This is a genomic window from Pseudomonas sp. KB-10 (genome assembly GCF_018221585.1).
GTDB lineage: Bacteria > Pseudomonadota > Gammaproteobacteria > Pseudomonadales > Pseudomonadaceae > Aquipseudomonas > Aquipseudomonas yangonensis.
The window spans coordinates 111649-339947 of sequence record NZ_QYYB01000005.1 but is presented as its reverse complement, the minus strand read 5'-3'; the positions used below and the strand labels follow the sequence as shown (position 1 = coordinate 339947).

The following is a 228299-nucleotide window of genomic DNA, read 5'->3' as shown; positions in this document are numbered from 1 at the left end:
ACTTCAATTAAAAAACTATCCGAAACCCCACCCGAAGAACTTTCAAAAAGAACAAAGAGCAGCTTTAAATTTCTTGGCATAGCTGGCGAGAAATTTCTTAGAGAGACACTAGAGAAAGTCGATTTTTTTAGAAGAAACAAGAATCCAGATCTCGTTAAGATAATGCTAATGGATCCATTTAGCGATGATCTTGAGCGCCTAAGCAGCAACAAAAAACTTCAAACTGAATACAGAAATAAAATTATCGCCACGATAGCGACCCTAGCCAAACTAAGAGAGGACGGCTATCACTTCGAGGTCAGGCTGTATCCTAAAAAGCCACCACTAAGACTGCTTATAATAGATGACTGTGTTACGGCACTATCAGTATATGAAGCAGACTCATCCGGCTGGAAGAATGCGCAGCTCATTTTTGATGGAAAAAACAACGACGACTCCCTCGCCCCCTATTTTGTTGAAACATTTGACGATCTCTGGGAGCGTGGAATAAATATAAACCTAGACCAAAGAAGCAAAGCTTTGTCTCCTTACTTGAACGGCGCAAAGTCAAACAATAGAGACAAGATTGGAATGGTTCACGGAAGGTTTCAACCATTCCACCATGAGCATTTCGAGTATATTCTGCATGGAGTTGCGAATTCTGAGACATGCCTTATCGGCATTACTCAACCAAACATAAATTGTGTTAGCGAATGCGAGATACTTCCTCATCGCGGTACACCCGAAGGCAACCCGTTCACCTTTGAAGACAGAAAGAGGATGATAGCGCTGTCACTAGAGCGATGGGGAGTTCCGCCTGAGAGGTATCAGATTATTCCTTTTGAGATTGACAATCCAGAAGTAGCGATCCCCCACCTTAAGCAAGATCACACTGCAGATATAGTTCACTATATACGCTTGTTTAGTAATTGGGAGCTGTACAAAAAAGAACTTCTTGAGCAGGCCGGCATGAAGGTCATAGCCTTTCAGCCTCTTCACAGTGACTTCATGATGAAAAACGTCACCGGGACTCTTGTTAGAGAGCTAGTGTCATCCAAAAGAAATTGGAAAGATTTTGTCCCATTCGGGACCAAGCAAGTCATCAACGCGGCGATGAAGCGAGGGGCATGACATGTTTCTTTCGGATATTGAAATTAGAAAAGCCATTCAGAATGGTGATTTTTCTATTTCACACAATACCATCCCTGATATAAGATCCGCCTCCATTTGCCTGCACCTGTCAGAAAACATAATAATACCATATTACACATCTCACGAGGTAGATATTCGCAGGCCGGAGACGTACCCGACTTGTATTGCCGAGCGCATCACCCCATCTAATGGACACCTCCTTTTACCCGGCGACTTCATACTCGGCTCTACCCTTGAAGGAATTGCTTTTTCGAATTCTTTAGCAGGCCATATTTCCAACATATCAGGCCTGGCCAGACTAGGTCTAAATACAATCTTATCAACCTATGTATCACCCGGCTTCGGAGCGGGGCTTGCCAGACCCATTACCCTTGAGATTCATAATTCATCAATTGCGCCAATTAGAATATTTCCAGGAATGCGCATTTGTCATTTACTATTAGTTAAACTTAGCAGCACAGCACATAGTGGTTACGACCATAGCAACCCTGGAAAGTATCTGACCAACGCACCCCAGGGCTCTGAATTCCATAAGGACACGGGCTTATTTAGCGCTGAAGCGCCGTGCAACAAATAATGCAAACACTAACCCCATCATAAAACATAACGATCTGCTGAAGGCTGGAGTCAGTCTATGGCGGCCGACAGCTTCTGGTAGATATCTTCAGGCCGCCTCCCTAAGCATTTCTCGAAGCGGAGGGCGCTGAAGAGCTTTGAAAATCTTTCTTGCTGGCTTCAGCTCCGACCAAGCCTCCTCCTACGCGATCATTCCCTCCTACGCCCCAGTATGTTGCCATTCGTAAACCCTCGGGCTAGAGTGCGCCCGTCGTGGTAAGTCCCACGACCGGGTGTGACAACCCGATTCGTTCGAGGCGCGGTAGCGCCATAGTTTAAGCACCAGCATACGATTGCTTGGTTGCTTAACTTCTATGGCGGGCCGTGTGGGGCAGGCTTTTGCCTGGCCGGTTCCCTCGGACGCCGGTTTGTCACCCCCGCACGGTCCGCCACCCATATCCGAGTGACAACGGCGGGTGACGGCTCCTTAATCGTCTGAGGAGCACAAGGAAAATGCGCTACCCCTTTTTTACCCGAGAGCTCCGCCTTGGGCTTCAGGTCTTGCTGTTCACCTCTGACCAGGAGGTGCGCCATGGCTGAGTTCGAATCCTGCGTCATACCTTTTCCACTGCAGCGAAGCCCGCTGCATGAATCCGAACGCTCTCCTCTACCCTCCGAAGCTGCAGCTGAACTACGCGGCGTCATGCTCGGCAATCTGCTTGATCAACTGGCTGAACCGGATGGGCTACAGCCGGAAGATCTGCGCGTACGGATCGCTGCTTACTCAGCTCTGGATCTGCTCGATGAGATGGTCGTGCTCTATCGCCGAGCCCTATCCGAGGCGCGAGGAGGTCAGAGATGAGCAAAGGTGTGATGACCTACCTTCCACCTCACGACGGCCACCCAGGTGTTGAAATAACCTGGGCCGCCGACTGCAGGGAAGCATTCAACCAGGGCGCCAAGTTGGCCCAGAGCTGGCTCGATAATGCTCGCAGCGGCTGGCTCTGGGCGGTCATGATCGCCGAGCGCGATTTACTGCCATGCGCAATAGAACGAAGAGCCTTCGAAGTGGGGTTCCTCAGCCGCCTTCATCAGTACATTTACTCTCACAGGTGCCGCATTCACTCGACCAAACCTCTTCCTCTGACGCTGTGAAGCATGGTTCGTGGCCGGCATTGCCGGCTCACGTCAACTATAACGAGCATTCAGAAATAGGCTAGGAAGAGTACGTCCGGTCGCTGGATGAACTACCCGCCACCTGAGGCCACCATCTGGTAGTAGCTGAGATAAATATTACCCGTCTGCGCCGCGTAGCGCTTCTTTCGTAGCAACAGGCTCGTGAAGTCGATCCGCTCTTCAAAAACTGCCATGAGGTCAGCGCCATCCATTAGAAGAATCGATGCCCCACCGGCTTGGTGGGCAGCCACGCCGTCAGCCGAAAACCCGTTGATAGAGAGGAACACGCCTAGAGTATTCTCAAGCTTCGACCTCACCTTATCGGAGAATGCCGCAAGGTCAGCCTTGTTCACGAGTTCCTTCTGCCATTTTGCTTCGAACAGGTACTCAGTACCATCAAGCGAAAAGGCACCGTCCAGCTGCTCGCCAAGGTTCTTGAACGAAGCCTTCGGATCTAGATCGAACAACTCGAAGAGTTCATACATGACACGCTCTAGCTCAAAACCACGACTTTGCGCACTGTCTGAACTGACCAATGCCATGTAGCGGGCCTTGATCGCCTCAAGCTTTTGACGCACCGCGGCGTTCTCGCGGAGTCTCGCGGCTGCCAGTTCCTGGCGGCGCTTGATATCGTCCTGCTCCCGTTTAAGGTCCTGATGCGGCTCGACAAGTTGCTTCAACTGATTGACCGCGCTCTGCGCCTTTTCCACCTTTTGCGGCCCGTCGTCTAGGCGCTTCAGATGCGAGAAATCCGTGATTTTACAAAGCTCGTAGCAGATCTTCGTCAAATCACCCAAGTACGCGCCTGGGTTTGCCACGAGGTAGTCCACTACGTCGGACGCAATCTGCCGCTTGTAGTTCTCCCAGTTAAAGCCGCTCAAAATACCTGGATTGGATAAGCAGAGTTGAAGGAACCCTCGCAGCTCAGACTTGTACCAATAGACCGAGCACAGCGCTTCTTTGAGGGCCATGATCCCCGCTGGTGAAAGTTGCCTCGCCATAGGTGACTCCTTGCTCTTAGTGGCTAACGATTAAGCGAACGGGCAGGCAAAGCGTAGTTTTAAGTTGCCCAGCGAACGAAGTGAACGGCAGCCGAGCGCATAGTTATGCCTCAACACCTCGGTCAGGGCCACCCATCGGGTGAGCTTTTGAGTTGAAAAATACAGATTCACTGCAGGGAAGCCACTCAAAGGGGCCCAGTCCGCTTGAGTGCTCCGCACCTAAGCCACCTGCACAGGAGCGCACCCGAATGAGGCGAGCGGATCAATGCCCCCGATGTAGATTGCCGGTATGTCTTTACTGGCATTCCGAACCAGAGCACCGATCAGTAAAAGTGGCGAACTAACGCCCCTAAATGCAGCATTTCGCCGGCTCTCATAAAGCGGAGCGCTGGGCGCTGCAATTAGACGCAGGTCTGATTGAGTGAAATAGCGATATCAAAGTGCTATACATTCTTCCATTCACAGCACCAAGGAAGAGCAATGGCCAGGTATCCACAGCACCCACAGTACATTCCAATCATCAAATGGCAGTCCTGGGAGCAGAGAGCTCTTGAGCAGGTTGAGACTGCACTGCGCCCGCGAGTTCGGCCATGCATTGAGGTTCGCACCTCCAAGCAGCACCTGAATTTGATGAACAAGCTTCAAAAGGTCTGGCAGCAGGAGGTGCTGGTGGACTATGCCAACCCTAGTGGCCAACTGACCCACACTCGCCAAACCGAGCTTCTAGATTTTCTTCAGCATGCAGTACAACAAAAGCTGTTGGTCTCCCCAGTAGTGGGTCCGTCGTACCTTGCGACCTTGGGAGCGAGGTTCACGAAGCTCGCGGCGTCTCTACCTTTTGTAACCATACGGCTGCGCTTGAGCGCACTTTCTGTGCCGGCCGACAAATTGCAACTTGCACAGGGAGCGTTTGCCTGGCTCAAGGCCGCAGGCATCAAAAGCACTCTGATTGTTGATCTTGGCGTGAGCCCGAAGGACTGGCAGCCCTCAGAGGTCAGCAGCTTTAGTCAGGATTTGCGGTCTCTCGCAGCAATTGGCTACGAGTCGATTCACGTTATCTCTGGAGCTTATCCAGCAAGCCTGGCGTCGGTAAAAACAGGTGCCGCGACCTTCAAAAGGACAGATTGGCTTTTCTGGAAGGATCTGAACGCCAACGTGCCGGAGTTAGCGGTGGGTTTCGGCGATTATGGAACGCTATCCCCAGAGTGGACAGAGCAGATTCTGGAAAGGCGCAGCAACCGCATCGCATTGCGCTATACCCGGGATGATAATTGGTTGATTCTGCGGGCTGGCGGTAAAACGTCGAGTGACTCGATTGCTATATCTGAGATATTGGTGAATACCTACCCGAAAGATTTCAAGGGAGCTGGGTATTCCTTTGGCGACCTTTTGCTGTCTGAGCGAGCTGACCCCAATATCCCGGTGAAGAAGAAGCGCTGTGGCCACTACCACATCACCGAAGCATGGAGCCACCACATCGCATACGTGCTCAAAGAGCAGTACTGACCATGGTTTTTGCCCGTTCAATAAGGCATTGGCGAACCCTCTCCTTGAGTGAACTCAGGGGGAGGAGCTCAGCAACCTTCGCCTGGATGACGTAGAGACTTTTGCTCTTGAAGCCTCGGGTGACCCCTTGCTCCTCCAGAATCCGCAATGCCTCGTCGCGCTTAAGCAAGGTGACAAGCACGTCGGGCTCGTGGCGCTTGTTGGGCTTGGCTTTGCGCACCTGCCTAAAGGCTTTTCCCTGCACCTCGGGCACCACCAGCACGCCCCACCAGGGCGGCAGCATTGGCATTGCCTTTTTCAAGTGGCATTCCGCGGTAACTAGAGTGACCTGATCAAACGCTCTGGCATAGCGCGAACCCTGACCCACGAGGCGTTTCAGGGAGTCTGTTGCGCTTTTGATCTCATAGCAATGCATGTCCGCAACTTGAACCAGGTCTGCGCGGATCTCACCACCATTGAGCTCCACCTCTTCCAGAAAATGAAAAGGCGTGTCGGACGCGCCGGTTGCCAGGTGTTGAGTCAGGGCAATTTTGATTTCTGCTTCGCGCATGGCTGTTTCTCAAGGAGGCGGCAATCATGCCGGAATCTCGCAACCTTGGGTGCGATTCCCGACATAACGACTGAAGTCTGACTACTGTATCATTCTATGCAAATATGCTAATAATATAGCATGAATCGCCTTAAGCCATTACCCCTAATCATTTCCGAGCTACTGCAGTTCTTTACCGCAAGCGGTAGTGGAACAAGCGCTGATATCGCCAGACGAACAGGCATCAATCAATCGCAAATTCATCGCAATCTCTTTGGTAAGCCTAAGCGGGTCACTGAGACGCATCGACGCTTATGCAAATATGCAAAAATACCAATCGAGGTAGAAGCCGCAGACCCTCGCTCAAGCGATATTCTAATGAGGGCGCTCGCCTCAATCTGGGACGGGAGCGACGCCCATGCTCGCCGGCTTGCGCGCCTGCTCTTTGCACATAACCAGGCAGGCATGGGAAAATGAACCAAGGAAAGGCGTTAGAGGAGGTTGCATATGCATAACGCAAAGACTCCGATAACCGTTAAATCCGCATTCGAAAGCCTCCAAGCTGCAGGTTATCCTCGAGCATATGTCACAAAGCTTCTGCCTGATTGGTGGGACAACAGCCTTCTAAAAACGAGCTCGGGCGTGTTCCAGTTCGCTCTGATCCTGAAGCAGCGACTGGGCCTCGAGGTTAATTTTGGGCAAGACGGCGTTCTGGCTATCAAGCCAGGAGCAGCTCGTGCCAATTTCAAACATCGAGCGGATACTCGAGTAGATGAACTCAATGTCGCAGCCGGCCTCGGCATCGCCTTGGCACGTCTAGCGATATTTGCAACCCGCGAGCCCTACAGGGAATTGCCTGCTGAGCCTTCAGAGATCTATCGGTTGGTTCGGCAGCGCTCCGGGCGTGCCACGGTTGACTATGAAGGACTGCTGGACCTGTGCTGGGCGCATGGCATCCCAGTACTTTTCCTGAAGGAAATGCCAAGAAATACGAAACGTATGACCGGAATGGCGGTCATGGTCGAAGGCCGTCCTGCGATACTGCTTGGCTACAACCACGCCCAGCATTCCAAGCAACTTTTCGTCCTTGCTCACGAGCTTGCGCACATCCTGTGTGGGCATGTTCAGGACAACGGTATCTTGATTGACGAGGACATCGCCGATGTCCGTGAGAGCCTTGAAGGAGGAGCACAAGTTCGACGTGATGATCAAGAGCTTGAAGCAGATGCTTTCGCTTTAGGGCTGATCAGAAATGGTCAAATGACCATAGTGCGACAGATTCCTCGGCAAGGGTCTGCCGCTGTCTTGGCCTCTGCTGCGATGAGGATCAGCCAAGATACAGGGATTGATCCAGGGCATCTGATTCTTTCCTATGCGAAGGAGCATGACGACTGGATAGGGGCTATCCAAGCTTTGAACTTCATTGAACAACCAGTCGGCGCTATCGAGCTACTTCGGCAGCGATTTCTAATTAACACAACCTTGGATGCCATCAGCGAGGAAAGCGCTGAGCACCTACTATCCATGCAGGGATTTGGGGGACAGTAGGACTTTGTATCTGCTCGACAGTGATGCCGCTAAGAAAATCTGCCAATACCACCTGCTTCATGAGTTAGCAGGGGCGCTGAGGTGCGGTCTTGAGAGTTTTGCCGTGCTGCCTCAGCTCAAGTTTCAATTGAGACTTGCGAACGACGGAAAAGCACTCGCCAAGCTTGGAACCGTAGAGGCCGTTGATCTCGCTCGACAGCTGGTAGGAGCTGCTACGGAGGTTGAGATCCTGGCAGAGTCCGCTAATCCTCTTCTCCAACTTAGCAGGCCCGATATCGATTCTGGAGAGGTGACGCTTTTCGCTGCGTTGCATGGCAATGATGCTGAACTTCTAAGCAGTGACAAACGAGCTTATGTGGCACTCTCCAAGGTGGAGGGTGTGCCAGAAACGGAAGATCTATGGGCTAGACTCCTCTGCTTGGAAGAAGCCCTCTACCTCATTCTGCGCAGCACAGACTTTCAGCTTGTGTCAGACAAAATTCGGGCAAAACCCAGCGTCGACACTGCTGTGAGCATTGCGTTCGGACGTGCGGCAGCAAACGCTCCCGAGGCTGTTTTCGAGGCCCTGTTGAGCTATATGCGGGCCTTAGTGGAGGACACTGGTGGTAGGTACATCCTCCCCGAGTAACATCCCTATGCCGCACGGTCTGACCGGTCCGCAAACCTAAGATCTCGAAGCTTGGAACATGCTCAGGAAAGCCTGGGCAGTTCGGAGTTATTCGATGTCACCAATTCAGTCCAGTCTCTGTCGGCACGGCGCGCCTCCGAGCGCAGCACTTGCGTTCAGACTCGTGTCCGTGGATCTGTCGTTATTGCGTCGATGTTGATGTCGATGGCGTGTGCAGCCGAGTAATGTTGACCTGCCCTCGCCCAACACCTAGTGACGTCGGAGCCCCACACGCTTCTACCCAGACACTCAACCCAGCAGTTCAGAATGCACAGAAAAGGCGAAGGGCAAGATAAAAGGAGGCGGCACTTCGTTGGCCTGAAAAGCAGTCTGCACGGGGGTTGGAGACGGCACCCAATCAATGCACCTGCGTGCCGCCTACACCGCAAACCTGCGCCAGCACTGGCTCTGAGGCGTGCCTAACACGCCGAACTACGATCAGGCTGGAGGTTCTCTGGATCGTCTTGCATTGACGGTTAGCTGTCCGGCCAGCTAGCCGATACGCACTGGGTCACCGAGTGGCTCAACGCCATGGTCAAACTCGGCTCATCTTGGTTAAGCTGCCCTCACTTACGCGCGATCAAGCCATACAGGGCTTATTAAGTGGGAACGCAACCGAAGGATCGATCATGGCGGCCAGCAGTAACTTTGCCTTTCTCCAGGAACACGACCCCGTTTTCCTGCAGCTTGCGAGCACAGCCGAGCAGGTCTTCGCCAGCGATCCCAACACCACACTGATAAAACTGCGCCAACTCGGCGAAGCGCTGGCTCAGGACTTGGCCAGCCGTGCCGGTATCGAGTTCGATGCCACCACCACCCAGTCCGACCTGCTATACAAGCTCAGCCGCGAGATCCAGCTGGATCAGAATATACGCAGCCTGTTCCATACCCTGCGCGTCGAGGGCAACAGGGCCACCCATGAGTTCCGCACCCAGCATCGCGAGGCCATGGATGGTTTGAAGGTCGCCCGCGCTCTGGCCATCTGGTATCACCAGTCGTTCGGCAAGAATGCTCATGCGTTCAAACCTGGCCCCTTCGTCACCCCCGCAGATCCCAGCGCACCGCTGCGCGATCTGCAAAGCCAGATCGAACAGCTCAAGACGCAGCTCAGCGAGTCCAGCCAGCAACTGGAGAGCAACCAGAAGCTGGCCGACCTGCTCAAGCAGGAGGCTGAAGAATACGCCGTGCTTGCAGAGCAGATGGATGCCGAATCACGCAGCCATAAGCAGTTAGCAGCCGAACACGAAGCCGCATTGCAAAAACTGCGCAGCGAGCACGAACAAAGCCTCAAAGCCCTGCAGCAGCAACTGGCTGCCCAGCCACAAGCCAGCCAACAGGTAGCTAAGCGGACTCAGCAGGCCAGCAGCAACTTCGATCTCTCTGAAGACCTGACCCGCATCTTGATCGACCAGCAGTTGATCGACGCCGGCTGGGAGGCCGACTCCCTCGACCTCACCTACGGCAAGGGAGCACGCCCGGAGAAGGGCAAGAACAAGGCCATCGCCGAATGGCCCACCAGCAGCCCCAAAGCATGCGCCGACTACGTACTGTTCGCTGGCCTCACGCCCATCGCCATCGTTGAAGCCAAGCGTAAGCGCATCAATATCGCCGACCGCATCCCCCAAGCCGAGCGCTATGCCCGCGAGTTCAACTTGGCGACAGAGCATCAGCAGCCCTGGCTACTGGCCGGCCAAGCTCAGCCCTGGAACGATGGCCAGGGTGGTCACTTCCGCGTGCCCTTTGCCTTCGCCTGCAACGGCCGGCCCTTTATCAAGCAGCTCGCTGAACAGTCCGGAACCTGGTTCCGTGACCTGCGCAGTCCGGCCAATACACGCCGTCCGTTGCAAGATTTCCACAAACCGGATGACCTGCTCGACCTGCTAAAACGCAGCCAGGCAGACGCCGAGGCCAAGCTCAAGGCCGAGGGCTTCTCCTACCTCAAGCTGCGCGACTACCAGGAGAAAGCCATCCAGGCCGTGGAGCAGGCCCTGGCCAACAATCAGCGTGACTGCCTACTGGCCATGGCCACCGGCACCGGTAAAACCCGCACCATCATTGGCCTGATGTACCGATTCCTGAAGGCTGAACGCTTCAAGCGCATTCTCTTTCTGGTGGACCGCAGTGCCCTAGGCCAACAAGCCATCGACTCGTTCAACGACACAACGCTTGAGCAGAACCACACCCTGGCGCAGATCTACGACATCAAAGAGCTGGGCGACATGGCTGCCGAAGCGGAAACCCGCATTCAGGTGGCCACCGTGCAGGCTATGGTCAGCCGCATCTTCCGCTCGGATAACCCACCTCCCGTGGGCGAGTTCGACTGCATCATCGTCGACGAAGCCCACCGGGGTTATACCCTCGACCAGGAAATGACCGAAGGTGAGTTGGCCGTGCGTGATCACAGCCAGTACCTCTCGCAATACCGCCGAGTGCTCGACCACTTCGACGCCTGCCGCATCGGCCTCACCGCCACCCCGGCTAAGCACACCAGCGAAATTTTCGGCAAACCGGTATTCACCTACAGCTACCGCGAGGCCGTGGCCGACGACTGGCTGGTGGATCACGAACCACCGATCCGCTATGAAACCCAGCTTAGCAAGCACGGTATCCGCTTCGAGAAAGGCGAGTCGGTCAGCGTCATCAACACCCAGACCGGCGAAGTCGACGTAGCCGAGCTGGAAGATGAACTCAGCTTCAACATCGAGTCGTTCAACCGCCGCGTGATCACCCCGGCCTTCGACAAGGTCATCTGCGATGAGCTGGCCAAGGAGCTGGACCCGTTCGGCGAAGAAAAGACCATGATCTTCTGCGTCAACCAGGCCCATGCCGAACGGGTAAAAAACCTGCTCGACGAAGCGTTCAAGGCCGCCTACGGCGAGCAATACAACGAAGCGGCCGTGCGCATCATCACCGGGCAAAGCGACAAGGTTGAGCAGCTTATTCGCCGCTACAAGAACGAGCCCAACCCCAATATCGCCATCACCGTCGACCTGCTCACCACCGGTATCGACGTGCCGAAAATCTGCAACCTGGTGTTCATGCGCCGGGTGCGCTCGCGCATCCTCTACGAGCAGATGAAAGGCCGCGCCACCCGCCGTTGCGACGACATCGGCAAAACCGTATTCCGCATCTACGACCCCGTCGACCTTTACGCCAGCCTGGAAGCGGTCGACACCATGAAGCCCCTGGTGAAGAACCCCAATGTCTCCCTGGAGCAACTGGTCAGCGAACTCACCAGCGGAGCCAGCCATGACGCACCCGGCAGCCAGGACGACAGCAGCCACGCCCATGACGTGCTCGACCAACTGAGCCAGCGCGTCATGCGTATCCTGCGCAAGGCCCAGCACAAGGCCGAGGACAAACCCACGCTGAAGAAAAAGCTCGATGAGCTGCAAGAAGTGTGGGGCGTTGAGCCGGCCCAATTACATAAACACCTGCACGACCTTGGCCCGCAGCAAGCGGCCAACTTCGTCCGCCAGCACAGCCAGTTGCTCAACCAGCTCGCTGCCGTCAGCGCCCTGCTCGGTTCGGAGAACTACCCGGTTATCTCCACCCACAGCGACGAACTGCTGCTGCGCGAGCAAAACTACGGACAAAACCAGAAGCCGGCTGACTACCTGGAAAGCTTCAACGACTTTATTCGCACCCAGCTCAATCAGTCCGCTGCCCTTGGCGTTGTGGTCAACCGCCCCAAGGATCTGACCCGCGAGCAACTGCGCGAAGTCCGCCTGCTGCTCGACCAGCACGGCTTCAGCGAAGCCAGCCTGCAAAGCGCCTGGCGCAATCAGACCAACCAGGAAATCGCCGCCAGCATCATCGGCTACATTCGCCAGGCGGCCATCGGCGAAGCCCTGCTGCCCTTCGATCAACGCGTAGCCAAGGCCATGCAGACCATCTACGCCCAGCAACCCTGGACGCCCGTGCAACGCAAATGGCTGGATCGCCTGGCCAAGCAACTGGTGCATGAAGTGGTCATTGATCCGCAGCAGGTCAATGACGCCTTCCGCAACGACGGCGGTCTCAAAGCGCTGGATCGCAACCTGGGCGGCAACCTGGAACGGGTATTGGAAGCGTTGAATGACAACCTGTGGTCGGCTGCTGGATGAAAGGTCCGCAATCCCTCCATTTCAACCAAAGAGAAACCGCCGCACAACGTGCGGCAGGCTTTGCTGTACTGCCCTTCCGTCCATCCGAGCAGTGCCAAATACCCTGCAAAACAATGCCAAATCTCTTGCAAAACGATGCACTGGTGCATAACCTCTCACGCAACACACCCGCCATGCCTATGGTTGCTTCGGCAGCTACGCACAAATTGAGCGGGTTTTTTATGCCCGACTGTTTTTCCGCATGAAGCCCTTCAGCAAGCCAGCCATTGATATTCCTGCGCAGCTGACCCTGCTCAAACAGCGCGGACTTACCATCCAGGACGAAGCCAAGGCGCACTGCTTTCTGGAGGCGGTCAGCTTCTTCCGTCTCACGCCCTACATGCGCCCATTCCAGCTTTCGGAAGATGCCGACCACGGTTTCAAGCCCGGCACCCGCCTGCAGGCACTCACCCGTCTGTATGACTTCGACCGTCGCCTGCGCCTGCTGGTCATGGATGCCATCGAGCGCATAGAAGTCGCGGCCAGAGCCGTTATTAGCAACCACATGGGGCCGCAATATGGCTCGCACTGGTATCTGGAGCCAAAGCTCTTCCAGCGCGGCTATCGGCACCAGGCGCTGCTCGACAGCATTCGTAGCAAGCAGGACAAGGCGTTCCAGGATCATCTGCGCGAATGCCAGCGTATCGACGCCTCCCAAGCCTCTGACGTCCGCAAAGAGCAACTCAAGAGCATGCGTGCCAAGGAAAGTTACGCACGCCATTACGCCCTGACGTACAACACCCCCGACCTGATGCCCGCCTGGGCGGCCATGGAAGAAATCACCCTGGGCGATCTCTCGCACCTGTTCAAGGGCCTGGCCCGCGACGCCGACAAAAAGGCCATTGCCAGACGCCTGAAGCTACCAGCTCCGCTGCTGCAATCCTGGCTGCACACCTTGACCACCATCCGCAATATTTGCGCGCATCACGCACGCCTATGGAACCGCGAGTTGGGCATCCGTCCCGAGCTACCCAGGACGGTCAATTTCCCCTGGCCGCAACACCTGCAACAACCCGGACAACATGCCCGCCTGTTCACCGTGCTGTGCATCCTCAACCTGCTGATGCGCCAGGTTAGCCCGCATACCAGTTGGGACAGGCGTCTGCACGACTTACTGGCAGAATTTCCAGAGACCAACCTACGGGCCATGGGCTTTCCGCCCGACTGGCATAACGACACTTTCTGGCAAACATCCGACTAAGCCTCCCTATTTCCCCGTGAGCCGAATAGCAGATGTATTCGGCTCACGTCATGAGCCAATTAGAGATCACCCCATGACCAACTCCGATATCGTCCAGAAGCTCTGGAACCTCTGCGACGTGCTGCGCGACGACGGCATCAACTACAGCGACTACGTCACCGAACTGGTCTTGCTGCTGTTTATCAAAATGGAATACGAGCAGGTCCAGAACAACGACAGCTTCGCCCACAAGCTGCCCGAGGGGGCACGCTGGCCCGATCTGGCCGGCAAATCCGGTCTTAACCTGCTCGACCACTACCGGCAGATGCTGCTGGATCTGGGCAAGAACAGCGACCCGCTGATCGCCGCCATCTATGCCGACGCGCAAACGCGCCTGAAAGAGCCGCGCCACCTGGAACAGCTGATCAAGAGCCTGGACGGCATCGACTGGTTCAGCGCCCGCCAGGATGGCCTCGGCGACCTCTACGAAGGCCTGCTGGAAAAGAACGCCAACGAAACCAAATCTGGCGCTGGCCAGTACTTCACCCCGCGCCCGCTGATCGACAGCATTATCCGTTGCATCAAGCCGCAGCCCGGCGAAGTGATTCAGGATCCGGCCGCCGGTACCGCGGGCTTTCTGATTGCCGCCGATGCCTATATCAAGCAGCACACCGACGACCTTTACGACCTCGATGAGAAAGCTCGTAGCTTCCAGCGCAACAGGGCCTTCATCGGCATTGAACTGGTACCTGGGACGCGCCGGCTGGCCCTGATGAACACCCTTTTGCACGGCATGGAGGGTGATGAGGAAGGCGTAGTGCACCTGGGTAACGCCCTTGGCCAGGTCGGCGCCAGCCTGCCCAAGGTAGAGGTGATTCTCTCCAACCCACCGTTCGGCACCGCCAAAGGCGGCGGCGGCCCGACCCGTGACGACCTCACCTACAAGACCAGCAACAAGCAGCTGGCCTTTCTGCAGCATATCTACCGTGGTCTCAAACCCGGTGGCCGCGCCGCCGTGGTACTGCCGGACAACGTGCTGTTCGAGGCAGGCGCCGGCACCGAGGTGCGCCGCGACCTGATGGACAAGTGCAACCTGCACACTATCCTGCGCCTTCCCACCGGCATCTTCTACGCCCAGGGCGTAAAGACCAATGTGCTGTTCTTCCAGAAAGGCACCGCAGATAGCCCTCGCCAGGAACAAGGCTGCACCCAGCGCGTGTGGGTCTATGACCTGCGCACTAATATGCCCAGCTTCGGCAAACGCACCCCCTTTGGCGCGCAACACCTCAAGCCCTTTGAAGAGGCCTACGGGGATGACCCGAACGGCAATAGCCCCCGCGCCGAAAATGTCGAAGGCATTGCCGAACTCAGCCGCTTCCGCGTCTTTACCCGCGAGCAGATCCGCGAGCGCGGTGATTCGCTGGATATCAGCTGGCTCAAGGATGCCGATAGCCTGGACGCCGCAGACCTGCCCGCCCCGGAAGTGCTGGCCGGAGAAGCCATGGCCGAACTCACCGAAGCCCTGCATGAGCTGGAAGAGTTGATGAAAGCGCTGGATGCGGGCGATGAAGTGGCGGCGCAGAAGCAGTTGATGGCCGAGGTGATGGGGCTGGCGGTGGTTGAGGGGAATGGGGAATGAGTGGGTTGCCGAGTGGGTGGGTCGATGTAGAAATCGGTGAAATCGCTGAGGTAGTAGCTGGAGGCACCCCCAAAGCAAATGACGCCAGCAACTTTGAAGCTCCTGGCGCTGGGATTGCTTGGCTCACACCTGCAGATCTAAGCGGTTACAAAGCTAAAGAAATTTCCCACGGCTCACGAGATCTTTCACAAAAAGGTTACGAATCCTGCTCAGCCAAATTGATGCCAAAAGGCAGCCTGCTCTTCAGCAGCCGCGCACCTATCGGCTATGTAGCATTGGCCGCTAATGAAATCTCCACCAATCAGGGTTTCAAGAGCTTTGTTTTCCCCAAAGAAATCGACCCTAGCTACGCCTTCTACTATTTAAAAAGTATTCGTCAACTGGCCGACAGCCTTGGTACAGGTACAACGTTCAAAGAGCTTTCAGGAACTACAGCCAAGACACTGCCGTTCCGTATGGCACCTGAGAACGAACAAACACGCATCGCCCAAAAACTTGATGAACTACTGCCCCAGGTCGACACCCTCAAAGCCCGCATCGACGCCATCCCCGCCCTGCTCAAACGCTTCCGCCAATCCGTCCTCGCCGCTGCGGTTTCGGGCCGATTGACGGAGGAGTGGCGGAAATCCAACGATCATGCCGTTGATATAGCAAACGCGGCCCAAATACACCAAAGCGAGTGGCTTGCTGCCAGGGAGCGGGAATACCAGAGAAAACAAAAGGGATACTGCGAAAATACAATTCTCAGAAAATTCAAGCCTGCGCCTTTTCAGGAAGACGGGACTTTACCTCCATCCTGGCTGACAACAAGCCTCTCGAATTTGGCAGAAGTAACAGACCCCAACCCCTCGCACAGAATGCCGAAGTATACCGATACGGGAACGCCTTTTATTTCCACTGAAAATTTCGGGAATAACGGGCAAATAGACTTTTCTATTGGTAAAAAAGTCACCGAAGAAGAGCTTGAAGCCCAGCGAGCTCGCTATGAAATTCAAGAAGGGACTTTTGCATTTACCCGGATCGGGACAATCGGCAGGTCAGTATTCCTACCAACTCCCCACAACTACTGCATCTCTCATGCGGTAGCAGTTGTACAGCCTTACACTAAGCTCACTGCTCCGAAATTTCTGAAACTAGTCGCCTCTGCCCCGTCAACACTATCTCAAGCTACTGACGGAGTTCAGAGCGTAGGGGTTCCAGATTTAGGGGTTGGGAAAATGAAGAGCTTCAAAATCCCAATGCCTCCAATTGATGAACAAATCGAAATCGTCCGCCGCGTCGAACAGCTCTTCGCCTTCGCCGACCAACTGGGAGCCAAAGTTGCCTCGGCCAAAAGCCGTATCGACCACCTGACCCAAAGCATCTTGGCCAGAGCATTCAGAGGCGAACTGGTGCCACAAGACCCGAACGACGAACCGGCCAGCGTGCTGCTGGAACGTATCCAAGCCCAACGCGCTGCCGCCCCCAAGGCCAAGCGCGGCAGAAAGGCCTCGGCATAGACACGCCATTCATCCGCTAACGCAGGAGCTGCCGCATGAACCCCAAGGACTGGATTGATTTGCTGCAGCGCTTGTTTGCCTGGCTCAGTGAGCGGCGCAACCCGGTACGCCAGCAGGCGGCACGCGTGCTGGAGACCTTTGAAGCTCATGGGGTGGCCCGTACTGAGATCAATGCTCTGCTGCCGGAGGCGCTACAGCTTTCGGCTTACCAGTGGTCGAGTGCCGATCAGCTCAAGCTGGCCTTGCGTCAGGCACATCTGGATTGGCTCGATCAGCATTTCGCGCTCGAAGAAGGCTGGCTAACCGGGAAAAGCGACTCAGCCCACCAACACCTCTTCAGCTACAAAGCGCCGGAACGGTTACATCAATGGTTTCAGGAGCAGCGCACACCCGAGGCAGGCTTCGAGTTCAAACTGCATCTGGTTACACCCGACACCCGCGAAATCGGGCCGGGCTCGGAAGGGTACTACGCCCTGGTTCTGGAGCAATTGGATGAGGATCTCTCGGCGTGTAGGCGCTTTTACCATCTCACTGAAGGTGGAGATCTCAAGCATTGGCCGAGCCTGATTCATCTTCTGCAGGTGTTGGCGATTGCCCATCACCACGGTGCCATCATGCGCCGCTCGCAGCTGGATGCAGCGTCCCTGTATCAGCTGAGCCACCATAAAGGGCTTATCCCCAACTGGCTGGACAGGTGCCGCCCTCATCTGCTGGAAGCCGACCATGAGCTATGGCCGCATTTTTCTGGGCGTCCCTCCTGGCTCGAGGAGTTGCGTGCAGATACCGAGCAGGGGCTCTGTGGTGCTCAGCTGATTGAGGTCATTGAGAAGATCCGTACGGACACTCAACGTTTCTCGCGCCAGTCCGGCACGCGACACAGTGACAATAGCGTTTCTGAGGTACAAAAAACGGTACGCTAGCGGTACAGTCCCTAGCTTTTTCAGGTTTCGCGAAATTTCGCTCAAGCCCAGTAACCACGATGCTTTCAGCTTATTTTGCTTTCGTTGAGCTGCTCGCGATTTTACTGAACTTGAGGCATTTCTCGGCAACTCATAATCCTTTGGCCCAAGGCTCAAGTCCTGTGGCACCACCACCTTTCAAAGCCGCGCATTGCGCGGCTTTGTGTTTCTCGCCCCCAGCACTAGCTGCGCCCCCGCAGCACCACATTTTCCCTGAACCTTTGCCCCTCTCGCCCAGTCGGCTTAAAGAACCGTCGCGCTTTGCGACGCCAGCAAAGGATGCGCGATATGCCGAACCGCGCCAGCAGGATCGACGTTTCACAACTGCAACTCGAACAGCTATGGCAGCGTTATCAGCGGGTGCGCGCTGCCACGGAAAGGCTTTGCGAGCCGCTGGAAGCTGAAGATTACGTGATCCAGAGCATGCCGGACGTCAGCCCGCCGAAGTGGCATCTGGCACATGTGACCTGGTTCTTCGAGGCCTTTGTGCTGCAGCCCTTCCTGCGCGGCTATCGCCCGCTGGATGAGCGCTACGACCATCTGTTCAATTCCTACTACAAGACCCACGGCACGCCCTTCGAGCGGGCGCGGCGGGGGTTGTTGTCGCGGCCGACGGTAAGCGAGGTGTACGCCTATCGCAGCCATGTCGATCTGGCCATGGAACAGTTGCTCAACCGGATGGGCAGTGACCTCGACGAAGAGGTGCTGCAGCGCGTGGAACTGGGACTGGAGCACGAGCAGCAGCATCAGGAGCTGCTGCTGATGGATATCAAGCACATTCTGGCGCAGAACCCGTTGCGACCGGTCTATCGCCACGACCTCAAGCCGGGCGGCGCCGAGGCGAGCGAGCTGCGCTGGGTTAACTTCCCCGCCGGCCTGCGCCATGTCGGCCATGCCGGCGAGGACTTCGCCTTCGACTGCGAGCGGCCGCGGCATCGCGTGTTCGTCGAGGCCTTTCAGCTCGCCAGCCGGCCGGTGAGCAATGGCGAGTACCTGGAGTTTATCCGCGATGGCGGTTATCGCAGCACGGCGCTGTGGCTGGCGGATGGCTGGGACCGCATCCAGCGCGCCGGTTGGCAGGCGCCGCTGTACTGGCTGCGCGATGGCGATGACTGGCTAGAGCTTACCCTGGGCGGCCCGCGCGAGTTGGATCTGGATGCACCGGTTTGTCACCTGAGCTACTTCGAGGCCGAGGCCTTCGCCACCTGGGCGCAGGCGCGCCTGCCGCGCGAAGAAGAGTGGGAAGTTGCCGCACAGGACGAACCGCTGTGGGGCAACTTCGTCGAGAACGATCATCTGCAGCCGGTGGCCGCGGGCGCCGGCGATGGCCTGCAGCAGCTCTATGGCGATGTGTGGGAATGGACCGCCAGCGCCTACCGGCCCTACCCCGGCTTTCGGCCGCTGGGCGGCAGCCTGGGTGAGTACAACGGCAAGTTCATGTCCGGGCAGATGGTGCTGCGCGGCGGTTGCTGCGCCACGCCGGAAGACCACGTACGCCCCACCTACCGCAACTTCTTCTACCCCACGATGCGCTGGCAATTCTCCGGCCTGCGCCTGGCCAAGGAGCTCTGAGCATGGCATTGGCAATCCGTACACACGAACAATCCCTGAGCGCGGAACAGGAGTCGCTACGCGACGAGGCACTGCGCGGCTTCGCTGCCCAGCCGAAGGCGATGTCGCCGAAGTTCTTCTACGATCACCGAGGCTCACAGCTGTTCGAGCTGATCTGCCAGCAGCCGGAGTACTACCCGACGCGCACCGAGGAGACCATCCTGCGTCTGGCAGCGAACGATATCGCCGAGCTGGCCGGGCGCAACGCCAGCCTGGTGGAGCTGGGCAGCGGCGCCAGCCGCAAGATTCGCCTGCTGCTCGAAGCCCTGCGCCCAACGCGTTACCTGGGCATCGATATCTCGCGCGAGTTTCTGGATATCTGCACCCGTCGCCTGGCCGCCGATTACCGCTGGCTCGACGTGCACGCGCTGTGCGCCGACTTCAGCCAGCCGCTGAAATTACCCGCCGAGGCGCTGGGGCAGCGCCCGCTGGCGTTCTTCCCCGGCTCCAGCATCGGCAATTTCGACCCGATTGAGGCCCGCGCCTTCTTGCGCAACCTGCATCGGGCATTGCCGGCCGGCAGTGGCTTGCTGATCGGCGTGGATCTGGTGAAGGACCGCCAGGTGCTGGAGCGTGCCTACAACGACCAGGCCGGGGTGACCGCGCTGTTCAACCTCAACCTGCTCGAGCGCATCCGCAACGAGCTGGACAGCGACATCGACCCGCGCCGCTTCGAGCACCGGGCTTTTTTCAACGAGGCCGAGTCGCGTATCGAGATGCATCTGGTCAGCCGTCAGGCGCAGCGGGTGCGCATCGAGAATCGCGTGTTCGACTTCGCGGCCGGCGAAACCCTGCACACGGAGAATTCCTACAAATACACGCCGAGCGGCTTTCGCGAGCTGGCAGGCGAATGCGGCTTCGCCTCGGTCGCCATGTGGCGCGATCCGGCGCAGCTGTTCAGCGTGCATTTTTTACGGCGGGAATGAGGGGCGTGTAGGAGCGAATTTATTCGCGATCTTGTTTGGGTGCGGCGTCGACCCTATCGCGAATGAATTCGCTCCTACAGAAGGGCACCTTGGCTTCGTTGCTGGCGGGCCTCAGCGCTTGGCGATGATGTATACCGCGTGGACGATGCCGGGAATGTAGCCCAGCAGGGTGAGCAGGATGTTCAGCCAGAACGCGCCGCCGAAGCCCACCTGAAGAAACACGCCCAGCGGCGGCAGCAGAATGGCGATGAGGATGCGGATGAGATCCATGTGGTACTCCTTTACGTTCCATAAGAGGTACTGCAACAGACACGGGCAGATGCCTTGCAGTTCATATCGCCTCCCTGATGCCGAGCCGATACCGAGAACCAGAGACTGGTAACGATGTGGATATGGCCGTAGTCTGGGGCCACGATGGAAGCGTCCACATGACTGAACAATCACCACAAGAACGCATCATAGTGGCCGACGATCATCCGGTTTTCCGCGATGGTCTGTGCCGTATCGCACAGCGCGTCTTTCCCCAGGCCTGCGTCCTCGAAGCCCGAGACATGGACGAAGTGCTGAACCTGGCACAAGGCGGCGCCGCACCCAGCCTGTTCATGCTCGATCTGCTCTTCCCCGGGCAGTCGCCGCAGGCCATCAGCGCGCTGCGCCAGGCCTTTCAGTGCAGCTCGATAGTGATCGTATCGATGGTCGACAACCGCGAGCTGATCGATGAGGTGATGAATGCCGGCGCGGACGGCTTCATCGGCAAGGCGACGCCGCCTGATGATATCGCTGCTGCGCTATTGGCCGTGCGCGCCGGAGAGTTCGTCCTGACCCTGGGCCCAGCCGGCGTACCGGCCTTCGCCGGAGACCACCACCTGCTGGAACAGCTGACACCGCGGCAGCAGGAGGTGCTGCGGCTGGTGGTGCGCGGCCTGTCGAACAAGGAAATCGCCCGCGCACTGGCGATCTCGCCCTTTACCGTACGCATCCATGTTTCGTCGCTGCTGCGTACGCTGGACGTCAGCACCCGCGCAGCAGCTGCCGTCAGGGGCGCCAAGGCCGGGCTGGTTTGATCAGCACGCGGCTTTGAGCTTCAGCGCCACCAGTAGCGAGCGCAGCTCGGCGGCCTGCACCGGCTTCGCCAGGATCGGAATATCGCTGTCGTCCACCTGTTCCTGCACACGACGTACGTCGTGACCGGTCATGATGATCGCCGGTACCTTGCGCCCGGCGCAGCGCCGCAGGTGCTGGATGCAGTCGGCGCCCGAGGCCTCGGTGCCGAGGTCGAAGTCCGTCACCACCAGATCGAACGGCGTCGACGCATAGGGCAAGGTGCTGAAGGTGGCGACTTCGCAGCCCCATTTCTTCAACAAGGTGGCGGTGGCCAGCAGTACGTTGCGGTCATCCTCGATCAGGCACACGCGCAACCCTTCGAGCATGCGCGGCGACTGCAGGCTGCCGGGCCTGGTGGCCGGCATATCGCTTGGCGCCATCACTGCTTGCAGACCTTCGATTACCGCTCGGGTGCCCCGCCCCTCCACGGAGTGGATGGCGACCTGCATGTCCATCAGCGCGCCCAGACGCCTGACGATGGCCAGGCCCAAGCCGAGGCCCTCGACATCACTGTCGCGTGCCTGACGTACGCGGTAGAACTCCTCGAAGACGCTGTCGAGGTGCCCGGCGGCAATGCCCCGGCCCCTGTCGTAAAGCTCGATGGCGATGGCCGGGCCTCGACGCCGGCAGGCGATCAGCAGCGGTTTGCCGGGGGCATATTTGAGCGCATTGGAAAGCAGGTTCTGCAGCATAGTGGTGAGCAACACCGGGTCGGCATGCACGTAGATCGGCGGGCAGCGCAGGCGTATCTCGACCCCGGCCCAGCGCGCCGCCTCGGCATTTTGCTGGATGAGGTCCTCAAGCAGGCGGCGCAACGCAAGCGGTTGCAGCTGCGGCACGACCTTGCCGCTGTCGAGCGAATACATGTCGAGAATGGTGCGGAACAGCCGCGCGACGCCGTGCAGCGATTGGTCGATGTTCTCCACCAGGCGCCGCTGCTCGGAGTCCAGGCTGCTGTCGCGCAGGCAGGCGGTGAACAGGCTGATGGAGTGAATGGGCTGACGCAGGTCATGGCTGGCCTGGGCAAGAAACTGCGACTTGGCGCGAATGGCCGCCTGCTCAGCCTCGGCTGCCTGGCGCGAGCGCCTGAGCAGGGCGTGCATGTAGGCCGGCGCCAGCAGAGTGGTGAGCAGCAGCGTGACGATCAGATAGGGCTGCGACTGCCAGTAAGCCGACGCGCTGGCGGTGACGGTCAGCGACAGCAGCGCCATGACCGTCGCCAGCAGCAGGTAACCGGAGCCGTAACGCAGGCCGTAGCCGATGGTGACCCAGATCAGGATCGCGTAGACCGGCAGCATGGCCACGCCGCCGTTCGCCAGCGCCACGGTGATGCCGCTGTAGTCGGTGAGCATGGTGAACAGGCGCCGCCCCCGGTAGTGCCCCGGACGGCGGCGGATATCCGACCAGATCAAGGTGGCCACGACGCAGAACAGGCCATGTAGCAGGAAGATCTTCCACACCAGCGCGGGGTCAATCAGGGAAAAGTGATGGAGCGCGGCGGTGTAACAGCCGGCGACGGCCACGAAGATCAAACGCACCCCGGCCTGGGCGCGCTCGGTATCGTAGGCGGCGGAAACCTTCCTGGTCATGGCGACTCCCTGCTGACCGCTCAAGTTGTTTGCCTGCACCTTAGGACTTAGTCGGCGGCCAGCGCAAGGCACCATCTGGCAGGCGTTTCGACATCAGTACACCCGTACTATTTCGGGCCAGGCGCCCTCGTTTCTAGAATCCGGGCAACGCCTCGGCACTGGGTCGAGGCCCCGCCACTGAAGGGAATGCCTGATGAACATCAAGGAAAGAAGCCTGGCAATCGTCCTGAGCACTGCTGCACTGACCTCGCTGAGCGGTTGCCTGCCGCAGAACACACAGACCCAGGGATTGCAGAACACCCAATTGGCCAACGACCCCTGTGCCCCGACCGCGACCAGCAGCCTGATCGCCACCGGCCGCAGCTTGCTGGATATGGCCAATACCGTGCTGGAGACCCAGCACAGCCTCAACGGCAACTCCGCCACCTATGCACAGCGCATACAGGTCGCGGAGAACGCGCAAAAGGTCAATCAGGGCCATAACGTGCTGAGTAACGTCGAGACCCTGGCCGGTGCCGGCCAGCAACCTTGCGTGCCCGCCGCAGCGCCGGCCAGTGCATCGCGCTGAGCGGCGCTCAGAGCCGAACGTCGAGCTTGTCCAGCAGCAGCTCGGTCGGCAGGTCGGTACTGACCAGTTGATTGCGACCCCGCTGCTTGCCGCTGTACAGGCGGCGATCGGCGGTGCGATACAGCTCGGCAGCGCTGCGGCCGTCTCGCGGCCAGGCCGCCAGGCCGAAGGTGGCAGACAGTGCGATCTGCGCGCCGTCGTATTCCAGCGGTTGATCGGCGATCTGCTGGCGCAGCTTTTCCACCAGCGGGTCGGCGCCAGGGCTGTCGGTGTGGCGTAGCAGCAGGCCGAACTCCTCTCCGCCCAGGCGCCCGAGAAAATCGGTCACACGCAGACGCTGCTGCAGTATCTGGCAGATGTGCTGCAGGGCCATGTCACCCGCTTCGTGCCCCCACTGGTCGTTGACCTGCTTGAAGTGATCGACGTCGAGCAGCGCCAGCACCAGATGCCCACTGCTGCGCTCGGCTTCCTGGATGCTGCGCTGCAGCGCCTGCTGGAAGCTGCCGCGGCTGGCCACGCCGGTCAGCGAATCGGTCTGTGCCAGTCGTTCCAGCTCCTGGTGCGCCTGCATGCGCAGGCCGTCGTAGATATGCACGAAGACCAGGATCAATACGCCGCACAACGCCGCATTACCCAGGTCGATCAGGCCGTGCGTGTCCAGGTTCGGATGGTTATCGGCGAAATACAGCAGCAGGCCGGCCAGCATGAACGGCGCCGTGAGCAGGAAGGCGCGACGTTTGCCCAGCAGCAGGTAGGCGAGCAGCGGGATCATGTACAGCCAGACGAACGCCGCCGACGAGGCATCCGGCATGACGATGATGTAGAGGATGAAGCAGAAGGTCGGGATCAGGTACAGGTAAATCCACAGGTAGAGGTGCTTGGCGCGCTCGATGCGCCAGGCACCGAACAGCAGCAAGGCCGTGAACAGCACTTCAACGATGGCGAAGGGATAGTTGCCGTTCAGCGCCTGCAGGATGGCGAAGCCGCCCAGGGTCAGGCCGGTGGCGAGCAGGATGGTGCGCACCAGTGCGCGCTTGCCAGCCTCCAGAAGGCCGTCGCTGTGCCCCGTGCCTACATCCTTGTGATCGTTATAGTTGCCGTCGCCCATTTTATTGCCTGACACCGCCGCCCCTGATGATGCGCAGTCCCCTCTGCGCACCGTCAGGCAACTATAGACGCCCTTGAAGGTTTTACACCGCGTAGCCCAGCACGCGCGGCAGCCACAGCGCGATTTCCGGGAAGATCGCCACCAGAATCAACGCGCTGAACATCACCACGACGAACAGCGCCGCCCAGCCGACGGTCTGCTCCAGGCGTATCTTGGCGACTTCCGCCGTAACCATCAGGTTGATCGCCACCGGCGGGGTGAACTGGCCGATGGCAATGTTCATCGCCAGCAGGATGCCGAACCACACCGGGTTCCAGCCGAAGTGCTGCATCACCGGAATCAGGATCGGCATCAGGATCAGGTAGATGGAGATGGCATCGAGCAGCATGCCGGCCAGCAGCACGGCGAGCATCACCAGCGCCAGCAACACCCAGCCGTTGTCCGACAGCGAGATCAGCCATTCGGCCAGATGGCGGAAGGTGCCGAGCATGGTGCCGGCCCAGGCGAAGATGCCGGCCAGGGCGATGATCAGCATGACCACGCCGGAGATCACCCCCGCCTCGCCGCACAGGCGCCAGAGGCTGCGCCAGTCCAGCTCGCGGGTGAGGAACAGGCCGATCAGCACGCCATAGGTCACGCCCACCACGGCCGCTTCGGTGGGCGTGAACAGGCCGCTGCGCAGGCCACCGAGGATCAGTACCGGCGCGAACAGCGCCGGCAGCGCCTGTTTGAAGCTTTCGCCCAGCGGCGGACGCTCGCCCTCCTCCGGGGATTCCCAACCATAGCGACGCGACAGCAGCCAGGCCGGCAGCAACAGCACCAGGCCGGCCAGGATGCCGGGGAACAGGCCGGCGGCGAACAGCGCGCGCAGATCGACTCCCGGCACCACGATGGAGTAGAGAATCAGCGCGATGGACGGCGGAATCAGGATGGCGGTGGAGGCCGAGGCGGCGATCAATGTGGCCGAGAACGGCTTGGGGTAGCCCGCCTTGGTCATGCTCGGCAGCATCACCATGGCCACGGCAGCGGCATCGGCCGGGCCGGAACCGCTCATACCGCCCATGATCAGGCAGACCAGCACCGCGACCAGCGCCAGGCCACCATGGCGCGGGCCGATCAGCGCCTGGGCGAAGCGCACCAATCTGAGTGCTACGCCGGCCTTCTCGAACACCAGGCCGGTGAGGATGAACAGCGGGATGGCGATCAGCGGATACTTGGCCACGCCGTTGTAGGTGTTGGTGCCGAGGGTGGCGAGCATGTCCGGCGACAGGCCGGCGATGATGCCGATGGCCCCGGACAGGCCAAGGGCGAAGGCCACCGGCACGCCGAGCGCCAGCAGCACGATGAAGCTGAGGATCAGCCAGAGATCAGGGCTCATCGCTGATCCTCCCGCGCAGGCGATCGACGGTCATCTGGGTCAGGCGTACGAACACCAGCAGCGCCAGGATCGGCAGCCAGATCACGTACCACCAGTTGGGCAGGCCCAGACCGGGCGACTCGGAATCCCACTGGAATTCCTCCCAGGCGAACTGGCCGCCGTACCAGCACACCAGCGCCAGCACCAGCACGCCGGCCAGCCACTGCAACAGGATCAGCGGCGTGCGCAGGCGCGGGAACAGGCGCTCGAGCAGGCCGATACGAATGTGTCGGTTGCTGCGCATGGCCACCGAGGCACCGGCGAAGGTGAGGATGACCAGCAGGAACACCGAGATTTCCTCGGTGAAGGCGAAGGATGCATCGGTGAAATAACGCACCACGACGTTGGCCAGGCTGATCAGGCTGATGATCACCAGGGCCAGGGTGGCGAGCACGCGCTCCAGCGGCGCGTCGACTTGCTTGCTCATAGGAACCTCGAATGACCGACTCGGCGTGATTCAGCGCAAGAGCGACCCTCTCCCCCAGCCCCTCTCCCATAAATGGGAGAGGGGAGCGGATCGGTGTCGCGCGACTGGCTTACAGCACCACGCCCCAAAGCCCCCGGGCTTGCGGTCAGATATAACGAATCAGGGCTGGGCCACGGCCTTGCGCGCGGCGTCCATCAGCGCGTCGCCGATGCGTGGTGCCCATTTCTCCTGCACGCTGGCAGTGGCCTCGACGAAGGCGGCGCGCTCGGCATCGGTCAGTTCGATCACTTCCACGCCGCGCTCACGTACGTCGGCCAGGCGTTGGGCCTGAGCGCCACGCGACAGCTCGATCTCCCACTTGCCGGCGTCGATGGCGGCCTGGCGCAGCAGTTCGCGATCTTCCTCGGGCAGGCCTTTCCACACGCGCTGGTTGACGGCGAACACCAGCGGATCGGCCATGTAATCCCACAGGGTCAGGTACTTCTGGCCAACCTGGTCGACGCGCGCCACGTCGAAGACCGACAGCGGGTTTTCCTGGCCATCCACGGCGCCGGTGGTCAGTGCCGGCTTGGCATCGGCCCAGCTCATTTGCGTGGGGTTGGCGCCGAGGGCGGTGAAGGTGTCCTGAAACAGCGGCGAGCCGACCACGCGGATCTTCAGGCCCGCCAGGTCGGCAGGGCTGCGCACCGGCTTGGCCGAGTTGGAGATCTGCCGGAAGCCGTTCTCGCCCCAGGCCAGCGGCACGATGCCGCGCTGCTCGATGGCGGCGAAGGCCAGCTTGCCGGCTTCACCCTGGGTGATGGCGTCGAGGTCGGCGTCGTTCTTCATCAAAAACGGCAAGGAGAACAGGTTGAGTTCCGGCACCTGCGGCGACCAGTTGATGGTCGAGCCCACGGCCATGTCGATCAGGCCCGAGCGCATGGCGGAGAATTCCTTGGTCTGGTCACCAGCGACCAGCTGCGCATTGGGGTAGACGCGCAGGGTGATGCGCCCTTCGGAGCGCTCGTTGACCAGATCGGCCCATTTCTGCGCGGCCTGGCCCCAGGGGAAGGCGTCGGAAAGCACGGTGGAGACGGAGTATTCACGCGCCTGCGCGGTGGCGCACAGGGCGGTCAGCGCAGCGCCGGCGGCGAGCGCGGAGAAGAGTCGCTTGAGTTTCATCGGGGCGTCCTTGAGTGGATCTTGGCGTTATCGTTGTGGCACCGGCAAAGCGGTGCGGATCCAGCGGCGGGCGGATGGCTCGCCTGGCGCGCCTGGTCAGCGCGCGAAAGGGACACGGCAGGTGTCAGGGCTGCCGGGCAGGCCTTGTGGGCGATCGGCAGGTGCCGGCGGGTTACGCGCAGCCGCTCAACTATTCCAGAAGCGCGCCTCGAATGCCATTGTCCGATGACTGTTGACGTTGCCCGCGCGGATCGGCGCCAACCATAATCAAGGGCTTCTGACTTCGGACATTCGCCCATGGCCATCTCCCGCGACGACCTCGACCAGCACGGCCTGATCATCGGCGTGTCGCCCGAGCGCTTTCGCGCGGTGGCCATGCCGCTGCTGTTCGATCACCTCGATGCGCAGTGCGAAGGCACCATCGCGGTCAATCGCCAGGCACGCATCGTCTGGATCAACGACAAGTACGCGCAGAAGGTCGGTATCGCCGATGCACGCACGGCGCTGGGCAAGGAAATCGAGGAAGTGCTGCCGGCCAGCCGCCTGCGTGAGGTGGTGGAAAGCGGCCAGCCGAGCATGCTCGACCTGATGGCCTTCGGCGACGAGCACTTCGTGGTCACCCGCATTCCGCTGCGCGACGAGGACGGCACCCTGGTCGGCGCCCTCGGCTTCGTGCTGTTCGACCGCGCCCGTCACCTCAAGCCGCTGATGGCCAAGTACGCCAACCTGCAGACCCAGCTGCTCGCCACCCAGCACGAGCTGGCCAAGGCACGCCGGGCGCGCTACACCATCGCCGGCTTCATCGGCGCCAGCAGCGCGGCCGGTGAGGTCAAGCGTCAGGCGCGCCGCGCTGCGCAGCTCGACTCCACCGTGCTGATCCGCGGCGAGACCGGCACCGGCAAGGAGCTGCTGGCCCAGGGCATCCACAACCTGTCGCCACGGGCCAACGGCCCCTTCGTTGCGGTCAACGTGGCGGCCATTCCGGAAACTCTGGTGGAAGCCGAGCTGTTCGGCACCGCGCCGGGGGCCTTCACCGGCGCCGAGCGCAAGGGACGTATCGGCAAGTTCGAGGTGGCCAACGGCGGCACGCTGTTTCTCGATGAGATCGGCGACTTGCCGCTGCCCTTGCAGGCCAAGCTGCTGCGCGTGTTGCAGGAGCAGGAGGTGGAGCCGCTCGGCTCGAACCAGGTCAAGCCGCTCAACGTGCGGGTGATCGCCGCCACCCATATCGACCTGGAGGCCAAGGTGGCGGCCGGGCAGTTCCGCGATGATCTGTACTACCGGCTCAACGTGCTGGCCCTGCGCGTACCGCCGCTGCGCGAGCGCGCCAGCGACATTCCGGCACTGATCGAACATCTGCTCGACGACCTGGCCAACCGCTCCGGCCTGGCGCCCATGGAACTGAGCGACGACGCCCTCGCCCTGCTCTGCGCGCAGCCGTGGAAGGGTAACGTGCGTGAGCTGCGCAACCTGCTGGAGCGGGCGCAGCTGGCGGTCGATGGGCGGCTGGATGGCGAAGCGTTGCGTGGTTTGCTGGTCGACCCGGTGGCGCCGAGCGAGCCGGCGCCCCCTGTGCCGCCTGCTATCAGCGCGACGCAAACCCTGGCCGAGCAGTTGGCGCAGACCGAAAGGCAGGCGCTGCTGGCAGCACTGCAGGCTACCGACGGCAATCGCCAATTGGCCGCCGAACGCCTGGGCATTTCCCGCGCCGGGTTCTACGCCAAGCTGGCGCAGCATGGGTTGGGGCGAAAGGGCTGAGCGACTCATCATGCAGGAGCAGGATTGTCCGCGATGCGGCCCCCGCAACGCTTCCCCACAAGAGTCGCGGCTAAAGCCCCTCCCACAGAAAGCGTGGCGGACCGCAATTTCGTAGCCCGGATGAAATCCGAGGACCAGGCGCCGCAAAAGCCCCGGATTGCATCCGCGCTACGGTATTGATTGCTGGTCGTGGGAGCGGCTTCAGCCGCGATTGTCACCGGGCCGGAAATCGCTTCGCGGCTAAAGCGGAATGCCGCCCAGCCGTTCCTACAGAAAGCGTGGCGGACCGCAATTGCGTAGCCCGGATGAAATCCGGGGCAGGCGCCGCAAAAGCCCCGGATTGCATCCGGGCTACGGATCCAGATTTCTGGAATTACGCACAAGCATAATCTAAAAATCTGGACTAAATCCAGAAATCTGGACAGCCGCTTATATCCGGTATGACTGCCCTGCGCTCGGCAAAAACACCTGTAAACCCCTGACCACAGGGCTTCCCGCCCAATCGTCCAAAGTCTCACCCCACCCTGGCACGACTCTGGCTCTATATCCGGCAAAGGCGTGTCGTATCCGCGCCTTCTCGATAAAACGGCTTCGAGCCGCTAGAACAACAACAAAAGGAACCACCCATGGGTACCCTCGGTATTCTGATTTCCCTCGCCTTGTTGATGTACCTCGCGTACCGCGGCATCAACGTCCTGATCCTCGCTCCGCTGCTGGCCCTGCTGGCGCTGCTGTTCGCCGGCGACGCCGGCCTGCTGCTGCCCACCTACACCCAGGTATTCATGAAGGCCATGGGCGGCTACGTGATCCAGTTCTTCCCGCTTTTCCTGCTCGGCGCCCTGTTCGGCAAGCTGATGGACGATTCTGGATCGGCGCGCGCCATCGCCCATGGCATCGTTGCCAAGGTCGGCAGCGAGCGCGCCATCCTGGCCATCGTGCTGGCCTGCGGCATCCTCACCTACGGCGGCGTGTCGCTGTTCGTGGTGGCCTTCGCCGTGTACCCGATCGGCGCCGCGCTGTTTCGCGAAGCGGGCATCCCCAAGCGCCTGATCCCCGGTGCCATTGCCCTCGGCTCGTTCACCTTTACCATGACCGCCCTGCCCGGCACGCCCGCGATTCAGAACGCCATTCCCAACCCCTTCTTCGGCACCGATGCCTTCGCCGCGCCGGGCCTGGGGGTGATCGCCGGGCTGATCATGTTCGGCCTCGGCACCTGGTGGCTCACCGCGCAGTCGCGCAAGCTGATGGCTGCCGGCGAAGGCTACGGCGAGCATCGCGATGATCCGGTGGCCGACAAATCGGTCAGCGAAGAGCGCCGCGACATTCCCGGCTTCTGGCTGGCGCTGCTGCCGATCTTCGTGGTGATCGCGCTGAACTTCCTGATGGCCAAGCAGATTCTGCCGGCCGTGGACACCAGCTACCTGGCCAGGCCGGAATACGGCGGTCTGCAGGACGCCAAGTCGCTGATCGGCATCTGGTCGATCATCGTCGCCCTCAGCGCTGCCATCGTGCTGCTGATCGCCCTGCACTGGAAACGCTGGATGGACCTGAAGAAGAGCGTCAACGACGGCGCCTTCGGCTCCATGCTGCCGATCCTCAATACCGCCGCCGAGGTGGGCTACGGCACGGTGATCGCCTCCCTGGCCGGCTTCGTGGTCATCCGCGACCTGGTGCTGGGTGTTTCCAGCAACCCGCTGATTTCCGAGGCGGTGGCGGTGAACATCCTCGCCGGTATCACCGGCTCGGCCTCGGGCGGCATGTCCATCGCGCTGAAGACCCTGGGCGAGCAGTACCTGACCATGGCCACCGCCGCCGGCATCAGCCCCGAGCTGCTGCACCGCGTCGCCGCCATGGCCTCGGGCTGCATGGACACCCTGCCGCACAACGGCGCGGTGATCTCGCTGCTGGCGATCTGCAAGCTCACGCACCGCGAGTCGTACAAGTTCATCTTCGTCAACACCGTGGCCTTCCCGATGGTGGCGCTGGCTGTCGTCATCACCCTGGGCACGCTGTTTGGAAGCTTCTGATGACCGCTGTAGGAGCGGATTTATCCGCGAAATTCGCGGCTGAAGCGGAGCGCCGCCCGGCCGCTCCTACAGTCCTCTGCAATTCACGAGTACCCGCAATGAGCAAGATCATGACCGCCGCCGAAGCCGTGGCGCGTATCCCGGACAACGCCAACCTGGCCACCGGCGGCTTCGTCGGCATCGGTTTCGCCGAGCAGATCGCCATCGCCCTGGAGCAGCGTTTCGTGGCCGAGCAGGCGCCGCGCGACCTGACCCTGGTGTATGCCGCCGGCCAGGGCGACGGCAAGGGTCGCGGCCTCAACCACCTGGCCCATGAAGGCCTGGTGCGCCGGGTGATCGGCGGTCACTGGGGGCTGGTGCCGGGGCTGCAGAAGCTGGCGGTGGACAACCGCATCGAGGCCTACAACCTGCCCCAGGGGGTGATCTCCCAGCTGTTTCGCGACATCGCCGCCGGCAAGCCGGGGCAGCTGTCGCGTGTCGGCCTGGGCACCTACGTCGACCCGCGCCATGGCGGCGGCAAGCTCAATGCGCGCACCACAGTCGATCTGGTGCGGCTGATGCCCATCGACGGCGAGGATTACCTGTTCTACCCGACCTTTCCCATCGACGTGGCGGTGGTGCGCGCCACCAGCAGCGACCCTGACGGCAACCTCAGTTTCGAGCGCGAGGCGCTGACCATCGAGAGCCTGGCCATCGCCATGGCCGCGCGCAATTCCGGTGGCCTGGTGATCGCCCAGGTCGAGCGCATCGTCGAGCGCGGCTCGCTGAATGCGCGCCAGGTGAAGATCCCCGGCATCCTCGTGGACTGCGTGGTGCAGGCTGAACCGGCCAATCACCAGCAGACCTTCGCCACCGCCTACAACCCGGCCTTCGCCGCCGAGACGCGGGTGCCGGTGGACAGCCTGACGCCGATGCCGCTGGACGTGCGCAAGCTGATCGCCCGCCGCGCCGCCCTGGAGCTGAAAGCAGGCGCGGTGGTCAACCTCGGCATCGGCATGCCCGAAGGCGTCGCCGCAGTGGCCGCCGAAGAAGGCGTGATCGAGCGCCTGACCCTGACCGCAGAGCCCGGCGTGATCGGCGGCGTGCCGGCCTCGGGGCTGGATTTCGGCGCGGCGAGCAACCACAGCGCCTTGCTCGATCAGCCTTATCAGTTCGACTTCTACGACGGCGGCGGCCTGGACATCGCCTTTCTCGGCCTGGCCCAGGCCGATGCGGCGGGCAACCTCAACGTGTCGAAATTCGGTTCGCGCCTTGCCGGCGCCGGCGGTTTCATCAATATCAGCCAGAACGCCAAGCAGGTGGTGTTCGTCGGCACTTTCAGCGCCGGCGCGCAGGACATCCGCATCGAAGGCGGCCAGCTGCGCATTGTCCAGGACGGCGAGCTGCGCAAGTTCGTCGCCGAGGTGGAGCACCGCACCTTCGCCGGTCGCCTGGCCGCCGAACGCGGCCAGCCGGTGCTCTACGTCACCGAGCGCTGCGTGCTGCGCCTGACCGCCGAAGGGCTGGAGCTGATCGAAGTGGCGCCGGGCGTGGACATCGAGCGCGACATTCTCGCGCGTATGGACTTCGCCCCCATCGTGCGCCAGCCGAAACTGATGGACGCACGGCTGTTGCGCCCCGAACCGATAGGCCTGGCGCAATGCCTGGCAAGCCTTTGAGCGTGAACTCGCGGGCCTGAACGGGCCCGTTTTTTTACGGCACAAGACGCTCCGCTTGCGCCATGCGCGGGCAAACAACCTGAACCATCCCCCGCCCCCTCCGTCGTAACTGCAAGACGACGAGCCAGGGAGACGGAGCATGAAACCCCGATTCAAACCCTATCGTGGACCTTCCGGCGGCTGGGGTTCGGCCAATGCCGTGGGCACCATCCTGCTGCGCGAACGGGCGCCGCTGACCGGCGCCATGGCGCTGCTCAAGCAGAACCGCCCGATCGACGGCTTCGCCTGCGTCAGTTGCGCCTGGGCCAAGCCGCACCCGTCCAAACCGTTGGCCTTTTGCGAGAACGGCGCCAAGGCCACGGCCTGGGAAACCACCAGCCTGCGCTGCACGCCCGAATTCTTCGCCGCCCACAGCCTGAGCGAGCTGCGCAACTGGAGCGACTATCAGCTGGAGCAGCAGGGCCGGCTCACCGAACCGATGCGCTGGGATGCAGCCACTGATCGCTACCTGCCAGTCAGCTGGGACGAGGCCATCGCCGAGATCGGCGCCGAACTCAAGGCGTTGGAAAACCCCGACCAGGCCGTGTTCTACGCCTCAGGCCGCGCCTCGCTGGAGGCCTCCTACCTGTGGCAGCTGCTGGCCCGCGCCTACGGCACCAACAACCTGCCGGACAGCTCCAACATGTGTCACGAGAGCACCTCGGTGGCCTTGCCGGAAAGCATCGGCGTGCCGGTCGGCACCGTCACTCTGGAGGATTTCGCCAAGACCGACGGCCTGCTGATCTTCGGCCAGAACACCAGCAGCAACAGCCCACGCATGCTGCATGACCTGGACGCCGCCCGGCAGCGCGGCGCCCCCATTCTCACCTTCAATCCGCTGCGTGAACGCGGCCTGGAGCGCTTCACCAATCCGCAGTCGCCAAAGCAGATGCTCACGGGGGACTCGGAAGTGGTCAGCACCCACTATCACCAGCTCACCATCGGCGGCGATGCCGCGGCCATTGCCGGCATCTGCAAGGCGCTGCTGACCATGGACGACGCGGCGCGCGAGAACGGCCAGGATCGTGTGCTGGACATCGCCTTCATCGAGCAGCACACCCAGGGCTTCGAGAGCTTCGAGCAGACCATCCGCGGCTACGCCTGGGAGATGCTGGAGCGCCGCAGCGGCCTGACCCGTGGCGCGATGGAGGGCGCCGCCAGGGTCTATGCCGGTTGCCAGCGGGTCATCGCCATCTACGGCATGGGTCTGACCCAGCATCGTCATGGCGTGACCAGCATCCAGATGCTGGTCAACCTGCTGCTGATGCGCGGCAATCTGGGCAAGGAAGGCGCGGGCATCTGCCCGGTGCGCGGCCATTCCAACGTGCAGGGCCAACGCACCGTGGGCATCACCGAGAAGGTCGCGCAGGTGCCGGTCGACCGCCTGTACCAGCAGTTCGGCTTCAACGTGCCGGAGCGTGACGGCGCCACCACGGTGGACGCCTGTGAGGGCGTGCTCAACGGCACGATCAAGGCATTCCTCTCCCTGGGCGGCAACTTCGTTCGTGCCACCCCGGACAGCCAGCGCATGGAGCCGGCCTGGAGCAAACTGCGCCTGACCGTGCAGATCGTCACCAAGCTCAACCGCAGCGCCCTGGTGCACGGCGAGAAAGCCTACATCCTGCCCTGTCTGGGGCGTACCGAGATTGATATCCAGGCCAGCGGCCCGCAGTACCACACCACCGAGGACAGCACCGCCTGCATCCGTGCCTGGCAGGGCGTGGTCAAGCCGGCCGGCGAGCAGCTGCGTTCGGAACCGGCGATCATCGCCGCCCTGGCCAAGGCCACGCTGCCGGCCAACCCGCGCATGGACTGGGATGCCTGGGTAGCCGACTACGGGCTGATCCGCGAGGCCATCGCCACCAGCTATCCGGAGATCTTCCACGACTTCAACACGCGCATGCTCGAACCGGGCGGCTTCCATCGTCCCCTGCCGGCTACCTGGCGCGAATGGAACACCGAAAGCGGCAAGGCCAACTTCACCCGGCCGTACACCCTGGAGCTCAACGACGACGTCGAACAGAACCCGGAGCGCCGTGACGTGCTCAACCTGATGACGATCCGCAGCAACGATCAGTTCAACACCACGGTGTATGGCTACGATGACCGTTTCCGCGGCGTGCACGGCACCCGCTCGGTACTGTTCATGCACCGCAACGACATGGCCCGCCTGGGGCTGAACGAAGGCGATCAGGTGCAGGCAAGCACCGCCGTGGACGATGGCGTACAGCGCTCGGTCGGACCGCTGCGCGTCACCCCGCACGACATTCCCGAAGGCTGCTGCGCGGCCTATTACCCCGAGTGCAACGTGCTGGTGCCACTCTGGCACCACGAGAAGAAGGCCAAGGTGCCGGCGGCCAAGTCCATCCCGATCACCTTGCGGCCCTTCATCGCCACGGCACGCGCATTGGAATGAGACAAGACGGAACCCGACTCCTCTGACCGGTCTATAGTTGCTGCCTGTTTATTCATTCGCCAGAGGAACAACCATGAGCAAGACCTACAACGTCGCCGTACTGGTCGGCAGCCTGCGCAAGGCCTCCATCAACCGCAAGCTGGCGTTGGCGCTGGCCGACCTGGCGCCCGCTTCGCTGAACCTGGAGATCCTCGAGATCGGCGACCTGCCGCTGTACAACGAAGACGCCGATGGCGATAGCGCTCCGGCGTCCTACGCGCCCTTTCGCAGCAAGCTCAAGGCCGCCGATGCCGTGCTGTTCATCACCCCGGAATACAACCGCTCGATCCCCGGCGCGATGAAGAACGCCATCGACGTCGGCTCGCGCCCGTACGGCCAGAGCGGCTTCAGCGGCAAGCCGGGAGCAGTGCTCAGCGCCTCGCCAGGTGCCATCGGCGGCTTCGGCGCCAACCATCACCTGCGCCAGTGCCTGGTGTTCCTCGATGTGTATGTGCTGCAGCAGCCGGAGGCCTACCTCGGCGGTGCCGGCAACTTCTTCGACGAGAACGGCGTGCTCAGCGACGGCATCAAGCCGTTCCTGCAGAAGTTCATCGACGCTTACGCCGACTGGGTGGCCAAGCACACTGGCTGAAGCCGCAGAAAAAACGCCCCGTCGGTAGACCGGGGCGTGCGAAAGACTCGCAAAAGGGTGTTCAGGTCATATGGGCGTGGGCACCCGAGAGGTAATCGAGCAGACGGAACAAGGTGGCGTTGGCTGATGCGGCATGTGGCGCACCGTCACGAATGCTCGCGCGATCCTGCACCTCGCCCGACAGAGCGAGATCGGCCGAGGCCTGCTGCAGGCGCTCGTCGAGACTCTCGGCATCGCTTTCCAGCTGGCAGAGCAAACCGATGGCGCGTTCCTGCCAGACGAAGCCCTGCAAGGCCGCAGCCGTAGAGCCGTACAAGGCGATCGCGCCATGCGGCAGGCTGCAGCTTTCACGCTGCCAGTGCAGCGCCAGCAGACGCTGCGGCAGCATGCGGCCAAGCGGCGACTGGCGTGATTGCGGGTCCTTTTCCAGTTGCCACCAGCCGATTCGCGCAGCCTGCGGGCCACTCGCGATACGTGCGCCCAAGGCTTCGGCCAGAAGCAAGGCGCCGAGCCCGCTGCCGAACACCCGCTTGCGCGCCATCAGCGACTGGTGGATCAGGCACTTCTCTGCGCCCATCCAGCCGTGCTGGCGTTCGTCATGTACGCTCAGCGAGCCGTCGAGCAACAGCAGCAGCTCGAAATCCTCCAGGCTCGGCAAGGGCTCACCGGCGAACAACCGGTGCCAGCTGACCTGGTGCTCGCCAAGCCACTGTCGCATTGCCGCAGGGCCTACATCCGCGCCGTGCTGAATCACCGCAATACGCATCAGGCCACCTCCTCGCAGAGTTGCTCGACCCGCTGCAATGCTCGGCCCAGGCGACGCAGCATTTCCTCGACGTTGCCATGGCTCACCGTCAGGGCCGGCGACAGGCACAGGCAGTCATTACGTGCGACGCCAAGCAACAACCCCTGTTCACGCGCGGCACGCTGCGCCACAGGCGCCGACAGCCCGATCAGGGGCAAGCCAAGCAACAGGCCGTGGCCGCGCAGCGAGCCATGGCCATGCCGTCGCGACAATCGCGCCAGGCCCTCGCGCAAATGCTCGCTGACGTCGCGCACCTGGCTGAAGAAACTGCCTTCGAGCACGGCGCCAAGCACCGCAACACCGGCAACCGTCAGCAACGCCTCGGCCGGGCAGGCGGGGAGCAAGGCCGCAGACGCCTCGGCGATCCGCCCACGCGCCAGGACGGCGGCCAGGGGCAGGCCGCCGCCGAGCGCGCCGCCAAGGGTCAACAGGTCGGCGCGCACGCCGTACAGCTCCTCGGCCAGCAGCGCGCCACAACGTCCCATACCGCTGCCAGTCTCATCGAGGATCAATACGGCGCCCTGCTCGCGGCAAAGCCGCTGCGCACCTTGCAGGTATTCCAGGGTCGCCGGTACCACACCGGCAGCTCGTTGCACCGGCTCGAGCAATACGGCGGCGCAACGCAGATCGACCACGGCGGCCAGGGCCTCGAGATCGTTGAACGGCACCCGCACTACCCGCTTCGCCACCGGATGAAGCGGCAAGGCGAGGTGGCTGCCATCGAGCAACACCAGGGTGTCGGCCGCGGGCTTCTGTTCTGCCGCTGCCTGCAGCGCCAAGTGCACGGCCAGCGCGTTGGCCTGCGCGGGGTCGCTGCAGAACGCTGCCTGCTCGCTACCGGTGGCCTGGCATAGGCGTGAAGCTAGTTTGAGCTGTCCCCGGCTGCACTGCTCGCGCCCCGGGCTGATCAACTGCTCGGCCTGACGGCGCAGGGCATCCAGCAGCAGGGTCGGGCTATGGCCCAGGCTGTTGCCTCCCTGTCCCTGATCGAAATCGAGATAGGCGCGGCCGTCGGCGTCCCACAGCCAGGAGCCCTGCCCGCGCACGAACAGAGGAGCGGCGTGCTCGCCCATCAGTTGCAGCCTTGCCATGCCATCACGCATAACGACGCTCCGCCTCGGCGACCGCGCCCGCCAGAGGCAGGCCGAGCAGACGCGCCGACCAGTTTTCCAGACGGCCGCTGCGCAAACGTTGCGCGGCGATTTCACGCCAGCGTGCCGATAGCGCCGGGCACAACTGCAACTGCTGCAGGCCGGCTCGCTCCATGGGCGAGTGATAGAAATGCTGCAGGGCCCGCGCCACGCTCAGGCTGGGATAGCGGCGCTGAACCAGCTCGAATGGCAGCTCGGCACTGACGAAACCCGGTTTGAGTACGCGATAGAACCAGCCGCAGCGACCACTGTCCTGAACCGCCTGGGCCAGTTCCGGGTGTAGCCCCTCACGGTTGAGGCGATAGCAGGGCGAGCGCGGCTGGCTGACCTGCAGCAGCACGTCGCCCCACCGAAACACATCGCCGATGCACACCTGTGCCTCGGTCAGCCCCTGGCTGGAGAGATTCTCGCCGAAGCTCGGCCGTGACCAGTCCAGCTGCGGGTAAAGCGCCTGCCAGTGCTCATAGTGTTCCGCCGGATAGTGGTGCAGGGCACGCTCGGGACCACCGTGGAAGCGCGCATCGCCCTGCTCGTCCTGGCCGAGGCCCTGCGGCCACAGCCACAGGCGGTGGTCGACCCGTTGCTTGCGCCGCGCGACACTGAGCCCACCACCAATTTCTTCGGCTTTACCTATGAATACGCCTTGAATCTCGACCTGCTTCACCAACCGCTCCGGCCTTATCGGCTGTTGATCATGCGGCTAGACTAGGGAGCTTCGGGCTATTTTGACATTTCGATTTCCCTGCTTGATTCATAATGGAAACTTATGGATTTTCGTCAGCTCCGCTATTTCGTCGCGCTCTATGAGGAGGGGCATGTCGGCCGTGCCGCCGAGCGCCTGAGCATTTCCCAACCGGCACTGTCACAGCAGATCCGCCAGTTGGAAGGCGATCTGGATGTCGGCCTGTTCCAGCGCAGCGGCAGGCGCCTGCTGCCCACACTGGCGGCACACACGCTGTACAACCACGCCGTGCCGTTGCTCGATGGCATGGAGCGCGCGCGCGAGGCACTGCGCAGCTTCCGCGGGCCGGGGCCACGCAGCCTGTCCATCGGTGTCCTGCAGACGGTCAACGCCAGCCTGGTGCCGCTACTGCTGGAACGCTTGCAGCAGGCGCAGCCGCAGCTGGTGGTCAAGCTCTACGAGCTGTCGGGCGTGGACATCGAGCGGCGCCTGCTCAGCGGCGGCCTGGACATTGGCATCGGCTTCCTGCCGCCGCGTCAGCCGGGCTTGCATAGCCTGGCGCTGTACGAGGACGAATTACAGCTGGTGGTGCCGGAGAGCCATCCCCTGCGCGATTTCCGCAAGGTGTCGCTGAGCCAGGCAGCGGACCTGCCGATGTTGCTGCTCGGCGAGGAGTTTCGCATCCGCCAGATCTGGCAGGAGCAGCTTGCCCTGCTCGGCCGGAGGCCGCAGGTGCAGGCGGAGCTGAACCACATGAACGGCATTCTCGACAGCCTGCCACACACCACCCTGGCCAGCGTGCTGCCCGGGCGCGCCAGGCTGATGCATGCCCATCATGGCCTGCTCTGGAAGCCCCTGAGCGAGCCACGCATCCCGCTGCAGATCGGCCTGGTGTATCGCGACGCACAGCGCCAGCAGGCGATGATCGACCTGTTGCGCAGCGCGCTCGACGGCGCCTGGGAAACGCCCTGACGCGGGACAACATTGCCGATATGGCCTGATCAGCGGCCTGAATGACACTGGCAACTAGACCGACCGGTCTAGATAATCCAGGGCATGACCAAGACCACTCGCGACAAACTGATCGACGCCATGATCGATGCCCTGCAGCGCAAGGGCCTGCACGGCGTCGGCCTGAACAAACTGCTGGCTACCGCCGAAGCGCCCAAGGGCAGCCTTTACCACCACTTCCCCGGTGGCAAGACCGAGCTCGCCGTGGCGGCCATCGAACGCGTCGGCCTGCGCGCCGAGCAGGCTTTCGCCACACTCTTCGCGCATCAGCCCGACCCGCTCGATGCACTGACCGCCTGGCTGCAGAGCGCGCTTGGCCAACTGCAGAACAGCGCGTTCGAACGCGGTTGCCCACTGGCCGCCATCGCCCTGGAAAGCACCCCGGACGATCAGCAGATTCGCGCAGCCCTGGCCAACGCCTTCGTGGTCATTCGCCAGGCGCTGCAGCAGCAGTTGCAACGCCATGGTTATCCACAGCCACAGGGTCTGGCTGCCCTGTTCGTCGCGCTCTACGAAGGTGGCCTGCTGCAGGCGCGCGTCGCCGGCAGCAGCGAACCGCTGAAACAGGCCGTGACCACCCTGCTCCACTTCATCCGCCAGCATCGCACGGAGTCCCTGTCGCCATGACCACGCCCATTCGCCGCGAAACCCAGCCCCTGCTGGCCCTCGACGACTATCCGCTGGCCGCCACGCGCTATTACGCCGAGCGTCCCCAGGCACAGTTGCTCATCGCCGGCGCCACCGGCGTGCCGCAGGGCTTCTACCGGCGCTTCGCCGAACACGCTGCCAGCCGGGGCTTCAATACCCTGACCCTGGACTACCGCGGTATCGGCCAATCCAGGCCGGACAGCCTACGTGGTTTCGAGATGGAGTATCTGGACTGGGCACACCTCGACCTGGCCGCGGCGGTGGATCAGCACTGGCATGCCGAGCGTCCGCTGTTCATGATCGGTCATTCCTTCGGCGGCCACGCCTTCGGCCTGCTGCCCAACCATGCTCAGGTCGCCGGCTTCTACACCTTCGGCACGGGCGCCGGCTGGCATGGCTGGATGCCGAAGAGCGAACAACTGCGCGTGCTGGCCATGTGGCGGCTGGTCGGCCCGCTGATCACGCGCTACAAGGGCTATCTGGCGTGGAGCAAGCTGGGCATGGGCGAAGATCTGCCGCTGGGCGTCTACCGTCAGTGGAAGCGCTGGTGCCGCTTTCCCCGCTACTTCTTCGACGATCCGCGGATGCCGGGGCTGGCCGAGCGTTTCGCTCAGGTGCGCACGCCCATCGTGGCGCTCAACACGCTGGACGATCTGTGGGCACCGCCCGCCTCACGCGATGCCTTCATGGCTGCCTACGTCAACGCGCCCTATCAGGCGCGCTCGCTCGACTCGCAAGCCGAGGGCCTGGGCACTATCGGTCATATGGGATATTTCCGCCCTGCAGCGCAGCGGCTATGGGACGAGACCCTGGACTGGTTCGAGCGCTTGCGTATCGAACAGCGAGCTGCGTGAAGCAGGAGGCGGTGGAAAACCACCGGGCAGAAAAAAGAAAACCCCGCGCTTGCGGGGTCTTGCAGACTGTTGTCCTGACATCCTTGATCTGCTCACCGTCCTGGTGGCTGTCCAGCGTGTCCCTGTTTGTCTAGGCGCTTCCTGCGCTGAATCCATGTGCGGCAGAGTACGCCCGTGCCTGATGGCTCGACAGTGGCGATAATCGGGACATCTTGTAAGCCATGGCTTACAAAAATTGCTCGCTAGCGCTCGTGAGCCGATGCCCACTGGCGCTTGCCCTGAGCCATCCCAAGTTGGGTAACGCATCTGTCGATGTTTTTTGTGACGCACGTCTTGCTAGACTCCATCTTGTCCTACAAAAACAAAAGACCCCGTCAACGGCGGTCACTGGGGCTTGAGTATGCGCGCAGTCACTCTGCTTCTCGGTTGCCTGGCAACCTCCTGCATGAGCACCTTTTCCCTGGCTAGCGGCCAGACCCAGCTGGGTGACGTCAAGCAGGCCATCGAACAGGCGTTCTGGCAGAACCTCTATGGCAACGGAGGCAGCACGCTGTATTGCGCTCAGACCTTCGCCCGCGAAAGCAGCACATTGACCGCCAGCCCGATTTACAGCAGCAAACAGCTCAAGAGCGCGATGCGCTGCGTCACCGATCGCCAGTGCACCATCATGAATCCGCGCTACCCCTATATCGTCGCCGACCTGCACAACTACTACCCGGCGCTGACCCGCGTGGAGCTGGTGCGGCGTAACGCCCAGTTCGCCGACCTGGCCGGAGATGTGCCGAGCAAGTTTGCCGATATCGGCTGCGACCTGAAGGCCAGCTATCAGCTGGTGGAGCCGCGTGACGAAGCCAAGGGCAATATCGCCCGGGCGATCTTCTACATGCATGTCGAGTACGGCCTACCCATCGTCGGCCTGGTGCCGATGTACAAGGCCTGGCACCGCATGGACCCGCCCGATGCGGAAGAAAAGGCGCGCAACGACAGGATCGAAGTGCTGCAGGGCACGCGTAATCGCTTTATCGACGATCCGTCGCTGGTGGATCAGCTGATCAGCGACTGATTTCGGTCACTGTGGGAGGGGCTTTAGCCGCGACGAAACAACTGCGGATCGCCGGCAAGCCGGCTCCTACGCTTTGTGCAAAGCCTAGGCTCTGCGCTTGTGCAGCGAGCGCAGCTTGTAGCGATCGCCGGGGTGGATCAGCCGCGCGTAGCTGATCAGGTGATCGTCCGACCAGGTACGGCGGATCACGCTCAGGCAGGGCATGGCCGGGTCGATCTGCAGCAGCTCGGCGATACGCGCATCCACCAGCACCGCTTCGACCACGTGCTCGACATCCGAGATCGGGCAGCTGGCGACCAGCACCTCGTTGGGCGTCACCTGGGTGAAGTCGCTCTGCAGGTAATGCGGCACCCAGCGCGGGTTGACGAAGCGGTCCTCGAGCTGGATCGGCAGGCCGTCCTGCAGGTGCACGAGGATGCTGTGGAACACCTCGGCGCCCAGACGCAGGCCCAGGCGCAGGGCCACCTCGTCATCGGCGGCGATGGCCTCGCAGCGCACCACCTCGTTGCTGTATTGGTGACCGCGACCGCGCACTTCGCTGGCGATATTCATCACCTCATGCAGCGGCGACTCGGCCTTGCGGTCGGTGACGAAGGTGCCGAGGCCGGCCTGGCGCACCAGATAGCCCTTCTGCACCAGGTTCTGGATCGCCTTGTTGGCGGTCATGCGGCTGACGGCGAAATCCCGCGCCAGCTGCTCCTCGGGCGGAATCTGGTGATTGACCGGATAGGCACCGCCGTGAATGCGCTCGAGAAGAAAATCCTCGATGGCCTTGTAGCGCGGGGTGGGACTGGTCACGGCTGCTCCTTGGGTATGCCCGGTGCGCGGATGATACATCAGCCATACGAGTGATCTCGCAGGAGCCCCGCCTCGGGGCGAAAGCGGTCGCAACCACTCAGCAGGACCTGCGGCATAACCACCATTCGCCGCGGGGCGCGACTCCTACATGAAGACCGTAGCCCGGATGAAATCCGGGGCCTCATATCAAAGCCCCGGATTGCATCCGGGCTACGCTACCGCCGTTCTCAGCCCACCGACGGCAGCATGCCGGCCGGCAGCAGCGGCGTCAGCACGCGCTCGGCCAGCAGTTCGTCGGCGGCGGCGATGTCCGGGGCGAAGAAGCGGTCCTCGACGTAGTACGGCACCTTGGCACGCAACGTCTGGCGCGCCTGCTCCAGCGCCGGCGTGCTCTTCAGGCCTTCACGGAAGTCCAGGCCCTGGCAGGCGCCCAGCCATTCCACGGCGAGGATGCCGCGGGTGTTGGCGGCCATTTCCCACAGGCGCTTGCCGGCGCCGGGTGCCATGGACACGTGGTCTTCCTGGTTGGCCGAGGTGGGCAGGCTGTCGACGCTGTGCGGGTGGGACAGCGCCTTGTTGTCGCTGGCCAAGGCTGCCGCCGTCACCTGGGCGATCATGAAGCCGGAGTTGACCCCGCCATTGGCCACCAGGAACGGCGGCAGCTGCGACATGTGCTTGTCCATCATCAGCGAGATGCGCCGTTCGGACAGCGAGCCGATCTCGGCGATGGCCAGGGCGATATTGTCGGCGGCCATGGCCACCGGCTCGGCGTGGAAGTTGCCACCGGAAATCACCTCGCCTTCGGCGGCGAACACCAGCGGGTTGTCCGACACGGCGTTGGCCTCGATGCCGAGCACCTCGGCAGCCTGGCGCAGCTGGGTCAGGCAGGCGCCCATGACCTGCGGCTGGCAGCGCAGCGAGTACGGGTCCTGCACCTTGTCGCAGGCCGCGTGGGAACGGCCGATCTCGCTGCTGTCAGCCAGCAGGTGACGGAAGGCCGCAGCCGCGTCGATCTGCCCGCGCTGACCACGGGCGGCATGGATGCGTGCATCGAAGGGCGAGCGCGAACCCAGCAGCGCCTCGACGCTGAGCGCGCCGCAGACACTGGCGGCGGCGTACAGGTCCTCGGCCTCGAACAGCCCGCGCAGGGCGTAAGCGGTGGACACCTGAGTGCCGTTGAGCAGGGCCAGGCCCTCCTTGGCGGCCAGGGTCATCGGCTCCAGGCCGGCGACGGCCAGCGCCTCGGTGGCCAGCAGCCATTCACCCTTGTAGCGCGCCTGGCTTTCACCGAGCAGCACCAGCGACATATGCGCCAGCGGCGCCAGGTCGCCGGAGGCGCCGACCGAGCCTTTGAGCGGAATGTGCGGGTAGACCTCGGCGTTGACCAGGGCGATCAGCGCGTCGATCACCTTGCGGCGGATGCCGGAGAAGCCGCGCGCCAGGCTGTTGATCTTGAGCAGCATGATCAGCCGGACCATGGCATCGCTCAGCGGCTCGCCGATACCGGCGGCATGCGACAGCACCAGCGAGCGCTGCAGCTTTTCCAGATCGGCATTGGCGATGCGGGTCGAGGCCAGCAGACCGAAACCGGTGTTGATGCCGTAGGCGGTGCGGCCCTCGGCGATGATCTGGTTGACGCAGGCGACGCTGGCGTCGATGGCCTGGTGGGCGCTGGCGTCCAGGGTCAGGTGCACGGGCGCCTGGTAGGCGGCGCGCAGGTCGGCCAGGGTCAGCTGGCCGGGTTTCAGGTTCAGGGTGTTCATGTTCTGTTCTTCCACGGGTGAGATCGCGCCTGGCGAAGCAGAGCCGAATAATGGCTGAAGTCGCGGTACGTGCAGTGATTGATGCGCCGGCCCATCGGGCCGGCGGCGAACGTGTCTTAACCGATCATCGGCAGGTTCAGGCCTTGCTCCTTGGCGCAGTCGATGGCGATCTGGTAACCGGCATCGGCGTGACGCATCACGCCGGTGCCCGGGTCGTTGGTCAGCACGCGGGCGATGCGCGCGGCGGCTTCGTCGGTGCCATCGCAGACGATGACCATACCCGAATGCTGGGAGAAACCCATGCCCACGCCACCACCGTGGTGCAGCGACACCCAGGTGGCGCCGCTGGCGGTATTGAGCAGGGCGTTGAGCAGCGGCCAGTCGGACACGGCATCGGAGCCGTCCTGCATGGCCTCGGTCTCACGGTTGGGGCTGGAGACCGAGCCGCTGTCCAGGTGGTCGCGGCCGATCACCACCGGCGCGCTCAGCTCACCCGAACGCACCATTTCGTTGAAGGCCAGACCGAGCCTGGCGCGCTGGCCCAGGCCGACCCAGCAGATACGCGCCGGCAGGCCCTGGAAGCTGATGCGCTCGCGGGCCATGTCCAGCCAGCGGTGCAGGTGGGCGTCGTCGGGGATCAGTTCCTTGACCTTGGCGTCGGTCTTGTAGATGTCCTCGGGGTTGCCGGACAGCGCCGCCCAGCGGAACGGGCCGATGCCGCGGCAGAACAGCGGGCGGATATAGGCCGGGACGAAACCGGGGACGTCGAAGGCGTTGGCCACGCCCTCCTCTTTCGCCATCTGGCGGATGTTGTTGCCGTAGTCGAAGGTCGGCACGCCCATCTTCTGGAAGTCGAGCATGGCCTGCACATGCACGGCCATGGACTGCTTGGCGGCCTTGACCACGCCAGCCGGATCGGTGGCTGCGCGATCCTTGTATTCGGCCCAGGTCCAGCCGATCGGCAGGTAGCCGTTGAGCGGGTCGTGGGCGCTGGTCTGGTCGGTGACCATGTCCGGGCGCACGCCACGCTTGACCAGTTCCGGCAGGATCTCGGCGGCGTTGCCCAGCAGGGCGATGGAGATCGCCTTGCCTTCAGCGGTGTACTTGGCGATGCGCGCCAGGGCGTCGTCCAGATCGCTGGCCTGCTCGTCGACGTAACGGCTGCGCAGGCGGAAATCGATGCTGGTCTGCTGGCATTCGATGTTCAGCGAGCAGGCGCCGGCCAGGGTGGCGGCCAGCGGCTGGGCGCCGCCCATGCCGCCCAGGCCGGCGGTCAGCACCCAGCGGCCCTTGAGGTCACCGCCGTAGTGCTGGCGACCGGCTTCGACGAAGGTCTCGTAGGTGCCCTGGACGATGCCTTGGCTGCCGATGTAGATCCAGCTGCCGGCGGTCATCTGGCCGTACATGGCCAGGCCCTTGGCGTCCAGCTCGTTGAAGTGCTCCCAGCTCGCCCAGTGCGGCACCAGGTTGGAGTTGGCGATCAGCACGCGCGGCGCGTTGGCGTGGGTCTTGAACACGCCGACCGGCTTGCCGGACTGCACCAGCAGGGTCTCGTCGTCGTTCAGCTCCTTGAGGGTCTCGACGATCTTGTCGTAGCACTCCCAATTGCGCGCGGCGCGGCCGATGCCGCCGTACACCACCAGTTCCTTGGGGTTTTCGGCCACGTCCGGGTCGAGGTTGTTCATCAGCATGCGCAGCGGCGCTTCGGTCAGCCAGCTCTTGGCGGTGAGCGTGTTGCCGCGCGGGGCGCGGATTTCGGTGTCGCGGAACTTGGTCATGTTGCGGGCTCCTGTGGAGAACGAGTTAAGGGTGGGCGGTCAGAGCCAGCCCAGAAATTGCGCGAGATAGGCCAGGGGGATGGCCAGCAGCAGGCTGAGCAGGGTGCGCTGCAGCCAGATCAGCAGCAGGTGGCCCAGGCTCAGGGGAATCCGCGTGGCCAGCACGCAGGGAATCGAGGCGGAGAGAAACAGCACGCTGCTGACCGAGACGATGGCGGTGACGAACTTCACCAGCACGTCGGCGTCCTTGAGCAGCATGGCCGGCAGGAACATCTCGGCCAGGCCCGAAGACAGGGCGCGGGCCACCTGCATCGGCTCATCCAGGCCGAACAGCCAGGTCAGCGGATAGAGCAGCAGGCCGAGGGCATCGAACAGCGGGGTGTATTGAGCCGCGAGCAGACCGAGCAGGCCGACGGCGAGGATGCTCGGCAGAATCGCCGCGGTCATGCGCAGGCCATCGAGGAAGGTCTCGCGCAGCGCCATCGGCAGCGAAGGCGCCATGCTGGCCTGCTGAAGGCCGGCACGCCAGGCGCTGGCCAGTCGGCTTTCGCCGCTTTGCAGCGGCGCTTCCGGGATGGATTCGGACGGCAGCCGCGACAGCGGATAGATGCGCGCGCTGATCGCGGTGACGCTGAAGGTCACCGCCATGGCGCTCCAGAAATACAAGTTCCACTGCCCCATCAGGCCCAGGGTCTTGGCGATGATCACCATGAACGGCGCCGACACGGTGGAGAAACCGGTGGCGATGATCGCCGCCTCGCGCAGGCTGTAGTGGCCCTGGCGGTACATGCGGTCGGTGATCAGCAGGCCCACCGAGTAGCTGCCGACGAAGGAGGCCACGGCATCGATGGCCGACTTGCCCGGCGTGCGCCAGATCGGCCGCATCACCGGCTGCATCAGCACGCCGATCAGCTCCAGCAGGCCGAAGCCGATCAGAAACACCAGGGCCAGCGAGCCCAGCGGCACGATCAGCGCCAGGCTGAGTACCAGCTTGTCGAACAGAAACGGCAGCATGCCCGGCTGATACAGTGCCTGCGGGCCGAGCTGCAGCAGGTAGGCGACACCGATCAGCAGCCCGAACACCTTGAGCACGCTGAACACGCCGTGGGTGCGACTGCGTCGCCAGCTGCCGTCAAGCCAGGGGGCAACGGCGCCGTAGAGCATGAACAGCAGCGCCAGGCCGATCACCAGAGGTCGCGCATGCAGCTGCAGGGCGCTGGCGGCGTGGTCGAGGAGGATGGTCGAACGCCCGCCGATCTCGAACGGCACGAAGAACAGCAGCAGGCCGATCAGGCTGTACCCCAGCAGACGGGCCAGCGCACGCGGGCGCGACACGCCGGCGCTCAACGGCAGGGACTCAGACATGGCGCGGCTCCTGGCCGCGGCGGCGGGCGGTGGTGAACATCGTGGTTTCCTCGTAGTTGTTGTTGTGCGGGAAAGCGCCGGGCTTGCCTGCTCAGAGGCTGAGCAGATGAATCAGCCGCGCCGCCACCTTGGCGGTGCGGTTGTCGATGTCGTAGTCGGGGTTGATCTCGGCCAGGTCGGCCAGGCGCAGCTTGCCGCTGGCCTTGAGCCGTTCGATCAGCGGCTCGAGCAGCTCCAGGCGCACGCCGCGCGCGGCCGGGGCGCTGACGCCGGGCGCCTCGCAGGCCGGCAGCACGTCGATGTCGATGGTCAGGTAGAGCGCGTCGCAACCGGCGGCGAAGGCGTCCAGCTCGGCGCCGATGGCTTCCAGGGTGGCCTCGCGAATCTCGCGGTCCTCGCGCACCAGCACGTTCAGCTCGGCGGCGCGAGAAAACAGCGCGCGGGTGTTGCTGGCGCGACTGACGCCCAGGCAGGCGTAGCGAAACGGCCAGCCGCGCGCGGCGCACTGCTCGGCGATCTGGGCGAAGGGGGTGCCGGAGGAATGCACATGAGCCGGATCGCGCAGGTCGAAATGGGCGTCGAAATTGACGATGCCGATCTTGGGAGCCGGGTTGCCGGACAGGTGCTCGGCCAGACCGGACCAGCTGCCGAAGGCCACCTCGTGGCCGCCGCCGATCACCAGCGGCAGGTGGCCGGCATCCAGCAGCGCACAGACGTTTTGGCCAAGACGCGCCTGGGCGGCTTCCAGATCACCGTCTTCGCAGGTCACGTCACCGGCGTCATAGGCCGGCGCCTGGCGATGCCAGGCGAGATTGGCCAGCGCCTTGCGCACGCTTTGCGGCGCGCCAGCGGCGCCGACACGGCCATGGTTGCGGCGCACACCCTCGTCGCAAGCGAAGCCGAGCAGGGCCAGGCCCGGCTCGCTGGCTTCGCTGAGCGCGCGGATGCGCTGGTGCCAGCGCGCGCTGTCGGCTTCGGGATCGGTGCGGCCGGTCCAGGCGCTTATGCAATGACGGTCAGCGTGCATAAACCACTTCTCCCTTGAAAACGCGCTGGCGCAGGCGCCCGGCCTGCACTGCGTAGGCCAGTTCGGCCGGCTGCTGGATATCCCACAGGCACAGATCGGCAGGCGCGCCGACGGCGATGCGGCCGAGTTCGGGCAGACCGAGGGCACGGGCGCCGTGGGCGGTCATGCCGGCCAGGGCTTCGCGCGGGGTGAGGCGAAACAGGGTGCAGGCCAGGTTGGCCATCAGCGTGGGCATGCAGATCGGCGAGGTGCCGGGGTTGGCGTCGCTAGCCACGGCCATCGGCACACCGTACTGGCGCAGCAGCTCGATGGGCGGCAGCTGGGTTTCGCGCAGCACATGGAAGGCGCCGGGCAGCAGCACGGCGACTGTGCCCGCCTCGGCCATGGCGCGCACGCCGGCTTCATCCAGGTATTCGATATGGTCGGCGGACAGCGCACCGTAACGCGCGGCCAGGGCGCTGCCGCCCAGATTGGACAGCTGCTCGGCATGCGCCTTGATCGCCAGACCATGGGCCCTGGCCGCCTGATAGATGCGCTCGCACTGCGCAGGCGAGAAGCCGATGCCTTCGCAGAACACGTCCACCGCATCGGCCAGGCCTTCGGCGGCCGCCGCCGGGATCATCTCGTCGCAGACCAGGCTCACGTAGTCGTCGGCGCGGCCGGCATATTCCGGTGGCAGTGCGTGAGCGCCGAGCAGGGTGGTGACAACCCGCACCGGGCGCAGCTGGCCAAGGCGGCGTGCCACGCGCAGCATTTTCAGCTCATCTTCGACGGTCAGGCCGTAACCGGACTTGATCTCCACCGTGGTCACGCCATCGGCCAGCAGCGCATCGAGGCGCGGCAGGCTGGCGGCGATCAGCTCGTCTTCGCTGGCCGCACGAGTCGCGCGCACGCTGCTGAGGATGCCGCCGCCGGCGCGGGCGATTTCTTCGTAGCTCGCCCCTTCCAGGCGCTGCTCGAACTCGTCGGCACGGTTGCCGGCGTAGACCAGGTGGGTGTGGCAATCGACCAGGCCGGGAGTCAGCACCCCGCCGCGGCCGGCGCAGGCGGCGCCCTGGGCCTGCGCCTCGTTGAACTCGCGCGCCGGCCACAGACCGACGATGCGGCCGTCCTCGACCAGCACGTTCATTGCCTCGTCCAGCTGCGCCAGGCCGTCAAAGACCTGCACATCGCGCCATAGCTGCTTCGAAGATGATTGCGTGGGCATGGGATTCCCCTTGCTTGTTTTGTATATACAATATGAGCGCATCGACTGGGCGTCAACCCGTGACTTACGGGGCGCGCCCGTGACGCAGCGACGCTCACGACCTGCACATCAAGCGAACCGCGCCATAAACGCTTTCGCTAGCCTTATAGAGACCCTGTTCTGCTGTCGCCGATGGACACCGTTGGTCGGCGCACTTCATGTATATACATTTGGAGATTTTCATGTCCTGCACCCTGCTCGATCTCGCCAGCGCACGGGTCATGCCCTGGAAGAACGGCGGCGGCGAGACCCTGGAACTGGCCATTGCGCCCGCGGGCGCCGGGCTGGAGCATTTCCAATGGCGCATCAGCAGCGCTCGGGTCGGCGCGGCGGGGCCGTTCTCGACCTTTGCCGGCGTCGATCGCAGTCTGGCGCTGTTAAGTGGCGCTGGGTTGCGCCTGCAACGTGGTGACGGTCGGGCCGAGGTGCTGTATACCGGCGGCGCAGTGGTGCACTTCGCCGGCGAGGAGGCGATAACCGCGGCGCTGGTGGACGGCCCGGTCAGCGACCTCAACCTGATGACCCGACGCGGCGCCTGGCGCCATCGGGTCGCCCCGCTGCCACTGCATGGGCGCCAGGACGTGGAGAACGATGCCGAACTGATGCTGGTCTGGTGCCAGACCGGTGCGGGCATCGAGTGCCGGCTGGCGGACGGGGAAGAACACAGTCTGGCAGGCGGCCAGGGATTGCTGATGGAAAGCCGGCCCGGCTCAATTGCCCTGCATGCACAGCAGCCAGCGCTGCTGTATCTGGCGTGGATGCAGCGCGAGACCGGTGGTAGCTGAGCGGTCATCAAATCTTAACCCGGGGTCGCCAGCATCGAGCCATTCGCTGCCGAGGGAGAAATGGCTCATGACCACCAATGCCGACGCGCTGACAGTACAGCCTTCGCTACCCGCCACGCGCCAGTGGCTTTCCTGGTTGCTGGTGGTCGCGCTGATCTACCTGTTGCTGGCTGGTGTCGGCGCCATTGGCGATGGCTTCAAGGCCGCCACTGGCAACAACGCCCGTGAGCTGTTCGCCTTCGCCACCAACCCGCTGGTCGGCCTGATGATCGGCCTGGTGGCCACCGCGCTGATACAGAGCTCAAGCACAGTCACCTCGATCATCGTCGGCATGGTCGCCGGCGGTTTGCCGATTCCCATCGCCATTCCACTGATCATGGGCGCCAATATCGGCACCTCGCTGACCAGCACCATCGTCAGCCTCGGCCACATCCGCAGCGGCGAAGAATTCCGGCGCGCGTTTTCTGCTGCGACCGTGCATGACGCCTTCAACATCACTGCGGTGACCATACTGTTACCGCTTGAGCTGCTGTTTCAGCCGTTGCAGCGCATGTCAGAAGCACTCGCCGGCCTGCTGGTCAGCGACGCCAGCCTCGACATGAAGAGCGTCAACTTCATGAAAACCCTGCTGTCGCCTGCCTCCGATCTGCTTGGCGCGAGCGTCAGCTGGCTGCCCGGGGCGATGTGGAGCGGCGTCGCGCTGATCCTCATCGGCGTGGCGATGATCCTGTTCGTGGTCACGGCCATCGGCAAGGTGCTGCGCAAGGTGATGGTCGGTCGTGCCAAGGACATCATGCACGCCAGCGTCGGTCGCGGCCCGCTCTCAGGCATCGCCTCGGGTACCGTAATCACGGTACTGGTGCAGTCTTCATCGACCACCACGGCGTTGATCGTGCCACTGGCCGGCAGCGGCGTGTTCAGTCTCAAGCAGGTCTACCCCTTCACCCTTGGCACCAATATCGGCACCTGCGTAACCGCACTGCTGGCAGCCACCGCGATCACCGGCCCGACTGCGGAAGTGGCCATGCAGATCGCCCTGGTGCACCTGCTGTTCAATCTGCTGGGCATCCTGATCATCTATGCCCTGCCGTTGCTGCGCGGCGTGCCGCCGATGATTGCCGAGGGCCTGGCCACCCTGGCACAACGCAGCAAACTCTACGTGGCCGCCTATATCGTCGGGCTGTTCTTCGCCCTGCCCCTGCTGCTGATCGGTATCACCCAGCTCTGAGCCGTGCCAAGGAGTCGCCATGAAACACCAACGCAACCGCCAGGAAACTCAGCAGCGCATCCACGAACTGCGCGAGACCCTCAATGACCTCGAAGCGCAATTGGCGGGGATGGAAGTGCAGGAAAAGGCCCAGCACGAACAGATCGAGCAACTCGACGATTACATCGATGCCGTCGACACCAAGCTCAGCAGCCTGCAACTGTTCTGGAACTCGCTGAAACAGGAATGGCGCAAGCCCAGGGGGTGATTCCCATGACGACCCATTTCTCTCTCGGCAAGGGGCTGGCCGCCGGCATTGCAGCCACCCTGCTCGCCGCCTGTGAGCAGGCGCCATCGACAACTTCAGACGCAGCCGAGCTGCGCGTCGACGGCTCCAGCACGGTGTTTCCGCTGACCCGCGAGGCCGTTCGGCGCTTCGAGCGCGGTGCGCTGAGTGGTCAGATCGAAGTGAAGTTCTCCGGTACGGCGGCAGGCTTTCGACGCTTCTGCGCCGCAGAGACCGACATCAGCAACGCCTCGCGGGAAATCAACGCCGAGGAACTGGCCCAGTGCCAGGCCAATGGCGTCGAGTTTCGGGTCGTGCCGCTGGCAATGGACGCCATCGCCGTGGTGGTCAACCCGGCCAACACCTGGGTCGACGAGATAAGTGTCGATGAGCTGAAGAAGCTCTGGTCGCCGGGCGCCGAGAACACGTTCAACACTTGGCGTGATCTGCGTGAGGGCTGGCCGAACGAGCCCATAGTGCTCTTCGGCCGCGGCCAGGATTCCGGCACCTACGACATCTTCACCCAGTCCGTCGTCGGCACAACCCACAGCAGCCGCCAGGATTATCAGGCCAGCGAGGATGAAGAGTTTCTCGCCAATGCCATCGCCGCCGAGCCAAACGCCCTCGGCTTCTTCGGCATAGGCGCCTACCACCGGCACTGGGACGAACTGAAACTGGTGGCGGTGGACGCCGGTCACGGAGCGGTGTTTCCCACTCTGGAGACCGTCGCGCAGGATCGCTACCAGCCACTGACCCGGCCGCTGTTTCTGTACGTCAGCCAACGCAGCCTGGCGGAAAAGCCCATGCTGGGACGCTTTCTCAGCCACTACCTCGACGGCCTGCCTGGCTGGATTCATTTCACCGGCTATATGCCGCTGGCGCGCGACAGTTATCGCAACAGCATGCAGGCGCTGGGCAAGGCGCCATAAAGCTCACGACACGGGGCGCTGCGTGCGCGGCGCCCCCATGCTGTGCCCCAGGCAGCCCACCATCAGTAGAGCGACGGCACCAACATGGTGTCCGGCACCGGCATACGCAGATAGTCCGGGTTGTAAACCCGCGTCGGTAGCTGCACCTGGGCGCGCGGCACCGTCTGGTAAGGGATCTGGCTGAGCAGGTGAGCGATGCAGTTGAGTCGCGCGCGCTTCTTGTCATCAGCCTCCACGACCCACCAGGGCGCCTCTTCGATATGGGTGCGCTCGAGCATCACTTCCTTGGCCTGGGTGTAGGCCTCCCAGCGGCGCCGCGACTCCAGGTCCATCGGGCTCAGCTTCCACTGCTTGAGCGGGTCGTGGATACGCGCCAGAAAACGGCGGTTCTGCTCGTTATCGGTGATGGAGAACCAGTACTTGATCAGCAGAATGCCCGAACGCACCAGCATGCGTTCGAACTCCGGCACCGAGCGGAAGAACTCCTCGTACTCGGCATCGCTGCAAAAGCCCATGACTTTCTCCACACCTGCGCGGTTGTACCAGCTGCGGTCGAACAGCACCATTTCTCCGGCCGCCGGCAGGTGCGACACGTAACGCTGGAAGTACCACTGGGTGCGCTCACGATCATTCGGTGCCGGCAGCGCCGCGACCCGGCAGACACGGGGGTTGAGACGCTGGGTGACACGCTTGATGACCCCGCCCTTGCCGGCGGCGTCGCGCCCTTCGAACAGCACCACGACCTTGAGCTGGTTGTGCACGACCCAGTCCTGCAGCTTGACCAGTTCACCCTGCAGGCGCAGCAGTTCGGAAAAATACTCGCGACGCGACAGATCGCTGGTCATCGGCCCGCCGTGGTCCGCCCGCGCGACGAGATCATCCAGGCGTGCATCGTCCAGTTCCATCTCCAGCTCTTCGTCGAGGCTGTCCTGGAATTCGGCCTGCAGCAACTGCTCGTAGGCCTGTAACGAACTGTGCATCTGATCGGTCATGACGGTTCCTCGCTGACGTGATTGCCCGACTGGGTCGCCCCAGGCTAGCGAGCGGCAATGACAGGGGAGTGACCGGCATAACCCGCCACGTAGGGAGCGCCGCGCGCACCAAGGGCCTTAAGCGGCGGTCGAGCGCGATCAGTCCCCCCGCCCCTCTGCGGAAAGCGTTGGGGCGGGCCGCGTTCGACGAGCAGACTGGTGGCGTTTTCGGCCCTCTCCTCCAGCCTCTCCCATAAACGGGAGAGTGCGCTCCACCTTAATGCGCAGCACTAGGCACACAGGCGTCCTTGCAGAGGTCCAGAACGCAAAAGCCCCGGCACTATGGCCGGGGCTTTCGGTGGTGCCGGAGGCGCTTAGAACTGCGCGGCGTCGAGCAGATACAGCGACTCGCTGCCTGCCTTGACCGATGCACTCAGCGAATGAATGCGCGGCAGCAGACGGGCGAAGTAGAAGCGCGCAGTGCCCAGCTTGCTGGCGTAGAACTCGTCCTGTGCCTGCTTGCCCAGCGCGGCGCGAGCCATCAAGGCCCACATATAGGCATAGGCGGTGTAGCCGAAGGCCTGCAGGTACTCGACCGACGCCGCACCGATTTCATTGGGATTGCTCTTGGCGCGATCCAGTACCCAGGCGGTCAGCTCATCGAGGTTCTGCACGGCCGCGGCCAGTGGCTTGGTGAACTCGGCGAGGCTGGCATCGGCCGAAGCGACGAAGGCCTTGATCTCGTCGGCGAAGTGCTTGTAGTAGCTGCCACCGCTGCCGACGATCTTGCGTCCCATCAGGTCCAGCGACTGGATGCCGTTGGTGCCTTCGTAGATCTGGGTGATGCGGCAGTCGCGCACCAGCTGCTCCTGGCCCCACTCGCGAATGAAGCCGTGGCCGCCGAAGATCTGCTGGCCATGCACGGTGGTTTCCAGCGCCATGTCGGTGAGGAAGGCCTTGGCCACCGGCGTCAGCAGCGCCACCAGTTCGTCGGCACGCTTGGCGGCTTCCCTGTCCTCGCTGTACTTGGCGGTATCGAGCTGCATGGCGACGTAGCTGGAGAAGGCGCGACCGCCCTCGTTCAACGCCTTCATGGTCAGCAGCATGCGGCGCACGTCCGGATGCACGATGATCGGGTCGGCGGCCTTGTCCTTGGCGACCGGGCCGGTCGGTGCACGGCTCTGGATGCGCTCGCGGGCGTATTCGATAGCGCTCTGGTAGCTGCGCTCGCCCAGGGACAGGCCCTGGATGCCGACGCCCAGGCGCTCGTAGTTCATCATGGTGAACATCGCCGCCAGGCCCTTGTTCACTTCGCCGATCAGGTAGCCGGTGGCACCGTCGAAGTTCATTACGCAGGTGGCCGAGGCCTTGATGCCCATCTTGTGCTCGATGGAGCCGCAACCCAGAGCGTTCTTCTCGCCCAGCGAGCCGTCGGCGTTCACCATGATCTTCGGCACCAGGAACAGCGAAATGCCTTTCGGCCCGGCCGGTGCATCGGGCAGCTTGGCCAGCACCAGATGGATGATGTTCTCGGTCAGGTCGTGCTCGCCGCCGGTGATGAAAATCTTGGTGCCGCTGATCTTGTAGCTGCCATCGGCCTGCGGTTCCGCCTTAGTGCGGATGATGCCGAGGTCGGTGCCGGCATGCGGCTCGGTCAGGCACATGGAGCCGGCCCAGCGGCCTTCGTACATGTTCGGCAGATACTGCGCCTTCAGGTCTTCGCTGGCGTGGTTGAGGATCGACAGGCAGGCGCCGGAGGTCAGCATCGGGTACAGGCCGAAGGACAGGCTGGCCGAGTTGACCATCTCCTCGACCTGCGCGCCGATCACCTTGGGCATGCCCATGCCGCCGAACTCGGGCGAACCGCCGACGCCGACCCAGCCGCCTTCGGCGTAGGTGCGGTAGGCCTCGGGGAAACCGGCCGGGGTTTTCACCACGCCATTGTCCCAGGAGCAGCCTTCCTCGTCGCCGCTGCGGTTCAGCGGGGCGATGCTGCCCGCGGTGACCTTGCCGGCCTCTTCGAGAATGGCATTGGCGGTTTCTTTATCCACCACCTCGGCCAGGGCCGGCAGCTCGGCCCAGAGCTTGGAGACTTCGAATACTTCATTGAGCACGAAGCGCATGTCGCGCAGGGGGGCTTTGTAATCGGCCATGACACATCCTCGGAAAACGGACTTACGTGAGAGGGCCGAGTTTACTTGAACAACTTTACAGACACATAGGGTCGTGTTGTGACCAACAATTCACAATCAGTCAGCAACTATCTGATCTGGAAAACACTCACCCGGGCGCCGCAAAGCCTTGTAACCATTCGTCTGCAAGCGACTCAATCTCGGCCTGGCGTCAGCCTCACGGCACCCCGCCGCTGCCCCGCGCTGCGGATGCAATTGCGCCCGGCCGCCTTGGCGCTATAGAGGGCCTTGTCCGCTTCCTTGATCACTTCCTGCGGGTTGCGCTGCTCGCTCTGGCGCTCGGCCACGCCCATGCTGACGGTCACCGACACCTCGCTAGCGGCCTTGCCGGCACGACGCTGCTTGCCCTCACGGTCATCGCGAGGACGGCTCTGCTTGTCACGCAACTGCATGCGGTACTGCTCGATGGCCAGGCGCACTGCTTCCATATGTGGCAAACATTGATCCAGGGTCTTGCCCGGGAACAGCAGGGTGAATTCCTCGCCACCGTAGCGATAGGCCTTGCCGCCACCACCGACCTTGCGCAACTGGCTGGCCACCAGACGCAGCACCTGATCGCCGACATCGTGACCGTGGGTGTCGTTGAATTTCTTGAAGTGGTCGACGTCGACCATGGCGATCACGTAGTCACGCCCCAGGCGTTGCAGTCGCTCGTTGAGCGCGCGCCGGCCGGGCAGCCCGGTCAGCTCGTCGCGAAAGGCCATCTGGTAGGCCTCGTGCGCCACGGCGGCCACCAGCATGAGCATCACCATGCTGATCATCACCTGCAGCGCGTTGGCCAGGATGAATACCTGCGGCAGCATCCACAGCAGGCCGAACAGCCCCACCAGTTGCGCCGCATGCAGCGGACGCGGGCGGCGCAGGTACTGCGCCAGCAAGGCGATGAATGCCAGCAGGAACGCCAGGTAGAACAGTTGCGCGAGGTTCATCCAGGCGCCGTGCAGCGATGGCCAGTGAATCTGCGCCAGCCAGTCGGCAATACCCTGCGGATAACGACGCGCGAGCCCGACGGCCACCGCGCTGGCCGCGAGCAGCACGAGGGAGCGGGCGAAGATGTCCTGCAGCAGATGCGAACGCTCCTCCCAGCAGCCGTAGAGGGCATAAAGCAGGGGCAATAGCAGGCAGATCAGGTGAAATACCAGTGCAGCGTCGTCGCGCACCTGGCCGCTGTCACGAAAGTGATCGACCTGGGTATCCAGCAGGAAATAGCTGACATACAGCGCCAGCAGCAGAAACACTTCACGCTGACGGCCGTAGACCAGGCAGAAGGCGCCGCCAAGGAGCAACAGCAGGGTCGGCAACACATTGAACAGGGAAATGAAGAACTCGCTCAATACCGGCAAGCGTGCAGCCACCAGCGCGCCGACCAGCAGGGGCAGCGAGGAGAAGAAGTGACTGAGGCGCAGACTGGCCGGACGAATCACGCTGGCATCCCGGACGATAGGTGAAGGCATTTTGCCTGCTTCGCCCCTTGAAAACAGCGACAGGATGCGACATTTGCTTCAATGCACGGCGCGAAAATGACAACGCCGCCCCGAGGGGCGGCGTTGTGGTTCAAGCAATCAGAACTTAGAAGCCGAGCGCGAAGTGCTCTTCTTCCATGTCCATCAGGTTGCTGGCGCCGGACAGCATGGCTTCGACGTGCGTGCGGGTGCGCGGCAGGATGCGTGCGAAGTAGAAGCGCGCGGTCTGCAGCTTGGCCTTGTAGAAGGCCTCGTCGCCAGTACCGGCAGCCAGCTTCTCGGCGGCCAGGCGCGCCATGTCGGCCCAGAAGTAGGCCAGGCAGGCGTAACCGGAGTACATCAGGTAATCCACGGAGGCGGCACCGACTTCCTCGCGATCCTTCATCGCCGCCATGCCGATCTTCATGGTGATGTCGCCCCACTCCTTGTTCAGCTTGGCCAGCGGCTCGATGAACTCCTTGACGGAGTCGTTGCCTTCGTTGGCCTGGCAGAACTTGTGCACGATCTTGGTGAAGTTCTTCAGGGCGCCGCCCTGAGTCATCAGCACCTTGCGGCCCAGCAGGTCCAGCGCCTGAACGCCGGTGGTGCCTTCGTACATCATGGAGATGCGGCAGTCGCGCAGGTTCTGCTCCATGCCCCACTCGCTGATGAAGCCGTGGCCACCGTAGATCTGCATGCCGTGGGAAGCGGCCTCGAAGCCCACTTCGGTCATGAATGCCTTGGCGATCGGAGTCAGGAAGGCCAGCAGCTCATCGGCGACCTTCTTCTCTTCTTCGTTCTCGCTGTGCTGAACGATGTCCACCTGCTTGGCGGTGAAGTAGACCATGGCGCGGTTGCCCTCGGCGAACGCCTTCATGGTCAGCAGCATGCGACGCACGTCCGGATGCACGATGATCGGGTCAGCGGCTTTTTCCGGCGCCTTCGGGCCAGTCAGCGAACGCATCTGCAGACGCTCGCGGGCGTACTTGATGCCACCCTGGAAGCCGACTTCGGCGTGGGCCAGGCCTTGCAGCGCGGTACCCAGACGAGCGGTGTTCATGAAGGTGAACATGCAGTTCAGGCCCTTGTTGGCCGGGCCGATCAGGAAGCCGGTAGCGCCGTCGAAGTTCATCACGCAGGTGGCGTTGCCGTGGATGCCCATCTTGTGCTCGATGGAGCCACAGGAAACGGCGTTGCGCTCGCCTACGCCGCCTTCGGCATTGGGCAGGAACTTCGGCACGATGAACAGCGAGATACCCTTGGTACCGGCCGGCGCATCGGGCAGACGGGCCAGAACGATATGGACGATGTTGTCGGCCATGTCGTGCTCACCAGCGGAAATGAAGATCTTGGTGCCGGTGACCTTGTAGCTGCCGTCGGCCTGCGGTTCGGCCTTGGTGCGTAGCATGCCCAGGTCGGTGCCGCAATGCGGCTCGGTCAGGCACATGGTGCCGGTCCACTCGCCGGAAACCAGCTTGGTCAGGTAGGTGTGCTTCTGCTCGTCGGTGCCGTGAGCGCTCAGGGTGTTCATGGCGCCGTGGGAGAGGCCCGGGTACATGCCCCAGGACCAGTTGGCCGAACCGACCATCTCGCTGATGGCCAGGCCGAGGGATTCCGGCAGGCCCTGGCCGCCGTGCTCGACGTCATGGGCCAGGCTCGGCCAGCCGCCTTCGACGAACTGCTGATAAGCCTCTTTGAAGCCGGTCGGGGTCTTCACGCCGGATTCGCTCCAGGTGCAGCCCTCGGTGTCACCCACACGGTTCAGCGGAGCCAGAACCTGCTCGCAGAACTTGGCGCCTTCTTCGAGGATGGCGTCGACCATGTCCGGAGTGGCGTCCTGACAGCCTGGCAGGCTCTGGTAATGAGCTTCATAGCCCAGCAGCTCGTCACGAACGAAACGAATGTCACGCAAGGGGGCCTTGTAGTCAGGCATAACGGTAAACCTCTGCGGTGGATTCCTAGTAGTTGGGGTGACCGTCTTGGCGGTCGCTCTCGGGATCACTCCCGGCTGCCTCGCACGCGGCTGCGGCCAAAGCAATCAAACAGGCGTTTGAAACATACGTTTACGCCAACCCCTTGTCAAGCGCTGCCAATCGGCCCACTAGCCGACCAGATCGATGCGCGGCTCCGGCGCTGGCAATTCACCCAGACGCCGATACAGATCAAGATTAGGCGCTGGCGCCAGAGCCTGCTGCGAGGGCTCGGCTGTCGACTCATCAGCCTGCCTGGCTTCGGCACCCGCCTTGCGCTGCTCGACGGCGTCGCTAGCCTCTTGGCGCCGCAGCTCGGCGAGTTCGACGCGTGCCTGCGCCGCCTGCGCCTGAGCCAGCGCGGCAACACGCAAGTCCTGCGGGGAAGGTTCGATGGGCGCGAGCGCTGCGCGCAGGACGATTTCCATCTTGCGCAGCGTCGCTTCGGGGTCGTTGGGAACGGGGGCGGTGTCGATGCTGACTTCACCGGACACGGCATAGCGCTGCCCGTCAGGGCCGCGCTTGAAGCTGTAGGTGGGCGCACCGGCGTACTGCCCGCCTACGGCAGCGTGCGCCTGCTCATGAGTGCGCACCTCGCGGTCACGCTGCACCAGCTCGGCGATTTCCAGCTCCTGCTGGCGCTGCTCCTGGGGAGTGAGCTTTGGTTCGCCTGGGCGAGTCGGTGAGCTGGCGTCGCGATCAGCCTCTTCCCGCCCGGAAGCAGCTGAATCGGCCTGCTGCTCCTGTGGCGCGACGACAGGCGCCTGGTCGGCACGAGCGATGTCGACAGACACATCGGGCGACAGCGGCCTGGCCGGACTGACGGAAGGTGCGGAAATGAATGCTGGCAGGCTGTTGCCGATCTGCATGAACGCCCTCCTGCCCCGCTACCGGCTGCGCTCGCAGCCGGGTACTACTCAGGCACGGGTATCGATCAGCGTGCCCAGCACCTCGTCGGCCGTGTCGACGACACGTGCATTGGCGCGGACTTCGTTCTCACCGACGCGCAGCGCCACAAGGCTTTCGGTCAGATCGGGACGGTTACGCTCGGAAACCTGCGTGCTCGGGTTGACCTGATTCTGCGGCGGCGTCTGCGTGGCCTGCTGCGAGGGATTGACGGTGTTGCTGGCGATATCAGCGGCTGCCTGCTCGACACGGCGTTGCCCGGCCTGAATACCGTTCAAACCCGAATTGAATGCATTGGCGGAGATTTGCATCGGCAGCCCCCTGGGGGATGTAGAACCTAATGGCCAGTATTGAAGCAGAAATCGGCTAAAAAACGTACAGACAAAAAGCTATGATCGCGTTGCTGTTTATTACCAGCCAGGAAGCCGCTGCAGATCGAGGTACGCCGAGACCGCATCGGCACTGGCGTTCTCGAGCCGCGGCACATGCCCCAGGCATGGGACAGACAAGCGCTCGGCGAGGGTCGCCAGGTTGTCCTCCAGCCGCGATGTCTGCGGCTCGACGATATTGGCCACCCAGCCCGCCAGTTGCAGACCATCGCGGGCAATGGCTTCGGCGCTCAGCACGGCGTGGTTGATACAGCCCAGACGCACGCCGACCACCAGAATCACCGGCAACCCCAGCGCGATGGCCAGATCCGAGAGCGTTTGCTCGCCAGCCAGCGGCACGCGCCAGCCCCCCGCCCCCTCGACCAGGGAAAAATCGGCGCCCTTGTCCAGAATGTCGCGTACGGGCTGATAGAGGCTGGCGACATCCAGTTCGACGCCAACTTCGCGTGCCGCCAGGTGCGGTGCGATGGCCGGCTCGAAGGCCAGCGGGTTGACCTCCTCATAGCGCAGCGGCAGCGAACACTGCGCCAGCAACGCCAGCGCGTCGTCATTGCGCAGCCCCTGCACCGTGCTCACGCAACCGGAAGCCACCGGCTTGGCCGCCGCCGTGCTCAGACCATGCAGGCGCGCCGCATGCAGCAGTCCGGCGGCGATGGTGGTCTTGCCGACCTCCGTATCGGTGCCGGTGACGAAATAAGCCTGGGCCATCTGATCCCCCGTAGCAGCGAGCTCTGCTCGCGAAGCTTGTCTGTTACCTGATTGTCACGCGAGGTTCGCGTCTATGAAGGCTTCCGCAGCACGCCGTATACGACCTGATAGGTCGCCGGCAGCCCCTGCGGCTGGCGAAAGCGCTCGTAGGCCTCGATCAGCGCGCGAATGCGCGAACGCCCGGTCAAGCCACCCGGCCGCCCCGGATTGAGATTGTGCGCGCCGAGATCCCTGAGCGAGCCGGTCAGGCTGCGCAGATCGGGGAAATGCAGCACCTCGGCCTGGCGTTGCAGGGTCAGCGACTGCAAACCACTGGCGGCGCACATCTGCTGGTAATCCTCGAAGCGCCGAAAGCGATTGACGTGGACGAAGCCATCGACCGCCAGCCAACTGTCGCGCAGCTCCTGCAGGGTACCCACGCACAGGCTGGAAAAAGCCAGCACACCACCAGGGCGCAACACGCGCTGCGCCTCGCTCTGCACCCGCGGGAAATCGCCGCACCATTGCAGCGCCAGACTGGAGAACAGCAGATCGACACTGGCGTCCTGCAGAGGCAGCGCCTCGGCATCGCCGGCAACGAAATACGCAGCGCCGCCCTGTGGCCTGGCATGACGCAGCATGCCTTCGGCGATATCCAAGGCCAGCCCCTCGGCAGCGCCGAAGCGTTCGGCCAACGCCCGGGTGAAATGGCCGGTGCCGCTGCCCAGATCCAGCCAGCGGCGAGGCTGCAGCTCCGCCGGCAAGCGCGCCAGCAACTGGGCGCCGACGCTGCGCTGCAATTCGGCGACGGCATCGTAGCTGGCCGCCGCACGGGAAAAGGACGCAGCCACCTGACGCTTGTCCGGCAGAGCGCAAGTGGCGCTGTGCGCGCCGGGTGACTCGCGCAGTGGGCGCGCGCAATGTTCAGACATCGCAGGCCTCGCGGATGAATTCGAGCATCAAGGTCGCCAGCGCATCCGCCTGCTCGAGCACGAAGGCATGGCCGCAGTCTTCCAGCACATCCACCTCGCCGCCAGGCAAAAGCGCCAGCAGGTCATCGGCGACGGCGGCGGGCACCAGGGCGTCCTGCTCGGCCAGCAGATGCAGTTGCGGGCCGGCGTACCCGGCCAGCGCCGCGCGGTTGTCCAGACTGGCCAGCAGGCGCAGCCCGGCCAGCAGAGCAAGCTCGTCGCCAACTCCGAGCTTGCCTTGCAGCTGGCGTGAAAGCCGTCGTGTATCGGCGCCCCCCTGCGCGCAGAGCATGACGAAACGCTTGAGAGTAGCGCCGGCGTCATCCTGACAACCCTTATAGAAGGCGGCGTAGGTTGGCGCCGGCATCGCCGCCTGCCAGGTGTCGCCGACGACGAAACAGGCATTGCTGGCCAGGGTGATCAGCCCACGGCAGCGCTCGCCGCGCCGTGCCGCCAGGGCCGTGGCGAGCATGCCGCCAAGCGACCAGCCGGCCAGCCAGCAATCTTGTGGCAGGCGCGTATCCAGTTCGTCGAGCCAGTCGGCGGCGGCTGCACTGGCTAACCGCGGCAAGGCCGGCAGCTGCACGTTCAGGTCATATCCCAGCGCGTCCGCCAGTGGTTGCAGTACAGCACTATCCAGGCCCCAGCCCGGCAAAAGAACCAGCGTCTCACGCATCGCTTTGCACCTGCGGCCAACATTCGGCTAGCGCTGCAAGCAGCAGATCGAGCTGCGCCTCGCTATGCGCGGCGGACAGGGTCACGCGCAGCCGCGCGCTGCCCGCCGGTACGGTCGGCGGGCGGATGGCGCCAACCAGCAGGCCGCGATCCCTGAGCAACGCTGACAGTTTCAGCGCGCGGGCACTGTCGCCGACCAGGATCGGCTGAATCGGCGTCGGGCTGTCCATCAGGCTCAGGCCGATCTCGGCGGCGCCCTGACGAAAACGCCCGATCAAGCGCTGCAAATGTTCGCGGCGCCAGTGCTCACTGCGCAGCAGCTCCAGGCTTTTCAGCGTGGCACAGGCCACCGCCGGCGGCTGGCTGGTGGTGTAGATGTAGGGGCGGGCGAACTGGATCAGGGTCTCGATCAGCTCCTCGCTGCCGGCAACGAAGGCACCGGCGGTACCGAAGGCCTTGCCCAGGGTGCCGACCAGCACCTGCACATCATCCTGGCCCAGGCCGAATTGCTCGACGATGCCGCCGCCGGTGGCGCCCAGCGGGCCGAAACCATGGGCATCGTCGACCATCATCCAGGCCCGGGCCGCACGCGCCTCGGCGCACAGTGCAGGCAGATCGGCCAGGTCGCCGTCCATGCTGAAAACACCGTCAGTGACCACCAGGCAGTCGCCGCTGGCCTTGTGCAGACGACTGGCCAGGCTTGCCGCATCGTTGTGCAGGTAGCGCGAGAATCGCGCGCCCGAGAGCAGGCCGGCGTCGAGCAGCGAGGCATGATTGAGGCGATCTTCCAGCACGCTATCGCCCTGCCCCACCAGCGCGGTGACCACAGCCAGATTGGCCATGTAGCCGGTGGAGAACAGCAGCGCCCGGGGCCGGCCGGTGAATGCGGCCAGTGCCTCTTCCAGTTCGTGGTGCGGCGTGCTGTGACCGATCACCAGATGCGAAGCGCCGCCGCCAACGCCCCATTTTTCAGCGCCCTGCTGCAGCGCGCGAATGATCTCGGGATGATTGGCCAGGCCGAGGTAATCGTTGGAGCAGAAGGCCAACAGTTGCTCACCGTCCACCTCGACCTGCGGCCCCTGCGGGCTCTGCAGCAACGGGCGCTGGCGAAACAGGTCGGCGGCCTGGCGCTCGGCCAGGCGCTTAGCAAGATCGAAACTCATGCACGTTTCCCGTAGGAGCGAGCGTCGCGAGCGAAAAGCCAGGACAGGGTGTCATTCGCGAGCAGAGCTCGCTCCTCCATAAAAGGAATCAGGCCGAAGCGGCGTTGTAGAACAGCCTGGAGTCACGCTGCTCGACCAGCGCCTGCTCGATGGCGGCCTGATGCACCTCGTCGGCGTGCTCTTCACGCTCTTCCGGCTTGATACCGAGGCGCTTGAACAGCGCCATGTCCTTGTCCGCCTGCGGGTTGGCGGTGGTCAGCAGCTTCTCGCCGTAGAAGATCGAGTTTGCGCCAGCCATGAAGGCCAGCGCCTGCATCTGCTCGTTCATCTGCTCGCGGCCGGCGGACAGGCGTACATGGGATTTCGGCATCATGATGCGCGCCACGGCCAGGGTGCGGATGAAGTCGAAGGGGTCGACGTCCTTCTCCTCGGCCAATGGCGTGCCCTTGACCTTGACCAGCATGTTGATCGGCACGCTCTCCGGATGCTCCGGCAGGTTGGCCAGCTGGATCAACAGCCCCGCGCGATCATCCACCGACTCGCCCATACCGAGGATGCCGCCGGAGCAGATCTTCATCCCCGCCTCGCGCACGTAGGCCAGGGTCTGCAGGCGCTCACCGTAGGTGCGGGTGGTGATGATGTTGCCGTAGAACTCCGGCGAGGTGTCGAGGTTGTGGTTGTAGTAATCCAGCCCGGCTTCGGCCAATGCCTGGGTCTGCTCCTGGTCGAGGCGGCCGAGGGTCATGCAGGTTTCCAGGCCGAGCTTCTTCACGCCTTTGACCATTTCCAGCACGTAGGGCATATCCTTGGCCGACGGATGCTTCCACGCTGCGCCCATGCAGAAACGGGTGGAGCCGATGGCCTTGGCCTCGGCGGCAGCCTCCAGCACCTTCTGCACTTCCATCAGCTTTTCCTTGTCCAGGCCGGTGTTGTAGTGGCCGGACTGCGGACAGTACTTGCAGTCTTCCGGGCAGGCGCCGGTCTTGATCGACAGCAGCGTCGAGACCTGCACGCGGTTGGGGTCGAAGTGCTGACGATGGACGCTCTGCGCCTGGAACAGCAGGTCGTTGAAAGGCTGCTCGAACAAGGCGCGAACCTCGGCGAGGCTCCAGTCGTGACGGGTGGTGGTTTCAGCGGTTGCGCTCATCAGAGAAGTCCTTCGACGCTTGGCGGCATCTGTTGTCAGGCCCCAGCGGGGCATTCAGGCTTTGGCCATCATAAGTGGCGATTGGACGCTGTCAACCATGATAAATACACAGGTTTACATCTGATCATTTATTGATCAATAGAACTTATGTTATGGCACAAGGCCAAATGCTTACCAGGCCGCTGAAAAACGTAGGCGAGGCAGCCAGTGCAAGGCAAAAACAGGCGAAAAAGCGGAGTTTACGAGCTGTAAATGAGCATTTTGAGCCTGTTTTTAACGCAGCAATGGCAACGCAGGTAGTTTTTCAGCAGCCTGTTACCCCTCCAACAGGATGCTCTGCATGCAAGTAGAAGGTTTTTTTGAAGGGCTCGGCGAAGCGCTGGGCCGCGCCATCCGTTTCATCGTCGACATGCTGTCCGGCGTGCTGGGCGCGATGGCCGATGCCATCGACGACTTTCTTCATGGGCTGGCCAGGGCCATCGGCATGGACGTGTCGATCTTCAGCATCATCCTGCTAATCATCGGTCTGCTGTTTCTCTTCAGCGGCGTGCGCTCGTTCCTACGCGGCTCGATCATCGGCGGGGTGATCTGGGTGTTTCTCGGCCTGATCGTCATGGGCTGGCTGATCCGCTGACGCTGGCTACACTTCCGGCATCCTCGCTCACGGATGAGCCGCCATGCCACTGTTCGACCTCACCTCGCTGCGCCGCCTGCCCTGGCTCAGGCCACGCCGCCATTGCCAGCTTTGCGATGAAGCGACCGATCATCCCACGCACAACATCTGCACCGCCTGCGAAGCCGAGCTGCCCTGGCTCGGCCCGCACTGTCAGGTCTGCGCAGTGCCGCTGGCGGCTCACGGGCTGATCTGCGGCGCCTGCCAGAACAAGCCGCCGAGCTTCGCCCGCGTGGAAGCGCCCTGGCGCTACGCCTTTCCGGTCGACAATCTGATCACCCGTTTCAAGCACCAGGCGCAATGGCCCCATGGTCGTCTGCTCGCAGAACTGCTGGCCGAGCATCTCGGCCACGCCTACGACGAAGGCCTGCCACGGCCGCAAGCCCTGCTGCCGGTGCCGCTGGCAGGCAGGCGACAACGGCAGCGCGGCTTCAACCAGGCGCAGATGCTCGCCGACTGGCTGGGCGCCAGCCTGAAGCTGCCAGTACACAATGACTGGCTGCAGCGCCGTGTCGATACGCCCGCTCAGCAGGGTCTGGATGCCGCCACGCGCAAGCGCAACCTGCGCCAGGCATTCAGCCTCGGTCCTCATGCGCAGGTTGCCGGTGCTCATCTGGCGCTGATCGATGACGTGCTCACCACAGGCGCAACCGCCGGTACGCTCGCCCATTTGCTGCACCGCGCTGGCGCCCTGCGCGTCGACGTCTACTGCCTGGCTCGCACGCCACGGCCGGGCGATGGCTGACTTGACGCACCTGGCACAGTCACGCACCGTGCGAACATCTTTTTTGCCAAGCCCGAACCATGTCGCAGCTCGATCCCCTCGCCCAACTGCTCAGCCGCCGACCGAAACGCCTGGCCCTGCTCGAACAGATCGCCGAACAAGGCTCCATCACCCGCGCCGCCAAGGCTGCCGGGCTGAGCTACAAGGCTGCCTGGGATGCCATCGACGAGCTGAACAACCTGTCCGAACAGCCTCTGGTCAGCCGCAGCGTCGGCGGCAAGGGCGGCGGCGGCGCACGTCTGACGCCCGCCGGCGAGCGACTGCTGGCACTGCAGCGACGCCTGCAGGCGCTGCAGATGCAATTGCTGCAGGCCGCCGGTGACGATGCCGACCTGGAGCTGCTCGGCCGCCTGATGCTGCGCACCAGTGCGCGCAACCAGCTGACCGGCCGCGTACATGCGATCGATGCGCAGGGGCACAACGACCTGATCACTATCGAGCTGCCTGGTGGCAAGCACCTGCAGGCGCTGATCACCCATGACAGCACGGAAAACCTGCAGCTGGGCCAAGGCAGCAGCGTGGTCGCGCTGATCAAGGCCGGCTGGCTGGAGCTGCAACCACTGAGCCAGCCGGCAGCCGTTGGGCTCAATGCACTGGAAGGCCGCATCGAGCAGATTCTGCCGGGCGGCGATGGCCCCAGCGAAGTGCGCGTGAACCTGGCCAACGGCCAGACGCTGTGCGCCTCGGTCGAACCGCAGCGACTGGCGGAGCTGGGTATCGCGGTCGGTGATCCGGTGCGCGCGCAGTTCGCTGCCAGCCAGGTGTTGCTGGGTACGCAGCTGTAGGACGGGGCGACTCGACAGAACCCTGGCCCGGAGCAAACGCGGGGATTCTCGGTTGCCGCGGATTTCATCCGGGCGACAAGGCTTTAGCGCGCGCTCCGTCAGTAACGGTAGCGGCGGGTTGCACCCGCCCAACGGCTAGTCCATCCGCCAGGTACACTGTGCATCCACCTTTGCGGAGCCGCTCATGAGCCATCCTTTTTTCACCCTCACCCCGGATCTGGTGCTCGATGCCGTGGAGAGCCTTGGCTATCTCAGCGACGCCCGCGTATTGGCGCTCAACAGCTACGAGAACCGCGTCTATCAGGTCGGTATCGAGGACGAGACACCACTGATCGCCAAGTTCTATCGCCCGGACCGCTGGAGCGATGCGGCGATCCGCGAAGAGCACGCCTTCAGCCTCGAACTGTCCGAGCATGAGGTGCCGGTGGTGGCGCCGCTGGTACGCGATGGCGAAACGCTGTTCGAACACGGCGGCTTTCGCTTCGCCCTGTTCCCCCGCCGCGGCGGACGCGCGCCGGAGCCGGGCAATCTCGACCAGCTGTATCGCCTCGGCCAACTGCTCGGGCGCATGCATGCCATCGGCGCCAGCCGCCCCTTCGAGCATCGCGAAAGCCTGACGGTGACCGGCTTCGGCCACGCCGCCCTGGCCTCGCTGCTCGACGGTGGCTTCGTGCCACGCAGCCTGTTGCCCGCCTACGAGTCGGTGGCGCGCGACCTGCTCGCCCGTCTCGACGAGCTGTTCGCCCGCGTGCGCTACACGCCGATCCGCCTGCACGGCGACTGCCACCCCGGCAACCTGCTGCACCGCGACGACGCCTTCCATATGGTCGACCTCGACGACTGCCGCATGGGCCCGGCCGTGCAGGACCTGTGGATGATGCTGGCCGGCGAGCGCCACGAACGCCTCGGCCAGCTCGCCGAGCTGGTCGACGGCTATCAGGAGTTCCACGACTTTGCCGCCCGCGAACTGCCGCTGATCGAGGGCCTGCGCGCCCTGCGCCTGATGCATCACAGCGCCTGGATCGCTCGGCGCTGGGACGACCCGGCCTTCCCCCTGGCCTTCCCCTGGTTCGCCAGCGAACGCTACTGGGGCGACCAGATTCTCGCCCTGCGCGAACAGTTGGCGGCGCTGGACGAAGAGCCGCTGCGGCTGTTCTGAGAAGTAGCCCGGATACAATCCGGGAGCGCAATCCCGGATTGCAGCCGGGCTACAGGATCATCGCGGCTATCGAGAGCAGAAGCCTTCGCGGCTGAAGCCGCTCCTACCGGGCAGGTGGACATCTGTAGGAACGGCTGGGCGGCATTCCGCTTCAGCCGCGATGCTTTTTGTCCGATGCCAAGGGCCTGGGGCGGCATTTGGACTACCCAGCGAGCCCCCGCATACCGATACAGTTGTGCGCGCCGCGTAAAGTTTGCCTTACGACTTGCCAGCGCTTCGGTATACAGAAAAAGCTCAACGAACAGACAAGCCTGGGGCCTGAAAGCTAAAATTTCGCGGCTAACCGTTAGCAGGCTGTCGAAACAGCCGATCTGCAGCCCAACCAAGGATCGCCAATGGCCGCCGCCAACCCGCAACGCGGGTACATTCTGGGCCTTACCGCCTACGTCATCTGGGGCCTGTTCCCCATCTACTTCAAAGCCATACAGCACATTCCGTCGCTGGAGATCATTGTCCACCGTGCGCTCTGGTCGGCATTGTTCGGCGCGATCCTGCTGATGCTGTGGAAGCATCCTGGCTGGTGGCGCGAGCTGCGCGAGCACCCCAAACGCCTGGCGGTGCTGGCCGGCTGCGGTCTGCTGATCGCCAGCAACTGGCTGGTGTACGTATGGGCGGTGAACAACGAACGCATGCTGGAAGCCAGCCTGGGTTACTACATCAACCCGCTGGTCAACGTATTGCTCGGTCTGTTGATTCTCGGTGAACGACTGCGCCGCCTGCAGTGGGTCGCCGTGGGGCTGGCGGCCATCGGCGTGGCGCAACAGGTCTGGCAGGTGGGCAGCCTGCCCTGGGTCTCGCTGGTGCTGGCACTGACCTTTGGTTTCTATGGGCTGATCCGCAAGAAGGCGCCCGTCGCTGCACTGCCCGGCCTGGTGGTGGAAACCTGGCTGCTGTTGCCGGTGGCGCTGGCCTGGCTGGCCCTGCACCCGGCAGCGATGAGCAGCCAACCCGAATTCTGGAGCAGCTCGCAATGGCTCTGGCTGGCGGCAGCCGGGCCCATCACGCTGGTGCCACTGGTTTGCTTCAACGCCGCCGCGCGCCACCTGCCCTACACCACGCTCGGTTTCCTGCAGTACATCGCGCCCACCCTGGTGATGCTGCAGGCGATCTTCCTGTTCGGCGAACATTTCGATCCAGCCAAGCTGGTGGCTTTCGCCTTCATCTGGGCAGGTCTGGCGGTTTACAGCCTGGATATCTGGCTGAGCCTGCGCAAACGCCCGACCGAATGAACGACCGGTGCGCCGCGCGTACCGGCTTCACCAGAGCATTGAACAAAAAATGCGCACAGACTGCGAAGTCTCGCCAGCATTGGGACGGCGACCTTCGCCCCCGGCTTATCCACAGAACCATCCCCGGCATTTGTGCACAAGCCCTTGATCCTGCTGAATTTTTGACCACTCAGTGAAAAGCCCCGGCGCACTAGGCAGTGCGCCGGGGCTCCCCAGTTTACCCACAGGCTGATCCACGCAATGCGTGGATATCACTCCTCGGTGCGCAGATTCAGTTCCACCATCAAATCGTCGGCCAGGGTCTCCAGGCGCGCCTGCAGTTGCTCCAGGGCCAGCGTTTCCGGCACGGCGAGCAGCGCCTCGGCGGTGAACAACAGCTCGCCGCTCATCGGTGCTGGTGCCACCTCGGTGAGCAAGCTCTCCAGGTTGACGCCCTGCTCGGCCAATACGCGGGTGATGTCGCGCACGATACCGGGACGGTCGTTACCCACCAGCTCCAGGCGAATCGCGGCGAAACGCCCGCCTGGTTCACTACCGCTGGCCGCCAGCTGCACACGGATGCCCTGCGCACTCAACCCCTCGAGTTCCTTGATCAGGCCGCCATGAGCCTCGGCCGGCACATCCACCCGCACGATCCCGGCGAACTGCCCGGCCATGCGCGCCATCCGGCTCTCCAGCCAGTTGCCGCCATGATTGGCCACGCAGCCGGCCAGACGCTCGACCAGGCCGGGTTGGTCCTCGGCAATCACCGTCAGTACCAGATGATCCATGTACTACCTCACTCGTTCACAGGATGGGAAAGTCAGTCGCGCAGCGACAACCAGTAGGTGAAGAACTGTTCGTCGCGCACATAACCGAGCCGCTCGTAAAGGCGCTGACCGGCCAGGTTGGTCTTCGCCGTCTCCAGTTGCAGACCGCAGGCCCCGGTTGCCTCGGCATGGGCGCGGGCAGCATTCATCAGCGCCTCGCCAACGCCGCAGCGGCGCGCGCTTTCGTCGACATACAGATCGCTGAGCAGCCAGGCCGGTTCCAGCGCCAGCGAGGACAGAAAGGGATATAGCTGCACGAACCCCTGCGCGGCGCCCTGTCCGTCACGGGCGATGAACAAACACGAATCTCCGCGCTCCAGCCGCGAGCCGAGGAAGGCAGCGATGTCCGCATCGGCCCGTGGCACCTGATAGAAACGCAGGTAGCCGGCAAAGAGCCGGATGAGATCGACAAGATCGGCAGCAGAAGCAGCGGAAACCGTCATGACAGGCTCCAGAAGGCGTGTCGGGCAGTATAGGCGAGGGACGCGTAGGCCATATTGATGCCGTTGTCAGTAGCGGGATCAATTAATCGTGTACGTTTTTAATTATTTTATGGAACAATAGCGCCGCTTTTTGCACACAGAGCGTATTCAGCATGACCCGAATTAGTCTTTTGGTCGCAGTCTGACGCGCAACCACTGCATTTCCCCGGAATCTTGATGTAGTATGCCGCGCCACGGACTACAAGACGGCCAGCCCGTCTCCGACGAGCCTCTCTGAAAGCGCAGGCGCTGATCCGCAGGTCGTTTTCAGAGGTGCCCGAAGCGGCGATTGAGTAAAGCTCAGAGAGTGAGGCAAGTGATGACTGAACGCGTTCAAGTCGGTGGCCTGCAGGTCGCCAAAGCCCTGTACGACTTCGTGAACAACGAAGCCATTCCCGGTACCGGCATCGCTGCCGACCAGTTCTGGGCCGGTGCCGCCGCGGTCATCAAGGACCTGGCGCCGAAGAACCGCGCCCTGCTGGCCAAGCGCGACGAGCTGCAGGCGCAGATCGACGCCTGGCACCAGGCGCGCAAGGGTCAGGCCCACGACGCCGCCGCCTACAAGGCCTTCCTCCAGGAAATCGGCTACCTGCTGCCGGAGCCGGAAGACTTCCAGGCCACCACCGGCAACGTCGACGAAGAAATCGCCCGCCTGGCCGGCCCGCAGCTGGTGGTGCCGGTGATGAACGCGCGCTTCGCCCTTAACGCCTCCAACGCCCGCTGGGGCTCGCTGTACGACGCACTGTACGGCACCGACGTAATCAGCGAGGAAGGCGGCGCCGAGAAAGGCAAGGGCTACAACAAGGTACGTGGCGACAAGGTCATCGCCTTCGCCCGCGCTTTCCTCGACGAAGCCGCGCCGCTGACTGCCGGCTCGCACGTCGACTCCACCGGCTATGCCATAGTCGACGGCAAGCTGGTCGTTGCCCTCAAGGGTGGCAGCAACAGCGGCCTGCGTGACGACGCGCAACTGGTCGGCTTCCAGGGCGAGGCCAGCGCGCCGATCGCCGTGCTGCTCAAGCACAACGGCCTGCACTTCGAAATCCAGATCGACGCCTCCAGCCCCATCGGCAGCACCGACGCCGCCGGCGTGAAAGACGTGCTGATGGAAGCGGCGCTGACCACCATCATGGACTGCGAAGATTCCGTCGCCGCCGTCGATGCCGACGACAAGGTGGTGGTCTACCGCAACTGGCTGGGCCTGATGAAGGGCGACCTGGCCGAGGAAGTGTCCAAGGGCGGCAGCACCTTCACCCGCACCATGAACCCGGACCGCGTCTACACCAAGCCGGACGGCTCGGAGCTGACCCTGCATGGCCGCTCGCTGCTGTTCGTGCGCAACGTCGGCCACCTGATGACCAACCCGGCCATCCTCGATGCCGAAGGCAACGAGATCCCGGAAGGCATCCAGGACGCGCTGTTCACCAGCCTGATCGCGGTGCACAACCTGATCGGCAACACCACGCGCAAGAACACCCGTACCGGTAGCGTGTACATCGTCAAGCCGAAGATGCACGGCCCGGAAGAAGTCGCCTTCACCAGCGAGATCTTCGCCCGCGTCGAGGATGTGCTGGGCCTGGCCCGCAACACCCTGAAAGTCGGCATCATGGACGAAGAGCGCCGCACCACCGTCAACCTCAAGGCGTGCATCAAGGCTGCCAGCGAGCGCGTGGTGTTCATCAACACCGGTTTCCTCGACCGTACCGGTGACGAGATCCACACCTCCATGGAAGCCGGCGCCGTGGTGCGCAAGGCCGCGATGAAGAGCGAGACCTGGATCGGTGCCTACGAGAACAACAACGTCGACGTTGGCCTGGCCACCGGCCTGCAGGGCCGCGCTCAGATCGGCAAGGGTATGTGGGCCATGCCGGACCTGATGGCCGCCATGCTCGAGCAGAAAGTCGCGCATCCGCTGTCCGGCGCCAACACCGCCTGGGTCCCCTCGCCGACCGCCGCCACCCTGCACGCCCTGCACTACCACAAGGTCGACGTGTTCGCCCGTCAGGCCGAACTGGCCAAGCGCACCCCGGCTTCGGTGGACGACATCCTGACCATCCCGCTGGCCAAGGACACCAGCTGGAGCGAGGAGGAAATCCGCAACGAGCTGGACAACAACGCGCAAGGCATCCTCGGTTACGTGGTGCGCTGGATCGACCAGGGCGTCGGCTGCTCCAAGGTGCCGGACATCAACGACATCGGCCTGATGGAAGACCGCGCCACCCTGCGCATCTCCAGCCAGCTGCTGGCCAACTGGCTGCGCCACGGCATCGTTACCGAAGCGCAGGTGGTCGAAAGCCTCAAGCGCATGGCGCCGGTGGTGGATCGCCAGAACGCGGCTGACCCGCTGTATCGCCCGATGGCCCCGGACTTCGACAACAACGTCGCCTTCCAGGCCGCGCTGGAGCTGGTGGTCGAAGGCACCAAGCAGCCCAACGGCTACACCGAGCCGGTGCTGCACCGCCGCCGTCGCGAATTCAAGGCCAGGAACGGTCTGTGATGCGGACGCTGCGCGAATGAATAAACCGCCCTCCGGGGCGGTTTTTTATTGGGCAGTCGCGGCTGAAGCCCCTCCCACGGGCGCTGATGTCGCAGTCGCGGCTAAGGCTCCCTCCCGCGGGCGCTGGATGTTGCGGGAGGGGCTTTAGCCGCGACAGGCAGTCAGGGCTTGGTCTGCGCTGTTTTGTCCGCCGTCACCCCGGTGGTATTGCCCAGCAGACTGGCTGTCGCCGTCTGCACGAAGGCCGACAGCTTGCGTTCCAGATCGCTGCGCCGCTGCGCGTCGTCGATCACCTCGGCACGGGCTTCGTGGCCCAGCTGGTAGCGATAAAGGCGCGCATCACGGTCACGCGGTTTGACCAGAATGTTGTCGCCGGTCACCAGGCCCACGGTCTGATCACTGCCCGACGGTTTGATCACCGCCACGCCGGCGTCGCCCTCGGGTAGCGCCAGCAGGTCGCGGCCCCAGCATTGCTGCTGCACCGGCTGACCGAGGCGGCCCATGATGGTCGGCACCACGTCGATCTGGCTGCCGACGGTATCGCGGCTGTTGCCGAAGGTTTCCTGCACGCCAGGGCCGATCAGCAGCAGCGGAATGCTGAAGCGTGACAGGTCCATTTCGGTGATCTGCTCGTCGTTGCCGAAGCCGTGGTCACCCAGCAGCACGAACAGGGTGTCCTTGAAATAGGGCTGCTGGCGTGCCTTGGCGAAGAACTGGCCGAGCGCCCAGTCGGCATAGCGCATGGCCGTCAGGTGCTGGTCCAGCGAGCCATGGCCGGTGACGCGCTCGACCGGCAGGTCTTCCGGCAAAGCGTAAGGCGTGTGGTTGGACAACGTCTGCAGCAGCGCATAGAAGGGTTTGCCCTGGCTGGCTAGCTTGGCCAGTTCATCGGCGCCACGGCTGAACATGTCCTGATCGGACACGCCCCAGGTCGGGTCGATGAACACCGGATCGACGAAATCGTCACGACCGACGAAATTGCGCATGCCCTGGTTGGCGAAGAACCCGGACTGGTTATCCCAGGCGAAGCTGCCGTTGTACACATAGACGTCGTCGTAGCCACGAGCGCTGAGCAGCTGCGGCAGGCCGGAAAACTGGTGGCTGCCTTCCGGCATGCGCATCAGGTATTCGAAGGCCGGCAGGTTGGGGAAGCAGGCCATGGTGGCGAACATGCCCTGGTGGGTATGGGTGCCGTTGGAGAACACGCGCTGGAACAGCAGGCCCTCCTTGGCCAGGGCATCGAAGTACGGCGTGATGCCATCCTGATTGCCCATGGCGCCGATGTAACGCCCGGCCATGCTCTCCATGAGGATCACCACCACGTTGCGCACCTGCGGCAACTGCCCCTCGGCCGGCGGCGTGTAAAGGCGGCGCACAGCGGCCTGGTCGGCGTCGATCAGCTTGTCGCGCGGGGTCAACAGCAGGTCGCGGGTGATCTGCTGCGCCTCCTCGGCCGGCAGCGTGGCCTTCCAGCTGTTGTCGCGGTGGTCGGAGAAGAAGTTATCGGCCGCATCGACCAGGGTCAGGGTGCCATTGAGGCCCAGGTGGTTGGCGAACATCGAATCGGTGGTGTAGGCGTCGCCCCAGCGCAGCGGCGGGCCGGAGCGCAGGGTGCCGCGAGCGGCGACCACGCAGATCAGCAGCAACAGCACGAACACGGCAGTGCGCACCGGCCAGCGCGGCGGCGCAGCGTGGCCACGGGCGCGGGTGGCGCGCTCGATACGGCGGAACAGCCAGGCCAGCAGCAGCGTAGCCAGGGCCCAGGCCAGCAGCAGGCGTAGCACCGGGAAGCCGTTCCAGATCATGCTGGCCACGGTGCCGATATCTTCCTGCATGTACTGGAACACCAGGCTGTTCAGGCGCTGGTGGAATTCGCGATAGAAATTCAGTTCGACCACGGCGAAGAACAGGCACAGGCTGGTGGCGAAGGTCAGCCAGGCGACGTGCAGACCTCGCGCGCGCATCGCCGTGACGCTGAGCAGCGACAGGCTGAGCGGAATGCACAGGTAAACAATCAGGCGCAGGTCGAAACGCGCGCCGTTGACGAAGGATTCGACGAAGGTGCCGGCCGGCGTATCGGCGATCAATGCCTGGTTGTAGGCCAGCAGCCCCAGGCGGGCCAGGGCGAACAGCAGCAGCATGCACAGCGCGCTGCCGAGGATGAAAGCCAGGTGACTGGCAACACTGACCTGCGCCGCCTCACGGGCAGCTGGTACGGATGACTGCATGGATAGGCCTTGCTCTTTACGGAATACATGGGCGGGTGCAGTCTGCCCGGGGACACGTCAAAATTTCGTCAAGAACCGCGCCCCGGCACCCTACTTAGGTGCAATGGGCAACAGCGTGGCCGAGAGCCACACTGACACCATCCCGAAACTGCGAGGCGCACGCCCATGAGCAAGGCCGACGCGATGGCCGATGCGGGCAAAACTGCGGTGCTGCAGAACATCCACGGCACCATGGAGTTCCTGCACAAGTTCCCGCCTTTCAACCAGATGGACACCGCTCACCTGGCGTTTCTGGTCGAGCACTGCCAGCTGCGTTTCTATGCCGAGGGCGACTCGATCATCAAGCCCAGCGATGGCCCGGTCGAACACTTCTACATCGTCAAGCAGGGGCGCGTGCACGGTGAGCGCCCACACAGCGCGAGGCGCGGCACCGAGACCACCTTCGAGATCACCGCCGGCGAATGCTTCCCTCTGGCCGCGCTGATCGGCGAGCGTGCCACGCGCACCGAACACCTGGCCGCCGAAGACACCTTCTGCCTGCTGCTGGCCAAGCACGCCTTCGTCAAGCTGTTCGCCGTTTCCAACCCGCTGCGCGACTTCGCCCTGCGCGGGGTCAGCAGCCTGCTCGATCAGGTCAACCAGCAGGTGCAGCTGCGCGCAGTGGAAACCCTCGGCGCACAGTATTCGCTGGACACCCGCCTGGGCGAACTGGCCATGCGCCAACCCATCGGCTGCGCGCCCGACACGCCGCTGCGCGATGCCGTACGACTGATGCATGAACAGCACGTGGGCAGCATCGTGGTGCTCGACCCGGCCGACAAACCGCTGGGCATCTTCACCCTGCGCGACCTGCGCCGGGTGGTCGCCGACGGTGTCGACCTGGCCCAGCCGATCGACAAGCTGATGACGCCCAACCCCTTCCATCTGGCGCCGGATGCCAGCGCCTTCGATGCCGCCATCGCCATGACCGAGCGGCATATCGCCCACGTCTGCCTGGTGGAGCACGAGAAACTCTGCGGGGTGATTTCCGAGCGCGATCTGTTCAGCCTGCAGCGCGTCGATCTGGTGCACCTGGCGCGCACCATTCGCCACGCCGGCAAGGTCGAGACGCTGGCCGGGCTGCGCAGCGACATCCGCCTGCTGGTCGATCGCATGCTCGCCCACGGCGCCAGCTCGACGCAGATCACCCATATCGTCACCCTGCTCAACGACCACACCGTATGCCGGGTGATCGAGCTGACCCTCGAGGACATGGGCGATCCCGGGATCCCCTTCACCTGGCTGTGCTTCGGCAGCGAAGGCCGCCGCGAACAGACCCTGCACACCGACCAGGACAACGGCATCCTCTTCGAGGCCAGCGATGCCGCCGAGGCCGCGGCCATTCGCGAGCGCCTGCTACCCATCGCGCGCGAGATCAACCAGCGCCTGGCACAGTGCGGTTTCACGCTGTGCAAGGGCAACATCATGGCCGGCAATCCCGAACTGTGCCTGTCGCGCCAGGAATGGTCACGGCGCTTCGCCGGCTTCGTGCTCGAAGCCACGCCGGAGAACCTGCTGCGCTCGTCGATCTACTTCGACCTGCGCACCATCTGGGGCCCGGACGAAGGCTGCGAGCAGCTGCGCAACGAGCTGCTCGGCCGCGTCGCCAGCAACAGCCTGTTCCAGAAGATGCTGGCCGAGAACGCCCTGCGCCAGCGACCACCGGTCGGGCGCTTCCGTGATTTCGTGGTGGCACGTTCCGGCGCCGACAAGGATACCCTCGACCTCAAGGTACAGGGCCTGACGCCTTTCGTCGACGGGGCGCGCCTGCTCGCGCTGGCCAATGGCATCGGCGCGGTCGGCACCCTGGAGCGCTTGCGCGCGCTGATCGCCAAGGGCGTGATCGATGCGCTGGACGGCGCCGCTTATGAAGAGGCCTACCACTTCATTCAGCAGACGCGCATGCAGCAGCACCAGTTGCAGGCACGCGACGAGCTGCCCTACTCCAATCGGGTCGACCCCGACCACCTCAACCACCTGGACCGGCGTATTCTGCGCGAGTCGTTCCGCCAGGCGCAGCGCCTGCAGAGCAGCCTGGCCATGAGGTATCAGCTATGAGCAAGTTCACCTGGTTCACCGGTCGCGGTCCGGCCCTGACCCAGCAGCAGCTGCAGCGCCGCAACGAGCTGAGCGCGCCGGCGCCCTTCGACGAGCGCCCACTGCATCAGCAGCGTTTCGTCGTGCTCGATCTGGAAACCACCGGTTTGAACATGCGCCGTGATCAGGTGCTGGCCATCGGCGCGGTGGTGATCGACAACGGCGCCATCGACTTCGCCGAACAGTTCGAATGCACGCTGCACCAGCCCGATCATCAGGCCAGCGCCAGCACCCTGATTCACGGCATCGCCCCCAGTGAAGTGGCCCGCGGCGTCGATCCCGCCGAGGCGCTGCTGGACTTCATGGAGTTCGTCGGCAGCAGCCCGCTGCTGGCCTTCCACGCGGGTTTCGACCAGCGCATGCTGGCCCGCTCGCTCAAGCAGCATCTGGGCTATCGCCTGCAGCACAATTTCTTCGACGTCGCCGAAATCGCGCCGCTGCTGTGCCCGCAGTCACGCATCCGTCAGGGTGGACTGGACGAGTGGGTCGCCGAATTCGGTCTGCAGGTGCACCAACGTCACAACGCCAGCGCCGACGCACTGGTCACCGCCGAGCTGGCGCTGATGCTGTTCAGCAAGGCGCGCCGCCAGGGCATCGACAGTCTTTGCGAGCTGGAGCGTCAATTGGCCAGCCGGCGCCGGCGCCAGCACGCGATGTAGCAGCCCACCGCGCATCGCCTGCAAGCGGCTCCTACAGATGCACAGCGGCGCGGCAGACATCGCGGCTAAAGCCGCTCCTACGGGTTCGAGGTCGCGGCAGGCTGTGCATCCGTGGCTGGCGCTTCCTCCAACCGCACATACTGTTCAGGTGGGAGGCGCTTCAGCGGCAAGCGTTTATCGCGGCTAAAGCCCCTCCTACGGTTTTGTGGTTGCCGCGGCTGCGCATCGCTCTTTTCGTCCACCCTACGAAAACCTAGAGATCGCACATCAGCAGCCCGTATTCCAGTTGCACATCCGCCGGCAGCGGCAGATACAGGACGTGGCCATCGCCAGGCGCCACCTGCTGCGCCTGCCCTTGAGCGTTCTGCAGGTGCTCCAGGCCGAAACGCAGGTTGCCCTGCGGCGTCATCAACTCCAGGCCGTCGCCCACGGCGAAACGGTTCTTCACCCGCACCTCGGCCAGCTCGCCACGGCGCTCGCCGGTCAGCTCACCGACGAACTGCTGACGCTCCGACAGCGAGCTGCCGCGCTCGTAGTTCTGGTATTCGTCATGTACATGGCGGCGCAGGAAGCCCTCGGTGTAACCCCGATGCGCCAGTGACTCCAGGCTGCCCAGCAGGCTCGGGTCGAACGGCTTGCCGGCCAGCGCATCGTCGATGGCGCGGCGGTAGACCTGCGCGGTGCGCGCCACGTAGAAATGGCTCTTGGTGCGCCCTTCGATCTTCAGCGAATGCACGCCCATGCGCACCAGGCGCTCGACGTGCTGCACCGCACGCAGGTCCTTGGAGTTCATGATGTAGGTGCCGTGCTCGTCTTCGAAGGCGGTCATTTCATCGTCCGGCCGCCCCGCCTCCTGCAGCACGAATGCCTGGGTGGTCGGCGCGCCCTGGCCCAGAGTCGGCTCGACCACACGAACGATCTCGCCCAGTTCGTTTTCGCTCGCAGGCGTGGCCTGGTACTGCCAGCGACAGGCGTTGGTGCAGGTACCCTGGTTGGGATCGCGGCGATTGATGTAACCCGACAGCAGGCAACGCCCGGAATAGGCCATGCACAGGGCGCCATGGACGAACACTTCCAGCTCCATGCCCGGCACCTCGCTGCTGATCTCCTCGATTTCCTCCAGCGACAGCTCGCGCGACAGGATCACCCGCGTCAGCCCCTGCTGGCGCCAGAACTCGACGCTGGCCCAGTTCACCGCATTGGCCTGCACCGACAGGTGGATCGGCATCTGCGGGTAGTGCTGACGCACCAGCATGATCAGGCCGGGGTCGGACATGATCAGCGCATCGGGACGCATCTCGATCACCGGCGCCAGGTCCTTGAGGAAGGTCCTGAGCTTGGCGTTGTGCGGGGCGATGTTGACCACCACGTAGAACTGCTTGCCCTGCGCGTGCGCCTCATCGATGCCGAGCGCGAGGTTGGCATGGTCGAACTCGTTGTTGCGCACGCGCAGGCTGTAACGCGGCTGCCCGGCATACACCGCATCGGCGCCATAGGCGAAGGCGTAGCGCATGTTCTTCAGGGTGCCGGCAGGCGACAGCAGTTCGGGAAAACGGGGCATGACCGCAAGCTCGAAAAATCAGGGGCTGGCGATTCTATGCAGGTGGCAGGCGCGAATATTGACCTGGGTCTATCGGCGCTTAAAAAGCGAGGAACACGCGCCTTGCCGAAGGGCCGGCAAGGCAGGTTGAAGTCCAGACGGTTACTGGCAGGTCAGTCGATAAAGCGCATCTTCCTTGTCGATACGCTTGAGCTGCGCCAACAGAGGCTGCTGTTTCTCATCCAGCGGCAACAGCTCGGCGGTCGTGCAGTTGAGCAGATGCGCCTGATGCGACACGTGATCGATGTGCTGCTTCTCGAAGCGATAGAGCATGAACTCGGCCACTTGCGCGTCCGCCACCTGCTTGCGCACGACATTCTTGCTGTCGAGCACGGTGAACGCGGTGACCATCGGCACGAAGTAGCTCCACGGGCGCCAGAACACATGACCCGCTTCAGTCGCAACGACGACCGACTCGGCGGGCTGACGCGCCTGCTGATGCTCGAACCAGGAGTACTCGTAGAACACCTGATAACTCAGCATTCCCAGGCCACCGAACAGTGGCACGATCCACTTCGGCAGCTTGTTGCGCGTCAGTTTGCGCAGCAGCAGAGCGATACCGGCAGCGCCGAGCCCCGCCACCACGATGGCAAGCAAAGTCCACAACATATGACTGTTCCCGAAAAAAGAAGGGCCTCCAGTGGAGGCCCGTCTGTCAGACCCTGGACCATCGACAGATGGCGTCGGGCGAGGATTATGCTCAGTGGTTCAGAGCGGCACCAGCACCTTTGGGGGTACGCACGCTTTCCACCAGGTCCTGGATTTCCTGTGGCGGCTCGGCGGTGACCATCGATACGCCGTAGGCCACGGCGAAGTTGATCAGGGCGCCGACGGAGCCGAAGGAAGCCGGGGAGATACCCATGAACCACTGATCCGGGGTATTGGGCAGCATGTTGGTTTCCGGAATGAAGAACCAGCCCAGGTAGGTGAAGATGTACAGCAGCGTCACCACCAGGCCGGCGACCATACCGCAGATCGCGCCCTTGTCGTTCATGCGCTTGGAGAAGATGCCCATCATCAGTACCGGGAACAGGGTTGCCGCGGCGATACCGAAGGCCAGCGCCACCACCTGCGCGGCGAACCCGGGTGGATTCAGGCCCAGATAGGTCGCCAGCAGGATCGCACAGGCCATGGAGATCCGCGCTGCGCGCATTTCCCCCTTCTCGCTGATTTTCGGATTGATCAAGGTCTTGATCAGGTCATGACTGATCGCCGAAGAGATCGCCAGCAACAAGCCCGCAGCCGTCGACAAGGCCGCCGCGATGGCGCCCGCCGCGATCAGACCGACGACCCAGCCGGGCAGGTTGGCGATCTCCGGGTTGGCCAGAACCAGGATGTCGTTGTTCACGGTCAGCTCGTTACCGTTCCAGCCACGCTCCTGAGCGGTCGCAGTGAAGGCCGGTGCAGCATCGTTGTACATCTGGATGCGGCCGTCGCCGTTCTTGTCTTCCCATTTGATCAGGCCGGTCTGCTCCCAGGTCCTGACCCACTCAGGACGCTCTTCGTAGGACAGGGCCGGGGCCGAGGCGCCTTCCGGATAAATGGTGGTCACCAGGTTCAGACGCGCCATGGAGGCAACGGCCGGCGCGGTGAGATACAGCAGGGCGATGAAGATCAGCGTCCAACCAGCGGACCAGCGGGCATCGGCCACGCGCGGCACGGTGAAGAAGCGAATGATCACGTGCGGCAGACCGGCAGTACCGATCATCAGCGACATGGTGAACAGCACCATGTTCAGCTTGTTGTCGACGTCCGCGGTGTAGGCAGCGAAGCCCAGGTCACGCACCACTTCATCGAGTTTCTGCAGCAGCGGCACGCCGGATTCGACGTGGTCACCGAACAGGCCCAGCGGCGGGATCGGGTTACCGGTCAGCTGCAGGGAGATGAAGATGGCCGGGATGGTGTAGGCCACGATCAGTACCACGTACTGAGCGACCTGGGTGTAGGTGATGCCCTTCATGCCGCCGAACACGGCGTAGGCGAACACCACGGCCGCAGCGATCCAGATACCGGTGGAGTTGCTCACCTCGAGGAAGCGCGAGAAGGCAACGCCGGCACCGGCCATCTGACCGATCACGTAGGTCACGGAGATGATCACCAGGCAGATCACTGCAGTCAGGCGCGCGCCACGACTGTAGAAACGATCACCGATGAAATCCGGCACGGTGAACTTGCCGAACTTGCGCAGGTAGGGTGCCAGCAGCATCGCCAGCAGCACGTAGCCGCCGGTCCAGCCCATGAGGAAGGTGGAGTTGGCATAACCGCCGGCGGCAATCAGGCCCGCCATGGAGATGAAGGATGCAGCAGACATCCAGTCAGCGGCAGTCGCCATACCGTTGGTGACCGGATGCACACCACCGCCAGCGACGTAGAACTCCTTGGTGGAGCCGGCACGTGCCCAGATGGCGATGCCGATGTAGAGCGCGAAGGACGCCCCCACGAACAACATGTTGATAACGAATTGGCTCATGACCACTTACTCCTCGACGCCAAATTCTTTATCGAGTTTGTTCAGTCTCCACGCGTAGTGAAAAATGAGCCCGATGAAGAAGAGGATTGAGCCTTGCTGTGCGAACCAGAATCCGAGGTCGGAACCGCCAACCGAGATTCCCGCGACCATCGGGCGCAGAATCATGGCGAATCCGTAGGAAACCAGCGCCCAGACAATCAGGCTCCAGGTGATGAGCCGCACGTTGGCCTTCCAGTAGGCCGCGGCATTTGCTTGTTCAGAAGTCATAGACGCCTCCGGTTATTGTTATTCTGATGCAGCTTCAAGCTAGCAGCAGGCCAGCCAGGACCGACAGATAGACATTGGTATTAGCTGCAGCGCAACGTTTCGGACAATTGTCGGAAACGCTGGAAACTGTAGAAGAAAAACGGCGCCTTCCAAGGCTATGAATAAGACAAAAACACATTTGATAGTGATTCTCTAAAACACTAGAATCCTGGGCCCTCACCTACCCGACGCCCCAAGGATTCACATCATGCGACGCCTGGTCGTACCGCTTCTCGCCCTACCCGCTCTTGCCGGTCACACCGCCTTCGCCAGCACTGACAACGACACGCCGCTGGCACTGGAAGAAATGCAGATCACCGCCCCCAGCGAGCGGGCCGACGGCCCGGTGGATGGCTACCGGGCCAGCCGCTCGGCCAGTGCCACCCGTACCGATACGCCGATTCACGAGATTCCGCAGTCGATCAGCGTGGTGCCGGCGCAGGTGGTGCAGGACATCGGCGCGGTGCGCCTGGAAGATGCGCTGGATTACGCCGGCGGCGTGGAGCGCGGCAACAATTTCGGTGGCCAGGGTCTGACCGAATTTCTGATTCGCGGCTTCAACAGCCAGGAGTTCTACCGCAACGGTTTCGCCGTCAACCGTGGCTACCCGAACATGCCCGACGCCAGCACCATCGAGCGCATCGAAGTGCTGCGCGGGCCGGCGGCCATGCTCTACGGCCGCAGCGATCCAGGCGGCACCTTCAACATCGTCAGCAAGCAGCCGCAGGCCGAACGCCGCACGGTGCTGGGCAGCCAGGTCAACAGCGAAGGCCTGCGCCGCGGCACACTGGACACCACCGGCGCGCTGGACGAACAGGCTGCCTTCACCTACCGCCTGAACCTGGTGGCCGAAGGCGGCGACAGCTTCCGCGATGACGTCGAGAGCGAGCGCTACAACGTCGCCCCGGTGCTGCGTTGGCAACTCAACGAGACCACCGCCGTCACCCTCGAAGGCGACTACCTGCACAACCGCCACCCGCTCGACCGTGGCGTCACCCGCTACTCCAACCAGAACGGCAAGCTGCCGCGCGACCGCTTCCTCGGCGAAGAATCCGCCGGCAAGCTGACCAACGCCAACGCCACTACGCAGCTGCGCATCGAACACCTGCTCAACGACAGCTGGACCCTGCGCGGCGGCGTGCAGTACCTCGACGGCGAGCTTTCCGGCGGCGCCGTGGAGAACAACAGCAACGCCTACACCGGCTTGCCTGCAGGCTCCACGACCATCGGACGCAACTACAACGAGCGCTGGCTGAACTGGAACGACGTCAACGCGCAGGCCAATGCCGAAGGCAACTTCGACCTCGGCGGCTTCGCCCATACTCTGCTGGTGGGTGTGGAGTACGACAAGTTCAACTACAACTCGCTGATCATCCGTTCGCCGGGCGGCAACGCTTACCCCATCGACCTGTACAACCCGGTACACGGCCAGCCGCTACCCGGGTTAGTCTCGCCTCCGACAACTCACGACGCAGAGACGCTGAAGTCCTACGCCTTCTACCTGCAGGACCAGATCGCCCTGACCGAGCGCCTCAAGGCCCAGGTAGGCGCGCGTATCGAGCGCTTCGAGCAGAGTTATGTGAACAAGCTCAACCGCAATGGCAACTGGGATCAGGCGCACAACGCAGTCTCGCCGCGCTTCGGCCTGATCTACGACCTCACCGACGAGCTGGCGGTATTCGCCAACACTTCGCGCTCGTTCAAACCCAATCGGGGCGCGGATCGCCTGGGCAATGCCTTCGATCCGGAAGAAGGCATCGCTCATGAAGTCGGCATCAAGTACGACATGGCCGACCGCGACCTGAGCCTGACCGCGGCGGCGTTCCATATCGTCAAGGAAAACGTGCTGACCAGCGACCCGCTGGATACCACGCGCAGCATCGCCGCCGGCGAAGTGCGCAGCCGCGGCTTCGATATCAACCTGGCCGGCAACATCACTCCGCAATGGCGGGTGATCGGCGGCTATGCCTATGTCGACGCCGAAGTCACCGAAAGCACCAGCGCCACCATGCCGGTGGGCTCACGCCTGGCCAACGTGCCACGGCACAGCTTCAACCTGCTCGACACCTACGAGTTCGACAGCGGCGCACTGGCCGGTCTGGGCCTGGGCGTGGGTGTGAAATACGTCAGCGAACGTCAGGGCCAGACCAGCAACAACACCTTCGACATGGACGGCTATAGCGTGGTCGACCTGCTGGCCTACTACCCGCTGACCGAGAACGTGCGCCTGAACCTCAACCTGAACAACGTGTTCGACAAGCACTATGAAGAGCGCGCCTGGAACGTCTGGGCCTACCCGGGCGAGCCGCGCACGCTGCAGGCGGGGATTTCCGTCAGCCTGTAAAACCAAGCGCCAGGTGAACGCGGTTCACCTGCCCTGCCACTTCGTAGCCCGGATGCAATCCGGGGATGGCCTGCCATGCCGTTCCCGGATTGCATCCGGGCTACGTGCTTTCAGAGCGGATCGGATACCAGCTCGATCGGCAGCAAGTAGCGGTCATCACCGTACTCGATGGGCAACTGGTAGCGATGGAAGTTTTCCTCGACGGTCCGGCATTCGCCGTCGATCAGCGCCATACGCCGCTCGACACGCGTGTTCTTCAGCAGCAGATCGCGATACCCGTCGTGCCCAGCCCGGTCGGTGATGATGACCACGCCCTTGGTTTCGCTGAATGCTCCGCTGCAGTTGGTATCCCACTCGCCTCCAGCCGTTCTCACCGGTAACTCGCTCAACAATGGGCGCAGGCTATCGGTGTCCAGCAGGTAAAGATCGAGCCGGGTTTCATAGAACGGATTGGGCCGCGAACTGCCGCGCCGCGATATCCGCACACCGAATGCAATATCGTCTGCGCGCAGGCGATAAGGCGCGGTATCGAACCTCAAATCCTCGATAAAAACCGCATCCCAATCCAGTCGATTGGGCTCGACCAGGCGCGCCAGGAAACGCTGCCTGGCGCTATCGAACACCAGCAATTCCAGGTCCGTTTCCCCGTAGCCATCGTGTTCGGCGCGCACCAGCGGCATCGCAAGCAGAGTCAGGTGAGGCCGTGCCGGCCAGACCTTGCAGATGCTGCGCTCGGCATCCACCCGGTAGTGCCCACGCTCGTCGTCCGGCGCCTGGCCGGCCGCATGGCCCGGGTGGGCCATCTCGACCCAGCTCGGCAGTTGCTGCCGGCAATCATCGGCCTGCGCCAGGCCCGCCAGCAGCAAACCACCCAGGGCGATGCTCAGTCTCTTGTTCATCCTTGAAGCCCTCCCGTTCGACGAGCCGCGAGTCTACGCGGCTGCTCACCTGCTGCCCATGACGGCCATCGCGAAACAGCCAGGCGATGCGCAGCGCCAGCAGATGCCCGGCACGCGCATCCTCGCGCAAACCGATATGCCCGCTCATGCCCGATACCACAGGCGCATGAAGCCCAGCGCCAGCAGCAGGCCGACCTGGCCCAATGCCGCGCACAGCGACAGGAAGGAACGCAACGTGCTGTTTTGCGCCGCGTCCTGAATACCGGTCAGCGCGCTCCAGAAACCCTCCGGCAGCACCATCAGGCTCAGGCTGGCCAGCGGCTTGCCGGTCAGCAGCAGGCCGTCGATCAGATTGAACCAGCCACAGAACATAAGGCCGATGAGGATCATCACCGCCACCACCAGACCGAGCCCAAGGCAGGCGGAAAATTGCATGAGAAGACGCATGGGGATCACCTTCGATAAAAGGGCGCGGCCTGCATTGACCGCCGAACAGATTCAGGATTGCGCAGCGCTGCGGCCGACGCCGTACCAGTCCAGTTTGCGGGTCAGCACCATCACGCTGCCGAGCACGCCGAACACCAGCAGCGAGCCCATCAGCAGGGCGTAGTCCTCGGCGTTGAGCAGGCCGTAGAGCATCGCGTACAACGCTGCCAGCAGGCTGCCGAAGCCCAGCCCGCGCCGCCAGCTATGCAGCACGAAACTGACGTAGAACCCGATCAGAGCTAAGCAGGCGCTGGCGGACAGACCGTAGGCCAGGGCGAAGTCCAGATGTTCGGAGAGCGACAACAGCAGCAGGTAGAACAGCGCCAGCGACAGGCCGACCAGGGCGTATTGCACCGGGTGTACGGCCAGGCGCTTGAGGACCTCGAAGAGGAAGAAGGTGGCGAAGGTCAGAGCGATGAACAGCAGCGCATACTTGATCGCGCGGTCGGTCTTCAGGTACTGGTCGACCGGGTCGACGAAACTCACCCCGAAGTTGCGGCCGAACAGCCCCTGGCAACGCTCGCTGCCCACGCAGTCACGCAAAGCCTCCTCCAGATTGGTGGCGAAGAAGCTGGTCTGCCACTCGGCCGTGAAACCCGCAGCGCTGATCTCACGACTGCTCGGCAGGTATTCGCCGACGAAGCTCGGATGCGGCCAGTCGGAGTGCAGCTTGACCCGGCTATCGCGCCCGACCGGCACGATCGAGAGCTGCTCGGTGCCCTGCAGTTTCAGATCAAAGGCGAACTCGAGCGTCTGTCCACCCTGCGCATCCAGAGCCGGGAGCGGTGCATGCACGCCGGCGCCGAAATTATCGTCGCCGCTGCCCGGTGCGAAGCTCAAGGTCTGACCGTTCAGGCGCAGTTGCAGGTCGTTGCTGATACCGCGGATATCGCTGATGCCGACCGAGAGGAAGGGCTTATCGAAGCGGTAGAAACCCAGGTCGTCGCCCAGTCCGAGGCGTGCCGGTAGACGAAATTGACCGCTGACCTGGCTGTCGCTGCGGTACAGGCGCGCTTCGTAGATGCCGCGCGCTCGCAGCTCGGTGCCAACCTGCCCTTCGAGCACGAAGCGCTCCGGCAGGAAATACAGGCGGCCGCGGCGCTGACGCTCCTCGCTATAGCGCTCGCCGGTCTTCTCGTTGGTTTTCCACTCGTGCGTGGTCTTGATGTAGGGCAGCACCAGGATCGGCCCGGTGATCTGCTGGCGGTAGCTGGAACTGCGGGCAATGTCCTGCAGCACCTCATGGCGTAGGCCCTGTCGCTCGTCGACCAGGCCATCGATCATCAGCAGGGGAATCATCAGCAGCAGAATCAGCAGGGCGATGGCGCCCAGCTTGAAGCCCAGGGAACGGCTCATGGTACGGCTCTCTGTAGCGAGTGAAGGTACGGCAGAGTCTGGGCAGGGGTGGTGGGAGGCGTATGGGGCGAGCGTGGAGATTGTGTGGAGAATGCATGAAACAGAAAGGGCGCCGATTCGGGGCGCCCTTTCTAACTGCAATGCGGCATGAGACTGCTCCCGCGTGATGGATATCCGGATCAGCTGATACGGCTGGCACCTACGCGGTCGGCACCATCTTCGGCTACACGGTTCAGGCCTACGCGGTCTGCACCACCTTCAGCTACGCGGTTCGGACCAACGCGATCAGCGCCACCTTCGGCTACACGGTTCAGGCCTACGCGGTCTGCGCCACCTTCGGCTACGCGGTTCAGGCCTACGCGGTCTGCACCACCTTCGGCTACGCGGTTCAGGCCTACGCGATCGGCGCCACCTTCGGCTACCCGATTCGGACCAACGCGATCGGCACCACCTTCGGCTACGCGGTTCGAACCAACGCGATCGGCGCCATCTTCGGCCACGCGGAAACGCTCCAGAGTACGCTCGGCACCGCCTTCGGCGACACGATTGATGCCTACGCGGTCAGCACCATCTTCGGCCACGACCGGTGCGGCGGACTGTTGCGCGGAAATCTGCGGCAGGGCAAATACACTGGCAGACAGAGTAGCAATAACGAGGCTGGCGAGGATTTGCTTTTTCATGGTCGTTCTCCTGAAGAGGGGGTGAGCAACTGGCTACGGTTGTCATGTTACGCACGCCCCGGAATGGCAAAAGGCACATCTCGGGATAGTGACCATCGACGTCATCGATAACTAAAAAAGCGCTTATCGATCAGCCACATAGACATCAGAAACGCCCCCGCGGCGTCATCCTCGCCTTCCGTCTGCTCGGCAGCTGCGCGGGCGAAAGGCACTGGAATCTGTATAAAAAACCAGTGAAACTTCGCAGCATGCTCGCCCTCGACGCTCCCGAACTCTATTACCTGGCCAACTTCCGCAAGGCCCTCGACTGGCTCGACGTCCATCACCGCGACCTGATGGACGATGCCGAGCGCGCCTTCGTCGTGGATTTTCTCCAGCTGCCATTGCCCGCCCAGGCGCTGCTGGTGCGCCTGGTGATGCGCAAGGGCGTGCACTTTCGTGTCAGCAAGCTGCGCTATGCGGAGATCGGCGAAATCGAGAGTGCAGCTGCACCGCTGCTGGTGCTGGGCTGGCTGATCGGCTGTGCGGCTCTGAGCTTCGACGAGCTGGGCGCTTTGCTGCTCAAGGATGAACTGGCCACACATTTCGCCGCCGATCTGCCACGCGGACCACTGAAAAAAAGCGACCTGCTCGACCACCTGCGCGAACTGCATGTCGAACCGCGCAGCCTGGCCGACTGGTGTCCGAATCTGCAGGAGCGCCTGCTGAGCCTGGCCATCGCGCCGCTGTGCGACCGCCTGCGCCTGATGTTCTTCGGCAACCTGGCGCAGGACTGGTCGGAGTTCGTGCTCGCCGACCTTGGTATCTTCCGCTACGAACAGGTGCCGATCACGCCGGGTTCGCGCGGTTTCCGCAACCGTCAGGACGTGGATGACTACCTGCATTTGCGCGCCTGCCGCGAGGCCTTCGAGGCTGGCATGGCGGTCACCGAGGTGCTGCAGCTGCTCGGCGACTTCGCCAGCGACAGCCCACATATCGCCGAGCGCCACCAGCGCCTGCTGCTGCAACTGGCGCAGCATCTGGAGCGCACCGGTGAACTGGAATCGGCGCTGACGCTGTACCGCGACACCCGCGCGGTGGGCTCGCGGCAAAGGCAGATCCGCGTGCTGGAGCGCCTGGGCCGGGATACCGAAGCGCTGAGCATGGCCGAGCAGGTGCTCAAAGCGCCGCTCAACGCCGAAGAAGCGCAACTGGCCGAACGGGCACGGACGCGCCTGCGCAAACGCCTCGGCCTGGCGCCAGCGGCCAGGGCGGCGAAGCTCGATGAGGATCGCCTCGACCTGCGTCTGCCGCGCGCCGCCAGCGTCGAACTGGCCGTGGCCATGCACCTGGCCGAACCCGATGCCCCCGTGCATTACGTGGAAAACACGCTGATCTGCGGGCTGTTCGGCCTGCTCTGCTGGGAGGCGATCTTCGCTCCGCTGCCCGGCGCCTTCTTCCACCCCTTCCACGCCGGCCCGGTGGATCTGCACCGCGCCGACTTCCACGCACGGCGCAGCGAACTGTTCGCCGCCTGCCTGGCGCGTCTGGATGATGGCAGTTACGTAGAGGCCATGCGCCGCACCCACGCCGAGAAGTTCGGCATCCAGTCGCCGTTCGTATTCTGGGATCTGCTCGACGCCGAGCGCCTGGAACAGGCACTGGCCTGCCTGCCGCCCGCGCACCTGAGTGCCTGGTTCCGCCGCCTGCTCGCAGACATCCGCGAGAACCGCGCGGGCATGCCCGACCTGATCCAGTTCTGGCCCAGTGAGGCGCGCTACCGGATGATCGAAGTGAAAGGCCCCGGCGACCGCCTGCAGAACAACCAGAAACGCTGGCTGGCCTTCTGTGCCGAGCACGGCATGCCGGTCAGCGTCTGTTACGTGGAGTGGGACGATTGAGCCTGCGCGTCGCCGTACGCGAACTGTGCGAGTTCACCGCCAAGGAGGGTGACCTCGACCTGCGCTTCACCCCCTCGCCCACCGCCGCCGAAGGTATGGCCGGGCACGCCACCGTGGTCGCCCGGCGCGGCCCGGATTACGTTTCCGAGCTGCCGCTGATCGGCGAGTTCGAGGGGCTGACGGTCAGCGGCCGCGCCGATGGCTTCGACCCCGAGTTTCGTCTGCTGGAAGAGATCAAGACCCATCGCGGCGACATCTCGCGCATCCCGGCCAACCATCGCCTGCTGCACTGGGCGCAGGTCAAGGTCTACGGCTGGCTGCTGTGCCAGGAACTGGGCTTCGAGGAGCTGGATCTGGCGGTGGTCTACTTCAACGTCATCACCCAGCAGGAAACGGTATTCCGCGAGCGCCACAGCGCCGAATCGCTGGGTGAGTTCTTCGCCCTGCACTGCCGCCGCTATATCGACTGGGCGCGGCAGGAACAGGCGCACCAGCAGGCGCGCAACCAGGCGCTGGAAAACCTCAGCTTCCCCTACGGCGAATTCCGTCATGGTCAACGGCAACTGGCCGAAGCGGTGTACCGCGCCGCGCGTGATGGCCACTACCTGCTGGCGCAGGCCACCACCGGCATCGGCAAGACCCTCGGCACCCTGTTCCCGCAGCTCAAGGCCATGCCTGGCCAGCAGCTCGACCGCCTGTTCTTCTTGAGCGCCAAGACGCCCGGCCGGCGCCTGGCACTGGATGCCCTGCAACGCCTGCGCGAGCCGGATACACCGCTGCGCGTGCTGGAACATGTGGCCCGTGACAAGGCCTGCGAACACCCGAGCAAGGCCTGCCATGGCGACTCCTGCCCTCTCGCCAAGGGCTTCTACGACCGCCTGCCGGCTGCACGCAGCGCGGCGCTCAAGGAACGCTGGCTGGATCAGCAGGCCGTGCGCAATATCGCCATCGCCCACGGCGTGTGCCCCTATTACCTGAGCCAGGAGCTGTGCCGCTGGAGCGACGTGGTGGTGGGCGACTACAACTACTACTTCGACCTCGGCGCGCTGCTGCACAGCCTCACCCTGATCAACCAGTGGCGCGTCTGCCTGCTGGTGGACGAGGCGCACAACCTGGTGGAACGCGGGCGCGGCATGTACAGCGCCGAGTTGGATCAGGCGCGTTTCAAGGCCATGTGCCGTGACGCGCCGAAACGCCTGAAAAGCGTGCTGGACCGGATCGACCGCCACTGGCATCAACTGCACCGCGAGCAAGAGGTGCCCTATCAGGTCTATCCGCTGGCGCCGGACCTGCTACTCGCCGCTCTGGGCAAGGCGGTCAGCGCCATCACCGACCTGCTCACCGACCAGCCCGAAGGCAATGGCGGCGAGCTGCTCAGCTTCTACCTGGACGCCATGCTGTTCTGCCGTCTGGCAGAGAGCTTCGGCCCGCACTCGCTGTTCGATATCAGCCGCGTCGAGGCTGGCAACGGGCGTAGCTACTCGACCCTGTGCATCCGCAATATCCTGCCGGCGCCCTTCCTCGGCCCGCGCTTCGAGGACGCCCACAGCGCCACGCTGTTCTCCGCCACCCTCAGCCCCAGCCACTACTACCTCGACCTGCTCGGCCTGCCGGAAGAGACGCAGTGCCTGGATGTCGCCTCGCCGTTCAGCGCCGAACAACTGCACGTGCAGGTGGTGCGCAACCTGTCCACCCGCTACCAGCACCGCGACGCCTCGCTAACGCCGATCTGTCAGCTGATGGCGCGTCAGTACGCCGAACGCCCGGGCAACTACCTGGCCTTCTTCAGCAGCTATCAATATCTGGAACAGGTGCTGCAGCAACTGCGCCGCGAACATCCGCAGATTCCGGTGTGGACACAGTCGCGGCAGATGGACGAAGCGGCGCGCCAGGGCTTTATCGAACGCTTCCAGATCGGCGGACGCGGTATCGGCTTCGCCGTGCTCGGCGGGGTGTTTGGTGAGGGCGTCGACCTGCCTGGCGAACGCCTGATCGGCGCCTTCGTCGCCACCCTCGGCCTGGCCCAGCTCAACCCCATCAACGAAGAAATCCGCCAACGCATGGACAGCCTGTTCGGCAATGGCTACGACTACACCTACCTCTACCCCGGCCTGCAGAAGGTCGTGCAGGCCGCCGGCCGGGTGATCCGCACCCCGGAGGATCAAGGCGTGCTCTACCTGATCGACGACCGCTTCGCCCGCCCCGAAGTGCGCCGCCTGTTGCCAACCTGGTGGCAGGTTGAGTTGCTGCGCTTGCCGCACAGAACACCCACCCCCGAGCCGCAGCCCGACCTGTAGGGTCGGCTGGGCGGCATTCCGTTTCAGCCGCGATCATCGCGGTCGAAAATCATAGCCTGGGTTGAGCGAGGCGGTACCCGGGAACCCACAGGCCATGGGTTTCGCGGTGCTCTACCCATCCTGCCCAGCTCGATGCGCTTCGCAGCTGAAGCCGCTCCTACAGGTATGCGCAGCGCAATCTAGACGGGTAACGTCAGGCGCACTTCCACACCACCTTCGACATTACCGATCTGCAATTCACCGCCATGCAACTCGGCCACTTCCTGCACGAAGTTCAGGCCAAGCCCGGTGCTCTTGCGCCCGCCATTGGGGCGCGGCAGCGAGTAGAAGCGCTCGGTCAGGCGCCCCAGGGCGTAGTCGGGGATGGCTTCGCCCTGATTGAACAGGCGCAACACGATGCGCTCGCCCTGGCGTTCGGCGGCGATGCGCATGTGTCCGCCGGGTGGGGTGAAGTCGAGGGCGTTGTCCAGCAGATTGGCCAACGCCTGGCGTAGCAGAAAGCGTTCGCCACGCAGACTGAGGCCGGCTGGCAGCAAGTGTTCGATCTGCAAATTGGTAGCAGTGATGCGCGCCTGCTGCGCCTGCAACAGTTCCTCCACCAGCGGCGCCAGCGGTACCGCCACGCGCTCTTCCAGACCCTGGCGTTGCTCCACCTGGGCCAGGTGCAACAGGCGTTCGATCAGGTTCTGCAGGCGTGCGCTTTCCTGCTGGATATTGGCCACGAAGCGCTGGCGCTGTTCGGTGGGCATGTCGCCGTCGAGCAGCTCTGCGGCGCCACGGATGGCCGCCAGTGGGCTTTTCAGTTCGTGGGTCAGGGTGTGTACGTAGCGCTCTACGTAGGCCTTGCCTTCCAGCTCGGTGCGCATGCGCTCGACTGCCTGAGCCAGTTGCGCGAGTTCGCCACCGCGTACCCTGGGCGCCTCGGCGCGCTGGCCCTCACTGACTGCCTGGGCGTAGCGGGTGAGTTTGCCCAGGGCGGCGCTCAGCCACCAGGACAGCGCAGCGCCGATCAGCAGGCCAAGGCCGATCAGCCCGGCGCCGAGCCAGCTCAGGCGGTTCTGCGAGCGTTCGATATAGGGCAGCAGGGTGCGGTTGGGCTTGGCCACCGAGACCACGCCGATGATGCGCTCGCCATCCCTGATCGGTGCGGCCACGTACATCACCGAGGAATCCGGGTCGTCCGGGTCTTCACGGGTCGAGCGCGCGCCATACTGGCCGCGCAGGGTCAGCAGTACGTCATTCCAGCGCGAATAATCCTGGCCCACCGCCAGACCAGTCGAGTCGAGCAGGACGATACCCTGGGCGTCGGTAACGTAGATGCGGTGGTTGACCTCGGCCTTGGTCACGCCCCAGATGCTCGCCTGCGGCTGGCGCCGGCCATAAGCCTCCAGCGCCTCGTGCAGACGGCCCTGGCCGAGGGTGCCGGACTTGACCTCGTCACGCAGTATCTCGGCCAGCAGGTTGGCAGTATCGACCAGGGTTTCTTCGGTGCTCTGGCGCACGCCGGGGCGAATCTCGTCCATCACCGTGCTCAGCACGAACCAGCCGGCCAGGCCGACGAAGAGGAAGTAGACCAGAAAGATGCGTACGCCCAATGGCATGATTCAGAGCTCCGGCTCGTAGCTGTAGCCCAGACCGCGATGGGTCTGGATCGGCTCTTCGCTCGGGGCGATGGCGCGCAGTTTGGCGCGCACACTCTTGATATGGCTGTCGATATTGCGTTCGTAGCCGGCCTCGCTGGCCACCCCGAGGGCGTCGAGCAGTTGCTCGCGGGAATAGACCCGACGCGGCTGGCCGAGCAAGGTGCGCAGCAGGCGATATTCGTGGCGGGTCAGGCTTAACGCTTGGCCCTGGTAGTGAATGCGAAAGGCGCCATCGTCGATCTGAAAGGCGCCCGGCACGCAGGCCTGCGGCGTTTCACGCGGCGCGACGCGCTTGAGGATGGCCTTGACCCTAGCAGCGACTTCACGCGGGCTGAAAGGCTTGACCACATAGTCGTCGGCGCCGATTTCCAGACCCACCACGCGGTCGATTTCCTCGCTGCGCGCGGTAAGGAAAATCACCGGCAGCTCGGAGAAACGGCGCAGACGCTTGCACAGTTCAAAGCCGCTGATATCGGGCAGGCCGACGTCAAGGATGGCCAGATCGAAGGCGCCGTTTTCCAGCAGCGTCAGTGCCTCGCCGCCGAGGCTCGACCAATGGGTGGCAAAGCCTTCGGCCTGCAGCGCATAGACCAGCGTATCGGCAATCGCGGCTTCGTCTTCGACTATGAGTATCTGCGGCATCGGGCGTCCTGCACCTGTGGGGCGACGGCGGCAGACTGCCGGGGGCCGCGGCGGGCGTCAAGCGGGCTATCGCGTAGGACGGGACCAAGCCACCAGGGGAGATTGGCGGGTTGCCTAGGCGACATTCGCCGCTGCGACTGCATGGATGCGGGAGGTGGAACGAAGCAGGATGCCAGAGTCGAAAGCGCTTCCCACAAGGTTAGCCGCTCGCCCGTAGCCCGGATGGAATCCGGGGAATGAACGGCAGGACTTCCCGGATTGCATCCGGGCTACCTTTCAGGGAATCTCGCCGCGGATGTATTGCTCCAGCTGACGGATCAGGTCGGCCTGTTCGGCGATGGTTTCCTTGACCAGGTCACCGATGGACAGCAGGCCGATCAACTCGCCCTCGGCCAGTACCGGCAGGTGACGCAGGCGGCGCTCGGTCATCAACTCCATGCAGTACTGCACGCTGTCACGGGGGCCGACGCTGATCACCTCGCTGGTCATGATTTCGCTGATCTTGGTGTTGAGCAGAGAGCGCTCGGCCAGCGCCACCTTGCGCACGTAGTCGCGCTCGCTGACGATGCCGACCAGGCGCCCGCCGGAGAGCACCACCAGCGCGCCGATGCCCTTCTCGGCCAGGATACGCAGACCGTCGAGCAGCGAGTCCTCACTGTCGACGCTGTAAACGTAGGCATGGGCTTTACTGCGAATCACTTCTGCGACGGTTTTCATGCGGGCGGCTCCTTATCGTTGTTATCCGTTTTTAGCAGAGTTGGCCGCCGCGGTCAGCCCAGGCGAGGCCGAATCGTCCGGTATTGTGCGCCAGCCCCTCGCCGCCAATGTGCACAGGCCATAGTCGCGGCACCTTGGCCAGCAGAAGGCTTCAGGGCCTGGCAGGCGATTGAACCTGCTGAATCAGGCCCGGCAAGCCCCGCCAGATGACGATCGGGCGGCGTCAACGAGCAAGGTGCACCGCTCAAGCCAAGACGGTTAACTCAGCACTGCGGACGATCGCGGGTGTAGCGTTCCGCCGGGTCCACAGCTGCCCCAAGATCACGCATGGCGCTGGCACCGATCAGCAGCGGATAGCTGAAGGTGCTGCGGTCGGTCAGGTTGACCTCGATGGTGCGCTCCTCTTCACCCAGGCAGATTGGCATCTCGATCACCGGACGTTGCGAGTAGGCGACTTCCTGGACCTCCGCATCGCTCTCCTCGGCGCGCTTCTTGATCTCGGCGATGCGCACCAGCGGATGCTCGTATACCGTATCTTCGGCGCCCTCGACAGCCAGGCGGAAACGTACCCAGTCTTCGCCATCGCGCTTGAACGGCTCGATGTCCTTGGCCGACAGCGAGGCGGTCATGGCGCCGGTATCCATCTTGGCCTTGAGCGTCTGGCCGAGGGCAGGGAGCTTGATCAGCTCATAGCGGCCGTAAAGGTCGGGTTGCTGATTGGCCATGGTCGGCAGGCTGATTGCAGCGGCCAGCAGAAACAGGGCGTATTTCAAGGTCGGCACTCCTGAGCAATGGGATTCCCGTTATCCGACTTATCCAGAGTCTGCTGTGTTCCCCGACGAACATGACAAAGCGTTACCGCCGGGCTCGCTGCTGTGGCACACCACTCCAGAGTTCGTCCAGATTCTCGAAGCCCCAGGCCGCCGCTGACTCGCGCCCGACGATGCGATCCTGAGCGGTCGGCTTGCTCAGGTCGATCACCACCGGCGGAATCTGCACTTTCGACTTGGCCAGGAAGAAGGCCTTGACCTTGGGCACCAGCAGCGACTTGGCATTCTGCTCCAGCACGACCGCCAGGCGACCACTTTCCAGACGCACCAACGCGCCAACCGGGTAAATGCCTACGGTCTTGACGAAGGCCTGGAATACCGCCTCGTCGAAGTGCCCCTTCCACTCGGCCATTTTGCGGATCGACTCGGCCGGGTCCCAGCCCGGCTTGTAGGGACGATTGGAGGTGATGGCGTCGTAGACGTCGCAGACCGCCCCCATCCTGGCGAACAGACTGATCTGGTCGCCCTGCAGGCCATGCGGGTAGCCGCTGCCGTCGACCTTTTCGTGGTGATGCAAACAGACATCCAGTACCAGAGCGCTGACCTGCTTGCCGGCGCGGAGAATCTCACCGCCGGCTTCGGGATGACGGCGAACCGCCGAGAACTCGACATCGCTGAGCTTGCCGGGCTTGTTCAGCACGTCCTGATCGATGGCCATCTTGCCTACATCATGCAGCAGTCCGGCCAGGCCGGCCTCGCGTACCGCGCCCTCCCCCAGGCCAAGTTGCCGCGCGAGTGCGATCATCAACGCACAGACCGCCACCGAGTGCATGTAGGTGTATTCGTCTGCATGCTTGAGCCGCGCCAGGCTGATCAGAGCGCTGGGATGGCGCAGAATCGACTCGGAGATTTCCTCTACCAGCGACTCGGCCTGGCCGAAATCCAGCGCCTTGCCCATGCGCGCATCACCGAACATGCTCATCACAGCCTGCTTGGAGCGGGCGCAGAGCTTGGCGGCGCGCTCCAGCTCGACGTCCATGGCAACGGCCGGCGGGTTGCGCCGACGCTCCACCGCCGCCATCAGGGTGGCCTCAACCTCCTGCTGGGCTTCGGCCACACTACTGGCATGAGCGCCAGCCTCGACATCCAGGCCCTTGCTGACATCAATCCACAGTTCACCGATGCTGCTGGCCTGAATGCGCTGCAGATCCTGCGGCGAATTGAGGACAAATTTCGACTTCCAGAATGGATGATCCATCCATGATCCGCAAAACTCCTGGATGTACATGCCGATACGCAGATCGGCTACGGCAATGCGCTTCAACATCGAGATAATCCAGAGCAGGTTGGCGGGAGGGCTCGAGCCGGACACCTCAGGCCGTCGAACATTCCCTACATGTCACATGGATCAGCATAAGGTCTGCGCAGAAAATGGCCATAGGCCACTAGTCGCAATTTTGAGACAAATTCTCCAGGTGCTTATGATGGCTGCTCCGCGCCCGCCAAGGAGTTGATATGCGTCCCCTGCTGATCGGCCTACTCAATATAGCCCTGCTGCTGAGCAATACCCTGCTGTTGATCGGACCGCTGCTGCTGATCGCCCTGGCCAAGTTCGTACTGCCGGGGCAGGCCGCGCGTGATGCCTGCTCACGGGGAGTGATGTGGGTGGCAGAGTTCTGGGCAGAGAACTGCAAACGCATCTTTGCGCTGCTCACCCCGACGCACTGGGATATCCGCGGCAATGCCGAGCTGCGCAACGACCGCTCCTATCTGGTGATCAGCAACCACCAGTCCTGGGTCGACATCCCGGCGTTGGTGCAGGCATTCAACCGCAAGACGCCCTATTTCAAGTTTTTCCTCAAGCAGCAACTGATCTGGGTCCCCTTCCTGGGCCTGGCCTTCTGGGCGTTGGACTACCCCTTCATGAAGCGCTATTCCAAAGCCTTCCTATTGAAGAACCCGCATATGAAAGGCAAGGACCTGGAGATCACCAAGGCCGCCTGCGAGAAGTTCAAGCGCCTGCCGGTGACAGTGGTCAACTACCTGGAGGGCACCCGCTTCACCCCGGCCAAGCAGGCCCAACAGCAATCCCCCTATCGCTACCTGCTCAAACCCAAGGCCGGCGGCGTGGCGTTCGTACTCGCTGCGCTGGGCGAGCAGATCGATGCGGTGCTGGACGTGACGCTGGTATATCCCGGCAAGCAGGTACCGGGCTTCTGGGCGCTGCTCAGCGGCCAGGTGCCGAAGGTGATCATCGATATCCAGACGCTCGAACTCGATCCGGCGCTGTATCAGGGCGATTACGAAAACGACCCGGCTTTCCGCCTGCAGGTACAGGACTGGGTGTCGGACCTGTGGCTGGCCAAGGACAAGCGCATCGAACAGCTGCGCAGTGAGGCCTGACGCCAGGGCGGAAAAAAGGGAGCCCGAAGGCTCCCTAAGAAGAAGGCGCGGACCAATGCGCCTGGCCGTAAACCTATCTGCGACGCGCGCAGCGCGCCGCCAACGCAACTCGTGGCCCGCAACAGCGCCGGGCCACGCAGCTCGGCATCACGCCGCGCTGAACATCTTGTGCGGGTCGATGACGAATTTCTTCGGCACGCCTGCGTCGAACTCGCCGTAGCCACGCGGTGCGTCGTCCAGGCTGATGACCTGTACGCCAACGATTTCCGCGATGTTGAGGCGATCCCACATGATGGCCTGCATCAGTGCACGGTTGTACTTCATCACCGGGGTCTGGCCGGTGTGGAAGCTGTGCGACTTGGCCCAGCCGAGGCCGAAGCGAATGCTCAGGCTGCCGATCTTGGCAGCGGCATCCACCGCACCCGGGTCTTCGGTGACGTACAGACCGGGGATACCGATCTTGCCGGCGACACGGGTGACCTGCATCAGCGAGTTGAGCACGGTAGCCGGAGCCTCGTGCTTGGCACCTTCGTGACCATGACCGCGGGCCTCGAAGCCCACGCAGTCGATGGCGCAATCCACTTCCGGCTCGCCCAGCAGCGCGGCGATCTGCTCGTGCAGCGGGGTGTCCAGCGACAGGTCGGCGATCTCGAAGCCCTGCGCCTTGGCATGCGCCAGACGGGCCGGGTTGAGGTCACCGACGATGACCACGGCAGCGCCGAGCAGGCGGGCCGAGGCGGCAGCCGCCAGACCGACCGGGCCGGCACCTGCGACGTAAACGGTGGAGCCCGGGCCAACGCCAGCGGTAACGGCGCCGTGATAGCCGGTAGGCAGAATGTCGGACAGGCAGGTCAGGTCACGGATCTTCTCCATGGCCTTGTCGCGATCCGGCAGTTTGAGCAGGTTGAAGTCGGCGTAGGGCACCAGCACATATTCGGCCTGGCCGCCGGTCCAGTCGCCCATGTCGACGTAGCCATAGGCACCGCCGGCACGCGCCGGGTTGACGGTCAGGCAGACGCCGGTGTGCTGTTCCTTGCAACTGCGGCAACGACCGCAGGCGACGTTGAAGGGCACGGAAACCAGATCACCGATCTGCAGACGCTCGACGTCGCGGCCCTTCTCGATCACCTCGCCGGTGATCTCATGGCCCAGAACCAGGCCGACCTGAGCGGTGGTACGACCGCGCACCATGTGCTGGTCGGAGCCGCAGATGTTGGTGGAAACGACCTTCAGGATGACCCCGTGCTCGATCTTCTTGCCGCGCGGATCCTGCATTTTCGGGTAGTCGATCTTCTGTACTTCGACCTTGCCCGCGCCGAGGTAAACCACACCACGATTATCAGACATGCGTAACTCTCCTTCTTGTTGTGGACACAAGGCGCGACCGGCGGTCGCGCGGCCTTGCACTGGAGCCTCTTTTGTTGCCGGTCACCGCCGGGACAGCCTGGCAGGGCGATGAACCTAAGGTGCGCTATGCGCACCGATTTCCTGCATTGATCGCTACGGCGGTGCCTGTCGCGGTACTGCGTTCAGGCGTTGAGCACCACCGTCCGGTTGGCATTGAGAAACACGCGGCGGTCGATGTGGTAACCGACTGCGCGCGCCAGAGTCAGACACTCGATGTCGCGGCCTTTGGCGATCAGGTCCTCGGGGTAGTGGGCGTGATCCACCGTCTCCACGCCCTGGGCGATGATCGGCCCCTCGTCGAGATGGTCATTGACATAGTGAGCGGTCGCGCCGACCAGCTTGACGCCTTTCTGGTACGCCTGGTGGTAGGGCTTGGCGCCCTTGAAACCGGGCAGCAGCGAGTGATGGATATTGATCGCCCGACCGTCCAGCTTGCGGCACAGGTCGGCGGACAGCACCTGCATGTAACGGGCGAGCACCACCAGCTCGGCACCGGTTTCCTCTACCACCTGCATCACCCGGCGTTCCTGCGCGGGCTTGTCGTTGGGGTCGAGGGGGAAGTGGTGGTACGGAATGCCATGCCAGCTCGCCAGCGGTTCCAGATCCGGATGGTTGGACACCACCGCCACCACATCCATGGCCAGCTGGCCGATGCGTTGGCGATAGAGCAGATCGTTCAGGCAGTGATCGGCCTTGGAAACCATCAGCACCACCTTGGCGCGATACCCCGGCGGCGTCAGCTCGACCTGCATGCCGAAAGGCGCCAGACGCTCGGCCACTCCGGCGCGGAACGCCGCCTCGTCGAAACCTTCCGGCTGGCGGAACTCGACACGGATGAAGAAGCGCGAGGACAGCCGGTCGTCGAACGAATGGTGCTCGGTGACATAGCAGCGTTGCTCGAACAGAAAACGCGTCACCGCATCCACGGTACCGAGCACGCTCGGACAATGAGCGGTGAGAATCCAGGTGTCGGGGGTGCGGCTCATAATAGACTCCGAGACAAACTCCGTTGCTTTGCCCCCCTCTCCCATTTATGGGAGAGGGGCCGGGGGAGAGGGCTATCCGAATCAACGCAGTCTGCCCTTCCCCTCTCCCCGCAGGGAGCCGTTCGATATCAGGCCTCGACCGCCAACCCATACTCCGCGCTGGCATCCTGCAGCCACAGCCAGAAGTAGTCGGAGAAACTGCGGCGCACCAGCAGCTCCCAGGTGTCCTCGCCGGTGTGGCGAATCACCAGTTGGGACTTGGCGAACACCGTACCGACTGCCTTGCCCACCGGGAAGTTGCGCGGATGTACGTCGTAGCTGCTGGACTTCATCAGCAGTTCGCGCACCTTCGGACCACGCAGCTCGAGCAGGGTCTGCCCGCCGCTGACGTTGACCACCGAAATGTGCTGACCAGCCAGGGCGTCGCGCAGCTTGCGCTCGACCTCGAACTCGGTACCGCCAGGCACGATCAGCAGCCATTCATCCGGGCCCAGCCACTGCAGCGAAGTCTCGCCACTGGCCACCAGGCCTAGCGCGCCTGGCAGCTCCAGGCCCAGCGCCTTGTGCACGCCACCGGCGAAGTCGGCATCGTCGGCGTCGCCGCGCAGAACCAGATGGCCCAGCAGCTTCTTCTCGCGCAGGGTCACCCCGGCGCCCTTGCGGCCCTTGCCGACCAGCTCATGCAGGCCGGCGTGGTGCAGAGGCGATTGCCCGGCGACATCGTCGGGGCGTTGCTTGTAGACATTCACGTTAGACATTCTGGCGGTCCCCTTTCGGGTCATAGAACACGGGGCTGACGATTTCGGCTTCGATCACGCTGCCATCGGCCAGCGGCGCGAACACGCGCTCGCCGATACGCGACAGGCCACCCCTGACCAGGGCCATGGCAAAGCTGTAACCCATGGCCGCACTCATGTAGCTGGAAGTGACGTGACCAACCATGGTCATCGGGATCGGCTGCTTGGGATCGAACACCAGCTGTGCGCCTTCCGGCAGGACCTTGTTCGGGTCCAGCGGCTTGAGGCCGATCAGCTGCTTGCGGTTTTCCTTCAGGCAGTCCTCGCGATTCATGCCGCGCCAGCCGATCCAGGAGAAGGGTTTGGTACGACCCACGCACCAGCCCATGCCCAGATCGTCCGGGGTGACCGAACCGTCGGTGTCCTGACCAACGATGATGAAACCCTTCTCGGCACGCAGCACGTGCATGGTCTCGGTGCCGTAAGGCGTCAGGCCATGCTTCTTGCCGGCTTCGACGATCTTCTCCCACACGCCCAGAGCGTAGTCGGCCTGCACGTTGACTTCGTAGGAGAGCTCGCCGGTGAAGGAGATGCGGAACACGCGAGCCGGTACACCACCGACCTTGCCTTCCTTCCAGGTCATGAAGGGGAAGGCATCTTTATCCAGATCGATGTCGGTGACCTCGGCCAGCAGCTTGCGGCTGTTCGGGCCGGACAGGGTCATGGTCGCCCAGTGGTCGGTGACCGAGGTGAAGTACACCTTCAGCTCCGGCCATTCGGTCTGATGGTAGATCTCCAGCCATTCCATCACGCGGCCGGCGCCGCCGGTGGTGGTGGTCATGACGAAATGGTTGTCGGCCAGACAGGCGGTGACGCCGTCGTCGAAGACCATGCCGTCTTCCTTGCACATCAGGCCGTAGCGGGCCTTGCCCACGTCCAGCTTGGTCCAGGCGTTGGTGTAGACGCGGTTGAGGAACTCGCGCGCATCCGGGCCCTGGATGTCGATCTTGCCCAGGGTCGAAGCATCGAGGATGCCGACAGCATTGCGTACGGCCAGGCACTCGCGCGCCACAGCGGCATGCATGTCTTCACCGTTCTTGGGGAAGTACCAGGGGCGCTTCCACTGGCCGACGTCCTCGAACTCGGCGCCGTTCTCCAGATGCCATTTCTGCATGGCGGTGTAGCGCTTGGGCTCGAACAGCTCGCCGCAGTGACGGCCAGCGATCGCGCCGAAGGTCACCGGGGTGTAGTTCGGGCGGAACATCGTGGTGCCCATTTCGGCAATGCTGATGCCCATCGACTTGGCGGCGATGGCCAGGCCGTTGATGTTGCCCAGCTTGCCCTGGTCGGTACCGAAGCCCAGCGCGGTGTAGCGCTTGACGTGCTCGACCGACTCGAAGCCCTCGCGGGTGGCCAGCTCGATGCCGGCAGCGGTGACGTCATTCTGCTGATCGACGAACTGCTTGGGCGCACGCGAGGTGCCCTTGTCGTGCGGCACCTGGAACAGCGCGACCGAGGCTTCCTCGATACGCTTCTCGGCCTTCGGCAGACTGCCGGTCACGGCGTTGAAACCCACTTCGGCAGCTGCCTTGGCGCCGGCTTCGAAACCATCGGCCAGGGCGTCGCCCAGACCGAACACGCCGTTGACCGCACCGGCGCAGTGACGCTTCTGGAAGCCTTCACCCGGAACGAACGCCAGGATGTCTTCACGCCAGACAGGACGGCCGCCCAGGTGCGAAGCCAGGTGCACCACCGGGCTGTAACCGCCGGAGCTCACGATCAGATCGCAGTCGACCACTTCACCGGGGCTGGTGACCTTGTGCTTGGCCAGATCGATGGCGCAGATGCGCGCACCGGTCACACGCTTGCTGCCACGCGCCTCGACCACGGCACTGCCGGTGAGTACGCGCACACCGCGGCGACGCGCTTCTTCGACCCAGCTGCCACGCGGGTTGCTACGGGCGTCGGCCACGGCCACCACCTGGCGACCGGCGTCGAGCCAGTCCAGTACCACGCGGTAGGCGTAATCGTTGTTGGTCGACAGCACCAGCTTCTGGCCGGGCGCTACGCCGTAGCGACGTACGTAGGTCGACACGGCATCGGCCAGCATGTTGCCGGGCACGTCGTTGTTGGCGTAAACCAGCGGGCGCTCGTGGGCACCGGTGGCCAGCACCACGCGACCGGCACGCACACGGTGCATGCGCTGACGCGGCTGGCCCATCGGCGCGACTTCGCCGAGGTGATCGGTGAGGCGCTGGTGGATGGTGAGGAAATTGTGGTCGTGGTAACCGTTGACCGTGGCACGCGGCAGCAGGGTCACTTCCGGCATCTTTTGCAGCTCGGCGATGGCCTTGGCGGCCCAGTCAGCAGCCGGCTTGTCATCGAGCATCTCGCGGGTCGACAGCAGGCTGCCACCGAACTCTTCCTGTTCGTCGGCCAGGATCACCCGCGCACCACTGCGGCCGGCGGCCAGGGCCGCGGCCAGACCGGCAGGGCCGGCACCGACCACCAGCACGTCGCAGTGCTGGTTCAGGTAGTCGTAGATATCCGGGTCGTTTTCCTTGGGCGAGCGACCCAGGCCCGCGGCCTTACGAATGTACTTCTCGTAGGTCAGCCACAGGTTCTGCGGATACATGAAAGTCTTGTAGTAGAAACCGGGCGGCATCATGCCGCCGCCGACCTTGCCGAGAATGCCCATCAGGTCGGTGTTCACGCTCGGCCAGCCGTTGGTGCTGGTAGCGGTGAGGTTCGCGTACAGCGCCTGCTGGGTAGCACGCACGTTGGGGATCTGCGCCGCCTCGGTGGAGCCGATCTGCAGCACGGCATTGGGCTCTTCGGCACCCGCAGCAACGATGCCGCGCGGACGCGAATACTTGAAGCTGCGGCCGACCACGTCGACGCCGTTGGCCAGCAGCGCGGCGGCCAGAGTATCGCCGGCGTAACCCTGATAGGTCTGGCCGTTGAAGCTGAAGGTCAAGGGCTGGCTGCGGTCGATGCGGCCACCCTGGGAAAGACGATTGACCTGGCTCATGCCGTTACTCCTTGGTCGACTGCCTTTTTCGCGGTGAGCGATGCCTCAGTCACGCTGGGGAGCTCGCCGATCTTGTAGGTTTCGAGAATTTCGTAGCTCACCGTGTGACGGGTGACGTTGAAGTACTGACGGCAGCCCGCCGCGTGAATCCACAGCTCGTGGTGGATGCCGCGCGGGTTGTCACGGAAGAACAGGTACTCGCCCCACTCCTCGTCAGTGCAGGCGTTCGGGTCCAGCGGGCGGGCGATGTGCGCCTGGCCGCCAGCGTGGAATTCTTCTTCGGAACGCAGTTCGCCACAGTGAGGGCAGAAGATGTGCAGCATGGTCGCTACCTCCGGTAAATCTTCAAACCCGCTCGGATGACCGCGCGGGGCAAGCTTGTCTCCCCTCTCCCGCGGGAGAGGGGTTGTGGGTGAGGGGTGCGGTGTCCACCGCTCTACCCTCTCCCGCCCTTCGGGCACCCTCTCCCATCAATGGGAGAGGGCGTTTGTTCTCCCCTCTCCCGCTTGCGGGAGAGGGGTTGGGGGAAAGGGTTGCGGTGTAGACCGCTCTACCCTCTCCCGGCCCTTCGGGCCACCCTCTCCCGCAAGCGGGAGAGGGTCATCGGATGCCATCCCTGCGGGATGAATGTTTAATGCGCCACACCGGCTGCGCCGTGCTCGTCGATCAGGGCACCGTTGTGGAAGCGCTCGATGGAGAACGCCTTGGCCAGCGGATGCATCTCGCCCTTGGCCAGGCTGGCCGCGAACACGTGACCCGAACCCGGCGTGGCCTTGAAGCCACCGGTACCCCAACCGCAGTTGAAGTACAGATTCTTCACCGGGGTCTTGGCGATGATCGGGCAGGCATCCGGCGTGGTGTCGACGATGCCACCCCACTGGCGGTTCATGCGCACGCGCGAAAGCACCGGGAACATCTCGACGATGGCCTGCAGGGTGTGTTCGATGGTCGGATAGGAGCCGCGCTGACCGTAGCCGTTGTAGCCGTCGATGCCGGCGCCGATGACCAGGTCGCCCTTGTCCGACTGGCTGATGTAGCCGTGTACGGCGTTGGACATGATCACCGTGTCGATGATCGGCTTGATCGGCTCGGAGACCAGCGCCTGCAGCGGGTGCGATTCCAGCGGCAGGCGGAAGCCGGCGAGCTTGGCCAGGTGCCCGGAGTTACCGGCGGCGACCACGCCGACACGCTTGGCGCCGATGAAGCCCTTGCTGGTTTCCACGCCGATCACCGCGCCGTTTTCCTTGCGGAAACCGATCACTTCGGTCTGCTGGATCAGGTCGACGCCCAGGGCGTCAGCGGCGCGGGCAAAGCCCCAGGCCACCGCATCGTGACGGGCCACGCCGCCACGACGCTGCAGCGAGGCGCCGAGAATCGGGTAACGGGTATTCTTCGAGCAATCCAGGTAAGGGATCATCTCCGCCACCTGCTTGGCGTCCACCACCTCGCCGTCGATACCGTTGAGGCGGTTGGCGCTGACACGACGCTCGATGTCACGCATGTCCTGCAGGGTGTGGCCGAGGTTGAACACGCCACGCTGAGAGAACATGACGTTGTAGTTCAGGTCCTGCGACAGACCTTCCCACAGCTTCATCGCGTGCTCGTACAGGTGCGCCGACTCGTCCCACAGGTAGTTGGAACGCACGATGGTGGTGTTGCGCGCGGTGTTGCCACCACCCAGCCAGCCCTTCTCGACCACGGCGACGTTCTTCACGCCGAACTCCTTGGCCAGGTAGTAGGCCGTAGCCAGGCCGTGGCCGCCACCGCCGACGATGATCACATCGTAAACCGGCTTGGGCGTTGGGTTACGCCACATGCGCTGCCAGTTCTCATGATGGCTGAACGAGTGCTTGAACAGGCCGAAGCCGGAATAACGTTGCATGGGCATGCTCCAGGGTTCTACTGCCCTCTCGCGACTGCGCGAGAGGGGCCGAGAGAGAGGGTTGGCTTAGCGATAGACCGGATAATCCGCGCACAGCCCGGCGACCAGCTTGGCCACCTGCGCCTCGACATCGGCGTCGCCGAGGTGGTCGAGGATGTCGCAGATCCAGCCAGCCAGCGTCTCGCACTGCGCGACCTTGAAGCCACGAGTGGTAACGGCCGGGGTACCGATGCGGATACCCGAGGTCACGAACGGCGATTGCGGGTCGTTCGGCACGGCGTTCTTGTTCACGGTGATGCCGGCGCGGCCCAGAGCAGCATCGGCCTCTTTACCGGTCAGACCCTGCTTGATCAGGCTGAGCAGGAACAGGTGATTGTCGGTACCACCGGAAACCACCTCGTAACCGCGCTGAACGAAGACCTTGGCCATGGCCTGAGCGTTGTCGATCACCTGCTGCTGATAAGCCTTGAACTCAGGCTCCATGGCTTCCTTGAAGCACACGGCCTTGGCCGCGATCACGTGCATCAGCGGGCCGCCCTGGGCGCCCGGGAACACGGCAGAGTTGAGTTTCTTCTCGATCTCTTCGTTGGCCTTGGCCAGGATCAGGCCGCCACGCGGACCGCGCAGGGTCTTGTGGGTGGTGGTGGTGACCACGTCGGCGAACGGGATCGGGTTGGGGTACAGGCCAGCAGCAACCAGACCCGCCACGTGCGCCATGTCGACGAACAGCAGCGCCCCGACCTTATCGGCGATGGCGCGGAAGCGCGGGAAGTCCAGGGTTTTGGAATAAGCGGAGAAGCCGGCGACGATCATCTTCGGCTTGTGCTCGACAGCCAGGCGCTCGACCTCGTCATAGTCGATCAGGCCGGTAGCAGGATCCAGGCCGTACTGCACGGCGTTATACAGCTTGCCCGAGGAGGACACCTTGGCGCCGTGGGTCAGGTGACCACCGTGAGCCAGGCTCATGCCGAGGATGGTGTCGCCGGCGTTGAGCAGCGCCAGGTAGACAGCGGAGTTGGCGGACGAGCCGGAGTGCGGCTGGACGTTGGCGAAGTCGGCGCCGAACAGCTGCTTGGCGCGGTCGATGGCCAGTTGCTCGACCTTGTCGACGTACTCGCAGCCACCGTAATAACGCTTGCCCGGATAACCTTCGGCGTACTTGTTGGTCAGGCCGCTGCCTTGCGCTTCCATCACACGCTGGCTGCAATAGTTTTCCGAGGCGATCAGCTCGATATGCTCTTCCTGACGGCGTTCTTCCTGATTGATCGCCGCGAGCAACTCGTCGTCGTAACCTTGAATCTGATCTTGCTTGCTGAACATCTCGACTCTCCTGCAGCGCCTTTGGGCGGCGGTCTTGGACTAACGGGCCGGCAAGGCCCTGTGGAGCGATGGTAGGGCCGGCCATGCCCCCCCAGATGCCTGCTAACGCCGTGAGAGCATTTGTTTGCGACATAGCCCTGTCGCAATCAGGCGAGTCGAGATGAGCGCATCGCTTTGCGCACAAATCAGGTGGATCAGGCTGTGGATAAACCGTGCATACAGCACGCAGACCTAGCGCCTGCGCGGGGCGCAGGACAACGGACATTTCCTGACCAATATCAATCAGTTAGCAAGAACAGGCATGCACAGAAACTGTGGACGAGCCTGTGGAAAAGCTGTCGATCGACGGCTGCGGGGCGCACCGGCTCTGAACCTGGCGCGAAAGGTCGATATCTGCACAGCGAAACAGCTCGCACGGCTTATCCACCAGCGACAGTTCAGGCGACGGAAATCGGCTGGGGATATGCACAGAAGTTGTGGATTAAAGTGTGCATAGGCTGTTCGACACGGGCGCAACGGCAGAGCTGCCGGGGCCTCCCGAGAAGCGACTAAAAATCGAACAGGATCAACGAGTTATATTTGCCTTGTGCACAAATACTGGGGACGGGGTTGTGCACTGGCTGTGGAAACACGGCGCCAGGCCAGAGCCCATGGGGCTCCGGCCTGCATGCGCACTAATCGCTCAACACAGGATTAGGGCTTGAGCTTGCCGCTGCAGCTGCTGGATGCGTTCACCAGACGCTGCTGCATCGCAGTATCGGGAGGTGACTGGCGGGCCATCTCCTGCAGCTCGGCTTCACTGAACTCCTCACTGACCTTGGTCGCAGCGCAGTCGCAATAGGCTCGCAATTGGGGCTCCTCATATCCCGCCGGCGCGCCAGCGATGCACTGCTGAACGAACTCGGTCTTGGCGTTATCCGACCACTGGGCAGCGGAAACGGGCAGCGCCACAGCCAGCGGCAGGGCAAGGGCGAGCAGGTGACGATAAGTCATATGACACTCCTTCTCTTGATTGCGAAGGGCGGATCGAGTGCCGCCCTCTGCTAGGTGTGAACCCCAGGGCAAGCCTCAAGTTCCATCTCCAAGCCGAACGGCCGTTCGCGAACGGACCACGCAGTACGCATCAGCGCAACAACTCGTCGCCGCCTCGGACGCCTGAAGCGGGGCCTTGAGAGTAAAGTTGACGCTTTGCCGGCAGACCTGCCGCCAGGCTCTTCAGAAGGAACGCACCCATGCCCGACAATGCCCAGCAATTCGCCAGTGACAATTACTCCGGCATCTGTCCCGAAGCCTGGGCCGCCATGGCCGAAGCCAACCAAGGCCATCAGCGCGCCTACGGCGATGACGAATGGACGGCACGCGCTGCCGATCATTTCCGCCGCCTGTTCGAGACCGATTGCGAAGTGTTCTTCGCTTTCAACGGCACCGCCGCCAACTCGCTGGCCCTGGCCTCGCTGTGCCAGAGCTATCACAGCGTGATCTGCTCGGAGACCGCGCACGTCGAGACCGACGAGTGCGGCGCGCCGGAATTCTTCTCCAACGGTTCCAAGCTACTACTGGCCAAGACCGACAACGGCAAGCTGACGCCACAGGCGATCCGCGAGATCGCGCTCAAGCGCCAGGACATTCACTACCCGAAACCACGGGTGGTCACTCTCACCCAGGCCACCGAGGTCGGCACCGTCTACCGCCCGGAGGAAGTCCGCGCCATCAGCCAGGTCTGCAAGGAGCTGAAGCTCAACCTGCACATGGACGGCGCGCGCTTCTCCAACGCCTGCGCCTTCCTCGGCTGCAGCCCGGCGGAGCTGACCTGGAAAGCCGGTGTCGACGTGCTGTGCTTCGGCGGCACCAAGAACGGCATGGCAGTGGGTGAGGCGATCATCTTCTTCAACAAGGCGCTGGCCGAAGACTTCGACTACCGCTGCAAGCAGGCCGGCCAGCTGGCCTCGAAGATGCGCTATCTGTCGGCGCCCTGGGTCGGCATCCTGCAGGATGACGCCTGGCTCAGGTATGCCAACCACGCCAACCGCTGCGCGCAGCTGCTGGCATCGCTGGTCGAAGACGTGCCAGGCGTCAGCCTGATGTTCCCGGTGGAAGCCAACGGCGTATTCCTGCAACTGTCGGAGCCGGCCATCGCCGCCCTCACCGCCCGCGGCTGGCGCTTCTATACCTTTATCGGCGCCGGTGGCGCGCGCTTCATGTGCTCGTGGGATACCGACGAAGCCCGCGTACGCCAGCTGGCCGCCGACATCCGCGAAGTGATGGGCGCCTGAAAACGACAGAAGCCCCACAAGTGGGGCTTCTGATTGTGCAGCAGATGAAATCCGGCAACGACGGGACTGGCAACCCGGATTGCAGCCGGACTCCACCTTGCGGCGATCAATAATCGATCGCCACGTCTCCTTTCGGCACGCTGCAGCACGACAGGATATAGCCTTCGGCCACGTCCTCGTCGGTGATGCCGCCGTTGTGCTCCATATCCACTTCGCCTGCCGTCTTCATCACCTTGCAGGTGCCGCAGATACCCATACCGCAGGCCTTGGGAATATGCAGGCCAAGCTTGGCAGCGGCGGCATGCACGGTTTCGCCGGGGGCGACCCGAATGCTCTTGCCGGTGCTGGTGAACTCGACCTGATGCAGATCGCCGACCGGCACCTCGGGGGCCTCGGCGGCCTCGGCAGCCAGCTCCTTGACCTCGGCACGAATCTCCGGCGGCGTCGGGCCGAAGGCTTCTTCGTGGTAACGACTCATGTCGTAGCCGGCCACTTCCAGCAGGCGCTTGACCGCGCTCATGTAGGGAGTCGGGCCGCAGCAGAAGATTTCCCGCTCGAGGAAGTCCGGCGCCATCAGCTCCAGCATCGGCTTGTTCAGGTAACCGCGATATCCGGCCCAGGACTCGCCCAGGCCGTGCTTCTCGCAAATCACGTGCAGGCTGAAGTTGTTGATGCGCGCCGCCATATGCTCCAGCTCGCGCTGGTAAATGATGTCCTTGGGCGAGCGCGCACTGTGCACGAAGACCATGTCGACGTTGGCATTGGTGTCATAGAACCAGCGCGCCATCGACATCACCGGCGTGATGCCGACGCCGCCCGACAGGAAAAGCACCTTGTCGGACGGGAAGTCGATGGCGTTGAACAGCCCTACCGGACCATGCACCGGCACCTCGTCGCCTTCCTTGAGGTTGTCGTGCAGCCAGTTCGACACCTTGCCACCCGGCACGCGCTTGATGGTGATGGAGAAGCTGTAAGGCACCGAAGGCGAGCTGGAGATGGTGTAGGAACGCATGATCGGCTGACCGTCGATCTCCAGCTCCAGGGTGACGAACTGTCCAGGCTTGAAGAAGAACAGCACGGGCTGGTCGGCCATGAAACAGAAGGTGCGGACATCCCAGGTTTCCTGGATGACCTTGACGCAGCGCACCAGGTGGCGGCCATTGGTCCAGGTCTGCGTGGTAACCGGGTTGAGGAAGGAGTTAGTGGTGGTCATGAACAGCTCTCCACACGGCCGGATATCGGCTCATATGGGGCGGATTGTGCGAAAGGCTGAGTGCCGTCATTTATCTAACAGCGACATCCGCATACTTATCGCGACCTGCCCCAATACACGGGGCTTGGCGCGTCGGAAACAAATCCGGCCATGTCGTCCATGGATAAGGATTCACCTTTGCCCGGATCCACACTCCGCCTCACCAAGCATGCATGCCCCTAGCAGGCAGCAGCGGTCTCTCAACACCTTGCGGCACATACCGTATCAGCCACCATTTCCGGCAGGTGCAAGGCACCGGCCAATTGAGGAGTCATCATGGACTGCACCCAAAACCTGAGCCTGGGCGACCCACTGGAGCCCGTCCGCAAGGCCACTGCCCAGATGCTGCACGAGCGCGACCACACCTTCTCGCTGCCGCAGCCCTTCTATAACGACGAGCGCCTGTTCCAGGTCGACATGCAGGAAATCTTCCTCAAGGAATGGCTCATCGCCGGCATGACTTGCGAGATTCCGGCCAAAGGCAACTTCATCACCCAGCAGATCGGTGACAACCCGGTCGTCATCATCCGCGGCAACGACAACCAGATCCACGCCTTCCACAACGTCTGCCGTCACCGCGGCTCGCGCCTGTGCGTAACTGACAAGGGCAAGGTGGCCAAGCTGGTCTGCCCGTACCACCAGTGGACCTACGAGCTGGACGGCCGCCTGCTGTTCGCCGGCACCGAGATGGGTCAGGACTTCAAACTGTCCGACTACAACCTCAAGCCGGTTGCCTGCAAAACCGCTGGCGGCTTCATCTTCATCTCGCTGGCGGAGAACCCGCCTGCCATCGACGAGTTCCTGGCCACCCTGGCCCACTACATGGAACCGTACGATATGGAAAACACCAAGGTTGCCGTGCAGAGCGTCATGCGCGAGCAGGCCAACTGGAAACTGGTGCTGGAGAACAACCGCGAGTGCTACCACTGCAACGGTTCGCACCCGGAGTTGCTCAACACCCTGCTGGAATGGGACGACGTAACCGACCCGCGCGCCAGCCAGGCGTTCAAGGACCAGGTCGCCGAGTGCACCACCCGCTGGGACAAGGACAACATTCCCTACGCCCACGCCAGCTTCGGCCTGCGCAACCGTATCGTGCGCATGCCGCTGCTCAAGGGCACCGTATCCATGACCATGGACGGCAAGCAGGGCTGCAAGAAGCTGATGGGCCGCATCACCGACCCGGACCTGGGCTCGATGCGCATCCTGCACCTGCCGCACTCGTGGAACCACTGCATGGGTGACCACATGATCAACTTCACCGTGTGGCCGATCAGCGCCCAGGAGTCGATCGTCATCACCAAGTGGCTGGTACACAAGGATGCCGTGGAAGGCGTCGACTACGACGTGGCGCGCCTGCGCGAAGTCTGGGATGCCACCAACGACCAGGACCGCCGCCTGGGCGAGGAAAACCAGCGCGGTATCAACTCCACCGCCTACCAGCCCGGCCCGTACTCCAAGACCTACGAGTTCGGCGTGATCAACTTCCTCGACTGGTACAGCGAGCGCATGCTCAACAACCTCGACGACACCCCGGCGCAGAACCTGCGTCAGGTCGCGGGCGAGTGATGACGCTCAGCCTGCTACTGTTGATCGGGCTCACAGCCTACGGGCTGCTGGCCTGCCGACCGAACGCAGGCTAAGGCAAATCAAGAAACCCCCGGCTCCGCAAGGAGACCGGGGTTTTCTTTTGCCGCCCTGCTCCGCTCAGGCGGCATGGAGCCGAAATGGCCGGAAGCAACGTCTGACGTAAGCGCGCGACACCCGAAAGCTGCACGCAGGTATGCAGGCCAAGAAAAAGCCCCGCCAGATCGCTCTGGCGGGGCTTTTCATTTCAGCCTGAAAAGACTCAGACCTTGGCGCGTTCGAAGCGCTTGCGGTCGTTCTCGTTCAGGTACTTCTTACGCAGACGGATCGACTTCGGCGTGACTTCCACCAGCTCGTCGTCGGCGATGAATTCCAGCGCCTGCTCGAGGGTGAACTTGATCGGTGGTACCAGGGCGATGACTTCGTCCTTGCCGGAAGCACGCATGTTGTCGAGCTTCTTGCCCTTGGTGGGGTTGATCACCAGGTCGTTGTCACGGCTGTTGATACCGCACAGCTGGCCTTCGTAGATTTCCTGACCCGGCTCGAGGAACAGCTTGCCGCGCGCCTGCAGGGTTTCCAGCGAGTAGGTCAGCGCGGTGCCGGTGGCCATGGAGACCAGGACGCCGTTCTGACGGTTGGTGACTTCGCCCGCCTTGATCGCGCCGTAATGGCTGAAGGTCGAGGTCAGGATGCCGCTGCCCGAGGTCAGGGTCAGGAAGTTGTTACGGAAGCCGATCAGGCCGCGCGCCGGGATGGTGTATTCCAGGCGGATACGGCCCTTGCCATCGGGAACCATGTTGGTCAGATCGCCCTTGCGCAGGCCCATCTGCTCCATCACCGAACCCTGGTGCTGTTCTTCGATGTCGATGGTGACGTTCTCGTACGGCTCTTGTTTCTCGCCGGCTTCGTTCTCGATGATCACCACTTCAGGACGGCCGACGGCAAGCTCGAAGCCTTCGCGACGCATGGTTTCGATCAGCACCGACAGGTGCAGTTCGCCACGGCCGGAGACCTTGAACTTCTCCGGGGTCTCGCCCGGCTCGACGCGCAGGGCGACGTTGTGCAGCAGTTCCTTCTCCAGGCGATCCTTGATGTTGCGGCTGGTGACGAACTTGCCTTCCTTGCCGGCGAACGGCGAGTCGTTGACCTGGAAGGTCATGCTCACGGTCGGCTGGTCGACGGTCAGCGGCGGCAGGGCCTCGACGTTGTTCTGATCGCACAGGGTGTCGGAGATGAACAGCTCGTCCATGCCCGATACACAGACGATGTCACCGGCAGTGGCTTCCTGCACTTCGACGCGCTGCAGGCCGGAGTGGCCCATGATCTTCAGGATACGGCCGTTGCGACGCTTGCCGTCGGCACCGATGGCGGTCACCGGGCTGTTGGCCTTGATGGTGCCGCGGGCGATGCGACCGATGCCGATCACGCCGAGGAAGCTGTTGTAGTCCAGCTGCGAGATCTGCATCTGGAACGGACCGTTGACGTCGACGACCGGAGCCGGAACGTGGTCGACGATGGCCTGGAACAGCGCGTCCATGTTGTCGTCCATCTTCTCGTGGTCCATGCCGGCGATGCCGTTCAGGGCCGAGGCGTAGACGATCGGGAAGTCCAGCTGCTCGTCGGTGGCGCCGAGGTTGTCGAACAGGTCGAAGATCTGGTCGATGACCCAGTCAGGGCGCGCACCCGGACGGTCGATCTTGTTCACCACGACGATCGGACGCAGGCCGGCCTTGAACGCCTTCTGGGTCACGAAGCGGGTTTGCGGCATCGGGCCGTCCTGAGCGTCGACTACCAGCAATACGGAGTCGACCATGCTCATCACACGCTCCACTTCACCGCCGAAGTCGGCGTGTCCGGGGGTGTCGACGATGTTGATGTTGTAGTCGCCCCACTTCAGCGCAGTGTTCTTGGCCAGAATGGTAATGCCGCGCTCTTTCTCCTGGTCGTTGGAGTCCATGACGCGCTCGTTTTCCGCTTCTTTGCGGTCGAGGGTGCCGGACAGACGCAGCAGTTTGTCGACGAGGGTGGTTTTGCCATGGTCGACGTGGGCGATGATGGCGATGTTGCGCAGATTTTCGATCACTGTGTGTATCTCGATCAGAGGATTCGGTGTGTCGCCCAGCCTGGACGACGAATATGAAGAAAACTGTTTCAGCGAACCAGACAGGGCATCGCTTGAAGCGCTGGGTCGGGAGGGCGATGGCGGATACTCCCGCCATTCAACCCCGGCGTCCTATGCCGGACGATAAACGCGCACATTGGCATGCCCCTCGCTCAGCAGGTGATGGGCATGCAGGCGGCTCATGACGCCCTTGTCGCAATACAGCAGGTACTGGCGGTTCTCATCCAGTTCCTTGAATTTGTTGTTCAGCGCATAGAACGGCAGCGCCTGCACCTCGACGCCCGGCACGTCCAGCGGCTCGTCTTCGGCAGCATCGGGATGGCGAATGTCGATGACGATCTGCCCGGCCAGCGCCTCACGCACCTCCTCGACCTGCACGTCCTTGCCCAGCTCGTCGATCACGCGGTCGATGGGCAGTTGGGTGGCACGTTCCAGAGCACGATCGAGGATGGCCATGTCGAACTGCGCCTCCTCCTTCTCGACGCGGTAACCGCGCGCCTTGGTGGTCGGGTTGACCGAGATAACGCCACAGTACTCAGGCATGTTCTTGGCGAACTCGGCGGTGCCGATCTGCGTGGCGGTGTCGATGATGTCCTGCTTGTGGCTGGCGATCAGCGGACGCATCACCAGCATGTCGGTCGCCGAATCGATCACCGCCAGGTTGGTCAGGGTCTGGCTCGACACCTGGCTGATCGCCTCCCCGGTGACCAGCGCCTCGATCTGCAGTTTTTCGGCAACACGGCTGGCGGCGCGCAGCATCATGCGCTTGAGGATGACGCCCATCTGGCTGTTGTCGACCTTGCCGAGAATCTCGCCGACCACTTCTTCGAACGGCACGCTGACGAACAGCACGCGCTGCGAGCGGCCGAACTTCTGCCAGATGTAGTGCGCCACTTCCATCACGCCCAATTCATGGGCACGGCCACCCAGATTGAAAAAGCAGAAGTGGCTGACCAGACCGCGACGCATCATCTGATAGGCCGCGACGGTGGAGTCGAAACCGCCGCTCATCAGCACCAGAGTCTGCTCCAGCGAGCCCAGCGGGTAGCCGCCGAGGCCTTCGTGACGGTTGTGCACCACGAAGAGGCGCTGGTCACGAATTTCCATGCGCACTTCGACTTCCGGCTTCTTCAGGTCGATGCCGGCTGCACCGCACTCCTGGCGCAGGCGCGAACCGACATGACGCTCGACATCGATGGAGCTGAACACGTGCTTGCCGCCGCGCTTGCAGCGTACAGCGAAGATCTTGCCCGGCAGCTGGTCGGCGTAGTGGCGCTTGCAATGCTCGGTGATCTCGTCCAGATCGCCCAGCGGGTATTCGTTGACTTCGAGGAACAGGCCGATGCCCGGTGTGTTGCGCAGGCGTTCGGTCATCTCGCTGAGCAGGCGCGGATCGTCCAGGTCGGTCTCGACCTCCAGGTTGTCCCAGACACCCGTGACCCGCAGCTCGGGGTCAAGGTCACGCAGCACGGAGCGAATGTTCTTCCCCAACTGGCGAATGAACTGCTTGCGCACCGGGCGACTCTTGATGGTGATTTCCGGGAAAACTTTGACGATCAGCTTCATGAATAGGCCGCCCACTTGGGGGACGAAAAAACAGGGGCGCGGATTATAGCGGAAATTGTTCAAGCTTTGACCAAAAATACTGCAGCGCCGAGACAGTGCACCAAAATAGGTCTTCACGAGAAATTGCAGCCCTCAAATGGTGCAAATATCTGCACGAGATCAGCGTGCAGCCGGCGCAGCGCCTGAGTTTCGCGGTCTCTGCCCATTAAAGGGCACTGGCATGCAATTTGCTCCCTTGTGAGGCAGGTCGCCCTGAAGGACTATCCCGCCGGGCTTCACCGCACATATCGGGGCTCCACGAAGCGAGCCTTTTCCATCTGGAGGACAACATGTCTAAGGCTGTTCAACTGATCAAAGAACACGACGTAAAGTGGGTAGACCTGCGCTTCACCGACACCAAAGGCAAGCAGCACCACGTGACCATGCCGGCCCGTGACGCCCTGGACGAGGACTTCTTCGAGCACGGCAAGATGTTCGATGGCTCGTCCATCCATGGCTGGAAAGGCATCGAAGCCTCCGACATGATCCTGATGCCGGTCGACGAAACCTCCGTGCTGGACCCGTTCACCGAAGAGCCGACCCTGATCATCGTTTGCGACATCATCGAGCCGAGCACCATGCAGGGCTACGATCGTGACCCGCGCTCCATCGCCAAGCGTGCCGAAGAGTTCTTGAAAACCACCGGCATCGGTGACACCGTATTCGTGGGCCCGGAGCCCGAGTTCTTCATCTTCGACGAAGTGAAGTTCAAGTCCGACATCTCCGGCTCGATGTTCAAGATCTACTCCGAGCAAGGCTCCTGGATGACCGACCAGGACGTGGAAGGCGGCAACAAGGGCCACCGTCCGGCCGTCAAAGGCGGTTACTTCCCGGTTCCGCCGTGCGACCACGACCACGAAATCCGTACTGCCATGTGTAATGCCATGGAAGAAATGGGCCTGGTCGTCGAAGTGCACCACCACGAAGTGGCCACTGCCGGCCAGAACGAAATCGGCGTGAAGTTCAACACCCTGGTTGCCAAGGCTGACGAAGTTCAGACCCTGAAGTACTGCGTGCACAACGTAGCCGACGCCTACGGCAAGACCGCTACCTTCATGCCCAAGCCCCTGTACGGCGACAACGGTTCGGGCATGCATGTGCATATGTCGATCTCCAAGGACGGCAAGAACACCTTCGCAGGCGAAGGCTATGCCGGTCTGTCCGAGACCGCTCTGTACTTCATCGGCGGCATCATCAAGCACGGTAAGGCCCTGAACGGCTTCACCAACCCGTCGACCAACTCCTACAAGCGTCTGGTTCCGGGCTTCGAAGCTCCGGTCATGCTGGCCTACTCGGCTCGCAACCGCAGCGCCTCGATCCGTATCCCGTACGTTTCCAGCCCGAAAGCCCGCCGTATCGAAGCGCGCTTCCCGGACCCGGCTGCCAACCCGTACCTGTGCTTCGCTGCACTGCTGATGGCCGGTCTGGACGGTATCCAGAACAAGATCCACCCGGGCGATGCCGCCGACAAGAACCTGTACGATCTGCCGCCGGAAGAAGGCAAGCTGATCCCGCAGGTGTGCGGCAGCCTGAAAGAAGCCCTGGAAGAGCTGGACAAGGGCCGCGCATTCCTGACCAAGGGCGGCGTGTTCTCCGACGACTTCATCGATGCCTACATCGAGCTGAAGAGCGAAGAAGAAATCAAGGTACGTACCTTCGTACACCCGCTGGAATACGACCTGTACTACAGCGTCTAAACCAGATTCGCGCCGCCCTCGTGCGGCGCGCTTCAAGAGCCCTGCCCGGCCCTGCCTGGCGGGGCTTTTTTATGGGCAGGCAACAACACCATGCCCTGTAGGAGCGAGCTCTGCTCGCGAAGCTCTTCAGGTCGCCAGGTTCGCGAGCAGAGCTCGCTCCGACGGCAGATCCGATTCCACTTTTTGTAGCCAAACGTCACAGCCATAGCGCCCTGCGCTTGCCAGGAACCGATAGCAGTGCAAGGCTTAGCGCATCACCCGAGGAGGGATCGGCCCATGCGCCCATTACTCGCCTGCCTGTTGCTTGCCCTGGCCCTGCCGGCCAGTGCGCAGATTTACAAGTACACCGATGCCAACGGCAATACCGTCTTCACCAATCAGCCGCCGGACGGCACGGCTGCCGAGAGTGTCGAGTTGCCGCCAACCAACACGGTGGAGATGCAGACGCCCAGCATGCCGCCGGCCGAAGACGATACTTCGGCGCAGAGCGAAGCGCCCTATGCCGAGCTGAGCCTGACCGGCATCCCGGATGATGAGGCCATGCGCGCCAACAACGGCACCTTCATCGTTGGCGTGAACATTAAGCCGCGCCTGCAGCCCGGTCACCGTCTGCGCCTGATTCTCGATGGCGAACCCTACGGCCAGGCCAGCAACGTTCCGAGCCTGCAACTGACCAATATCGACCGTGGCGAGCACGCACTGGCCGTGGCCGTGATGGCCGGCGACCGAATCGTCCAGCAGAGCGCCACCGAAACCTTTACCGTACAGCGCATCAGCCTGAACAGTCCGGCGCGCCAGACCCCACCACCGCCTCCACGCCCTAAGCCGAAGCCTGCCAATTGACTATGCGATTTCCGCTCATCCTGCTTCTGCTCGCCGCACCGCTCGCTTTCGGTCAGGTCTACACCTACATCGACGCCGACGGTAACCGCGTATTCACCGACAAGCCACGCAGCAGCAATGCCGAACGGGTGATGCTGGCGCCAGCCAACAGCGTGGAGCTGAGCCAGCCCAAGCCGACGGTGCGCATGGCCCCACCCGCGGTTACCAAGCCCACGGTGCACTACCAGGTGCTGCGCATTCTCGTGCCGGAGCCGGACGCCTCGATCCACAACGGCTCGGGGGATATGATCGTGACCCTCAACAGTGAGCCGGGCCTGCTGCCCGGCCACAGCTACCGTCTGCTGCTCGATGGCGAACCTCAGGGCGAAATCAGCCGCAGCCCGGTGTTTTCCCTGCGGCACGTCGACCGCGGCATGCACCAACTGGTGGCAGAGATCATCGACTCTGCCGGCCTTATCGTCGAGCGCACGCCGGCGCAGCCCTTTCACATGCACCGCATGAGCCTGGCGCAGAAGCGCAAGGTGAACCCGTGCAAGAAGGATGAATACGGCGTACGGCCCGAGTGCCCGCTGAAAGACAAGCCCAAGGAAGAGGTCAGCATCCTGCCCTTCTTCTGAGCCAGCTCGCACCTTTATGGTGCAATCATGCACACCACCTCCTAAGCTCTCCCTGTTTTGGGTCGCTTCCCCTACCCAGCGGCTTCGCCTCGGCTGCGCCTGCCTGCGAACGCCCCAAAAGCAGCCGGGAGCGACGTCTGGCCCGGCTGGCGAGCGCCAAAGACGGGCCGCCAACAAGGGCGGGCAAAAAAAATGCGTCTTTTCGGGGCCTTGGTTTGCTTCTTGCATTTTCCTGCCCATTGCCGGAACGCACTGCCTATGACCATCAACGACGCGCTGCACCGACTGCTACTCGACAACCTGACCACCGCCACCCTGCTGCTCGATAGCCAGCTGTGCCTTGAGTACATGAACCCGGCGGCGGAAATGCTCCTGGCCGTCAGTGGCCAGCGCAGCCATGGCCAGTTCATCAGCGACCTGTTCACCGAATCGCCCGAGGCGCTGTCGTCGCTGCGCCAGGCGGTGGAGCAGGCGCATCCGTTCAACAAGCGTGAAGCCGTGCTGACCTCGGTCACCGGCCAGACGCTGACCGTGGACTATGCGGTGACGCCGCTGTTCAGCAAGGGCGAGACCCTGCTGCTGCTGGAAGTGCACCCGCGCGACCGCCTGCTGCGCATCACCAAGGAAGAGGCGCAGCTGTCCAAGCAGGAAACCACCAAACTGCTGGTGCGCGGCCTGGCCCACGAGATCAAGAACCCGCTCGGCGGCATTCGTGGCGCGGCCCAGCTGCTGTCGCGCGAGCTGCCCAACGAAGAGCTCAAGGACTACACCAACGTCATCATCGAGGAGGCCGACCGCCTGCGTAATCTGGTCGACCGCATGCTCGGCTCGAACAAGCTGCCGTCGCTGGCGATGACCAACGTGCACGAAGTGCTCGAACGGGTCGCCAACCTGATCGAGGCGGAAGCCCAAGGCAGCATCACCTTGGTGCGCGACTATGACCCGAGCATCCCGGATCTGCTGATCGACCGCGAGCAGATGATCCAGGCCGTGCTCAACATCGTGCGCAACGCCATGCAGGCCATCGCCGGGCAGAAGCACGACATGGGTCTGGGGCGCATCAGCCTGCGTACCCGTACCCTGCGCCAGTTCACCATCGGCCACACGCGCCACCGCCTGGTGGTCAAGGTCGAGATCATCGACAACGGCCCCGGCATTCCGCCGGAACTGCAGGAAACCATCTTCTATCCCATGGTCAGCGGGCGTGCCGACGGCACCGGCCTGGGCCTGGCCATCACCCAGAACATCATCAGTCAGCATCAGGGCCTGATCGAGTGCGAGAGCCACCCCGGCCACACCGTGTTCTCGATCTTCCTGCCACTGGAACAAGGAGCGACCACGCCATGAGCCGCAGTGAAACCGTCTGGATTGTCGACGACGATCGTTCCATCCGCTGGGTACTGGAAAAGGCCCTGCAACAGGAAGGCATGACCACTCAGAGTTTCGACAGCGCCGACGGTGTACTCGCCCGCCTGACCCGCCAGCAGCCGGACGTGATCATCTCCGACATCCGCATGCCCGGCGCCAGCGGCCTCGACCTGCTGGCCCGCATCCGCGAGCTGTACCCGCGCCTGCCAGTCATCATCATGACCGCGCATTCGGACCTGGACAGCGCGGTGGCCAGCTACCAGGGCGGCGCCTTCGAATACCTGCCCAAGCCGTTCGACGTCGACGAAGCCGTATCGCTGGTCAAACGCGCCTTCCAGCACGCCCAGGAGCAACAGAGCCTGGCCGCCCCTGCCGCCCAGGCGCGCACGCCTGAGATCATCGGCGAGGCGCCGGCGATGCAGGAGGTGTTCCGCGCCATCGGCCGCCTGTCGCACTCCAATATCACCGTGCTGATCAACGGCGAATCCGGGACCGGCAAGGAGCTGGTGGCCCATGCCCTGCACCGCCATAGCCCGCGCGCAGCCGCGCCGTTCATCGCCCTGAACATGGCGGCGATTCCCAAGGATCTGATGGAGTCCGAGCTGTTCGGCCACGAGAAGGGCGCCTTCACCGGCGCGGCCAACCAGCGCCGCGGTCGCTTCGAGCAGGCCGATGGCGGCACCCTGTTCCTCGACGAGATCGGCGACATGCCGGCCGACACCCAGACGCGCCTGCTGCGCGTGCTGGCCGATGGCGAGTTCTACCGCGTCGGCGGCCACACCCCGGTGAAGGTGGACGTGCGCATCATCGCCGCCACCCACCAGAACCTGGAAACTCTGGTGCAGGCCGGCAAGTTCCGCGAAGACCTGTTCCACCGCCTCAACGTCATCCGCATCCACATTCCGCGCCTGGCCGACCGCCGCGAGGACATACCGACTCTGGCCAACCACTTCCTCGCCCGCGCCGCGCAGGAACTGGCGGTGGAACCGAAGCTACTCAAGAGCGAGACCGAGGATTACCTCAAGCACCTGCCCTGGCCGGGCAACGTGCGCCAGCTGGAGAACACCTGCCGCTGGATCACCGTAATGGCCTCGGGGCGTGAAGTGCATGTCGACGACCTGCCCCCGGAGCTGCTGACCCAGCCGCAGGACGCCGCACCGGTGACCAACTGGGAACAGGCGCTGCGCCTGTGGGCCGACCAGGCCCTGGCACGCGGCCAGTCGAACCTGCTCGATACCGCCGTGCCGGCCTTCGAGCGCATCATGATCGAGACCGCCCTCAAGCACACCGCCGGCCGCCGCCGCGACGCCGCCCTGCTGCTGGGCTGGGGCCGCAACACCCTGACGCGCAAGATCAAGGAGTTGGGCATGAAGGTCGATGGCGCGGACGACGACGACAGCGACGACTGATCCCGCCAGCAGCAACGAAAAGGGCATCCCGCGGGATGCCCTTTTCATTTCCCCGGATCGCATCCGGGCTACGCCGCTTGTCTCCCCTCTCCCGCTTGCGGGGCTTGAGCGGAAATAGCGAAGCATCGCTTCGCCCGCTCAAGCGCCCTGAGCTCTGCGAGGGGCTGGGGCGCAGAGCGGGGGCCGGGGGAGAGGGGCAGATCGTGCAACTCACTTGCCTCTGACTCAACCGCGCCGTGCGTTTTTGATCGAGATCTGCGTGTTCAGCGTCCAGAAGTCGTAGAGCACGCCGATCAGGAACAGGCCGCCAGTGAACAGGTAGATGATCCCGGTGATCCACTTGCCCTGGTACATGCGGTGCACGCCGAACACGCCGAGGAAGGTCAGCAGGATCCAGGCGACGTTGTAGTCGGTATCGCCGGCGGTGAAGCGCAGGTCCGCCTCGCGATCCATCGAGGGGATCAGAAACAGGTCGATGATCCAGCCGACGAACAGCAGACCGAGGGTAAAAAACCAGATGGTGCCGGTGACCGGCTTGCCGTAATAGAAACGGTGCGAACCGAGAAAACCGAAGATCCACAGCAGGTAGCCGATCAGCTTGCTATGGGTGTCCTGTCGTTGCATGGCGAGCTCCTTGTGCGAGATGCAGCTATGACGCTGCGCGTCTGGTGAAGGTTTCATCTGCGACGAGACGGTGCAACTCAACGAATGGCTTGATAGCTGTACGATGCCCATATACTGTATAAAAAAACAGTATCGATATCGCCTGCCATGCAACTGATCGAAAAACTCACCATCCTCGCCGACGCCGCCAAGTACGATGCCTCCTGCGCCAGCAGCGGCGCGCCCAAGCGCAGCTCCAAGGGCAAAGACGGCATCGGCTCGACCAACGGCATGGGCATCTGCCACAGCTACACGCCGGACGGGCGCTGCGTGGCGCTGCTGAAGATCCTGCTGACCAACTTCTGCCTGTACGACTGCCAGTACTGCATCAACCGCCGCTCCAGCGACGTGCCGCGAGCGCGCTTCACCCCCGAGGAAGTGGTCACCCTGACCCTGGACTTCTACAAACGCAACTGCATCAGCGGCCTGTTCCTCAGCTCCGGCATCATCCGCTCGGCCGACTACACCATGGAGCAGCTGATACGCGTCGCCAAACTGCTGCGCCAGGAGCACCAGTTCCGTGGCTACATTCATCTGAAGACCATCCCCGATGCCGCGCCGGAGTTGATCGCAGAAGCCGGCCTGTATGCCGACCGCCTCAGCGTCAATATCGAACTGCCCACCGAAACCAGCCTGGTGCGCCTGGCGCCGGAAAAGAACGTCGGCAGCATCCATCAGGCCATGCACAGCATTCATCTCGGTGAGCGCGAGGCCCAGGAAGAACGCCGCGCGCCGCGCTTCGCCCCGGCCGGGCAGAGCACGCAAATGATCGTCGGCGCCGATGCCACCGACGACAGCACCATCCTGCACAACGCGCAGAGCCTGTATCAGGACTATCGCCTGCGCCGCGTCTACTACTCGGCGTTCAGCCCCATCCCGCAAAGCCCGAAAACCGTGCCCTTCGAGGCGCCGCCCCTGCTGCGTGAGCATCGCCTGTACCAGGCCGACTTCCTTATGCGCGGCTATGGCTTCAGCGCCACGGAGCTGCTGGCCGGCCCCGGCAACCTGGCGCTGGATATCGACCCCAAGCTGGCCTGGGCGCTGGCCAATCGCGAGCAGTTTCCGGTGGACCTGAACCGCGCCGACGAGTCGCTGATCGCCCGCGTGCCCGGTATCGGCGTGCTCAGTGCCAGGCGCCTGGGTGCGCTGCGGCGTGAACGGCGCATCCGCTATGAGGATCTGACCCGCCTGCGCTGCGTGCTGGAAAAGGCCAAGCCCTTCATCGTTACCCAGGACTACCGGCCGCCGCGGGCCGAACACGAACCCCTGGTGCTGCGCCAGCAGTTGCGCGACACCCCGGCGCAGATGGCGTTGTGGTGATGCACAGCCTGCGCTTCGACGGCACCTTCGCCACCTGGCGTCAGGCCGCGCGCCGCGCCTTGCTGCAGGGCCTGGCGCCACATCAGCTGCAGTGGCTGGACGAAGAAGCGGCGCCTGGCCTGTTCGATCAACCCCCCGAACGCGCGCCGGAGCCCAATGGTCGCCTGCGCGTATCGCCCGAACTGCTGGAACTGCTGGAAAGCGCCGCGCAGTACCGCGGCGAGGAACGCTGGAGCCTGCTCTACCGCGTGCTCTGGCGCTTCGTGCAGGGCGAACGCAGCGCCGTGCTGGCCGGCGATCCCGACGGCAGCGAGCTGCATCGGCGGCTCAAGGCGGTGCGCCGCGAGGCGCATCACCTGCATGCATTCGTGCGTTTCCAGCCGAGCAAGGCGCAGGGCGCGCCCGATTTAGTCGCCTGGTTCGAGCCGGCGCACGACATCCTCGCCTCGGCCAGCGGCCATTTCGCCGAGCGCCTGGGCAAGCACAGCTGGCTGATCGCCACGCCGCGCGATGGCGTGTTCTGGGATGGCCAGCGTCTGCAGCACGAGCGCCACTGCCCAGCGCAGTGGCAAGCCTGGGCGCAGCAGCCCGAGGATGACGGCCAGGCCCTGTGGCGCGCCTATTACGGCAGCACCTTCAACCCGGCGCGCCTTAACCGCACGGTGATGCAGCAGCATTTGCCAGCGCGCTTCTGGAAGCACCTGCCGGAAGGCCCGCTGATTCCGCAACTGATGAGCGAAGCGCGCGCCGGCGCGCAGCGCGATGGGCAGGCCCTGGTGCTGGCAGGCAGAAAGGGCAAACGCATCGCCCAGATAAACGAAGGGGACGCAGCGCGTCCCCTAACAGGCAGCCTCAGCGGAAGCGACGCCCCGGATCTTCCTCGCTGACCTCCAGCGCCAGGCCCTGGGCCATGCTGGTCAGGTGATCGCCGTCGGTTTCCGAACCGAGCTTGATCATCAGGCGCAGGTCGTTGGCCGAGTCAGCGTAGAGCAGCGCGTCTTCATAGGTGATCTCGCCCTGGGTGTAGAGGTTGTACAGCGCCTGGTCGAAGGTCTGCATGCCCTGCTCGGTGGAGCGTTTCATCAGGCCCTTGAGCTCGTGCACCTCGCCCTTGCGGATCAGGTCGGCGGCCAGCGGGGTGTTGATCAGCACCTCGATCACCGCGCGACGGCCCTTGCCGTCCGGGGTCGGCACCAGCTGCTGGGCGACGATGGCCTTGAGGTTGAGTGACAGGTCCATCCACACCTGGTTCTGCCGGTCGGCCGGGAAGAAGTTGATGATGCGGTCCAGCGCCTGGTTGGCGTTGTTGGCGTGCAGGGTGGCCAGGCACAGGTGACCGGTTTCGGCGAAGGCCACGGCGTGGTCCATGGTCTCGCGGGTCCGCACCTCGCCGATGAGGATCACGTCCGGCGCCTGACGCAGGGTGTTCTTCAGCGCCACCTCGAAGGACTCGGTGTCGATGCCCACTTCGCGCTGGGTGACGATGCAGTTCTGGTGCTGGTGGATGTATTCGATCGGGTCTTCGATGGAGATGATGTGGCCGCTGCTGTTCTTGTTGCGATAGCCGATCATCGCCGCCAGCGAAGTGGACTTGCCGGTACCGGTGGCACCGACGAACAGCACCAGGCCGCGCTTGGTCAGCGCCAGCTTCTTGAGGATCTCCGGCAGCTTTAGATCATCGATGGTGGGGATGTTGGTCTCGATGCGGCGCAGCACCATGCCCACCAGGTTGCGCTGGTAGAAGGCACTGACGCGGAAACGACCGATGCCACGGGCGCTGATGGCGAAGTTGCACTCGTGGTTCTCGGCAAAATCGCGGCGCTGCGCCTCGTTCATAACACCCAGCACGGTTTCGCGGGTCATCTCCGGCGACATGGCGTTCTTGGTCACCGGCATGATCTTGCCATTGACCTTCATCGACGGCGGCACGCCAGCGGTGATGAACAGATCGGAGCCGCCTTTTTCGACCATCAGGCGCAGTAGTTTTTCGAATTCCATCTTGGGTCTCGCCAATCAACTGCACGCCCGATGAAGGCCCTGAGCGGGCCTGGCGACTGGCGGCGTGCGGCACAATCGCTACGGCTGTTAGAAGTTTTCCGGGCTCTTGGCCTTTTCGCGCGCACTGTCGCGGCTGACCAGGCCTTTGGACACCAGCGTCTTGAGGCAGGCATCGAGGGTCTGCATGCCCAGCGCACCGCCGGTCTGGATCGCCGAGTACATCTGCGCCACCTTGTCCTCGCGGATGAGGTTACGGATGGCCGGCGTACCGATCATGATTTCGTGGGCGGCGACACGACCGCCGCCGATTTTCTTCAGCAGGGTCTGCGAGATCACCGCCTGCAGCGATTCGGAAAGCATTGAGCGGACCATGGATTTCTCTTCGGCGGGGAACACGTCGACCACGCGGTCGATGGTCTTGGCCGCCGAGGTGGTGTGCAGGGTGCCGAACACCAGGTGACCGGTTTCCGCGGCGGTCAGCGCCAGGCGGATGGTTTCCAGGTCGCGCATCTCGCCGACCAGGATGATGTCCGGGTCTTCCCGCAGGGCCGAGCGCAGCGCTTCGGAGAAGCCGTGGGTGTCGCGGTGCACCTCACGCTGGTTGACCAGGCACTTCTTCGACTCGTGAACGAATTCGATGGGGTCCTCGATGGTGAGGATATGGTGGTACTTGTTGCTGTTGAGGTAGTCGAGCATCGCCGCCAGGGTGGTCGACTTGCCCGAACCGGTGGGGCCGGTGACCAGCACCAGTCCACGCGGCACGTCGGTGATCTTGCGGAACACCTCGCCCATGCCCAGGTCTTCCATGGTCAGCACCTTGGACGGAATGGTACGGAACACCGCACCGGCGCCACGGTTCTGGTTGAAGGCGTTGACCCGGAAGCGCGCCACGCCCGGCACCTCGAAGGAAAAGTCGGTCTCGAGGAACTCTTCGTAATCCTTGCGCTGCTTGTCGTTCATGATGTCGTAGATCAGCGCGTGTACCTGCTTGTGATCCAGCGGCGGCAGGTTGATGCGGCGCACATCGCCGTCGACGCGGATCATCGGCGGCAGCCCCGCCGAGAGGTGCAAATCCGACGCGCCTTGCTTGGCGCTGAAGGCGAGCAGCTCAGTGATATCCATGGGACTCCCCAATTACAAGCAAGCAGGTAGAATGCCGCGAACGCTTAACGAGCGGGCTTTATATAGAGCGCAGGTAATGTCCACGATAGCAGAGAATATTGCAAAGGTCGGAACGCGCATCCGTGAGGCGGCGCAAGCCTCGCAGCGCAATTTTTCGGACATCGGCCTGCTGGCGGTGAGCAAGACCAAACCGGCCGACGCCATCCGCGAAGCGCACGCCGCCGGCCTGCGCGATTTTGGCGAGAATTATCTGCAGGAAGCCCTGGAAAAGCAGGCCGCGCTGACCGAACTGCCCTTGATCTGGCACTTCATCGGCCCCATTCAGTCGAACAAGACCCGGCCCATCGCCGAGCACTTCGACTGGGTGCATTCCGTGGATCGCCTGAAAATCGCTCAACGCCTGTCCGATCAGCGCCCCGCGCATCTGCCGCCGCTGAACATCTGCCTGCAGGTCAACGTCAGCGGTGAGGACAGCAAGTCCGGCTGCAGCCCCGAGGAGTTGCCGGAGCTGGCCAGGGCCATCGCCGCCCTGCCCAACCTCCAGTTGCGTGGGTTGATGGCCATTCCCGAACCCACCGACGACGTCGCCGCGCAACACGCTGCCTTCGCCCGTCTGCGCCAGTTGCGCGATGACCTGGCGCTCGATCTCGATACCCTGTCCATGGGCATGAGCCATGACCTGGAGGCTGCCATCGCCGAAGGTGCCACCTGGGTGCGCATCGGCACCGCGCTATTCGGCGCCCGCGATTACGGCCAGCCCACTCACTGAATGAAGGAATTCCCCCAATGAACAACCCGATCATCGCCTTCGTCGGCGCCGGCAACATGGCCGCCAGCCTGATTGGCGGCCTGCGCGCCCAGGGCGTGGCAGCCAGCGCCATCCGCGCCAGCGAGCCCGGCAGCGAACAGCGCGCGCGCCTGCAGCAGGAGCATGGCATCGCCACCTTCGCCGACAATGGCGAGGCCATCAAAGGCGCCGATCTGATCGTGCTGGCGGTCAAGCCACAGATCATGAAAGCGGTATGCCTGGACCTGGCGCCGCACCTGGCCGCCAACCAGGTGATTATCTCCATTGCCGCAGGCATCAGCTGCGCCAGCCTGGAAAACTGGCTGGGCGAGCGCCCTGTGGTGCGTTGCATGCCCAATACCCCGGCGCTGCTGCGCCAGGGCGTATCCGGCCTGTTCGCCAACCCGCGGGTCAACGCTGCGCAGAAGGCCCAGGCCGAACGGGTGCTGAGCGCCGTGGGCCTGGCCCTGTGGCTGGATGAAGAAACCCAGCTCGACGCGGTCACCGCCGTCTCCGGCAGCGGCCCGGCCTATTTCTTCCTGCTGATCGAAGCGATGACCACGGCTGGCGAGCAGCTCGGCCTGCCGCGTGAAACCGCAGCACGCCTGAGCATCCAGACTGCACTGGGCGCCGCGCGCATGGCCAGCGAGAGCGATGTCGACGCGGCCGAATTGCGTCGCCGTGTGACCTCACCGAACGGAACCACCGAAGCGGCGATCAAAACCTTCCAGGCCGGCGGCTTCGAAGCGCTGGTACAACAGGCACTCAACGCCGCCGCCAATCGCTCGGCCGAACTGGCCGAACAACTGGGTCAATAAGGAAGCACACATGTCCGGACTCATCGAAGCCCTCATCTACATCATCCAGACCCTGGGCAGCCTGTATCTGCTGATCGTGCTGCTGCGCTTCATCCTGCAGCTGGTACGTGCAGACTTCTACAACCCGCTGAGCCAGTTCATCGTCAAGGCCACTCAACCGCTGCTGACGCCTCTGCGTCGCATCATCCCGGGCTTCGCCGGGCTGGACCTGGCCTCACTGGTGCTGGCCATTCTGGTGCAGCTGCTGCTGATGATCGTCACCCTGACCCTGATGGGCTACAACGTTGGCGGTTTCATCGCGCAGCTGCTGGTGTGGTCGGTGATCGGCGTGACCTCGCTGTTTCTCAAGGTGTTCTTCTTCGCCCTGATTATCAGCGTGATCCTCTCCTGGGTCGCACCGGGCAGCTACAACCCCGGCGCGCAACTGGTGAACCAGATTTGCGAACCGCTGCTGGCACCGTTCCGCAAGCTGCTGCCGAACCTTGGCGGCCTGGATATCTCGCCGATCTTCGCCTTCATCACCATCAACCTGATCGACCGCTTCGTGATCGGAGCCCTGGCAGCCTCCACCGGCCTGCCGCCGATGCTCAGCCCCTTCCTCTGAGTGGCGAGCTACTTTCGCTGGGACGGCGAGGACCTGATCCTCGACTGCCACCTGCAGCCCAAAGCGAGCAAGGACGAGTTCGCCGGGCTGCATGGTGAAAGGCTGAAGATCCGCCTCACCGCCCCGCCGGTCGACGGCAAGGCCAACGCCCACCTGCTGGCCTTTTTGGCCAAGGCGTTCGGCGTAGCCAAGAGCCAGGTGAGCCTGGAAAGCGGCGAACTCAATCGGCAGAAACGCCTGCGCATTCGTGCCCCGCAGAGCCTGCCGCCGATTCCCGGCCTGCAGCGCGTCTGACGACCACTCGACCGCCATAGCCGACCATAAGGCGGGACTGCTGTTTCAGCCAATTGACGGCTGCCTTGTACCCCGCATAATGCAAACTGTTCTCGTGAAACGCCGTGCGTCCTGGCGGCAAACCCAACCCAATCTTTATATAGCCCCCGCAAGTGGATGATCTTGCCGAGAGGAGAGCCAGGATGAGCATGGAACGTCTCAGCCAGCAGGTCGATGCCTACGTCACCTGGAAACGCGAACTGATGCGCGAGATCACGCGCTATCGCAGCTGGCTGGAGCACAACCGGCTCAACTCCGAGGCGGTTCAGGCCAAGCTCGAACGCGCGCTGAAGATCCTGCGCACCGATCACATCACCCTGGCCTTCGTCGGCGAGTTCTCGCGCGGCAAGACCGAGCTGATCAACAGCCTGTTCTTCTCCGAATACGGCCAGCGCATGCTGCCCTCGCATGCCGGGCGCACCACCATGTGCCCCACCGAGCTGTTCTTCGACCCGCGCTCGGAACGCCCCTACATTCGTCTGCTGCCGATCGAAACCCGCACCGCCTCGGCCAGCGTCGCCCAGTTCAAACGCATTCCCCGCCACTGGGTGAACATTCCGCTGGATACCAGCGACCCGGCCAACATGGCCCTGGCCTTCAGCCAGGTCGCCAAGACCAAACCCATGCCGGTGGAGCAGGCGATTCAGCTCGGTTTCCACCCGGACATGCTCGAAGGCACCGGCAAGCGCGGCCAGGTGCTGGTGCCGGCCTGGCGCCACGCCATGGTCAACTTCGATCACCCTCTGCTGCGCCAGGGCCTGCGCATTCTCGACACACCGGGCCTCAACGCCCTGGGCAGCGAGCCGGAGCTGACCCTGTCGATGTTGCCCAACGCCCAGGCGATCATCTTCCTGCTGGCCGCCGATACCGGCGTAACCGCGAGTGACATGAGCATCTGGCAGCAGCACATTCGTCAGCTCGATGAAGATACCCAGACCTGCCTGTTCGCCGTGCTGAACAAGATCGACGTGCTCTGGGACGATCTGGCCGGCGAGACCTTCGTGCAGAACGCCATCAGCCAGATTCAGAGCGCCACCGCCAAGCAGTTGGGCATCGCCAAGCAGGACGTACTGCCGCTCTCTGCCAAGCAGGCCCTGCTGGCCAAGGTCCGCAAGGACGAGGAGCTGCTGGCCCGCAGCCAGATGGCTGACCTGGAGAACCTGCTGTGCGAACGAATCGTCGCGCAGAAGGAGCGCCTGATCGAAGACCACGTGGTACGCCAGGTCCTGGCGCTGGTGAACAACAGCCAGCACGTGCTCAACCTGCGTCTGGAAAAGGTCAGCGAACAACTGGCCCTGCTTGGCAACCACCAGCAGGACAATGGCCAGTTGCTGTTCGAGCTGACCGCCAAGACCAAGGAAGACCACACCCGGCACCACAAGCGCCTGCTCGGCCTGAAGACCAATCAGCGCCTGCTGCAACGCCAGGGCCAGTTACTGCGCCACGCCGCACGCGCCGAGCGTCTGGAGCAACACCTGAGTGAGGTGCGTCGCAACCTCACCGGCAGCTGGACTACCCTCGGCATCAACCAGGCCATCCTGCATTTCTTCCGCGCCGTCGAGCAGGACCTGCACAACCTGGAGCACGAAGCGGAGATGGCCAACAAGATGGTCGCCGCCATCTATCGCCGGCATAACGAAGACAGCCCGCTGGGCGGCGTCGACGCGCCGCAGTTCAAGATCCAGCGCTACCTGCGCGAGCTGAAGAAACTGCAGGACAAGGGCGATCAGTTCCGCCTGCACGTGAAAACATTGCTCACCGAACAGCGCAGCCTGACCCGGCGCTTCTTCGCCACTCTGGCGCAGGAAGTGATCGGCCTGCACCAGCGCCTGCGCCTGGACGCCGAGCAATGGGCCGCCGACGCCCTGATGCCGCTGATGCAGCACACCCTGGAACACAAGCAGATGCTGGAAAGCCACATGCTGCGCCTCAAGGCACTGGCACAGGAAACCCAACAGACGCGCAAGCGCAGCCTGCAACTGGCGCGCTACCAGGAAGAGCTGGAGCAACAGCTGGCCCAGGCCAGCGACATGCTCCGCATACTGCGCCGCCCGGCGCCGGTACAGCGCCAGGGCAAGGTGGTCAGCCTGCCGGTGGCGGCGCGGCAACAAAGCCTGTAGCACAAGCGGGCGCCCTGCTCGCTTGCCGCTACCGGCGGTGCTCTTTAGACTGGCGCCCTCCTCCGATTCATTAGCAGCGCCTTCATGCCCACTGCATTTCCCGAAGATTCCGTCGGCCTGGTCAGCCCCCAGGTGTTCCGTTTCAGCGAACCCCTGGCGCTGGCCTGCGGGCGCAGCCTGGCCGAGTACGAACTGGTCGTCGAAACCTACGGCGAGCTGAATGCCGCACGCAGCAATGCCGTGCTGATCTGCCATGCCCTGTCCGGCCACCATCACGCCGCCGGCTACCACAGCCCGGATGATCGCAAACCCGGCTGGTGGGACAGCTGCATCGGCCCCGGCAAGCCGATCGACACCAACAAGTTCTTCGTCGTCAGCCTCAACAACCTCGGCGGCTGCAACGGTTCCACCGGCCCGAGCAGCACCAACCCGGCGACCGGCAAGTCCTACGGCGCCGACTTTCCGGTGATGACCGTAGAGGACTGGGTGCACAGCCAGGCGCGTCTGGCCGATGTACTCGGCATCGAGCAATGGGCCGCGGTGATCGGCGGCAGCCTCGGCGGCATGCAGGCCATGCAGTGGACCATCAGCTACCCCGAGCGCGTGCGTCACTGTCTGGCCATCGCCTCGGCGCCCAAACTGTCGGCGCAGAACATCGCCTTCAACGAGGTGGCACGCCAGGCGATTCTCACCGACCCGGACTTTCATGGCGGGCATTTCCAGGAACAGGGCGTGATCCCCAAGCGCGGCCTGATGCTGGCGCGCATGGTCGGCCACATCACCTACCTGTCCGATGACGCCATGGGCGAGAAATTCGGCCGCGGCCTGAAGAGCGAAAAGCTCAACTACGACTTCCACAGCGTCGAGTTCCAGGTGGAAAGCTACCTGCGCTATCAGGGCGAGGAGTTCTCCGGGCGCTTCGACGCCAACACCTACCTGCTGATGACTAAGGCGCTGGACTACTTCGACCCGGCCGCCGCCCACGACGGCGACCTGGCCAGGACCCTGGCCGCGGCCCAGGCGGACTTCTGCCTGATGTCCTTCACCACCGACTGGCGTTTCTCCCCGGCCCGCTCGCGGGAGATCGTCGACGCGCTGACCGCGGCGAAGAAGAACGTCTGCTACCTGGAGATCGATGCACCCCAGGGCCACGACGCCTTCCTCATGCCGATCCCGCGCTACCTGCAGGCATTCGGCAGCTACATGAAGCGAATCGAGGTATGAGCATGCGAGCGGATCTGGACATCATCCAGGAATGGATCGCCCCGGGTAGCCGTGTGCTCGACCTGGGCTGCGGCGACGGCGAACTGCTCGCCTGGCTGCGCGACAACAAGCAGGTTTCCGGCTACGGCCTGGAAATCGACCCGGACAAGATCGCCCTGTGCATCGAGCGCGGCGTCAACGTCATCGAGCAGAACCTCGACCTGGGCCTGGGCAACTTCGCCAGCAACAGCTTCGACGTGGTGGTCATGACCCAGTCGCTGCAGGCGCTGCATTACCCGGACAAGGTGCTGGCCGAGATGCTGCGCGTCGGCAAGACCTGCATCATCACCTTCCCCAACTTCGGCCACTGGCGCTGCCGCTGGTACCTGACGACAAAAGGTCGCATGCCGGTGTCGGACTTCCTGCCCTACACCTGGTACAACACACCGAACATCCACTTCTGCACCTTCGAGGACTTCGAGCGTCTCTGCCACGCCCAGGGTGCCCGTGTGGAAGAACGCCTGGCGGTGGACCGTGACCATCGCCATGGCCTGGCAAGCCGCATCTGGCCCAACCTGCTGGGCGAGATCGGCATCTACCGCATCAGCGGTGCGGCCCCCGCCCACCGCGTCGCGGTCTGAACGAGGAGAACACCATGCGCCGCATCATTCCCTTCCTGATCGCCCTGTGCCTGGCACTGCCGGCCGCCGCCGAGCGCAAGCAGAGCTTCGGCGATCTCGACGTGCACTACAGCGTCTTCAACTCCAGCTTCATCCAGCCGGATATCGCCAGCGCCGCCGGCCTGGTGCGCAGCAAGACCCAGGGCGTGATCAACGTCGCCGTGCTCAAGGCCGGTAAGCCCAGCATGGCGGTAGTGGGCGGTGAGGTGAAGGATTTGCTGGGCAAGAGCACCACGCTGACCTTCCGTCAGGTCACCGAAGGTGAGGCCATCTATTACCTGGCGCAGTTCCCGTTCAAGACCCGCGAAGTGCTCAGCTTCACGCTCAACGTGCGCCAGGGCGACGACGCCCACCGCATCACCTTCAACCAGGAAATGTTCCCGGATGACTAATTTCAAAGAGTTGGTCCTGGCCAGCCATAACGCCGGCAAGCTCAAGGAACTGCAGGCCATGCTCGGCGACGCCGTGCGCGTGCGTTCGATCGGCGAGTTCAGCCAGGTCGAGCCGGAAGAAACCGGCCTGTCGTTCGTCGAGAACGCCATCCTCAAGGCGCGCAACGCCGCGCGCATCTCCGGCCTGCCGGCGCTGGCCGACGACTCCGGCCTGGCGGTGGACTTCCTCGGCGGCGCGCCCGGCATCTACTCGGCACGCTATGCCGATGGCCAGGGCGATTCGGCGAACAACGCCAAACTGCTCGCGGCCCTGAAAGACGTGCCGGATGCCGAGCGCGGCGCCCAGTTCGTCTGCGCCCTGGCGCTGGTGCGGCACGCCGACGACCCGCTGCCGATCCTCTGCGAAGGCTTGTGGCACGGCAGCATCCTGCACGAGGCCCGTGGCGAACATGGCTTCGGTTACGACCCGCTGTTCTGGGTGCCGGAAGGCCAATGCTCCAGCGCCGAGATGCCGCCCGAGCAGAAGAACCGCCTCAGCCACCGCGCCCGCGCCATGGCCCTGCTCAAGCAGCGCCTGGGGCTGGCATGAGCGATACCGCTGGCGGGCGTTTCCTGCTCCCGCCCCTTGCGCTCTACATCCATATTCCGTGGTGCGTGCGCAAATGCCCTTACTGCGACTTCAACTCCCACGCCGCCGGGCCGACGCTGCCTGAAGAGGAATACGTCGACGCCCTGCTCGCCGACCTCGATGTCGACCTGCGCCACGTGCATGGCCGGCCGCTGACGTCGATCTTCTTCGGCGGCGGCACCCCCAGCCTGTTTTCCGACCGCGCCCTGGGCCGTCTGCTGGCAGGCGTCGAACGGCGCGTGGCCTTCGCCCCGGATATCGAAATCACCCTGGAAGCCAACCCGGGCACCTTCGAACAGGCCAAGTTCAAGGGCTATCGGGCGCTGGGCATCAATCGCCTGTCCATCGGCGTGCAGAGCTTCCAGGAGGCCAAGCTCAAGGCGCTGGGTCGCATCCACGACGGCAACGAGGCCATTCGCGCTGCCGACATGGCGCGCGCCGCCGGCTTCGACAACTTCAACCTCGACCTGATGCACGGGCTGCCCGAGCAGAGCATCGAGGATGCCCTGTTCGACCTGCGCACGGCCATCGCTCAGGCACCCACGCATCTTTCCTGGTACCAGCTGACCATGGAGCCGAACACGGTGTTCTGGAGCCAGCCGCCGGTGCTGCCGGAAGACGATCTGCTGTGGGACATTCAGGAAGCCGGCCAGGCGCTGCTCGCTGCAGAGGGTTACGCGCAGTACGAGGTGTCGGCCTACGCCCGGCCAGGCAAGCAGGCGCGGCATAACCTCAATTACTGGACCTTCGGCGACTTTCTCGGCATCGGTGCCGGCGCCCATGCCAAATTGAGCACGCCCGACGGACGCATTCAGCGCACCTGGAAAACCCGCCTGCCCAAGGATTATCTGGACCGCAGCAAAGCCTTCCAGTCCGGCGAGCGTATCCTCGAAGCCGACGAGCTGCCCTTCGAGTTTCTCATGAACGTGCTGCGCCTGAGCGAAGGCGCGCCCGCCGAGCTGTTCACTCAGCGCACCGGCCTGCCCGTGCGACAACTCGACCAGGCGCGTCGAGAAGCCGAGCGCCTGGGCCTGCTACAGGCCGACGACACGCGCCTGGTCGCCACGGCCAAAGGCCAGTTGTTTCTCAACGACCTGCTGCAGCTGTTCCTCGCCTAGATCACCCACTAAGCCTCCGCAATCCGGTAGGCTTGTGCGCTTCGCTCGTGCAGCCGTGCTGCCGCTGCGCTGACCGTTATGCCTGCCAAGGAGTCTGAATGGATCTGCTACTGGACCTGATCGTCACCCTCTCGCGCTGGAGCCGCAGCCACCTCAGCGATATTTCCCTGGCCATCATGGCCACCCTGCTGGTGCTGTTCGGCCCGGCCATCAACGCCTGGGTCCAGCGCACCATCGGCAACCTCAACTTCGTGCTGCGCACCCTGCTGTTCGTGGTGTTCTGCGCGGTCGGCTACGGCCTGGCCATCGTCTTCCTCACGCCTTGGCTGGCCAAGGGCCTGGCACACTTCAACAACTACACCCTGGCCCCGGTGCTGATCCTGATCTTCGTGGTGATCGGCATCATGGCCGACAGGAATTAGACGCTGGGCCGCCTCATCGCGAGCTGACACGAAAACGCCGCGCTCCTTAGCGGAGTCGCGGCGTTTTCTCTGCACTCGATCTTCTTGCAGGAGCGGCTGGACGGCATTCCGCTGCAGCTGCGATTGCTCTCGCCAGTTTCGCGGCTGAAGCCGCTTCTACGGCGGGTAGCGCAGCCGCCTTACAACACGAACTTGGAAACCTCGTCGCCGATCTGCCGGCCGAGCGCCTGCAGATTGGAGGCCGCTGCCGAGGCAGCGTGGCTGCTCTGCGACATCTGGTCACCCATGCTGCGGATGTTCTCGGTGTTGCGGTTGACCTCGACGGTCACGCTGGCCTGCTCCTCGGCCGCCGATGCGATCTGCGCGGCCATGTCATTGATCTGCCCGACCGCCTCGGTGATGCGCTGCAGCAGATCACTGGCCGCCTGAGCATCGGTGACGCTCTGCGAGGCCTTGGTGCCGGCGTTGTCCATCACGCCAACCGCCTGACGGGTGGCATCCTGCAGCACCTGGATCATCGCCTCGATCTCGCGAGTCGACTCGTGGGTGCGCTTGGACAGTACCCGCACCTCGTCGGCCACTACCGAGAAGCCGCGGCCGTGCTCGCCGGCACGCGCCGCCTCGATGGCCGCATTGAGAGCCAGGAGGTTGGTCTGGTCGGCAATACTGGCGATGGTGGAAAGAATCGAGCTGATCTCGTTGGAGTGGCGGTGCAGCTCGTCAATGATGCGCCCCGCCCCCTCGACCTCCTCGGCCAGCAGCGAGATCGACTCCTGACTGCGCTCCACCTGGCGACGTCCTTCCACACTGAGGCTGACCGAATCCACCGCCTGGCCGGAGGCCGTCTCGGCGTTGCGGGAAATCTCCTGGGTGGCGGAAGCCATTTGCGTCACCGCAGTGGCCACCAGGTGCAGCTCCGACTGATGTTGCTGCACGCGCTGGTTCTGCTCGTCGGCATCCTGCGCCACTTGTGCGGACTCATTGCTCAGCGCCACGGCAACATCGCGCAGACGCGAGATGATGCCGTGCAGCTGGTCGATGAAGCGGTTGAAGCTGCTCGACAACTGGCCGATCTCGTCGTTTGAGTTGACCGGCAGTCGCTGGGTCAGGTCGCCGTTACCGGCAGCGATAGCGTTGAGGTTGCGGCGAATCTGCTCCAGGTCGCGGAACAGCACACGGCCGAGCAGCGCCAGCACCAGAATGGCAACGACCAGCATGCCGGTGCCGATGGCCAGCTGCACGAACAACTGGTGACGCACCGGAGCAAGCACCTTGGCCTTGTCCATGACCATCACGAAGGTCCAGCGCGTGTTGGGAATCTCGACGGCGAACAGCAGACTCTCGGTGCCCGCCACATCGGCCTCGGTGAGGCGGCGCTGCTGCACCAGCGCCTTGAGCTGCTCGCCACCCAGCGTCGGCGAGAAGTCGGAGGCCGACTTGGTGCGCCAGTCCTTGTCGGGATGGGCGATCATCTGCCCGCTCTGATCGATCAGCAGCGCGTAGCCGTCGCCGGGAATGCTCAGCCTGCCGATGGTCTCGGTTAGGGTGCCGAGCGTCAGGTTGGCGCCGACCACGCCGATCAGCGAACCATCACGACGCGCCGGATAGGCGATGGTTACTACGTAGGCACCATCGGTCAGCGATACATAAGGATCGCTGATGAACACATCGTTGCTCTTCTCGGCGCCCTGATACCAGCCGCGTTGGCGCGGATCGTAGTTCTTCAGGACCACGCTCGGGTCGTTCTGCAGCATACGCCCGTCGGTGGTGCCGATATAGGTGATGTTGAAGGCGAAGGTGGCCCAGGTCTGCTGCAGCAGAATGTGCGGGGCGATCTGCGGCTGCTCGACCAGGCTGCTGGCGGTGATCTTCACCGCGTTGATGCGGTCATGCATCCAGTTGCCGAGGTTGACCGACACCGACTGGGCGAAGCCGTCGATATCCCGTTGCAGGGTGTCATTGACCGTCCTGTCCAGAGAGGAAACGCTCTGCCAGATCAGCGCGATGCTGACCAGCGATAACAGCGCCGCCGCCGTCAGGGTGATCTTCAGGCGCAGCGGCAAATCCTTGATGTTCATGCTAAGGACTCCATTGATGGCGCACCGGGCTGGCCAGCCGCCGTTGAAAGCCAGATCCATGAGCAAGCGATGGAGCCTGGGAGCAGAAGCCTCTGGTCGGGCTTTTCAGCGCAGAGCGTTATCACCGGAATCTGGAAGCAGTTTGGGATTGCCCGTGAACCTGGGTAGTTCTGACGGGCCGTACGCGGCTAATAAGCGACCACGCACCGGGAAAATTGAAACCAAAGCAGCTCGATAGCGCCGAAAGCACCGATTTAGAGCGGTTTCTTAATTCAGGCCGGGACTATACGCGGCGTTTTCGCTCAGCGCACCAACCAGCTCATCACCTGCTCGGCCAATTGCTCGGGCCTGTGCCGGGTCGAGTCCAGGCGCAGCAGCGGACAGTTCAGCTGGCGAGCCATCCAGGCCTCGTGCATGGCCAGGCTACGGGTATTCAAGTCGCCCTGCTCGTAGCCCGCGGCCCACTCCAGAAAGGCCTGGCTTTGCTCATGCATGTCACCTCCCGGCTGGATGCGCGCACCATAACGCTGCGCTTCACGCTGACGCAGTCGACGCATGCGCTCCTGGTCGTCCAGGCGCAGGAACAGGGCATGGCTGAACGACGGGATCAACGCCTCGCCCCAGCTGCACAGCGAGCCACTGAGCACCCAGTCGGGCGCTTGTGCGGTACGCTCGCGGATCAGCCTGACGCGCTCCTCGGGCGACCGCTTGTACGCATAGGGCGGCTCACTGGGCAACCAGTAGAAATCGTCGGTATCCAGATGCAGCCAGCCGTTGCGCTCGGCCAGCGTGCGGGCCAGGGTAGTGGTGCCCGAGCCGGATGCACCGAAGATATGTAACCGGACCGCCATGGATTCACTTCTCCTCGAACAGGCTTGATCATGATTCGCCTCTACCATCCCGCAGACAGCGACGCCGTACTCGACCTCTGGTTGAAGGCCTCCATCCTGGCCCATGACTTCGTGCCGGAGAGCTTCTGGCGCGAGCAGCTGCCCGCCATGCGCGACCTCTATCTGCCGCAGGCCGAAACCCTGGTACTGGAGGAAAAGGGGCAGGTACTGGGCTTCGCATCGCTACACGAACAGCGCCTGGCCGCATTGTTCGTCAGCCCGGACGCTCAGGGCCGTGGCCTGGGCCGTCGGCTACTGGACGAAGCCAAGCGCAGACGCGACAGCCTCGAGCTGGGCGTGTACCGCGCCAATACCCGGGCGGTGGCCTTCTACCGCGCAGGTCGTTTCGTCACGGTGAACGAAACGCGCGACCCGCACACCGGCCAGCCGGAGCTGACGATGCGCTGGTCGCGCGGATGATGCCGGCTCAGTTGCCTTCGCGGCGCAGCGCCTGCGGGGTGAAGTCGCGCGGACTCAGCCGGGCGTCGAAGTCGTACATCTTCTCGTTGTTGTCCAGGCCGTCGGCGAAGTAGCGGCCACCCTTGAGGTCGTAGATGGTCTCCAGGGTCGAGCCGAACATCGGCACGTCGTAGTAGCTGATCGGGTGGGCTTCCTGCAGGCCGATCAGGTCGCCATTGCGGTCGTACAGGTCGACGGCGAGGATCTGCCAGCTGTCCTCGTCCAGATAGAAACGACGCTTGCCGTACGGATGGCTGAAGCCGGTGCGCAGGTCCGCCTCGACCACCCAGACGCGGTGCAGCTCGTAGCGCAGCAGTTCGGGATTGATGTGCTTGGCCTGGAGGATGTCGGCATAGGGAATGCCCTGCTGGTGAACCGCGTAGCTGTTGTAGGGCACCAGCATCTCGCGCTTGCCCACCAGCTGCCATTCGTAGCGATCCGGGGCACCATTGTAGGCGTCCACCTGGTCGGCGGTGGCCATGCCGTTGGTATCGGGTTGCAGGGTGTCGTAGGCGAGCATTGGCAGGCGACGCACGCGGCGTTCGCCGCGGTTGAAGCGCCAGGCCTTGCGGATGGCCAGCACCTGATCGAGCGTCTCCTGCACCACCAGTGCCGAGCCGGCCAGCTTGGCCGGCGCCACGACCTTGTACTTGTAAAAGAACAGGGTGTTGTCCAGATCCTGCGGGGCAACGCCTTCGCGGCCGTAGAGGAAATAGATGTCGCGCTCGAGCTTGAGCAGGTTGTAGCTGCCATTGGCGAGCACGGCGGCCTGGTTGGTGGCCATGCTGATCTGGTCGCCACGGTAACGCATGATGTGGTTCCAGATGGCCTCCTGGCCATTCTGCGGTATGGGGAACGGCACGCCGGCCGCAGCACCCTGCACACCGTTGCCGCCGGAAATCAGCTCGGCATTGAGCGCATTGAAGCGGGTGGCATCGTAGATGCGCTGCGGCGCAGCTGCACTGCGGCGAGTCGGGAAGACGCGCAGATAGAAGCTGGGGTTCTGCTGCAGCAGGGCCTTGAGGCCGACCGGCAGTAGCTGCTCATACTGCGCCAGGTTCTGCCCGTCGACGCGATACAGCAGCTTGTCGCCGGCGTAAGGGTCAGGGTGGTGCATACCGGGCTGGTAACCGGCCGGCGGCGTCGCCAGGCCTCCCGTCCAGGCCGCGATGGTGCCGGCAGCATTACCCGCACGCTCACCGCCCAGCGGGGTCAGGTCCTGCTCCAGGCGCGCGGCCTGGCTGGCATCGACCTTGGCCTGGGCCTGAAAGGCCAGGGCGGTCAGCAGAAGAATGGAAACCGATCTCAACACAATGCTCTCCTTGCGACGCCATGGCAGTGGCGTCGCCAATATCTACAGGCCTTGCAGGCATGCTTATCGTTGTTGTGTCTTGCGGTGAGGTACCGTCCTGGCCGCCGGGTTATCCCGATCTAATCGTGCATCCTGCCGGTTCAAATCGACCGTTTATCGCTGGGTAAATCACCCCTGACGCTGAAACTTCAGATCCCATACGCCATGGCCGAGGCGCTCGCCGCGACGCTCGAACTTGGTCACCGGACGCTCCTCGGGGCGCGGCACATAGGTGCCATCGGCGGCCAGGTTGCGATAGCCCGGCGCCGCGTTCATCACCTCGAGCATGTGCTCGGCGTAGTTTTCCCAGTCGGTGGCCATGTGCAGCACGCCGCCGATCTTCAGCTTGCTGCGCACCAGCTCGGCGAAGGCCGGCTGCACGATGCGGCGCTTGTGATGACGCGACTTGTGCCAGGGATCAGGGAAGAACAGCAGCACGCGATCCAGGCTGGCATCGGCGACGCAATCACGCAGCACTTCCAGCGCATCGCAGCTGTACACGCGGATGTTGCTCAGGTTCTGCGTCATGGCGCCATTGAGCAGCGCACCAACGCCCGGCTTGTGCACCTCGACGCCGATGAAATCCTGCTCGGGCGCTGCGGCGGCCATCTCCAGGGTGGAATGGCCCATGCCGAAGCCGATCTCGAAGGTGCGCGGCGCGCTGCGCCCGAACACCTGGTCGAAGTCACGCAGGCCGTCTTCCAGTTCCAGGCCGAACAGCGGCCAGCCCTTGTCGATGCCACGCTGCTGGCCTTCGGTCATGCGCCCGGCGCGCATCACGAAGCTCTTGATGGTACGGCGCTGGCGACCGTCTTCGGTCAGTTCGGGCTGTTGGGTATCGGTCATGCTGGGCTCTTGTAGGGTGTTTACGACTTGGCGGGCCGGCGAGCCGACGCGCAGCCAATCGTCATCCTTAGTTGATCAGGCCAGTCAGCGGCGACGACGCGCTGGCATAGAGTTTCTTCGGCATACGCCCGGCCAGGTAGGCCAGGCGCCCGGCCTCGACGGCATGCTGCATGGCACGCGCCATCAGCACCGGATTCTGCGCTTCGGCGATGGCGCTGTTCATCAGCACCGCCTCGCAGCCCAGCTCCATGGCGATGGTGGCGTCGGAGGCCGTGCCCACGCCGGCATCGACCAGCACCGGCACCTTCGATTCCTCGAGGATGATGCGCAGGTTGTAGGGGTTGCAGATGCCTAGGCCCGAGCCGATCAGGCCAGCCAGCGGCATCACCGCGATGCAGCCGATCTCGGCCAGCTGGCGGGCGATGATCGGATCGTCGCTGGTGTACACCATGACGTCGAAACCGTCCTTGACCAGCACTTCGGCGGCCTTGATGGTTTCGATGACGTTGGGGAACAGGGTCTTCTGGTCAGCCAACACTTCCAGCTTGACCAGGTTGTGGCCATCGAGCAACTCACGCGCCAGGCGGCAGGTGCGCACGGCCTCGACGGCGTCGTAGCAGCCGGCGGTATTGGGCAGGATGGTGTACTTGTCCGGGCTGATCACATCAAGCAGGTTCGGCTCGCCGGGATTCTGGCCGATATTGGTGCGGCGCACGGCCACGGTGACGATCTCGGCACCGGAAGCCGCGATGGCATCACGGGTCTCGTCCATATCCTTGTACTTGCCGGTACCGACCAGCAGGCGCGACTGGAACGTACGACCGGCCAGGGTGAAGGGCTTGTCGCTGAGAACTTGGCTCATGGAATACTCCTCGTGAAGTCAACCGCCGCCGATGGCGTGCACCACTTCCACCTGATCGCCTTCGGCGAGCTGGGTGCTGTCGTGCTGGCTGCGTGGAACGATGTCCAGATTGAGCTCGACCGCCACACGGCGCCCGGTCAGGTCGAGGCGAACCAACAGGTCGGCGACGCTCTGGTTATCCGGCAGTTCGAAGGGTTCACCATTCAACTGGATACGCATGACGACTCGGTCACAACTAGGAAGAGGGCCGGCATTCTAGCCCGACAGCCGTCTGCGACCAAGGCTAAAAGGCGCCATTCGTCCTCATTTCTGACGCCAGGGTCAGGTCAGCTTCCAGGCCGCCAGCCCCAGGCACAGCCAGCCGATCAGGAAAGCGACACCGCCGAACGGGGTGATCATGCCGAGCTTGCCGATGCCGCTGAGGGTCAGCAAATAAAGGCTGCCGGAGAACAGCAGAATGCCCACGGCGAAGGCGCCACCGGCCAGGTTTACCAAGCGTCCGGGCATGTGCAGCGCCAGCAGACCGACGCCAAACAGGGCCAGCGCGTGGATCAGCTGATAGTGCGTGCCGGTCTGGAAAACCGCCAGGTATTCAGGCGTCAGACGATTCTTCAGACCGTGAGCGGCAAAGGCGCCCAGCGCGACGCCGGTAAAGCCTGCAAAAGCGGATAACAGCAGCCAGAGACGAGCCATGGAAACTCCTGAATAGGTCGACCAGAACGCAGTTTAACCACTGGTTCGTGTGGCGAGAGTGTCGTTATTGTCACACCCGCTCCCAAACCTGTGGTGTCTCGGGAATGTACAAGGCGACGTCAAAAATCGCTCCCGGCGATTTTTTGCTGCCCGCCATCCCTGGCGGCAACCCTTCGGGCCGTCGGCAGAGCCGACGTCAAAAATCGCTCCCGGCGATTTTTTGTTTTAATAGCGCCACGCCCAATCATTGCGAGACTCCATGCTCCGAGCCCTGACCCGCCGCCTGCTGAAACTGCTGCTCTGGCTGATGCTGGCCAGCGCCCTGCTGGTGCTCCTGCTGCGTTGGGTACCCCCGCCCGGCACGGCGCTGATGATCGAGCGCAAGATCGAGTCCTGGGGCAGCGGGCAGTCGCTGGTACTCAAGCGTCAGTGGCGCCCGTGGAACGAGCTGCCGGACCATCTGAAGATGGCGGTGATCGCCGCCGAAGACCAGAAGTTCGCCGAGCACTGGGGTTTCGACATGAGCGCCATCCAGGCGGCGCTGGCGCACAATCAGAGTGGCGGCTCGCTGCGTGGTGCCAGCACCCTCAGCCAGCAGGTAGCCAAGAACCTGTTCCTCTGGTCCGGGCGCAGCTGGCTGCGCAAAGGGCTGGAAGCCTGGTTCACCGCGCTGATCGAACTGCTCTGGTCGAAGGAACGCATCCTCGAGGTCTATCTCAACAGCGTCGAATGGGGCGATGGCATCTTCGGCGCCGAAGCCGCCGCACAGCATCATTTCGGCGTCGGCGCGCCTTATCTCAATCGCCAGCAGGCCAGCCAGCTGGCTGCCGTGCTACCCAACCCGCTGCGCTGGAGCGCAGGCCGGCCGAATGGCTACGTGATCCGCCGCGCGGCCTGGATTCGCCAGCAGATGAATCAGCTCGGCGGCAGCCACTACCTCAACCAGCTCAAGCCGCAGCGCCCCGATTGGTGGCCACGCTGGCTGTAAGCTAGCGAGTAGCGCGAAATGCCTTGCGCGGCACCGCATGCAACAGCGCGACGTCGTCGCCATGCAGATGCACGGTCAAACCCCACTGCGGATACACCCAGGCCTGACCATCGGCCAGCTCCAGGGTCAGGCGAGGCTGCCCGAGGCTGGCGGCCAGGCGTTCGCTGGCCAGCGCTTGCGGGGCGTGCAGATTGAGGCTGGCAATGGGGAAGTTGGCCATCTGCACGGTCAGCGACTCATCCAGCGCTAATTCGGCATCGCCTGCTTTCAGGCCTTGCGCGGCCATCAGACTGTCGCGCTGATTCTTGCTCAAGGCCAGTTCAGCCTGCAGCGACCACTCGCCCTCCTCCCCTTCGAGCGTCGCTCGATAGGACAGCCGTGCGCCGTCCAGGCGCGGCTCCAGCCACAGCTCACCCGGAGCCAGCGTCTGCACATCACGCAGTGTCAGCCCATCTTCGGCCAGCGGCTGCAACAGCGCATTGCGCCACTGCTGCAGGTTGGCCACCGGCCGAACCTCGCTGCTGCGCATCAACCAGGCGCCCCAGGCGAAGAACAGCACCCCGACGATCGCGAATATCAGCCAGTGCTGCACTTTCAGCGGGGCGTTGTTCAAGGCGGTTGCTCCAGACAGCAAAAAGCCGCACCAGGGTGCGGCTTTTCGGGTAGCGGCAGACTCAGGCGGCGATACAGCCCTTGAGCTTGTTCATGGCGTTCTTCTCGAGCTGGCGGATACGCTCGGCCGAGACGTTGTACTTGGCGGCCAGATCGTGCAGCGTCGCCTTTTCCTCGGCCAGCCAGCGCTGATAGAGGATGTCGCGGCTGCGCTCGTCCAGGCTTTCCAGCGCTTCGTGCAGGTTGCTGCTGGAGCTGTCGCTCCAGTCGGCATCCTCGAGCTGGCGAGCCGGGTCGTAGCGGTGGTCTTCCAGATAATGCGCGGGCGACTGGAAGGCGCTGTCGTCGTCGGCATCGGCTGCCGGGTCGAAGGCCATGTCCTGGCCGGTCAGGCGACTTTCCATCTCGCGCACTTCGTGCGGTTCGACGCCCAGGCTTTCCGCTACCGCGGTGACTTCATCGTTGTTCAGCCAGGCCAGACGCTTCTTCTGGCTGCGCAGGTTGAAGAACAGTTTGCGCTGGGCCTTGGTGGTGGCCACTTTGACGATGCGCCAGTTCTTCAGGATGAACTCGTGGATCTCTGCACGAATCCAGTGCACCGCGAAGGACACCAGACGCACACCCATTTCCGGGTTGAAGCGCTTGACCGCCTTCATCAGGCCGACGTTGCCTTCCTGGATCAGGTCGGCCTGGGCCAGACCATAACCGGAGTAGCTGCGGGCGATATGCACCACGAAACGCAGGTGGGCCAGCACCATCTGGCGGGCGGCCTCGAGGTCCTGCTGATAGTAGAGATTTTCGGCCAGTTCACGCTCCTGCTCGGGCGTCAGCAGCGGGATGCTGTTGACCGCATGCACGTAAGCTTCCAGGTTGGCGCCTGGAACAAGGGCATGAACAGGTTGCAAGGAAGTGGACATTCGAATCCTCCGATTCATGAAACTCGTGCAGTGTAGCACTGCGCTATCTGATTAAGAGCCTGTGGATAAGTTCCCTGTCAGATAGTCAATATCAACCAAAACAATGACTTGTCAGCTCGCGTTCAGCCGTATCGAGCAGCGCCCTTAGCGGGGCGCCAGTTCGTTCAGATGACGCGCCACTGCCAGCCAGGCGCCAATATAGCCCAACAGCACGGCGCCAAGCAGCAGCGAAAAACCGTCGGACGAAGGTACGCCACCCAGGGCGAAATCGCTACCGTAAAGTCCGGCCAAACGTACTACAGCATCGTTCAGCCAATCCAGCCCGAAGGCCAGCAGCAACCAGGCGAAGATGCCGGCACCGAAACCATAGAGCGCGCCCATATAAAGGAAGGGACGTCGCACGTAGCCATCGGTTCCACCTACCAGCTTGATCACCTCGATCTCGGCGCGGCGATTCTCGATGTGCAGGCGGATGGTATTACCGATCACCAGCAGCAGCGCCAGGATCAGCAGCAGGCTGAGGCCGAAGACGAAGCGATCACCCAGTTTGAGGATGGCAGTCAGACGCTCGACCCAGACCAGATCGAGCTGTGCCTGCTCCACCTTGGGCAGCTCTGCCAGACGCTGGCGCAGGGCTTCGAGCTTGGCCTTGTCGACTTCCTTCGGCGTGACCAGGACCACGCCTGGCAGCGGGTTCTCCGGCAGTTCCTTGAGCGCCTGACCCAGGCCGGAGAGCTGCTGGAACTCCTCCAGCGCCTGCTCGCGGCTGATCCATTCGGCCTCGGAAACATCATCCATCGCCGCGATCTGCTCGCGCAGCGCCTGACCATTGCGCTCACCGGCGGACATGTCGAGGAACAGGGAAATCTGCGCGGCGCGCTGCCAGGAGCCGCCGAGCTTCTCGACGTTGTCCAGCAGCAGCGACAGGCCCATGGGCAGGCTCAGCGCCACGGCCATCACCCAGCAGGTGAAGAAGCTGCCAATGGGCTGACGGGCCAGGCGGCGCAGACTGTCCACCAGGCTGGCGCGATGGCTCTCCAGCCATGCATGGAACAGCGTGCGGAAATCCGGCTCGTCGGCCGGGCCGTCCACCACCTTGTTGCGCGGCGCCGCGCCGACACGCTCGGCCGGTTGCGGGGTGGGCATCTTCGATGCGCTCATCAGGCAGCCTCCCCGTCACCGATCAGGCGACCGCGTTGCAGGGTGAGCATGCGCTGGCGCATGCGCGCGATCAGCGCCAGGTCGTGGCTGGCGATCAGCACCGTGGTACCCAGCTGGTTGATGTCCTCGAACACGCCCATGATCTCGGCAGCGAGGCGCGGGTCAAGGTTACCGGTGGGCTCATCCGCCAACAGCAGGGCCGGCCGGTGGACGATGGCGCGGGCGATGCCAACGCGCTGCTGCTGACCGGTGGACAGATCCCCCGGCGCTTGCGCGGCCTTGTCGCTGAGGCTGACGCGCTCCAGCGCGGCGCCGACTCGCTTGGCGATCTCCGGCTTGGACAGACCGAGAATCTGCAGCGGCAGGGCGACGTTGTCGTAGACCGTGCGATCGAACAGCAGTTGGTGATTCTGGAACACCACGCCGATCTGCCGACGCAGGAAGGGAATCTGCGCGTTGGTGATGGTCGACAGATCCTGCCCGGCCAGCAGCAACTTGCCGCTGGTGGGCCGTTCCATCGCCAGCAGCAGGCGCAGCAGCGTGCTCTTGCCGGCACCGGAGTGGCCGGTGACGAAGAGAAATTCGCCGGGGCGAACGCGGAAGGTCAGCTCGTGCAGCCCGACATGGCCATTGGGGTAACGCTTGGCGACCTGCTCGAATCGGATCATCCGCGCTCACGCTCCTCGAAGAGTGCCTGGACGAAAGCCTGCGCCTCGAACGGACGCAGATCATCGATACCTTCACCCACGCCAATGTAGCGAATCGGCAGGCCGAACTGCTTGGCCAGGGCGAAGATGACGCCGCCCTTGGCGGTGCCGTCGAGTTTGGTCAGCGCCAGGCCGGTGAGGTTCACCGTCTGGTTGAACTGCTTGGCCTGGCTGATGGCGTTCTGCCCGGTGCCGGCATCGAGCACCAGCAGCACTTCGTGCGGCGCCGTCTCGTCCAGCTTGCCGATCACCCGACGGACCTTTTTCAGCTCTTCCATCAGGTTGTCCTTGGTGTGCAGGCGCCCGGCGGTATCGGCGATCAACACGTCGATGCCACGGGACTTGGCAGCCTGCACCGCATCGAAGATCACCGAGGCCGAGTCGGCGCCGGTGTGCTGGGCAATGACCGCGATGTTGTTGCGCTCGCCCCAGACCTGCAGCTGCTCCACCGCGGCAGCGCGGAAGGTGTCGCCGGCGGCGAGCATGACCTTCTTGCCGTCTTGCTGCAGCTTCTTGGCCAGCTTGCCGATGGTGGTGGTCTTGCCCACGCCGTTGACGCCGACGACGAGGATCACATAGGGCTGCTTGGCGCCGTCAATCACGAGCGGCTGCTCGACCGGCTTGAGCAGGCTGACCAGCTCTTCCTGCAGGGCCTTGTACAGCGCACCGCTGTCGGCCAGCTCCTTGCGCGCCACGCGCTTGGTCAGGTTGCCGATGATGGTGGTGGTCGCCTCGACGCCGACGTCGGCGGTAAGCAGGCGGGTTTCCAGATCGTCGAGCAGATCGTCGTCGATGGCCTTCTTGCCGAGGAACAGGCTGGCCATGCCTTCGCCGAGACTGGCGCTGGTCTTGGACAGGCCCTGCTTGAGACGGGCGAAGAAGCCGGGCTTTTCCTGCGTGGCCGGCGCGGCGGCAGGCGCCGGCGCAGCCGCCACCGGAGCGGCCTCGACGATGGGCTCGGCTACGACGGGCGGCGGTTCGACGACCGCAGGTGCGGCAACCGGAGTGTCGGCAATGGGCTGCTCAGGCTGCGGCGCTGGCGCAGGCGTCACTTCAGCCACCTGCGGCTCGACTACTGGCAAGGCTTCGGACGCAGGCTCAGGTGTCGACAGCTCGGCAGGCACCTGAGCAGGCCGCTCGGCGGGCGCAGGCTTGGCCGGCTCCGCAGCTGTCTCTGCCGGCTTCTTGCGCCACCAGCTGAACAGGGATTTCTTTTCTTCGGTCACAGGCGGGGTCTGCGCGCCAGCCTCGGCCGGCGACTTCTTGTCGTCATTGGAACCAAACATGGGTCGCTTGCATCTCAGGGGAGCGAACGCTAACAGGCTGTAAAGCCTTGCCGCGCCGCCCCGGAAAAGGATGGGGTATCCTAGCACCTCTTCGCCCGCCGGCGGTACGACCGCCCAGGCTATCCGACAGGTCTGACTTTTGATGAATGCAATTGCCCGCCGTTCCCTCGGCCTGCTGTTCGGCGCCCTTTGCGTGCCACTCGCGGCCTTCGCTTCTCCCGCTCAACCCACCCACGAATTCGAACTGGACAACGGCCTGAAGGTCATCGTCCGCGAGGATCACCGCGCGCCCGTGGTGGTCAGCCAGCTCTGGTACAAGGTCGGCTCCAGCTACGAGACGCCCGGCTCCACCGGCCTGTCCCACGCCCTGGAACACATGATGTTCAAGGGCAGCCGCAAGTTCGGCCCCGGCGAAGCCTCGCGCATCCTGCGCGAACTGGGCGCCGAGGAAAACGCCTTCACCAGCGACGACTACACCGCCTATTACCAGGTGCTGGCGAGCGACCGCCTGGGCGTGGCGCTGGAACTGGAAGCCGACCGCCTCTCCAGCCTGAAACTGCCGGCAGACGAGTTCGCCAAGGAAATCGAGGTGATCAAGGAAGAGCGCCGCCTGCGCACCGACGACCGCCCTTCCTCGCTGGCCTTCGAGCGCTTCAAGGCCATGGCCTATCCGGCCAGCGGCTACAGCATCCCCACCATCGGCTGGATGGCCGACCTCGACCGCATGCATATCGACGAACTGCGTGCCTGGTACCAGAAGTGGTACGCGCCGAACAACGCTACCCTGGTGGTGGTTGGCGACGTCAGCGTGGACGAGGTCAAGAGCCAGGTGCAGCGTTACTTCGGCGACATTCCGCGCCGCGAGGTGCCGACCGCCAAACTGCCGCTGGAGCTGGCCGCAGCGGGTGAGCGACGTACCACCCTGTATCTGAAGACCCAACTGCCCAATCTGATCATGGGCTTCAACGTGCCGGGCCTGGCCACCGCCGAAACGCCGCGCCAGGTCTACGCCCTGCGCCTGGCCGCCGCCCTGCTCGACGGCGGCTACAGTGCGCGCCTGTCGACCCGCCTGGAGCGCGGCGAGGAACTCGTCTCCGGCGCCAGCGCCTGGTACAACGCCTTCACCCGCGGTGACAGCCTGTTCATCCTCTCGGCCACGCCCAATGTGCAGAAAGGCAGAACCCTGGAGCAGGCAGAAGCCGGCCTGTGGCGCGAACTGGAGGAACTGAAGAAGGCCCCGCCGTCCGCTGCCGAACTGGCGCGCGTACGCGCCCAGGTCATCGCCGGCCTGGTATTCGAGCGCGACTCGATCACCAGCCAGGCCACCGGTATCGGTCAACTGGAAACCGTCGGCCTGTCCTGGCAGTTGATCGACCAGGAACTGGCCGAACTGGAAGCCGTGACCCCGGCGGACATCCAGCAGGCCGCCCGTACCTTCTTCGTTCGCGACCGCCTGAGTGTCGCCCACGTTCTGCCCGAAGAGTCCCGCAATGAGGAGTCCCGCCCATGAAGACTGAGCAACGCCGTCTGGGCCTGCTCGGCCTGGTCCTGTCCGCCGCCCTGGCACTGAGCGCCTGCGCCAACCTGTCCGACAGCACGGCGGCTGGCGATGCTGCCAAGCTGCAGTCGCTGGCTGCGCTCGACGGCAAGGCGCCATTGCGCCGCACCCTGGATATCCAGACCTGGCAAACGGCTCAGGGCGCCAAGGTGCTGTTCGTCGAGGCCCATGAGCTGCCGATGTTCGACCTGCGCCTGACCTTCGCCGCCGGCAGCAGCCAGGACGGCGGCGTGCCGGGCCTGGCCACCCTGACCAATGCCATGCTCAACGAAGGCGTACCGGGCAAGGACGTCGGCGCCATCGCCGCCGGTTTCGAAGGGCTCGGCGCCGAGTTCGGCAACGGCGCTTACCGCGACATGGCCGTGGCCAGCCTGCGCAGTCTGAGCGCTCGCGAACAACGTGAACCTGCACTGGCGCTGTTCGCTGATGTGCTGGGCAAGCCCACCTTCCCTGCCGATTCGTTGGCGCGGATCAAGAACCAGTTGCTCGCCGGCTTCGAGTTCCAGAAGCAGAACCCGGGCAAGCTGGCCAGCCTGGAGCTGTTCGAGCGCCTGTACGGCCAGCATCCCTACGCTCATCCCAGCGACGGCACGGCGCAATCGATTCCGGCCATCACCCGCCAGCAGCTCCAGGCCTTCCATGCCCGCGCCTATGCCGCCGGTAATGCCGTGATCGCGCTGGTTGGCGATCTGTCGCGCGCCGAGGCCGAGGCCATCGCCAATCAGGTATCGGCCGCCCTGCCGCAAGGCCCGGCACTGGCGAAGATAGCCCAGCCGCAAACGCCCAAGCCCGGCACCAGCCATATCGAATACCCGTCCAACCAGACCCATCTGATGCTTGCTCAGTTGGGCATCGACCGTCGCGACCCGGACTATGCAGCGCTGTATCTGGGCAACCAGATTTTCGGTGGTGGTGGCTTCGGCACCCGTCTGATGAGCGAGGTGCGCGAGAAGCGTGGCCTGACCTACGGCGTCTACTCCGGCTTCAGCGCCATGCAGGCACGCGGCCCGTTCATGATCAACCTGCAGACCCGTGCCGAGCTCAGCCAGGGTACCCTGGCGCTGGTCAAGCAACTGCTGGCCGACTATCTGCGAGATGGGCCGACCCAGCAGGAACTGGACAACGCCAAGCGTCAGCTGGCCGGCAGCTTCCCACTGTCCACCGCAAGCAATGCCGATATCGTCGGCCAGCTGGCCTCGATGGGCTTCTACGACCTGCCGCTGAGCTACCTGGATGACTTTATGCGTGACGTGCAGAACCTCACCACCGAGCAGGTGAAAGCGGCGATGGCCAAGCACCTCGACCCCGAGGCGCTGGTGGTGGTTACTGCCGGCCCGACCGTGCCGCAGAAGGAGCTGCCGCCACCCACCGACCGCCCGGCCGAGCTGCCCAGCACGGTGCCGCACTGATGCGCGGTCGCGCTCCGCAGAAACCCGCCGCGGGCAAGGCCCACGGCGGCCAGGGCCAGTTGCGCATCATCGGCGGGCAATGGCGCTCGCGGCGCTTCGCCTTTCCTGACGGCCCGGGCCTGCGCCCGACTCCGGACCGGGTGCGCGAAACGCTGTTCAACTGGCTGGCGCCCTATGTCGAGGGCGCCCATGTGCTCGACCCCTTCGCCGGCAGTGGCGCGCTGCTGCTCGAAGCGCTGTCGCGCGGCGCTGCCAGCGGCCTGGCCTGCGACCTCAACCCGGCGTCGGTGGCCGCGCTGCGCGGGCATCTGACGACGCTGCAGTGCAGCGCCGGCGAAATCCAGCTGGGCGACGCCCTGCAGCTGCTGGCCCGGCCGGCGCCGCGGCGCTTCGATATCGTCCTGCTCGATCCGCCGTTCCACAAGGATCTGCTGCAAGGCGCCTGCGACCTGCTGGAAGCTCAGAACTGGCTGGCCGACGACGCGTGGATTTACACCGAAAGCGAAGCCGCTCCCTCGACGCTGGGCCTGCCCGGCAACTGGCGCCTGCATCGGGAGAAGCACACGGGTCAGGTGCATTACGCGCTGTGGCAGCGTGGATGAAGGACTTTATCTACGCCCACCTGCCCTACCTGCTGCTGATCGCACTGGCGCTGCCGGTGCTGCTCAGCCAGCAGGAAATTCCGCTGAATTTGAATCGCACGATACCGCACAATCCCAATGTCGGTATCGTCATCGGACTTACCACTCAGCGTATCGTCGCGTTACTGGTATTGGCCTGGTGCGCTTGGCGCATACTCCGCAAGCGCCGACGCTGAATAGCTCCGTAGCCTGGATGAAATCCAGGGCCACCATTCCCGGATTGCGTCCGGGCTATGTCTACTGCCGACGATCGACTGCACCATGAACACTGACTTTCGCCCCGCCTGGTGGCTCCCCGGCCCGCATCTGCAGACGCTGTGGAACCCCTTCTGCCGCAAGCCGCCGCAACTGGAACGGCCACGCGAACGGCTGTGGCTGGACGATGGCGACTTTCTCGACCTCGACTGGTACGGCCCGCATGACGCCCATGCGCCGCTGGTACTGGTGCTGCATGGCCTGACGGGCAGCTCCAATTCGCTCTACGTGCTTGGCCTGCAACAGGCCCTGGCGACGCGTGGCTGGGCCAGCGTGGCGCTGAACTGGCGCGGCTGCTCAGGTGAACCCAATCTGCTGCCGCGCGGCTATCACTCCGGCGCCAGCGAGGATCTGGCATCGGCGGTCGCCCACCTGCGCGCGCAACGGCCGATGGCGCCGCTGTACGCTGTCGGCTATTCGCTGGGCGGCAACGTGCTGCTCAAGTACCTGGGCGAAAGCGGCGCGCAGAGCCAGCTGCAGGCAGCAGTGGCGGTGTCGGTGCCGTTTCGTCTGGATCAGTGCGCAGACCGCATCGGCCTGGGCTTCTCGCGGGTTTACCAGGCGCACTTCATGCGCGAGATGGTTGCCTATGTCAGCAACAAGCAGCGCCTGTTCAGCGAGCAGGGCCACAACGAGCGCCTGTCGGTGCTGGAGCGCCTCGGCCCGCTGGACGGTATGCGCACCTTCTGGGACTTCGACGGGCGCATCACTGCGCCGCTGCACGGCTTCGCCGATGCCCACGATTACTACCGGCGCGCCTCCAGCCGCTTCTACCTGGGCGACATTCGCACGCGCACGCTGATCATCCAGGCCGAAGACGATCCCTTCATCTTCCGTCACAGCCTGCCCGAGGCCAGCGAGCTGGCCCCCGGTACCGAGTTCGAGCTGCATGCCAAGGGCGGGCATGTCGGCTTCGTCGAAGGCAGCCCGCGCCGTCCTGCCTATTACCTGGAAAGACGAATTCCGCAGTGGTTGGCGAACCTCGGGTAATCGCGGCTGAAGCCGCTCCTGCGCAAGCGGCAAGAACCGTAGTCCGGATGAAGTCCGGGAGGGCGCGACAAAGGCCCTTATGGATTGCAAGCGGGCAAGACAGTCGCTGCAGATCGTGAGAGGCGCGTCAGCGGCGAAAAGCTCACGGCTAAAGCTCCTCCTACCGAGCCGCGAAATCGTAGCCCCGATGAAATCCGCGAATGCTCCGGCACAGCTCCCCGGATTGCATCCGGGCTACACCGCATCCGGCGGCACCGAACCGCTCACCCCAGCACCTGCTCCAGCGGCACATGCAGGCGATCGTACAGCGCCTCGACCGCCGCGCGCGCCGAAGGCGCGATATAGCCGCCCTCCAGCGCCAGCACCTGGTAGATGCCGCGACGCAGCATGTCCTGGCTGAGGTTGTCCGGGCTGGCCCCCGCCGTGCAGAGAAAGCGCACCCAGGAGGTCATGATGATCCAGGCGTTGAGCGTCAGCGCCTCGATCTGCGCCGGGGTCATCAGCAGGATGCCGGCCTCGACGAACCCCTGGTAGATCGACTGCGCCCCCACCAGGCAGCGCCGGGCGAAGGCGCGGTAACGCGCGGCCAGCTCGGCGTCGGATTCCAGCAGGTGCTCCAGGTCGCGGTGCAGGAAGCGGTAGTGCCACATCGCTGCCAGCAGCGCCTCCAGATAGAAGGTCTTGTCCTTCACCGTCAGCGCTCGGCCTTCGGGGCGGCGCAGAAAGCTGTCGACCTGCGCTTCGTACTGGGCGAACAGCTCGGCGATGATCATCTGCTTGTTGCGGAAGTGGTAATACAGATTGCCCGGCGAAATGCCCAGGTGCGCGGCGATATGGTTGGTGGTGACGTTGCGCTCGCCCTGGCCGTTGAACAGGGCCAGGCTCTCGGCAACGATGCGGTCGCGGGTCTTGGGTGGCGCCATGACGCAGCTCGATCTCAACTTCAAAAGTGGCAAAGGTACAGGCGAAACAGCAGAAGTGTTACCCCTCGACGCATCTCAAACGCTGCCGCTGGCCTTTGGTTAGGGTGCGACTCAGGCAGCGACGAGGCATCCTATTTGACACATTAGAGCAATTGCTCTAGAAATCCAGCACAGTCCCAAGCAGCCCGCTGGAACGTCGAGGAGAAACCCATGGTCGCCGACATCGCCTATCCGCAGCAGAGCCAACAGCAGATCAACCAGCTGGACGCCACCTTCGCCCTGCAGCGCACGGCCTTCGCCGCCAACCCGATGCCCTCGGCCGAGCAGCGCATCCAGTGGCTTAAGGCTCTCAGCGAGCTGCTGACCGAGCAGCAGGATGCGTTGATCGCAGCGATCTCCCAGGACTTCAGCAATCGCTCGGCCGACGAGACCCTGCTCGCCGAGCTGATGCCCAGCCTGCATGGCATCCATTACGCGTCCAGGCGCATCAGAAAGTGGATGAAGCCCTCGCGGCGCAGCGTCGGCCTGCAGTTCATGCCCGCCGCAGCCAAGGTCATCTACCAGCCGCTGGGCGTGGTCGGCATCATCGTGCCGTGGAACTACCCGCTGTTTCTCGCCATCGGCCCGCTGACCGGCGCGCTGGCCGCCGGCAACCGGGTGATGATCAAGATGAGCGAGTCCACCCCGGCCACCTCGCAGCTGGTCAAGGACCTGCTGGCGCGCGTCTTCCCCGAGGACCTGGTCAGCGTTGCCCTGGGCGAGGCGGAAGTCGGCATGGCCTTCTCCAAGCTGCCGTTCGACCACCTGCTGTTCACCGGCGCCACCAGCATCGGTAAGCATGTGATGCGCGCCGCCGCCGAGAACCTGACCCCGGTGACCCTGGAGTTGGGCGGCAAGTCGCCAGCCATCGTTTCCGCCGACGTGCCGCTGGAGCACGCCGCCGAGCGCATCGCCTTCGGCAAGACCCTCAACGCCGGGCAGACCTGCGTGGCGCCTGACTATGTGCTGGTGCCGCGCGATCGCGTCGACGGTTTCGTCAGCGCCTACCGCGACGTCGTGCAGCGCTTCTACCCGCAGCTCAAGGACAACCCCGACTACACCGCGATCATCAACGAGCGCCAGCTGGCCCGCCTCAACGGCTACCTGCAGGACGCCCAGGCCAAGGGCGCGCGCATCGTCCCTATCTACCCCGAGGCCCAGGGCCGGCGCCTGCCGCAGAGCCTGGTGCTGGACGTCAACGACGACATGAAGCTGATGCAGGACGAGATCTTCGGCCCGCTGCTGCCGGTGCTGCCCTACGAGCGAATTGAAGACGCCTTCGCCTACGTCAACGCGCGGCCCCGGCCGCTGGCGCTGTACTACTTCGGCTACGACAGGCGCGAGCAGCAGCGCGTGCTGCACGAGACCCATTCCGGCGGCGTGTGCCTGAACGACACCCTGCTGCACGTGGCGCAGGACGACATGCCGTTCGGCGGCATCGGCCCCTCCGGCATGGGCCATTACCACGGTCACGAAGGCTTCCTGACCTTCAGCAAGGCCAAGGGCGTGTTCATCAAGCAGCGCTTCAACGCCGCGCGGCTGATCTACCCGCCCTATGGCAAGGCGATCCAGAAGCTGGTCTACAAGCTGTTCGTTCGCTGAACAACGCGGGCAGCGCCCGTTTTACGCCTGGTGACAACAACAATGAACGACACCACCCTCAACGCGCCGCAGCTGTCGCGGCGCAATCTGCTCAAGGTCGGCCTGCTGGGTACGGCGCTGCTCGGCACTGCCGGGCTGACCGCCACCCTCAGCGGCTGCTCGGCCAGCACGCCGGCCAATGGCTACCTGATCCTGCGCAGCAGCGACCTGCCCTTTCTACGCGCACTGATCCCGGTAATGCTCGACGGCGCCGTCAGCGCCGAGCAGATGCCGCAGGCCATCGACGGCACGCTGAAGAGCCTCGACACCAGCCTGGCGCACCTGTCGCCGGAGATGCTCAAACTCACCGTGCAGCTGTTCGACGTCCTCGCCCTGCCCATCACCCGCGGCCCGCTGACCGGGGTCTGGGGCAGCTGGGACAACGCCAGCGCCGATGACGTGCGCAACTTCCTCACGCGCTGGCAGAACAGCAGCCTGAGCCTGCTGCGCATGGGCCACGCCTCGCTGCTGCAACTGGTGATGATGGCCTGGTACAGCCGCCAGGAGGCCTGGGCGCATTGCGGCTACCCGGGGCCACCCACCGTATAACGGCCCCCAGGCAACGGTAGAGAGCATCGCGGCTGAAGCCGCTCCCACGGGATGGGGCCGTTTGTGTAGGAGCGGATTGATCCGCGATCAGGGCGAGCACCAAGCTCGTGACTCCAGACAGCCCCACGACAAGAAGAGAAGGTGAAATGCCTGTACCCGATCTGTTCAAGCAAGGCCTGGCCAGGGGCTGGAAGACATACGACGGTTCGCGCCTGGAAAACGACCTGACGCTGGAAGCCGATGTCGCCATCGTCGGCAGCGGCGCCGGTGGCGGCACCACGGCGGAAATCCTCAGCGCCGCCGGTTACAAGGTGCTGCTGATCGAGGAAGGTCCGCTCAAGACCAGCGACGACTTCAAGATGCGCGAGGCCGATGCCTATCCGAACCTCTATCAGGAAGGCATCGGCCGCATGAGCAAGGACGGCGCCATCACCATCCTGCAGGGCCGCGCCGTTGGGGGCACCACGCTGGTCAACTGGACCAGCAGCTTCCGCACGCCGCCGCAGACCCTGGCGCACTGGGCCGAGGTGCATGGAGTGAAGGGCCATGACGTCGACTCCATGGCGCCCTGGTTCGAGAAGATGGAGCAGCGCCTGGGCGTGGCGCCCTGGGCGGTGCCACCGAATGCCAACAACGAGGTGCTGCGCAGCGGTTGCGACAAGCTCGGCTATCACTGGGCGCCGATCCCGCGCAACGTGCGCGGCTGCTGGAACCTCGGCTACTGCGGCATGGGCTGCCCGACCAACGCCAAGCAGTCGATGCTGGTCACCACCATCCCCGCCACCCTCGACGCCGGCGGCGAGCTGCTCTATCTGGCGCGCGCCGACAAGCTGCTGATCGAAGGCGACAAGGTGGTCGGCATCGACTGCCTCGGCATGGACGAACGCTGCGTGGCGCCCAACGGCAAGCGCATCCGGGTCAAGGCGCGGCACTACGTGCTGGCCGGCGGTGGCATCAATACGCCCGGCATTCTGCTGCGCTCCAACGCGCCCGACCCGCACCAGCGTGTCGGCCGGCGCACCTACCTGCACCTGGTGAACTTCTCCGCGGCGCAGTTCGAGCAGGTCATCAACCCCTTCTACGGTGCGCCGCAGTCGGTCTATTCGGATCATTTCCAGTGGGACGACGGCACCGACGGACGTCTCTCCTACAAACTGGAAGTGCCGCCGCTGCAACCGGCACTGACCGCCACCCTGCTCGGCGATTTCGGCCGCGAGAACGCCCTGCGCATGGCGCAGCTGCCGCATACCAACGTTATGCTTGCCCTGCTGCGCGACGGCTTCCACCCGGACTGTGCCGAAGGCCGCGTGGAGCTGCGGGGCGACGGCAGCCCGGTGCTCGATTACCAGATGACCGATTACACCTGGGACGGGGTGCGCCGTGCTTTCCTGACCATGGCGCAAATCCAGTTCGCCGCCGGCGCCAAGGCGGTGATGCCGACCCATGCCGATGCACGTTACGTCGGCAGTTGGAAGGAGGCCCGGGACATGATCGAGAACCTCGACCTGGCGCTGTACCGCACACGCCTGGGCAGTGCCCACGTCATGGGCGGCTGCGCCATGGGCGAGGATGCGCAGCAGGCGGTGGTCGACAGCCTCGGCCGCCACCACCACCTGGCCAACCTGTCGATCCACGATGGCTCGCTGTTCCCCACCAGCATCGGCGCCAACCCGCAGCTGTCGATCTATGGCCTGACTGCCAAGCTCGCTACCCTGCTGGGCGAACGCCTGAGGGCCTGAGATGAGCAAGCTGATCGCCGTTCTGCTGCTGGTGGCCGGCGTTATCCATCTGCTGCCGCTGGTCGGCGCGTTCGGGGGTGAACGCCTCAATGCGCTTTACGGCATCGCCCTGGACGAGCCCAACCTGCAGATCCTCATGCGCCACCGCGCCGTGCTGTTCGGCCTGCTCGGCAGCCTGCTGGTGGCCGCAACCTTCATCCCGGCGCTGCGCAGCGCGGCACTGATCGGCGGGCTGATCAGCGTGCTCGCCTTTCTCCTGCTGGCATGGAGCGCGCCCGTCTACAACGAGGCTCTGCGCCGTGTGGTGATCGCCGACTGGATCGCCCTCGCCTGCCTGCTGCCTGCGCTGCTGCTGCATCTGCGCAGTGACTGAGCTTTCGTCGCGCTTGGCCGCAAGGGAAACGCTGCGCTACCATCCGCGACTCTTGCCGCCTCGAACAGGACGAAGCGATGAATCGAGTGTTGTACCCGGGTACCTTCGACCCCATCACCAAAGGCCATGGCGATCTGGTCGAACGCGCCGCGCGACTTTTCGATCACGTCATCATCGCCGTTGCCGCCAGCCCCAAGAAGAACCCGCTGTTCCCGCTGGAACAACGCGTCGAGCTGGCCCGTGAAGTGACCAAGCACCTGCCGAATGTCGAAGTGGTGGGTTTCTCCTCGCTGCTGGCGCACTTCGTCAAGGAACAGGGCGCCAACGTGTTCCTGCGCGGCCTGCGCGCGGTATCCGACTTCGAGTACGAGTTCCAGCTGGCCAACATGAACCGCCAGCTGGCGCCGGATGTGGAAAGTCTGTTCCTCACCCCGTCGGAAAAGTACTCCTTCATCTCCTCGACCCTGGTTCGCGAGATCGCGGCTTTGGGCGGCGATATCTCCAAGTTCGTGCATCCGGCCGTCGCCGACGCACTCAACGCGCGCTTTCAAAAAAGCTGAAGAGCACTTGTGGGAGGCGCTTCAGCGGCGACTGTCGCGGCTAAAGCCCCTCCCACAGATGCAGCACGGGCGCATGACACAAGCTGCACCAATCCGGCACAATTCGCGCATCGTTGTCTGCCAGTGTCTCGGCGTCGCCGCGACAGGAGTTACCCATGTCCCTGATCATCACCGACGATTGCATCAACTGCGACGTCTGCGAACCCGAGTGCCCCAACGGCGCCATTTCCCAGGGTGAGGAGATCTACGTGATCGACCCCAACCTGTGCACCGAGTGCGTCGGCCATTACGACGAGCCGCAATGCCAGCAGGTCTGCCCGGTAGACTGCATTCCGCTCGACGAGAACAACGTCGAGAGCAAGGATGAACTGATGCAGAAGTACCGCATCATCACCGGCAAGGCCTGAAGCTTCCGAGGAGGCCGGCGGCTTCCTGCTTTCTCCGCGCCCGTTGCCCCTCGCCCGAGCGAGGCTGTTAAGCTGCAAGCTTCCCTCAGCCGCCTCTGGTAGATCGCATGTTGCGCAAACTCCTGCTATCGACCCTGCTGCTCGGCGCCAGCCTGCTGGCCCAGGCCGCTCCGCAGCAACCCGCCATTGCCACTGCCCACCCCGCCGCCACCGCTGCAGCGCAGCAGATGCTCGACGCCGGCGGCAATGCCTTCGACGCAGCCGTAGCCGCCAGCGCCGCCCTGGCGGTGGTCGAGCCCTATGGCTCCGGCCTGGGTGGTGGCGGCTTCTTTCTGTTGCGCACTGCTGGCGACGCCCCCGGCTACGACTTCCTCGACGCCCGTGAGCGCGCGCCACTGGAGGCCAAGCCGGACCTCTATGTCCGCGATGGCAAGGTGCAGCGCGAGTTATCGCTCAATGGCGCGCTGGCTGCCGCTATTCCAGGGCTGCCGGCAGCATTGGTCGAGCTGGCCGAGAAGCACGGGCGCCTGCCCCTGAAAGCCAGCCTGGCTCCGGCGATTCGCCTGGCCAACGAGGGCTTTGCGGTGGATCGCGTCTACCGCGAACGCGCGACCTGGCGCCTGTCGGCGCTGCGCGATGATCCCGAGAGCGCCAGGCTGTTCCTCGACCAGGGCGAAATCCCCGGCGAAGGCCATCTGCTGCGCCAGCCCGATCTCGCCGCCACCCTGCAAGCACTGGCCGCGCACGGCCGTGGAGGCTTCTATTCAGGGCCGGTGGCGGAGCGCCTGGTGACCGGTGTGCGCCATGCTGGCGGTATCTGGACTCTGGACGACCTTCGCGAGTACCGCATCGTTCATCGCACGCCGCTGCGCTTCGTCCTGGAAGATGGCCGCGAGCTGATCAGTGCACCGCCACCCTCGGCAGGCGGCGTGGCCCTGGCGCAGAGCCTGGCGATGCTTGCTCAACTGCCCTGGCGTGACGCCGAGCCGGTGCAGCGCGTGCATTACGTGGTGGAGGCGCTGCGCCGCGCTTATCGTGATCGCGGCCTGTTGGGCGACCCGGACTTCGTCAGGAATCCAGTGGATCAATTGCTCTCGCCCGGGCACCTGGCCGTACTCGCCGGCAGTATAGAGACGGAGCAGGCCACACCCAGCGCCAGCCTGCCGCCGGCCGGCACCTGGCATGAAGGGGACCACACCACGCACTTCGCCGTGCTCGATGCAGAAGGCAACGCAGTCGCCGCCACGCTGTCGATCAACCTGCCCTTCGGCGCTGCCTTCACCGTGCCCGGCACCGGTGTGCTGCTCAACGACGAGATGGACGATTTCGCTGCCGACGTACAGGGCGCCAACGCCTACGGCCTGGCCGGCAGCCAGGCCAATGCCATAGCCGGCGGCAAACGTCCGCTGTCCTCCATGAGCCCGAGCTTCATCGAGAGCAGCGATGAATTCGCCGCCTTCGGTACACCGGGCGGCAGCCGCATTCCGAGCATGGTGCTGCTGTCGATGCTCGAGTACCTGGACGACCAGCCCATCGAGCGCTGGCCCGCAGTGGCACGCTACCATCACCAGTTCATGCCCGATGTGATCGAGCACGAGCCGGATACCTTCAGCGACCAGCAGATCGCCGAGCTGCAACAGCGCGGCTACGCACTCAAACGCCTGGATCGGCCGTACGGCAACCAGCAGGTGTTGTTCTGGGACAAGGTCAGCGGCGAGGTGCAGGCCGCCAGCGACCCTCGCGGGATAGGTGAAGCGACGCCCTGATACGCATCGACCGCATGTGACCGTAGCCCGGATGCAATCCGGGGAAACTGCACAACCGCTCCCGGATTTCATCCGGGCCACGCCTTGAGTCAGGAGAGCCGGATCAGGCTTTCCTGCTCATCACCGAACTTGCGCAGCTCGCGGAACAGCGCCTGCTCGCTGCCCAGCATCAGCACGTTGCGCAGGCTCTGGAAGATGCGGCTGGCATAGCCCAGATCGTTCATCAGCGAGCTGGTCTGCAGGCCATCGAGGTGGCCGTAACGCACCTCACTGAACAGACGCTGGCGGAACTGTGCATCGAAGGTCGCTGCCTGCTCGTCCAGCCAGGCCAGACGCGAGTGCCAGGCCTCATCCTCCAGTTCGGCGCGGGCCAGTTCACGCAACTCGTGCAAGGCCCGCAACAGATGGCGGCGCAACTCGACATAACAGGTGCGCGCGCCCGAAGGCGGCTGCTCCAGGTAATGGCCGAGGTTCTTCTGCAGATGCTTGGCATCCTTGACCGCATCCACCAGTTGCAGTGCCGCCAGCTGGCAACTGACCCAGAACTGCTGGTGCGCTTCGTCCATGGGCAGTTCCATACGCCCCATGAAGCTCAGCAGATCGCCGTACACGCCCTTGATATGACGGCGATAGAGCTGGTCGGCGTCGAATCCCGCCTGCGCGGGTCTGGCCTGCAGCAACTGTTCGTCTGCCCTGGCATGCGCCAGCTGATCCACCGGCAGGTACAGCGCATGGCAGATCACCTCCAGGCTCAGGCGGCCTAGATGCCCCAGCTCCTGCACCACCGCGACGGACGCCGACTCCACCGAGTCCAGCGCACGCTCGTTGAGATAACGCGCCTGGGTCGTCTCGGGTTCGGCCACCTGCGCAGGCGCCACCTCGGCGATCAGTACCTGCGGCTCGGCCCGCTCCGGCAGCCAGCGAATCAACAACTGCGCCAGGCGCTCCTGCAACGGCCAGAACAGCGCCACGCCCATGGCGTTGAACAGGGTATGGAACATCGCCAGCTGGATCAGGCTGTTCTCGCCCAGGCCCAGTGGCTCGGCCAGGGCATGCACCAGCCAGGTCAGCGGGCCGAGCAGACAGAAGGCGAGCAGGCCGGTGCTGATGTTGAACAGCACATGGGCCAGGGCCAGGCGCTGGCCGCTGCGATTGCCGCCGAGCGAGCCGACGAAGGCGGTGGTGACGCTACTGCCGATGTTCGAGCCGATGGCGATGGCCAGGCTCTGCCCCAGCTCCAGTTGACCGCTGGCCAGCGCGGCCAGGGTCAGCATCAGGGTGGCATGGCTCGATTGCAGCACCACGGTGATGGCCATGCCGATGGCGGTGAACAGCAGCGCCCCGCGCCAGCCGCCCTCCTGATAGCCGGTCATGTCCAGGCCGTCGCCGAAGCTGGCGAAGCCTTCCTTGATCTGGTCGATGCCGAGAAAGATGAAGGCGATTCCCAGCACGATGCGCCCGGCCGCCTTGCTTCTCGGGCCGAAGAAACCGGCCAGCACACCGAGCACCAGCAGCGGCAACGCCAGTGGGCTGAGGCTGAGGTTCTGCCCGGCCATTGCCAGCAGCCAGATACCGCTGGTGGCACCGAGATTGGCGCCGAAGAGGATGGCGATACCGCCGGCCAGCTGGATAAGCCCGGTACTGATGAAGGCGATGGTCAGCAGCGACACCAGGGTGCTCGATTGCAGCAGCAGGGTTCCACCGACACCGAACAGCAGGCTCTTGAAGGGGGTCGAGGTACTGCGTCCGAGTACCTGCTCCAGCTTGCTGCCCGCCAGCTGGCGCAGGCCCTCTTCCAGGCACTGCATGCCGAACAGGAAGATCGCCAGGCCCGCACACAGCTGCAGCCAGCCCTCGCTGAACCAGAATGACGCCAACAGTCCCAGCACCATCAGCAGCAGCATCACCCAACGCAGGTACTTCATCACCAACACGTCATCCTTTCAGTGGTGCCAAAACGCAAACGGCCTCTCGCTCCGTTGGGAGCGAGAGGCCGCAAACGGCACGCCTACGGCGAATCAGTCGCGCTTGTAGCCGCTGCTGGTGCAACCCAGGCAGCGAACGAAGGCTTCTTTGCCTGGCTCGACCACCAGCGATTGGGCGGCCTCGCCGACATTGCCGCCCAGTGCGGTGAACGGCAGGCTGACGATGAAGGCCGCGGCGCCGATGGCGGTTGCGCCGATCAGCAGCGGGCGGGCGATGACCAGATCACCGACCATGGCGTAACCCTTGGGGGCCTCGACGGTGTAGAGCGGATCACCGCTGACGTTCTGCTGAACCACTTCCGCCTGCGCCGATAGCGCCAGCAGGCCAGAGGTCAGCGCCAGGACAGCAGCGGAGGTGCGGAACGCTTTCATGGATCGATCCTTCAGATTATTCGGGAAAGTGCCAGTAACTATAACAGCGCATTGGTAATTGTCAGCGTGACGGACGTCAATCGCCATGAAAGGCGTAGTCCGGCTTTTTCGGTACATAGGGGCGAAAGAACGCCAGAATGGCAGTCAGATCGGCTTTCTCATCACCCGTCGGCTGGAAGGTCGGGCCGATCACTACACGGCGGTTCTGGTAATCCAGCGCGCCCAGCACTATAGGTACGCCGGCGCCCAGCGCGATATGGTAGAAGCCCATCTTCCAGCGCTCGACCTTCTTGCGCGTGCCTTCCGGCGACAGCACCAGAATGAACTGATCATGCTCGCGAAAGGCCTGCACCGCCTGTTCGACGGTGTTGAGCTTGCGATCGCGACGGATCGGGATGCCGCCCCAACTGCGCATCAGGCCGCCGAAGGGCCAGCGAAAGATGCTGTGCTTGCCGAACCAGCGGGCGTTGAGGCGTAGCACGAACTTCAGCGCGATGAAGATCACGAAGTCCCAGTTGGAGGTGTGGTGGGCGCCAATGGCGACGAACTTGTCGAGCTTCGGCAGCTCGCCCTCGATCCGCCAGCCCATCAGTTTCAGCACGCTGCGCCCCAGCCATTCGGCGGCCGGATTGCGAGGCAGGTAGTTACCGGACATCGATCAAACCTCGGTATTTTCTTGTTTTATGCCGGAGGGCGGGCGACCCGCCCTAAGGTTCGCCCGTCAGCCGTTTTTCAACGTTGACACTTGGGACAGTAGACACTCGCCCGCTGCCCCAGCTTGACCTCACGCAGCGTGCTGCCGCAGACCTTGCAGAACTCGCCGCCGCGGCCGTAGGCGAACAGCTCCTGCTGGAAGTAGCCGGGCTGGCCATCGCCGCCGACGAAGTCGCGCAGGGTCGTGCCGCCTCGCTCGATGGCATGGGCGAGGATGCGCTTGATCTCCTCGGCCAGGCGCAGGTAGCGCGTCCGCGAGATCGCCCCGGCTTCGCGGCGCGGATCGATACCGGCCGCGAACAGCGCCTCGGTCGCATAGATATTGCCCACCCCCACAACCACCGCGTTGTCCATGATGAAGGGCTTGACCGCCATGCTGCGCCCGCGCGACAGCTGGAACAGCCGCTCGCCATCGAACAGGCCACCCAGCGGCTCCGGGCCGAGCTTGCTGAGCAGCTCATGGCGCAGCGGATCTTCGCTCCAGAGCAGCGCGCCGAAGCGCCGCGGATCGGTGTAGCGCAGGGCCAGGCCGGACTCCAGTTCGATATCCACATGTTCATGCTTGGCCGCCGCCAGGCCGCACTCGACCAGACGCAAGCTGCCGGACATGCCCAGATGGCCGATCAGACTGCCGACTTCGGCCTTGATCAGCAGGTACTTGGCGCGCCGTTCGACGCACTCGATACGCTGGCCGGACAGACGAATGTCCAGGTCCTCGGGAATCGGCCAGCGCAGGCGGCGCTCGCGCACGATCACGCGGCTGACGCGCTGACCTTCAAGATAGGGGGCAATACCGCGGCGGGTTGTTTCGACTTCAGGTAATTCGGGCATGGTAATACGGCAGAAGAACGGCGGTGCGCCACCTTAGCAGGAGCGGTGCGCCAAGCGGTAGCACGCACCGAAGCCCACACGCTGGCACCGCTCTACTTGGGTCAAAGTACGGTCAGGTCGCGAATACTTTCACGCAGGTTCTCGAAGTCGTATTCAGACAGCCCGACGTACTCGAGAATCGGCTGGGCGATGTACTGCCATTCCATGTCGACGGCCTGGCCACCCAATACGCGATGGGTCTCGCAGATATGCTCGGCCATCTTCAGGATGCCCAGCAGCGTCTTGAGCTGCGCGTCGCGCCCCGAATCGTCGCTGAAGATCGACAGGGCATTGTGGTGGTTGGCGATGACCTCGCACAGGTGGCCGGGCAAACGCCAGGAACGCGCGGTGAAATAACCCACTACGGCGTGGTTGGTGGTCAGCAGACGGTTTTCGGTATCGACCACGCGACGCTCGTCGCTGGCGCTGGCATAGGCTTCCTCCAGCACCTGCATGTAGTTGGGGAAGCGCTTGAGCATCAGCGGAATGCCGCAGTCATGGAACAGCCCAACGCTGTAGGCTTCGTCCGGCGACTGATAACCAAGGCGCTTGGCCAGGGTCAGGCAGGTCATGGCCACGTCCTGCGCGCTGTCCCAGAAGCGGTTTAGCACCAGTATCGCTTCGTCGGTCAGCTCGCCCTTGATCGACTGCGCATTGATCAGGTTGATCACCGTATTGCAGCCCAGCAGATTGACCGCCTGCTGGATCGAGGCGATGCGGTTGGCCAGGCCGAAATGCGGCGAGTTGACGATTTTCAGCAGCGCGCCGGAAAGCCCCGGATCCTGGCTGATCAGCTTGGCGATGCTGCGCAGATCCGGGCTCGGCATGATCTGTTCCATCTGCAGATCGACCATGATCTGCGGTTGCGGCGGTACGCTGATCCCCTGCAGGACTTGCTGGATCTGTTCGGCGGTAAGTTCGTAAGTCATGGATGGACGATCATGCAGGGTGAGAATTAGCGCACAGTCTAGCCAAAGCTCAGGCACGCCCGCAGTCGACTTTTGTAACCGCCGGGTCTTCGTGCAAACCGCTATAATCCCGCTCTTTTCCCCGCGGAGCCCGAACTCATGTCTTCCCTGCCCAGTCTGCGCCTGAAAGCCAACGCCGACCGACGCCTGCGCGCCGGCCATCTGTGGGTGTACAGCAACGAGATCGATGTTGCCGCCACCCCGCTGCATGGCCTCAAAGCAGGCGACCAGGCCGTGCTCGAAGCGGCCGGCGGCAAGCCGCTGGGCATCGTCGCCATGAGCCCGAACAACCTGATCTGCGCCCGCCTGCTGTCACGCGACGTCAAGCACGTGCTGGACAAGTCCCTGCTGGTGCATCGCCTCAACGTCGCCCTGAGCCTGCGCGAGCGCCTGTTCGACAAGCCCTGCTACCGCCTGGTGTACGGCGACTCCGACCTGCTGCCGGGCCTGGTGGTCGATCGCTTCTTCGACATTCTGGTAGTACAGCTGGCCTCGGCCACCATGGAGGCGCACAAGGATGACGTGCTCGCCGCACTGATCCAGGTGCTCAAGCCCAGCGGCATCCTGTTCAAGAACGACTCCAGCGCACGCGATGCCGAAGGCCTCGAGCGCTACGTGGAAACCGCCTACGGCGAGGTGCCGGAGTGGGTCGCACTGGAAGAGAACGGGGTGAAGTTCGAGGCGCCCGTGATCGAAGGGCAGAAGACCGGCTGGTTCTACGACCACCGCATGAACCGCGCGCGCCTGGCGCCCTACGTCAAGGGCAAGCGCGTGCTCGACCTGTTCAGCTACATCGGCGGCTGGGGCGTGCAGGCGGCCGCCTTCGGTGCCAGCGAAGTGTTTTGCGTGGACGCCTCCGGCTTCGCCCTCGACGGCGTGGAGCGCAACGCCACGCTCAATGGCTTTGCCGAGAAGGTCACCTGCGTCGAAGGCGACGTGTTCGCCGCCTTGCGTGAACTGAAATTCGCCGAAGAGCGCTTCGACGTGGTGATCGCCGATCCACCCGCCTTCATCAAGCGCAAGAAGGACATCAAGAACGGCGAGGCCGCCTACCGCCGTCTCAACGAAACCGCGATGCGCCTGCTCAACAAGGACGGCATCCTGGTCAGCGCCAGCTGCTCCATGCACCTGGAGGAGGACAACCTGCAGAACATCCTGCTGACCAGCGCGCGCCATCTGGATCGCAACATCCAGCTGCTCGAACGAGGCGCCCAGGGCCCGGATCACCCGGTACACCCGGCGATCAACGAAACCCGTTACATCAAGAGCCTGACCGTACGCCTGCTGCCCAACAGCTGAGCCACCTGCACCTGCCGAGTGCGTTTCGGCAGGTGCGCTCTGCTGATCAGCTACGCTTGCCCGGCCCTCTGGCGTCGCCTTCCAGCGCCCTGCCGGCTTGTTGTACCGACCTTTAACGCTCGTCACGAAGGGCGCTCACCAGCGTCGATTGGCGGCAGGCAATCTGCTCGCAGGCCTAGCGGATCACCAAGCAGCTCGCTGCAGGCCAAGGAAAAGGTTTGGGCGGCGTGCGCAGCGCATATGCGGCGCGGAGCCACCCCAGCTGCGACAGGCGACCATCAACCTTTCCCCGCCAGCCCTGGCGGGCGTAGAATCAGGCGATTCCTCGCCAGAAATCCTCCGGCGGGCCCGTGAGCCCCGGCCGTACGAACGGTGATCCCGTTTCGTCATGCAGCCTCCTGATACCGCGGCGATCTGCCGCTCGACGACGCTCACCGCACATACAACCGAATTAGCCGCAGGATCATCGTCATGCCCGATTACCGCTCGAAGACCTCCACCCACGGCCGCAACATGGCCGGCGCCCGCGCCCTGTGGCGCGCCACGGGGATGAAGGACGAAGACTTCAAGAAACCGATCATCGCCATCGCCAACTCCTTCACCCAGTTCGTGCCCGGCCACGTGCACCTGAAGGACCTGGGCCAGCTGGTCGCCCGCGAGATCGAGAAGCACGGCGGCGTGGCCAAGGAATTCAACACCATCGCCGTGGACGACGGCATCGCCATGGGCCACGACGGCATGCTTTATTCGCTGCCGAGCCGCGAGATCATCGCCGACTCCGTCGAGTACATGGTCAACGCCCACTGCGCCGACGCCATCGTCTGCATCTCCAACTGCGACAAGATCACCCCCGGCATGCTGATGGCTGCGCTGCGCCTGAACATCCCGGTGGTGTTCGTCTCCGGCGGGCCGATGGAAGCCGGCAAGACCAAGCTGGCCAACCACGGTCTGGACCTGGTTGACGCCATGGTCATCGCTGCCGACTCGACCGCGTCCGACGAGAAAGTCGCCGAATACGAGCGCAGCGCCTGCCCAACCTGCGGCAGCTGCTCCGGCATGTTCACCGCCAACTCGATGAACTGCCTGACCGAAGCCTTAGGGCTTTCCCTGCCGGGCAACGGCTCGACCCTGGCCACCCACAGTGACCGCGAGCAGCTGTTCCTGCGCGCTGGCCGCCTGGCCGTCGAGCTGTGCCAGCGCTACTACGGCGAGGGCGACGAGTCGGTGCTGCCGCGCAACATCGCCAACTTCAAGGCGTTCGAGAACGCCATGATGCTCGACATCGCCATGGGCGGTTCGACCAACACCATCCTGCACCTGCTGGCCGCGGCCCAGGAAGCCGAGGTGCCGTTCGACCTGCGCGACATCGATCGCCTGTCGCGCAAGGTACCGCAGCTGTGCAAGGTGGCGCCGAACATCCAGAAGTACCACATGGAAGACGTGCACCGCGCCGGGGGCATCTTCTCCATCCTCGGCGAGCTGGCCCGTGGCGGCCTGCTGCACACCGATGTGCACACCGTCCACAGCCCGAGCATGCGCGATGCCATCGCCCAGTGGGACATCACCCAGACTCAGGACGAAGCGGTTCACCACTTCTTCAAGGCTGGCCCTGCCGGCATCCCGACCCAGACCGCGTTCAGCCAGAGCACCCGCTGGCCGAGCCTGGACGATGACCGCGCCGAAGGCTGCATCCGCAGCGTCGAGCACGCTTATTCCCAGGAGGGTGGACTTGCGGTGCTGTACGGCAACATCGCCCTCGACGGCTGCGTGGTGAAGACCGCCGGCGTCGACGAGTCCATCCATGTGTTCGAAGGCACTGCCAAGGTGTTCGAGAGCCAGGACAGCGCAGTCAAGGGCATCCTCAATGATGAGGTGAAGGCCGGCGACATCGTCATCATCCGCTACGAAGGCCCGAAAGGCGGCCCGGGCATGCAGGAAATGCTGTATCCGACCAGCTACCTGAAGTCCAAGGGCCTGGGCAAGGCCTGCGCCCTGCTCACCGACGGTCGTTTCTCCGGCGGCACCAGCGGTCTGTCCATCGGCCACGCCTCGCCGGAAGCCGCATCGGGCGGCGCCATCGGTCTGGTCAATGACGGCGACAAGATCCTCATCGACATTCCCAACCGCAGCATCAACCTGCTGGTCAGCGATGAAGAACTGGCCGCCCGCCGCGCCGAGCAGGACAAGAAAGGCTGGAAGCCGGCGCAGCCGCGCGCGCGCAAGGTGACCACCGCCCTGAAAGCCTATGCATTGCTCGCCACCAGCGCCGACAAGGGCGCGGTGCGTGACAAGGCGATGCTCGACGGCTGATCGCTGCTGCACACGAAAGCCCGGCCACAGTGCCGTAATGCTGTTCACATAAGAAGCGGTCGAACGCGATAAGTCCCCTCGCCCCTCCGGGGAGAGGGTTAGGGAGAGGGGGAAATGGCAGTTCTGCGGTGTTTTCGGCCCTCTCCCCCAACCCCTCTCCCATAAATGGGAGAGGGGAGCCAAGCGCGAGCACCTTAAGTGAACAGTATTACGACCACCGTGCCGGGCTTTTTCTTGCACTCGGGTTTTGCATTGGCGTGTGTTCGGCCGCAAGCTGGTCTCTCGCTCGCTGAAGGAGAGTTCCATGCGCATCGGCCTGATCGCCGACACCCACAACCTGCTACGCCCCGAAGCGCTGGCGGCATTGCAGGGCGTCGACCACCTGATCCATGCCGGCGATATCGGCGGGCCACATATCCTTGCCGAGCTGGAGCGCATCGCGCCGCTGTCGGTGGTGCGCGGCAACAACGATGACCAGGCCTGGGCAGACGCCATTCCAGAGCAATTGGTCCTGCGCTTCGACGCGGTCAGCCTTTATGTCCTGCACGATCTCAAGCAATTGGCCATCGATCCCAGGGCCGAAGGCATCGACGTGGTAATCGCCGGGCATTCGCACAAGCCGCTGCATGAAGAGCGCGATGGCGTGCTCTACCTCAACCCCGGCAGCGCCGGCCCGCGACGCTTCAAGCTGCCCATTGGCGTGGGCATCCTGCATATCGAAGGCGACCAGTTTAGGGCCGAGCTGATCACGCTGCAGATCTGAAACCCGGTAGAGCGGACGACGCTTCACCCGTCCACCGCCCTGCCCCCAATGGTGGACAAAAGAAGCGTTGTCTACCCTCGCCGTAGGAGCGGCTTCAGCCGCGATGCTTCGCCTCTTCGCCTCTTCGCCTCTTCGCGTCAATCGCGGCTGAAGCCGCTCCTACAAACGCCCCTGCATCGTTGCCTGGCTAGGGCTGGCAAAGGCTTCCCCACATACTTGAAAAACGTTGCCACCGAATCCATCTAGGTAAATACAGCCTTTTCCCGCCTGATGGAGAACCCCATGACCCTCGACGAGCTCAACGCCATTCCCGGAGTGACCGCCAAGCCCGACGTCGCCACAGCCGACTTCGTCTACAACCACACCATGATCCGCGTGAAGGATCTGCAGAAATCCCTGGACTTCTACACCCGCGTGCTGGGCTTCACCCTGCTGGAGAAGAAGGACTTCCCCGACGCCGAATTCAGCCTGTACTTCCTCGCCTTGATCGCTGACAAGTCGCAGATCCCGGCCGATCCGGCCGCCCGCCATCAGTGGCGCAAGTCCATCCCCGGCGTGCTGGAGCTGACCTACAACTACGGAACCGAGAAAGACCCGGAGTTTGCCTACCACAGCGGCAACAGCGACCCGCGCGGCTTCGGCCACCTGTGCGTGGCGGTGCCGGACATCAAGGCCGCCTGCCAGCGCTTCGAAGAGCTCGGCGTGGACTTCCAGAAACGCCTGACCGACGGCCGCATGCGCGACATCGCCTTCATCAAGGATCCGGACGGCTACTGGGTGGAGATCATCCAGTTCACCGAAGTGATCTGACGCTCGAACCCGCAAACCCGACGAGGGGCTGCCTCCAGCGGGGCAGCCCCTCGGTCGTTGCGGGATCAACTGACGCCGACGTAACGATCGGCCCGGTGATTGATCGCCAGCACCAGATTGAGCATCACCGCCCCCAGCACCGAGAGCAGCACCTTGTCTGGCGACACCACGAAGATGGCCGCCAGCACGATGCTCGCGTCGATGGCCATCTGCACCGCGCCCGCGCGCAGACCGAAGCGCTCCTGCATGTACAGGGCGAGAATGTTCACCCCGCCCAGGCTGGCGCGATGGCGGAACAGCATGAGCAACCCCAGGCCCATCGCAGCCCCACCGAACAATGCAGCATAAAGCGCGCTGAGATGGGCGAAGGCGACCCAGTGCGGCGTCAGTTCGGCCAGCAGCGAAACCAGCAACACCGCGCAGCCGGTACGCAAGGTGAAACCCCAGCCCATGCGCCAGATACCGAGCAGGTAGAACGGCAGGTTGACCAGGCAGAACACCAGCCCGAACGACCAGCCAGCCTGATAGTTGGCCAGAAACGCGATGCCGACGGTGCCGCCGGTCAATAGGCCGGCATGGGTGTAGAAGGCAATGCCCAGGGCAACCAGGGCGGTGCCGAACAGCAAGGCCAGCGCATCCTCCCACAGCGGGTGGCGCACGAAGAGTGCGGCGACGGCGCCCGGGGCCTCGTCGACGGGCGATTTATCAGTCATCGAAATACCTGCAGCAACATTCACCAGAGAAATTACGGCAGAGGCAAGACAATGGCCGTCACGCGCGCTGGAGAGTCAGGCGACAACAACGGCCGGAAGGGTCGTTATGGTTATGCGCCGCGCCGGTCCCACACCTCGAAGGCGTAGAACGGCGTCTCGGCAGAGGCCGGATGCTCGACGCTGGACGTCATGCGCCAGACCGACTCGTCGATTTGCGGAAAGAACGCGTCACCATCGGGATCGAGCCCCACACGCGTCAGGTACAGACGCTCGGCCTGAGCGAGGCCCAGTTCGTAGAGCTGCGCGCCACCAATCAACATCAGTTCGCCGGCATCCTCTTCACGCGCCCAGGCATCGGCACGCTCGATGGCCGCTTCCAGAGTCGCGAACACCTCGGCGCCTTCGAGGGTCAGGCCAGGCTGGCGGCTGACCACAAGATTGAGCCGGCCCGGCAGCGGCCGACCGAGTGAATCCCAGGTCTTGCGCCCCATGATGATCGGCTTGCCCAGAGTCAGGGCCTTGAAGTGCTTGAGATCCGCCGGCAGATGCCAGGGCAGTTGATTGTCGCGGCCAATCACGCGATTGTGCGCGAGCGCTGCGATGAGGCAAAGGGGCAGTGTCGTTTTCATGGCGGCGAGCATAGCAGAGCACCCGGCGCACCCGCAGCCCACCTTTGGCTTTGCCCAATGGCGCACAGAACCGACCAGGCCTGGAAGTCTGTCGCACAATCGTCACCCTTACCGGTGCAGGCTTGGGTTTCCATCCCCGTGCACGGAGGTACCACCATGTTGAACAAACCGCTTCGCAGCTGGCTGCTCTGCGCCGGCCTGCTGCTACCGACCCTCGGCCTTGCCGCCCCCGCCGAGCCCGATAGCGTGCAGGCCGCCATCGACTGGGCACAGCAGCAGCCGCTGGCGCACAAGGGCAAACCCCGTGGCGATGCCAAACCGCTGGTGATCGCCCACCGCGGCGCCAGCGGTTACGTGCCCGAACACACCCTGGCCGCCTATGCCCTGGCCATCCTGCAGGGCGCGGATTACGTCGAGCCGGACCTGGTGATGACCCGCGACGGCCAGCTGGTGGCCCGTCATGACAACGAACTGGGGCTGACCACCGACGTGGCGCAACGTGCGGAGTTCGCCAACCGCAAGCGCACCCAGACGGTGGACGGCGTCAGCCTGGAAGGCTGGTTCAGCGAGGATTTCACTCTGGCCGAACTCAAGACCCTGCGCGCCATCGAGCGCATCCCGCAGGTGCGCCCGGCCAACCAGCGCTTCGATGGCCAGTTCGAGATTCCCACCCTGCAGGAGATCATCGACCTGGTGAAGAGCCTGCAGCTCAGCCAGCAGCGGGTCATCGGCCTGTATCCGGAAACCAAGCATCCGACCCACTTTCAGCAGATCGGCCTGGCCATGGAGCAGCCGCTGGTCAAGGTGCTGGGGCGCAACGGTTACGACAGCGCCAAGGCGCCGGTGTACATCCAGTCCTTCGAGGTGGAGAACCTCAAGACCCTCAGCCGCCTGACCCAGGTGCGCCTGGTGCAACTGCTGTGGACCGAGGGCCAGCCCTATGACCAGCAGGTGCTCGGCACCGGCCTGAGCTATACCCAGATGATCACGCCCAAGGGCCTGAAGGCCATCGCCCGCTACGCCAGCGGCATCGGCCCGGAGAAAAGCATGGTCATCCCGCGCGACGCCGCCGGCAATCTGACCACGCCCACCAGCCTGGTGCGTGACGCTCATGCGGCCAAGCTCAAGGTCCACCCCTACACCTTCCGCGCCGAGAACGCCTTCCTGCCCACCAGCCTGCGCAACGGCAGCGAGCCGGCCGAGCGCGGCGATATCGAAGCCGAGCTGCGCGCCTTCCTCGCCACCGGCATCGACGGTCTGTTCATCGACCAGCCGGACATCGCCGTACGCCTGCGCGAACAACGCTGAGTCGCGCCATGACGGATCAGGGGTTATCCTCAACCCCTGATCCGCACGACGAGACGCCGCGTGACTGACGCCTCCTCCCCTACGCCCCTGCAACGCCTCTGGCTCAGCGAGACCATTCGCCTGCGCGAGGAACACGCCGGCCCGCTCGAAGACGCCGAGGCCAATCGCCTGGCCCGCGCCGAGGACGGCGACGTGGCCCAGCGCATCCAGTATCGCGCCCTGCTGCTGGCCCGCCGTGATGGTCAGTGGCAGGCGCTGCTGCACTGGCTGCAGGGCGCGCGCCTGGCCGGCCTGCTGCTCGCCCTGCTGGCGCTGCTCAGCGGTGCCGGCCTGGCCTTGGCGGCACTGGGCGACGGGCGTCAGCCGGTCAACGTGTTCTGGGCCCTGGGCAGCCTGCTCGGGCTCAACCTGCTGATGCTGGTGGGCTGGCTGCTCGGCCTGCTGCTGACACGCGACCACCCTGGCGCACTCGGTCGTCTGTGGTTATGGCTCAGCGAGAAGCTGGCGCGCGACGCCAGCGCCGCGCAACTGGCCCCGGCCCTGCTGCTGATGCTGCAACGCCAGCGCCTGACCCGCTGGGGCCTGGGGCTGCTGGTCAACGGACTGTGGACGCTGGCCATGCTCGCCGCACTGACCACTCTGTTGCTGCTGCTCGCCACGCGCCGCTACGGCTTCGTCTGGGAGACCACCATCCTCACTGGCGACACCTTCATCGCCCTGACCCAGAGCATTGGCGCCCTGCCCGCCCTGCTCGGTTTCAGCCTGCCGGATATCGAAGTCATTCGCGCCAGCGGCGATGCCGCCATCGCCAGCGAAGCCGCCCGGCAAAGCTGGGCCGGCTGGCTGGTCGGCGTGGTGCTGGTCTACGGCCTGCTGCCACGCCTGTTACTGGCGCTGCTGTGCCTGTGGTGCTGGCAGTCGGGCACGCGCAGGCTGCGCCTGGATCTCGACCTGCCGGGCTACAACCTGCTGCGCCAGCGCCTGCAACCGGACAGCGAACGCCTCGGCGTCTGCGACCTGGCGCCAGCTGCTCTGCACCAACCGCAAGGCGGCGCCAGTGCCCAACCCGGCAGTGGCGCCCTCCTGCTCGGCCTGGAGCTGGACGAGCGCCGACCCTGGCCACCGCTGCCGCTACCGAAGGGCGTGGCCGATGCCGGGGTGATCGACAGCCGCGAGCAGCGCCGCCAGTTGCTCGAACAGCTGACGCGCTTCCCGCCCCAGCGCCTGGCCATCGCCTGCGACCCACGCCGCTCGCCGGATCGCGGCACCCTGGCGCTGCTCGGCGAGCTGGCGCGCTCGTCCTCTGCCACGCGCATCTGGCTGCTGCCGCCAGCGCCCGGCGAATGCCTGGACAGCGCCCGCCTGGCGGACTGGCACCAGGCCCTCGGCACGCTAGGGCTGAGCCACGGTGATACGGCGCCGCTCAACTGGCTGGAGGCAGGGCATGACTAGAGAGCCGCAGGCACACGGCGTTCATGTAGGAGCGAGCTCTGCTCGCGAAGCTTTTGCCGTTTGCCATGGTTCGCGAGCAGAGCTCGCTCCTACCCCAATGCCCGCTCTCTTGCCTCCGAGCTATCCGGCCGAGACCACGCCATGAGCCCACCACTGAAACTTGCCCTGGTCGGCCATACCAACGTCGGCAAGACCTCGCTGCTGCGCACCCTGACCCGCGACGTGGAATTCGGCGAAGTCTCGCCGCGCGCCAGCACCACGCGCCACGTCGAGGGCGCGCGGCTGTCGGTGGACGGCCAGGCGCTACTGGAGCTGTACGACACCCCCGGCCTTGAGGACGCCATTGCCCTGCTCGACTACCTGGAGCGCCTAGACCGCCCCGGCGAACGCCTGGACGGCCCGGCGCGCCTGGCCCGTTTCCTCGAAGGCAGCGAGGCGCGCCAGCGCTATGAGCAGGAAGCCAAGGTGCTGCGCCAGTTGCTGGCCTCCGACGCCGGCCTGTACGTGATCGACGTGCGCGAGCCGGTGCTGGCCAAGTACCGCGACGAACTGGCGGTACTGGCCATGTGCGGCCGCCCGCTGCTGCCGGTGCTCAACTTCGTCGCCAGCGCCAGCCACCGCGAAGGCGAGTGGCGCGAAGCCCTGGCGCGTCTCGGCCTGCACGCCCTGGTGGCGTTCGACAGCGTGGCGCCGCCGGAGGATGGCGAACGGCGCCTCTACGAAAGCCTCGCCCTGCTGCTGGAGCGCTCGCGCCCGCAGTTGCAACGCCTGATCGAGGATCACGAAGCGCAACGTATCGCCCGGCGCCAGGCCGGTCAGCGTCTGATCGCCGAGCTGCTGATCGATTGCGCCGCCTGCCGCCGCAGCGTCGCTGCTCAGCCCCAGCTGGAGCAGGCCGCCGTGAGCGAGCTGCGCGAAGCCATTCGCCAGCGCGAGCAGCGCTGCGTCGAAGCGCTGCTGCGTCTGTATGCGTTTCGCAGCAGCGACGCCAGGGCCGGCGATCTACCGCTGCTCGATGGCCGCTGGAATGATGACCTGTTCAATCCGGAAACCCTCAAGCAACTTGGCATCAAGGTCGGGGGAGGCATGGCCGCGGGTGCGGCCACTGGCGTTGGCGTCGATCTGCTGGTAGGCGGGCTTACCATGGGCGCCGCAGCAGCGCTGGGCGCGGTGATAGGTGGCAGCGCGCAGACCCTGCGCAATTACGGGGAAAGGCTGAAAGGCAAACTGAAGGGCCAGCGCGAACTCACCGTCGACGACGCCGTGCTGCGCCTGCTGGCTCTGCGTCAGCAGCAACTGCTGGCCGCACTGAACGTGCGTGGACACGCGGCGATGAACGCTATCACCTTCGGCGCCCCACAGGAGACGCTGTGGCGCCAGGGCAGGCTGCCCGCGCCGCTGAATGTGGCGCGTGCTCACCCGCAATGGTCGTCACTCAACCCCGGCGCACGCCTGCAAGATAGTGAACGCCAGACGCAGCTCCAACAGCTATTGTCGGAGCTGGCCCAGACCTGAGGAGCGCACGCATGCTCGCCATGCTTCGCCGATGGCTGCAGCGCAGATGGCTCGAACGCGAGCCGGCTCGCAGCGCCGACCCTATCACCCTGGAGATGATCGACACCGAGCTCGGCAACAGAATTCTCGAGCATCTCAAAGCCGAGGGCTGGCGGCAGGTCTCGCAGTACAGCCCGCTGGCCTTCGACAAGGGTATCGATTTCGACAGCTACCGCCTGCGGCGCGGCCGGAATGAATTGAGGCTGCAATGGGATAACTGGACGGAATGGGAAATCGAGGGTTGCCGCGAAACCGTCGAGGAAATCGCGCGACGGTTCGAACTGCAAGCAGCGTCTCACGCAACAAAGGCGCCGGGCGCTCAGGGACCCTCGCCCAGGTAATCGCTCACCGTTCGCGGCCACTGAGGTTCACTCAAGGTGCTCAGGATGGCCCGACCGATAGGCTCACGCAGCGGGCTGCCGTTGCGCACCAGGAATCCGTAGCTCTGGTTCTCGAAGGTGCCCGGGAGTATCTGCAGGCGCGCGCCAACCAGCTCGCGATTGCGATATTGCAGAATGGGTTTGTCATACACGATGGCATCGGCCTTGCCCTGCTGCACGGCCAGCAGCGCCTCGGTCAGATTCGGATAGCTGCTTTGGCGGATACGCTGCTCCTCCAACCAGCGCTCGCTGACGGTGCGCTGGACACTGGCGACATTCGCACCTTGCAGATCGCCGGGGCCCTGGATGCTGCCTTGCAGGTTGCTCACCGTCAGCGCCGTGGTCATCGCAGCGGTGAAGGTCGAAACCATGATCAGCGCGGCGAACATCCACACCACGGCCACAAACCGCCCACCCAGGGTAACCGGCGCCTTGTCGCCATAACCCACAGTGGTCATGGTCACTGCCGCCCACCAGAAACCGTCACCCAAGCCGCGCACAGGCGCCTCGGGAAACTGCGTCTGATTGCGGCGCCGTTCGAACAGCCAGATCACGGTGCCCACCAGCATCAACACCGCGACCAGCCCCAGGACCACACTGATGAAACCCCAGGAGAACAGTCGCGTGAAGGTCCGCCACCCTCCCGTTGAAGAGGCAGCCGGCACGGCGATCGTCAGGCCGGTGAAGTAGAAGGGATGGGTGAAGTCGAAGCGCACCTCGCGCTCGGGCGTCATGGTCAGCGCCCCGACCACCACGTCGACCCTGCCCTGTTCCAGGCTGTCGAACAGTTGGTCGAAGGGCATCGGCTGGTACTCGAAGGCGTAGCCGTTCTTTTCAGCTATGGTGTTCCACAGATCGATGCTGATGCCGCTCCAGCCACCGTCGTCACGCTGGATCACGAAGGGCGGCACTTCGGTGATGCCGACCCGCAGCGGTTGAGGGTCGGCATGACTTGTCAGGCAACTCAGTACCAGCAGCAGGGCCAGTGCAATTCGGCTCACCAGAGACTCCCTCTTCACGTGTTCGGTGAAAGGGTAGCAAACCGCGCCCGACCAACTGCCCAGACGCAAGCTCAGACCGCCACTGGCGCCTTGATATGCGGATGCGCTTCGTAGCCGACCAGTTCGAAGTCCTCGAACCTGAAGGCCAGCAGGTCCTTGACCTCGGGGTTGAGCTTCATGGTCGGCAGCGGCAGCGGCTGGCGGGTCAGCTGCAGATCGGCCTGTTCGATATGGTTGGCGTACAGGTGGCAGTCACCGCCGGTCCAGATGAACTCGCCCGGCTGCAGGTCGCAGACCTGCGCCACCATCAGCGTCAGCAGCGCATAGCTGGCGATATTGAAGGGCACGCCGAGGAAGATGTCCGCCGAGCGCTGATACAGCTGGCAGGACAGCTTGCCGTCGGCCACGTAGAACTGGAACAGCGCATGGCACGGTGGCAGGGCCATCTGATCGACCAGCGCCGGGTTCCAGGCCGAGACGATCAGGCGGCGCGAATCCGGGTTCTTCCTGATCATCTCGATCAGCTTGGCGATCTGGTCGATGGACTCGCCATTGGGCGCCGGCCAGCTGCGCCACTGGTAGCCGTAGACCGGGCCGAGGTCGCCGTTCTCGTCGGCCCACTCGTCCCAGATACTGACGCCGTTGTCCTTGAGGTACTTGATGTTGGTGTCGCCCTGCAGGAACCACAGCAGCTCATGGATGATCGAGCGCAGGTGGCACTTCTTGGTGGTGACGATGGGGAAGCCATCGGCCAGGTCGAAGCGCATCTGGTAGCCGAACACGCTGTAGGTGCCGGTGCCGGTGCGGTCTTCCTTGAAGGCGCCGTGCTCGCGCACGTGGCGCATCAGGTCGAGATACTGTTTCATCAGGCGACTCCTTGAGCGGGCTGGCGCTTGTAGGCGTAGACGATCAGACCGATACCACCGAGGATCATCGGCAGGCAGAGAATCTGTCCCATGGTCAGCCACCCCCAGGCCAGATAGCCAAGCTGGGCGTCCGGCACACGGACGAACTCGACGATGAAGCGGAACACGCCGTAGCAGGCGGCGAACATGCCGGACACGGCCATGGTCGGGCGCGGCTTGCGCGAATAGAACCAGAGGATGGTGAACAGCGCCACGCCTTCCAGGGCGAACTGGTAGAGCTGCGATGGGTGGCGTGCCAGTTGCTGCGGGTCGGTGGGGAAGATCATCGCCCAGGGCACATCGGTGGCCTTGCCCCACAGCTCGGCGTTGATGAAGTTGCCGATGCGCCCTGCACCCAGACCAATCGGCACCAGCGGCGCGATGAAGTCCATCAGTTCGAAGAAGCTCTTGCCGTTGCGCTTGCCGAACCACCAGGTCGACAGCATCACCCCAATCAGGCCGCCGTGGAAGGACATACCGCCTTCCCATACCCGTAGGATCTTCGCCGGTTCGGCGACATAGGCAGCCAGATCGTAGAACAATACGTAGCCAAGGCGTCCGCCGAGAATCACCCCCATGGCCACCCAGAACACCAGGTCGGACAGCTTGTCCTTGTTCCAGGTCGAATCAAAACGCTCGAGACGGCGCGAAGCCAGCAGCCAGGCGCCACCGATACCGATCAGGTACATCAGGCCGTACCAATGGATTTTCAGCGGGCCGAGGGCGACAGCCACCGGGTCGATCTGCGGATAAGGCAGCATCCAGGACTCCTTAGATGAAAAAACTCACGCCTACGCTCAGCAGCAGCAGGGCGAACAGACGCTTGAGCAACAGTGGCGACAGACGATGAGCCAGGCGCGCACCAAAACGGGCAAAGAACATGCTGGTCAGGGCGATGCCCAGCAACGCCGGGAGATAAACGAAACCGACGCTCCATGGCGGCAGATTCGCATTTCCCCAGCCGGTAAACATGAAACTCAACGCACCAGCGATGGCGATCGGCAAACCACAGGCCGCCGAGGTCGCCACCGCCTGCTGGATCGGCACGCTGCGCCAGACCAGAAAGGGCACGGTCAGCGAACCACCGCCGATACCGAAGATTGCCGAGGCCCAGCCGATCACGGCGCCGGCCACCGTCAGCGTCGGCTTGCCTGGGACATCACGGCTCGCCTTGGGTTTCAGGTCCAGCGCCATCTGTACGGCCACGATGATGGCGAAAGTACCGATGATCTTTTGCAGCATCGGCCCCTGGATCAGCGCCGCAGTCATCGCCCCCAGTGCTGCGCCGAGCAGGATGCCCAGAGTCAGCCAGCGAAACAGCGGCCAGCGCACCGCGCCTTTGCGGTGATGCTCAAGCAGCGAGTTGATCGAGGTGAAGACGATGGTCGCCAGGGACGTGCCCACTGCGAGATGGGTGAGGACGTCCGGCGCCATACCCTGGGAGGTGAAACTCAACACCAGTACCGGCACGATGATCAGACCGCCGCCCACGCCGAACAGGCCAGCCAGTAAACCGGCAGCCGAGCCCAGCACCAGGTAGAGCAGCAGTTCCATCGACACCCCAAAAACAAAACGGCATGGTAGCGGAATCGCCTGGGTAACGGCAGGCTTCGTCGACTAATCGAACTCCCTATCCCACACCAGCACGGGCGTCACTACTTCCTCAATTTGCAGCATTGGTATTGCTCCAAAATAACGACCGTCGAATGAATGATGGCTGTAGTCAGATAGCAGCAATGCATCTCCGAATGCCAATCGAAACCTCTCAAACCGAGGATGCGGCATGCGGCGACCACTAGGGTCCTTCCGCAAGGATTGGGTGCGTGGGTGCAACTGACCGTTTACGCTGACACCTTCAGCCAGAATAAGCACCTCATCACCCGGAACCCCTACCAAGCGTTTAAGCATCCGCATATAGCCCCCGGGGCAAGTACCGCTTTGCAGGTAGCCGCGCTCGTATGCCAAGTCGAAGACATCACGCAAGGGCGGACAAAACATCACAAGGTCTCCCCGCTCTGGCACCTTGTCTACCACCCAATAAATCCCTGGCGGAAAGCTGTTAGTAATATTGATCCGAGCGCCAGCTAGCAATACAAGAGGTAAAGCACAGAACATCAGAATGACTAAAACCGCGGCAACGCTGAGAGGCCGTCTCATCGCTCTGCCGCCAAACCACTGACCTCAATAGTCCGGTCACTTTCCCGAGGCGCATGCACTTTAGCTCTCGCCAGAAACACCGGATCCTGAAAATATAGGGGTTGCTTGCCATAGAAAGCTGGATAACCGGCGCAGTAAATCACCATGTCTCCTGCCTCTTGAATATTGCCCTGGCTATCTTTGCGCGGACCGGGCATGCGTAAAGCCTCATCGATAGTTAATAGCGGTCGTTGTACCTCTTGGATGGTTCGCGACACCTGACCTAACAACGCGCTAGAGCGCCGCCCACTTGTGGTGATCTGCTCTTTGACAATAGTGGTTTGGCCGGTGAGCTTGGAAAGATGCTCCGCCGTCTCGACCCGGTTCGGCGGATAAGCATTCTGGATATGGCAGTTAGAGGTGATGCTCTCGTTCTGCCCGTAGAACTCCTGTAGCTGCGACAAGTCCTGGACGATCAAATAGCACTTGATGCCGTAACCGGCCACGAAGGCCAGTGACTCTTGCATGATGTCGAGCTTGCCGAGGCTGGGAAACTCGTCGAGCATCATCAGCAGGCGGTGCTTATAGTGCGCCTTGGGGCGGCCATCCTCGAAGTCCATCTTGTCGGCTAGCAGGCGAACGATCATGTTCACTAGGATACGCACTAGGGGGCGCAGACGAGCCTTGTCGTTAGGTTGAGTGATGATGTAAAGGCTTAGCGGGTCGTCGTGGTTCATCAGGTCGCGGATCTTGAATTCCGAGCGACTGACGTTACGCGCCACGATGGGGTCGCGGAATAGCGATAAATAGGATTTGGCAGTAGAAAGGACCGAGCCGGCCTCCTCCGCGGGCCGATCGAGCATGTCCCGTGCAGCAGAGCCCACCAAAGGATGGTTCTCACCGTTGAGGTGACCATAGTGAGTCATCTCCTGCCAGAGCTCGTCGATCGGTCGAGTTGGGTCTGCCAGCATGGCGTCCAGCGCCGGCAGGCTAGCCACGCCCCCCTCGTCCAGCGAGCGATAACACAAATGCAGGATACAGCCGACCAGCATAGCCTGGGAGGTCTTTTGCCAATGATCATTGAGCCCTTTACCGTCCGGGTCGACAATCAGCGTCGCCAAGTTCTGCACATCGCCGACTTCGAACTCGGTGCCTAGGCGGATTTCCTCTAAGGGGTTCCAACCTACGCAGCCTTGAGCGGTAGCGGGCTCGAAGCGCAGTACCCGATTGCCCGCATGCTTCTGCCGCCAGCCGGCTGACAACGCCCAGAGCTCGCCCTTGAGGTCGGTAATTACGGTGCTGTGCTTCCACGAAAGCAGCGTCGGGATCACTAGGCCAACGCCCTTGCCGCTACGGGTTGGGGCGAAAGTCAGAATATGTTCGGGGCCGTTGTGGCGTAGGTAGTGGAGCTTGTTACGCTTGTCCAGCCAAGCGCCGACATAGACACCTTCGTCGGCTAACAGGCCGGCATCTTCGATATCCTTGCGCTCGCCCCAGCGCGCCGAGCCGTGGAGGAAGGCATTCGCGGTAGCACTGTTACGCTGGATTAGTCGAACGATTACCAGCGCCATCATCCCGGCTGCCGCTACCAACACGCCGAGCGAACCAGCACGCAGCAGAGCGTCCTGGTACTGGCCCGACCATTTCCCAGCCCAGATCAGAATCATCCAGGGCGCATACACTCCCCCCAGATGGCCCCCTAGTGCTGCATGCTGACCGTACAGGTGGGCGAAGTACTGCGTGGCCGTCGCGAGCCCTGTCAGCAGAAAGAAGATTGCTAGCAGAGCCTGCCAGGGGCTTGCGCCAGTGCGCCTGCCCCTTCGAATCTGTGGACCGACGGCGTTGTTATGCTTCATGAGAGTTCGCTCCGTGAAGGTATGCTGATATGAAAACTGGATTCAGGGCGGGGTAATACGCGAACGCCCCATTTCGGTCGCCTGGCTGCGCCGCTGCGACTCCTTCAGGACCCGCTCGGCCTGCCGATGCAGACTCCACTGGTCAGCCAGCTCCGGCTGCTCGGCACGCAATCGACGCACCGCTAGCTCCTCCAGACGCGGGGTGTACAGGCCCATGCCATGGCGCAGTTCCTGTACCCGCTCCAGGCGGGCCTGAAGCTCCAGCAGGCGCGCCTGGCAGCGCTCGGTGCGATGTTGCCACGCAGCACGGGCGGACGGCATGGCCAGCCAGCCTGGTCGCGCCGACAGGCTCTGTTGCAGCTGCGCCTGCTGTCGCTCCACCAGAGCCTCCAGACGTTGCTCCAACGCTTCGGCTTGCTCGGCCTTCTGCTCGACATACTCCCTCAATGCCTGATTGTAACGTGCCTGCAGCGGGCTACCCTCGAGCAATGCAGTCTGCTCGTTGGCAAGTGCCTGCGCCTGGGCTTCCAACGCCTGCCCGCAATCACCAGCCGGCGACTTCATTTTCATTGGATCATCCATAGAGTCGCTCCTCATATCAGGAAGAGGTAGCCGGCCTTGGCCATCGGAATGCGGATCAGCCATAGCGCCAACAGGTGCAGCGGATAGTAGGTATAGAACAGCCAGCGCCAGCGAGGCAGAGCGGGACCTATTTGGGTGGCAGCCAGCACCAGCGGCAAGACTGCGAACGCCCAGGCGTTGCCATTGATTTGGCAGAGCGCGGCGAGCGACAGGAGAATGCACGCCGCTGCCCGCATGCCAGGACGCCGGACGTACCAGCCAACGCTCAACCCCAGCAGCACGGCCGGCCACCAGAACTCAACAAAGGCCCCACCGAGGACGACCACCGCCGCCGCGACGCTCCAGTAAAACGGCCGGCCGGTTGCCGCGCGCTCGCAGGCCGCGGTCGCCAGGGTGATCACCAGCAGGGTGAAAAGGATGTTCAGCGGGTACCACCCCTTCAGCAACCCGCCCAGAGCAACGAAAGGCGGTGTCGCCAGCGCCCCGAATAGGACCAGGCGCAGCGCGGTTCGACGGTAAGCACCTTTCTCCCCTGCGCCCGGACGCGCCAGGTTGCAGGCCAATACGACTACGAACAGCGGCATTGCCAAGCGCCCGGCCTCGAACAGCAGCGGCAGCGTCTCGTTGAACAGGTATTTGTTCACGTGATCGCCTGTCATCAGGAGCAGCGCCAGCCACTTCAGCGCCTCCAGCGCCCCATCGGCGAGCCGCAGCCGGGGTAGTCGACCTGCCCCCCCGCTCATCCCCAGTGAGGACGGTTGCCAAACTTTGATCTGTCTCACCGACGCATCGCCTTGCTCAGTCCCGCATCCTGCTCCAGCTTCGGCGCCAGATTGCGGGCCAGATCCTCGATGCCCTTCTCATGGACAATCGCGGTGCTCTTGCCGACCTGATAAGTGCGGTTGGGATCGCAATCGCGGCGGTCATGAATGACGAACTCATTGGTCTGGCCGATCTTCTGCAGAATGTGATGATCGTCCATAGCCACCACCATTCCGCTGAATGCCCTGCGTCCGCTTTGCGAGGCTTCGCCTATGCTGGCTGAGGGGTTGAGGCCACGGGCCTTGTCTTCCATGGCCTTGAACGAGTCGCTTCGTAGCTGGGCTTGGGGAGCTTGTTGTTGGCCTTGTTTGACACCTTGGGGCTCCGGCACGGGTTGCAGGTTCAAGTTTTCGATGTAGGTCACACTGGGACGCGATGCTTTGAGTTCGCCGGACAACTTGTTACTTTGCTCGCGCGCAACCGTGCTTGCCTGTACACGTGTCTGCTCCACACGATCCAGTGCTTCATCGAGTGCCTGCTGTGGGTCATCCTTGCCCACGAACCGGGCAACCCCCGATAGCGCCTGTCGCCCAAGATCGGTCAGTCGATTGCCTATGTTTTCAGCAGTCCGCACCACGCTGGAGCGGCTAAGGCTGTCATCATTTTCAAAGACAACACCACGACCAGCGGCTCCATGTTCAAACGGCTGTTTTTGACGGTCGAAAACATTGAAATAGCCCCGTTCCATGGGGAACGGCGTGTTATTGACCTTTTGGAACGAACCATCGGCGCCACGGGCGAACGCCTCGTTGCCCGCCTTCAGGCGCGAATCGATCAGCGCCTCCTGGACCTTCTCCGGGCTCTTGATCAGCTCGTTGTATTGCTCGATGCGTTGCACGTCTTCCTGCTGCATCGGCTTCATTTCGATCCCGGCCGATTGCAGGCGATCGTACATCACTGCCAGCGGCCCGGCCGCGAGCACATCATTGCGATAGCCTCCGCCGATCTGCGAGTGCGCACCGGCGAACTTCAGCTCCTCGATGCGCGAGTTGTCGTCGTTTCGCAGAGCGCTGGTCAGGCGAAAGGTATCGCGGTACTCGTTCATCGCCACCAGGTGGGTGGTCGAGTCGACGTTCTTGCCGATCTCCAGGTTCTTGCCCAGATGGGTATCGGACATCGCGTTGCCGTAGGAGGCCACGGTGTCAAAAATACCCAGCTTGTTCACATGGGCCTGCCCCGGTGGAATCAGGAAGTCGCCGGTGGGCTGCCCCTGAGCATCGAGCTTCGGTACGCCGCGCTCGACGAACTCGTTGGCCAAGACACGAGATTGCGCCGCGCCCCGGCTGAAGCCGACGATGTTCACGTCGACCTTCTGGTCCGGGTACTTGTTGTGAAAGGCTACGATGGCGTCGTAGGCCTGATCGATACGCTCCTTGCCACCCAGCCCGCTACCGCCTTCAGCCAGGGATCGCAGGCTGACGTTGGATTGGCTGCCCACTCCATCGAAATACACTTTCTCGGACTGGCCGGAGTGATCATGAGCGTCATACTGCCGGGGCTCGTGCCCAGAGTTGCGCGCCAGGTTGGTGCCCTTGGCCTGATCCGCCTCGTACAACCGCGCGACATTCGTGTGAGCCCCTTTGGGTGTGTCGAGGTCTTTGTTGTTGCCGGTGCCATCGAAATACACCGTAAAACGCAATGCATCGCTCATATCATATCCCTATGAATATCCCACCGGCCAGATAGGTGCGATCTTATGATCATGCCGCAACGACCTCAGGTGCCGGGCTTGTTAAGGGTTTCGATCAGGCTTTGGACACCAGCGCCAGCACTTTCCAAGTAACTGCGCTGGAAGTCCCGGCTCATGTTGCCCAGTGGCGATTTGATCAGCGCATCTCCGGCCGCACGAATGGTGAGGGCATTGAATTCCTTAGCCATTGCCTTGACGCTCTCGGCACGAGCCGCAGGGTCGTTATAGGGCTTCTGATACCAGGTCGAAATCTGGTAATCCACATCGTTTGCCTGATAGGCGGTGATCAAATGATTGAATAGATCAAAGAGAGACTCACGGGCAAGCGTCGGGTCGATGTTGTTTTCCTTGAACACCTTGTCGACACTCTGGCACGCAGCCGTGGCGAGTTCTTCGTTGGTGTAACCGTTCATGGGAGGGAATACACCCTCAGGTAGCGTAGTGCTGCTGGCGTTCGATGGTTTTTGGCCCTGATTGTCTTGCATGGAAAACTCCTTGGCTTGGAGCGGAGAAGTAGTAGGGAGGAGCACGCAGGCTCCCAGCACGAGGGGAATTAGCGAACTCAGGCGCAGCCGCACGCTGAAGCTCTTGACGCAGCTAGAAGCCGTATCGGCGGAAGATGCGTTGGTACCGATGGTTAGGTGGTTCAATCGATTTCTCCCTGTAGCCACCTCATGGCGGGTTCCTGGTTCATCTTGTTCATTAGCGGAAGGCTCCCGGCGTTCGTCAATGAGTTCCGTGTCGCCTGTAAACACGGGCTCCGTCAATTGCTCCCCAACCAGCAGGCGCCGGGGTATATAGGCGGCGTCTGCGCCGGCCCCGGTGTGACATCCCACTGGGGGCAGAGCATCCTTGATCATCGACGCATCGCCTTGCTCAGTCCCGTATCCTGCTCCAGCTTCGGCGCCAGATTGCGGGCCAGATCCTCGATGCCCTTCTCATGGACAATCGCGGTGCTCTTGCCGACCTGATAAGTGCGGTTGGGATCGCAATCGCGGCGGTCATGAATGACGAACTCATTGGTCTGGCCGATCTTCTGCAGAATGTGATGATCGTCCATGGCCACTACCATTCCGCTGAATGCCTTGCGTCCGCTTTGCGAGGCTTCGCCTATGCTGGCCGACGGATTGAGCGAGCGCGCCTTGTCCTCCATAGACTTGAAGGAGTCGCTGCGTTGCTGGGCCTGGGGGGAAGGCTGATGGCCCGGCCTCCCATTTTGGGGCACCGGGACAGCCTGAAGGTTGAGTCCTTCGATGTAGGCTGCATTCGGGCGGGATGATCGTAGTTCCTCTGACAGGGCTGCGCTCTGCGCCTGCGAAGTTGCAGCGAGTTCTGCCCGGTATTTCTGCAGGACCCCCATGTCCTTTTCGACTGCCTGATCGCGGGTCTCGAGTCCAATGAAGCGGGCCGTGGCCGATAGCGCCTTCTGACCTAATTCGCCGAGCCGGTTGGCAAAGCTTTCGAGGCCACGTTGAGTGCCAAGCTTGCTGAGCGAGCTGTCATTCTCGAAAATGACTCCCCGCCCGTTGGTCTGGTGCTCGAAGGGACGGCTCTGGCGATCGAAGACATTGATCGTACCGCGTTCCATCGCAAACGGCGTGTTATTGACTGTTTGGAGCGAACCATCGGCGCCACGGGCAAACGCCTCGTTGCCCGCCTTCAGGCGCGAATCGATCAGCGCCTCCTGGATCTTCTCCGGGCTCTTGATCAGCTCGTTGTACTGCTCGATGCGTTGCACGTCTTCCTGCTGCATCGGCTTCATTTCGATACCGGCCGATTGCAGGCGATCGTACATCACTGCCAGCGGCCCGGCCGCGAGCACATCATTGCGATAGCCTCCGCCGACCTGCGAGTGCGCACCGGCGAACTTCAGCTCCTCGATGCGCGAGTTGTCGTCATTGCGCAGGGCACTGGTCAGGCGGAAGGTATCGCGGTACTCGTTCATCGCCACCAGGTGGGTGGTCGAGTCGACGTTCTGGCCGATCTCCAGGTTCTTGCCCAGATGGGTATCGGACATCGCATTGCCGTAGGAGGCCACGGTGTCAAAAATACCCAGCTTGTTCACATGGGCCTGCCCCGGTGGAATCAGGAAGTCGCCGGTGGGCCGCCCCTGGGCATCGAGCTTCGGTACGCCGCGCTCGACGAACTCGTTGGCCAAGGCACGAGATTGCGCCGCGCCCCGGCTGAAGCCGACGATATTCACGTCGACCTTATGGTCCGGGTACTTGTTGTGAAAGGCTACGATGGCATCGTAGGCCTGGTCGATACGCTCCTGACCTCCCAGACCAGTACCGGCCTCCAGCACAAAACGCGGGGTAATGCCGGCCTGGCTGCCGACCCCGTCGAAGTAGACCTTCTCCGATTGCCCGGTGCGCTCGTGGGCATCGTATTGCTGCGGCGCATGCCCCGAATTGCGCGCCAGGTTGGTGCCCTTGGCGGTATCCAATTCGTAGAGGCGGGCCACGTTGGTCTGCGTGCCCTCGGGGGTATTCAGGTCCTTGTTGTTGCCGGTGCCGTCGAAGTACACCGTGAAGCGCAATGCATCGCTCATGTCACATCCCTATTAATCGCCATGCCGGTCAGCCAGAAAGACCGAGCGGACTGGGCAATCTCCTACCGGACTTTATTCAGGAGCCCGGCTTGTTCAAGGTCACGATCAGATCATGGACGCCATCACCGGCGGCAGTGATGTAGCTGCGCAAGAAGTCATCACTCTTGTGCAGCAAAGGGGAACCCTTAAGAGAAGCCGTAGCCGCATGCACGGCTAGGGCACCAAAATTCTCCGCCATCGCAGCAACGCTCTCGGTGCGGCCGGCAGGAACATCGTAAGGTTTCTGGTACCAAGTCGAAATCTGGTACTCCGTATTCTGCGACTCAAGCGCCTGATTGAGGTGGTCGGCCAGCGCGATCAGAGACTCGCGCGCCAGCGTCGGGTCAATATCGTTTGCTTTCATTAGAGCTTCGACGCGCTGGCACGCTGCCGCAATCAGGTCCGCGTGGGTATATCCCTTCATAGGCGGAAACACGCCATCGGGTAGTTTCATGCCAGGGGTATAGGGCTGGTACTGATCTTGATTTTCTTGCATGGAAAACTCCTGGGCGTGAAGCGGGGAAGAGTTGATCGGCAGGAGTACGCAGGCTCCCAGCACGAGCGGCACGATTGTGCTCAAGCGTAATCGCGACCAGAGGCTTTGGCTCCAGCGCGGAGTGTTGTAGGCCTGCGGCGTACCGGTAATTGAGTAGCTCAATCGATCTCTCCCCGAATCCGCATCGAGATGGGTCCTTATTTGTTTTCGTAGCCTTACGGGGGATTTCTGGTTTTCGCCGACGAATGTCGTGGCGCCTGTGATCACGGGCTTCATTCAGTGCTCTCCACCAGCAGACGCCGAGGTACATAGGCGGACGTCTGTGCCGACCCCGGAGCGACATCCCGCTGTGCGGAAGTTGCCTGCAGCGCGGGCTCTACCTCAGCGGTGGCGGTGGGGGTTCCAGCCAGTGAGCCGGAGAATACAGAGTGCTGCTCAACCTGCTGTGTGGCGAAGCGCTCATCCAGCCAATCGGCCCAGTACGCAGCGCGACGCATGATGAGCTGACGGTAGCGTGCATTGACCTCTGGCGTACGTGAGTGGTAGTTGGCCACGCGAGTCCAGAGGTCGCCACTGTCGTTGCGCACATGGCCGCGGATGCGCCAGGCGGCCAGGTCGTAGGAGTAACAGCCACCTTTCTCCACATCTTCGGGAGTGATGCCGTAGCGCGACAAATCCTGTAGGTAAGCGGTATTGAACTGCATGGGACCCACGTCGTAGGTCCCATTGCTGTTACGTACCCACTGGCCAGGCTTGCCGCCCTCCTGAGCGGAAACGGCCAGCACGACGTTTACCGGCAATTCGTACTTAACCGCCGCCATGATCGAGCAGGCAACCGGCTCGCTCAGTGCGGGTGGCGGAACGTCGGCAACAAAAGGCATCGCGGCGGGCCTCAGATGAACTCGGCGAAGAATTCGCCGATAGCTGACAGGGATTCACGACGTATGTCGGCGAATGCCGTGGTGTCTGGGTGACAGCCTGCTTCATGGGAATAGCTCACCGGCGCACCGCCTTGCTCAGACCGGCATCCTGCTCCAGTTTCGGAGTCAGATTGCGGGCCAGATCCTCGATGCCCTTCTCATGGACAATCGCGGTGCTCTTGCCGACCTGATAAGTGCGGTTGGGATCGCAATCGCGGCGGTCATGAATGACGAACTCATTGGTCTGGCCGATCTTCTGCAGAATGTGATGATCGTCCATGGCCACTACCATTCCGCTGAATGCCCTGCGTCCGCTCTGCGAAGCCTCGCCGACGCTGGCGGATGGATTGAGCGAGCGCGCCTTGTCCTCCATGGACTTGAAAGAGTCGCTGCGTTGCTGGGTCTGGGTGGAGGGTTGATGGCTCTGTCTCGCATTCTGGGGCAGCGGCACAGTCTGAAGGTTGAGCCCTTCGATGTACTGGCTATCGGGTCGGGAGGAGTTCAGCAAGCTTTCCAGCTCTCTTCCCTGATCTAATGCAGTTGCCGTCTGCATTCTCTGTAGCTGCTGATCAAAGACTGTCTCGCGGCGAATCTCTTTCCGCTCGGCACGTTTGTCCAAGCCAAAGAACTGAGCTGCACGATCCTTAAGCTTGTCGCCCACTTGAGCAAACCAACCACCTACGGCCTCAACTCCGCGCTGTATCCTGGTCTTACTCAGAGCGTCGTCGTTCTCGAAGATGACACCCCGTCCATTGGTCTGGTGCTCGAAGGGACGGCTCTGGCGATCGAAGACATTGAAATAGCCCCGTTCCATCTCAAACGGCGTGTTATTGATCGTTTGGAACGAACCATCGGCGCCACGGGCGAACGCCTCGTTGCCCGCCTTCAGGCGCGAATCGATCAGCGCCTCCTGGATCTTCTCCGGGCTCTTGATCAGCTCGTTGTACTGCTCGATGCGTTGCACGTCTTCCTGCTGCATCGGCTTCATTTCGATACCGGCCGATTGCAGGCGATCGTACATCACTGCCAGCGGCCCGGCCGCGAGCACATCATTGCGATAGCCTCCGCCGACCTGCGAGTGCGCACCGGCGAACTTCAGCTCCTCGATGCGCGAGTTGTCGTCGTTTCGCAGTGCGCTGGTCAGGCGAAAGGTATCGCGGTACTCGTTCATCGCCACCAGGTGGGTGGTCGAGTCGACGTTCTTGCCGATCTCCAGGTTCTTGCCCAGATGGGTATCGGACATCGCGTTGCCGTATGAGGCCACGGTGTCAAAGATACCCAGCTTGTTCACATGGGCCTGCCCCGGCGGAATCAGGAAATCGCCCGTGGGCCGCCCCTGGGCATCCAGCTTTGGCACTCCGCGTTCGATAAATTCGTTGGCCAAGGCGCGGGACTGCGCCGCGCCACGGCTGAAGCCGACGATGTTCACGTCGACCTTCTGGTCCGGGTACTTGTTGTGAAAGGCTACGACGGCATCGTAGGCCTGGTCGATACGCTCCTGACCTCCCAGACCAGTACCGGCCTCCAGCACAAAACGCGGGGTAATGCCGGCCTGGCTGCCGACCCCGTCGAAGTAGACCTTCTCCGATTGCCCGGTGCGCTCGTGGGCATCGTATTGCTGCGGCGCATGCCCCGAATTGCGCGCCAGGTTAGTGCCCTTGGCGGTATCCAGTTCGTAGAGGCGGGCCACGTTGGTCTGCGTGCCCTCGGGGGTATTCAAGTCCTTGTTGTTGCCGGTGCCGTCGAAGTACACCGTGAAGCGCAATGCATCGCTCATGTCACATCCCTATTAATCGCCATGCCGGTCAGCCAGAAAGACCGAGCGGACTGGGCAATCTCCTACCGGACTTTATTCAGGAGCCCGGCTTGTTCAAGGTCACGATCAGGTCATGGACGGCATCGCCAGCGGCACCAATAAATTCGCCATAGAACTCGCGCCCCTTATAGAGCAATGGGGAGCCTTCCATCGAATCAGAGGCTCCGTCTACCGCCGCTGCGCCGAAATGCTCTCCCATACGCTCGACGCTGTTTCTGCGCCCGTTAGGATCGTCATAGGGCTTCTGATACCAACTGGAAATTTGATATTCCACCCCTTGCTCTTCGAACTTGGCGTTGAGATGAGTCGCCAACGCGATCAGTGTTTCCCGAATCAACGTAGGATCGACGTCATTGGCCTTGAGAAGGGCTTCGACCCTCGTAGCGGCCGCCGCAATCAGATCGGCGTGGGTGTATCCCGGCATAGGCGGAAACACGCCATCGGGTAGTTTCATACCAAGGGTATAGGGTTGGTACTGGCCTTGTTTGTTTTTCATGGAAAACTCCTGGGCGTGAAGCGGGGAAGATGTGGTCAGCAGCAATACGCAGACTCCCAGCACGAATGGCACAAATGAGTTCAGACGTAACCGCGACCAGCGGCTCGGACTCCGGCGCGGAGTGTGGGCGTGCGGCGTACCGGTAGTCGGGTGGTTCAATCGGTCTCTCCTTGCATCCGCATCGAGATGGGTTCTTGTTTTCGCTGTCTGCCGCCCCCCGTCGAAGTAGACCTTCTCCGATTGCCCGGTGCGCTTGTGGGCATCGTATTGCTGCGGCGCATGCCCCGAATTGCGCGCCAGGTTGGTGCCCTTGGCGGTATCCAGTTCGTAGAGGCGGGCCACGTTGGTCTGCGTGCCCTCGGGGGTATTCAAGTCCTTGTTGTTGCCGGTGCCGTCGAAGTACACCGTGAAGCGCAATGCATCGCTCATGTCACATCCCTATTAATCGCCATGCCGGTCAGCCAGAAAGACCGAGCGGACTGGGCAATCTCCTACCGAACTTTATTCAGGAGCCCGGCTTATTCAGGGTCACTATCAGGTCATGGACGCCATCGCCGGCGGTCCCGATAAACTCTTTGTAAAACTCCCGCCCCTTCAACAGCAAAGGCGAGCCGCTCAACGAATCAGCGGCACCATCTACCGCCGCTGCGCCGAAATGCTCTCCCATACGCTCGACGCTGTTTCTGCGCCCGTTAGGATCGTCATAGGGCTTCTGATACCAACTGGAAATTTGATATTCCACCCCTTGCTCTTCAAACTTGGCGTTGAGATGAGTCGCCAACGCGATCAGCGTTTCCCGAATCAACGTAGGGTCGACGTCATTGGCCTTGAGAAGGGCTTCTACCCTCGTAGCGGCCGCTGCAATCAGATCGGCGTGGGTGTACCCCGGCATAGGCGGAAACACGCCATCGGGTAGCTTCATGCCAGGGGTATAGGGTTGGTAATGACCTTGCTTGTCTTTCATGGAAAACTCCTGGGCGTGAAGCGGGGAAGAGTTGATCGGCAGGAGTACGCAGGCTCCCAGCACGAGCGGCACGATTGTGCTCAAGCGTAATCGCGACCAGAGTCTCTGACTCCGGCGCGGAGTGTTGTGGGCCTGCGGTGTACCGGTAATTGAGTGGTTCAATCGATCTCTCCCTGTATCCGCATCGAGATGGGTTCTTGTTTTCGCTGGCTGCCGACCCCGTCGAAATAGACCTTCTCCGATTGCCCGGTGCGCTCGTGGGCATCGTATTGCTGCGGCGCATGCCCCGAATTGCGCGCCAGGTTGGTGCCCTTGGCGGTATCCAATTCGTAGAGGCGGGCCACGTTGGTCTGCGTGCCCTCGGGGGTATTCAAGTCCTTGTTGTTGCCGGTGCCGTCGAAATACACCGTGAAACGAATCGAATCATTCATCTCATGTCCTTATGAACAAACGCTGTGATCAATTCTTGTTCAATGCCAGAATCAGATCGCTTACCGCGTCCCCCGATTGATCCATGAATTGGCCGTAGAATTCCTTGCCCTTGTGCAGGAGCGGCGATCCGCTTAAGGAATCAGCCGCAGCCTCCAGTGCGACGGCCCCGAATTGTTCGGCCATGCTGTCGACACTGTGCTTGCGCAGTTGTGGGCTGTCATACGGTTTCTGGTACCAGGTGGCGATCTGATACTCCACCCCCTCCTTCTCGAACTCAGCATTCAAGTGGGTAGCCAGCGCAATGAGCGTCTCGCGAATCAACGTGGGATCGATATCCTGGGTCTTCAGGAAATTCTCCGTACGCTCGCAAGCGACGGCGATCAATTCCGCATGGGTGTAGCCGGGCATAGGCGGAAACACGCCATCGGGTAGCTTCATGCCAGGGGTATAGGGTTGGTAATGACCTTGCTTGTCTTTCATGGAAAACTCCTGGGCGTGAAGCGGGGAAGAGGTGATCGGTAGGAGTACGCAGGCTCCCAGCACGAGCGGCACGATTGTGCTCAAGCGTAATCGCGACCAGAGGCTTTGGCTCCAGCGCGAAGTGCGGGCGGGCGGCGTACCGGTAGTCGAGCGGTTCAATCGATCTCTCCCTGCATCTGCATCGAGGCGGATTTCTGTTTCATTTCGCTCCCCGGCGGGAGGCTCTTGGCGCTCGCCGACGGCCTCCGTGACGCCTGCGATCACGGGCTCCATCACTGGCAGCTCGCATGATCGAACAGGCAACCAGCTCGCTCAGGGCGGGTGGCGGAACGTCGGCAACGAAAGGCGTCGCAGCCGGGCCTTAGATGACCTTACCGAACTTATTGTTAATCGCCTTGGTCGCACCCGAATCGGCCGCCGGACAACTGTCGAGGAATGACTGTCGCGCATCCGCCGTCTGGCTCAGTTTGATCTTGCCTTTCTTCTTCTTGACGATGTCGAAGTAGTCGGCGACCGGGCCGTCACAATTTTCCACCGTGCCGGCGCCCTTGAGTTTGCCCCACATGCACAGCACAGTGGCGCACGGATCCTTGGCCTGGGCCGGAAGGGCGATGGTGAAGCTGACAGCCAGCATGGCCGCCGGGAGAATTTTGGCAATAGTCATAAGCACTCCTTGTTCAACTGTTTTCCTGTTTGCTGTCGCGGTAGGCTGCCACTTCGGAGGCCGGGTCGAAGTTGCGGCTGGACGAACTCGTGTCCAGGCCCGCCGGTTGTTTGCTGGCGCCGGGGTTGGAGATTTCCGCGGCGAGCCGCCCGCCCATGGTTTTGTCGATGCGCGACTGCGCCATACGGCCCGCCCCGGCGACCAGGTTGGCGCCCATGTCCAGGGCGATACGCCCCGCGGCTCCCATCTTGCTGGAGGAGGAGCCGCTGCCGGAACCACTGCCGGACTGGCCGCCAGTTGAATCGGCTACAGACTGCGCACTGCCGCTACCGGATGATGAACCACTATCTCCGCTGGCGCCGCCACCATCGGACGATGAACCTCCGCCGGCGTCAGCTGCTTGGGCCATGGAGCCAGCGCCGCTATCGGAGGCACCACCCGCCGAGCCACCGCCGGACGCCTCACCACCAGACGTGGTCATCACCGACATTGCAGAGGCGCCTCCTCCCATACCGCCGGAGGCTGCAGATGCCAGCCCCATGGCGGCACCCAGGGGGCTCGCGCCACCACCGGCACCTACGCCTACACCACTGCCACCTCCGCCGAATGCACCCGCCATACGGGATGCGATATCGGTTCCTGCAGCAACGTTGGATTGGGCACTCTTAAATGCCGAGTACATGGATTGGGCACCGCCCATCATGTTAGCTGCGCCGGATGCAATAGCGGAGCCGCCACCACTAAACGCTGCGGCTCCAGCTGAAGCCGCCATACTCGCTGCGCCTGCGAGAGTCGCGAAGGCCATCGTGTTGCCAATTCCCCCGCCTCCGACACTTGAGCCATTGATAATTCCAGCCAGCATTGGAGGAATCTTCGCAATGAGTGCCATGAGGACAATACAACAAACTAGCAAAGCGGCCATTGCCTTCAGATTTGCGCCATTAATGTCAGCGGCCAATGCTGCGTAATACTGGTCCAAGAATGTCTTACCAACAGATAGCAAGAGCAACATAGCTAAGATCTGCACAGCAAACCCCAGAACCGTCTTGAAGTAATTGATCGCAAGATCCGAAGTCCAGCGGGAGCCGCCGAAGCCAAGAAAAAATATTCCTGCGTATGCCAGAACCCAAGCAGAAATGGTCAGCAGCAACATATTAATGCCGATCACTACGAGCGTCATAAGAATCGCTAATCCCATGAGAACGCCTGCAATATTGAACGCCAGCTTGCTAGGCCAGAACGACATATTGTCCACAATCTTGGCGAATATATCGAAACCCAGTTGTACTATGCCGGAAGGTGTCAGGCCGATTTTGTCGTTATAGACAGGCAGACCACCGGCTTGCGCGCCCAACTTGGACAACGACTTCACCAGAGAGTCGGCATACTGCGGGCCGTTCTCTAGCAACCACCAGAAGAATCCTGTGAACATGATGAAACGAATCATTTCCGCAAAGAACTCGCCGATATCGGCTTTGCGTAGTGCCATCAGTCCAAAAGTCCAAACCATGCTAATGGTCGCCAGAATCCAAAAAAGACGGCTGGCGGCAGAGCTGATAATGGTTCGCCATCCACTGGCGGCATCGCTGAAACGCTGAAGGATAGTATCGAAGAAACCGATATCTGGCGCAGATTCAGCGGCTTGGGCGTGAACTGCCAAGAGCAATACAGCAGTTCCCATGACAAGAGATGCAATAGTTGAGTATCCCTTCTTAAAGTTCATATCTTCCTGCCAGTCCCATCAGAAGGTCTGCGGTTCGCGATGCTTGTAACCACCTCTGGTCATGCATCGTTCGACTAGGTCGTCTCGGGCATTGCCTGCCGCCAGCGTTTTCCAGTATGCGGATGAACACGTCTCCGAGCTCGCCTCTATTAGCCGTTCTTCCTCTTCCAGACAACCTGCTAGCAGTGTTGCCATCAGCAGCCACAACCAGCGAAATTGAGACGCAGGCATGTTCCGAATCACCGCGACATGCACCCCTCGACCAATGCATCTCGCTTGGAACCTTCCGGAAGCTTTTGATAATGCTCGGTAGAGCAGTTTTTATCATTGACCTCGTAGTCGGTATTCCCTTTGTCGCATGCGCTCAGAGTGAATACGGCCATGAGAATGGCAACGGACTGGGCAATAGCTGTCATGGTGGTGACTCCTTACCAGGTTTGTGGACTCGGTTTTTTATAACTGCCGCCGGACATGTTCCGCTCCGCCGCAGTGTTTCGCGCTTGCTGATCCTGCTCTGCGGCAGCTTTTGCAGCTAGAGCATTTTGCTGCGCTAGCATCAGGCCGCGAATCTGTAGCAATTGGTTGGCTTGCTGACTAGCGATCTGGTTAGCGTATTGAATGGCTTTGACCTGACCATCAGCAGTACTTGCCGCAGCTTGCAGTCTCTCAAGCTGTCGCGCGTCCGTTTTCAGGTTTTCCTGTTGTTGTGCAATTCCTTTGAACATGGCGTCATTGGCATGCTTCTGCGCCTCGGAGTGCAAGTCATCCTTTTTCTCCATTGCCGTCTTATCGCTGTCCGAACAGCCACCTAGCTGAAAACAGGATGAGTCCCTGTAGTAATTAATGTCTTGATACTTAGCTAAATAGGACTCCAGGCTCCCCGCCTGGTTTGTGTAGTAGCTGAGCATGTCTTGTGCCTGCATCAGCTTATTAATGGTCGCGTTAGCCTGATCCCATATATAGGCTGCAGGCGCTGCCGTGTTCTGGAGCATGTTCTCGTACTGGTCCAACTGGGTCTTGTATTGCTCGACCTGCTGGGCGTACTCCTCGATCTGCTTGAGGGTTTGCGCAACGCTCTCGAAGGCGGTCATCACGTTATTGGTGAGGTTGGCTCCATCAATGACCGGGATACCGGCGTGAGCCTGCAGGGTGAATCCGAGACCGGCCAAGAACGGAATGGCGGCTTTAAACAAGGGCATAGACTTCATCTTGCTCTCCTTGGCAAGTGTTTCAGTAGTCGAAAGCCTGGTAAGGCTTCGAGAACGTCATGTCTTTGGTGACCATCACGTTGAAGCGATAACCCGGACGGATTTCAATGGTCGGTGCGATGTTGAGGTTCTTTGCGATCATCTGCGCAGTTACCTGCCCCAGTTGCTGCCCCAGTGCCTCGCTCATGGCGCTACTCGCGGTTACGCGGTCACCGGTTCCACTGTCGCTGCTGTCCTGACTTAGGCTGATACCAGCAACGATTCCCGACATGAGAAAGGCGGAGCCGAAGATACGCAGATAGTGATTGTTGACTTTGTCATGCAGGCCCGAATAACCGGCACTGTCAGCACCCGGCATTGAGCCAATATCCATCGCCTTGCCATCGGGGAAGACGATGCGCTGCCAAGCCACCAGCACCCGCGACTGACCATAGGCCACGTCACTGGAATAGGAACCAACCAGGCGCGACCCCTGAGGAACCAGCAGATGCTTGCCGGTGGGTGTGTCGTACACACCTTGCGCGACCTGAGCGATGATCTGCCCCGGCAGTTCGGAGTTGATTCCAGAAATCAGCGTGGCCGGCATGACAAAACCTGCACGTAGCTCGTAGGGTGTGCGTGGTGCTTCGGCACTGGAGCCTAGCCGCCACCGGTCCTCGGAACTCTGGTTGCCGAACTGGTTGTAATCGTTGCCGGCTCCTCCACCGGTCCTCACCAAGAAGGGGGATTCACCGGCTGAGCTACCTCCCGCACCACTGCTGTCTCCTACACCCGCAGCGCGTAGCTCAGCCAGGCGCGCCTTGTAAGCGGCGGTAGGGTCACTATGGGATTGCTCCTGTACTCGCTGCCGAGCGGCCGCGATTCGGGCCAGAGCATCCTGTTGGCTGATCGGGCCATTGGCTGATTCACCTGAGCTGGCACGGCTGCGCGGCGCGTCGGCCTGGACGGTGCTGCGCGCACGCACGGCCTCCTGGAACTGTTGCATTTTCATGCGGCGGATGCGTTCCAACTCATCGGCATCGATGTTCGGTGGAAGCTCGCGAGGAGGCAGCGGTGGAGCGTCAAGATCGGTCGGGCGCACCACTTGTAGCTCCGCCGGTTGCTGCACCGGCTTTTCTTCCAGCGTGGGCACGACCAGCGGCTCTTCCTTCTCGGGCACGATCCCATCCAGGTCGATGCCCCGGATCTGCTGGGCGAACAGGCTGCTATTACCGGCCTTTTCCGCATTCTTCTCCGCAGGCTTGTTCTGCTGCTCGGCACGGTCAGCCGCGACCAGCAGCATGATCAGCAGGAACACCATAGCGGCACCGCCGATGATGTACATCGGCCAGTTGTTGACCCGGCGCACACCGCTATTACGACTGAGTGTACCGGGTGATGCGTCGGGAGACATCGCGTCGTTCTTGCTACTCATCGCACGTTACTCCTTACGTACCCAGACACCGGCCGCCTGCAGCCGGTCGTTCTGTACGATGTAGGCACGGCTGAGGGTCTCGCGTCCCACCAGCAGGGTGACTCGGTAGAGATTGCCATCGTTGGGGGTGTCGACGATGTAATTGACCTGCAGCGGTACATCCGTGCTGGCCGGCTTTTCCGCAGCCTTGGCCTGGAGGTTGAACTCCTGCAGCGAATAGCCCGAATCCCGCAACGAGCGCACCAGGGCGATACCGTAACCGTCGGTAGTTTCCTGAGCGATCTGCAGGCGTGTTTGGGCAGGCGGGTGCAAGGTGGCCAATTGGCGAACGGTGGCGCTGGCCAACTGCTGGTTGATCGCCGGCGTACTGTGCTCGGCGAAGTTGCCATAGGGACCGTTTGCGCAAGCGGCGAGCCAGAGGCAGGCGAAGAGTGCAATCCATGCGCGCATCGTCATTTACCCCGCTGGATGGTGATGCGGTCCTGCGACTTGCCGACGCCTGCAATGAGGATCGCCTTATCGAAGACAGTGTCGATGATGTAGCGATCACCCTGGACGCGATAGTTGACCATCACCGTTTCATCATCGCTGAACCAGCCGCCATCCTTGCGTACGACTAGCAGGGTCGGCGCCTCGGTCTGAGCCAATGCGCGCGGCATCTGGATGATCGTCTTGCTGCCGTCGTTGTAGACCCGCACTGGCTTCCAGGGGGCCTTGCCGTCGAGACTGTAATCGAAGCTCAGGTTGCCCAGGTATTCACCGGTCTCCGGAATGGTCGCCTTGTTGCGCGCCTCCGTTTCGCGCTTCTTGATCAGGCTCCACTTGGCCAGGGCCTCTTCCGGATAGGTGAAGGCTACTTGCGGCATGTACTGGGTGCGGTGCGAACGCAGCTTGAAGTGATAGGTGCGGCGGTTGGTTGTGACAACCAGAGAGGTCTCCAGGCCAACGTCCATCGGTTTGACGATCAGGTGCTGAACCTCGGTGTCGCCCACACCCGTGATCGCCGGCTCGATTGTCCAGCGCGCGGTGTCGCCGAGATTGATGGAGTTGACCTGTTCACCGGCTTGAAGGGCGATGTCGCAAACCTGCAGCACCGCACAGACAATGCTCGGCTGCTGTGCGCCGTAGATGAAGCGGACTGTGCCATCACCGCCGTCCACTGGCTTGATACCAGTGGCGCTGGCTTGCTGCCAACGTTCTGAGATCGCAAGCGCCGCGCGCTCCTGAGGCGTCAGGGTCGGGTTGGTATCGGAGAAGTACAGGTCGGCTTCGCTAGCTCCTGGCGACGCCTGCGCGAACGCGGGCAGGAGCGCCGCGAACATGGCACAAAAGTAACGGTTCATGGTCGTTCCTTCAGAGTTGCTTGGACCAGGAGAAATCGCGAACAAATGTCCCAATAGGATTCATCCGCACTTGTTCTTCACTGGTTTGAGTAGTGGGTTCGGCTATGTAAGTGGTCACTAGGGCGCGCCAAGTGGCCTTGCCCTTGAGCAGGCCCTGACGGTCGCGGGTGACTTCTTCCCAATCCACCTGCCAGGTTTCCGGGGTCTGCTGCATGACCGAGCGAATGTCGATGCTGACAGTTTCCTCGGCGGCGCGCACGAAGGGGCTCGACTCCTTGGTGCCGTTGAGCCATTCGTTCATTTTTTGAGTCGCAGGATCATTGGGCGACAGCAGTGCGTAGAGGCGGAAGATGGACTTGCGCTGCAGTGCCACATCGGGAGTGACCGTGCGTGCATCGGCGACGAAGGATGCCACCTGCGATTTGAGCACGCGCAGGTCGACCGGCGCAGCCACCTGGGCGGGGGCCACGGCCATGGGCTGGCCGAGCTTGTCGACTTCCACCACGTAGGGCACGAACTTCGATTGGCTACCGATATGGATGATGCCGCCGACGCCGGCGAGGGCGACCATCATCGAGAGAATGCCCACCACCTGCCAGGACTGGCGAGAGGTAACAACGCTGCCCACATGCTCGTTCCAGGTGCGGCGAGCGGTCAGGTAGGGATTGTCGAGGACGGCGCCCCGAGGTGCACCCGCCTTGGCGGGAGCATTGGCGGGACGTTTGAAAATCAGTCCCTTGATGCTGTCAGCGAGGCTCATGCGGCCACTCCATAATCATTGAGTCTCAGGCCCCGGGAGGCCAGCCATTCCGTCACCCAGCCGTTGCCATATTTGGCTTCCAGGCGCTTGATGGCAGCCACCGAGTCTTTATCGGAGGCGCCGACGAAGGCCAGCGCCAGCGGCCCCAGGGCCAGGTCGTAGAGGCGTCGACCATTCTCCGAAACGTAGTAGTACTGGCGCTTGGGAACGGCGGTGGCGAGAATCTCGATCTGCCGGGCGTTCAGGCCCATCCGCCGGTAGAGGGCGGCAGTGTCCTCGTCGCGGGCATAGACATTGGGCAGGAAAATCTTGGTTGCGGTGGACTCGACGATGACGTCGAGGATTCCGGAGTTCGCCGCATCCGACAGGCTCTGCGTGGCCATCAGTACAAGACAGTTGGCCTTACGCAGGACCTTGAGCCATTCGCGGATTTTCTCGCGGAATGCTGGGTGGCCAAGCATCAGCCATGCCTCATCGAGGATGATCACCGCCGGTTGGCCCTTGAGCGCACACTCGATGCGGCGGAACAGGTACAACAGTACCGGCAGGGCGTACTTGTCGCCGAGATTCATCAACTCCTCGATCTCGAATACGGTGAAGTCGGAGAGCGCCAGCCCATCCTCCTCGGCGTCGAGCAGGTGCCCCATGGTGCCATCCACCGTGTACTGGCGCAGGGTCTCGCGGACCGCCTCGTCCTGCACGATGATGCAGAACTCGGAAAGGGTACGGGAGCCGTCGCGGTACATGGTCATAACCGCATGGCCGATCTCGTTGCGTTGGGCTGCGGTGGTTTCCAGGCCATTGAGTGCCAGCACGGTGTCCAGCCACTCCATCGCCCAGGCGCGATCCCCCTTGGTTTCGAGGAACTGCAGCGGGCAGAAGGCCAGTCGCTCGTCGTCCGCAGCCACCGTGAAGTGACGGCCGGAACGGCCGTTACTCTCGGCGCGGATACCGGCCGCCAGCGGGTACATGGACATCCCCTTGTCGAAGGCGAAGATCGACATGCCCTGATAGCGACGTAGCTGAGCCGCGATCAGCGCCAGGTGGGTCGACTTGCCCGCGCCGGTCGGCCCGAACATGAAGGTATGGCCCAGGTCGCGCACGTGAAGGTTGAGACGGAAAGGAGTCGCGCCGCTGGTCACGCAGTGCATCAGCGCAGGCGACAGAGGCGGATAGAGCGGACAGGGTGCCTCGGCGCTGCCGGTCCAGATGCTGCTGGTGGGTAGTAGGTCGGCCAGGTTCATCGTATTGATCAACGGACGTCGTACGTTCTCCACACCGTGCCCAGGGAGGCTGCCCAGATAAGCGTCGAGGGTATTGATCGACTCTATGCGGGCAGCGAAACCCAGACGCTCGATAGCCTTCTCGACGCTGCGTGCGGATTCCTCGAGGCGGGCACGATCTTCGTCCATGAGCACTACCACGCTGGTGTAGTAGCCCTGCGCGACCAGACCGCTGTTGACCTCTGCTATGGCATCGGCGGCATCTTGGACCATTGCCAGGGCATCCTGATCGATATTGCCGTTGTTGGTGTTGAAGACTTGGTCGAAGAACCCTCGAACCTTCTGCTTCCACTTCTTGCGGTACTTCTCAAGATGCTCCACTGCCTCATGGGTATCCATGAAGATGAAACGGCTGGACCAGCGATATTCGCAGGGCAGTTCGGCCAGTGCAGCGAGGATGCCCGGTGCTGATTCCAAGGGAAAACCTTCGATGGCCACCACTTGGATGAAATTGCGACCGATCTTGGGAACCACGCCACCCCAGAGTTCTTTGCCGCCGATGATTGCGTCCAGGTACATCGGATTGCTGGGAAGCAGCACTGGCTGGCTCAGACCGGTGATGCAGAACTGCAGCCAGCTAAGGAAGTCGTCATGGGTAATCTGCCGGCCTTCCTCGGTTACCTGACGATTACCCTTTAGGCGGGTCAGCTTGAGCACCGAGGACAGACTGCCCTCGACGCTAGCGCAGTCGCGCTTGAATTGCTCGATCAGATTGCGGGTGCGAACCTTCGCATCCGGAAGCGCGGTGTCGTCGTCGAACATCAGCTCGACGAACTTCTGCTGGGCCAGTAGCGGCGGGAAATAGGTTAGGGTGAGCACGAAGTAGCCTTCGTACATAGTTCCCAGCGATTCAAAGAGCGATCTGCGCTCTTCATCGATGGCCAGGGTAAGGCGATCAGCGAAATGGGATACACCTTTGGCGGAGTAGTTTGCCGCCGGGCGGCGGACCGCATCGACGTGAACCATCCAGCCGCTGCCCAGCCCCGCTAGTGCCTGGTTGATTCGCAGCGATACCAGCTCGCGTTGTTCTTCGGTGCTGCTGGCATTGTCATCACCCCTGTAAAGCCAAGCAGCCATGAACGCGCCATTTTTCCCAACGATTACACCATCGTCGACCATCGCAGCATGGTTTAGCAGATCAGCTAGGCCTGCTTCTGTCGAGCGATGCCTCTTCAGCTTAAGCTCCGCATCTACCTGCAACAGGCGCTGAGTCAGCAAGAGAACCAGCAAGGCACCGAGGGCTGCAATGGTATATGCAATACCTTCAATCATTTGTATTGACTTCCCTGACTTGGGGGATTCTCCCTGAACGGTGTACTACGTGCCGGGTAATAAGACCTATAGCGCCGGTGACGCAGATAGACATGGCGCATCTTGGCATCCGACTTCGCCATTACACGAAGCATGAATAGCGAGCCAAACCACAACACCAAGCCTACCAAGGTCGCTCGCAACTCTTGGGCACTGAATATCAGCGCGAATGCAAGCAACCCGGAGAACATCACCAGCTCACGATCCCCCCCCATGAACAAGTTGTCCCGGTTACCAGCACGACGAATGGGAATCGTACGCAGTGCCATGGTTTTTAAGCCTGACCTACTAGCTGACCCTGCCGAGGAAGTTGTAACTGGGTCAACTCAGCGCTGGTACCGAAGAAGTTCTTCATGACGTTGTTTGCACCTACGATCAGCGCCATCACCAGCACCAGGAAGATCAGGGTACGGAAGAAGCCGTTCAGATCACCACCGAAGATGAGTACGCCACCAGCGACCACGATGCCGATAATCGATAGAGCGAAGGCAACTGGCCCGGTTACCGACTCTCGCAAGCTGGTCAGCCACCCCTCGTACGGGAGAGTACCCTGACCGCTGGAAGCCGCAAAAGCATGTTCTGGCGTAACCAGCAAGGCCAGCAGCAGAAAACTGAACGCTATATAGCCGAACAGCGCAGCATTGAAACAGGAAAGCGGTGATTTTACTTGCATATAAGTATGTTCCTTACAGGTTGCGCAGTATGTAACAGCCATTCTCGTACCCGGAAACCTCTAAGACTTCCTGGATGCGGCGGCCTTCTGGAGTTCTGGCGATAGATACGACAACATGAACCGCCTCGCCTATCAGCGGTTCTATTTCAGCAGGAGCCGATTTGTTCCGTGACACCAACGACTTCAGACGTGTAAGCCCTTCACTCGCACTATTAGCGTGTAAAGTCGCCGCACCACCAGGATGGCCGGTATTCCAAGCATCTATAAGGTCAAGCGCTTCTTCACCACGCACCTCCCCCACCAAAATGCGGTCAGGCCGCATTCGCAGGGAGGTCTTGAGCAGATGGGTCATGCTCACATCGACGGTGGTGTGGTACTGCACGAAATTGGCCGCCGCACACTGTATCTCACCGGTATCCTCGATAATAAAGACACGCTCACTAGGAAATTCGGTGACCATCTCATTGATAATCGCATTAACCAACGTAGTCTTTCCGGTACCGGTTCCCCCAACAACCAAGATGTTCCGGTGTTCGCGAACTGCACATCTGATTGCATCGCACTGAGCCAAAGTCATGATACCTGAAGCCACATAATGCTTAAGGTCATAAATTGCTACGGCTTTCTTCCGAATCGCGAACGTGGCAGCACTTACGACAGGAGGAAGCTGCCCCGCAAAACGCGAGCCGTCCAATGGCCATTCACCCTCTAGCAAGGGCTTATTGCGCGTCACTTCCTTTCCGTGAAAACCCGCTACAGTTTTCACAATAGACTCGGCCTGCGCTGGCCTAATATCACCGATGTAAGCCATCGGCTGCCCTAATCTTTCAAGCCAAAGCTTACCGTCACTGTTACACATTAGCTCGACGGTCTTAGGGTCATTCAACGCGCCAATAATTAGAGCGCCGGCATCACGCTCGAGCTTCTTTCTCGCACGCTCTTTCATGCTAGCAGCTTCGATTATTTCCAAGGAAATCTTCCCGTAATTTCAGTACCACTCCTCAAGGCCGCGAAAAATACTAAAGGCACACAGGATTAAGAATGGCTAACCTCTTTTTTCCGTGTAAGCAATTGCTTACAAGCACGCCATCATTTTAACATCAACGTCCTTGAAAGCCTCATTTATCGTGGCTGGCGACTGAACAACTCACCAACCGTCATCAAATAGCCCCCACCCCAAATTACACATATGAGAAATACTTCACATCAAATTACTGACGCAATACCACCGCCATATCACTGATAGAGCTTTGGATGCCGGAGTGAAATTAGTGTTGTAATCAAACCCAGGATCGCTTGATGGAGAGATTCCATGTGTCTGATCGTCTTCGCCTGGCAGCCGGAAAGCCCAAGGGTGCTGCGCCTGGCGTCCAATCGCGACGAGTTCTATACCCGCCCCAGCGCTGCGCTCAGTGAATGGCAGGATGCCCCGGGCGTTTTCGCCGGCCGCGACCTGCAAGCAGGCGGCACCTGGCTCGGCGTCACCGCTCAGGGCCGCTTCGCCGCGCTGACCAATATCCGCGACCTGAAGCAGAACGCCGGCCCGCGTTCACGCGGCACGCTGACCGCCGATTATCTGCTGGGGCAGGATCCGGCGCCTGCCTATCTCGATAGGATCATGCGCGACGCTGCCGAGTATCCCGGTTTCAACCTGCTGGTCGGCGACCGCCAGCAACTCTGGCACTTCAATTCTCAGGAAGGACGGCCTCGGCAACTGGAGCGCGGGTTCTATGGCCTGTCCAACGCCAATCTCGACACGCCCTGGCCAAAGCTGCTGCGAGCCCGAAAGGCCCTGAGCGATAGTCTCGAGGCCAAGGATGAAGCGCTGCTGGAACTGCTGGCCGACAGAAGCCAACCCGCCGATCACCTGCTGCCGGACACGGGCGTAGGGCTGGCGACGGAGCGCCTGCTGTCCACTGCCTTCATCATCGGCGAGGCTTACGGCACCCGCGCCAGTACGGTGCTGAATCTTCACAGCAACGGCCGCTGGAATATCACCGAACGCAGCTTTGGGCCTCATGGCGTCGCGCTCGGCGAGGTCACGTTGAACAGATAGCACCGATGCAATCCGGGAACGCCAATAAAGGGATGAATTCCGTGTAGGAGCGAGCTCTGCTCGCGAAGCTTTTTAGGTCGCCTGAGTTCGCGAGCAGAGCTCGCTCCTACCTTTATGCGAATCAGGCCTGGATATTGGACGCCGGGTTGATCACCCGACCCAGGCCCAGATTGCGCAGCGCCAGGTGCAGGGTGCTGTAGATCAGGTGCGGGTTGTCCATGGTCATCACCTGGCCGAGCAACTCCTTGGCCTTGCTCTGGGTGACCTGACGCAGCAGCCATTTCACCTTGGGCAGGTTGGTGGCGTTCATCGACAGCGAATCGAAGCCCATGGCCAGCAGCAGGACGGCCGCAGCGGGGTCGCCGGCCATCTCGCCGCAGATGCTCACCGGCTTGCCCTCGAGATGCGCGTCGTTGACCACCTTCTGCAGCGCCTGCAGTACCGCCGGGTGGAGGAAGTCATAGAGGTCGGCGACCCGCGGGTTGTTGCGGTCGACCGCCAGCAGGTACTGGGTGAGGTCGTTGGAGCCCACCGAGAGGAAGTCCACCTGGCGCGCCAGTTCGCGCGTCTGGTAAACCGCCGCGGGAATCTCGATCATCACGCCGATAGGCGGCAGCGGCACGTCGGTGCCTTCGTCACGCACTTCACCCCAGGCACGGTGAATCAGGTGCAGCGCCTCTTCCAGTTCCTGGGTGCCGGAAATCATCGGCAACAGGATGCGCAGATTGTTCAGCCCCTCGCTGGCCTTGAGCATGGCGCGGGTCTGCACCAGGAAGATTTCCGGGTGGTCGAGGGTGACGCGGATGCCGCGCCAGCCGAGGAAGGGGTTCTCTTCCTTGATCGGGAAGTAGGACAGCGCCTTGTCGCCGCCGATATCCAGGGTACGCATGGTCACCGGCAACGGGTGGAAGGCCTGCAACTGTTCGCGGTAGGTGGCGAGCTGCTCCTTCTCGCTGGGGAAGCGCTCGTTGATCATGAACGGCACTTCCGTTCGGTACAGGCCGACACCCTCGGCGCCGCGCTGCTGGGCACGGGCCACGTCGGCGAGCAGGCCGGTGTTGACCCACAGCGGCATGCGGTGGCCGTCAAGCGTCTCGCAGGGCAGCGCGCGCAGGGCATCGAGCCCCTCGGTGAGCTGGCGCTCCTCCTCGACCACGTCGGCGTACTGCTTGCTCAGCAGCTCACTGGGGTTGGTGAAGACTTCGCCGTGGTAGCCATCGACGATCAGCTTGATACCGTCGATCTTCGAATACGGCAGGTCGACCACGCCCATCACCGTGGGAATGCCCATGGCGCGGGCGAAGATCGCCACGTGGGAGTTGCCCGAACCGGTCACCGAAATCAGGCCGACCAGTTTGCCTTCCGGCACCTCGCCGAGCATCGCCGGCGAAAGCTCCTCGCTGACCAGGATGGTGTTGTCGGGATAGACCAGGGAAATCTTGCGCTCTTCCTGCAGGTAGGCGAGCAGGCGCCGGCCCAGGTCGCGCACATCGCTGGCGCGCTCGCGCAGGTAGGCATCGTCCATCAGTTCGAAGCGTTTGACGTGATCGAGCACCACCTGACGCAGGGCGCCCTGCGCCCACTGGCCGCTCTTGATGACCTTGCGCACCTCGTTACCCAGGGCGGCATCGTCGAGCATCATCAGGTACACGTCGAACAGCGCGCGCTCTTCCTTGCGCAACTGCGTGGCGAGTTTCTCGGACAGCTCCTGCATGTCCTCGCGCACCCAGCCCAGCGCCTTGTCGAACAGCTCCAGTTCGGCGTCGATGTCATCGACGCTGCGATCCGGTACCACATTCAGATCCGCCGGGGGCAGCACCACCACCGCAGTGCCTACGGCCGCCCCCGGCGCGCCCGGCACGCCGACGAACTTGGCCTCCTGTACGCCTTTGCCCTGGCGCCCCAGACCGCGAATCGAGCCGGTCGCCTCGGCGTGGGCGATAACCCCGGCGAGCTGTGCGCTCATGGTGACCAGAAAGGCTTCTTCGCCCTCGTCGAACTGACGGCGCTCCTTCTGCTGCACGACGAGCACGCCCATCACGCGGCGGTGGTGGATGATCGGTGCACCGAGGAAGGAGGCATAACGCTCCTCGCCGGTTTCGGCGAAGTAGCGATAACGGGGATGACTGGCGGCATCTTCGAGGTTCAGCGGCTCCTCGCGGCTGCCCACCAGGCCCACCAGGCCTTCGCTGGGCGCCATGCTGACCTTGCCGATGGAGCGCTTGTTGAGGCCGTCGGTGGCCATCAGCACGAAGCGATTGGTTTCCGGATCGAGCAAATAGACCGAGCAGACCTGGCTGCCCATGGCCTCTTTCACGCGCTGCACAATGATCGTCAGCGCCGCCTTGAGATCCTTGGCGGCGTTCACTTCCTGGACGATCTTGCGCAGCGTATTGAGCATGCTCGATTGGGGTCCGTATCAGTCGCGCACTATCAGGCGCGGGGCGAGTTCCTTGAGCGCACGGCGATACACCTCACGCTTGAATGTAACGACCTGACCCAGCGGGTACCAGTAGCTGACCCAACGCCAGCCATCGAACTCCGGCTTGCCGGTCAGGTCCATACGCACGCGCTCTTCGGCAGCGGTCAGGCGCAGCAGGAACCACTTCTGCTTCTGCCCGATGCACAGCGGCTGACTATGCGTACGCACCAGACGCTGAGGCAGACGATAACGCAACCAGCCGCGGGTGCAGGCGAGGATCTTCACATCCTGCTCTTCGAGGCCGACCTCTTCGTTCAGTTCACGGTAAAGCGCCTCTTCCGGCGACTCACGATCATTGATGCCGCCTTGCGGGAACTGCCAGGCGTCCTGATTGATGCGCCGGGCCCAGAGCACCTGGCCGACATCATTGGTCAGGATGATGCCGACATTCGGGCGAAAACCATCAGAGTCGATCACGGCAAGCAACCTCGTACACGCAAGTTCCGGCATTGTTCCACAAAGCCGAGTCCAGCAGCAACGCGGGTTTGGCGGCAGTGGGAAAGCCCGGCCAAAGCGGCTATTCTGGCGCGCCCCAAACATTTGCAGAACAGGTGGAAAACCGTGCGCTTGGCTCTTTTCGATCTCGACAACACCCTGCTGGCTGGCGACAGCGATCACAGCTGGGGCGAATTCGTCTGCCAGCGCGGCCTGGTCGATGCAGCCGAGTATCTGGCGCGCAACGATGCCTTCTATGCCGATTACTGCGCCGGCAAGCTGGACGTGGTGGCCTACCAGAATTTCGGCCAGGCCATTCTGGGTCGCAGTGAGATGGCGCAACTGGCGCAGTGGCACCGCGAGTTCATGGCCGAGGTGATCGAGCCGATCATCCTGACCAAGGGCGAGGCACTGCTGGCCGAACACCGCGCGGCGGGCGACAAGCTGGTGATCATCACCGCCACCAACCGCTTCGTTACCGAGCCCATCGCCGAGCGCCTCGGCGTGGAGACGCTGATCGCTACCGAATGCGGCATGCTGGACGGCCGTTATACCGGGCAGATCACCGGCACGCCGTGCTACCAAAGCGGCAAGGTGACCCGCCTGAACGAGTGGCTGGCAGAGACGGGTTACAGCCTCGATGGCGCCTACTTCTATAGCGACTCGCGCAATGACCTGCCGCTACTCGAGGCCGTGGCCAACCCGGTGGCGGTCGACCCGGACGAGGTGCTGCGCGCTACCGCCATCGAGCGCGGCTGGCCGGTGATCTCGCTGCGTTGAGATGAAGCCCTGAACACGCAGTTGTAGGAGCGGCTTCAGCCGCGAAGCTTGCTACAGCGACAATCGCGAGAATCATCGAACCACAAGCCCTCTCCCGCCCTTCGGGCACCCTCTCCCATAAATGGGAGAGGGTCATCAGAAGCCGCTCTGCGGCTGCTTCAAACCGGCTTCGCACCCATCAGCGCCATGATGACGATCAGTAGCACCAGGATCAGCCCGGCATAGATCAGGCAAAGACGCTTCAGCGCTGGCGGCGCCGGCGTATCGCCCAGCGCACGCCAGGCAGCCAGACGACCGGCCAGCAGCAGGCCGATCAGCATCATCACCGCGTAGAGAATGCTGCCCAGCAACAGCCAGGTCTGCCCCAGCGGCCAGCCTGCGGTGTCCACCAGCCAGTAGCCGGTGACCGGCAGGCTCAGCGCCAGCACGGCGAACGCCGGGAAGCTGAATAGCAGGGTCACGCGCAGCTTGCGCGCCAGCACGGCGGCATCACCACCGCGCTGCGCCTTGAACAGCATGACGCCGTGGGCGATCAGGCCAAGCAGCAACAACACGCCGGGCGCGCTGTGGAGGATGCGAACCAGCAGATAGTGTTCCATCACGAAATCCTTGTTCAGCCGAGAAACAGGCGAAAAGCCGGGTTGTCGCTTTCGTCCCAGTACGGATAGCCGATGGCATCCAGCGCTGCCGGCACCAGGTGGCGTTCGTCTTGCGGCACCTGCAGCGCGGCCAACACACGCCCGTCGGCGGCACCATGGTTACGGTAGTGGAACATCGAGATATTCCAGCGCCCGCCCAGCTTCTGCAGGAAGTTGAACAGCGCCCCGGGCCGCTCGGGGAATTCGAAGCGCAGCACCATCTCGTCGCCGACACCTGCGGCATGGCCACCGACCATATGGCGGATATGCAGCTTGGCCAGCTCGTTGTCGGTCAGATCCAGCACCGGGAAGCCCTGTGCACGCAGCCCCTCGACCAGCGCCTGGCGCGGGTCGCTCTCCGGGTGGGTCTGCACACCGACGAAGATGTGCGCCTCGCGGTCGGTGTGGTAGCGGTAGTTGAACTCGGTGATCTGGCGCTTGCCCACCGCCTCGCAGAAGGCCTTGAAGCTGCCGGGCTGTTCGGGGATGGTCACGGCGATGATCGCCTCGCGCTTCTCGCCCAGCTCGGCACGCTCGGCCACATGGCGCAGACGGTCGAAGTTGACGTTGGCGCCGGAGTCGATGCCCACCAGCACCTGTCCCTGACCGCCTTCACGCTCCACGTACTTCTTGATCCCGGCCACGGCCAGCGCACCGGCCGGCTCGGTGATCGAGCGGGTGTCGTCGTAGATGTCCTTGATCGCTGCGCAGATCTCGTCGGTGCTGACGGTGATCACCTCGTCGACGTGATCCTTGCAGATATCGAAGGTGTGCTGGCCGATTTGCGCCACCGCCACACCGTCGGCGAACAGTCCGACCGTCGGCAGCATCACGCGCTCGCCTGCAGCCATGGCCTGCTGCAGGCAATTGGAATCGTCCGGCTCGACGCCGATGACCTTGATTTCCGGGCGCAGGTATTTGACGTACGCCGCGATGCCGGCGATCAGACCACCACCGCCAACCGGCACGAAGATGGCGTCGATATGGCCCTGATGCTGACGCAGGATCTCCATGGCCACCGTGCCCTGCCCGGCGATCACCAGCGGATCGTCGTAGGGGTGGATGTAGGTGTAGCCCTTTTCTTCCACCAGTTTCAGCGAATGCGCCAGCGCCTCGGGAAAGGCATCGCCGTGCAGCACAACCTTGCCGCCCCGCGAACGCACGCCCTGCACCTTGAGCTCCGGGGTGGTACGCGGCATGACGATGGTCGCCTTGACTCCCAGATGCTTGGCGGCCAGCGCCAGCCCCTGGGCGTGGTTGCCGGCCGAGGCAGTGACCACGCCGCGCGCCAGCTCTTCGGCGGACAGTTGTGCCAGCTTGTTGTAGGCGCCACGAATCTTGAACGAGTAGACCGGCTGCAGATCCTCGCGCTTGAGCAGAATCTGGCTGCCCAGTCGCTCGCTGAGCTGACGGGCGGGTTGCAGCGGGGTTTCCACCGCGACGTCGTAGACGCGCGAGGTGAGGGTCTTCTTCACGTACTGTTCGAGCATGGCGATTTCGCAGGCGTTCGGGCTTTGAGGGACTGCCGAGTCTACCCCAGCGCCGCGCCGGGCGACCATACGAAACGCGCGGGTTCTGCCCCGTTCACGGACCACTTGCGGCTATAATTCGCGCCACACCACCCCACCTTCCCAGGCATTCCCCCGCAATGAACCAGGATCAGCTGAAACAGGCCGTGGCCCAGGCCGCCGTCGACCACATTCTTCCGCGCCTCGACAGCAAGAGCATCGTCGGTGTCGGCACCGGCTCCACCGCCAACTTCTTCATCGACGCACTGGCCAGGCACAAGATGGACTTCGACGGCGCCGTCGCCAGTTCCGAAGCCACCGCTGCGCGCCTCAAGGGCCATGGCATCCCGGTCTACGACCTCAACAGCACCGGCGAGCTGGAGTTCTATGTCGACGGCGCCGACGAGAGCGACGAGCGCTTGCATCTGATCAAGGGCGGCGGCGCTGCGCTGACCCGCGAGAAGATCGTCGCCGCTGTGGCCAAGACCTTCATCTGCATCGCCGACGCCAGCAAGCTGGTACCCGTGCTGGGCGCCTTCCCACTGCCGGTGGAAGTCATCCCCATGGCCCGCAGCCACGTGGCGCGCGAGCTGGTCAAGCTGGGCGGCGACCCGGTGTACCGCGAAGGCGTGCTGACCGACAACGGCAACGTCATCCTCGATGTGCACAACCTGTCGATCACCGACCCGGTGCAGTTGGAGGCGGACATCAACGCCATCGTCGGCGTGGTCACCAATGGCCTGTTCGCCGCCCGCCCGGCCGACCTGCTGCTGCTCGGCACCGCTGAAGGCGTGAAAACGCTCAAGCGCTGAATCTGGCACATCTTGTGGGAGGCGCTTCAGCGGCGATTGTCGCGGCAGAAGACCCTCCCACAAAAGTTCTCTGCTCCACCCACCCAGGTTTGCGCAGTCGGTAGCCTGAATGCAATCAGAGCCTGCTGCGATTCGCCACGCGCACAGGAAACGGCAGGGCGCTTGTCTACTCCTACTCCAACAGGCGGCGCAACTCCTCGCTCATCGGCATCGGTTGAAAAGCACTGACCCGCGCCCGCCCGGTGTTGCCGATGGGCACCCAAATGCGCGAGAACAGCAGCGCCGCCAGGATGCGCGGCACTTGCCCCAGCACCTCACGCGTATCGCCTTGTTGCCAGCCTGCCTGCAGCATCAGCCAATGTGAACGCGCATGCAGCCATGGGCGACGCTGGGTAAGGATGTGCGCCCGCTCCAGCCAGACCAGCGCTTCGACGCTGCGGCGGGCAGCCAGTTCGTGCAACGCCTGGTCAAAGGCTTCGTCGATGGCTTCTTGCAACGTCATAGGCATGGCTGCTTCCTTATTTGCGCAACAGGCGCAGGCCGTTGAATACCACCATCAGGCTGACCCCCATGTCGGCGAACACCGCCATCCACATGGTCGCCTCACCGGCCAGGGTCATGCCCAGGAAGATTGCCTTGATGCCCAGCGCCAGGACGATGTTCTGCAGCAGGATCGCGTGAGTCTGCCGGGAAAGGCGGACGAATGCCGGAATCTTGCGCAGATCGTCGTCCATCAGTGCAACGTCGGCCGTTTCAATGGCGGTATCGGTGCCGGCGGCGCCCATGGCGAAACCGATCTCGGCCCTGGCCAGCGCCGGGGCATCGTTGATGCCATCGCCCACCATGCCGACCACCCTGCCGCGCGCCTGGCTCGCCTCGATCCAGGCCAGCTTGTCCGCTGGCAAGAGGTCGCCACGCGCTTCGTCGACACCGACCTGCTCGGCGATTGAGGCCGCAGTGTGGGCGTTGTCACCGGTCAGCATGCAGGTGCGCACGCCCAGCTCGTGCAGTTCGGCGACCGCCTCGCGGCTGGTCTGGCGCACGGTGTCGGCCACGGCGAAGAGCATCAGTGCGCGCTGCTCGTCACACAACACCACCACGCTCTTGCCCTGGCGTTCCAGTGCCTCGAGGCGCTGCTCCAGTTGCGCCGAGCAAAGCCCGAGGTCTTCGACCAGACGGTGGTTGCCCAGATATAGCAGCCTGCCGTCGATCCGCCCCTTGGTACCTCTTCCCGACAGCGCCTCGAAGTCGTCGACCTCGTGCAGAGCATGCCCCGTCTCCCGGGCATGCAGGGCCAACGCCCTGGATACCGGGTGGTCGGAGCGCGCCGCCAGGCTCGCCGCCCAGATGGCATGCGCCGGTTCGTCCACCTCCAGCAGGTGGAGGCTGTCGGTCTGCACCGGCTTGCCGTGGGTCAGGGTACCGGTCTTGTCCAGCGCCAGCAGCGCCAGGTGGCGGCCATTCTCCAGATACACGCCGCCCTTGATCAGGATGCCCTTGCGCGCCGCAGCAGCCAGGCCGCTGACGATGGTCACCGGGGTGGAAATCACCAGCGCACAGGGGCAAGCCACCACCAACAGCACCAGGGCACGATAAATCCAGTCGAGCCAGGCGCCGCCGAGGAACAACGGCGGCAGAACGGCGACTGCGAGGGCGAAGACGAAGACCGTCGGCGTGTAGATGCGCGAGAAACGGTCGACGAAGCGCTGGGTCGGAGCACGCGAGCCCTGCGCCTCTTCCACCGCATGGATGATGCGCGCCAGGGTGGTGTCGCGCGCCGCGGCGGTCACGCGGAACTCCAGCGAACCTGCCTCGTTGATGGTGCCAGCGAAAACCGCGTCACCGGCACGCTTTTCCACCGGCAGGCTTTCCCCGGTGATGGGCGCCTGGTTGACGGTCGAACTGCCGCCCACCACCTCGCCATCGAGGCTTATACGCTCGCCCGGACGAACGCGCACCACGGCGCCGAGGGCGATGGCCTGCACGTCGATTTCCTGCCAACTGCCGTCGGTCTGCCTGACCGTGGCGCGCGGCGGCGCCAGGTCCATCAGGCCGCGGATGGCATTGCGTGCCCGATCCAGCGAGCGCGCCTCGATCAACTCGGCCAGGGTGAACAGCACCATCACCATCGCCGCCTCAGGCCACTGGCCGATCAGCACAGCACCGGTCACGGCGATACTCATCAGGGCATTGATATTGAGGTTGCGGTTCTTCAGGGCTATCCAGCCCTTCTTATAGGTATTCAGCCCACACAGGCCGATGGCGGCGAGCGCCAGCATGGCCACCAACCAATCCGGCCCGAGCGCAGCGAAATGCACCACCTCCGAAGCGCTCGCCACGACACCGGCCAGCGCCAGCGGCCACCAGGGTTTCTGCACCGGCGCGGCAGCTGGCTGTTGCGCGGTGCTTTCATCCTCCACCTGCGGGGTAAAGCCCAGCGCCCGGATCGCGGGCACGACCTGAGCCAACGCGTCTTCGTCATGGCTGACGGTGAGCACACGCTGCAGCAGATTGAATTGCAGACCTGCCACGCCAGGCAGGCGGCCCAGCGCGTCGCGGATCAGACGCTCTTCCGTCGGGCAGTCCATCTGCTCAATGTGAATGCGCGTGGTGCGCGCGCCCGTCAGCTCACCCGCGGTCGGGTGCTGAACGGCATCCTGGTCTTGTCCGACAGGCTCGTGATCAAGCGTGTGGCAAGCAGGTGGCTGTTGGCGCGAGTGGTCGCAGCAGCGGCTCATGGCAAGTCTCCATCAGGTCTGTGTTGCGCAGTACACACCCTGTAGTCACTATAGGGTCAAGCACTTGGAGGAGATCGCATGAAAATCGGTGAATTGGCGAAAAAGGCGGGCTGCCAGGTGGAAACCGTGCGCTACTACGAGCGTGAGGGCCTGCTGCCGGCGCCCGCCCGCACCGAGGGCAATTACCGCCTGTACGGCAACGAACACCTGGAGCGCCTGGTATTCATCCGCAATTGCCGCACGCTGGATATGACCCTGGAGGAGATCCAGCGACTGCTGGCCCTGCGCGATCTGCCCCATGAAAGCTGCGCCGGCATCAACAGCCTGGTGGACGAACATATCGAACACGTGGAGGCGCGCATCACCAGCCTCATGGCGCTGCGCGACCAGTTGAGCGAACTGCGTGATCGCTGCAAACGCCCCCAGGAGGCAGAGGACTGCGGCATCCTGCGCCAGCTCAATGTCAGCGGCGGCGTGCAGCCGTTACCCGATGATGGGCATACTCATGTCGGCAAGAGCCACTCGCACTAGCAGGCCGCGCCTACTGCGGCTTGCGGAAGACATAGAACAGATTCGGCTCGCTGATCAGGTAGAGGTTGCCCTCATCGTCTGTCGCCACACCCTCGGCCTGCGGCACGCTGCGTTGCAGACCATGCTGGCCGCGCAGCAGGGACAGGGTGCTGATCGGTTTGCCCTCGGCGTTCAGCTCGATGACCAGGCGTGATTCGTCCGAAAGCGCCAGCAGATGGCCGGTCGCCGTATCGAAATCGAGGCTGGAGAGGTCGCGCACGAACAGGCGGGCATCACGCTTGGGATCGGTATTGACCTGCAGCGCCAGCGGCTTGCTGTCGTCGATATGAGGGAAACCGAGCACTTCGAAGATGCGTACCGGATCGCGCTCCTTGGCCACCAGCAGACGCTCGTTGGCGGCGTCATAGGCCAGCCCCTCGAAGCCCTTGTTACCGTTACGGCCGATGCCCAAAGAGAGCTGCTGAAAATCGCCGGCGGCCAGCACGCGGGTGGCGTCATCGATGCGAACCTTGACCAGGCGTTGTTCACGCTCGTCGGCAATCACATAGGTGCCGGGCGATACGTATTCGATGGCCTCGGGGTCACCGAAACCTTCGAGATCGATGGTGCGCAGCAGGTCGCCCTGCAGGCTCAGCTCGATCACTCTGGCAGGTTTGTTGGTGACACTGAACAGGCTGCGCCGGTCGGGATCGTAGGTCAGCGCGGAAACATCGCTGATATCGGCCATGGGCTTGGCCTCGATCTCCACGCGGTAGTCACCCAACCATAGCGATTGTTCGCGCCACTGCTCACCATGCTGCCATTCCTGTACAGAGAACCAGACACGTTCGAACAGCCGATACTGCTGACCGAGAACAACGCCGAGCAACATGACGACGCACAGCAGATACAGCCAGGGGTTGATGGAAAGCAGACGACGCATGACGAATTTCTCTGACTGGCACAGAAAAGCCCGCCACGGACTTCACGTGGCGGGCGTGCGGGGAGTTGCGATCAGTTGATCAGCTCGACGCGATCCACATCGATCTCGCGGCTGTTGAAGTCCTTGTCGACTTCGCCGGTCAGACGCACCTTGGCGTTTTCCGAGACTTTCTGGGCCGGCCAGTCTTCGTCATCGATTTCCACCTGGATGGTGCCGGTGGCGTCCTTGAACTCGTAGAGTTCGTCCTGCAGACGCTTGACGATCTGGCCTTCCAGTACCACGTGGGTATCGTCGGCAGCTTCCAGTGCCGCAGAGACGGTGGTGACCTGCGGGGTGGCGCCCGGGCCGGTGTAGCCGGTGGCGAAAGCGGCGGTGCTGAGCAGCGGCAGAACCATCAGAGCGAGAGCGGTACGTTTCATGGCGTGAACCTCGTTGTTCGTAAGTGACGGGGTCAGATTAATGCCACTAGCTGAAGCCAGACTGAATCGTCGCTTAAGCCAAGCTGAACGCTTACGGCGCTCAGCCGGCCTTCGGCGCCGGCTTGCTGAACACGTAGAACAGATTGGGCTCGGCGACGATATAGATGTTGCCCTCGTCGTCCATGGCCACGCCCTCTGCCTGCTCGATTCCCCGATCCAGGCCGTTGAGGCCGCCGCTGAGGCTGAGAAAGCTGACCGGGTTTCCAGCCCGATCGAGTTCCAGCAGCATCCGTGACTCGTCGGACAGCACCAGCAGGTGGCCGGTGCGCTCGTCGACGCTGAGCGAGGAAATATCGCGCAGCCCCGGGTTGCCGGCCATCAGCGGCTGCAGCGCGCCGGCAGAACCGTCCTCGCCAGGGAAGGGCAAGCTGAACAGCCCCAGCGGAGCGCGCTCCTTGCCCAGCAGCAGGCTGTGGCTGCGCGAATCCCAACCCAGACCTTCGAAGCCCTTGTTGCCGGCTTCGGCGAAACCCAGATCGAATCCCTGAAAGTCAGCGGCGTCGAGTTCGAGGTCATCGTTCCCCAGGGTGAAGGTGGTGAGCTGGCGGCGGCGTTCGTCGACGATGGCCATGCGGCCGTTGTCCATCATTTCCACGCCTTCCGGGTCGGCGAAACCCTTGAGTTCGATACGGCGCAGAATCTCGCCTTCACGCGACAGTTCCACCAGCAGCGGATTCTTGCCGGTGACGGTGAACAGCGTACCGGTGGCCGGGTTGTAGGTCAGGCCCGAGGTTTCATCCTCTTCCAGACCATCGAGTGCCTTGGCCTGGATCACCGCGCGGTAGCCCGGCAACCAGACACTGGCCAGGCGGTCGACCAGCGGAGTGGAGCGTTCCTGCAGCCAGAGCTGGGCACGATCATCCCAATGCTGGGTCTGCGCCACCGCGCTCAGGGCGATGACTGTCAGGCCTGAAAGCCAGTAGCGGGGGCGGCGGATCTTCTGTAGGAGAGCGGACATCGGCGACAACTCGACTGCTTAACAGCGATCAGACATCCGCTGTCCAGGGGAGTTCCGCCGCCCAACGGGCGACGGCTGGCTTCAACCCCGAGCGAGGCTGAGCGGGACGACGCTTATAGCACGCGACTGGTGAAGCGACTATGACCGACCAGCTCCAGCACCAGCTCATCGCCCTTGTTCAGTGCGCCGACACCGACTGGCGTGCCGGTGAGGATCACATCGCCCGGCTGCAGGGCGAAATGCCCAGCCATGTGCTGGATCATGCCGAGGATCGGGTTGAGCATGTCGCGGCTGTTGCCGTCCTGGCGGGTTTCGCCATTGATCACCAGGCGAATGCCGATGTCGGCCAGGTCCTCGATGGCATCGCCCGGCACGAAGGGCGCCAGCACGCAGGCGCCGTCGAAGCTCTTGGCGATCTCCCAGGGGTAGCCCTTCTCCTTGAGCTTGGCCTGCACATCGCGCAGGGTCAGGTCCAGTGCCGGGGCGAAGCCGCTGATGGCATCGCGCACTTCCTCGGCATCGGGCGTCTTCGAAAGTGGCTTGCCGATCAGCACGGCAATTTCGGCCTCGTAATGCACCGCGCCGCGATCGTCAGGGATGCTGAAACCACTATCGAGCGGCACCACGCATGAGCCTGGCTTGATGAACAGCAGCGGCTCGCTGGGCACCGGATTGTTCAGCTCCTTGGCGTGTTCGGCGTAGTTGCGGCCGATGCAGACGACCTTGCCGAGCGGGAAGTGGACGGTGGTACCGTCGACATACTGGTGCTGATAGCTCATCACCGACTCCTGTGTTGTTCGTATTGTGGGCATCGCGGCTTGTGACCGGTGCCGTACCTTAACCGACACGGGGCCGGATACGAAAACGCCCGCTGTCAGGCGGGCGTCTGGGCTCAGGCGAAGATCTTGCCGGGGTTCATGATCCCGTTGGGATCGAAAACCGCCTTGATTGCCTTCATGTAGGCGATCTCGGCCGGCGAGCGGCTGTATTGCAGGTAGTCGCGCTTGGTCATGCCGACGCCGTGCTCGGCGCTGATCGAGCCGTTGTATTTCTCGACGATCTCGAACACCCACTTGTTGACCACCGCGCACTTGGCGAAGAAGTCTTCCTTGGCCAGCGCTTCGGGCTTGAGGATGTTCAGGTGCAGGTTGCCGTCGCCGATGTGGCCGTACCAGAGCACGTCGAAGTCGGGGTAGTTGGCCGAAACGATATCGTCGATGTCCTTGAGGAAGGCCGGTACCTGGCCGACGGTGACGGAGATGTCGTTCTTATACGGCGTCCAGTGACTGATGGTCTCGGAGATGTACTCGCGCAGCTTCCACAGGTTTTCCAGCTGCTGCTGGCTCTGGCTCATCACGCCATCGAGCACCCAACCCTGCTCGACGCAATGCTCGAAGGTCGCCAGGGCTTCGTTGGCCACGTCTTCGTTGAGCGCCTCGAATTCCAGCAATGCGTAGAACGGCGTGCGGCTCTCGAACGGCGCCGGCACATCGCCACGGCCGAGGATCTTTTCCAGGCAGCGGTCGGAGAAGAATTCGAAGGCGGTCAGGTCGAGCTTGCCCTGGAAGGCATGCAGCACCGGCATGATCGAATCGAAATCCGGCGTGCCGAGCACCATCGCGGTGAGGTTCTTCGGCGCGCGTTCCAGGCGCATGGTGGCCTCGACGACGAAGCCGAGCGTACCTTCGGCACCGATGAACAACTGGCGCAGGTCGTAGCCGGTGGCGTTCTTGATCAGGTCGCGGTTCAGTTCCAGCAGCTCACCAGTGCCGGTGACCACCTTCAGGCCAGCGACCCAGTTACGGGTCATCCCGTAGCGAATCACCTTGATCCCGCCGGCATTGGTGCCGATATTGCCGCCAAGCTGACTGGAGCCCGAGGATGCAAAGTCAACCGGGTAGTACAGGCCCTTCTCTTCGGCAAACATCTGCAACTGCTTGGTCACCACCCCCGGCTGGCAGACCACGGTGCGGTCGTATTCGTTGAATTCGACGATGCGATTCATGTAGTCGAACGACACCACCACCTCGCCATTGGCTGCCACCGCAGCGGCGGACAGGCCGGTACGGCCGCCCGACGGCACCAGGGCGATCTGGTGCTGGTTGGCCCAGCGTACGATGGCCTGTACCTGCTCGGTAGTCTTGGGGAAGACGATGGCCGAAGGCGCCGGGGCGAATTGCTTGGTCCAGTCCTTGCCGTAGGTTTCCAGGGAATCGGCATCGGTCAGCACCTTGCCGGGCTCAACCAGGGTCTTCAGCTCTTCGATCTGGGCGGGGGTGGTCATCTACGAAACTCTCAAAGGATTCATGGTCGCCCTGAGAACCATTCAGGTCGCAACCGAGCATTGAAAAAGGCGAACATGCTAGCATACGCACCCCGTGAATCGAGCCATGCGGTGATCTACGGGCGCTGGCTGAGTTTCTCGGCCCTTCCCTGACATTATTCTGTGGGACAACAGGTACTCCGATGAGCAAGACCTCTCTCGACAAGAGCAAGATCAAGTTCCTTCTTCTCGAAGGCGTTCACCAGAACGCCGTGGACACGCTGAAGGCCGCCGGTTACACCAACATCGAGTACCTCAAGACCGCGCTGTCGGGCGAGGAGCTGAAAGAGAAGATCGCCGATGCCCACTTCATCGGCATCCGCTCGCGCACCCAACTGACCGCCGAAGTGTTCGACTGCGCGAAGAAGCTGGTCGCCGTCGGCTGCTTCTGCATCGGCACCAACCAGGTCGACCTGGACGCCGCCCGCGAACGCGGCATCGCCGTGTTCAACGCGCCTTACTCCAACACCCGTTCGGTGGCCGAACTGGTACTGGCCCAAGCCATCCTGCTGCTGCGCGGCATTCCCGAGAAGAACGCCTCCTGCCACCGTGGCGGCTGGATCAAATCGGCTGCCAACTCCTTCGAGATCCGCGGCAAGAAGCTGGGCATCATCGGCTACGGTTCCATCGGCACCCAGCTATCGGTACTGGCCGAAGCCATGGGCATGCAGGTGTTTTTCTACGACACCGTGACCAAGCTGCCGCTGGGCAATGCCACGCAGATCGGCGACCTGCACGAGCTGCTCGGCCTGTGCGACATCGTCTCGCTGCACGTGCCGGAGCTGCCGTCCACCCAGTGGATGATCGGCGAGAAGGAAATCCGCGCGATGAAGAAGGGCGGCATCCTGATCAACGCCGCTCGCGGCACAGTGGTCGAACTGGACCACCTGGCCCAGGCGATCAAGGACGAGCACCTGATCGGCGCCGCCATCGACGTGTTCCCGGTCGAGCCCAAGTCCAACGACGAGGAGTTCGAGAGCCCGCTGCGCGGCCTGGACCGCGTGATCCTGACCCCGCACATCGGCGGCTCCACTGCCGAAGCGCAGGCCAACATCGGCCTGGAAGTGGCCGAGAAGCTGGTCAAGTACAGCGACAACGGCACCTCGGTGTCCTCGGTCAACTTCCCCGAGGTCGCCCTGCCGGCGCACGCTGGCAAGCACCGCCTGCTGCACATCCACGCCAACATTCCGGGCGTGATGAGCGAAATCAACAAGGTGTTCGCCGACAATGGCATCAACATTTCCGGCCAGTTCCTGCAGACCAACGACAAGGTCGGCTACGTGGTGATCGACGTCGACGCCGACTACTCCGACCTGGCGCTGGAGAAACTGCAGCAGGTCAACGGCACCATCCGCAGCCGCGTGCTGTTCTAAGCCGGAGCTGCTGCGCGTCGGCGATACGGCGTTGGGAACGACTTCGGAGATGCTCATTTACTGACGTAAACTCCGCTCTCCTCGGTCGCTCCCGCCTTGTCTCGCTCTAGCTCGCGAGCCCCGGAAGTATGTAGCAATGAAAAAAGGGAGGCCCTGGCCTCCCTTTTTTGCGCCTGCCTGCCGCTCAACCTGCGTCCAGCTCTGCCAACGCCTGTGCCATCTCGCGCAACTGCTCCTCACTGAACACCTGCACGCCCGCACGGCGCAATAGCGCAGCGGTCACGCCCTCGCCAGCCACGCGAACACCACTGAAACTGCCATCGTAATTCTCCAGATTGCCGCACGACGGGCTGCGTGCCTTGAGCAAGGCCAGCCGGATGTCATGCTCGTGCACCAGCGCCAGCGCCTGCTCGGCGCCGTCGACGAAGGCGGCGGTAACATCCTCACCCTCGATCGTCAGCACCGGCAACTTTCCGTCCAGCACTGCGTCGCCCTGGCCGCCACGGATCTCCGCCGGCGGACGCGGCGTGGGCAAGCCTCCCGCCACTTCCGGACACAGCGCCACTACCCGCCCCTCATCAAGCCATTGTTGAAGCAGGTCGAAGGGGCCATGGGCACCACCGTCGTAACGCACCCGGTGCCCGAGTAGGCAGCGGCTGACCAGGATCTTCTGCATCGTCTCCCCCTGTCCGGCCAGCGCCGGCGGCTCAGAGTACGTCCGTGCCGCGGCGCCGGAACCAGCCCGTCAGCGACAGCCGCTCGCGGGTGGCCGGCAGCACCTCGTGGGGCATTTCCCCGGAGAGGAACAGCGCCAGGGTACCCGCCTGCGGCAGCACGTCATGCTCACGCCCATCGCCGAGATACAGCCGCAACGCCCCACCCTGCTCGGCCTGCCAGCTCTCGTTCAGATAGAGCACCGCCGAGACCGTGCGCCTGTCATCATCGCGGAAGCGATCAAGGTGACGCAGGTAGAAAGCGCCCGGCTCATAACAGGCGAAATGGCATTCGAAATCCTCGAGCCCGAGAAACAACTCCTGATTGAGCGTCTGGCGCAAGTCGTCCATCAGATGCATATAGCGGTCGCAGGCCTCGCTCTCGCCCGGCTCCAGCCACTGGATGCGATCCCCGCGAATGCCCTCCTGCACCTGCTGGGCATTGCCGCGGCCAACACTGGCCGCGCTCAGTTCGCCCCTGCGCTCACGCTTACGGCACTCGGCAGCCAGTTCGCGGGTCAGAACCTCAGGGGCGAACAACGCCCGTTGCGACCAGCCCTGGCTGGCGAGGTCGTCGATAAGGCTGGAGAAGATGTCTTGCTGGCGGGGTTCGGTCATGCGGCGATTGTACAGCGCCGGATGGCCGCTAGACATAGCTCGACAAGCCCCCGTCAGGCACCGAAAATAACCGGCCGCAACAGCCTGCGGCCGGCTGGGAAAGTTTGCCAAGGAGTTCTCGATGCGCGTTCTGTTTGCCCTGTTGCTGATTGGCCTGACCTTGCCGGCCCTGGCCGACGATCATCTGCGCCTGTACCAGGCTGCAGGCTGGCCGCAACAGCGCGAACACTTCAACCAGGCACTCGACGCCGCCCAGCAGCGCTATCGCAGCACCCTGCCTCCGGCGGTATTCCAGGCACTGGTGGATAACAGCAACCGCCGCTTCGCCGCTGCCGCCATCGACCAGCGCGCGCAGAACAGCCTGCGTATGGAACTGGCCGACCCGCAGCCGGCGCTGGCCTTCTTCGAATCCGCGCTGGGTCGCAAGATCGTCGCCGCCGAAACCCTGGCTACCCGTAGCGACCAATTGGCCAAGTACGCCAATGGCCTGCCGCGCACCGACGCCGACGCCGACGCCACCCGTCGCCTGCTGATTCGTCACCTGGCCCAGGCCATTCCCGCCAAGGAGGCTGGCGCCGAAGTCAGCCTGGCACTGGCCGGTGTGGCGGCCGACAGCCTCAGCCAGATGATTCCCGGTTTGCTCGGCGGCGGCCAGGCCCAGGGCCTGCTCAACGGCCAGCGTGAGCGCCTGATGGCGCAGATCGAGCAGGATCTCGACAATACCCTGCTGCACGTCTACCGCGAGTTGAGCGACCCGGAACTGGAGCAGTTCGTCGAATTCGCCCAATCGGATGCGGGCAAAGCCTATTACCAGGCCGCCCTGCAGTCGCTGCGCGCCGGCCTGGCGGTGGGCATGAGCACCAATGAGCTGGAACCGGCCCCCCAGGGCATCTGAAGCCAGCCTGAGTCGGCGCGCTCATGCAGGCGCGAATTCATTCGCGATTCTTGCGGTTTCAGCGCTAACGCCAATCGCGGATAAATCCGCTCCTACCTTTTCTGGCCCGCAGCCGTTGCCGCAGGGAAGCTAAGCCAGACGCTCGCGCAGAAAATCGAAGTAATTGCGACGCAACGCCTCGCTCTCATTGGCCAGGTGATGGCGCGCTTCGGGCAGGCGTAAGATCTCCGGTTGGCGGAACTTGTCCTGCAGCACCTCGAGGTTGTAGCGCCAGTCCACCGTCATGTCGGCCTCGCCCTGAACGATCAGCGGGCTGTGCTCGCTGCGCCCGGCCGCCTCGATTCTCGGCACCCACTGAGCCAGCGCACCGACCCAGGCCGTTGGCAGGCTGCGCGGCTGCAATGGGTCGAGGTTGTGCACGA

General features: G+C 63.1%; 211 protein-coding genes and 1 pseudogene (2 of these 212 only partly in view). 89 read left to right on the top strand and 123 right to left on the bottom strand.

Features of this window, described 5'->3' with window-relative positions:
* From DXK50_RS16280 to DXK50_RS16265, 4 genes are all read left to right on the top strand, one after another.
* Positions 1 to 1110, top strand: partial view of a nucleotidyl transferase family protein gene (locus tag DXK50_RS16280; protein WP_129482576.1) — the 3' portion only. Its footprint begins 231 nt before the window's first position; only the last 1110 of its 1341 coding nucleotides appear in the window; its start codon lies beyond the left edge, outside the window; it ends in the stop codon at positions 1108 to 1110.
* A gap of 1 nt (position 1111) precedes the next feature.
* Entirely contained in the window at positions 1112 to 1708 is a 597-nt protein-coding gene (locus tag DXK50_RS16275; RefSeq protein WP_212631038.1) for a dCTP deaminase, read from the top strand.
* A 570-nt stretch (positions 1709 to 2278) separates the two neighbouring features.
* Positions 2279 to 2548 carry a hypothetical protein gene (locus DXK50_RS16270; RefSeq protein WP_212631037.1) on the top strand — a complete coding sequence of 90 codons (270 nt, stop codon included), beginning with the start codon at positions 2279 to 2281 and terminating at the stop codon, positions 2546 to 2548.
* Complete coding sequence (locus DXK50_RS16265; RefSeq protein ID WP_212631036.1) at positions 2545 to 2841, top strand: LasR-specific antiactivator QslA; 297 nt, start codon at positions 2545 to 2547, stop codon at positions 2839 to 2841. Before DXK50_RS16270 ends, DXK50_RS16265 begins: the two co-directional genes overlap by 4 nt.
* Positions 2842 to 2933: 92 nt before the next feature.
* Here the strand turns inward: DXK50_RS16265 and DXK50_RS16260 are convergent, their stop codons facing one another.
* Entirely contained in the window at positions 2934 to 3863 is a 930-nt protein-coding gene (locus DXK50_RS16260) for a restriction endonuclease (RefSeq protein ID WP_212631035.1), read from the bottom strand.
* 480 nt (positions 3864 to 4343) lie between these two features.
* Here DXK50_RS16260 and DXK50_RS16255 point away from each other — a divergent pair, with 480 nt between their 5' ends.
* Entirely contained in the window at positions 4344 to 5369 is a 1026-nt protein-coding gene (locus DXK50_RS16255; RefSeq protein WP_212631034.1) for a beta family protein, read from the top strand.
* Here DXK50_RS16255 and DXK50_RS16250 read toward each other — a convergent pair.
* Complete coding sequence (locus DXK50_RS16250) at positions 5353 to 5919, bottom strand: sce7726 family protein (protein ID WP_212631033.1); 567 nt, start codon at positions 5917 to 5919, stop codon at positions 5353 to 5355. The two genes, DXK50_RS16255 and DXK50_RS16250, sit on opposite strands and share 17 nt — an antisense overlap.
* Positions 5920 to 6405: 486 nt before the next feature.
* Here DXK50_RS16250 and DXK50_RS16245 point away from each other — a divergent pair, with 486 nt between their 5' ends.
* The 9 genes from DXK50_RS16245 (at position 6406) to egtD (ending at position 20072) form a co-directional block, all read left to right on the top strand.
* Entirely contained in the window at positions 6406 to 7446 is a 1041-nt protein-coding gene (locus DXK50_RS16245; protein ID WP_212631032.1) for an ImmA/IrrE family metallo-endopeptidase, read from the top strand.
* Positions 7447 to 7450: 4 nt separating this feature from the next.
* Positions 7451 to 8074, top strand: a complete 624-nt coding sequence (locus DXK50_RS16240) for a hypothetical protein (RefSeq protein WP_212631031.1) — start codon at positions 7451 to 7453, stop codon at positions 8072 to 8074.
* Positions 8075 to 8742: 668 nt separating this feature from the next.
* Positions 8743 to 12219 carry a type I restriction-modification system endonuclease gene (gene hsdR / locus DXK50_RS16235; protein ID WP_212631030.1) on the top strand — a complete coding sequence of 1159 codons (3477 nt, stop codon included), beginning with the start codon at positions 8743 to 8745 and terminating at the stop codon, positions 12217 to 12219.
* 241 nt (positions 12220 to 12460) lie between these two features.
* The gene (locus DXK50_RS16230; RefSeq protein WP_212631029.1) at positions 12461 to 13459 is read left to right on the top strand and encodes an Abi family protein; all 999 of its coding nucleotides are present in this window, start codon (positions 12461 to 12463) and stop codon (positions 13457 to 13459) included.
* A 73-nt stretch (positions 13460 to 13532) separates the two neighbouring features.
* Positions 13533 to 15077 (top strand): class I SAM-dependent DNA methyltransferase, encoded by a 1545-nt coding sequence (locus tag DXK50_RS16225; protein ID WP_212631028.1) that lies wholly within the window; start codon positions 13533 to 13535, stop codon positions 15075 to 15077.
* Positions 15074 to 16576, top strand: coding sequence for a restriction endonuclease subunit S (locus DXK50_RS16220; RefSeq protein ID WP_212631027.1), 1503 nt, complete (start codon positions 15074 to 15076; stop codon positions 16574 to 16576). The genes DXK50_RS16225 and DXK50_RS16220 overlap by 4 nt, the downstream gene beginning before the upstream one ends.
* Positions 16577 to 16611: 35 nt before the next feature.
* A complete protein-coding gene (locus tag DXK50_RS16215; protein WP_212631026.1) occupies positions 16612 to 17496 on the top strand; it encodes a hypothetical protein in 885 nt (294 codons plus the stop codon).
* A 327-nt stretch (positions 17497 to 17823) separates the two neighbouring features.
* On the top strand, positions 17824 to 19107 hold the full coding sequence (gene egtB, locus DXK50_RS16210; protein WP_212631025.1) for an ergothioneine biosynthesis protein EgtB: 1284 nt from the start codon (positions 17824 to 17826) through the stop codon (positions 19105 to 19107).
* Positions 19108 to 19109: 2 nt separating this feature from the next.
* Positions 19110 to 20072, top strand: coding sequence for an L-histidine N(alpha)-methyltransferase (gene egtD, locus DXK50_RS16205; RefSeq protein ID WP_212631024.1), 963 nt, complete (start codon positions 19110 to 19112; stop codon positions 20070 to 20072).
* 111 nt (positions 20073 to 20183) lie between these two features.
* Here egtD and DXK50_RS16200 read toward each other — a convergent pair whose 3' ends face one another.
* Complete coding sequence (locus tag DXK50_RS16200; protein WP_003084988.1) at positions 20184 to 20342, bottom strand: YqaE/Pmp3 family membrane protein; 159 nt, start codon at positions 20340 to 20342, stop codon at positions 20184 to 20186.
* A gap of 158 nt (positions 20343 to 20500) precedes the next feature.
* On the opposite strand from DXK50_RS16200, the gene DXK50_RS16195 reads away from it, so the two are divergent.
* Positions 20501 to 21136, top strand: coding sequence for a LuxR C-terminal-related transcriptional regulator (locus DXK50_RS16195; protein WP_212631023.1), 636 nt, complete (start codon positions 20501 to 20503; stop codon positions 21134 to 21136).
* On the opposite strand, the gene DXK50_RS16190 is transcribed toward DXK50_RS16195, so the two are convergent.
* Entirely contained in the window at positions 21137 to 22765 is a 1629-nt protein-coding gene (locus DXK50_RS16190) for a hybrid sensor histidine kinase/response regulator (protein ID WP_212631022.1), read from the bottom strand. It abuts the gene before it with no gap.
* 193 nt (positions 22766 to 22958) lie between these two features.
* Here DXK50_RS16190 and DXK50_RS16185 point away from each other — a divergent pair, with 193 nt between their 5' ends.
* Positions 22959 to 23333, top strand: a complete 375-nt coding sequence (locus DXK50_RS16185; protein ID WP_212631021.1) for a hypothetical protein — start codon at positions 22959 to 22961, stop codon at positions 23331 to 23333.
* A 7-nt stretch (positions 23334 to 23340) separates the two neighbouring features.
* Here DXK50_RS16185 and DXK50_RS16180 read toward each other — a convergent pair whose 3' ends face one another.
* From DXK50_RS16180 to DXK50_RS16165, 4 genes are all read right to left on the bottom strand, one after another.
* On the bottom strand, positions 23341 to 24441 hold the full coding sequence (locus DXK50_RS16180; RefSeq protein WP_212631086.1) for a GGDEF domain-containing protein: 1101 nt from the start codon (positions 24439 to 24441) through the stop codon (positions 23341 to 23343).
* 82 nt (positions 24442 to 24523) lie between these two features.
* Positions 24524 to 25819, bottom strand: coding sequence for a TRAP transporter large permease (locus tag DXK50_RS16175; protein ID WP_212631020.1), 1296 nt, complete (start codon positions 25817 to 25819; stop codon positions 24524 to 24526).
* The gene (locus DXK50_RS16170) at positions 25809 to 26285 is read right to left on the bottom strand and encodes a TRAP transporter small permease (protein WP_161865976.1); all 477 of its coding nucleotides are present in this window, start codon (positions 26283 to 26285) and stop codon (positions 25809 to 25811) included. The genes DXK50_RS16175 and DXK50_RS16170 overlap by 11 nt, the downstream gene beginning before the upstream one ends.
* Before the next feature lie 159 nt (positions 26286 to 26444).
* Complete coding sequence (locus DXK50_RS16165) at positions 26445 to 27446, bottom strand: DctP family TRAP transporter solute-binding subunit (RefSeq protein ID WP_161865977.1); 1002 nt, start codon at positions 27444 to 27446, stop codon at positions 26445 to 26447.
* A gap of 297 nt (positions 27447 to 27743) precedes the next feature.
* Between DXK50_RS16165 and DXK50_RS16160 the strand changes: the two genes are divergently transcribed.
* From DXK50_RS16160 to DXK50_RS16140, 5 genes are all read left to right on the top strand, one after another.
* Positions 27744 to 29204, top strand: a complete 1461-nt coding sequence (locus tag DXK50_RS16160; protein WP_212631019.1) for a sigma-54 interaction domain-containing protein — start codon at positions 27744 to 27746, stop codon at positions 29202 to 29204.
* Positions 29205 to 29830: 626 nt separating this feature from the next.
* The gene (locus DXK50_RS16155; RefSeq protein ID WP_212631018.1) at positions 29831 to 31231 is read left to right on the top strand and encodes a GntP family permease; all 1401 of its coding nucleotides are present in this window, start codon (positions 29831 to 29833) and stop codon (positions 31229 to 31231) included.
* Positions 31232 to 31329: 98 nt separating this feature from the next.
* Complete coding sequence (locus tag DXK50_RS16150) at positions 31330 to 32889, top strand: acyl CoA:acetate/3-ketoacid CoA transferase (protein ID WP_212631017.1); 1560 nt, start codon at positions 31330 to 31332, stop codon at positions 32887 to 32889.
* Positions 32890 to 33028: 139 nt separating this feature from the next.
* Positions 33029 to 35344, top strand: coding sequence for an FdhF/YdeP family oxidoreductase (locus DXK50_RS16145; RefSeq protein ID WP_212631016.1), 2316 nt, complete (start codon positions 33029 to 33031; stop codon positions 35342 to 35344).
* Between the two features lie 73 nt (positions 35345 to 35417).
* Positions 35418 to 35975: an NADPH-dependent FMN reductase gene (locus DXK50_RS16140; RefSeq protein ID WP_212631015.1), complete on the top strand. Its 558-nt coding sequence runs from the start codon at positions 35418 to 35420 to the stop codon at positions 35973 to 35975.
* A 61-nt stretch (positions 35976 to 36036) separates the two neighbouring features.
* Here DXK50_RS16140 and DXK50_RS16135 read toward each other — a convergent pair whose 3' ends face one another.
* From DXK50_RS16135 to DXK50_RS16125, 3 genes are read right to left on the bottom strand one after another with little or no spacing between them, the layout of a single operon-like run.
* Positions 36037 to 36741, bottom strand: coding sequence for a type 1 glutamine amidotransferase family protein (locus DXK50_RS16135; RefSeq protein ID WP_212631014.1), 705 nt, complete (start codon positions 36739 to 36741; stop codon positions 36037 to 36039).
* Entirely contained in the window at positions 36741 to 37883 is a 1143-nt protein-coding gene (locus DXK50_RS16130) for an aspartate aminotransferase family protein (protein WP_212631013.1), read from the bottom strand. The genes DXK50_RS16135 and DXK50_RS16130 overlap by 1 nt, the downstream gene beginning before the upstream one ends.
* The gene (locus tag DXK50_RS16125; RefSeq protein ID WP_161865985.1) at positions 37876 to 38595 is read right to left on the bottom strand and encodes an MOSC domain-containing protein; all 720 of its coding nucleotides are present in this window, start codon (positions 38593 to 38595) and stop codon (positions 37876 to 37878) included. The genes DXK50_RS16130 and DXK50_RS16125 overlap by 8 nt, the downstream gene beginning before the upstream one ends.
* Before the next feature lie 102 nt (positions 38596 to 38697).
* On the opposite strand from DXK50_RS16125, the gene DXK50_RS16120 reads away from it, so the two are divergent.
* From DXK50_RS16120 to DXK50_RS16105, 4 genes are all read left to right on the top strand, one after another.
* Positions 38698 to 39585 carry a LysR family transcriptional regulator gene (locus tag DXK50_RS16120; RefSeq protein ID WP_212631012.1) on the top strand — a complete coding sequence of 296 codons (888 nt, stop codon included), beginning with the start codon at positions 38698 to 38700 and terminating at the stop codon, positions 39583 to 39585.
* An 84-nt stretch (positions 39586 to 39669) separates the two neighbouring features.
* Positions 39670 to 40251, top strand: a complete 582-nt coding sequence (locus DXK50_RS16115) for a TetR/AcrR family transcriptional regulator (protein ID WP_212631011.1) — start codon at positions 39670 to 39672, stop codon at positions 40249 to 40251.
* A complete protein-coding gene (locus tag DXK50_RS16110; RefSeq protein WP_212631010.1) occupies positions 40248 to 41126 on the top strand; it encodes an alpha/beta hydrolase family protein in 879 nt (292 codons plus the stop codon). Before DXK50_RS16115 ends, DXK50_RS16110 begins: the two co-directional genes overlap by 4 nt.
* Before the next feature lie 400 nt (positions 41127 to 41526).
* Positions 41527 to 42189: an endonuclease gene (locus DXK50_RS16105; RefSeq protein ID WP_212631009.1), complete on the top strand. Its 663-nt coding sequence runs from the start codon at positions 41527 to 41529 to the stop codon at positions 42187 to 42189.
* A gap of 84 nt (positions 42190 to 42273) precedes the next feature.
* Here the strand turns inward: DXK50_RS16105 and hutC are convergent, their stop codons facing one another.
* From hutC to hutI, 6 genes are all read right to left on the bottom strand, one after another.
* On the bottom strand, positions 42274 to 42987 hold the full coding sequence (gene hutC, locus DXK50_RS16100; RefSeq protein WP_212631008.1) for a histidine utilization repressor: 714 nt from the start codon (positions 42985 to 42987) through the stop codon (positions 42274 to 42276).
* A 227-nt stretch (positions 42988 to 43214) separates the two neighbouring features.
* Positions 43215 to 44750 carry a histidine ammonia-lyase gene (gene hutH / locus DXK50_RS16095; protein ID WP_212631007.1) on the bottom strand — a complete coding sequence of 512 codons (1536 nt, stop codon included), beginning with the start codon at positions 44748 to 44750 and terminating at the stop codon, positions 43215 to 43217.
* Positions 44751 to 44866: 116 nt separating this feature from the next.
* The gene (hutU, locus tag DXK50_RS16090; RefSeq protein WP_212631006.1) at positions 44867 to 46528 is read right to left on the bottom strand and encodes a urocanate hydratase; all 1662 of its coding nucleotides are present in this window, start codon (positions 46526 to 46528) and stop codon (positions 44867 to 44869) included.
* A 39-nt stretch (positions 46529 to 46567) separates the two neighbouring features.
* Positions 46568 to 47893, bottom strand: a complete 1326-nt coding sequence (locus tag DXK50_RS16085) for a YjiH family protein (protein ID WP_212631005.1) — start codon at positions 47891 to 47893, stop codon at positions 46568 to 46570.
* Positions 47894 to 47984: 91 nt separating this feature from the next.
* Complete coding sequence (gene hutG / locus DXK50_RS16080) at positions 47985 to 48920, bottom strand: formimidoylglutamase (RefSeq protein WP_212631004.1); 936 nt, start codon at positions 48918 to 48920, stop codon at positions 47985 to 47987.
* Positions 48910 to 50127 carry an imidazolonepropionase gene (gene hutI, locus DXK50_RS16075; protein WP_212631003.1) on the bottom strand — a complete coding sequence of 406 codons (1218 nt, stop codon included), beginning with the start codon at positions 50125 to 50127 and terminating at the stop codon, positions 48910 to 48912. The genes hutG and hutI overlap by 11 nt, the downstream gene beginning before the upstream one ends.
* 221 nt (positions 50128 to 50348) lie before the next feature.
* Here hutI and DXK50_RS16070 point away from each other — a divergent pair, with 221 nt between their 5' ends.
* From DXK50_RS16070 to DXK50_RS16055, 4 genes are all read left to right on the top strand, one after another.
* A complete protein-coding gene (locus DXK50_RS16070) occupies positions 50349 to 50951 on the top strand; it encodes a HutD/Ves family protein (protein WP_212631002.1) in 603 nt (200 codons plus the stop codon).
* Positions 50952 to 51018: 67 nt separating this feature from the next.
* Entirely contained in the window at positions 51019 to 52179 is a 1161-nt protein-coding gene (locus DXK50_RS16065) for a Na/Pi symporter (protein WP_161865997.1), read from the top strand.
* Positions 52180 to 52198: 19 nt separating this feature from the next.
* Entirely contained in the window at positions 52199 to 52426 is a 228-nt protein-coding gene (locus tag DXK50_RS16060; RefSeq protein WP_161865998.1) for a hypothetical protein, read from the top strand.
* Positions 52427 to 52431: 5 nt separating this feature from the next.
* Positions 52432 to 53373 (top strand): PstS family phosphate ABC transporter substrate-binding protein, encoded by a 942-nt coding sequence (locus DXK50_RS16055; RefSeq protein WP_212631001.1) that lies wholly within the window; start codon positions 52432 to 52434, stop codon positions 53371 to 53373.
* 62 nt (positions 53374 to 53435) lie between these two features.
* On the opposite strand, the gene ppk2 is transcribed toward DXK50_RS16055, so the two are convergent.
* From ppk2 to bioB, 11 genes are all read right to left on the bottom strand, one after another.
* Positions 53436 to 54365 (bottom strand): polyphosphate kinase 2, encoded by a 930-nt coding sequence (ppk2, locus tag DXK50_RS16050; protein ID WP_161866000.1) that lies wholly within the window; start codon positions 54363 to 54365, stop codon positions 53436 to 53438.
* Between the two features lie 353 nt (positions 54366 to 54718).
* The gene (locus DXK50_RS16045; RefSeq protein ID WP_212631000.1) at positions 54719 to 56497 is read right to left on the bottom strand and encodes an acyl-CoA dehydrogenase C-terminal domain-containing protein; all 1779 of its coding nucleotides are present in this window, start codon (positions 56495 to 56497) and stop codon (positions 54719 to 54721) included.
* 173 nt (positions 56498 to 56670) lie between these two features.
* A complete protein-coding gene (locus tag DXK50_RS16040) occupies positions 56671 to 57990 on the bottom strand; it encodes a GGDEF domain-containing protein (RefSeq protein WP_249186891.1) in 1320 nt (439 codons plus the stop codon).
* A gap of 115 nt (positions 57991 to 58105) precedes the next feature.
* A complete protein-coding gene (locus tag DXK50_RS16035; RefSeq protein WP_212630999.1) occupies positions 58106 to 59911 on the bottom strand; it encodes a phenylacyl-CoA dehydrogenase in 1806 nt (601 codons plus the stop codon).
* A gap of 168 nt (positions 59912 to 60079) precedes the next feature.
* Positions 60080 to 60817 (bottom strand): putative metalloprotease CJM1_0395 family protein, encoded by a 738-nt coding sequence (locus tag DXK50_RS16030; protein ID WP_212630998.1) that lies wholly within the window; start codon positions 60815 to 60817, stop codon positions 60080 to 60082.
* A 48-nt stretch (positions 60818 to 60865) separates the two neighbouring features.
* Entirely contained in the window at positions 60866 to 61165 is a 300-nt protein-coding gene (locus tag DXK50_RS16025; protein WP_212630997.1) for a hypothetical protein, read from the bottom strand.
* Positions 61166 to 61264: 99 nt separating this feature from the next.
* Entirely contained in the window at positions 61265 to 61951 is a 687-nt protein-coding gene (gene bioD, locus DXK50_RS16020; protein WP_212630996.1) for a dethiobiotin synthase, read from the bottom strand.
* Between the two features lie 71 nt (positions 61952 to 62022).
* Positions 62023 to 62862 (bottom strand): malonyl-ACP O-methyltransferase BioC, encoded by an 840-nt coding sequence (gene bioC, locus DXK50_RS16015; protein ID WP_212630995.1) that lies wholly within the window; start codon positions 62860 to 62862, stop codon positions 62023 to 62025.
* Complete coding sequence (locus tag DXK50_RS16010) at positions 62855 to 63577, bottom strand: alpha/beta fold hydrolase (RefSeq protein WP_212630994.1); 723 nt, start codon at positions 63575 to 63577, stop codon at positions 62855 to 62857. Before DXK50_RS16010 ends, bioC begins: the two co-directional genes overlap by 8 nt.
* Positions 63570 to 64739 (bottom strand): 8-amino-7-oxononanoate synthase, encoded by a 1170-nt coding sequence (gene bioF / locus DXK50_RS16005; protein ID WP_212630993.1) that lies wholly within the window; start codon positions 64737 to 64739, stop codon positions 63570 to 63572. Before bioF ends, DXK50_RS16010 begins: the two co-directional genes overlap by 8 nt.
* Before the next feature lie 88 nt (positions 64740 to 64827).
* Positions 64828 to 65886, bottom strand: a complete 1059-nt coding sequence (gene bioB, locus DXK50_RS16000; RefSeq protein ID WP_161866008.1) for a biotin synthase BioB — start codon at positions 65884 to 65886, stop codon at positions 64828 to 64830.
* A 340-nt stretch (positions 65887 to 66226) separates the two neighbouring features.
* On the opposite strand from bioB, the gene DXK50_RS15995 reads away from it, so the two are divergent.
* The 5 genes from DXK50_RS15995 to rarD all read left to right on the top strand — a co-directional run bounded on the left by DXK50_RS15995 (position 66227) and on the right by rarD (position 70576).
* Positions 66227 to 66520: a hypothetical protein gene (locus DXK50_RS15995; protein WP_024309783.1), complete on the top strand. Its 294-nt coding sequence runs from the start codon at positions 66227 to 66229 to the stop codon at positions 66518 to 66520.
* Between the two features lie 43 nt (positions 66521 to 66563).
* Positions 66564 to 67304, top strand: coding sequence for a ComF family protein (locus DXK50_RS15990; RefSeq protein WP_212630992.1), 741 nt, complete (start codon positions 66564 to 66566; stop codon positions 67302 to 67304).
* 59 nt (positions 67305 to 67363) lie between these two features.
* Entirely contained in the window at positions 67364 to 68128 is a 765-nt protein-coding gene (locus DXK50_RS15985; RefSeq protein WP_212630991.1) for a TOBE domain-containing protein, read from the top strand.
* 184 nt (positions 68129 to 68312) lie between these two features.
* Positions 68313 to 69287, top strand: coding sequence for a serine/threonine protein kinase (locus tag DXK50_RS15980; protein WP_212630990.1), 975 nt, complete (start codon positions 68313 to 68315; stop codon positions 69285 to 69287).
* Between the two features lie 395 nt (positions 69288 to 69682).
* The gene (gene rarD, locus DXK50_RS15975) at positions 69683 to 70576 is read left to right on the top strand and encodes an EamA family transporter RarD (protein ID WP_212630989.1); all 894 of its coding nucleotides are present in this window, start codon (positions 69683 to 69685) and stop codon (positions 70574 to 70576) included.
* A 251-nt stretch (positions 70577 to 70827) separates the two neighbouring features.
* On the opposite strand, the gene DXK50_RS15970 is transcribed toward rarD, so the two are convergent.
* Entirely contained in the window at positions 70828 to 71346 is a 519-nt protein-coding gene (locus tag DXK50_RS15970) for a glycine cleavage system transcriptional repressor (protein ID WP_161866014.1), read from the bottom strand.
* A 32-nt stretch (positions 71347 to 71378) separates the two neighbouring features.
* Positions 71379 to 71828, bottom strand: a complete 450-nt coding sequence (locus DXK50_RS15965; protein WP_212630988.1) for a GNAT family N-acetyltransferase — start codon at positions 71826 to 71828, stop codon at positions 71379 to 71381.
* A 358-nt stretch (positions 71829 to 72186) separates the two neighbouring features.
* On the opposite strand from DXK50_RS15965, the gene DXK50_RS15960 reads away from it, so the two are divergent.
* On the top strand, positions 72187 to 74364 hold the full coding sequence (locus DXK50_RS15960; RefSeq protein WP_212630987.1) for a malate synthase G: 2178 nt from the start codon (positions 72187 to 72189) through the stop codon (positions 74362 to 74364).
* A 161-nt stretch (positions 74365 to 74525) separates the two neighbouring features.
* Here DXK50_RS15960 and DXK50_RS15955 read toward each other — a convergent pair whose 3' ends face one another.
* A complete protein-coding gene (locus tag DXK50_RS15955; RefSeq protein WP_212630986.1) occupies positions 74526 to 76592 on the bottom strand; it encodes an LTA synthase family protein in 2067 nt (688 codons plus the stop codon).
* A 165-nt stretch (positions 76593 to 76757) separates the two neighbouring features.
* On the opposite strand from DXK50_RS15955, the gene DXK50_RS15950 reads away from it, so the two are divergent.
* On the top strand, positions 76758 to 78689 hold the full coding sequence (locus DXK50_RS15950) for a putative nucleotidyltransferase substrate binding domain-containing protein (protein WP_212630985.1): 1932 nt from the start codon (positions 76758 to 76760) through the stop codon (positions 78687 to 78689).
* Positions 78686 to 79387, top strand: coding sequence for a 3'-5' exonuclease (locus tag DXK50_RS15945; protein ID WP_212630984.1), 702 nt, complete (start codon positions 78686 to 78688; stop codon positions 79385 to 79387). The genes DXK50_RS15950 and DXK50_RS15945 overlap by 4 nt, the downstream gene beginning before the upstream one ends.
* 253 nt (positions 79388 to 79640) lie before the next feature.
* Here the strand turns inward: DXK50_RS15945 and trhP are convergent, their stop codons facing one another.
* From trhP to DXK50_RS15925, 4 genes are all read right to left on the bottom strand, one after another.
* On the bottom strand, positions 79641 to 80948 hold the full coding sequence (gene trhP, locus DXK50_RS15940; RefSeq protein WP_212630983.1) for a prephenate-dependent tRNA uridine(34) hydroxylase TrhP: 1308 nt from the start codon (positions 80946 to 80948) through the stop codon (positions 79641 to 79643).
* A 141-nt stretch (positions 80949 to 81089) separates the two neighbouring features.
* Positions 81090 to 81596, bottom strand: a complete 507-nt coding sequence (locus tag DXK50_RS15935; RefSeq protein ID WP_212630982.1) for a hypothetical protein — start codon at positions 81594 to 81596, stop codon at positions 81090 to 81092.
* A gap of 91 nt (positions 81597 to 81687) precedes the next feature.
* Positions 81688 to 83457 (bottom strand): sodium:solute symporter family protein, encoded by a 1770-nt coding sequence (locus tag DXK50_RS15930; protein WP_161866022.1) that lies wholly within the window; start codon positions 83455 to 83457, stop codon positions 81688 to 81690.
* A gap of 6 nt (positions 83458 to 83463) precedes the next feature.
* A complete protein-coding gene (locus DXK50_RS15925) occupies positions 83464 to 83724 on the bottom strand; it encodes a DUF4212 domain-containing protein (protein ID WP_037003603.1) in 261 nt (86 codons plus the stop codon).
* A gap of 247 nt (positions 83725 to 83971) precedes the next feature.
* Between DXK50_RS15925 and DXK50_RS15920 the strand changes: the two genes are divergently transcribed.
* Complete coding sequence (locus DXK50_RS15920; protein WP_212630981.1) at positions 83972 to 86107, top strand: TonB-dependent siderophore receptor; 2136 nt, start codon at positions 83972 to 83974, stop codon at positions 86105 to 86107.
* A 110-nt stretch (positions 86108 to 86217) separates the two neighbouring features.
* Here DXK50_RS15920 and DXK50_RS15915 read toward each other — a convergent pair whose 3' ends face one another.
* From DXK50_RS15915 to DXK50_RS15900, 4 genes are all read right to left on the bottom strand, one after another.
* Positions 86218 to 87006, bottom strand: coding sequence for a PA3715 family protein (locus DXK50_RS15915; RefSeq protein WP_212630980.1), 789 nt, complete (start codon positions 87004 to 87006; stop codon positions 86218 to 86220).
* 144 nt (positions 87007 to 87150) lie between these two features.
* On the bottom strand, positions 87151 to 87453 hold the full coding sequence (locus tag DXK50_RS15910; protein ID WP_059392316.1) for a hypothetical protein: 303 nt from the start codon (positions 87451 to 87453) through the stop codon (positions 87151 to 87153).
* A gap of 51 nt (positions 87454 to 87504) precedes the next feature.
* On the bottom strand, positions 87505 to 88848 hold the full coding sequence (gene creD, locus DXK50_RS15905; RefSeq protein ID WP_212630979.1) for a cell envelope integrity protein CreD: 1344 nt from the start codon (positions 88846 to 88848) through the stop codon (positions 87505 to 87507).
* Positions 88849 to 89027: 179 nt separating this feature from the next.
* The gene (locus tag DXK50_RS15900) at positions 89028 to 89528 is read right to left on the bottom strand and encodes a phage infection protein (RefSeq protein ID WP_212630978.1); all 501 of its coding nucleotides are present in this window, start codon (positions 89526 to 89528) and stop codon (positions 89028 to 89030) included.
* A 248-nt stretch (positions 89529 to 89776) separates the two neighbouring features.
* On the opposite strand from DXK50_RS15900, the gene DXK50_RS15895 reads away from it, so the two are divergent.
* Both DXK50_RS15895 and DXK50_RS15890 read left to right on the top strand, forming a co-directional pair.
* Positions 89777 to 91408, top strand: a complete 1632-nt coding sequence (locus tag DXK50_RS15895; RefSeq protein ID WP_212630977.1) for a VRR-NUC domain-containing protein — start codon at positions 89777 to 89779, stop codon at positions 91406 to 91408.
* Positions 91405 to 93705, top strand: coding sequence for an ATP-dependent DNA helicase (locus DXK50_RS15890; RefSeq protein ID WP_212630976.1), 2301 nt, complete (start codon positions 91405 to 91407; stop codon positions 93703 to 93705). The genes DXK50_RS15895 and DXK50_RS15890 overlap by 4 nt, the downstream gene beginning before the upstream one ends.
* A gap of 179 nt (positions 93706 to 93884) precedes the next feature.
* Here DXK50_RS15890 and creC read toward each other — a convergent pair whose 3' ends face one another.
* The 5 genes from creC to DXK50_RS15865 all read right to left on the bottom strand — a co-directional run bounded on the left by creC (position 93885) and on the right by DXK50_RS15865 (position 98804).
* Positions 93885 to 95306, bottom strand: a complete 1422-nt coding sequence (creC, locus tag DXK50_RS15885) for a two-component system sensor histidine kinase CreC (RefSeq protein ID WP_212630975.1) — start codon at positions 95304 to 95306, stop codon at positions 93885 to 93887.
* A 3-nt stretch (positions 95307 to 95309) separates the two neighbouring features.
* The gene (gene creB, locus DXK50_RS15880) at positions 95310 to 95990 is read right to left on the bottom strand and encodes a two-component system response regulator CreB (protein WP_212630974.1); all 681 of its coding nucleotides are present in this window, start codon (positions 95988 to 95990) and stop codon (positions 95310 to 95312) included.
* A 276-nt stretch (positions 95991 to 96266) separates the two neighbouring features.
* Positions 96267 to 96707, bottom strand: a complete 441-nt coding sequence (locus DXK50_RS15875) for a CBS domain-containing protein (RefSeq protein WP_161866034.1) — start codon at positions 96705 to 96707, stop codon at positions 96267 to 96269.
* 263 nt (positions 96708 to 96970) lie between these two features.
* Positions 96971 to 97480, bottom strand: coding sequence for a retropepsin-like aspartic peptidase RloA2 (gene rloA2, locus DXK50_RS15870; RefSeq protein ID WP_161866035.1), 510 nt, complete (start codon positions 97478 to 97480; stop codon positions 96971 to 96973).
* 82 nt (positions 97481 to 97562) lie between these two features.
* On the bottom strand, positions 97563 to 98804 hold the full coding sequence (locus DXK50_RS15865) for an HD-GYP domain-containing protein (RefSeq protein ID WP_161866036.1): 1242 nt from the start codon (positions 98802 to 98804) through the stop codon (positions 97563 to 97565).
* 188 nt (positions 98805 to 98992) lie between these two features.
* Here DXK50_RS15865 and DXK50_RS15860 point away from each other — a divergent pair, with 188 nt between their 5' ends.
* Complete coding sequence (locus DXK50_RS15860) at positions 98993 to 99880, top strand: acyltransferase (RefSeq protein WP_161866037.1); 888 nt, start codon at positions 98993 to 98995, stop codon at positions 99878 to 99880.
* Positions 99881 to 100027: 147 nt separating this feature from the next.
* Here the strand turns inward: DXK50_RS15860 and fdhA are convergent, their stop codons facing one another.
* The 8 genes from fdhA to DXK50_RS15820 all read right to left on the bottom strand — a co-directional run bounded on the left by fdhA (position 100028) and on the right by DXK50_RS15820 (position 110236).
* The gene (gene fdhA / locus DXK50_RS15855; protein WP_012019956.1) at positions 100028 to 101227 is read right to left on the bottom strand and encodes a formaldehyde dehydrogenase, glutathione-independent; all 1200 of its coding nucleotides are present in this window, start codon (positions 101225 to 101227) and stop codon (positions 100028 to 100030) included.
* Positions 101228 to 101409: 182 nt separating this feature from the next.
* The gene (gene purU / locus DXK50_RS15850; protein WP_212630973.1) at positions 101410 to 102273 is read right to left on the bottom strand and encodes a formyltetrahydrofolate deformylase; all 864 of its coding nucleotides are present in this window, start codon (positions 102271 to 102273) and stop codon (positions 101410 to 101412) included.
* 128 nt (positions 102274 to 102401) lie between these two features.
* Positions 102402 to 103031, bottom strand: coding sequence for a sarcosine oxidase subunit gamma (locus DXK50_RS15845; protein WP_161866039.1), 630 nt, complete (start codon positions 103029 to 103031; stop codon positions 102402 to 102404).
* Entirely contained in the window at positions 103024 to 106041 is a 3018-nt protein-coding gene (locus DXK50_RS15840; protein ID WP_212630972.1) for a sarcosine oxidase subunit alpha, read from the bottom strand. Before DXK50_RS15840 ends, DXK50_RS15845 begins: the two co-directional genes overlap by 8 nt.
* Positions 106038 to 106364: a sarcosine oxidase subunit delta gene (locus DXK50_RS15835; RefSeq protein WP_212630971.1), complete on the bottom strand. Its 327-nt coding sequence runs from the start codon at positions 106362 to 106364 to the stop codon at positions 106038 to 106040. Before DXK50_RS15835 ends, DXK50_RS15840 begins: the two co-directional genes overlap by 4 nt.
* A 308-nt stretch (positions 106365 to 106672) precedes the next feature.
* Positions 106673 to 107923, bottom strand: a complete 1251-nt coding sequence (locus DXK50_RS15830; RefSeq protein WP_004373722.1) for a sarcosine oxidase subunit beta family protein — start codon at positions 107921 to 107923, stop codon at positions 106673 to 106675.
* A 66-nt stretch (positions 107924 to 107989) separates the two neighbouring features.
* Positions 107990 to 109243 carry a serine hydroxymethyltransferase gene (gene glyA, locus DXK50_RS15825; RefSeq protein WP_161866042.1) on the bottom strand — a complete coding sequence of 418 codons (1254 nt, stop codon included), beginning with the start codon at positions 109241 to 109243 and terminating at the stop codon, positions 107990 to 107992.
* A gap of 693 nt (positions 109244 to 109936) precedes the next feature.
* On the bottom strand, positions 109937 to 110236 hold the full coding sequence (locus DXK50_RS15820) for a hypothetical protein (RefSeq protein WP_161866043.1): 300 nt from the start codon (positions 110234 to 110236) through the stop codon (positions 109937 to 109939).
* Positions 110237 to 110475: 239 nt separating this feature from the next.
* Here DXK50_RS15820 and DXK50_RS15815 point away from each other — a divergent pair, with 239 nt between their 5' ends.
* Entirely contained in the window at positions 110476 to 111516 is a 1041-nt protein-coding gene (locus DXK50_RS15815) for a threonine aldolase family protein (protein ID WP_212630970.1), read from the top strand.
* Between the two features lie 106 nt (positions 111517 to 111622).
* Here DXK50_RS15815 and gbcB read toward each other — a convergent pair whose 3' ends face one another.
* Positions 111623 to 112729, bottom strand: a complete 1107-nt coding sequence (gene gbcB, locus DXK50_RS15810) for a glycine-betaine demethylase subunit GbcB (protein ID WP_161866045.1) — start codon at positions 112727 to 112729, stop codon at positions 111623 to 111625.
* Between the two features lie 315 nt (positions 112730 to 113044).
* On the opposite strand from gbcB, the gene gbcA reads away from it, so the two are divergent.
* The gene (gbcA, locus tag DXK50_RS15805) at positions 113045 to 114337 is read left to right on the top strand and encodes a glycine-betaine demethylase subunit GbcA (RefSeq protein WP_161866046.1); all 1293 of its coding nucleotides are present in this window, start codon (positions 113045 to 113047) and stop codon (positions 114335 to 114337) included.
* A 280-nt stretch (positions 114338 to 114617) separates the two neighbouring features.
* On the opposite strand, the gene typA is transcribed toward gbcA, so the two are convergent.
* Positions 114618 to 116438, bottom strand: a complete 1821-nt coding sequence (typA, locus tag DXK50_RS15800) for a translational GTPase TypA (RefSeq protein WP_161866047.1) — start codon at positions 116436 to 116438, stop codon at positions 114618 to 114620.
* A gap of 150 nt (positions 116439 to 116588) precedes the next feature.
* The gene (gene thiI / locus DXK50_RS15795) at positions 116589 to 118043 is read right to left on the bottom strand and encodes a tRNA uracil 4-sulfurtransferase ThiI (RefSeq protein ID WP_212630969.1); all 1455 of its coding nucleotides are present in this window, start codon (positions 118041 to 118043) and stop codon (positions 116589 to 116591) included.
* Positions 118044 to 118372: 329 nt separating this feature from the next.
* Between thiI and glnA the strand changes: the two genes are divergently transcribed.
* The 5 genes from glnA (at position 118373) to ntrC (ending at position 124016) form a co-directional block, all read left to right on the top strand.
* On the top strand, positions 118373 to 119779 hold the full coding sequence (glnA, locus tag DXK50_RS15790; RefSeq protein WP_013717510.1) for a glutamate--ammonia ligase: 1407 nt from the start codon (positions 118373 to 118375) through the stop codon (positions 119777 to 119779).
* A 276-nt stretch (positions 119780 to 120055) separates the two neighbouring features.
* Complete coding sequence (locus tag DXK50_RS15785) at positions 120056 to 120622, top strand: DUF4124 domain-containing protein (protein ID WP_161866050.1); 567 nt, start codon at positions 120056 to 120058, stop codon at positions 120620 to 120622.
* A gap of 2 nt (positions 120623 to 120624) precedes the next feature.
* Positions 120625 to 121239, top strand: a complete 615-nt coding sequence (locus DXK50_RS15780) for a DUF4124 domain-containing protein (protein ID WP_212630968.1) — start codon at positions 120625 to 120627, stop codon at positions 121237 to 121239.
* A gap of 258 nt (positions 121240 to 121497) precedes the next feature.
* On the top strand, positions 121498 to 122586 hold the full coding sequence (gene glnL / locus DXK50_RS15775; protein ID WP_129482515.1) for a nitrogen regulation protein NR(II): 1089 nt from the start codon (positions 121498 to 121500) through the stop codon (positions 122584 to 122586).
* A complete protein-coding gene (gene ntrC / locus DXK50_RS15770) occupies positions 122583 to 124016 on the top strand; it encodes a nitrogen regulation protein NR(I) (protein WP_004373752.1) in 1434 nt (477 codons plus the stop codon). Before glnL ends, ntrC begins: the two co-directional genes overlap by 4 nt.
* Positions 124017 to 124241: 225 nt before the next feature.
* On the opposite strand, the gene DXK50_RS15765 is transcribed toward ntrC, so the two are convergent.
* Positions 124242 to 124640 (bottom strand): NINE protein, encoded by a 399-nt coding sequence (locus DXK50_RS15765; protein WP_212630967.1) that lies wholly within the window; start codon positions 124638 to 124640, stop codon positions 124242 to 124244.
* 147 nt (positions 124641 to 124787) lie between these two features.
* Here DXK50_RS15765 and DXK50_RS15760 point away from each other — a divergent pair, with 147 nt between their 5' ends.
* Together DXK50_RS15760 and DXK50_RS15755 are read left to right on the top strand one after the other, a co-directional pair.
* A complete protein-coding gene (locus tag DXK50_RS15760) occupies positions 124788 to 125999 on the top strand; it encodes a putative DNA modification/repair radical SAM protein (protein WP_212630966.1) in 1212 nt (403 codons plus the stop codon).
* Positions 125999 to 126886, top strand: coding sequence for a TIGR03915 family putative DNA repair protein (locus DXK50_RS15755; protein ID WP_212630965.1), 888 nt, complete (start codon positions 125999 to 126001; stop codon positions 126884 to 126886). The genes DXK50_RS15760 and DXK50_RS15755 overlap by 1 nt, the downstream gene beginning before the upstream one ends.
* Here DXK50_RS15755 and DXK50_RS15750 read toward each other — a convergent pair.
* Positions 126852 to 127997 carry a PilT/PilU family type 4a pilus ATPase gene (locus DXK50_RS15750; RefSeq protein WP_161866055.1) on the bottom strand — a complete coding sequence of 382 codons (1146 nt, stop codon included), beginning with the start codon at positions 127995 to 127997 and terminating at the stop codon, positions 126852 to 126854. The two genes, DXK50_RS15755 and DXK50_RS15750, sit on opposite strands and share 35 nt — an antisense overlap.
* A gap of 87 nt (positions 127998 to 128084) precedes the next feature.
* Complete coding sequence (locus tag DXK50_RS15745; protein ID WP_004373763.1) at positions 128085 to 129119, bottom strand: type IV pilus twitching motility protein PilT; 1035 nt, start codon at positions 129117 to 129119, stop codon at positions 128085 to 128087.
* Positions 129120 to 129195: 76 nt separating this feature from the next.
* Here DXK50_RS15745 and DXK50_RS15740 point away from each other — a divergent pair, with 76 nt between their 5' ends.
* From DXK50_RS15740 to DXK50_RS15690, 11 genes are all read left to right on the top strand, one after another.
* On the top strand, positions 129196 to 129888 hold the full coding sequence (locus tag DXK50_RS15740) for a YggS family pyridoxal phosphate-dependent enzyme (protein WP_212630964.1): 693 nt from the start codon (positions 129196 to 129198) through the stop codon (positions 129886 to 129888).
* Positions 129889 to 129905: 17 nt separating this feature from the next.
* Positions 129906 to 130724 carry a pyrroline-5-carboxylate reductase gene (gene proC / locus DXK50_RS15735; RefSeq protein ID WP_212630963.1) on the top strand — a complete coding sequence of 273 codons (819 nt, stop codon included), beginning with the start codon at positions 129906 to 129908 and terminating at the stop codon, positions 130722 to 130724.
* Positions 130725 to 130734: 10 nt separating this feature from the next.
* Positions 130735 to 131328 (top strand): YggT family protein, encoded by a 594-nt coding sequence (locus tag DXK50_RS15730; protein ID WP_161866058.1) that lies wholly within the window; start codon positions 130735 to 130737, stop codon positions 131326 to 131328.
* Positions 131329 to 131622, top strand: a complete 294-nt coding sequence (locus tag DXK50_RS15725) for a DUF167 domain-containing protein (protein ID WP_212630962.1) — start codon at positions 131329 to 131331, stop codon at positions 131620 to 131622.
* A 182-nt stretch (positions 131623 to 131804) separates the two neighbouring features.
* Positions 131805 to 133781 (top strand): dynamin-like GTPase family protein, encoded by a 1977-nt coding sequence (locus DXK50_RS15720; RefSeq protein ID WP_161866060.1) that lies wholly within the window; start codon positions 131805 to 131807, stop codon positions 133779 to 133781.
* 84 nt (positions 133782 to 133865) lie between these two features.
* The gene (gene metX / locus DXK50_RS15715; RefSeq protein WP_212630961.1) at positions 133866 to 135005 is read left to right on the top strand and encodes a homoserine O-succinyltransferase MetX; all 1140 of its coding nucleotides are present in this window, start codon (positions 133866 to 133868) and stop codon (positions 135003 to 135005) included.
* A gap of 2 nt (positions 135006 to 135007) precedes the next feature.
* Positions 135008 to 135625 carry a methionine biosynthesis protein MetW gene (metW, locus tag DXK50_RS15710; RefSeq protein ID WP_161866206.1) on the top strand — a complete coding sequence of 206 codons (618 nt, stop codon included), beginning with the start codon at positions 135008 to 135010 and terminating at the stop codon, positions 135623 to 135625.
* 14 nt (positions 135626 to 135639) lie between these two features.
* Positions 135640 to 136056, top strand: a complete 417-nt coding sequence (locus tag DXK50_RS15705) for a DUF4426 domain-containing protein (RefSeq protein ID WP_212630960.1) — start codon at positions 135640 to 135642, stop codon at positions 136054 to 136056.
* Complete coding sequence (gene rdgB, locus DXK50_RS15700; RefSeq protein ID WP_212630959.1) at positions 136049 to 136645, top strand: RdgB/HAM1 family non-canonical purine NTP pyrophosphatase; 597 nt, start codon at positions 136049 to 136051, stop codon at positions 136643 to 136645. Before DXK50_RS15705 ends, rdgB begins: the two co-directional genes overlap by 8 nt.
* Positions 136642 to 137802, top strand: coding sequence for a radical SAM family heme chaperone HemW (hemW, locus tag DXK50_RS15695; protein WP_212630958.1), 1161 nt, complete (start codon positions 136642 to 136644; stop codon positions 137800 to 137802). Before rdgB ends, hemW begins: the two co-directional genes overlap by 4 nt.
* 98 nt (positions 137803 to 137900) lie before the next feature.
* The gene (locus tag DXK50_RS15690; RefSeq protein WP_161866065.1) at positions 137901 to 138224 is read left to right on the top strand and encodes a DUF3392 domain-containing protein; all 324 of its coding nucleotides are present in this window, start codon (positions 137901 to 137903) and stop codon (positions 138222 to 138224) included.
* 179 nt (positions 138225 to 138403) lie between these two features.
* Here DXK50_RS15690 and DXK50_RS25530 read toward each other — a convergent pair whose 3' ends face one another.
* From DXK50_RS25530 to DXK50_RS15680, 3 genes and pseudogenes are all read right to left on the bottom strand, one after another.
* Complete coding sequence (locus DXK50_RS25530) at positions 138404 to 139129, bottom strand: methyl-accepting chemotaxis protein (protein ID WP_419096343.1); 726 nt, start codon at positions 139127 to 139129, stop codon at positions 138404 to 138406.
* 132 nt (positions 139130 to 139261) lie between these two features.
* Positions 139262 to 140302 (bottom strand): annotated as a pseudogene (locus DXK50_RS25525) (HAMP domain-containing protein); the annotation flags it as partial.
* A gap of 302 nt (positions 140303 to 140604) precedes the next feature.
* A complete protein-coding gene (locus DXK50_RS15680) occupies positions 140605 to 141153 on the bottom strand; it encodes an AAA family ATPase (protein WP_212630956.1) in 549 nt (182 codons plus the stop codon).
* A gap of 30 nt (positions 141154 to 141183) precedes the next feature.
* Between DXK50_RS15680 and DXK50_RS15675 the strand changes: the two genes are divergently transcribed.
* Positions 141184 to 141612 carry an N-acetyltransferase gene (locus DXK50_RS15675; RefSeq protein ID WP_212630955.1) on the top strand — a complete coding sequence of 143 codons (429 nt, stop codon included), beginning with the start codon at positions 141184 to 141186 and terminating at the stop codon, positions 141610 to 141612.
* Positions 141613 to 141619: 7 nt separating this feature from the next.
* Here the strand turns inward: DXK50_RS15675 and DXK50_RS15670 are convergent, their stop codons facing one another.
* From DXK50_RS15670 to DXK50_RS15650, 5 genes are all read right to left on the bottom strand, one after another.
* Entirely contained in the window at positions 141620 to 142963 is a 1344-nt protein-coding gene (locus DXK50_RS15670) for a DUF1329 domain-containing protein (RefSeq protein WP_212630954.1), read from the bottom strand.
* Between the two features lie 168 nt (positions 142964 to 143131).
* A complete protein-coding gene (gene trmB / locus DXK50_RS15665; protein ID WP_212630953.1) occupies positions 143132 to 143848 on the bottom strand; it encodes a tRNA (guanosine(46)-N7)-methyltransferase TrmB in 717 nt (238 codons plus the stop codon).
* 67 nt (positions 143849 to 143915) lie between these two features.
* Positions 143916 to 144710: a thiazole synthase gene (locus DXK50_RS15660; protein ID WP_024309854.1), complete on the bottom strand. Its 795-nt coding sequence runs from the start codon at positions 144708 to 144710 to the stop codon at positions 143916 to 143918.
* An 18-nt stretch (positions 144711 to 144728) separates the two neighbouring features.
* Entirely contained in the window at positions 144729 to 144929 is a 201-nt protein-coding gene (gene thiS / locus DXK50_RS15655; RefSeq protein WP_003463964.1) for a sulfur carrier protein ThiS, read from the bottom strand.
* A gap of 102 nt (positions 144930 to 145031) precedes the next feature.
* Positions 145032 to 145403 (bottom strand): DUF423 domain-containing protein, encoded by a 372-nt coding sequence (locus tag DXK50_RS15650; protein WP_161866070.1) that lies wholly within the window; start codon positions 145401 to 145403, stop codon positions 145032 to 145034.
* Between the two features lie 259 nt (positions 145404 to 145662).
* On the opposite strand from DXK50_RS15650, the gene mtgA reads away from it, so the two are divergent.
* Positions 145663 to 146391 (top strand): monofunctional biosynthetic peptidoglycan transglycosylase, encoded by a 729-nt coding sequence (gene mtgA / locus DXK50_RS15645; RefSeq protein ID WP_212630952.1) that lies wholly within the window; start codon positions 145663 to 145665, stop codon positions 146389 to 146391.
* 1 nt (position 146392) lies between these two features.
* Here mtgA and DXK50_RS15640 read toward each other — a convergent pair whose 3' ends face one another.
* The 5 genes from DXK50_RS15640 to ftsY form a co-directional block, all read right to left on the bottom strand.
* Positions 146393 to 147004 carry a hypothetical protein gene (locus tag DXK50_RS15640; protein ID WP_212630951.1) on the bottom strand — a complete coding sequence of 204 codons (612 nt, stop codon included), beginning with the start codon at positions 147002 to 147004 and terminating at the stop codon, positions 146393 to 146395.
* Positions 147005 to 147065: 61 nt separating this feature from the next.
* The gene (gene rpoH, locus DXK50_RS15635) at positions 147066 to 147920 is read right to left on the bottom strand and encodes an RNA polymerase sigma factor RpoH (protein WP_024309858.1); all 855 of its coding nucleotides are present in this window, start codon (positions 147918 to 147920) and stop codon (positions 147066 to 147068) included.
* Between the two features lie 144 nt (positions 147921 to 148064).
* Complete coding sequence (ftsX, locus tag DXK50_RS15630; protein ID WP_212630950.1) at positions 148065 to 149081, bottom strand: permease-like cell division protein FtsX; 1017 nt, start codon at positions 149079 to 149081, stop codon at positions 148065 to 148067.
* On the bottom strand, positions 149081 to 149749 hold the full coding sequence (ftsE, locus tag DXK50_RS15625) for a cell division ATP-binding protein FtsE (RefSeq protein WP_013717545.1): 669 nt from the start codon (positions 149747 to 149749) through the stop codon (positions 149081 to 149083). The genes ftsX and ftsE overlap by 1 nt, the downstream gene beginning before the upstream one ends.
* The gene (gene ftsY, locus DXK50_RS15620) at positions 149746 to 151074 is read right to left on the bottom strand and encodes a signal recognition particle-docking protein FtsY (protein WP_212630949.1); all 1329 of its coding nucleotides are present in this window, start codon (positions 151072 to 151074) and stop codon (positions 149746 to 149748) included. The genes ftsE and ftsY overlap by 4 nt, the downstream gene beginning before the upstream one ends.
* Before the next feature lie 142 nt (positions 151075 to 151216).
* Here ftsY and DXK50_RS15615 point away from each other — a divergent pair, with 142 nt between their 5' ends.
* The 5 genes from DXK50_RS15615 to DXK50_RS15595 all read left to right on the top strand — a co-directional run bounded on the left by DXK50_RS15615 (position 151217) and on the right by DXK50_RS15595 (position 155927).
* Positions 151217 to 152584 carry a M16 family metallopeptidase gene (locus DXK50_RS15615; protein WP_212630948.1) on the top strand — a complete coding sequence of 456 codons (1368 nt, stop codon included), beginning with the start codon at positions 151217 to 151219 and terminating at the stop codon, positions 152582 to 152584.
* Positions 152581 to 154041 (top strand): M16 family metallopeptidase, encoded by a 1461-nt coding sequence (locus DXK50_RS15610; RefSeq protein WP_212630947.1) that lies wholly within the window; start codon positions 152581 to 152583, stop codon positions 154039 to 154041. The genes DXK50_RS15615 and DXK50_RS15610 overlap by 4 nt, the downstream gene beginning before the upstream one ends.
* A complete protein-coding gene (rsmD, locus tag DXK50_RS15605; RefSeq protein WP_212630946.1) occupies positions 154041 to 154643 on the top strand; it encodes a 16S rRNA (guanine(966)-N(2))-methyltransferase RsmD in 603 nt (200 codons plus the stop codon). Before DXK50_RS15610 ends, rsmD begins: the two co-directional genes overlap by 1 nt.
* On the top strand, positions 154640 to 154858 hold the full coding sequence (locus DXK50_RS15600) for a hypothetical protein (RefSeq protein ID WP_212630945.1): 219 nt from the start codon (positions 154640 to 154642) through the stop codon (positions 154856 to 154858). The genes rsmD and DXK50_RS15600 overlap by 4 nt, the downstream gene beginning before the upstream one ends.
* 85 nt (positions 154859 to 154943) lie before the next feature.
* Positions 154944 to 155927 (top strand): hydrolase, encoded by a 984-nt coding sequence (locus tag DXK50_RS15595; RefSeq protein ID WP_212630944.1) that lies wholly within the window; start codon positions 154944 to 154946, stop codon positions 155925 to 155927.
* Between the two features lie 263 nt (positions 155928 to 156190).
* Here DXK50_RS15595 and DXK50_RS15590 read toward each other — a convergent pair whose 3' ends face one another.
* Positions 156191 to 156850, bottom strand: a complete 660-nt coding sequence (locus DXK50_RS15590; RefSeq protein WP_212630943.1) for a TetR/AcrR family transcriptional regulator — start codon at positions 156848 to 156850, stop codon at positions 156191 to 156193.
* Between the two features lie 210 nt (positions 156851 to 157060).
* Here DXK50_RS15590 and DXK50_RS15585 point away from each other — a divergent pair, with 210 nt between their 5' ends.
* The 7 genes from DXK50_RS15585 to ggt all read left to right on the top strand — a co-directional run bounded on the left by DXK50_RS15585 (position 157061) and on the right by ggt (position 163924).
* Positions 157061 to 158491, top strand: a complete 1431-nt coding sequence (locus DXK50_RS15585) for a coniferyl aldehyde dehydrogenase (protein ID WP_212630942.1) — start codon at positions 157061 to 157063, stop codon at positions 158489 to 158491.
* 42 nt (positions 158492 to 158533) lie between these two features.
* Positions 158534 to 159079 carry a twin-arginine translocation pathway signal protein gene (locus DXK50_RS15580; protein WP_148119185.1) on the top strand — a complete coding sequence of 182 codons (546 nt, stop codon included), beginning with the start codon at positions 158534 to 158536 and terminating at the stop codon, positions 159077 to 159079.
* Positions 159080 to 159225: 146 nt separating this feature from the next.
* Complete coding sequence (locus DXK50_RS15575; RefSeq protein ID WP_212630941.1) at positions 159226 to 160818, top strand: GMC family oxidoreductase; 1593 nt, start codon at positions 159226 to 159228, stop codon at positions 160816 to 160818.
* Position 160819: 1 nt separating this feature from the next.
* Positions 160820 to 161191 carry a phosphopantetheine adenylyltransferase gene (locus tag DXK50_RS15570; RefSeq protein WP_212630940.1) on the top strand — a complete coding sequence of 124 codons (372 nt, stop codon included), beginning with the start codon at positions 160820 to 160822 and terminating at the stop codon, positions 161189 to 161191.
* A gap of 77 nt (positions 161192 to 161268) precedes the next feature.
* Positions 161269 to 161751, top strand: coding sequence for a pantetheine-phosphate adenylyltransferase (gene coaD, locus DXK50_RS15565; protein ID WP_024309875.1), 483 nt, complete (start codon positions 161269 to 161271; stop codon positions 161749 to 161751).
* Positions 161752 to 161906: 155 nt separating this feature from the next.
* Positions 161907 to 162158 carry a YfhL family 4Fe-4S dicluster ferredoxin gene (locus tag DXK50_RS15560; protein ID WP_004373873.1) on the top strand — a complete coding sequence of 84 codons (252 nt, stop codon included), beginning with the start codon at positions 161907 to 161909 and terminating at the stop codon, positions 162156 to 162158.
* A 107-nt stretch (positions 162159 to 162265) separates the two neighbouring features.
* Positions 162266 to 163924 (top strand): gamma-glutamyltransferase, encoded by a 1659-nt coding sequence (gene ggt, locus DXK50_RS15555; protein WP_212630939.1) that lies wholly within the window; start codon positions 162266 to 162268, stop codon positions 163922 to 163924.
* 89 nt (positions 163925 to 164013) lie between these two features.
* On the opposite strand, the gene DXK50_RS15550 is transcribed toward ggt, so the two are convergent.
* The 5 genes from DXK50_RS15550 to DXK50_RS15530 all read right to left on the bottom strand — a co-directional run bounded on the left by DXK50_RS15550 (position 164014) and on the right by DXK50_RS15530 (position 168794).
* Positions 164014 to 165849 carry a Na/Pi cotransporter family protein gene (locus DXK50_RS15550; RefSeq protein ID WP_212630938.1) on the bottom strand — a complete coding sequence of 612 codons (1836 nt, stop codon included), beginning with the start codon at positions 165847 to 165849 and terminating at the stop codon, positions 164014 to 164016.
* Positions 165850 to 165942: 93 nt separating this feature from the next.
* Positions 165943 to 166281 carry a multidrug transporter gene (locus DXK50_RS15545; RefSeq protein WP_161866084.1) on the bottom strand — a complete coding sequence of 113 codons (339 nt, stop codon included), beginning with the start codon at positions 166279 to 166281 and terminating at the stop codon, positions 165943 to 165945.
* Positions 166282 to 166357: 76 nt separating this feature from the next.
* A complete protein-coding gene (locus DXK50_RS15540) occupies positions 166358 to 166936 on the bottom strand; it encodes a lysophospholipid acyltransferase family protein (RefSeq protein ID WP_024309879.1) in 579 nt (192 codons plus the stop codon).
* A gap of 77 nt (positions 166937 to 167013) precedes the next feature.
* Positions 167014 to 167826 (bottom strand): bifunctional DNA-formamidopyrimidine glycosylase/DNA-(apurinic or apyrimidinic site) lyase, encoded by an 813-nt coding sequence (mutM, locus tag DXK50_RS15535; protein WP_212630937.1) that lies wholly within the window; start codon positions 167824 to 167826, stop codon positions 167014 to 167016.
* Positions 167827 to 167927: 101 nt separating this feature from the next.
* Positions 167928 to 168794 (bottom strand): HDOD domain-containing protein, encoded by an 867-nt coding sequence (locus tag DXK50_RS15530; protein ID WP_161866086.1) that lies wholly within the window; start codon positions 168792 to 168794, stop codon positions 167928 to 167930.
* A 138-nt stretch (positions 168795 to 168932) separates the two neighbouring features.
* On the opposite strand from DXK50_RS15530, the gene DXK50_RS15525 reads away from it, so the two are divergent.
* From DXK50_RS15525 to gloA, 4 genes are all read left to right on the top strand, one after another.
* Positions 168933 to 170132 (top strand): class I SAM-dependent rRNA methyltransferase, encoded by a 1200-nt coding sequence (locus DXK50_RS15525; protein WP_212630936.1) that lies wholly within the window; start codon positions 168933 to 168935, stop codon positions 170130 to 170132.
* 471 nt (positions 170133 to 170603) lie between these two features.
* Positions 170604 to 172442 (top strand): dihydroxy-acid dehydratase, encoded by a 1839-nt coding sequence (ilvD, locus tag DXK50_RS15520; protein ID WP_212630935.1) that lies wholly within the window; start codon positions 170604 to 170606, stop codon positions 172440 to 172442.
* A 304-nt stretch (positions 172443 to 172746) separates the two neighbouring features.
* Positions 172747 to 173205: a metallophosphoesterase family protein gene (locus DXK50_RS15515; RefSeq protein WP_212630934.1), complete on the top strand. Its 459-nt coding sequence runs from the start codon at positions 172747 to 172749 to the stop codon at positions 173203 to 173205.
* Between the two features lie 282 nt (positions 173206 to 173487).
* Complete coding sequence (gene gloA, locus DXK50_RS15510; RefSeq protein ID WP_212630933.1) at positions 173488 to 174015, top strand: lactoylglutathione lyase; 528 nt, start codon at positions 173488 to 173490, stop codon at positions 174013 to 174015.
* A 65-nt stretch (positions 174016 to 174080) separates the two neighbouring features.
* On the opposite strand, the gene DXK50_RS15505 is transcribed toward gloA, so the two are convergent.
* Positions 174081 to 174728, bottom strand: coding sequence for a YitT family protein (locus tag DXK50_RS15505; RefSeq protein ID WP_212630932.1), 648 nt, complete (start codon positions 174726 to 174728; stop codon positions 174081 to 174083).
* A gap of 110 nt (positions 174729 to 174838) precedes the next feature.
* Positions 174839 to 175369, bottom strand: coding sequence for a dihydrofolate reductase (locus tag DXK50_RS15500; protein ID WP_161866207.1), 531 nt, complete (start codon positions 175367 to 175369; stop codon positions 174839 to 174841).
* Positions 175370 to 175513: 144 nt separating this feature from the next.
* Between DXK50_RS15500 and DXK50_RS15495 the strand changes: the two genes are divergently transcribed.
* From DXK50_RS15495 to DXK50_RS15480, 4 genes are all read left to right on the top strand, one after another.
* Positions 175514 to 176665 carry a glycerophosphodiester phosphodiesterase gene (locus DXK50_RS15495; RefSeq protein ID WP_212630931.1) on the top strand — a complete coding sequence of 384 codons (1152 nt, stop codon included), beginning with the start codon at positions 175514 to 175516 and terminating at the stop codon, positions 176663 to 176665.
* A 60-nt stretch (positions 176666 to 176725) separates the two neighbouring features.
* Positions 176726 to 178117, top strand: a complete 1392-nt coding sequence (locus DXK50_RS15490; RefSeq protein WP_212630930.1) for a DUF2868 domain-containing protein — start codon at positions 176726 to 176728, stop codon at positions 178115 to 178117.
* A gap of 141 nt (positions 178118 to 178258) precedes the next feature.
* Entirely contained in the window at positions 178259 to 179632 is a 1374-nt protein-coding gene (locus tag DXK50_RS15485) for a GTPase/DUF3482 domain-containing protein (protein WP_212630929.1), read from the top strand.
* 11 nt (positions 179633 to 179643) lie between these two features.
* A complete protein-coding gene (locus tag DXK50_RS15480) occupies positions 179644 to 180012 on the top strand; it encodes a hypothetical protein (RefSeq protein ID WP_249186890.1) in 369 nt (122 codons plus the stop codon).
* On the opposite strand, the gene DXK50_RS15475 is transcribed toward DXK50_RS15480, so the two are convergent.
* The 30 genes from DXK50_RS15475 to trbB all read right to left on the bottom strand — a co-directional run bounded on the left by DXK50_RS15475 (position 179991) and on the right by trbB (position 208586).
* The gene (locus DXK50_RS15475; protein ID WP_349292100.1) at positions 179991 to 181052 is read right to left on the bottom strand and encodes a transporter substrate-binding domain-containing protein; all 1062 of its coding nucleotides are present in this window, start codon (positions 181050 to 181052) and stop codon (positions 179991 to 179993) included. The genes DXK50_RS15480 and DXK50_RS15475 overlap by 22 nt on opposite strands.
* Before the next feature lie 71 nt (positions 181053 to 181123).
* Positions 181124 to 181918 (bottom strand): thymidylate synthase, encoded by a 795-nt coding sequence (locus DXK50_RS15470; RefSeq protein ID WP_161897865.1) that lies wholly within the window; start codon positions 181916 to 181918, stop codon positions 181124 to 181126.
* Positions 181918 to 182718, bottom strand: a complete 801-nt coding sequence (gene lgt / locus DXK50_RS15465; protein WP_161866133.1) for a prolipoprotein diacylglyceryl transferase — start codon at positions 182716 to 182718, stop codon at positions 181918 to 181920. Before lgt ends, DXK50_RS15470 begins: the two co-directional genes overlap by 1 nt.
* A gap of 10 nt (positions 182719 to 182728) precedes the next feature.
* Entirely contained in the window at positions 182729 to 183511 is a 783-nt protein-coding gene (locus DXK50_RS15460; RefSeq protein WP_212630928.1) for a sulfite exporter TauE/SafE family protein, read from the bottom strand.
* A gap of 63 nt (positions 183512 to 183574) precedes the next feature.
* The gene (gene traF / locus DXK50_RS15455) at positions 183575 to 184114 is read right to left on the bottom strand and encodes a conjugative transfer signal peptidase TraF (protein ID WP_212630927.1); all 540 of its coding nucleotides are present in this window, start codon (positions 184112 to 184114) and stop codon (positions 183575 to 183577) included.
* Positions 184111 to 185949 (bottom strand): type IV secretory system conjugative DNA transfer family protein, encoded by a 1839-nt coding sequence (locus tag DXK50_RS15450; RefSeq protein ID WP_212630926.1) that lies wholly within the window; start codon positions 185947 to 185949, stop codon positions 184111 to 184113. The genes traF and DXK50_RS15450 overlap by 4 nt, the downstream gene beginning before the upstream one ends.
* A gap of 42 nt (positions 185950 to 185991) precedes the next feature.
* A complete protein-coding gene (locus DXK50_RS15445) occupies positions 185992 to 186519 on the bottom strand; it encodes an IncP plasmid survival protein KfrC family protein (RefSeq protein WP_212630925.1) in 528 nt (175 codons plus the stop codon).
* 23 nt (positions 186520 to 186542) lie between these two features.
* Positions 186543 to 187313 (bottom strand): TraX family protein, encoded by a 771-nt coding sequence (locus tag DXK50_RS15440; protein WP_349292099.1) that lies wholly within the window; start codon positions 187311 to 187313, stop codon positions 186543 to 186545.
* Positions 187310 to 189004 carry a phospholipase effector Tle1 domain-containing protein gene (locus tag DXK50_RS15435; RefSeq protein ID WP_212630924.1) on the bottom strand — a complete coding sequence of 565 codons (1695 nt, stop codon included), beginning with the start codon at positions 189002 to 189004 and terminating at the stop codon, positions 187310 to 187312. Before DXK50_RS15435 ends, DXK50_RS15440 begins: the two co-directional genes overlap by 4 nt.
* A 65-nt stretch (positions 189005 to 189069) precedes the next feature.
* The gene (locus DXK50_RS15430; RefSeq protein WP_212630923.1) at positions 189070 to 189903 is read right to left on the bottom strand and encodes a hypothetical protein; all 834 of its coding nucleotides are present in this window, start codon (positions 189901 to 189903) and stop codon (positions 189070 to 189072) included.
* Positions 189900 to 191594: a phospholipase effector Tle1 domain-containing protein gene (locus tag DXK50_RS15425; protein ID WP_249186888.1), complete on the bottom strand. Its 1695-nt coding sequence runs from the start codon at positions 191592 to 191594 to the stop codon at positions 189900 to 189902. The genes DXK50_RS15430 and DXK50_RS15425 overlap by 4 nt, the downstream gene beginning before the upstream one ends.
* A gap of 76 nt (positions 191595 to 191670) precedes the next feature.
* Complete coding sequence (locus tag DXK50_RS24980) at positions 191671 to 192405, bottom strand: hypothetical protein (RefSeq protein WP_249186887.1); 735 nt, start codon at positions 192403 to 192405, stop codon at positions 191671 to 191673.
* On the bottom strand, positions 192402 to 193010 hold the full coding sequence (locus tag DXK50_RS15415; protein ID WP_212630922.1) for a lysozyme family protein: 609 nt from the start codon (positions 193008 to 193010) through the stop codon (positions 192402 to 192404). Before DXK50_RS15415 ends, DXK50_RS24980 begins: the two co-directional genes overlap by 4 nt.
* A gap of 115 nt (positions 193011 to 193125) precedes the next feature.
* Complete coding sequence (locus DXK50_RS15410; protein ID WP_212630921.1) at positions 193126 to 194826, bottom strand: phospholipase effector Tle1 domain-containing protein; 1701 nt, start codon at positions 194824 to 194826, stop codon at positions 193126 to 193128.
* A 76-nt stretch (positions 194827 to 194902) separates the two neighbouring features.
* Positions 194903 to 195790: a hypothetical protein gene (locus DXK50_RS24975; protein WP_249186886.1), complete on the bottom strand. Its 888-nt coding sequence runs from the start codon at positions 195788 to 195790 to the stop codon at positions 194903 to 194905.
* A gap of 76 nt (positions 195791 to 195866) precedes the next feature.
* Positions 195867 to 196325, bottom strand: coding sequence for a hypothetical protein (locus DXK50_RS15400; RefSeq protein WP_212630920.1), 459 nt, complete (start codon positions 196323 to 196325; stop codon positions 195867 to 195869).
* Between the two features lie 158 nt (positions 196326 to 196483).
* Positions 196484 to 196756, bottom strand: a complete 273-nt coding sequence (locus tag DXK50_RS15395) for a DUF2235 domain-containing protein (protein WP_212630919.1) — start codon at positions 196754 to 196756, stop codon at positions 196484 to 196486.
* Between the two features lie 28 nt (positions 196757 to 196784).
* Complete coding sequence (locus DXK50_RS15390) at positions 196785 to 197237, bottom strand: hypothetical protein (RefSeq protein WP_212630918.1); 453 nt, start codon at positions 197235 to 197237, stop codon at positions 196785 to 196787.
* Positions 197238 to 197598: 361 nt separating this feature from the next.
* Entirely contained in the window at positions 197599 to 197901 is a 303-nt protein-coding gene (locus DXK50_RS15385; RefSeq protein ID WP_212630917.1) for a TrbM/KikA/MpfK family conjugal transfer protein, read from the bottom strand.
* Positions 197902 to 197914: 13 nt separating this feature from the next.
* Positions 197915 to 199624, bottom strand: a complete 1710-nt coding sequence (gene trbL, locus DXK50_RS25210) for a P-type conjugative transfer protein TrbL (RefSeq protein WP_212630916.1) — start codon at positions 199622 to 199624, stop codon at positions 197915 to 197917.
* Positions 199625 to 199863: 239 nt separating this feature from the next.
* Positions 199864 to 200040, bottom strand: coding sequence for an entry exclusion lipoprotein TrbK (gene trbK, locus DXK50_RS15375; RefSeq protein WP_212630915.1), 177 nt, complete (start codon positions 200038 to 200040; stop codon positions 199864 to 199866).
* A gap of 12 nt (positions 200041 to 200052) precedes the next feature.
* Positions 200053 to 200832 (bottom strand): P-type conjugative transfer protein TrbJ, encoded by a 780-nt coding sequence (gene trbJ, locus DXK50_RS15370; RefSeq protein ID WP_212630914.1) that lies wholly within the window; start codon positions 200830 to 200832, stop codon positions 200053 to 200055.
* Positions 200833 to 200854: 22 nt separating this feature from the next.
* Positions 200855 to 202246 carry a TrbI/VirB10 family protein gene (locus DXK50_RS15365; RefSeq protein ID WP_212630913.1) on the bottom strand — a complete coding sequence of 464 codons (1392 nt, stop codon included), beginning with the start codon at positions 202244 to 202246 and terminating at the stop codon, positions 200855 to 200857.
* A gap of 6 nt (positions 202247 to 202252) precedes the next feature.
* Positions 202253 to 202696 carry a conjugal transfer protein TrbH gene (locus DXK50_RS15360; protein WP_249186885.1) on the bottom strand — a complete coding sequence of 148 codons (444 nt, stop codon included), beginning with the start codon at positions 202694 to 202696 and terminating at the stop codon, positions 202253 to 202255.
* Positions 202697 to 202698: 2 nt separating this feature from the next.
* On the bottom strand, positions 202699 to 203589 hold the full coding sequence (gene trbG / locus DXK50_RS15355) for a P-type conjugative transfer protein TrbG (RefSeq protein ID WP_212630911.1): 891 nt from the start codon (positions 203587 to 203589) through the stop codon (positions 202699 to 202701).
* Positions 203590 to 203599: 10 nt separating this feature from the next.
* Positions 203600 to 204349: a conjugal transfer protein TrbF gene (locus DXK50_RS15350; RefSeq protein WP_212630910.1), complete on the bottom strand. Its 750-nt coding sequence runs from the start codon at positions 204347 to 204349 to the stop codon at positions 203600 to 203602.
* A complete protein-coding gene (locus DXK50_RS15345) occupies positions 204346 to 206904 on the bottom strand; it encodes a VirB4 family type IV secretion/conjugal transfer ATPase (RefSeq protein ID WP_212630909.1) in 2559 nt (852 codons plus the stop codon). The genes DXK50_RS15350 and DXK50_RS15345 overlap by 4 nt, the downstream gene beginning before the upstream one ends.
* A complete protein-coding gene (locus DXK50_RS15340) occupies positions 206901 to 207212 on the bottom strand; it encodes a conjugal transfer protein TrbD (protein ID WP_212630908.1) in 312 nt (103 codons plus the stop codon). The genes DXK50_RS15345 and DXK50_RS15340 overlap by 4 nt, the downstream gene beginning before the upstream one ends.
* A 5-nt stretch (positions 207213 to 207217) precedes the next feature.
* Positions 207218 to 207616 (bottom strand): TrbC/VirB2 family protein, encoded by a 399-nt coding sequence (locus DXK50_RS15335; RefSeq protein ID WP_212630907.1) that lies wholly within the window; start codon positions 207614 to 207616, stop codon positions 207218 to 207220.
* A gap of 13 nt (positions 207617 to 207629) precedes the next feature.
* Positions 207630 to 208586, bottom strand: a complete 957-nt coding sequence (gene trbB, locus DXK50_RS15330) for a P-type conjugative transfer ATPase TrbB (RefSeq protein ID WP_249186884.1) — start codon at positions 208584 to 208586, stop codon at positions 207630 to 207632.
* Between the two features lie 342 nt (positions 208587 to 208928).
* Between trbB and DXK50_RS15325 the strand changes: the two genes are divergently transcribed.
* Complete coding sequence (locus DXK50_RS15325) at positions 208929 to 209672, top strand: NRDE family protein (protein ID WP_212630906.1); 744 nt, start codon at positions 208929 to 208931, stop codon at positions 209670 to 209672.
* Positions 209673 to 209793: 121 nt separating this feature from the next.
* Here the strand turns inward: DXK50_RS15325 and ptsP are convergent, their stop codons facing one another.
* Positions 209794 to 212073 carry a phosphoenolpyruvate--protein phosphotransferase gene (gene ptsP, locus DXK50_RS15320; RefSeq protein ID WP_161866136.1) on the bottom strand — a complete coding sequence of 760 codons (2280 nt, stop codon included), beginning with the start codon at positions 212071 to 212073 and terminating at the stop codon, positions 209794 to 209796.
* Between the two features lie 18 nt (positions 212074 to 212091).
* On the bottom strand, positions 212092 to 212571 hold the full coding sequence (locus DXK50_RS15315) for an RNA pyrophosphohydrolase (protein WP_161866137.1): 480 nt from the start codon (positions 212569 to 212571) through the stop codon (positions 212092 to 212094).
* A 144-nt stretch (positions 212572 to 212715) separates the two neighbouring features.
* Here DXK50_RS15315 and DXK50_RS15310 point away from each other — a divergent pair, with 144 nt between their 5' ends.
* Positions 212716 to 213369 (top strand): histidinol-phosphatase, encoded by a 654-nt coding sequence (locus DXK50_RS15310; protein ID WP_212630905.1) that lies wholly within the window; start codon positions 212716 to 212718, stop codon positions 213367 to 213369.
* A gap of 158 nt (positions 213370 to 213527) precedes the next feature.
* Here the strand turns inward: DXK50_RS15310 and DXK50_RS15305 are convergent, their stop codons facing one another.
* A complete protein-coding gene (locus DXK50_RS15305) occupies positions 213528 to 213968 on the bottom strand; it encodes a DUF2269 domain-containing protein (protein ID WP_161866139.1) in 441 nt (146 codons plus the stop codon).
* Positions 213969 to 213982: 14 nt separating this feature from the next.
* Positions 213983 to 215566, bottom strand: coding sequence for a threonine ammonia-lyase, biosynthetic (gene ilvA / locus DXK50_RS15300; RefSeq protein ID WP_212630904.1), 1584 nt, complete (start codon positions 215564 to 215566; stop codon positions 213983 to 213985).
* An 89-nt stretch (positions 215567 to 215655) separates the two neighbouring features.
* Here ilvA and rpiA point away from each other — a divergent pair, with 89 nt between their 5' ends.
* Positions 215656 to 216327 (top strand): ribose-5-phosphate isomerase RpiA, encoded by a 672-nt coding sequence (rpiA, locus tag DXK50_RS15295; protein ID WP_212630903.1) that lies wholly within the window; start codon positions 215656 to 215658, stop codon positions 216325 to 216327.
* Between the two features lie 172 nt (positions 216328 to 216499).
* Here rpiA and DXK50_RS15290 read toward each other — a convergent pair whose 3' ends face one another.
* Positions 216500 to 216835, bottom strand: coding sequence for a DUF3703 domain-containing protein (locus DXK50_RS15290; protein WP_161866142.1), 336 nt, complete (start codon positions 216833 to 216835; stop codon positions 216500 to 216502).
* A 10-nt stretch (positions 216836 to 216845) separates the two neighbouring features.
* Positions 216846 to 219065 carry a heavy metal translocating P-type ATPase gene (locus DXK50_RS15285; RefSeq protein WP_212630902.1) on the bottom strand — a complete coding sequence of 740 codons (2220 nt, stop codon included), beginning with the start codon at positions 219063 to 219065 and terminating at the stop codon, positions 216846 to 216848.
* A gap of 78 nt (positions 219066 to 219143) precedes the next feature.
* On the opposite strand from DXK50_RS15285, the gene cadR reads away from it, so the two are divergent.
* Complete coding sequence (gene cadR, locus DXK50_RS15280; protein WP_161866144.1) at positions 219144 to 219596, top strand: Cd(II)/Pb(II)-responsive transcriptional regulator; 453 nt, start codon at positions 219144 to 219146, stop codon at positions 219594 to 219596.
* A gap of 10 nt (positions 219597 to 219606) precedes the next feature.
* On the opposite strand, the gene DXK50_RS15275 is transcribed toward cadR, so the two are convergent.
* From DXK50_RS15275 to DXK50_RS15255, 5 genes are all read right to left on the bottom strand, one after another.
* On the bottom strand, positions 219607 to 220518 hold the full coding sequence (locus tag DXK50_RS15275) for an SdiA-regulated domain-containing protein (RefSeq protein WP_212630901.1): 912 nt from the start codon (positions 220516 to 220518) through the stop codon (positions 219607 to 219609).
* Positions 220519 to 220589: 71 nt separating this feature from the next.
* Positions 220590 to 220937 carry a NirD/YgiW/YdeI family stress tolerance protein gene (locus DXK50_RS15270; RefSeq protein WP_017363168.1) on the bottom strand — a complete coding sequence of 116 codons (348 nt, stop codon included), beginning with the start codon at positions 220935 to 220937 and terminating at the stop codon, positions 220590 to 220592.
* Between the two features lie 100 nt (positions 220938 to 221037).
* Positions 221038 to 221955, bottom strand: coding sequence for an SdiA-regulated domain-containing protein (locus DXK50_RS15265; protein ID WP_212630900.1), 918 nt, complete (start codon positions 221953 to 221955; stop codon positions 221038 to 221040).
* A 113-nt stretch (positions 221956 to 222068) separates the two neighbouring features.
* Entirely contained in the window at positions 222069 to 222734 is a 666-nt protein-coding gene (locus DXK50_RS15260; RefSeq protein ID WP_212630899.1) for a fumarylacetoacetate hydrolase family protein, read from the bottom strand.
* A 113-nt stretch (positions 222735 to 222847) separates the two neighbouring features.
* Complete coding sequence (locus tag DXK50_RS15255; protein WP_212630898.1) at positions 222848 to 224239, bottom strand: FAD-binding oxidoreductase; 1392 nt, start codon at positions 224237 to 224239, stop codon at positions 222848 to 222850.
* Positions 224240 to 224421: 182 nt separating this feature from the next.
* Here DXK50_RS15255 and serA point away from each other — a divergent pair, with 182 nt between their 5' ends.
* A complete protein-coding gene (gene serA, locus DXK50_RS15250) occupies positions 224422 to 225651 on the top strand; it encodes a phosphoglycerate dehydrogenase (protein ID WP_161866149.1) in 1230 nt (409 codons plus the stop codon).
* A gap of 184 nt (positions 225652 to 225835) precedes the next feature.
* On the opposite strand, the gene DXK50_RS15245 is transcribed toward serA, so the two are convergent.
* Positions 225836 to 226327, bottom strand: coding sequence for a 2-thiouracil desulfurase family protein (locus DXK50_RS15245; protein WP_212630897.1), 492 nt, complete (start codon positions 226325 to 226327; stop codon positions 225836 to 225838).
* Positions 226328 to 226358: 31 nt separating this feature from the next.
* The gene (locus DXK50_RS15240) at positions 226359 to 226982 is read right to left on the bottom strand and encodes a 2OG-Fe(II) oxygenase (protein WP_212630896.1); all 624 of its coding nucleotides are present in this window, start codon (positions 226980 to 226982) and stop codon (positions 226359 to 226361) included.
* A 121-nt stretch (positions 226983 to 227103) separates the two neighbouring features.
* On the opposite strand from DXK50_RS15240, the gene DXK50_RS15235 reads away from it, so the two are divergent.
* A complete protein-coding gene (locus DXK50_RS15235) occupies positions 227104 to 227877 on the top strand; it encodes a hypothetical protein (RefSeq protein WP_212630895.1) in 774 nt (257 codons plus the stop codon).
* Positions 227878 to 228006: 129 nt separating this feature from the next.
* Here the strand turns inward: DXK50_RS15235 and bipL are convergent, their stop codons facing one another.
* A protein-coding gene (bipL, locus tag DXK50_RS15230; protein ID WP_212630894.1) for a phospholipase BipL crosses the window boundary here: on the bottom strand, positions 228007 to 228299 show its 3' end. The gene runs 649 nt beyond the window's last position; only the last 293 of its 942 coding nucleotides appear in the window; its start codon lies beyond the right edge, outside the window; it ends in the stop codon at positions 228007 to 228009.

Coding starts and splice junctions, on each gene's coding strand:
- DXK50_RS15610 (WP_212630947.1), top strand. CDS start 152,581: ATGAAGACTGAGCAACGCCGTCTGGGCCTGCTCGGCCTGGTCCTGTCC.
- proC (WP_212630963.1), top strand. CDS start 129,906: ATGAACAACCCGATCATCGCCTTCGTCGGCGCCGGCAACATGGCCGCC.
- traF (WP_212630927.1), bottom strand. CDS start 184,114: ATGAGACGGCCTCTCAGCGTTGCCGCGGTTTTAGTCATTCTGATGTTC.
- DXK50_RS15955 (WP_212630986.1), bottom strand. CDS start 76,592: ATGCAGTCATCCGTACCAGCTGCCCGTGAGGCGGCGCAGGTCAGTGTT.
- DXK50_RS15970 (WP_161866014.1), bottom strand. CDS start 71,346: ATGGATCATCTGGTACTGACGGTGATTGCCGAGGACCAACCCGGCCTG.
- glnL (WP_129482515.1), top strand. CDS start 121,498: ATGACCATCAACGACGCGCTGCACCGACTGCTACTCGACAACCTGACC.
- ftsE (WP_013717545.1), bottom strand. CDS start 149,749: ATGATCCGATTCGAGCAGGTCGCCAAGCGTTACCCCAATGGCCATGTC.
- DXK50_RS16180 (WP_212631086.1), bottom strand. CDS start 24,441: ATGGGCGACGGCAACTATAACGATCACAAGGATGTAGGCACGGGGCAC.
- DXK50_RS16255 (WP_212631034.1), top strand. CDS start 4,344: ATGGCCAGGTATCCACAGCACCCACAGTACATTCCAATCATCAAATGG.
- DXK50_RS15720 (WP_161866060.1), top strand. CDS start 131,805: ATGAGCATGGAACGTCTCAGCCAGCAGGTCGATGCCTACGTCACCTGG.
- DXK50_RS15260 (WP_212630899.1), bottom strand. CDS start 222,734: ATGAGCTATCAGCACCAGTATGTCGACGGTACCACCGTCCACTTCCCG.
- DXK50_RS15840 (WP_212630972.1), bottom strand. CDS start 106,041: ATGAGCCAGGTCAATCGTCTTTCCCAGGGTGGCCGCATCGACCGCAGC.
- DXK50_RS16190 (WP_212631022.1), bottom strand. CDS start 22,765: ATGACCAGGAAGGTTTCCGCCGCCTACGATACCGAGCGCGCCCAGGCC.
- DXK50_RS15470 (WP_161897865.1), bottom strand. CDS start 181,918: ATGAAACAGTATCTCGACCTGATGCGCCACGTGCGCGAGCACGGCGCC.
- fdhA (WP_012019956.1), bottom strand. CDS start 101,227: ATGTCTGATAATCGTGGTGTGGTTTACCTCGGCGCGGGCAAGGTCGAA.
- DXK50_RS15395 (WP_212630919.1), bottom strand. CDS start 196,756: ATGAATGATTCGATTCGTTTCACGGTGTATTTCGACGGCACCGGCAAC.
- creD (WP_212630979.1), bottom strand. CDS start 88,848: ATGAGCCGTTCCCTGGGCTTCAAGCTGGGCGCCATCGCCCTGCTGATT.
- DXK50_RS15915 (WP_212630980.1), bottom strand. CDS start 87,006: ATGAACAAGAGACTGAGCATCGCCCTGGGTGGTTTGCTGCTGGCGGGC.
- rsmD (WP_212630946.1), top strand. CDS start 154,041: ATGCGCGGTCGCGCTCCGCAGAAACCCGCCGCGGGCAAGGCCCACGGC.
- DXK50_RS15350 (WP_212630910.1), bottom strand. CDS start 204,349: ATGAGCCTCGCTGACAGCATCAAGGGACTGATTTTCAAACGTCCCGCC.
- DXK50_RS15540 (WP_024309879.1), bottom strand. CDS start 166,936: ATGTCCGGTAACTACCTGCCTCGCAATCCGGCCGCCGAATGGCTGGGG.
- DXK50_RS15445 (WP_212630925.1), bottom strand. CDS start 186,519: ATGAAAATGAAGTCGCCGGCTGGTGATTGCGGGCAGGCGTTGGAAGCC.
- DXK50_RS15305 (WP_161866139.1), bottom strand. CDS start 213,968: ATGGAACACTATCTGCTGGTTCGCATCCTCCACAGCGCGCCCGGCGTG.
- DXK50_RS15450 (WP_212630926.1), bottom strand. CDS start 185,949: ATGAAGCATAACAACGCCGTCGGTCCACAGATTCGAAGGGGCAGGCGC.
- DXK50_RS16215 (WP_212631026.1), top strand. CDS start 16,612: ATGAACCCCAAGGACTGGATTGATTTGCTGCAGCGCTTGTTTGCCTGG.
- bioF (WP_212630993.1), bottom strand. CDS start 64,739: ATGAGTTTCGATCTTGCTAAGCGCCTGGCCGAGCGCCAGGCCGCCGAC.
- gbcA (WP_161866046.1), top strand. CDS start 113,045: ATGGACTGCACCCAAAACCTGAGCCTGGGCGACCCACTGGAGCCCGTC.
- DXK50_RS16065 (WP_161865997.1), top strand. CDS start 51,019: ATGACCACCAATGCCGACGCGCTGACAGTACAGCCTTCGCTACCCGCC.
- DXK50_RS15705 (WP_212630960.1), top strand. CDS start 135,640: ATGCGCCGCATCATTCCCTTCCTGATCGCCCTGTGCCTGGCACTGCCG.
- DXK50_RS15550 (WP_212630938.1), bottom strand. CDS start 165,849: ATGAAGTACCTGCGTTGGGTGATGCTGCTGCTGATGGTGCTGGGACTG.
- glnA (WP_013717510.1), top strand. CDS start 118,373: ATGTCTAAGGCTGTTCAACTGATCAAAGAACACGACGTAAAGTGGGTA.
- DXK50_RS16165 (WP_161865977.1), bottom strand. CDS start 27,446: ATGAAACTCAAGCGACTCTTCTCCGCGCTCGCCGCCGGCGCTGCGCTG.
- DXK50_RS15980 (WP_212630990.1), top strand. CDS start 68,313: ATGAGCCATCCTTTTTTCACCCTCACCCCGGATCTGGTGCTCGATGCC.
- DXK50_RS15400 (WP_212630920.1), bottom strand. CDS start 196,325: ATGAAAGACAAGCAAGGTCATTACCAACCCTATACCCCTGGCATGAAG.
- creB (WP_212630974.1), bottom strand. CDS start 95,990: ATGCCGCAGATACTCATAGTCGAAGACGAAGCCGCGATTGCCGATACG.
- DXK50_RS16195 (WP_212631023.1), top strand. CDS start 20,501: ATGACTGAACAATCACCACAAGAACGCATCATAGTGGCCGACGATCAT.
- DXK50_RS15615 (WP_212630948.1), top strand. CDS start 151,217: ATGAATGCAATTGCCCGCCGTTCCCTCGGCCTGCTGTTCGGCGCCCTT.
- DXK50_RS16085 (WP_212631005.1), bottom strand. CDS start 47,893: ATGTCTGAGTCCCTGCCGTTGAGCGCCGGCGTGTCGCGCCCGCGTGCG.
- rarD (WP_212630989.1), top strand. CDS start 69,683: ATGGCCGCCGCCAACCCGCAACGCGGGTACATTCTGGGCCTTACCGCC.
- DXK50_RS16160 (WP_212631019.1), top strand. CDS start 27,744: ATGGCCATCTCCCGCGACGACCTCGACCAGCACGGCCTGATCATCGGC.
- DXK50_RS16045 (WP_212631000.1), bottom strand. CDS start 56,497: ATGGCCGATTACAAAGCCCCCCTGCGCGACATGCGCTTCGTGCTCAAT.
- DXK50_RS15935 (WP_212630982.1), bottom strand. CDS start 81,596: ATGTTGTGGACTTTGCTTGCCATCGTGGTGGCGGGGCTCGGCGCTGCC.
- DXK50_RS16120 (WP_212631012.1), top strand. CDS start 38,698: ATGGATTTTCGTCAGCTCCGCTATTTCGTCGCGCTCTATGAGGAGGGG.
- bioC (WP_212630995.1), bottom strand. CDS start 62,862: ATGTCTGAACATTGCGCGCGCCCACTGCGCGAGTCACCCGGCGCGCAC.
- DXK50_RS15485 (WP_212630929.1), top strand. CDS start 178,259: ATGAGCCCACCACTGAAACTTGCCCTGGTCGGCCATACCAACGTCGGC.
- DXK50_RS15990 (WP_212630992.1), top strand. CDS start 66,564: ATGCCACTGTTCGACCTCACCTCGCTGCGCCGCCTGCCCTGGCTCAGG.
- DXK50_RS15515 (WP_212630934.1), top strand. CDS start 172,747: ATGCGCATCGGCCTGATCGCCGACACCCACAACCTGCTACGCCCCGAA.
- trbJ (WP_212630914.1), bottom strand. CDS start 200,832: ATGAAGTCTATGCCCTTGTTTAAAGCCGCCATTCCGTTCTTGGCCGGT.
- thiS (WP_003463964.1), bottom strand. CDS start 144,929: ATGCGTATCCAGTTGAATGGTGAACCCTTCGAACTGCCGGATAACCAG.
- DXK50_RS15285 (WP_212630902.1), bottom strand. CDS start 219,065: ATGAGCCGCTGCTGCGACCACTCGCGCCAACAGCCACCTGCTTGCCAC.
- DXK50_RS15410 (WP_212630921.1), bottom strand. CDS start 194,826: ATGAGCGATGCATTGCGCTTCACGGTGTACTTCGACGGCACCGGCAAC.
- DXK50_RS15575 (WP_212630941.1), top strand. CDS start 159,226: ATGCCTGTACCCGATCTGTTCAAGCAAGGCCTGGCCAGGGGCTGGAAG.
- DXK50_RS15290 (WP_161866142.1), bottom strand. CDS start 216,835: ATGCCTATGACGTTGCAAGAAGCCATCGACGAAGCCTTTGACCAGGCG.
- hutU (WP_212631006.1), bottom strand. CDS start 46,528: ATGACCAAGTTCCGCGACACCGAAATCCGCGCCCCGCGCGGCAACACG.
- ntrC (WP_004373752.1), top strand. CDS start 122,583: ATGAGCCGCAGTGAAACCGTCTGGATTGTCGACGACGATCGTTCCATC.
- hutH (WP_212631007.1), bottom strand. CDS start 44,750: ATGAACACCCTGAACCTGAAACCCGGCCAGCTGACCCTGGCCGACCTG.
- trhP (WP_212630983.1), bottom strand. CDS start 80,948: ATGCCCCGTTTTCCCGAACTGCTGTCGCCTGCCGGCACCCTGAAGAAC.
- lgt (WP_161866133.1), bottom strand. CDS start 182,718: ATGCTGCCTTATCCGCAGATCGACCCGGTGGCTGTCGCCCTCGGCCCG.
- glyA (WP_161866042.1), bottom strand. CDS start 109,243: ATGTTCAGCAAGCAAGATCAGATTCAAGGTTACGACGACGAGTTGCTC.
- trbG (WP_212630911.1), bottom strand. CDS start 203,589: ATGAACCGTTACTTTTGTGCCATGTTCGCGGCGCTCCTGCCCGCGTTC.
- DXK50_RS15745 (WP_004373763.1), bottom strand. CDS start 129,119: ATGGATATCACTGAGCTGCTCGCCTTCAGCGCCAAGCAAGGCGCGTCG.
- DXK50_RS15945 (WP_212630984.1), top strand. CDS start 78,686: ATGAGCAAGTTCACCTGGTTCACCGGTCGCGGTCCGGCCCTGACCCAG.
- DXK50_RS15750 (WP_161866055.1), bottom strand. CDS start 127,997: ATGGAATTCGAAAAACTACTGCGCCTGATGGTCGAAAAAGGCGGCTCC.
- ftsX (WP_212630950.1), bottom strand. CDS start 149,081: ATGAGCGCATCGAAGATGCCCACCCCGCAACCGGCCGAGCGTGTCGGC.
- creC (WP_212630975.1), bottom strand. CDS start 95,306: ATGCCATTGGGCGTACGCATCTTTCTGGTCTACTTCCTCTTCGTCGGC.
- hutI (WP_212631003.1), bottom strand. CDS start 50,127: ATGCCCACGCAATCATCTTCGAAGCAGCTATGGCGCGATGTGCAGGTC.
- DXK50_RS15525 (WP_212630936.1), top strand. CDS start 168,933: ATGTCTTCCCTGCCCAGTCTGCGCCTGAAAGCCAACGCCGACCGACGC.
- ptsP (WP_161866136.1), bottom strand. CDS start 212,073: ATGCTCAATACGCTGCGCAAGATCGTCCAGGAAGTGAACGCCGCCAAG.
- DXK50_RS15690 (WP_161866065.1), top strand. CDS start 137,901: ATGGATCTGCTACTGGACCTGATCGTCACCCTCTCGCGCTGGAGCCGC.
- DXK50_RS15860 (WP_161866037.1), top strand. CDS start 98,993: ATGCGTCCCCTGCTGATCGGCCTACTCAATATAGCCCTGCTGCTGAGC.
- DXK50_RS16130 (WP_212631013.1), bottom strand. CDS start 37,883: ATGCGTGATGGCATGGCAAGGCTGCAACTGATGGGCGAGCACGCCGCT.
- DXK50_RS16175 (WP_212631020.1), bottom strand. CDS start 25,819: ATGAGCCCTGATCTCTGGCTGATCCTCAGCTTCATCGTGCTGCTGGCG.
- thiI (WP_212630969.1), bottom strand. CDS start 118,043: ATGAAGCTGATCGTCAAAGTTTTCCCGGAAATCACCATCAAGAGTCGC.
- DXK50_RS16025 (WP_212630997.1), bottom strand. CDS start 61,165: ATGCAAATCTCCGCCAATGCATTCAATTCGGGTTTGAACGGTATTCAG.
- DXK50_RS16155 (WP_212631018.1), top strand. CDS start 29,831: ATGGGTACCCTCGGTATTCTGATTTCCCTCGCCTTGTTGATGTACCTC.
- mtgA (WP_212630952.1), top strand. CDS start 145,663: ATGCTCCGAGCCCTGACCCGCCGCCTGCTGAAACTGCTGCTCTGGCTG.
- trbK (WP_212630915.1), bottom strand. CDS start 200,040: ATGACAGCTATTGCCCAGTCCGTTGCCATTCTCATGGCCGTATTCACT.
- DXK50_RS15275 (WP_212630901.1), bottom strand. CDS start 220,518: ATGCGTCGTCTGCTTTCCATCAACCCCTGGCTGTATCTGCTGTGCGTC.
- DXK50_RS16030 (WP_212630998.1), bottom strand. CDS start 60,817: ATGCAGATCGGCAACAGCCTGCCAGCATTCATTTCCGCACCTTCCGTC.
- DXK50_RS16275 (WP_212631038.1), top strand. CDS start 1,112: ATGTTTCTTTCGGATATTGAAATTAGAAAAGCCATTCAGAATGGTGAT.
- DXK50_RS15960 (WP_212630987.1), top strand. CDS start 72,187: ATGACTGAACGCGTTCAAGTCGGTGGCCTGCAGGTCGCCAAAGCCCTG.
- DXK50_RS15500 (WP_161866207.1), bottom strand. CDS start 175,369: ATGCTCGCCGCCATGAAAACGACACTGCCCCTTTGCCTCATCGCAGCG.
- DXK50_RS15680 (WP_212630956.1), bottom strand. CDS start 141,153: ATGGCGGTCCGGTTACATATCTTCGGTGCATCCGGCTCGGGCACCACT.
- DXK50_RS15835 (WP_212630971.1), bottom strand. CDS start 106,364: ATGCTGCACATCTTCTGCCCTCACTGTGGCGAACTGCGTTCCGAAGAA.
- DXK50_RS15780 (WP_212630968.1), top strand. CDS start 120,625: ATGCGATTTCCGCTCATCCTGCTTCTGCTCGCCGCACCGCTCGCTTTC.
- metW (WP_161866206.1), top strand. CDS start 135,008: ATGCGAGCGGATCTGGACATCATCCAGGAATGGATCGCCCCGGGTAGC.
- DXK50_RS16260 (WP_212631035.1), bottom strand. CDS start 3,863: ATGGCGAGGCAACTTTCACCAGCGGGGATCATGGCCCTCAAAGAAGCG.
- ggt (WP_212630939.1), top strand. CDS start 162,266: ATGTTGCGCAAACTCCTGCTATCGACCCTGCTGCTCGGCGCCAGCCTG.
- hutG (WP_212631004.1), bottom strand. CDS start 48,920: ATGCACGCTGACCGTCATTGCATAAGCGCCTGGACCGGCCGCACCGAT.
- egtB (WP_212631025.1), top strand. CDS start 17,824: ATGCCGAACCGCGCCAGCAGGATCGACGTTTCACAACTGCAACTCGAA.
- ilvD (WP_212630935.1), top strand. CDS start 170,604: ATGCCCGATTACCGCTCGAAGACCTCCACCCACGGCCGCAACATGGCC.
- DXK50_RS15425 (WP_249186888.1), bottom strand. CDS start 191,594: ATGAGCGATGCATTGCGCTTCACGGTGTACTTCGACGGCACCGGCAAC.
- DXK50_RS15530 (WP_161866086.1), bottom strand. CDS start 168,794: ATGACTTACGAACTTACCGCCGAACAGATCCAGCAAGTCCTGCAGGGG.
- rdgB (WP_212630959.1), top strand. CDS start 136,049: ATGACTAATTTCAAAGAGTTGGTCCTGGCCAGCCATAACGCCGGCAAG.
- DXK50_RS16220 (WP_212631027.1), top strand. CDS start 15,074: ATGAGTGGGTTGCCGAGTGGGTGGGTCGATGTAGAAATCGGTGAAATC.
- DXK50_RS15820 (WP_161866043.1), bottom strand. CDS start 110,236: ATGACTTATCGTCACCTGCTCGCCCTTGCCCTGCCGCTGGCTGTGGCG.
- DXK50_RS16105 (WP_212631009.1), top strand. CDS start 41,527: ATGCGCGCAGTCACTCTGCTTCTCGGTTGCCTGGCAACCTCCTGCATG.
- DXK50_RS15650 (WP_161866070.1), bottom strand. CDS start 145,403: ATGGCTCGTCTCTGGCTGCTGTTATCCGCTTTTGCAGGCTTTACCGGC.
- DXK50_RS15760 (WP_212630966.1), top strand. CDS start 124,788: ATGCAACTGATCGAAAAACTCACCATCCTCGCCGACGCCGCCAAGTAC.
- DXK50_RS15385 (WP_212630917.1), bottom strand. CDS start 197,901: ATGACTATTGCCAAAATTCTCCCGGCGGCCATGCTGGCTGTCAGCTTC.
- DXK50_RS15255 (WP_212630898.1), bottom strand. CDS start 224,239: ATGACCACCCCCGCCCAGATCGAAGAGCTGAAGACCCTGGTTGAGCCC.
- DXK50_RS15545 (WP_161866084.1), bottom strand. CDS start 166,281: ATGAAAGCGTTCCGCACCTCCGCTGCTGTCCTGGCGCTGACCTCTGGC.
- DXK50_RS15480 (WP_249186890.1), top strand. CDS start 179,644: ATGCTCGCCATGCTTCGCCGATGGCTGCAGCGCAGATGGCTCGAACGC.
- DXK50_RS15925 (WP_037003603.1), bottom strand. CDS start 83,724: ATGACTTCTGAACAAGCAAATGCCGCGGCCTACTGGAAGGCCAACGTG.
- DXK50_RS15365 (WP_212630913.1), bottom strand. CDS start 202,246: ATGAGTAGCAAGAACGACGCGATGTCTCCCGACGCATCACCCGGTACA.
- trmB (WP_212630953.1), bottom strand. CDS start 143,848: ATGACCGATACCCAACAGCCCGAACTGACCGAAGACGGTCGCCAGCGC.
- DXK50_RS15505 (WP_212630932.1), bottom strand. CDS start 174,728: ATGACTGATAAATCGCCCGTCGACGAGGCCCCGGGCGCCGTCGCCGCA.
- DXK50_RS16185 (WP_212631021.1), top strand. CDS start 22,959: ATGAACATCAAGGAAAGAAGCCTGGCAATCGTCCTGAGCACTGCTGCA.
- DXK50_RS24975 (WP_249186886.1), bottom strand. CDS start 195,790: ATGAGCGATGCATTGCGCTTCACGGTGTACTTCGACGGCACCGGCAAC.
- DXK50_RS16055 (WP_212631001.1), top strand. CDS start 52,432: ATGACGACCCATTTCTCTCTCGGCAAGGGGCTGGCCGCCGGCATTGCA.
- DXK50_RS15360 (WP_249186885.1), bottom strand. CDS start 202,696: ATGCGCGCATGGATTGCACTCTTCGCCTGCCTCTGGCTCGCCGCTTGC.
- DXK50_RS15270 (WP_017363168.1), bottom strand. CDS start 220,937: ATGAAACGTACCGCTCTCGCTCTGATGGTTCTGCCGCTGCTCAGCACC.
- DXK50_RS16250 (WP_212631033.1), bottom strand. CDS start 5,919: ATGCGCGAAGCAGAAATCAAAATTGCCCTGACTCAACACCTGGCAACC.
- DXK50_RS15245 (WP_212630897.1), bottom strand. CDS start 226,327: ATGCAGAAGATCCTGGTCAGCCGCTGCCTACTCGGGCACCGGGTGCGT.
- rpiA (WP_212630903.1), top strand. CDS start 215,656: ATGAACCAGGATCAGCTGAAACAGGCCGTGGCCCAGGCCGCCGTCGAC.
- DXK50_RS16035 (WP_212630999.1), bottom strand. CDS start 59,911: ATGCCTGACTACAAGGCCCCCTTGCGTGACATTCGTTTCGTTCGTGAC.
- DXK50_RS16245 (WP_212631032.1), top strand. CDS start 6,406: ATGCATAACGCAAAGACTCCGATAACCGTTAAATCCGCATTCGAAAGC.
- egtD (WP_212631024.1), top strand. CDS start 19,110: ATGGCATTGGCAATCCGTACACACGAACAATCCCTGAGCGCGGAACAG.
- DXK50_RS15660 (WP_024309854.1), bottom strand. CDS start 144,710: ATGAGCCAAGTTCTCAGCGACAAGCCCTTCACCCTGGCCGGTCGTACG.
- DXK50_RS15900 (WP_212630978.1), bottom strand. CDS start 89,528: ATGAAAAAGCAAATCCTCGCCAGCCTCGTTATTGCTACTCTGTCTGCC.
- DXK50_RS16115 (WP_212631011.1), top strand. CDS start 39,670: ATGACCAAGACCACTCGCGACAAACTGATCGACGCCATGATCGATGCC.
- DXK50_RS15950 (WP_212630985.1), top strand. CDS start 76,758: ATGAGCAAGGCCGACGCGATGGCCGATGCGGGCAAAACTGCGGTGCTG.
- hsdR (WP_212631030.1), top strand. CDS start 8,743: ATGGCGGCCAGCAGTAACTTTGCCTTTCTCCAGGAACACGACCCCGTT.
- DXK50_RS15595 (WP_212630944.1), top strand. CDS start 154,944: ATGAACACTGACTTTCGCCCCGCCTGGTGGCTCCCCGGCCCGCATCTG.
- gloA (WP_212630933.1), top strand. CDS start 173,488: ATGACCCTCGACGAGCTCAACGCCATTCCCGGAGTGACCGCCAAGCCC.
- DXK50_RS15765 (WP_212630967.1), bottom strand. CDS start 124,640: ATGCAACGACAGGACACCCATAGCAAGCTGATCGGCTACCTGCTGTGG.
- DXK50_RS15965 (WP_212630988.1), bottom strand. CDS start 71,828: ATGACGGTTTCCGCTGCTTCTGCTGCCGATCTTGTCGATCTCATCCGG.
- DXK50_RS16110 (WP_212631010.1), top strand. CDS start 40,248: ATGACCACGCCCATTCGCCGCGAAACCCAGCCCCTGCTGGCCCTCGAC.
- DXK50_RS15875 (WP_161866034.1), bottom strand. CDS start 96,707: ATGAAAACCGTCGCAGAAGTGATTCGCAGTAAAGCCCATGCCTACGTT.
- bioB (WP_161866008.1), bottom strand. CDS start 65,886: ATGAGCGCAACCGCTGAAACCACCACCCGTCACGACTGGAGCCTCGCC.
- DXK50_RS16265 (WP_212631036.1), top strand. CDS start 2,545: ATGAGCAAAGGTGTGATGACCTACCTTCCACCTCACGACGGCCACCCA.
- DXK50_RS15995 (WP_024309783.1), top strand. CDS start 66,227: ATGCAAGTAGAAGGTTTTTTTGAAGGGCTCGGCGAAGCGCTGGGCCGC.
- DXK50_RS16060 (WP_161865998.1), top strand. CDS start 52,199: ATGAAACACCAACGCAACCGCCAGGAAACTCAGCAGCGCATCCACGAA.
- DXK50_RS15910 (WP_059392316.1), bottom strand. CDS start 87,453: ATGCGTCTTCTCATGCAATTTTCCGCCTGCCTTGGGCTCGGTCTGGTG.
- DXK50_RS15865 (WP_161866036.1), bottom strand. CDS start 98,804: ATGTTGAAGCGCATTGCCGTAGCCGATCTGCGTATCGGCATGTACATC.
- DXK50_RS15570 (WP_212630940.1), top strand. CDS start 160,820: ATGAGCAAGCTGATCGCCGTTCTGCTGCTGGTGGCCGGCGTTATCCAT.
- DXK50_RS16070 (WP_212631002.1), top strand. CDS start 50,349: ATGTCCTGCACCCTGCTCGATCTCGCCAGCGCACGGGTCATGCCCTGG.
- DXK50_RS15985 (WP_212630991.1), top strand. CDS start 67,364: ATGTCGCAGCTCGATCCCCTCGCCCAACTGCTCAGCCGCCGACCGAAA.
- DXK50_RS15830 (WP_004373722.1), bottom strand. CDS start 107,923: ATGCAACGTTATTCCGGCTTCGGCCTGTTCAAGCACTCGTTCAGCCAT.
- DXK50_RS15785 (WP_161866050.1), top strand. CDS start 120,056: ATGCGCCCATTACTCGCCTGCCTGTTGCTTGCCCTGGCCCTGCCGGCC.
- DXK50_RS15895 (WP_212630977.1), top strand. CDS start 89,777: ATGCTCGCCCTCGACGCTCCCGAACTCTATTACCTGGCCAACTTCCGC.
- DXK50_RS15845 (WP_161866039.1), bottom strand. CDS start 103,031: ATGTCTAACGTGAATGTCTACAAGCAACGCCCCGACGATGTCGCCGGG.
- DXK50_RS16270 (WP_212631037.1), top strand. CDS start 2,279: ATGGCTGAGTTCGAATCCTGCGTCATACCTTTTCCACTGCAGCGAAGC.
- DXK50_RS15265 (WP_212630900.1), bottom strand. CDS start 221,955: ATGTCCGCTCTCCTACAGAAGATCCGCCGCCCCCGCTACTGGCTTTCA.
- trbL (WP_212630916.1), bottom strand. CDS start 199,624: ATGAACTTTAAGAAGGGATACTCAACTATTGCATCTCTTGTCATGGGA.
- DXK50_RS16230 (WP_212631029.1), top strand. CDS start 12,461: ATGAAGCCCTTCAGCAAGCCAGCCATTGATATTCCTGCGCAGCTGACC.
- DXK50_RS15585 (WP_212630942.1), top strand. CDS start 157,061: ATGGTCGCCGACATCGCCTATCCGCAGCAGAGCCAACAGCAGATCAAC.
- DXK50_RS16040 (WP_249186891.1), bottom strand. CDS start 57,990: ATGCCTTCACCTATCGTCCGGGATGCCAGCGTGATTCGTCCGGCCAGT.
- DXK50_RS15600 (WP_212630945.1), top strand. CDS start 154,640: ATGAAGGACTTTATCTACGCCCACCTGCCCTACCTGCTGCTGATCGCA.
- rpoH (WP_024309858.1), bottom strand. CDS start 147,920: ATGTCCACTTCCTTGCAACCTGTTCATGCCCTTGTTCCAGGCGCCAAC.
- metX (WP_212630961.1), top strand. CDS start 133,866: ATGCCCACTGCATTTCCCGAAGATTCCGTCGGCCTGGTCAGCCCCCAG.
- serA (WP_161866149.1), top strand. CDS start 224,422: ATGAGCAAGACCTCTCTCGACAAGAGCAAGATCAAGTTCCTTCTTCTC.
- DXK50_RS15415 (WP_212630922.1), bottom strand. CDS start 193,010: ATGCCTTTTGTTGCCGACGTTCCGCCACCCGCACTGAGCGAGCCGGTT.
- ilvA (WP_212630904.1), bottom strand. CDS start 215,566: ATGGTCGCCCGGCGCGGCGCTGGGGTAGACTCGGCAGTCCCTCAAAGC.
- gbcB (WP_161866045.1), bottom strand. CDS start 112,729: ATGACCACCACTAACTCCTTCCTCAACCCGGTTACCACGCAGACCTGG.
- DXK50_RS15235 (WP_212630895.1), top strand. CDS start 227,104: ATGCGCGTTCTGTTTGCCCTGTTGCTGATTGGCCTGACCTTGCCGGCC.
- ftsY (WP_212630949.1), bottom strand. CDS start 151,074: ATGTTTGGTTCCAATGACGACAAGAAGTCGCCGGCCGAGGCTGGCGCG.
- DXK50_RS15920 (WP_212630981.1), top strand. CDS start 83,972: ATGCGACGCCTGGTCGTACCGCTTCTCGCCCTACCCGCTCTTGCCGGT.
- DXK50_RS16010 (WP_212630994.1), bottom strand. CDS start 63,577: ATGCGTGAGACGCTGGTTCTTTTGCCGGGCTGGGGCCTGGATAGTGCT.
- DXK50_RS16135 (WP_212631014.1), bottom strand. CDS start 36,741: ATGCGTATTGCGGTGATTCAGCACGGCGCGGATGTAGGCCCTGCGGCA.
- DXK50_RS15335 (WP_212630907.1), bottom strand. CDS start 207,616: ATGCAAGTAAAATCACCGCTTTCCTGTTTCAATGCTGCGCTGTTCGGC.
- DXK50_RS15390 (WP_212630918.1), bottom strand. CDS start 197,237: ATGAAAGACAAGCAAGGTCATTACCAACCCTATACCCCTGGCATGAAG.
- DXK50_RS15590 (WP_212630943.1), bottom strand. CDS start 156,850: ATGGCGCCACCCAAGACCCGCGACCGCATCGTTGCCGAGAGCCTGGCC.
- DXK50_RS15755 (WP_212630965.1), top strand. CDS start 125,999: ATGCACAGCCTGCGCTTCGACGGCACCTTCGCCACCTGGCGTCAGGCC.
- DXK50_RS15325 (WP_212630906.1), top strand. CDS start 208,929: ATGTGTCTGATCGTCTTCGCCTGGCAGCCGGAAAGCCCAAGGGTGCTG.
- DXK50_RS16140 (WP_212631015.1), top strand. CDS start 35,418: ATGAGCAAGACCTACAACGTCGCCGTACTGGTCGGCAGCCTGCGCAAG.
- hemW (WP_212630958.1), top strand. CDS start 136,642: ATGAGCGATACCGCTGGCGGGCGTTTCCTGCTCCCGCCCCTTGCGCTC.
- cadR (WP_161866144.1), top strand. CDS start 219,144: ATGAAAATCGGTGAATTGGCGAAAAAGGCGGGCTGCCAGGTGGAAACC.
- purU (WP_212630973.1), bottom strand. CDS start 102,273: ATGAGCCGCACCCCCGACACCTGGATTCTCACCGCTCATTGTCCGAGC.
- mutM (WP_212630937.1), bottom strand. CDS start 167,826: ATGCCCGAATTACCTGAAGTCGAAACAACCCGCCGCGGTATTGCCCCC.
- DXK50_RS15675 (WP_212630955.1), top strand. CDS start 141,184: ATGATTCGCCTCTACCATCCCGCAGACAGCGACGCCGTACTCGACCTC.
- DXK50_RS15495 (WP_212630931.1), top strand. CDS start 175,514: ATGTTGAACAAACCGCTTCGCAGCTGGCTGCTCTGCGCCGGCCTGCTG.
- DXK50_RS15560 (WP_004373873.1), top strand. CDS start 161,907: ATGTCCCTGATCATCACCGACGATTGCATCAACTGCGACGTCTGCGAA.
- DXK50_RS15240 (WP_212630896.1), bottom strand. CDS start 226,982: ATGACCGAACCCCGCCAGCAAGACATCTTCTCCAGCCTTATCGACGAC.
- DXK50_RS15430 (WP_212630923.1), bottom strand. CDS start 189,903: ATGATCAAGGATGCTCTGCCCCCAGTGGGATGTCACACCGGGGCCGGC.
- DXK50_RS16225 (WP_212631028.1), top strand. CDS start 13,533: ATGACCAACTCCGATATCGTCCAGAAGCTCTGGAACCTCTGCGACGTG.
- DXK50_RS15340 (WP_212630908.1), bottom strand. CDS start 207,212: ATGGCACTGCGTACGATTCCCATTCGTCGTGCTGGTAACCGGGACAAC.
- DXK50_RS15815 (WP_212630970.1), top strand. CDS start 110,476: ATGCCCGACAATGCCCAGCAATTCGCCAGTGACAATTACTCCGGCATC.
- coaD (WP_024309875.1), top strand. CDS start 161,269: ATGAATCGAGTGTTGTACCCGGGTACCTTCGACCCCATCACCAAAGGC.
- DXK50_RS15460 (WP_212630928.1), bottom strand. CDS start 183,511: ATGGAACTGCTGCTCTACCTGGTGCTGGGCTCGGCTGCCGGTTTACTG.
- DXK50_RS15730 (WP_161866058.1), top strand. CDS start 130,735: ATGTCCGGACTCATCGAAGCCCTCATCTACATCATCCAGACCCTGGGC.
- bioD (WP_212630996.1), bottom strand. CDS start 61,951: ATGGCCCAGGCTTATTTCGTCACCGGCACCGATACGGAGGTCGGCAAG.
- DXK50_RS16200 (WP_003084988.1), bottom strand. CDS start 20,342: ATGGATCTCATCCGCATCCTCATCGCCATTCTGCTGCCGCCGCTGGGC.
- DXK50_RS16170 (WP_161865976.1), bottom strand. CDS start 26,285: ATGAGCAAGCAAGTCGACGCGCCGCTGGAGCGCGTGCTCGCCACCCTG.
- DXK50_RS15580 (WP_148119185.1), top strand. CDS start 158,534: ATGAACGACACCACCCTCAACGCGCCGCAGCTGTCGCGGCGCAATCTG.
- DXK50_RS15930 (WP_161866022.1), bottom strand. CDS start 83,457: ATGAGCCAATTCGTTATCAACATGTTGTTCGTGGGGGCGTCCTTCGCG.
- DXK50_RS16150 (WP_212631017.1), top strand. CDS start 31,330: ATGAGCAAGATCATGACCGCCGCCGAAGCCGTGGCGCGTATCCCGGAC.
- DXK50_RS16145 (WP_212631016.1), top strand. CDS start 33,029: ATGAAACCCCGATTCAAACCCTATCGTGGACCTTCCGGCGGCTGGGGT.
- DXK50_RS15740 (WP_212630964.1), top strand. CDS start 129,196: ATGTCCACGATAGCAGAGAATATTGCAAAGGTCGGAACGCGCATCCGT.
- ppk2 (WP_161866000.1), bottom strand. CDS start 54,365: ATGACCGATCAGATGCACAGTTCGTTACAGGCCTACGAGCAGTTGCTG.
- DXK50_RS24980 (WP_249186887.1), bottom strand. CDS start 192,405: ATGAAGCCCGTGATCACAGGCGCCACGACATTCGTCGGCGAAAACCAG.
- DXK50_RS15435 (WP_212630924.1), bottom strand. CDS start 189,004: ATGAGCGATGCATTGCGTTTTACGGTGTATTTCGATGGCACCGGCAAC.
- DXK50_RS15345 (WP_212630909.1), bottom strand. CDS start 206,904: ATGATTGAAGGTATTGCATATACCATTGCAGCCCTCGGTGCCTTGCTG.